The following is a 230,686-nucleotide window of genomic DNA, read 5'->3' on the forward strand; positions in this document are numbered from 1 at the left end:
TCACCCAAAAGATCAGAAAAGTGATGAGCGCATAAATTTGGCGATCACCGAAAATATTCAAATCAGCCTTGGCCGCTAAACTGGCTAATCCTGCTCCCAGAGCGACTCCTAGCACTAAACCAGCGAGAGTGAATAGTAAGGCGCGGCCAAAACGTTTTTCTTTGCGGTTGAAAAAATAGATATTAACGAAAACGCCAAAAGCTAAGAGCAGCGGTAAAAGGGAGCCACTGGGATCGGGAACTAACAGCGTTATTGCTCCTAAACAAGCGTAAATCACTGCTGGTACACCGATATCCTGTGCAGAAGGTGTATCGATTGAGCTTCGCCACCAGTTAGGAGATTTACTGCTAGTAACTGGTTTACTTTCCACCGGAATCGTCAGACGTTCGGGAAAACGAATGCGATCGGGTACTTTAATCCTACCTTCCTGTCGCATCCGCAGTCGATCCATGAGGACAGAATCGTAGGCCGCCTCGATCGATTCGACAATTTTGCTATCATTCTGATACTGTTGCACCAGTCTTTGTTTGGCCTCTTGAATTTCTTCAAAAGAGGATTCTTCAGTAACCCCAAGTTGTTCGTAGGGATTCTGTTCACTCATGAACATACCTCCTTAATTATGCTCCCGATAGTCATGATCTTAACCCGATGTTCTGTAGTTTAACTTGAGATGCAAGCTTATTTAAATTAATTAAGTTTAGCGAAAATCTGGCTAGAATCGATCGCTTCGTAGGGATAACCACTGGCATCTAAAAGGCTTTTTTCGGCGATTTCTCCTTCCTTAACGATAATTAAGCGGTTTTTACCCCCGTAGGCCTTAATTGTGACAATTTCTAAAGCAAATAATCCTGGGGAGAAACGGGGATTTAAGGCCCCATCGTACTCGAATTTGCTCTGCATTAACTGCAAAGCATAGACGCTACTGCTATCAAAGGGTGCTGCCTCCCGCAGGGTTTTGGCCCGCAGCACTGGGATTAAATCGCCAAAAGGAATAGAAATCGTTTGCCAAGTGCGATCAAGTGTATCAAAAGAATAACAGTAACCGATGCCGTCCCAACGTCCTTCACAACGCAGAATTAATTTATAGCGTTTTCCGTCCCCTTGTACCTGTAATTCTATTCCCTCGTAGTTAGATAAATTTAGGGGAGGATTCAGGTTTCTGGTACGAACTGAGGCAAAACCGCCGTTATTTTCAGTTCTAACGATACCAGAAAAGAGAGCGCGTCCTCTGGTTAGGGTTATCTGACTCTCGCTCACTCCTCCCATTACCACATCATCCACCGCACCCCAGATTTCTTTTATATCACTGCTGGGATTGCTAAAGTCAAAGAGGGTTTTTTCGGCGGTTATACCGGCATTTTTCAGTAAATCAAGTAAATTAGCTAAACTATGGCGGTTATTCTCCCCTTGACAGTAGATAATCTCATCAATCCCCATGAACAATTGCGGGGTTTCCAGAGTGAATAAATCGACATTTTCAGCAAATAATTGACGTGCAGACTCGATATTATCGACTAAAGCGCGAATTTGATAGTTTTGCTGCTGTAGTTGAGCGATTACCTTTCTACCGATCGCGTTTTCACCACCAATGACTAAAATAGTCTTCATGCCTTGCTCATTTGTTAGCTGAATTTTTTTATCTTCCCCGAAACCGAGCAGTTTTTGCAGACAACTCCAGAGGGGAATACTATCAAAATAGTCCAGAGTTTGCCAAAATCTCTGAAAATCCCAGTTTTTTGACTCAGCCATAAATTTTATCTCCTTACTGCCATTAATTTTTATTTTATCGAGTTAGTTTGGCTGTTTGAGATCAAAAGCTCTCCTGTAAAAATCAAAAATCTTCCGTTAGGTGAGGAAACTCCGAGACAGGAGGAGAAAAAAGACAAGAGACAACTATCCTACCCATAAAACCGAAGATGATGTCAAATTTATCTGTGCTTTTAGATATTTTGACCCGATAGCGGCTCGAGAACTTACTTTTGCGGGAGGTCTATTAATTTTGACTCTCTTATTCTTCGTCTGATCAGTTTAACTTAATATAGGAGCGATCGATCTTTGTGTCCTTTGTGGTTCGTTCTATTCGCTCGTACCCAGCAAACCCAAGAGGACCTATTTTTGCTTTGTTCGATTCCATACTATCTAAGTTTCTAAGCTGATTCAAACTACTAATTTGCCATAACCAGTCTAGAGAGCCAACGGAAGGATGCTGCAAAAGTTGTGGAGTTAATTAACAATCATTCCCGAAAATGTCTTGACTATCGAACCCCCTTTGAGGTATTTTATCAAATATGATCGAATAGTGATGCAATTCAGATTTGAGTTTACTACAAATTTTTTTAATCATCATGCCACAACAATCCTTAATCCCTAAAACCCCGACAGAGCAAGCCATCCCCACTCCTGCGGCACAAAATAGTTTAAATGTCAAGCTTTTAAAAAAAATATTTCTATTTTCTCCCCTGTTATTTTGGGGATTATTTGGTTTAGCAGTTAGCTCGGTGAGAGCAGTGGAAAACCTACAATGTCCTGTCATTTCTAAGGAAGAAGTTGATACTAATGCTCTCAAAAGAGAAATTGCTAATTATTCGGCCACTCTGCGAGTCTATCCTAGCGATCCGGGTACGATTAGACTTTATCTTCAACGGGGAATAGCGCGAGAAAAAATCAACGATCAAAACGGTGCGATCGATGATTTCAGTCAATACATTTGGTATAGTAATTATAATGCTCCTGGATTCAAAGATCGACAGTTACTAGCTCAAGCCTATTATCAAAGAGGTAAGTTAAAGTTAGCCATGGCTAAGGAGCAGCGTCAGCTAAAATTATTAGAAGCTGCCCGCTCAGATTTTCAGCAAGCCTTTAAATATAATCCCAATAAAAGTGAAGTTTACTTTAACCTAGCAATTATTGCCTCTTTGCTCAATCATCAATCCTTAGCTTTAGATTATTACCAGCGTTTCATCGGTTATGAAACTGAGAATTATCGCGGCTATTATCATCGAGGACAGCTATACTCTTACTGGGGAAATTATGCAGAGGCTATCAAAGATTATGATCTGGCCATTTCATACAAACCCGATCTAATTGAAGGCTATTATAATCGGGCTATAGCTTTAGAAAAGATAGGGGGAAAACGAGAGGCTTTTAAGGATTATAAAATCGTTTTAAAATGCTCACCTAACTTATTTTTAGCCAAGAATGCTCCTAGCAGTTATCAAAACCGCGCCAGAGTACAAATTGAAATGGCTGACGAGGAAGTCGAATTAGCCAATTTATCGAATAATTCCCCCGAAGGATATCAAACAGCGATCGAGTATTATAATGGAGCCATCAAAGACTTAGCACTTGTCATCCGTATTAATCCCAACTACGATAAAATTCCCCATGCTAGAGCATTTCTTAAACGGGGTTATGCTCACCTAAGACTCAACAATAATCAAGGGGCAATTCAAGATTATAACCAAGCAATTTATCTGCAACCCCAAGACGCAAAAGCCTATGTATATCGTGGGTTAATGCGAGCCAATAAATATCAAGAATACGCAGGAGCTTTAGAGGATTTTACTGCGGCAGTGGCACGAAATCGTCATGATGCAGCCGCTCACTATCATCGGGGGTTAGTGCTGTATAAATTGGGGCGTTATCAGGAGGCTGTAGATAATTATAATATTGCCTTAGCCCAAGATGATCGGATTAATACACCTAGTTTTACTTCTCGCTCTGTCTGTAGCGAAAATATCCAAGAATCTGCCGACAAAAATTATTTTTATAACTCCAGAGAAACCGATTTTCGTCCTAATTATAACATCTCTTGTCATGCTCAAGCCCGGGGAGATGCTTATTTTGCTCTGAAAAATTTTGCCGCGGCCGAAAGAGATTATACTACTTATATAGTTGCCCATCCTAACGATCCAGAAGGTTATCATAAACGGGCCAATGCGCGTTTTGAAAAAGGGGATAAACAGGGAGCGATCGAGGATTATAATGTATTTCTACAAAAAGTCCGCGATGCGAGAATTTTCTATAGTCGTGGTAATAGTAGCGCTGACGTGGGAGATGATCAAGGAGCGATTACAGATTATCTGCAATCTTTGAGCATTAGTCCTATCGATGTGACAGTGTATAGTAATCGGGGAAATGCACGCACGGATACCGCTACTATTCCCGATAATGTACAAGTAACACCGAGAATATCGGAGAATCCGATCGCCTATAATAATCGTGGTATTATTCGACGACAAACTGGTGATAAAGAGGGTGCTTTAGAGGATTTAGATAGGGCAATCAGCTTGAATTCCAATAACCCAATCCCCTATAATAACCGGGGAGTTATTCGCTTTGATTTGGGAAATAATACTGGTGCTTTGGAGGATTTAAATATGGCTATTGCTCTCCAGTCTAACTATGCTGAAGCTTACTATAATCGAGGTTTAGTTAAGGAAAAAATGGGCGATAGGAAGGAAGCAATCGCTGATTATCAATTAGCAATTACTTATCAGCCAAATTATGGCGAAGCTTATTATAATTTGGCGCTTGCCACCTACGATGATAAAAATCCTAGTAGTCGAGTAGGGAGCCTTAACTATTTGCAAAAAGCCGCTAATGCTTTGATAAAAACTGGTAATTTAGAACTGTATGAACGTGCGGTAGAATGGATGTTAAAAATGCAGTAATTTCTCTAAAAAATAGGCCCAGTTTTGACAAAGGCTTCAAGATTTGGCTATTTCAAGCCTTCAAAGAGCGGGGGAGTCTCTTATTGCCGATGAATTAGCCGCTAGGTAGTGATCCGATAGTAGCGGTAAGCTATCTTGCTTATCTAGCCTGAGTTGTGTAGAATATTGACTAATAAAAATAATTACCTGACAAAGGATTTCTCGACTGGTGAGAGGGAGTCTATCTTTCTCTAAAAAAATGGATAATCACCTTGGGGAACCCTTTGGTATTTTATCCATGACTACAATGCACAGCAAAGCAAAGGATTAAGCCACCATCACTACTACCGAATCACCACCCCCTACAGGAATTAATAACACAGGTCTTAAACCGCTTCTAGTCGCCTTTAGGTTTAAATTTGCCTGAAGACGTTTTTAGCTAGGTTAGAGGCGAATATAGCCTCGCTCTCGTGCCTAGTTTAAAGGGGATGGAACCCGATAGTGTTTTTGTAGGGGAACGGGTGATGGGGGTAGAGGTGGACAGTGCGATCGCTAATTTGGCTGAGTTGGCCCGCAGTCGCGGCTATAATGTGGTTACAAGGATGACAGCTTGGACAAAGTTAACCACGGCGGTCCCGGGAGGAAAAGCGCAACTAGAGACAATCGTGACGGGAGTGCATACTAGGGTCGATAATTATGAAATTATCGCTAGTTCTGTGGAAGCGATGGGTTTAGCTTTATCTGCACAGAAAAACCCCATCTTAAGTAGTGGTAAGTTTCGACAGGCAATTACTGCTTTACCCGCAGAAAATGATGGTTATTTTTACGTCGATTGGCGACAATTGCAACCGGTAATCGAGGCAAAATTCCCGATCGTGCGGGTGTTAGAATTGTCGATTAAGCCTTTATTTAATAATCTGCGTTCTCTTACTATTAGCAGCCAAGGTAGTGAAAATTCTGTGCGTCGGGGAACGATTTTCTTTAATCTGGGAGTGAAATCGTAAGTTGAGGAGGGGTTAGGTGATCATCACGTCTGCAAATCATCGCTTAATCGGATTATCCGCTATAACCCACATCCCTTGATCATGTTTTATTTTGTGTATTCTCGCTCTTAACCTCTTGAGTTTTTTCACTGTTATTAGTTTCATCAGGTTATTTTAACCAAGAATTAGCGATAGACTGAATAATTTTTCGTTTTTCTTCTAAGGCAATCTCTGGTTCCAGTTGTTCCGTCGCTGATAGTAAAATATTTAACTTACCAGTGTTGTAAAGCTCTTTATGATAATGATCCAAACGCTCATTAGCAGCTTTACCTTGATTAAAAGTTAACACTGTCACGGCTTCTAGAACTATACCACTAAAAATAGCCGCACTTCCACTACTTAGAAAGCCCGGATTATTTTTCGACAAATCGTAGATACCAAAACCAATCAAAGAAAATCCAGCAATTGAAGCTAGTATTGATCCTAAAAACCATGCTCCCGCTTGCCATCTTACACGTTTGTGATCCTCATCTATCTCTTTCGATAGGTCTTTTTCACTTTTATATTTTAATTCTTCAAATTTCATAGGGTCAGCATAGGCTAAAGCGATCTGATTAGCATACAGTGTATATGTGTAAGTCTCTTTCTCGCTTTGATCTCGATCAAGAGATTTAGAGAATAGTATCCACATAACTCCTATTTTATTACTAGAACCAGCGGAAAATGGTAGGCATAGTCCATGGGATATAGATAACTTGTTGAAAAGTTTTTGTTGCTCGGTTAGGATTTTATCTGAATCTAACCATTCTCCAGATTGCTTATTGTACACATCCAAAGATGTTATTTTAGTATCTTCGATGAAACTGCGTAAATCTTCATCTGGAGTAGGTACAACCTCATCTATATCTATGGAAAAAGATGCTTGGCCAATCATATTTTTCTTATATGGAATTACAATAACCGATTCAGCTTTTAAAGCTTCACGAGTCTCAGAAACTGCTTTATATAGCATATTTTTAGGAGACTCTCGGACTATTTTATCGAGAGATGTGTGAAGACTTTCGAGAATTTTGTTGTGATTACTTAAAAGATTCACAAAGTTTTTCTTTTGAAAAGCAATGGCCACCTGTCGAGCAAAATGTTCAATAACCTCCTGATGTAATTCCTTGAAAGCATAAGGTTGAGAATGTTCGAGACAAATCACACCAATTATCCTTTCGTCCTTGTCTTTTATGGGTACGGCTAAAAGCGAATGAGAGGTATCTTTTAAGGCGTATTTTTTCAAAATATCACGATCATTCTGTTTTTTACCTTGAACTTCACGATCATCATAGGTAAAAATATTAGATTTCCTGTATTCAATTTCTTTCGAGATGCCTTCTGATTTATTTGAGTCAAAATATCCCGTGAAAGAATACATAGGCCAATTGGCTTTGAGTTGCCACTCTCCTTTAGTATTACGGATTACCACATAGCTAAATAATTCAGATAGTATTGATACATAATTATTCCATTGTTGTTCAGTTTCCTGTTGTTTCTCAAGATTAGAACAACTTGGATAGCCTAAAAATCTAAGATCATCTTTTACCAGTGAGTAGGAATATTCAGCTACATCTTTTAACAATTTATCTGTATTATCTGTTGTAGCTATGTTTTGAATAGCTTCAGCAAAATCTTCGAGAGCCTTAGATCTGAAGGTATTTTCCAATAAAATGTTCTGGTCGTTGATAATGCTGGCCGCTTGACTAGCGAATAGCTCCACGGCAAATTTTTCAACTTTAGAAAATGGTTCTTCCGAATATTTATTCAAGTATAATACTCCCACAAGGCATTCTTTTTGTTTTTCATCAGCGATTTTCAGGGGAACAACTAGCTTATATTTGACATCCGGATGTTCTGGAGCGGGAGTAACACTTATCTTATCTGGTTGCTCTGAAGATACTAGAACTAACTTATCATTCTCTCTAGAAAATTCTAGAGTTTTGTTTAGCTTTATCGCTTGAAAAGTAGTACCAGTATTTTCTCCTTCTAAGCGAGGGGGTGATTCTTTTCCAGGTGGATAAGTATAATGTTCTCCCGTAGCTCGATATTGATTATTACCTAAATGTTGAAGCAGATGAATACTAGCCGAACCTGCACTTGTAACTTGTAACGCATAATCACAAATTTGGCGAAGTAATGCTGTTTTGTCTGGATTGACCACCAATTTAGCCATTTCTGAACTAATCTCGTTCGAGAATTCTAAAGTTTGTGTGCGCTCAATAACTGTAGCGGCACTGAGAGCAATACTTTCGATCAAGTCTCGATCGTAAACAGTAAAATAATCTGGTTTTTTCTTATAGCAACAAATCACCCCAATTATACGATTAGGTTTATTTTTGTTATTGATTGGTATCACTGGAACCGCTAATAAAGAAAGTTTATCACCGGGGTGTTTGAGGGTTGGAACAAAATTTTTATCTTCAAAAGCGTGAGGAACAATTCTACTTTTACCATCCTCTAACACAGCACCGACAATCCCGACACCTTTTTTAAATGGATGTGTACTTTTTTCTGTTTTTTTTGGAAAAATACCTTTAGCAGAAGCATATTCTTTAAGAAATATTTCCTTTTTGTCAGAGTCATAAGCTACCGAAAAATAATTGCAGTTATTGCAATCGAGCTTATCTTTCAATTTTTGCAGTATTTGTGTAATCAGAACTTCGCTTTTTAAGTCATCTCCCATTTCATTAATAATTTCTTCAAAGACTTCTTGATTTCTTTTTTTGAAAAATTCTACGATCGCTTGGGCAAAAATTCTACCAAAATCTTTAAGAAATTCTCTAAGTCTGTAGTCTGACGGTTCATAAGGTTTTCCCTGTATTTGATCGAGAGTAATAATAGCTATTGTCCTATTTTGATACTTGGCCGCTAATCCAATCCAAGAAATAATATCCTCTGTTGCAGCCTCTTTCGTCCAACCCAATTCACCTAGTTCTTCTTTGGTTTTGCTTTGAATCTTATCTATGATTAATACTGTGTTTCTATCAACATTTTTGATTAGCCTGTCTTTTTCGATACTTTTCTGAAGGTTTCGATCGGCACGATAACTGGCTCCACTTTGTTGATCGTAACCCGGTTGAGGATCATACCTAAATAAATATCGATTACCTTCTTCAGTTCGGTTATCAACTAATGAGATACTAGCCCTATCATACCCGACTGGATCCCTTTTTAAATATTCAAAAGCCCTATTGACCAAAGAATCTAAGTTATCAGTTCTCCATATATCCTGCTTAAATTTTTCCAGAGATTTTTTATATTTTATTTCCGATACAACTGCCTGTAGATATGCTTTAAAATTCGTATAATTTATTGGACAAATGAAAGGATATATGTTCCTCATCATCGCTTTTTCCATATTATCTTTTATCTGGTCTTCTTCAATTCCAAAAATGACAAAAAATCCCAAAATCTGGTTCTGTTTCTCTATCTTTTCGCTAAAGTAAATCCAGTCATTACAATGTTCGCTATCAACCCATAAAATCAAAAGATCGATATCACTCAGATTAGTAGAAGATAGTTTTTCCTTAGCCTGATCTTTTTCGTATATTTCGAGTTCGATTGATTTATCATTGTTTAATAATTTTTTTATCGTTCCCAACATTTCTTGACGATATTTGCTAAAGTTATCATCATCGTTAGAGAGATTAAGAAATAATATTTTAGTATCCATATAAATCTATCCTCAATTTGTATAGAGAGACAAAAAAACGAAAACACTCACTCCCCCTTTGCCCTTCTTCTAGTCAGTACCTCACCTCGCTACCAAGAAGATGATGAAAGTATCTGAGATTTTTTGCGCCACCAATTTTGAGTCAATCCAGATATATAATCCAACAATTAACTCAAGCAAGTCATCCACAAGGAGTTTTAAAACTATCCGCGTTTAGACCTACAACCATTCTAGGCTCGGCTACTAAGTATAAATACTAAACTGAAACAATTTGTTACATAGGATTTGCTGAAAAATTTTGTTGATGGGGTTAGGAGTCGGTCGTCAGCAGGGCAACTCAGAATAACAGAATAACCTCTTACACTGTGAAGCAGAACTCTTCGCAATTGTTTCTGTCACTTTTTGGGCAAAAAAAGCCCAAAACCATTTTCTAGCAGAACTTACATCGATATTCAGCCAACTCTTGGTAAGAGATTTCCGACAAGCCGCCGAACTGTTCCGCCAGCAAGGAAACGCTGCGGCCTATGAAAAGGTTATGGAAGTCCTGCGGCAATTAGGCGCGGTCTAGTCCTTTTTCTTGGGTTGAGCGAATCAATAGGTTAAAGAAAACCTCTCAATTTTAGGGGGAAAACGAAACCCAACAGCCAACACCTCAATCCGTCTGAATGAGCGATCGCTTCTCATGGCTTTTTGTGGGGTTTCCTTGGGTCAATCCAACCGACGGTAATTGCTATGATTACTATAGGATTTGAAAAGGGTGCGCGTTCGGCCTTAATTGGGGTCTTAGGACAGGATGACCAAGCACCAATTTTATCTAGTCCCGTGGGAGCATTATCTTTTATCGGCGAAAATAGCCTTTTAGTCGCCGCTAGTCGCGATTTAAATCGTTTTTGGACTCATACCAAATTTCAAAAACTATGGCATACTTATAGAAAAGATGATTAAGTGGATAAATTGGCGATGCTGGTCGTACCCAAAATTGATATTGTTGAGTCAGTAGAAGATTTAAAAGAATTAATGAAACAACAAAAAAGTAGTTTAGCCTACGCTAAAGTACAGTCCTTATATTTTTTGAAGATGGGGGAGGTAGAGACGGTTCGCCATTTAGCGGTATTAATGGGACGAGGGGAAAGAACAATCCATCGCTGGTTAAGTAAGTTTCTACAAAAAAAGGAGGAATCGAGCGATTATTATCTGAAGGAAACCCACCAGGAAGACCGAAAAAGATTTTGGTAGAAGAAGTCGCTCTTTTACAAAACGAATTAAAAGACCCAGTGGGTTTTACCAGCTATAAAGAGATTTATTTTTGGCTCTCGGTCATTCGAGAAATTTCCGTCAGCTATACAACAGTTTATCGTCTCGTTAGACAGGAATTAGGAAGCTCAATTAAAAGTACCTAGACCAGGAAATCCGAGACAATTGCCTGGCGAAGTAGATGAGTTGAAAGCGAACTTATCTAAACGACTAAAAGCTTTACTAGACAGGGAAAGCGAGAAAGTAAAGCGTTACGAGAAAGTAAGTTTTTGGTGCGAGGATGACAGTAGATTTGGTTGTCACACTATTGCTCGGAATAAAATAACTCTTTTCGGAGTTAAGCCGATTGGTAATTTTCAATATAACTTCCAATGCTTTTGGCTGTACGGGGCTGTAGAGCCTCGACAGGGCAGAAGCTTCTTCTATGAATTCTCCCCTCTAGATGGGGATTATTTCGGAGAACATCTATTACAACTATCGCAAGCTTTTCCCAATGAATTACATATTTTACAAGTAGATAACGCTCCTGCACATATGGCGGGACACTTAGAAATTCCCGACAATATTATCTTGTTTTATCAACCTTCTTGTTGTCCTGAAGTTAACCCCGCAACAGAGAGTTTGGCTGTACCTGAAAAATTTTCTGGCATGGGAAACTTTTGAATCTCTTGATGCTTTAAGAGATAAACTCGATGCTCTTTTAAATCGTTTATCCAATGACACTATCGGGTATTTAACGGGATGGTCTTGGATTTTAGAAGCTCTATGTCTGTCAGGAATTTAGAAATTTGGTCTAAGTAGTGATGTAGAAGCGACTTTTAAGGGAGATACCAGTCTAATCCTCGAATTCTCAAGCTTTTACTTTAATAGTGGCGAAAAACTCTTCTTTTTGATAGACTAATCTTACCGTTTTCTACCCCCGAGGAAATTCCCCTTCCGGCAGCAGAATGCGACCTTGACAAATTAACAGTGATCCGGTATATGTGGGAAAATTGTCTTAAAATATTATCTACGCTGCTACTATCACTAAACTAGAAAATTAAAGAGCGCATTGGCTTAATCCTTCTCAAAAGTTAAAATTCTATGGCTGAAAGCTTGAACCATAAATCCGAAAAACCTTCCCCCCCTCCCGTACCCCAAGAAAATCCTTGGCTAGAAGCAGTTAAAACCATTGTCACGGCTGGAATTTTGGCCTTTGGCATCCGCACTTTTGTGGCTGAGGCCCGTTATATTCCCTCTTCTTCCATGGAACCCACTCTCCAGATTAACGATCGCCTAATTATCGAGAAAGTTAGCTATCATTTTCAGAAGCCAGAACGGGGTGATATAGTGGTTTTTAGTCCGACAGCCGCTCTCAAAGCTCAAAATTTTCAGGATGCTTTTATTAAACGGGTGATTGGACTGCCGGGGGATAAGGTGCAAGTCAAAAACGGTTTAGTTTACGTCAACGGTAAAGTTTTAGCGGAAAAGTATATCGCCGAAGAACCTAATTATACTTACGGACCGGTGACAGTTCCCCCCGATCAATATCTGGTTTTGGGCGATAATCGCAATAATAGTTATGATTCCCACGCTTGGGGCTTCGTTCCCCGGGAAAACTTAATCGGTCGCGCCGTGGTGCGTTTTTGGCCCTTCAATCGTCTGGGAGGACTTGACAACCCCGACGCTGCCATAAATCAGAATTAATGTCAACAAAATAAATATAAAAATTCCCCCTAGTTTTAGGGGGATTCGAGCATCTATTTGAACATATTACTCACGGAATTGTCCTCATGGATGCGCCATATTGCCTCACCCAGAATCGGGGCAACCGGCAAGACTTTCAGTTGCGGGAAAAAATGGTCTTGTGGGACGGGAATCGTGTTAGTAACGATCACCTCCTCGACTATGCCACTGGATAAACGCTCGATCGCAGGACCGGAAAAAACCGGATGGGTGGCACAAGCATAAACCTGCCGCGCCCCTTTGGCTTTCAGTAACTGCGCCCCTTGAGCGATCGTACCAGCCGTATCGATCATATCATCGACTAAAACCGCCGTTTTATCCTTAACATCGCCGATCAAGTTCATCACTTCCGCCACATTATGGGTTTGCCGGCGTTTATCAATAATTGCTAGGGGCGCATCACTGAGTTTTTTGGCAAAAGCCCGCGCCCTGGCCACCCCACCCACATCGGGAGAAACCACCACGATATCGGGTAATTTTTTACTGAGAAGATAGTCCACCACCACTGGGGAACCGTAAACGTGATCGAAGGGAATATCGAAATAACCTTGAATTTGGGACGAATGCAAATCCATGGCCAACACGCGACTTGCCCCCGCTTCCGTGATCAGATTAGCCACCAGTTTAGCGGCGATCGATTCCCGGCCGGCGGTTTTGCGATCGGCGCGAGCATAACCATAATAGGGAATTACGGCGGTAATTTGTCGGGCAGAAGCACGACGACAGGCATCAATCATGATCAACAATTCCATCAAATGATCGTTGACGGGATTGCAACAGGGTTGAATTAAATAGACATCACAGCCGCGGATCGATTCCTGAATCTGGATGTACAATTCACCATCGGCGAAACGTTTACGAATCATCGGCCCCACATCCATACCCAGATAACGGGCCACCTCTTGGGCGAGAGATACATTAGCGGATCCCGAAAAGAGACGCAGACGATTGCTGTCCGACGCGGCGGGAAACATCGGATGTCGCATCAAAGTAGCAGAATAGCTCACAGCAGATTCTTTACCCTCAAACTCAAGGCACTTTTTTCTATCATCTCAGTTTTGTTGAAAATCTGAGTGGATTTCTTTGTTAGATCTCAATCATAACCAATTACCGATCATTTTCGAGCCGTTGCAGCCCCTTTTAGCAGCAACGGCCATGGCAAAATTGCCGCCGGATTTTGTCAAAACCGATTAACGTTTGGCTAACTTTTTCACCGGTAATTTACGCAGACGGATCGATTTCGGGGTAATTTCCACCAACTCATCTGGTCCAATGTATTCGAGGGCGCGTTCGAGACTCATATCCACGGGGGATTGTAACTGAACCAATTCATCCCCGGTGGCGGAACGATGGTTAGTTAACTGTTTAGTTTTACAGATATTGATCTCCACGTCTTGAGGCCGGTTACTTTCGCCGATAATCATGTTTTTATACACTTTTGTCCCCGGAGTAATAAAGAATACCCCCCGGTCTTCGGCGTTTTTGAGGGAGTAGAAAGTGGCCACTCCTTCCTCAAAGGCAGTAATCACACCATTGTAACGGGTGGCTAATTCCCCGGAGAAAGGACGATATTCGAGAAAACTATGGTTCATAATCCCCTCACCGCGACTCAGACGGATAAATTCCCCCCGGAAACCGATTAAACCCCGGGCCGGAATCACGAATTCCAATTGAGTACGGCCATTGCTGCCCGTCTGCATATCCTGCATTTCCCCTTTCCGTTGGCCGAGACGTTCGATACTGGAACCCACCGCTTCTTCGGGTACATCTAAAACGAGGTATTCGTAGGGTTCGCAGGGTTGACCGTTAATTTCGCGATAGATAACCTGCGGCTGCGATACTTGGAATTCGTAGCCTTCCCGACGCATGGTTTCGATGAGAATGCCTAAATGTAGTTCTCCCCGGCCCGAAACCAGGAATTTCTCGGCAGAATCACTTTCTTCCACCCGTAGGGCGACGTTAGTTTCTAATTCTCGCATGAGACGATCGCGAATTTGCCGCGAGGTGACAAAAGTGCCTTCCTGACCGGCAAAGGGAGAATCGTTCACCGAGAAGGTCATTTGTAGGGTCGGTTCATCGACTTTAATTAGGGGTAAAGCTTGCGGGTCATCGGCTAAAGTTACGGTTTCCCCGATGTTAGCGTCGGCAAAACCAGCCACAGCGACGATATTACCGGCGCTGGACTCGTTTAATTCCACCCGTTTGAGGCCTTCAAAACCAAGAAGTTTTGTTATTTTACCCTTGACAATTGCGCCCGTATCCTTTACTAAAGCGGCCTGTTGACCAGCTTTAATTACGCCGTTATGGATGCGGCCGATAACGATGCGTCCTAAGTATTCCGAATAATCGAGGGTGGTTACTTGCAACTGTAGAGGTTTGTTAATGTCCCCGGCTGGTGGTGGAACGTGGTGTAAAATCGCCTCAAACAGGGGCTGCATATCTTTGTCTTCGTCTTCGAGGCTTTCTTTGGCGAATCCTTGCATCCCGGAAGCGAACAGAGTAGTAAAATCACATTGGTCGTCATCAGCACCCAGTTCCACAAACAGATCGAAAACTTTGTCCACGGCTAGGTTAGGATCCACGTTAGGGCGATCGATTTTATTAACCACGACAATCGGTCTTAATCCCTTTTCTAGGGCTTTTTTCAGCACAAAACGGGTTTGGGGCATCGGCCCCTCGTTAGCATCGACAATCAGGATACAACCGTCCACCATACCTAAAACCCGTTCCACTTCGCCACCAAAGTCGGCGTGACCGGGAGTATCGACGATGTTAATCAGGGTGTCTTGGTAACGAACGGCGGTGTTTTTGGCCAGAATGGTGATACCGCGCTCTCTTTCCAGGTCATTGGAATCCATGACGCAGGTGGGTACATCTTCCCCTTCTCGAAAGATTCCCGACTGTTTGAGGAGTGCATCGACGAGGGTGGTTTTCCCGTGGTCAACGTGAGCAATGATAGCAACGTTACGGATAGGCAGAGACATAAAATATTGAAGTAGTCTTAGGTTTATTTTTACGAGTAAACATTTCTTAATAATTCTAGCTTAGACTGACCAGCACCGTTAGCAAATCTTTATTTTTCCTTGGTTTCCCATCAGCAAGCTCTACTGATTACTGTTGACAGACTCCCCAAACCCTAGGCAAGCAACCCACCCTCGTAGGAGTCGAGACGATAGAAAAGACAACTGGAGGCAGGGGGTAGGGGTAAATTGAAGCTAGAGTGAAAATCCTCTTGAACTTTGTGGGTTAAGCGGGGGGAAACTTGGCGAACAATTTGTGTCAACAGTTTATCACCGGTTTTTTGGAGAATGGAACGGGGAATTTTATGAATAAACTTGGGAAACTTAACCATAACATCCATACGCAGTTCCCAGGTGACTTGGGTGATAACCGCCGGAATATCCCGTCCCTGTTGCCGAAAAATTGCCTCAATTTCCTGACTAGGAGAAGATAGCGGCATTTCCTCTAGTTTCATAATTGCCTGATAATCCACTAGATAGCCCAAAAACGGTTGATCGGGAATGGGGACACTGCGAGTATGATAGACTCCATTGACGGGCAGATCGAGAACCACAGCGATTTTCGGCTCCAGTTCATAGCCAAAAGCTCCATATTTACCGATGGTGATGATATAACCATTGTCACCGAAGGGCAGAGTTTTCATCGGTTCGGCACAACGACAAAACCAACCTTCGTGAGCGCCCAGATAATCGGCAACCGTGTCCTGATTGCTATACATATCCATAGAGCCGGCAAAACGGGTTTGAAAACCGAGAAATTGATTGTCTTCTTTGACTTCTACAGATTCGCGAGCTAGGGAGTTAATGGGGGGACACTGCATGACTTATAAACCTGGCAAATGATAGTGTTAGAAAAATTTGGGGATTAACCGCCAAAGGATCGGGGAAATTTGTAGAATTGAGATTAGTGTAACGTATTGTTAAAAACTATTTGGTTAAGAAGCGATGAAAGCATTTGTAGCAGGAGCCACAGGGGAAACGGGACGGCGAATCGTTGCCCAATTAGTCGAACGTCAGATTCCCGTGCGTGCTTTGGTGAGAAACCGCGAGAAAGCGGCGGAAATTTTGCCAGCAGGGGTGGAAATCGTCGTCGGAGATGTCCAACAGGCCGATAAGTTAGAGGCACTAATCGCTGATTGTAGCGTTTTGTTATGCGCCACGGGAGCCAGACCGAGCTTTAATCCCACGGAACCTTTGTTAGTGGACTACTTGGGAACTAAAAATCTCATCGATGCGGCCAAAAAGAAAGGAATCGAACATTTTGTTCTCGTTACTTCCCTCTGTGTGTCGAACTTTTTCCATCCCCTCAATCTCTTTTGGTTAATTTTATTCTGGAAAAAACAAGCGGAGGACTATTTAATCAATAGTGGACTAACCTACACGATTGTGCGCCCCGGAGGCCTTAAAAACGATGATAATCTTAATGCCATTAAAATGTCATCCGCCGATACCCTTTCTGAGGGCAGTATTCCCCGCACGAAAGTGGCCTCGGTTTGCGTAGAATCCCTATTTTATCCCGCCGCTAACAATAAAATTATCGAAATTGTTGCTCCCTCAGATGCTCCCAATCTCGATTGGACTCAATTGTTTCAAAGTGTCGGCTAAACAGTTATCAGTCATCAGTGATCAGTAATCAGTGATCAGTAATCAGTAAACAGCAAACAGTAATCAGTGAACTGATAACCCAAATGTGAAAACTAAAAACTCATATCTGATAACTGATAACTGGTAACTGATAATCCGTTAACCTCTTAACCAGTCAAATAATTGACCGAGGGTGATTTGAAAATTCGTCGCAAAAGCGGGGACGGGTAAAAGAGCATTTTCTGATTCAAAAATAGCGATAGTTCGATCACTAAAATAAACAAAGATAATTTCTTCTTCAGGGTCGATTAACCAACCCATTTGAGTGCCGTGATCCAGACAATAAAGAATATTTTTAACAACTTTAGTCTGATTTTGATCTGGAGAGAGAATTTCAATTAGCCAGTCAGGAGCGATCGCAAAAGTATTTAATACTTTTCCCTCGCTATCGCGAGGAATATTTTCCCAGAGAAAAACTGAAACATCAGGAACTAGAGAACGACTGCCAAAAGTACAACGCAATTCAGGATAGGCACGGGCAATTCGTTGGGGTTTTAGACTAGCGTTAATAGCTGGAACTAAATCACCTTGAATAGTGCTATGTTTACCCTGGGGCATCGGTTTAGGAATAATTTGACCGTCAATAAATTCCTTGCGGGGTTTAGTTTCTGGTAATTGCAGAAATTCCCTTATTGTCAGGGAATTATTAACAGTGACAACCATAAAATTTTTTTATTGATCGCTATGATCGTTAATTTTATCGCAATTTCTCCAAACAGAGAAGATCAAAAACGGGGCGTTGTCAAATTGAAAGATGATCCGAATCAGATGGGAACTCAAATTACTTTGATAGCAAGGATTGCATTGAATCTTTCATATTCTGATCTGACAACGCCACTTTACAAATCTTGCCAAGAAATATTAGGAATAAACTGACCGATTATCTCCGGATCATCAGTCCATTCAATTTCTGTAATTTCTCTTCTGGGAGTTACCGCAGTAAGTTTAGATTCAATTGATAAAAGCAGGTCTGCGTTTAGCCATGACTCACTGTAATGGGAAAAATCGCTAACATTAACTAAGCCAAATTTTAACAGAGTACATTTTGAGATTAGTGCAGATGAATTGATCAAAAAAGTAGTGGAAGTTTCTAATAATCGGGAAAAACTCAATAAACTTAATAAATATCGATGTAAGGGGTTGCTAAGATCAAATTGATCTTCGGTAAATTCAGTGTTGTTTACACTAATTTCTTGATTTAGAAAGTAAATGAACCCGTTTTGAGGTGTTTTAAAAGCAAGAATATTGTCTAATTCTTCAATGGGTTGTAAAGATTGAAAAATTTGATTAGCTGATTCGGTTGCTTGATAATAATTACCCGCTTGAAGATGTTTAAGTTGATCATAGAAATATTGAGGTAAAATAATATCTTTACCGAAATCTAGGATTAACGCTGGATTGTGAATACATAAATCAGGTTCAATTCCGTAAATTTCCTTCATTTTTGGGTTCCTTTTTTAAGTCAAATTAAATTAATTATTATCAGGTAAAGTATATAATCGAGTGTGTTCACTACTTCCACATTGATTACACCTATTTCCACTTTCTTGCCAACTATCTTGACGATGAGCTAGAGTACAGTTACTACAGAAATAAACCTGTTGCCTAGGTCGAAATTCTTCTTGAGTTAAGAGATCTTTTGTCCCAATGACTGATTTTAATAATTCTTGAATGGTGTAATTATAGTCAGTATCTAAAAAGGCAGTATTGTTATTCGTAGAATGATCATTAGATGAATCTTCTAAAAAATCGTTTGATTCCCATACTTCAACTAATTCAAACTCAGGTAAAGTAAATTCTTGTGGGTTAGAATTAGATAATTCGGGAGGAATATCCCGCCATACTATTGAAGATTGATCAGGTGTGGGAGTAGGTCGATTAGATGATGATGTGGAAATATCTCGCCATCTAATTGAGGAGGGGTGGGAAGGTAGTCTCGAACCGTTGGCTTTATTAAAACAATAAATAATAATTCCAGCAATAAAAATACATCCAACAGCAACTAACCAAAACATAGAGATAACCTATTAATTATCCACGATCTTCCCATTTAATTTGTCTTAAATCAATGGGACTAGGCACAGTATAAGCTTTAGTGCTGTTTCCATGACCACAAGAACTGCATTGACAATTATTATATTGCCAACTATCTTCATGGTAAGCTAATCGGTGGACTGAACATAGATAAACTTTTTCTCCAGGCCGAAAGGGTTCTTGACTAATCATATCTCTAATTTCTCCCTGACTTATATCAATCAGAATATTATTAAGATCATCAGGTATAGGAACAACATTTTTGTTAGCCAAAGAAGATGAAGTTGATGGTGACGACTGAGAATTGCTACTGTTCCTACTAGAGCTATTATTGCTAATAGCACCTATTACGATTAATATAGCAAGGATTATCCACCCAATCGGAAACCATGCAATTAAAGCTAGAAGATATATGATACCAAGCCAACCAGAACATCCAGAATTACTGTTATTGTTACTCATAATAACCCCTTCCTGATTCTTTATAATCCCTCCCTGATTCTTTGTAGATGAGAAGTGTTTTTAGTTAGATATTCAATACGATTTGGTATGTAAATAACGCTATCTACACTTTCTCCACTTTTTCCTAAATCTTCTTGATTGGGATTTGAATTGTAGCTATACATAAAGAAAATAAAGCCTTTATCAGCATTCTCGCCGACTGATATAGGAATACTTCTATCTTGGATATTCTTTCCTTGAAAGTAAATATCAAAATGAGGATCAAAAATAGATCGAGCATCGACGTTATCCATTTTCCGAGATAAATCAATTTCTTGATATTTTAAATTAACCGATTGAATTGACTGTTTTTGTGAGGGTTTAGCGACAAGCAGTTTAACTCTTCCACCACTACCAAGCTTATCCCCACTTTTAAGAACAGAAGACTTAAGATATTCTGGGTGGCTATCGCTTAACTCCCTTAGGTTTTGAAAATCTTTTGATGACATTTCTTCTATGTAAAATTCAAACGGAGAGTTATGTTGTTGACTGTTAAAGATATTCCCTAAACCTAGTAAATTAGCAAGTAGGAGTAGGACAATAACAACAATTCCCAAGAACATCAGAAATTGAATTATATCTATTTTTTTTCTAGGTATTCTTCGATTTTTTGATGATCTATCTTGCCAAGTTATGGCTAAATTTTCAGAGGATATATTAACATTATCATTTCTTTTTCTTTCGGGATAGTCACTTCTCCGATAATAATTATCTGAGTCAGGTCTATCTAATGCTCTTGCTTCACGTTCTTTTCGTAAATTAGCACCAACATTTCCATAAATTTTAGGTTTAATTTGTTGAGCCGTTCTTCCCAGAAAAAATTTCATGTCTTCACGACAGGGATCATAAACAATAGATAAGCACCAAGGATGATAAAAAAATGCCTGTTGCGTGTTCATATCTGTCCCAGACATAAAAGCACTCAGATTAGGATGAGAGTGATACCAACCCACAATATTATCGTCTGGATGTTGTGCCTTAGCATAGTCCATAATTCCTGTCCAAGAATTAGGGGTAAAATCTAAATGTGCGCCTGTGCCAACAGTAGCAGGGGCAGCTACGGCTGCGGTAATATCAACATAGATTCCTAACTCAGTATCTTCATAGGCATTTCCGAAAAGAATTCCCCCTTGTTCAACTCTTAGGTTAGATTTTAAATGAGCTTTTAGATTGCTTAGAGCATCGGCATTAATATATACTCTATGTACGCTTCCTTCAGGTTGACGATTAATACCTTTTTGTCCCATAAAATCACTGAGATTTTTAGGAATTGGTTTATAAACATCATCGCTTTCTTGCCAGACGATATTTATTTCTTCTCGGTTAGACATGATAATTTACCTATGGAATAGTGAGCAAAAAAGTTTTTACGGACATTGAGGGCAATCATCTAAGAAAATTGCCCATTCTTTTACTATCTAAACATCAGTCCAACTGATATCAGTCCAACCAATATTAACTTTGAAGGTTTGGGTATCAACGGGGAACCTTGACATATTATTACTAGCCCAAGTTTTTGCTGTACTATTAGCAGGACTGTCTAAATTTAGGACATCTTTAGAGTATTGAATAATTTTGCCAATTCTCAAAATTAACTCGGTTACGGTTTCTCCCGGTGTCCAATAATTTCCTAGACAGACATTTTGGTTAGAAAAAACATTAGGATGAAAAATGGGCGTTAAAAACTGTGCATCGGGTTTTTCTCTAGGATAATTAGTTCCTAGTATGATTTTTACCTGATGAGTATTGCGATAAACAGGATTATTACCATTAACTTGTTCTATCCCCTTACATCGGTATTCGATGATATATTCATAGGGGGGATTTCCTGTTTGAGAAATCAGTTTTAAACTACCGCCAGAATTCGCAATTAATTCTGAGACTTGTCGTAAATCATTGGTTAGCCTTGTTTCTCTAACACCCATAATTAACCCGCCTCTAAGATAGGATAAACTTCTAAAAGATCGCCATTTTGAACCCCTGCTGAAGCTAAACTGGTTGCTCCTTCTAATTGTTGACCTGTACTCTGTAAACGCACTGCATAATCAACATTAGCAGGTAAATTCCATTTGGATTGAGTAGTAGAAACAATTTGATCTACTGTCAAAGTGGCAGGTAAAGTTACAGCAGCTTTACGGGTTCCATCTGCCATACGAACGGTAACAGATAAATCGCTCATAGTTCCTCCTATGTTGGGCAAAATTGAATTGATATTCGACCTTGGGATGTCTCGCAATGTAGAATCTCGTTATGAGGAAGACATAATTGTTCAAGGTTAATAGGGTTTTGGGTAGTTGCTAAAGAGAATTTATCTAATATCTGAATCTGTCTTTCTTGTTGACAGTTAGGACAGACAATATCTCTTTCAGCAAACTGAGAACGAGGAATGTTGATCGGTTCTTGATCACCACAATTTAAGCATTGCATCCTATCAATGACTTCATTTCGTAGCCAAAGCACCGAATCAGAAAATCCAGACACATCTAACTGTTTAAGAATTTCCTCAACCGTTAAACTTGGTGAATAAGTTAACTTAATACTCGGTTCAAGGGTTAAATCATGGGCTAAACAATACTCTTGACGAGGAATTTTGACCTTAAAGGCATTCCAAGGATTTAAGTTCAGAAAAAGCTTTTCTCCTGCTTCTAATACCCCCTCTTTTTGGTGTAAATAAAGTAAAGCCTGTTGAACTTCCATTGCCGCAATAATGGAAGTAATTGTCGCAGTTGTGGGTATTGATTTCTCTGGGAGATCCCGTTTTAAACCTTGACAAGAATATCGCTGGTTTCGGCGTTTCCACATCCGATCTGTAATGGTACATTCATAACAAGCAGCATCGGTGTTAGGATCGAAGAAACTGATTTCTCCATTAACCACACCAATTCCCCCATTAATCCACGGAATCCCCGCACGATAGGCCATGTTATTAATTGCCCAACGAGCATTAATACTGTCTAAACAACCAATAATAATGTCATGTTCCCGCACATTCCCGACACCAAGATCAAACTCTAAATCTCCCTGAATTGCTCTCACTGATATGTCGGGATTAATCTCTAGTATCATGCGACGGGCAACTTCGACTTTAGGCTGATTTACGTCTGACTCTCTAAATAAAACAGAACGAGTCAAATTAGTAATTGATACAGTATCAAAATCAATGACAGTGATGTGACCAACGCCAATTAAAGCCAGATTTTTCAGTACCTCATTCCCTAAAGCACCCGCCCCAACAACTAATACGTTTGCACGGGTAAGTTTATCTTGATTCCACCAATCGATTAGGCCATGTCGGGAATATCGTTCATCTGGCGGTAGAGATACATCAGTCCATTCCATATACTCTAAGAACACTGAGAAATATAGGCTGTTTACTGATTTTATTCAGTGCCTATACCGATATACTACTCCATGATTTCAGAAAAACATCAGGGTAAATGCTAACAAATATCAGATTTTTTACTAAGATGCTATCAGGAGTTTATCAGGATGTAACAACAATGCACAATGAGCCATTTACTCAAGCAGCGCAACAGTGGGACTTACAAACCCTCTACGCTGATCTCACCTTCGCCAAAGGAAAACCCCTAACCCCTGTGGAAAAAACTCATCTGCGTGGCCTACTGTGTGGCTGTAGTCCCTCAGAAATCGCTGAAAAACTCCATAAAAACCCTAACGGGGTAGAGACGGATCTTTGTGCTACGGTGTATCGTTATGTTAAGAATTTACTGGATAAGAATAACGGACGTATTGATAATTGGCGTAATATTACCCAATGGTTAGAAGAAGCAGGTTATAAACATCCTTCTGCTGAAATTCCCATTAATAATGTATTACCTGAACAAAGCGTTGTTAATATTACTAATATTAATTATGAAAATAAACAAATTGTTATTCATTTCAATCTTGCCATCCCTACCTCAAATAATATGCGTAGTTATCAAAATGAATCAGAAAAAAGTCAAGACGCTGAGAAAATGGATACTTGATTAAGCGTTTGAATGATGATCCTGTTCATAATCAGGGGAAAACTTCCGGGGAAGAAATTAGGAAACACCACCCAGACGGGCGTATTCTAAAATTGACTGGCTAAGAGCATCGCGATCATCGCGGGTGAGATAATAATTCTGGCCGCCGATATCATTAAGAAACCGCAGTAGGGCAAGACAAGCGGACTCTAGATCCGCCCGGTGTCGGGCAGCCGCTAAAGCTTGTTCAGAGGTGGCATAAACTAGGCGATTGCTAATTCCTTCCCTGCCATCCACTCGCCAACATTGAAAAGAATAACCCTGCATTTCTGCGCTCAATTCAATCTGCCAACCGTGATAGTCAAATCGCGTGTAAATCATTTCAAGCAGCCCCTTTTAGGAGAGGAAAGTCACAGGTTTGACCGCTCTGATTGTCTAGAAGCCCTGCACCTGTCTAACTTTCTAATTTAACGGGTGATTATGGAAACCCGCTGCAAACTTCGTGCAGATTTCGTGCAGAAATGATTTTGTCCACTGTCTAAAGGCAGATATTACTTCAAACGATAACCAAGACCGTGAACGGTTTCAATAAAGTCTTCCGGTGCGCCCAGGGATTTTAGCTTCTGACGAAGACCGCGAATATGGGAAGTAACGGTTTCCTCGGCCGGAGAATCGTCCAAAGACCAAACTCGCTCAATAATACCCGATCGACTTAAGACCCGGCGCCCATGGGTAACAAGTAATTCTAAGAGAGCGAATTCCTTGGGGGTGAGGGAAAGAAGTTGACCGTTATAACTGGCCTCGTGGGTACTGGGATTTAACTGCAAACCCCCCCAAGATAATAAAACACTGCTGGTACTGCTACCACGTCGAATCAAGGCCCGAATCCGCGCCATTAATTCGCCCAAATCGAAGGGTTTAGTGACATAATCATCGGCCCCTGCGTCTAATCCGTCGATTTTATCGATTACCGTATCCCTTGCGGTTAATAATAGGACGGGAACGGTGGCATTAGCAAAGACGGGATGATGGGATTCCGCTCGTCGCAGACGTTGACAGAGCAAAGTTCCGCTTAATTTTGGCAGGGTGACATCGAGAACTAAAAGGTCATATTTGCCTAATTCTAGCCAATTCCAGCCTTCTTCTCCGTCTCTAGCCACATCGACAACGTATTGTCGCTCGCTCAAAGCCTCTCGCAAAATCTCGGCTAGTTGCATATCATCTTCTACTACTAAAATTCGCATGGTCTAGAGTTGACACTCCCGCCGTTAAGCTGACGCTGTGACGGGGGATTCTTGATTCACAGAAACCCGCTTTTCGGTACAAGTACCAACGAGTCTTACAGTTTCTCCCCAAGCTTGAAATTCCGACTGTCCATCGGTATTTGTTGACAGTATTCTCATACCTTCTTCCCTTAAATTCTTGGCGGCGTTTTCATCTCTATCGTGCTGCGTCTTACATTCTGGACAAATCCATTCACGAATACTGAGAGTCAACAAATCATTTTTAAATCCACAGCAAGAACAGAGCTTTGTACTCGGATAAAACCTGTCAACTTCTACAAGTTTTCCTCCCTCTCTTTCTAGCTTGTAATCCAAGAAATTAAGCAACATACCAAAACCAGCGTCATGTATTGATTTAGCTAATTTAGTCCTTGCTAACCCTTTAATATTCAGATTCTCGGCTACAACGATTTGGTTTTCATCGCATAACTTTCTGGAGAGTTTATGAAGAAAATCCTGTCTAGTATTTGCTATCTTTTCGTGAACCTTGGCTACCTCCTTAATGGCTTTTTGGCGATTATTAGACCCCTTGGCTTTACGAGACAATGCTTGTTGTCTCCGCTTTAAACGTTTAGCATATTTTCTGGTAGGTTTGATTGGGTCAATCTTGTAGGTTGTTTCACCATCAAAAACCGTAACTAAAGAAGATAAACCTAGGTCTATCCCTGATATTTTTAGTTTTTCAATGGTTGTTGAGTCATCCATCTCAAACAAGATGGCAGCAAAATATTTATCTGTACTGGTTTTAGAAACAGTTACGGATTTAATCTTACCATTTATTACTTGAGAAATCTTAGCTTTTACAACCCCTAATTTAGGTAGCTTAATTCCCTTATTTCTAATTGAACAACTTTCAGGATAACGGATTGATTGTTTTTTGTGCTTACTTTTAAATTTAGGGAATTTTGTTCTTTTTGAGAAGAAGTTCTTAAAAGCAGATTCTAAGTTTTTCAATGATTGCTGCAAGGTAGCGGCAGTAGCCTCAGCTAACCATTCAAAATCCAGTTGTTTCTTGAGTTGGGTAAGGTCTTTTGCCATGTCACAGTAGGTCATTCCTTTACCAGTCTCTAGGTACTGATTGTTAGTTTTATTTAAGTAGTAATTCCAAACAAAACGGACGCAACCAAAGTTTTTAGCTAAGGCTAGTTCCTGTTTTTTGTTTGGGTATATTCTCACTTTTAAAACATTTAACATCAGCCTGACCCCATCTGTGCTATCTTTTCAGTATAACACTTACCGCTTAAATATGTCAAGCTCATACATACCTTGAGAATCAAGCCTTTCCTTATTAGGAAACGCTGTCGCGTTAGTTTAGATTCTGGGGGCAATTCATCTCCCGTTAATTTCTGGTATATTTTTAATTAAGGAGAAATTTAACGGGAGTCCTCTTGCTCCATTTAGATAGAGTAAGCTGGAAATAGCGTCGGTTAACTCCTGATGAATTGGCTCAAACAAGGAAAATGGATTGCGGGAGGTTTCGGGCTAACTGTTTTACTGATGGGAACTATTAGCCTAGTTTCCTATCGCAATACCCTCGCTCTGCGTCAGCGCGCTGCTGAGGTGGAAGTTACCTACGAGATCATCGATAATCTCGCTAATCTTTACGCTAACATGGCGGTGGCCGAATCGGGAAGACGGGGTTATATCAAAACTGGCAGCCCCAGTGAATTAGGCCGTCATCGTCGGGCGATCGCTTTGATGCAATCTAACTGGCAACTCTTGGCTAAACAATTAGAAAACGGCACGGATTTCGAGCGGGAAATGGTGACTCAGATCGGGGATTTAATGTATCGGCGAATTGCTCTATTTAATCAATCGATCGCTACCTATAAATTCGATCGATCCGATGATATTTCTCAAGATGCAATCACGGTTAAAAGTGTCGAAGTCCGGGATAAGTTTCAAAATCTTCTTACCTATTTACAAGCTAGTCAGAAAAGGAATTTAAGAAGTAGCATCGCTAGTTCTAGGGATAGTATTAGCGAAAATTCTCTGTTGGGTTTACTGGGAACTTTTACTAGCTTTGGGATTATTTGCGGAGTTTATTTTTTAGTTTTTTGGCAAGAGAAACGGCGACAAAAAAGTGATGAAATTCACCGGTTATTACTACAGGAAAAAGAACTTTCCGATCTAAAAATTCAGCTTTTTTCTATGATATCCCATGAGTTCCGAACTCCTTTAACCGTGATTCTTTCCGCCTCGCAGTTATTAGAAAATGGCTTAAAAGATGCAGATCAGTCGAGCAGAAAAAACCTATATAGAATCCAGTCTTCTGTCAAACTAATGAATCAATTTTTAACAGATATTTTGATTTTAACAAGGGCAGAATCTGGTAATCTCAGTTGTCGGCTAGAGCCGCTCGATATTGAAGCTTTTTGTTTAAATTTAGTCGAGGATTTTCAATTTATCAATAAAAATAATACCCCGATTAAATTTGTCAGTCAGGGATTGATGATCCGTCCCTATCTAGATGAGAAACTGCTCTACTCGATTTTAAGTAATTTACTCTTAAATGCGATTAAATATTCCCCCACAGGAGCAGGGATTAGTTTGATTTTGTGGAAAGATAGCGATCGCATTGTTTTTCAAGTCCGGGATCACGGGATCGGCATTGCCGAGGAAGATAGAGGCAAGATCTATGAACCCTTTTATCGGGGTCAGAATGTGGAAAATATTATCGGCACGGGATTGGGGTTAGCAGTGGTTAAAAAATGCGTCGAACTCCACCGTGGCGAAATCGCCCTAGATAGCCAAGTGGATAAGGGAACAAGCTTTACCGTCAAACTGCCCATTTCACCCTAGTTCCAGCTTGAGCGGCCCAAAGATTACAAAATTTAACTTTCTTTCTTCCGAAATGGGACGAAAGCAACGGAGAATTTTTATCGCAGCTGGAATTAGTCCAGAATCAACTCACTCCGGGTTGATGGCATCGAAATTTTAGGCAAAAATAGGGCTTTTACCGCCCAAAAAGCCTATATTTTCGCTATTTCCCCCCCAGTTGACCCCTGATTTTTGCAGCAGGTTGACTCTCCTGGGGAACTGGTCACGGTTTCCTGATAGGATAAGGTGACTTGGGATTAACTTATGGTGTTGAAAATATGTCTCTAAAACCTTACATTTCTCGCTTATTAGCTTTGGTTCTCGTCCTGGTCATCGGATTGATGGGTTGTTCTAGTAGTTCAGGGTTAACGGGCAATTATGGACAGGATACCCTGACGGTGATTGAAACTTTAACCACAGCCCTTGATGTGGTCAAAGATGACCCGAATAAAGCGGCAGTTGAGTCGCAAGCAAAGGAACAAATCAACGATTACATCTCCCTCTACCGACGAGATAAAAAATCCGGGGGTTTGCGTTCTTTCACTACAATGCAAACAGCCTTAAACTCTCTGGCAGGTTATTATACCGCCTACGGTTCCCGTCCCATCCCCGACAAACTCAAACAACGTTTAAAACAAGAATTTAAACAGGTGCAATTCTCTCTCCAGAAAGGAATTTAAATACAGTTATCAGTTATCAGTTATCAGTTACCAGTTATCAAACTCGACCGAATATTATAAGCTGTACTGAATTTAAACTGCGTATTAGAAATTTTAGTACAAATGCTCGAACTTCCTCTCCCTGCTTCCAACTCCGGCACTCCAGTGCAGTCTTAACGAGTAATTTAGATAGTCAACAGATTGGTGGGATTGTTAAGTGACAGGTATTAGGTGCGAGTAACAGTGCTGTCTTTTCCCTGATGACTGATGACTGATTACTGTTGACTGAAATGACTCCTGTAAAAATCAGACCAAATCCGGTTAGACTAGAAATACAAAGCGTATTATAAAAAACTACAAAATTGATTCAAGACGAAACCCTAGAATTATTGGAATGGCCGCGGCTATGTCAACACCTAGCTACTTTTGCAGCGACTAAACTAGGTGCGATCGCGATTCGTCAATTGCCCTTACCAGAAAGCAAAGAGGAAAGTTTAAACCTACTCTGCCAAACCAAAGAAGTTTATAGCTTAGAACAAAAATTAGATAGTCGTCTTTCCTTTGATGGGATTAGCGACATCGGTGATGCCCTAGAAAGGGCGCATCTGGGGGGTTTATTATCGGGACAGGAACTTTTAAATATTGCCACGACTTTAGCCGGAGTGCGACGTTTACGGCGTTTAATTGACGAACAGGAAGATATACCGGTTTTAAAAGAGTTAGTAGCGGAAATTCGCACCTATCCAGAGATAGAACAGGAAATACACCGTTGTATCGATGAAGATGGCCGGATATCCGATCGCGCTAGTCCCCAATTACGCGAAATTCGGGGACAAATGAAGGTGATTAGAGAGCGAATTTACCGCAAATTACAGGATATCATGCAAAAACAGGGCGGTGCTATCCAAGAAGCAGTCATTACCCAAAGAAGCGAGCGCTGGGTGATTCCCGTCAAAGCATCGCAAAAAGAGCAAATACCGGGGATAATTCACGATACTTCCAGCACAGGGGCGACTTTTTACATTGAACCTCACTCTATCGTTGACCAAGGCAATCAACTACGGCAATATCGTCGTCTGGAACAAATCGAAGAAGAAAAAATCCTGCGACAGTTAAGTAATCTGATCGCCGAAGCTTTTGAAGACTTAGAATATTTACTAGCGATCGCTACTAGGCTCGATCTGGCCACCGCCAGGGCCCGTTACAGTTTATGGTTAGAGGGTAATCCCCCCCACTTTATCGATGGTTCGGAAACGATTACTTTACGGAATTTGCGTCATCCTTTGCTCTGGTGGCAAAAACACCATGAACAGGGGGGGGAGGTCATACCAATAAATGTGCAGATTAGCCCAGAAATTCGCGTTGTTGCCATCACCGGACCAAATACCGGCGGAAAAACCGTTACTTTAAAAACCCTCGGATTAGCGGCTTTAATGGCGAAAGCGGGCTTGTTTATTCCAGCGCGGGAACCGGTAGAGATACCCTGGTTCGATCAGGTTTTAGCCGATATCGGCGATGAACAGTCTTTGCAACAGAGTTTATCAACTTTTTCGGGTCACATTCGCCGGATTGTCCGCATTTTAGCGGCTTTAAATTCTCGTTCCTTGGTTTTACTCGATGAGGTGGGAGCCGGTACGGATCCGGCCGAGGGAAGTCCTTTAGCGATCGCTATTTTACAATACCTCGCCGATCATAGTTTACTGACGGTGGCTACCACTCACTACGGGGAATTAAAAGCGTTAAAGTATCGAGATTCTCGCTTTGAAAATGCCTCGGTAGAGTTTGATGATCGCACCCTTTCCCCCACTTATCGACTATTATGGGGCATTCCGGGCCGTTCTAATGCTTTAACTATTGCCCAGCGTTTGGGATTAAGTGCCGAAATTGTGGCCGAAGCGAGAAATCATCTGGGGGGGTTATCGGAGGAGATAAATCAAGTAATTGCTGGTTTGGAAGCGCAAAGACGGGAACAGGAGTCAAAAGCTAAGGAAGCTAGTCAATTACTCCAACAAACGGAGAAATTTTATACAGAAGTTTCTACACGGGCTAATTCTCTACAGGAGAGAGAGCGAGAATTAAAGCGTTATCAGGAGCAGGAGATACAAAAGGCTTTATTATCGGCAAAAGCAGAGATTAATGACGTTATTCGCCGATTGCAAGCAGGAACAAAAACCGGTAGAGATGCCCAAAAAGCCACAGAGGAATTAACTGCGATCGCAGAAAGGTTATTACCAAAAACGGAAAAAACTAAGGTTAATTATCGTCCGCAAGTGGGGGAAAGAGTCCGCTTGCCCAATTTGGGACAAACTGCCGAAGTTTTAGCAATTTCACCGGAATCAGACGAGATTTCCCTGCGTTTCGGTATGATGAAGATGACCCTACCCTTAGATCAGATTGAGTCTTTGGATGGTCAAAAAGTGGAAACTGCGCCAAAACCTGCCAAAAATTTGCCACAAACTCCCACAAAACCCCAGGAGACTCCTTTAATTCGTACTGCTAATAATACCGTCGATATTCGCGGTTCTAGGGTGGCAGAGTCAGAAACGGATATCGAACAGGCGATCATCAGGGCTACCCCATCGGGTATATTATGGATTATTCACGGTAAAGGTACGGGGAAATTGCGTCAAGGTGTTCACGATTTCCTATCCCGTCATCCCCAGGTAAAACGCTTTCAATTAGCACCCCAAAATGAGGGGGGTTCGGGGGTAACTATCGCTTATTTAACTTAGGGTTTTCAGATGTGATACTAAATCCCTTGAGTATAGGCTACATATCAGGGCAGGCACTCATGCAAGGGGCAAGAGGGGGAATAAATAATCAGTCTTTAATAAATCGTGAATTCTTGACCGCAACTATCAAGACTGGCGGTTTTTATTGCCCTAATTGCCAGGTTATCTCTTCACCCGCTCGTAACGGCACCAGTCCAGATTCGGGAAAGGGCAATTCATCGGGAATGCGCCAAGGGGTTTTGTTTAATGTGATTTGTTCCGTATTCCGGGGGAGTTGATAAAAATCTGGCCCGTGAAAGCTGGCGAACCCTTCCAGTTGCTCAAGCGCATCGACGCTCTCAAATGCTTCTGCGTACAACTCTAGGGCGTGCAGAGCCGAATAACAACCCGCGCAGCCACAGGAACTTTCTTTGCTGTAGCGAGAATGGGGCGCACTATCGGTCCCTAGAAAAAACTTGGGATTGCCCGATGTTGCCGCTTGCAAAAGTGCCAAACGATGATCCTCTCGTTTCAAAATCGGCAGGCAATAAAAATGGGGACGAATGCCACCGGTAAAGAGAATGTTTCGGCTAAACAATAAATGTTGGGGCGTAATTGTGGCGGCGACGTTGTTGTTAGCAGATAGAACAAACTTGACCGCATCGGCAGTGGTAATGTGTTCAAAGACGACCCGCAGTTTCGGAAATCTGGTTATCAGTGGGATTAATTGCTTCTCAATGAACACTTTCTCGCGATCGAACACATCAATATCACCATCGGTAACTTCTCCGTGCAGTAGTAGCGGCAGATCCAGCTGCTCCATCGCTGCCAAAACGCGATCGCACCTACGAAGGTCCGTCACCCCCAAGTCGGAATTAGTTGTGGCACCGGCCGGGTAGTATTTCACCGCTTTGACAAACTGGGAGGCTTTTGCCGCCATAATTTCTTCGGGACTGGTATTATCGGTGAGATAGAGGGTCATCAATGGCTCGAACTGTTGACCCTCTGGAACTGCTGCCAGAATGCGATCGCGGTAGGCGGCGGCATCGGCCACGGAGCGCACTGGGGGCTTTAAATTCGGCATGATAATGGCACGGGCAAACTGACGCACCGTATGGGGTAGAACCGCTTTCAGTGCCGCACCGTCGCGGAGATGAAGGTGCCAGTCGTCGGGTCGAGTGATTGTGAGTCTTCGCATTGTTCCATCATACAACGGTTAGGAATCCCAGCGCCACAACTAAACACAAGAGAGAAGTCAATCTTCGGTCAGGGAATCAATTCCCTATTTCAGCAGTCAAGTCGGTTTTAACTAATAAGCTGCCGCGCATCTAAATTGGTCTATATCTATAAGAGAAGGCTGGATCTGCGCTATTTATTTCTCTTTTTTTCATAAATTCAATTGGCGTACAAGTGAATTACTTAAGACTAGATATGATTACCAAAAATCTAATCTCTCTTTTAGTTTTTACCTCAGATGTAGCCGATGAAAACATTCAAATAATGACAGGAGTGAGTCAAACTTTACAGTCTAATCCCAATGGTAATAGTCCTAAAAAACTTCTTGTTAATAATCATTTAACTATCTTTCTTTATGGTTAATTAGTGCCAGAAATAACCAAGATAGAGCAATTTCTTGAATTGCTAATAATTCCACATTAATCAATCCTATCCAAGATTGACTAACGCATCCCCTTGAATATTTTCTTGATCGAGCGGCTTTTCAGTCCCCAAAATCCTTACAATAGGAGATGAAGATAACCTGAAAAGTTGGAGAATATGAATTATCTCATTGCCGTGTTAGCTGATCGCATACAAGCAGAAGAAGCTTCCGTTGCCCTGGAAAAGGCGGGAATTCCCCAATCTCAAGTGACCATTCTCGGTCGCGGCTATAAAAGTGCTGATGAGTTCGGTTTGATCGATCCCTTCCAACAGGCCAAAAAACGGGCTACTCTCATGGCTTTTTGGTTAATTCCCTTCGGTTTTGCCGGCGGCTACCTTTTTAACCTGATTACGGGATTGCATACCTTTGATTGGGCCGGAGAACCGGGCAATCATATCGTCGGCGGCATTGCTGGGGCGATGGGGGGGGCGATGGGCAGTATTTTTGTCGGTGGTGGCGTGGGTTTATCGTCCGGCAGTGGCGATGCACTTCCTTATCGCAATCGTCTCGGTGCGGGAAAATATATTATTATCGTGCAGGGTTCGGAAAACCTGAAAAATCAAGCGACTCTTATCCTGCGTCAATTTAACCCCGAAAATCTGCAAGGATACGCCCTAGAACGGTGAACGGTTATCGGGAATAAGTTATCGGTCATTTGATTTTTTCCTAAGAATTTTTGATTAATTACCAGAAAACAATGTTACCAAGAGAAGAATTACTAAAGGGTGTTGAAAACCGCGAGGAGATAGCGAAAGTTATTGATAAAGCCGAACAAGCGATTAAGACTTGGGAAGTGACGACTACAGACTTTCTTTCTCCTGCGGTTTTAGCGGAAGTGGAACGAGTTTTTCAGCGTTTAACTGATGTGTCAATGCAAAAATGGGGCGGTTATCCCCAAGCAGAAAGACAGCGCCTCGGTATTGCTAGAGTTGATCTACCTTTGACAGTAACAGATATTCCCCTATCTGCCCTTGATATTGCCGGTAATTTTCTTTTTGATACCGCTAACCACCGGGATTTTTTAGGGGCGATGTTGGGGACGGGTATCGTTCGGGAAAAAGTCGGCGATATAATCGTTTTAGGTGAGCGAGGAGCGCAGGCGATTGTAGTGCCTGAATTGGCAGATTTTTTATCTGCTAATTTACTACAAGTGCGTTCGGTTCCAGTGAAAACTAGCCTGATTCCTTTGACGGAATTAAAAGTTAGACCACCGCAAAAAAAAGAAATTAATACCGTGGAAGCTTCCTTACGTTTGGATGCGATCGCATCGGCGGGTTTTGGCATTTCTCGCAGTAAAATGGCCGAGGCAATTAGCGCTGGGGATGTGCGAGTTAACTGGAAAGATATCAGTCAATCTAGTTATAACGTTAAAACCGGTGATTTGATTTCTTTTCGGGGAAAAGGTCGTTTAGAAGTGGGTGAGGTTACTGTGACCAAAAAAGAGCGCTATCGGGTTCATTTAACCAGATTTATTTAGTTTTTTCTGTCTCTAGAATTTGTTATTAGACAGATTAATTGTCATGGCTGAGAATTTCGCCTTAATCGTGCAACTGTGTCAAGTTAGTCCCATCGGTAAACTATTACCGGGGGCGCTTTATGTTCATCGAGAAGCATTACATCAACTGGATCCTATCCTCCAGAATTACGAACAACAAGCAAGAATTAATCAGCATTTATCTGAGGCAACAATAATTAAATTTAGCACCGATAAACCGAAAATATCCTATCTTTTTTATCCCGATTTTGATCGGGAACCTCACCCAGTTTTAACTAAAAGTTTAGTGGTAGATCTGGGGACATTAATCTTAAGTGAATGGAATTATCAAAATGCTGATAATCCGCCTATTTTACACCGAAAAGAAACTTTTGTTACTAGGGACTATCCTTTTTATGAACAATTCGAGCATCTCACAAAAATCGAGAGTGCTTTAGGACTTTTAAACAGTTCTTATCCCATCGGTACTAAACAGGAATGGCAACGACTTTTAAGAAAGCATCACCTTGATTTTGCAGGAGATTATTTAGTTTGTAATCTAGAGGGACAAAAGGAAAAATCGATAATAATTGATCGCCACAAGGCTGCTCTTGTTCGCAAAACCCTTTCTCGTCCAGCAAGATTAGCATTAGCGGCGGGATTATTCCTTCCTGAAACCACTTTTTTTGATTACGGTTGTGGTTATGGAGGTGATATAGAACGCATAGCTGAACAGGGTTATCAAAGTGAAGGTTGGGATCCTTATTATCGTCCCGATAGTCCTTTAATTGAATCTGATATTGTTAATTTAGGCTATGTAATTAATGTTATTGAATCCGCCGAAGAACGGCAGGAAGCTTTATTAAAAGCTTGGCAATTAACCCGTCAAGTTTTAATTGTTTCAGCACAGATTCTAATTGATGATAGTGAACGGGGTTTAATGGCCTATGAAGATGGAATTATAACCCGTCGCAATACTTTTCAAAAATACTATCAACAGGAAGAACTAAAACAGTATATTGATAGCACTTTGGGGGTTGATTCTATTCCAATAACTTTGGGAATTTATCTGGTTTTTCGAGAGGAGGAAAAAGCCGAAACTTTTCGTTTATCCAGATGTCGTTCCCGCGCTACCACACCTAAAATTAAAACCCATCTCAAACGCTTTGAAGATTACGAAGATTTATTAACTCCACTGATGGAATTTTATACCCAGCAGGGACGTTTACCCGTCGCAGGAGAATTATTACAAGAGGAAGAAATTAAGGCAGAATTTGGCACTTTTAGACGCGCTTTTCAAGTGATTTTACAAGTAACAGAAGGGGAAGAATGGGAGATAATTGCCGACAAAAGACGCGCCGATCTTTTACTTTATTTAGCTTTAAGTCAATTTAGCCACTGTCCGAAAGTACGGGAATTATCCCCCGCTACCCGTGCCGATTTTAAAGCTTTATTTGGCAGTTATCGCAATGCTTGCGCTTTAGCAGAAGAAGTGTTAATAAGTGCGGGAAATCTGCCAGCGATCGCTCGTACTTGTGAAAATAGTTCTTTAGGCAAACTTTCCCGTTATTCCCTAACTATTCATATTAGCGTTCTGGAAAAATTACCGATGTTATTACGCTTATATGAAGGTTGTGCCAGTCAAACTATCGGACGGTTAGAAAATGCTAATGTTATTCGTTTATCCTTTCGTCAACCCAAAATTTCCTATCTCTATTATCCCGATTTTGATACAGAAATCCATCCGATTTTAGCCACTAGCATGGATGTATATTTAGGTTCCGCTGATTTTAGTTTTCGCGATTATCGGGATAGTCCTAATCCGCCAATTTTACACGAAAAAGAGCTTTTAGTAACGGCTGATTATCCCAACTATGATAAATTGGTTCGCTTAACTCAATTAGAAAAGGATTGGGGATTGTTAGAAGATCGAAAAGCGATCGAACGTTTACAGGGTTGGCAAAAATGTTTAGAGGAGCATTGTGCTACAATCAAAGGCCATCAAATTCTGTGGCGAAAAGATGCCGATCCCTATAAAGTTAGGATTTTACGCGCTAAAATTAACGCCAGAAGAAATCAAAATAAGTCTTCCTGAGTAATTAAGTAAAATAGATGAGGTAATTAATTTTATGATGACTACGATTCGGTTGCAAGGATTAGAAGGTTTCGAGTTAAAAGCTAATGATCCTGAACAAAGGATGTTTATTTCTGGGGTTAATTGGCAACAGTACGAAACCCTCTTAAAACATTTAGAAGATAGTTCCAGTTATCGCATTACTTACCTAGATGGAATGGTAGAAATTATGGCTCCTAGTCGTCGTCACGAAGTTAGCAAAAAAAATATCGGTAGATTGGTAGAAGTTTATTTAGAATATGCTGAAATTGATTTCTGGGGATTAGGTTCCACCACTTTGCGAAAACAGGAAAAAGAAGCGGGAAAAGAACCAGATGAATGTTTTTGTTTATTTACAGAAAAAGAGTTTCCTGATTTGGCGATTGAAATCATCTTAACCAGTGGCAGCCTGAAAGTTTTAGAAGTTTATCAAAGATTAGGAACTCAAGAGGTTTGGTTTTGGCAAGATAATCAGTTAAAAATTTATTCTTTGCAAGAGAATGGCGAATATATTTTAATCCCTAAAAGTGCTTTATTACCGGATTTAAATTTAGAATTATTAGCCGAATACGTCAACCATCCTAATCCCCGTCTTGCTGTCAAAGAATTTCGCTTGTGTTTAACAGAAAATTCCCAGTTATCATAACTATTATCTTTCCATGAATTCTCAAGTAAAATTTAACCTATCTATCCTAGGGATATTTGTATTTTCCCTAGGAATAAGATTCTGGAATCTCAGTCAGTTTAATACTCTTGTTTTCGATGAAGTTTACTATGCTAAATACGGCAATGAATATCTAATCGGTAAAGAATTTTTCCAGTCGCACCCACCGTTAAGTCAATATTTAATTGCTATTAGTATCTGGATTGGTTCCCATTTTCCTGCCGATCCTGAAACCATTAATAATTTAACGGGTTCCCTGCGCTCAACTTTTAGTTATCGCTGGTTAAATGCTTTGACTGGTTCTTTTATTCCCCTCATTATCGGCGCAATTGCTTATCAATTAACCCAGAGAAAAACTGTATTTTTAATCACAACTTTTCTCGCCAGTTTAGACGGATTATTTCTGGTGGAATCCCGCTACGCTCTCAATAATATTTACTTAATTTTATTCGGTTTGTCTGGACAATTATTTTTTTTATTAGCACTCCAGAAAAATCAGAAACTTAATTGGCTATTATTATCAGGAGTTTCTTTCGGTTTAGCGGCAAATATTAAATGGAATGGCTTAGGATTTTTACTGGGAATATTTATTTTTATCGGTATTGCTTGGTTAATAAAATTATTTAATCAAGAGCAGTCAAAAGATCATCTTTGGACAAAGGCAACTAACCTGAGATTAGAGGACATTTTTATCGCCTTAATTGTCTTTCCTCTTATTACCTATAGTTTGCTGTGGATACCTCATCTTCTCGTCAACCATCAATATAATTTTTGGCAAGTACATCAAGAAATTTGGTCATTTCATCAGAGAATCAAGGGTAATCAATCTGATGTTCATCCCTATTGTTCTCCTTGGTATAGTTGGTTAGTAATGGGGCGACCTGTGGCTTATTATTTTAAGAGAGTAGGTGATAAAATTTATGATGTTCACGCGATGGGAAATCCGTTGTTATGGTGGTTTTCTACGATAGCGATTCTAGTGGTTTTTAGTCGATTATTTAACCGAAAAGAGCGAGTAATTTCTGCCTATCTTATCTGTAACTATATTGCTAATCTGCTGCCCTGGTTAAAAATTAGTCGCTGTACCTTTCTCTATCATTATATGGCTGCCTATAGTTTCACTTGGATTGCTCTAGCTTGGCTCTTAGCCGATGGTTTAGAAAGTTCCAGTCCTATTTATAAAAATGGCTCGCGCTCGCTGATAATTTTGATAACTTTTGCTTTTATTCATTGGCTACCAATTTATTTAGGCATTCCCCTGTCAGTGCGGGATTATTATCTGAGAATGATTTTTCCCAATTGGATTTAGGATGAAATTAGCACCAAAAACTGATACAATAAAATCATGATAAAAAGCGATCGCATGAGTTATGGGTAAACAAAGAATCTTATCTGGTGTGCAACCAACTGGCAATTTACATTTAGGCAATTATCTAGGTGCGATCCGCAATTGGGTGGAGGGACAACAAGACTACGATAATTTCTTTTGTGTGGTCGATTTACACGCGATCACCGTTCCCCATAATCCCGCCACTCTTGCGGAGGATACTTTAGCAATTGCCGCTTTATATTTAGCCTGCGGAATTGATTTAGAATACGCGACTATCTTTGTCCAATCCCACGTTAAAGCTCATACAGAATTAACTTGGTTATTGAATTGTATCACCCCTTTAAATTGGTTAACCGATATGATTCAATTTAAAGAAAAAGCAATTAAACAGGGGGAAAATGTTGGCACGGGGTTACTCGATTATCCCGTACTAATGGCTGCCGATATTCTACTCTACGATGCCGATAAAGTACCTGTGGGAGAAGATCAAAAACAACATTTAGAATTAACCCGCGATATAGCTGTTAGAATTAATCATCTTTTTGGGCAACCGAAACAACCAATTTTAAAACTTCCTGATCCGATGATCCGCAAGGAAGGAGCGCGGGTGATGAGTTTAACCGATGGCCGGAATAAAATGTCTAAATCCGATCCTTCCGAGATGAGTCGGATTAATATTCTCGATAGTCCCGATGTCATTGCCAAGAAAATTAAACGCTGTAAAACCGATCTAGTTAAGGGTTTAACTTTCGATGATCCAGAACGTCCCGAATGCTATAATTTATTAACTCTCTATAGCATTTTATCGGGAAAAAGTCAAGAGGTGGTCGCAGCAGAATGTGCAGATTTAGGTTGGGGACAATTTAAACCGATGTTAACAGAAGTCACCATAGAATCTCTGCAACCTATTCAGGAAAAATACACCGAAATTAGAGAGGATAAAGATTATTTAGCTACAGTTTTACGGCAAGGTCGTCTCAAAGCAGAAGCGGTAGCCAATCAAACTCTCGATCGAGTCAAAAATGCCATGGGTTATTTACCACCATTTTAGGGATAATTTTCGGGTGCATCTGATAATTATCCAATCTACTCAGTTGAGATTTTTCAAGGAAAACTCGCTGCTTTATCAGTCAATCTTTAACTCTTGGTGGGGTTTTATCCCCCCCATCCAGGGTAAGGGAAGGAGAATGATTACAAAAGTTATTAAATTAAGCACAACTCCAGTGATATTTTGGTAAAATAAGGGCATAATTAAAACTATCAAAATACTTACCTGTCCTTTGAGATTATGGTTGTAGAGTCCCAGCGGAAACAAAAAAAACTATCGTCTAGGGAAGATGAGTCTCGTCCAATTGCCAGCAAGGAACAAAACTCTTATCTAGCAGAGGGAATTGTTGATCATCAATCAACTCAGATTGCTCCTTCCTCCTTACTACAGCCATTTTCTCCAGAGTTAGAAAAAGATAGAGCCAACAAATTTAATTTTCTTAAAGAAATTCTGGTTAGTCATCTTGGTCAACCTTTTTACTCGGACAACGGCTTTATTCTTTATCAAGGAGATGCCACAAACTTTTTGTCTAAACTATCTCATAGTGACATAAAAATTGACCTCACTGTTACATCACCACCTTATAATATTGGCAAAGAATATGAACGAGTTCTTTCAATCAATGACTATGTTGATTGGTGTGCTAATTGGCTGCGGCAAATTTATCAGATTACTCAAGATAACGGCGCTTTGTGGCTAAATGTTGGTTATTTAGAAGTACCAGAAAAGGGATTATGTGTTCCGATTCCCTATCTTCTTTGGGATAAGTCTCCCTTTTATCTTTTACAAGAAATTGTCTGGAAATATGGGGCAGGTGTTTCTACAAAAAATCGTCTTAGTCCTCGCAATGAAAAATGGCTTTTTTATCTCAAAAATTGCCAAGAATATACTTTTAACTTAGACAATATTCGTGACCCTAACGTTAAGTATCCCAATCAAAAGAAAAATGGTAAATATCGTTGTAATCCCCTCGGTAAAAATCCTTCTGATGTGTGGGAAGTTTCTAAAGTCACTACAGGAGAAAAGCGCAGTTCTAAGGAAAGAACCGGACATCCCGCACAATTTCCTTTAGCAATTGTCGAGAGAATTATACAAGCTTCATCTAATCCGGTAGAAATAATTCTTGATCCCTTTGCCGGTTCTTGTTCTACAGGAATAGCGGCCTTGGGATTAGGAAGAATTTTTGTGGGTTTTGAAATTCGACCAGACTATTGCGAGATAGCTGCAGAGAGATTTAAAAGATTTAAAAAAGAAAGAAGCAATACTTATATCCAAGGCTCATTATTCTAGATTTTTCGATACAATTGGAGCAATTTATAGTTTTCTACGTCAGAGGAAAGACGCGATTGTTGACCTGTAGCTGCCTTTTGCCCAATCCAATCCCCAGAATCAATCCAACCGAAACGAATTAGTTTAATCTGAGGATTAGTAGTATTAGAAAACTTCTCAAAGTTAACTGCTAAATAGTATCCAGACTTACCTTTTTTGCTGTTATTAGAATTTTGAGCATAGCTTCTATTGCCATATATATGTCTAGGATCAGAGGAGGTTTTGACTTCAATTGAAAAAAAGTCATCAGGTATATAGACAATATCTTTATCAGATATACTGATATCTCCTCTCCAGAAATCGGGATATTTTGCTTTTAGTTCTAAAGGAATTAATTGATGAATAGAAAACCCATAATTTGAGGTTTAGGGAAGATATCCCTACCAATTCTAAAACCTTTTGTACCTAACTGAGAATTAAAAATTGATTGCCAAGATGTTAAAACAACATCAACAATTGCATCGGTAGATAGGGGATGTCTTTCCACAAGTCGTTGGGTGATAGATAACCAATTACTAGGAGAGAAATCTGCATAGGGAGAATTCATCTATAGTTTTTTTCCGGCGTTATTGGATACAGTAACTAATATTAACGCAACCACCTCCCCCTATCCCAACACCTAATACTAAATTCTGTTTAAAAGGTATAGGAGAGTGGGGAACGCTGGATCAGGGAGCAGGGAAAAACAATCCATAACTTGGGAGTTAATCATAGTATTAAAAACGGATTTAGTATGATTAGCCTTTTTAAACTTGTTTTCGCAGTTTCAATCCTTGAAAATGCGATCGCCAATAAAAGTAGCAGAGTCCGGCAGTTACCCCAAGACTAAGAATTGTTATCCCCGTGGGAATTTCCAACATACCCGACTCGGTTGCTGATATGTTGTAGGATTGTAATAAGAGGATTTTTTTCCTGAAAAATTGTCATATTTGAGGTTTTGATTATGCCTTATACAAATGAAGAAGGTGGACGCTTAAATAATTTCGCCGCCGAACCGAAAGTTTATCAAGCGGATCCCCCCACTAAATCGCAACAACGTAATTATCTTTTCTGGGGTGTTGCTGCGATCACACTTGTCGGTGGACTGTTAGCCGTCGCTTTTTACGCATCTCAAGCTGGCTAAAATTTAGTCCCTCGTAGTTGCGATTTAGCCCCTTTCACTCCTCTTTACCGCTAATATCACAACTACTCCCTATTTTAAGGCTTTTGACCCTGAATTAATGCCACTGCTGACTGAGACTTAGCCGCAGTCCCCTGTTTACCCTGAGATAAGGCTAGACGGGCCGCCTCCTCTAAATCAGCGATCGCTTTTTCCCTGTTTCCCAATTTATAATAGGTCAAACCCCGATTGTGGTACGCTTCGGCAAAATTAGCATTAATTTTCAGACTCTCATTATAGTCCCTTAAAGCCATTTCCTGCTGTCCGGCTCGGTTATAGGACAGGGCGCGATTATAGAAAATGCGATCCTGTCCTCTAGTTCCCTGTAAACTCAAAGCTTTTGTGTAATCCTCGATCGCTTCTAGGTGTCTTCCCAAGTCATCCTTAGCATTACCGCGATAAATAAAGAAATCAGCAAAATTTCCGTTTAAAGCGATCGCTTTTGTGCAATCTTCCACCGCTGCCTCGTATTTTTTCGTCAGATAATGCACATAACAACGATTACCGAGAGCATTAACATAATTGGGGTTGATTGTCAAGGCCTGGGTGTAATCTGCGATCGCTCGCTCGTACTGGCCGAGAACTAATTCCGCATAGCCGCGATTATAATAAGCATCGGCATCCTTCGGTTCTAATTGTAGAGCTTGAGTAAAATCTGCGATCGCCCCTGAGTAATCCCCTGCGGTTAAACGATCCACCCCCCGATTATAAAATTCTACAGCCTTCACGGGGTTAGCGGTAGTTTGAGAGACTAGGGGAGAGATAGTCAGTAAAAAAGTCGCTATAGCCATAATAATTGTCAATTTTTTCTTAATTTTCATAATCCCTTCACCTAAACAATTCAAGGTAAAATTAAACAGCCCTACTCACAGGTCAAAATATCATGATTAAATCTCTTTTGGCGACTTTCCTCCTAATTACCACCCTCCTCTTCACCGGTTGTGCAACTCCCATCGCTGGACTGCAAGGATACACCAGTGGCAGCCAAGGCTATCAATTTTTATATCCTAAGGGTTGGACGCAGGTGGATGTGAAAAAAGTTGCAGGAGTAGATGTGGTTTTTCATGACCTGATCGAAACGAGCGAAAATTTAAGCGTTATTATCAATCCCGTCCCCGACAATAAAACCTTAACAGATTTAGGGACACCCTCGGAAGTTGGCTATCGTCTCCTGAAAAATAACAGTCTTAACCCCAATCTCGATAAGGAAGTAGAATTAATTCGCTCAGAATCTCATCAAATTGACGGCCAAGATTATTATATCCTCGAATATCAAGTTAAATTAGCCAACGGCCAAGAACGTCATAATCTGGCCAGCGTCACGGTTAATAATCATAAACTCTATTCTTTTAATCTTTCCACTTCCCAAAAACGTTGGACGCAAATTCAAGAACTCTTTGAAACTATCGTTGATTCTTTCTCGGTTAGTTAAATGTCAGAGGATAGGAAATTTTCAGTAAAATGTAGGGTGCGTTAGACGGCAAAAATTCCTGTTTTGACTTAAAGGTAACAATCCGTCGTAACGCACCACCTATCATCAACTAGGTAGCCGGTTATAATTAAAGATAACATATAAAGAACCAGAAGCCTGTCCCACTATCTAACAATTAATTGAGATTACTTACTGAATCAGTAAATAGTAATCAGTAAGAAAGTGGTAACTGATAACTGATAACTGATAACTGAATATGAGTAACTCGGAAGAAAATAGACTAGATAGACTCGAATCTCTTGCTGAAAATACCCTAACAGAACTACGGGAGATTAAATCAGGACTACAGGAGATTAGATTAGGATTACAGGAGATTAAATTAGGACTACAGGAAACCAATCAGGGATTAAAAGAAACTAGAGTGATCGCTAATTCTAACGCCAAATCGATCGAAGCGTTAACTAATAGTCTTGCTGAGTCTAAAAAAGAATGGGAAAAAGACAGACGGGGACTTTATCAACTGCTAGGACAATTAACTCGATCAATGTCGGATTTTTATGAGGTTCAGTCAGATTTTTACAATCGATTTGACAATGAAGGAAGACAATCCCGCATGGTTGAGATTTTAGATCGTTATTTTCCCCCCGAAAATCCTGCCAATTCTTAGCATAAATAGCTAAAAAACTGATAACTGATGGTGGGTTACGGCCAATAGATCAATTAATAATTAATTCTAATAATTTGTCATTGCCTAACCCACCCTACCTAACTATCTCCTATCTCTTTTGACTGAAAAAACTATGTCTATTCCCTTGATTCTTGCTTCCGCTTCTCCTGCGCGTAAAAAACTATTACAAATGGTAGGAATCGATCCGATTGTGCGAGTGAGTAACTTTGATGAATCGACAATTAATGCCGATGATACTCTCCATCTTGTCCAAACTTTAGCCCAATGTAAAGCGCAAACGATCGCCCCCCAATTTGATACAGGATTAATTCTTGGTTGTGATTCCGTCTTAGAAGTAGCGGGGGAAGTCTATGGCAAACCCAAGGATAAATCAGAAGCGATCAATCGTTGGCAAAAAATGCGCGGTCTGGTGGGTACACTCTATACAGGTCATGCTTTAATCGATCGAGTTAATAATCAAACTTTGACTCGTTGTGGGATCACTAAAGTTCACTTTGCCAATATCAGCGATGAAACAATTATTGCCTACGTTGACACCGAAGAACCCCTCAAATGTGCCGGCTGTTTTGCCTTAGAAGGAAAGGGGGGTCTATTCGTGGAAAGATTAGAGGGATGTCACAGTAATGTTATCGGTTTAAGCTTGCCCCTGTTTAGGCAGATGTTAACGGATTTTGGCTACCAAATCACTGACTTTTGGTGATCTTTTTGCCGATAATTTCCCCAAATTTATTGGCAAAAGGGCTTGACAAATTCTCAGATTTGTGTTAACTTTTTATTATAGTGGGAATCCGTGTCGCCCTGCGAACCCCTCTTTTTTCTATCCGATAGCCCCAAAATTTTTAACCCTTTCCTTTTCACTTTTTCCCGAAAAAACTATGTCTTGCTTGCGCGTGGGAATTGCCGGTCCGGTGGGTTCAGGAAAAACAGCCCTGCTCGATGCCCTGTGTAAAAATTTGCGGGATCAATATCCGATCGCCGTAGTCACCAATGACATTTATACTCAAGAAGATGCCCAATTTTTAGTGCGATCGCAAGCTTTAGCTCCGGAAAGAATTTTAGGAGTAGAAACGGGAGGATGTCCCCATACAGCTATTCGCGAGGATGCCTCAATTAACTTAGTTGCCATTGAACAGTTAGAGAGAAAATTTGCTAACTTAAAGCTAATTTTTCTGGAAAGTGGTGGTGACAATTTAGCGGCAACCTTTAGCCCGGAATTAGTAGATTTAACCATCTATGTGATTGACGTGGCAGCCGGGGATAAAATCCCTCGCAAGGGTGGACCGGGTATCACCAAATCGGATTTATTGGTAATTAATAAAATAGATTTAGCCCCGATGGTGGGGGCAGATTTAGGGGTGATGGATAGAGATGCCAAAAAGATGCGCGGGGATAAACCCTTTATCTTCACCAACTTAAAAACACGGGAAGGATTAGAGCGAGTGATTGCCTTTATCGAAAAGAATTTATACTAAGCTATTACTAGGAATAAAAAAGAGAGCGCCAGAAAAACTTAGGTAAAGCTAACATTCTTTTCCAGCGCCAAGGTTCCTGATAAAGTCGATACAACCACTCTAAATTATTGTCACAGAAAAAGCGAGGGGCGCGGATTTTTGTCCCGGACCAGATATCAAAACTGCCCCCCACACCTACCCAGATAGCTTGGGGACAGAGATGGCGATGTTCCCTAATCCAATATTCTTGTCGGGGTACTCCTAAACCAACTAAAATTAACCGCGGTTGTTGATCTTTTAATACCTCGATCCAATCGGACATTTCCTGGGAGGATAGATAACCGTGGTTAGTCAGAATACGGATATTAGGTATCTTTTTTTGCCAATTACTTGCCGCTTGTTCAGTAATCCCCGGTTTACCACCAAAAAAAGCAATAGGAAAACTTTCTCCCTGCATTCCTAACTCAGTAATTAAGGATTCTGATAATTCAATACCGGGGCAGCGGGTTTGTTTTTTTCCCCTTAATTTTAAGTAAATAACAATCCCGGCGCCGTCGGGAATAACTAAATCTGCTTCTCGAATAACTTGGGCAACTTTAGCATCATTTTCCCCTAACATTGCCATTTCTGCATTAAGAGTGACAACGTGGGAACCAAAACCTTGATAGAGGCGATCAATTAACCAACGACTGTAGTTATCGAGAAGATGAACTGGTAAACCGAGAACAGAATATTTAGGGGGAGTTTCTAACATATAATTCATCTTGATTTAGTTGTCATTTTATCGAGAAATTGGCACAAAATCTACCCCAAAACTAGAACGAGAACCGGGTTTAACTACCACTAATTGCACCGATTGATTGCGATCGCCAGACGGTAAAAATCGCACTGGATTAGTCGCCCCAGGCACAGAAAAATTACTGCTTCTTAACGCCTGTTGAACTCCCTCGCGGCTAGATTCTGCCTTAATGCCAGCGATTAAAGCCTGGGTAGCGTCATAGGCGGTAGCAGTGCGCCAATTTACGTCTCCTTGCCACAATTGGCGGGAATTATTCACAAAAGGACTGTTCGGATTAGCCCCTAAATGCCAAGAGATAGCGACAACCATGCCCAAGGCATTTTTTCCGCCTACATCCAGAGTTTTGGGGCTATAAACGTCATCACCCGCCACAATCGGTAATTTTTGGCCATTGATTTGAACCACCTGCAAAGCCTTATCTAGGGTACCACTATCCCCAAGAAGGGCGATGAGATTTGCTCCCTCCTGTTGAGCTTGTTGGAGGCTTTTAGAAGGGGTAAAAGTGAGGGAAGATAGATCAAATTCACTCACCACTTGACCTCCTCCTAATCCTAAAGCGGTGGTAAATTCAGATTTTAGGGATTGACTATAACCACTTTGGGAGTTAAAAAATACCACTGCCTTGACGTTAGGAATTTTTTGCAAACTAGATTCGGCTAATGCTCGTGCTGCCACAAAATCACTGGGAACAGAACGAAAGATATAGTCACCAAAATTGGAGAGTTTAACTGAGGTACTGATGGGGGAAATCATTACTAATCCCGCTTTTTGATAGATAGCAGCCGCCGCTAAAGAGGTGTCACTGCTAGTGTGTCCTACTACTCCTAAAATGCTGTTATCAGCCGCTAATTTTTGGGCAATTTGAGCGGCAATTTCGGGATTATCAGCATCATCAGCAATGAGAACTTTTAAAGGAATGCCATTAATTCCTCCGCTTTGATTGATTTGATTTTGAGATTGGGCAACTCCTCGTAAAACTTCTAGGGCGGTGTTGACATTGCTACCAATTGGCACGGAAACGGCGATAGTATAGGACTTAGCTTCACCAATACGGGCGTTATTTAAGTAGATGAGAGCTTCGGGATCATTTTGATTAGCTCGCAGGGATTTTTCTAGGAGGTAAACTGCTTGCTGAAAGTCTCCTTTTCCGAGTGCCTGTATAGCAGCTTGTTTGTCAGAAGCAGCCCCTTCAACTATTAATAAGTTTTCACCTTGACTAAATCTTGCCTGTGGCAATACCGATTTTTGCTCTGGTGATATTTTCTCGATTTCAGAAAGATTGGTTGGGTTATTTGATCCTTGAAAACGATTGTATAACCACCAACTACCAGCCCCAAAAAATATTAGGGTAATCAGCAGGGATAAAAGCAGGGTAACTGTATCATTTTTCTGGCTCATGGGCTGATAACTAAGATTAAATTAATGGTTTAATCGAGATTGATAGTTAATAAAAGCACCAATTCAATTCTGAATTGCACCAATATCCGATCTACCTTGATAGAATACCTCATTTGGGGTCTGATAGTCAAGACATTGTTTAAATGTGTCTTAGCTTATTAGCAATATTTTACCTTTTTGTTTGGGAATCTTCTAAATGTTTTATTAAAACATTTGAGGATAAAGTACCGTGTAAATGACTCCAGGGTAAAACCTGTTCTAAACGCCATTGTTGATGAACATAATAATCTAGCGGGGGAATTTGTCCTTTTAGTTCCTTAAAAGCGCGTTTATAACTGCCTAAAGAATCACCGTAGCCACGAGTTAATTCTAACAGGGAAGTTAAGCGGCGATCGCCTCTAGATAATAGGGCTTGAATCACTGACCAATTATAACTCTCTGGTCGAAATTCTATGCCCTGTTTACCCAATTGTTTTTCTAGATATTTTAATCTTTTTTCGGCCATTTTATTAACTCCAAACCACTGAAAAGGAGTATGGGATTTAGGCACAAAGGTGCTGCAACCGAAAGAAATTCGCAGTCCAGAGGCGGCTTTTTTTAAGGCTATTAACATTTCCACAGTCGCCGCAATATCTTCGATTTCTTCTCCCGGTATTCCCACCATACCATAGAGTTTTATCCCTTTTAAACCGCCCGCTTTAGCATTAATGGCAGCTTGGATAATTTCATCATTGGCTAACTTTTTGTTGATAATTTCCCGCAAGCGATCAGACCCACTTTCTACGGCAATAGTAATTGATTTGCTGTCTCTTAGGGATAAAATTCTGGCTAATTTTTCCGTGACAGTATTAGTTCTAACTGAAGCGATCGAGAGTCTAACTCCCTCAAATTTTGGTTGAAAAAGATAATCAAGTAAGGTTTCAAATTCAGGATGTTGGCTGACGGAAGCACCTAATAAACCCAAGCGATCGGTCACTTTTAAACCTTTTTCAATGGCGGGAATTAAAGATTCTAAACTAGCGGTACGAAAGGGTAAAGTTAGATAACTAGCTAAACAAAAACGGCACATTTCTGGACAACTTCGCACCACCTCTACCATATAAATATTCTCCCATGCCGCTTGTTTTGTTACCACCGTAGAAGCTGAAAGGGTATTACTGCGATAGGTTTGTTTACTAACAAAGGTAGGAACATTATTATCTATGGGTAGAATTGCCGTAATTTCACCTTCTGGACTGTCATAATTAACGGTATATAAACTAGGAACATAAACCCCCGGAACCTGGGCTAAATGACGGAGTTTTGTCGGTCGATCGGCGTTTCTAACCTCTTGATAGGCATTAATAAAATCAGCAATTAAATTTTCACCATCTCCCAATAAAATTACATCAAAATAAGCGGCAAAAGGTTCGGGATTAGCGGTTAAAACTGGTCCACCCCCAAAAATTATCGCCTGCTGATCTTGCCGTTGATGACTGTGACAAGGAATTTCTAAAGATTCTAACAGCGAGAGGATATTAACATAGTCTAATTCCCAGGAAAAGGAAAAGCCGACTAATTCGGGATAACGGGGTAAAGATTCTTGAAAATCCGTAAATAAACGACTAACTTGTATATCCGATCGCAGGGCTAAAGTTGCCCAAACAATTTGATAACCTAAACTGGTTATACCCACAGAATACTGATTAGGAAAGGCAAAAATAGTTCTAAGGGCATCACTGTGGGGTATTGCGGGAGTAAAGAGGAGTTTTTCGTCTTGTAAGATGGTCATTTCAGTTATCAGTTATCAGTTATCAGTGACTACCAGTAGTCTTCAGTAGCTTTTAATTTTCATTCTCTTGAAAGGGGAGGCTTATTACCTCTTGTTTTTGGTCATATATAAGTTTCATTTAATCTGGAGGTGAAGGAGGGGAAAATATCTCAATATACAGTTCTAGGATCATATCTCAGGTTATGATGCTGGGGAGTCGGTGGTCAAGAACAAATTCAAGTTATACTTCCTCCCTAGGGATAGCTATTGTATTTACAGGAGATTTTTTCTTATATCCTAGCAATTTTCACAGCTTAACTAGGTGTCGATTGATCTCCTTAACCCCAACCAGAACGAAATCTATGAATAATCCGGAAGAATACGTTATAATCATGGCGAAAATCCTAGATTTAACCATTCCCGATCGCTATTTAAATTCTGTGGTTGAAAACTGGCAACGCTTGCAAGAAATCGCCAGTTTAGTGACAGAATTTCCCTTAGAGGATGACGGGGAAAGCGCCCTCAGCTTTGAACCATGACTATTTCTGCGATCAATTTAGCTCGATCGATCCAAAATCGTCAAACTAGAGCCTTAGAAGTTATTAGCCAGACTCTCGCGGAGATAGAGGCAAAAAATCCCCATTTAAATTGCTTTACCGACATTTTACAGCCTAGAGCGCTCGCTCAAGCCCAAAAAATCGATCTAGCGATCGCCAATGGGGAACCCGTCGGTGTCTTAGCAGGAGTCCCCTTCGCCGTCAAAAATCTCTTTGATATCAAGGGTATTGTCACCCTTGCTGGTTCCAAAATCAATCGAGATCACCCTGCCGCCGGACAAGATGCGATCGCTATTCAAACCCTAGAAGCAGCCGGGCAGTTTTGGTGGGGGCGACCAATATGGATGAGTACGCCTACGGTTTTGTCACCGAAAATGCCCATTATCGAGCCACTCCCAACCCCCGCGATCCTAGTCGCGTCTCGGGGGGATCCTCCGGCGGTTCCGCTGCTGCCGTTGCCGCTAATTTAGTGCCTCTCGCCCTCGGTTCCGATACTAATGGTTCCGTGAGGGTTCCCGCCGCTTGCTGTGGCGTGGTGGGGCTAAAACCCACCTTTGGGCGCGTATCCCGTCAGGGCCTATTTTTGTTCGTTAGTAGTTTAGACCATCCGGGATTTTTTAGCGGCAATGTGGCGGATATGGCGGCTATTTGGAGTCTTTTTGCCAAAAATAACCTTAAAGCTCCTTTAAATGGCTTAGAGGGCGTAAAAATAGCCCTTGCCGACGATTATTTTCAGCAGGGAGCCGAACCGGAAGTATTCGAGGCGGTGACAGCGATCGCCGAACGTTTAGGAGTTACCAAAAAAATCACCATTCCCGAAACCGCCCGCGCCAGGGCAGCCGCCTATATAATTACCGCTTCCGAGGGCGCAAATTGGCATTTACCGCGTTTACAGACCAGATTAGAGGATTTTGACCCCGCAACCCGGGATCGCTTCTTGGCAGGGGCATTAATTCCCTCTAGCTGGTATTTACAGGCTCAACGTTTTCGCCGTTGGTATCGCGATCGTCTGCGAGAGATTTTCGCCGAAGTCGATATTATTCTCACCCCGACGATTCCCTGTATTGCGCCGCCGTTAGGAGTAGAAAAAATGATTATTGACGGGCAAGAGCTATTAATTAGACCCAATTTAGGCAGATTCACCCAACCTTTTTCTTTTATCGGTTTACCTGCCCTTTCTTTGCCGATTAAACGTCCATCCCAGCTACCTTTAGGTTTACAAATCATCGCCGCACCCGATCGCGAAGACTTAATCCTAAGGGTAGCCAGGGTTTTAGAGGAAATGCTCATATATATCCCGCATAAGTGAGATATTAAGGGCGCACTTAATCCTAAAATCCCTAATTTAAGGACATATAGGCAAAAAGGTCATTTTTCTAGTCTAAGTAAACAATCTATTCGTTTTTTCTTCTCTGAATGCTGACTACTGGCTCGGAGACTACTTTTCAATGGTTGATAGGGTCTTATTTTTTTGAATTTAACTCGATTTCTCGACTCATTAGAACAATTCGAGCCTATAATATAATTAGGTTCGAGTCAAGAATCAATCTTTTTATTGCCATCTATCTGCAAGGAAATCTATGAAAATTGTCATCCCGATCCTATTTTATAGCAAAGGAGGAGTAGAAAGAGTCATTATCTCTTTGATACCTAGCTTATTAGAATACGTCGAACAGATTATTATCGTCCTCCCTCGTAAGGAAATTGAATATTTTAGATCTTTAATGCCCGATTCCGATAAACTTATCTACGAAAATTTTGATTTTTATCCCCATAGTTTTGAAACAAAATTAATCTATGTTTATGGTCTTCTAGCGAATTTTTATAAAACCCTAAGACTAACTTCTATTCATCATATTTTCTCTCGTAGAATTGGACTTTTACGCATCGAAGCAAGAATTAATCAGATTATCAAGCGTTACCAAGCTGATCACTGTTTGTATGGAATGACTAATCGGATTTCTCCTCCTAATGTCAAGGTTACTTTAAGTGGCATTATTTATGATGTTTTTTGGCAATTTGCTCCCTTAACTTACTCAGAATCTTATCAAGAACCCTACAATGAAGCGTTAAAAGAATGGTTAGATCGGGCTGATCTACTGTTCACAATTTCCCAAAAAACTAAAGAAGATGTTTTAAAAATTTTTCCTAATGTTACCTATGCTAGTAAATTAAAAGCTGTACTTTTAGCAGGATTTGTCGAGCAGTCTAATCCCAAGAGCGATTTAGTCAAAAGTGAGCTAGTTACTTTTTATTTTCCCTCCTCTTTTGGTATCTACAAAGATCATACAACTTTGCTTAAAGCATCCATTACACTAGCAAAAAAAGGTTTAAAATTTCAAATAGTTTTTATTGGTAAAGAAACCGATAATCTAGTTAATGGAAATCTGCAATTGTCTCAACAGTCCCAAACTCAAGAATACCAAGATTATCTCAAAGAATGTACCCGACTTTATCGGGAAAATAAAGAAATTTTCGAGAGTCACATCAAGGGATTAGGTTATCAAGACTATGAAACCTTACAGTTTTATTATCAAATCTGTTCCTGTGTGGTATTTCCCTCAAAATACGAAGGTTTTGGATTAGCAATAGCGGAAGCAATTTTACAAGGTATTCCCGTTATTGCTTCCGATTTAGAAGTGTTTCAAGAACAGGTAGAATTATATAATTGTCCCGAAAGAGTGCAATTCTATCCTAGGGAAGATGCGGACAGTTTAGCCAATTGTTTAGAACAATTTATCCTCAATCCAATTCCCCGATTGTTACCCGAAGATATCCCCAATAAAATTAATTTCTGGACGTGGGAAGATGTGGCTAAAAAATATGTAGAACTACTGAAAGAAAATGCAGGTTACTGATCTCTATATCTACCCGATTAAATCCTGTCGAGGTATTCAATTATCCCAAGCTGAAGTGACTCCTAAAGGTTTACTCTGGGATCGAGAAATGATGTTAGTGGATGGTAAGGGTAAATTTATCACCCAAAGGGAATATCCGCAATTAGCCACCGTTTCTGTCACCATAACAGAGGATAACTTTTCTCTGAAAACATCTCAAGATTCCCTGACTTTTCAGCCTAATTTCACAGGAGAAAAAAGAGCAGTTCAAATCTGGGAATCCCAAACCATAGCCATGGATCAAGGAGATGAAATCGCCGAATGGTTCCAGAAAATTCTCGACATTCCCTGTCGTTTAGTGCGACAATCTCCCGATTATCCACGTCCCGCGAATCCTCGCTATGCAGGGAACGATCATACTCCCGTCAGTTTTGCCGATGGTTATCCAATTTTATTGACTAATACTGCTTCTTTAGAGGACTTAAATCGGCGTTTAGTTGCACCGGTGCCGATGAATCGTTTTCGGCCTAATATTGTTATTAGTAGCGATCGAGCTTTTAGCGAAAGTAGTTGGCAAAAGATCACAATTGGAGAGATAAATTATGCCCTAGTTAAACCCTGTAGTCGCTGTATTATCACCACCACCGATCAAGAAACAGGTAGAAGAAATCCCCAGCAAGAACCTTTAAAAACCTTAAGCACTTTTCGCCGTTTCCCCGGGGGCATTATGTTCGGAGAAAATGTCATCCCCGAAAAGACAGGTACAATTAAAGTCGGCGATCCTATTACCGTAATCTAGAGATATAGAGATATAGGGGGATAGGGGAATGGGGGAATTTCAACTAAAACCCCAACACCATCCAACACCCAACCCCCACAAGGTTAAGATAAATAACCATAAGAACAATACTTGACTAGAGACACTGAAACCATGCCCCTTGATACCGCATCGATTTTAGAAGTATTACGTCCCGTTCAAGATCCAGAACTGCAAAAAAGCCTAGTGGAATTGAACATGATCCGCAATGTGGCGATCGATGGCGGAAAAGTTAGCTTTACCCTAGTTTTGACCACTCCTGCCTGTCCTTTACGCGAATTTATCGTGGAAGACTGCCAAAAAGCTGTTAAACAGCTGCCCGGGGTGGAAAGTGTCGCCGTGGAGGTAACTGCCGAAACCCCGCAACAAAAAGCTTTACCCGATCGCCAAGGCGTGGAGGGGGTTAAAAATATTATCGCCGTTTCCAGTGGTAAGGGCGGTGTGGGAAAAAGTACCGTGGCTGTCAATATCGCCGTCGCCTTGGCTCATTTAGGGGCAAAAGTGGGGCTATTAGACGCGGACATCTACGGCCCCAACGCCCCGACAATGTTGGGCTTAAATGACGCACAAGTGACCGTACAGGGCGCAAATGGCGAGATATTGGAACCCGCTTTTAACCATGGCATCAAAATGGTTTCCATGGGCTTTTTGATCAACCCCGATCAACCGGTAATCTGGCGCGGTCCGATGTTAAACGGCATTATCCGTCAGTTTCTCTATCAAGTCAACTGGGGCGATTTAGACTATTTAATCGTCGATATGCCTCCCGGTACCGGGGATGCACAATTAACTTTAATTCAATCGGTCCCCCTAGCCGGTGCGGTGATTGTCACCACTCCCCAGACGGTTTCTTTAATTGATGCGCGTCGGGGTTTAAAAATGTTCCAACAGCTAGGGGCGCGGGTTTTGGGTATCGTGGAAAATATGAGTTATTTTATCCCTCCCGATCAGCCCGATCGCTCCTATGATCTATTTGGGTCCGGTGGTGGGGAAAAAACCTCGCAAGAATTGGGCATTCCTTTACTGGGATGTGTACCTCTGGAGATAGCCCTACGGGAGGGCGGTGATACTGGTGTACCAGTAGTTTTAGGGCAACCAGAATCGGCCTCAGCTAAAGCCCTGATAGCGATCGCTCGTCAGGTGGCGGCGAAAGTATCCCTAGCAGCCTATAGTTAGGGTTTGCGGCAAAAAGTTTTCCCTAGGGGCAGGGTGTGGGGTGTAGGGTGTAGGGTTTTACCCATTTTCAGGGAAAAAGTCCAGGGATTTTCCCCCCGATCACTCCAAGGGCCGGTACTTTTGGATTTCAAAAAGGTCTAAAAGTATTATCGAACAATGTTTTTAGATTTATTGAGCAAACCCTAGTTAGTTAGTAAATTTGGGGAGAGAAATGGTGAGAAGACAGTCCCTTGTTAGTAGGAAACTAAGGGGTTTTAGTGAGCAGTTTAGCTTCATTTTCCGGGATATAGCCCAAATGGATCGGCTTTTGTTCGTTTTGGTGACGGGTTTAACCGTTTTCGGTGGTTTAATGATTCGTAGTGCCGAAAGACATACCACTGCTCTCGATTGGTGGCAACACTGGTTATTCGGATGCGTGGGAGTGGCGATCGCTTTATTTCTGGCCCGTTGTCGTTACGAAAGTCTGCTCAAATGGCACTGGTTAACCTATCTTCTCACCAATCTCTCCCTAATCGCGGTAATTATCCTAGGGGTGACGGCGAATGGGGCGCAAAGTTGGATTAATATCGGCAGTTTTAACGTGCAACCGTCGGAATTTGCCAAGGTAGGTTTAATTATCACCCTAGCAGCCCTCCTACATCATCGTCCCGCCGATAATCTTTTTGCGATCGCTCGTGTCTTTGCCGTCACTGCCATCCCCTGGGTGTTAATTATGGCGCAGCCGGACCTGGGGACAGGATTAGTCTTTGGGGCAATTACCCTAGGCATGATTTACTGGGCTAATGCGAAACTGCCTTGGATGATTATCCTGTTATCTCCCATCGCATCGGTTTTTCTGTTTAATTTACTTTTTCCTGCTTGGATTGTTTTAGCAATTATCATCGCTGTGCTTGCTTGGTTTACCCTTCCCTACCGTTTTTTATCTACTTTCATCGTGGTGGCAACTAATCTGGCAGTGGGTAAATTAGGCGAGGTTTTTTGGGGTTTATTAAAAGAATATCAAAAAGATCGTTTAACCCTATTTCTTCACCCAGAAAAGAATCCTTTGGGGGGAGGTTATCAATTAATTCAATCCCGCATTGCCATCGGATCAGGAGAATTATTGGGACGGGGATTACACCAAGGCACCCAAACCCAATTAAATTTTATTCCCGAACAACACACCGATTTTATCTTCTCGGTAGTCGGGGAAGAACTCGGTTTTGTTGGCAGTATTCTAGTTTTAATAGCTTTCTGGTTAGTTTGTTGGCGTTTGTTAGTCATTGCTAATACTGCTAAAGAAAACTTTGGTTCTTTAATAGCGATCGGTGTTCTCTCGATGATCGCTTTTCAGGCAATTCTTAATATTAGCATGACCGTGGGATTAGCCCCGATTACAGGGATTCCTCTACCTTGGTTAAGTTATGGACGTTCATCTTTATTAACCAATTTTATCGCCTTGGGTTTAGTGGAATCCGTGGCTAATTATCGCCCCCGTAAGCGTTTGTACTAAGTAGTTGTACAGATATCAGTTATCAGTTATCAGTTATCAGTTATCAGTTATCAGATTTGAGTTTTAAGTGTGGAGTATTAAATCCCACTTTCCGCACTTCTTAACATTGAATTAATAATTTTTACCAATATATTGCTTACAATCCTTGTCCAGTAAGGATTATAGCTACAATGATGGATTTTGATCAAGGTGAAGAATTGTAAATTTTTTTCTCAGAAAAAATCAATTATTGAAAATGTTCTCAATAGTAGTTTCTACAATCAAGGTTTTTCGTTAAAACATCTTGGGGAATGTAAAAATATATAAAAGTATATGAAGATGTGCGGAATGTCGGCTGTTAAGGCACTATGCTGAATCATATTGTTTTTTAACACACAGAGTTGTCATGCCCAATTTTTCGCACACTTGCAGCAGTATTAACTACGACCCTAACAGCACAATCCTGAGTGCTGAGTGCCAAGCTCGCGATGGAGAATGGATGCCCACCGAACTGAGGCTTAGTGACCATATCGGTAATATAGATGGGGAATTGCAGTTCGGGGATCAAAACTTCCAAGAAACCTGCCAAGATTGTCACCTTGAGTTCGGGGATGGAGACCAATCCGTATGGTTGGTATGCACTTGTCAAACAATGGATGGGGAATGGAAACCTACGCAAATACTGTTAGACAGTCAGATCGATAATAACGACAGCCAACTGGAAATCGGATAGGGTAGAAGAGGACGCAAGAAATCCACGATTCCGCTATCTGTTGGGTAGAAAACCTACACTTACCCGCAAGAAAAGTGTAGGTAGTTCAGCAAATATTGGAGAACGCCATGAAAGTGACCTATGATCCGGTCGTTGATGCTCTCAAAATCACCTTAAGTAATGTGCCAATTGCAGAAAGCGACGAGCAGAGTCCGGGGGTGATTCTCGACTATGACCAGTGGGGGAACGTGGTGGGGTTAGAAATCCTCAATGCTCAAGAGCGGATGGACAATCCCCGGTCTTGCGAATATTCGATTCTGACCACTAAACCGGAATTAGTCGCCACTTAAAAGAGACAAAAAGAAATTTAAATACAGGAATTTCCCACTGACATGAAAGAATCGCCTAAAGTTGTTTTTGTGTCGTGAACTATCAATTGTCTCTCCACTTTTAAAGTCACCTACTCTCTCGGCAAAAACTACGTTAGTCTAACACGATTGGGCTTAGGAGAGCAGGGAGCAAAGGATTTAGTATGATTTAGCGGAAATTTTTCTTAAATTTTTCTTAGATGCTTGACATTGGCCGGATTAGTGCTTATGATGTTTTCCATCACCCAAACAAAGGCAAATTATTTGCACAATCCCAATTCTGAAAGCCATGCACAGCAAAGCTTTCAGGGGTTATTGCAGGTGGTTAGTTTTGTCTGAGTTATCAAACCTATTCACTCGAAATTACCAGAGGAATAACAATGGCATATCCTAACGATCAACAAGGTAAAGCACTTCCTTTCTTTGCTCGTTTCTTGTCCGTAAGCAAAGAGGAATCTTCCATCAAGTCTCCTGAGGAAGGACGTGAAACACTCAAATACCCTTCTGACTGGGAAGAGTATTAAACTCAGATCACTTGAGTAATTACAGCACTTTTCTTGATTACACCGTACAGACAAAAAGCTAAAAGCTCCACTAAGCAAGGCTCGCAGCCAAAAAACTATACGTTGAGATCCTGAGAAGTGCTGTCAACTAAATTTAGTAATTACTCAAGAAAAAACCAATACTGCAATAAGTCAAGCAAAAGCAAGACTTTTTGCAGCATTTTCTTGAGATTAGGATCAATAAAGACCGACCCAAAAGCCTTAAGATGGGTTAAAATGTAAGGACTTGCAATTGACATGAAAGAATCGCCTAAAGTTGTTTTATTGTTGACCCATAGCGGCGATTTTTTCACGATTGACCGCGTGGCTGAGGCGATAGAAAAAAAAGGAGCCACACCTTTTCGCTTAGATACCGATAAATTTCCCTTAGAGGTTCAATTAGCAGCCCAATTTAATGGGAAAAAAAGTTTTTATCAATTAACCTATAACCATCAATCTATTGATAGTCAACAGGTGCAATCTGTTTGGACAAGACGTATTTGGCAGCCTGAACTAACAGGGGATTTAGATCCTCAGTTTCGGGAGGTTTGTGTGCGAGAATCCCAGACGACTTTGGCTGGTTTTTGGGATAGTTTAAGGTCAGCGCGTTGGTTAGATAATTTAGCGCAAATTGAGAGGGCTAAAAATAAGTTATTACAACTTCGTTTGGCCTCAGAAGTTGGCTTGATTATTCCCCCCACTTTAGTTACCAATAATCCTGATGCTGCCCGGAAGTTTTTTTCCCAGGTTCAGGGAAGAATGGTGAGTAAATTGTTAACTGCGATCGCCCGCAGTATGGAATCGCCGGAATTTTTTCTTTATACCAGTAGGGTGAAAGCAGAAGACCTTGAGGAAGCGGAATCTTTACGTTATTGTCCTATGGTTTTTCAAGCGGAAATTCCCAAACAATTAGAATTGAGAGTTGTCGTGGTTAATGGACAGACATTTGTGGGTGCTTTAGATTCTTCTCAGTATAATAATTCTGCCGTAGATTGGCGAAGACCGGGTATTGATCCTGGTGCTTGGCAACATCATACTTTACCCGATTCACTATTGCAGCAACTTCAGATTTTTATGGCTAATTTAGGGTTGAATTTTGGGGCGTTTGATTTTATCTTAACTCCTGGGGGAGAATACGTTTTTTTAGAAGTTAATCCCTGTGGTGAGTGGGGAATGTTAGAACGGGATTTAGATTTACCTATTTCTAATGCGATCGCTGATTTTTTAGTATGCTAAAAATCAAACCAAAACCTAATCAGGATTTTGAGGATTTTAGGATTATCAAGATTCTCAATCCAAAATCTAATCAGGATTCTCAATCCCAAATCATCAAGGAAATCTATGACCGTTTTAATTGTTACTTTTAGCCACGATAATGAAAGTATTCCTCTGGTAATCAAAGCCATAGAAACGATGGGGAAAAAAGCCTTCCGTTTTGATACCGATCGCTTCCCTACAGAGGTGAAAGTTGATCTTTACTCAGGCGGTCAAAAAGGCGGAATTATTACCGATGGAGACCAAAAATTAGAGCTAAAAGAAGTTTCTGCTGTCTGGTATCGACGCATGAGATACGGACTAAAATTACCCGATGGGATGGATAGTCAATTTCGCGAAGCTTCTCTTAAGGAATGTCGGTTAAGTATTCGAGGAATGATTGCTAGTTTATCTGGCTTTCATCTTGATCCAATTGCTAAGGTAGATCATGCCAATCATAAACAATTGCAGTTACAAGTAGCGCGACAATTAGGTTTATTAATTCCGGGGACTTTAACTTCTAATAATCCTGAAGCTGTCAAGCAATTTGCTCAGGAGTTTGAAGCAACGGGAATTGTGACTAAAATGCTTTCTCAATTTGCTATTTATGGAGACAAGCAAGAGGAAATGGTTGTTTTTACCAGTCCTGTTACTAAGGAAGACCTAGATAATTTGGAAGGTTTGCAATTTTGTCCAATGACTTTTCAGGAAAACATTCCTAAAGCTTTGGAATTACGCATCACTATCGTCGGTGAACAAATATTTACGGCGGCGATTAATTCCCAACAATTAGACGGTGCTATCTACGATTGGCGAAAAGAGGGAAGAGCGCTCCATCAACAATGGCAACCCTACGATTTACCGAAAACTATTGAAAAACAACTACTAGAATTAGTGAAATATTTCGGTCTCAATTATGGTGCAATTGATATGATTGTCACACCAGATGAACGTTATATCTTTTTAGAAATTAATCCCGTTGGCGAGTTTTTCTGGCTAGAACTTTATCCTCCTTATTTTCCCATCTCCCAGGCGATCGCTGAAATCCTAGTTAACTCATAAACCAACAAATACAGAGCCAGAGTATTTTATCGCATCGACGAGGCTCTGACTCCAGATTTCCCCCCCGACTACTGACTTGAAAATAGAGGCTGAAATAACGCAACATACTAAATCCGTTGAGTATAGGCTAAATATCAGGAGAGATACTCCTACAAGGGGAGTGACTCTTAAATTATTACAGATGCGTCAGCGGCTGCGTGTAAGCATCCCACCGAAAAACTAATGCGCGGGGGGTTTGGGGGCGGCGCCACGCCCCCAACGGGGGGTTTGGGGGGTAGAACCCCCCAAAAGCTTGGATTGAGTGATCAAGTGGGAAGTAATACGGCCATCCGTTAACCCCACCAACAAACTTTTTCAGCAAACCCTACTTAATTTCCAGACCAAGACTTTCTCTCGTGCTTCTATCAGATCCATGCCTATTTTTTCTAAAACTCGCTTTGAAGCTATATTATCGGGAGCGCAGCCAGCGGTCACTGTTTGCATACCAGGTTGAGAAAGTGTCCAGTCCATCATTGCTTTTGTCGCCTCAGATGCGTAGCCTTGTCGTCGATATAACGGCGCTACTTGATAGCCAATTTCTACAGCATCTGTGGGTAAACCTGTGACATCAGGAATAATTTTGATCATCACATGACCAATAAGGGTATTTTCTGTTTGATGAATAATTAAACTCCCCCACCCCCACTCATTTTGTAAGGGGAATTGCAGCAAAATATTCGCAATATCAGGGAAAGCTTGAATCAATTCTTGTTCGGCCCAGTCAGCTGCAACTTTTATCCCCAAAATTGTTGCTAATTCATCGATACCTATAATTGCGGCCTTGAGAAGTTCAAGCTTTAAGGGGACTAAATATAATCGTTCCGTCACCAGTTTTTCCAGTGCTTTCATTTGATAAAATTCCTATACCAGTTATCAGTTAGTAGCTTGTTAATCAACTTACCCAGCAAAAACCTGATTCTCTAGTTCTCCTGAGAGGGGGAAGTCTGAATACTCTGTCTCAATTTCAATCTGTTTGTCACCCCATTAGCTATATTCTCACCCATTTTAAGGTTTTTGGGTCTTTATCGTAACGATAATTAAAACCATCTTTGGCAGTAATAATTTTACCTAAACTGGCACGACTCCGGACGTTACTTAAAGAATAATCAGTTAGGGACTGCATTTGTTGATGGGACAAACCTTCGGCTATTTCAGAAACTCCGGCAATTTCCGCATCATGCTCAGTTTTAACCTCAGACAAAGTCTCTATTTTTACCGCCGAAAAATTTTCTGATTTTTTTGACATCATCACTAGGTTATTCACTTTTTTGCGCTGATAATCTTCTACAGTTGACAGCTGCCAATGGGAATTTTCTGTTAACTCTAAGACCCATCGATGATAATTAAATAAACTTTCCCTATGACCAACACTAATAAAAGTGGTTTCACTTTCCTGTAATTGCTGATATAAGCTGGCTTCATTGGCCAAATCTAAAGCGCTGGTTGCTTCATCTAAGATAGTAAAGGTAGGTTTAGTGATTAATAGTCGAGCAAAAGCTAATCTTTGTTGTTCTCCGAGGGATAAAATCTGTTCCCAATTGACTTGTTTATCCAAGGTATTTTTGTCAGTTAATAAATGTTGCAGGTTGACTTTTTTTAAGATGTTTTCTAATTCTTCATCGCTCACCTGCTCATTGGTATGGGGATAAAGTAATTGCTGGCGTAAAGTGCCAAGGATAATATAAGGACGTTGGGGTAAAAATAACATTTTAGCTAAAGGAGGACGCACTAAACGGCCGCTACCTGCTTTCCATAAACCGGCGATTGCTCGTAACAAGGAACTTTTTCCTCGACCACTGGGGCCAATAATCAGTAAGCTTTCTCCCAAAGGGACAGAAACCGATAAATTCTCCACAATTACCTTTTCATAATCGGGAGTTTGTAGGGTAAAATTTTCAAAAGCTATACGCTCATCTTCCAGGGTGGTAATACGACTTAAGTTTTTCGGCTCTTCACTGGCAACTTTTAAGGCATCTGTCAAGGTAGCTAACCGTTCAATATAACTTGAAACTTTACCCGATGTTCCCCATTCAGTAATTAATTGTCCCAAGGCATTAGAAAAAAGGAAACAGCATAAACTCGCTTGACTAATTTCCCCATAATCGATTTCGTTTTTAATAAACATCGGGGTCAAAATAAACATTGAAAATACACTAATCGCTGACTGATAACCTCGATTAAAAAGATTATTAAACCGTTCCCAATTGATCAGTTTTTCCGAGCTTTTAATAACCCGTTGAAAACGGTCTTCAATGATTTTTTCTTCCTGCTCTTCTCCCTGAAAAAAAGCAATTGATTCGGCGTGGTTACGCACATGGGTTAAAGCATAATTATAATCAGCTTTATTATTAAGCTCCGATTGATTAATTTTGTTTAATTCTTGAGTTAGATAAATTGCTATGAAATTTCCTGCGATTGTATAAATTATTAGATAAACCGCAATTTGCCGAGAAATTGTCCAAAGAATAATCGCAAAAGTAATCATTTGCAACCCTTTTTCCACGAAGGTGATTAACAACCTTAGGGTCATGGTCGTAATTGGTTCAATTTCTTGAGATAATCTTTGATCGGGATTTTTTAAAGCTGAGGTAAAATCAATGTTATAATAAGCGCGATCATTGAGATATTTTTTAACGGTTTGTTTGGTTAACCACTTATACCAATCCAATGCCACTTGACGACGAATAAATTGAGAAAAAGCAAATAACCCCGTTGTTCCTATAATCAACAAACTGGATAACCAAAGCGTATTGAGATATTTAGAAAGATCTCTATCTTCAATAATAATATCGAGTACATAACGATTCCAGTAGCTACTAAAAGCTTCTACCCCGACTGTTGCCAAGATACTTAAAAGGATCAAAGCTGACATTCCCCAAGAAATGATCACATCTCCAAAGGCACGTCCATTTAACTCCGTTGGATACCAATAGGGTTGAGCCACAATTTTTAGGCTTTCCCAAAATTGACCAAATAGTGAAAAGGGATTATTGGCGGACTGGTCGGACACAACAGGGTTTTCCGTTGCTTGTTTAGTAGTATATTGAGGCATCTAGATCCAATTGGCAGTTCTTTTACTGTTCTCTTGACAACTCGCTATCATATTGTAGCGGCAGAATTACCTCTTGTTGTCTTTTGTTGACATTTTTATCTAGAAGATGAAAGCCAGCTATGGTCAGAAAGCTCTGACATAACTAAGAACTACTTGACCCACTTTTGTTACTGTGGCAGTCTAGATGCTGTTTACTGGTCACTGAAAAACCCCATCTCTCAATCTCCGTGATCCTCAAAATGATTAGCTAGTAGGAATTTTTGACTGGTATTCAACTCTTGCCAAAGCTGGTTAATTTTCTCGTAAGCTTCCGTGGAGGTAAGCTTTCCCCCACTGTGTAAACCAGCGATAAAAGAGACTCTCAGGGCGAATTCCTGCAAATTAGCGTTAAAAACTAAATTTTGTGGCGTGAATAAACCCCTGTAGCTGGTTTTAGGGTAGAGAAAGTTATCTTTAGAATTGAATTTTTCCATTGTTACCGACCCCCCAGTATAGAATATCTACATTATTATATATTTAAACTTTTGTTAACTTAGGCTTAACCTAAGAATTTAAACCTGTCCCTGGATTCTTAAGAGAGTAGCTGCTGAACTTGATTAGCTGCCGCTATCCCAGAAGTTAAGGCCGTTTCTAGGGAAGAATTTCTCGATAAATCTCCCCCTTGACACCAATCACCACAGGCAACTAGAGGTAAAGGACTATTAACACTTAAACAGGGTACAGCTAAACCCTGACGGACTAAAGCATAACGCCAACGGTGCAGCTGAGACCAATCGGGGAGAGGCAAAGAAGCACGAGCGAGTAAATCTAGCTTAACTGCTTCTAAATCCTCGCTATCGAGATATTTAACCGCAAAATCGGCACTACTATGCACAACAAAGACATAATCAGGGGATGATTGCCGTTTACTGCTATCAAGTCCTAACCAAGCGATATCGGTGGAGGGAGCAACTGCGGGTAAAGAATCGCCATAACCCGCCATTACCGTTAAACAGGGATCGTAAACGATTGATCGCAATTCTGGCATAGTAGTTATATGAGAGTTTTCTAACAATAACGCCGCTTGCGGGGCGGGAATAGCCAGGACAATCGCCGAAAACTCCCCCCGAATTTGACCGTTATTGTTTAAAACCCATTTTTCTTGACGATTTTCCAGACGAGTAACCAGAAAATCTCGTTCAATTTCTAAACCTTTAGCTAAAAATTTCGCCACGCTATTCATGCCAGAAGGAGCAACATAGCTAGAATCAAACCAAGAAGTAACTATATTCTCTCTCAGGAGATTATCAATTAAAGCCGCCGTTTTTTCCCCCTGAATAGTCAAAAAAGGCAAGCCATGATCCACAGCCATCTCTTGATTAGCTCGATTAACCCGTCGCGTGGCTAAACGACCACCAATGCCTCTAGACTTATCAAATAGCTTAACAGTATAACCTCGATCGCACAACTGACGAGCGCAGGTTAACCCGGCTAAACCCGCACCAATGATCCCAACCTTAATCGAAAAATTTGTCACTAGCCTTCCTAACCCCGTCAACCCTTGAGTTAATATTAGTATTAATCAGCACTAGCGAAACTGATTTGATTATTGGGGCTGAGGAGGAGAAACCACATTGGACGAACTACGCACAGCTTTGGAGTTAGCCACCGAGGAGGAACTACAGCAAATCACTAACATCCTCTTTTGCCGTCGTTTTAACCCTCTCGATTATCTACGAGCGCCGGACGCAATCGCCGTTCAAAGTCAAGATTGGGATAGTTGGTTAGATAGCGTCGAGGATCGTTTTCGTTATTTGGCTGCCGACGGTGTGACAGTATTAAAAGGTCAAACCGAAAAAGTTAGTTATCGTCAAATTCTCGTCCGTGTCTGTCATTTCCTCAAGGTTCCCTACTCCCAAAAAATGCCGACAACGGAAATTGAAGCGGAAATCTATCTTCACCTCGTTAACAAAGCTTGGAAACGTCTCCCCCCATCGGAACAAAAATCCCTCTCGATTCAAATTCAAAAAGCACTCGCGGATTCCCACACTCCCCAACCCTTACCCGTTCACCTACAACACAATCCCCTCGATATAGTCCTCAAAGGCGGCAGCGTCATCGCCGTTAATTCTATCCTGAAACCGATTCTGCTCAAACATATCGCTGGGCAGTTCGCTCTCCATTTTGCCCGCTATCAAGGGGCAAAAACTGCCCTAGTCCAGGGTGGGGCAATTGTTAATCAAATCGCCCTACAAACGGCTAAACAGGGCATGACTAGGGCCGCCGCCCGCTACGGAGCCGTCAGAACCGTGTTAAGTTTGGTAGGACCGGCTCTATGGGGTTGGTTTATTGCTGATCTCGGTTGGAAGGCGATCGCCACCGATTACGGCCGGATTATCCCGACTATTTTTGCCCTTGCCCAAATTCGTCTGACTCGTGACGATTGTTGGCAACCTGCCTAGCTTGACATCCTCGCCGCCCTAAAAGTGCGGCGATTCCTAAACCTCACGATTTAAGTTTCTGCTTCCACCACCGTCGCATACCACAGTTAAAAAACCATGTACTGTCTTACACAGAGTCCACAGACTTTCGCCCCATTTCAGAAGCCCGATTCCGTGTGTCCCACGGTACGTTGACCGCCTATAGCTTCTTGTACTTGTTGCGCGCGACTTTTTACCCGGCCAAGCTTTTCTGGTCGGAACCCCCTAAGCCGAGTTTTCAAGGTGCTGCGCCGTCCACTTGGTTTTCGAGACTGGCCTTTTAATTCTAACGTAAAGCTAACCTAGAACGGCGGGGTTTCAGACCCAAAATTTCCGATGAAAAAGATTTTTTGTCAAGGGTGGGAGTGGAATTTAATACTTTTTTCAGTTTTTATTGCCATGATGCTGCCGGAGTTAGCGGGTATCGGCATTATTATCGTGTTAATTAGGGTTTTTACTGGCAATTTTCGGGCAATTATCCAGTCACGTCTCAATCAAGGTCTCGGTATCGTCACTCTTTGGTTAATGATTAGTGCCAGTCTTTCCCCAACTCCGGGGGATGCTTGGATTGGTTTAGGAAATTTTCTGCCTTTTTTCTTCTTTTTTAGCAATATTCGGCAATTAATTAAAAAACCCTCTCAATTGCGTCAACTAGCTTGGGTGATGGTTATTCCGTCGGTTTGGGTAGTGGTGATGGGATGGGGACAAATTTTTCTCGGTTGGCAAAAACCGGAAGCATTAAAAGGGATTTTTACCTGGCCCTACGGAGCGGGGGGCGAACCTTTGGGGCGGATGTCTTCGGTTTTTATGTATGCTAATCTTCTGGGGGCTTATTTACTCATAACTGTGATTTTAGCGATCGGTTTATTAATTCTAACTTGGCGGCAGTGGCACAGACAAAGAAATAACCTTTTAAATCTCAAAGTCGGGTTTTTAACTTTAACCATATTTATCGACAGTGTAGGGCTATTTTTAAGCAATTCTCGCAATGCTTGGGCCTTAGCCTTTTTAGGTTGCCTAATTTTTGCCCTTTATCTGGGTTGGAATGCCTTAGTCGCTGGTTTTGTCCTCTTGGGAGGGATGATTTCCCTTGCTTCTTGGGGACCAAATCCTTTCAGGGATAGTCTGCGTTTTTGGGTTCCTAGGGCGATTTGGGCGCGATTATCCGATGAAATGTTCCCCAATCGCCCTCTAGCTACTCTCAGATCAACTCAATGGCGTTTTACTCTAGAAATGACCCAAGAAAGACCCCTATTCGGTTGGGGATTACGCAGTTTTACACCTCTCTACGAAAAAAGTCAGGGATTATGGTTAGGTCATCCCCATAATTTATATTTGATGTTAATGGCAGAAACGGGAATTATCGGCTTAATTTTGTTGTCTGTTTGGGTGGGTTGGATTTATGCCCAAGGGGTGCGTTTATTTATCTTTCTACGGCAACAAAAAGCCGGGGGGGAGTTAATTATCTTTACCTATCTGGTGGCCTTTGGTGCTTGCGTTTTATTTAATCTCGTCGATGTCACCCTCTCCGATGTCAAGATTAATACTATTGTTTGGCTTCTCTTGGCTGCCATTGCTGGTGTCAGTCAAAGGTTAAATTATGAATTATGAAGTGAGAAGTGGGGTGTAGGGTGTGGGGTGTAGGGTGTGGGGTGTGGGGTGTGGGAAGTGGGGAAGTGGGGAAGTGGGGAAGTGGGGAAGTGGGGAAGTGGGGAATTGGGGAATTGGGGAATTGGGGAGAGGGGAGAATAAATAAAATAATCTCCTGAATAAGGGTGCATCCCACACTTGCAGAAATACCAACAATCAGCAATTATCAGTGACTCTTAAATTAGTACAAAAATATTAACAATCGCGTGTAAGCATCTCACAGTTAACCTAATGCGCGGGGGGTTTGGGGGGTAGAACCCCCCAAAAGCTTGGATTGAGTGATAAAACCGAAAGTAATGCCCAATTTTAGGAGAAAGTTTCCCCTTAAAAATCCCAAATTAGTAGATTTACCAAAATGAGATGCACCCCCTGAATACTGATAACTGAATACTGGCTCCCCAAAACGAAAACTTCGCACCTCACCATTAAGATAACTGCTATAAATAGACTTTTAATAACCAAAGAAAGAAAGGAATAGTCAGAAAACTAGCAAGGGTAGTGACCACAACTGTGCGGGCCATTAAAGCTGCTGAACCACCGAATTCTGTGACTAAAATGACGGTATTAACGGCGGTGGGCATGGCACTCTGTAGGATAAGAATTTTTAGATCCATACCAGTTAATCCTAAACTATTGCCGATCGCAAATGCCAAAAGAGGCGCGACTAAAAGACGCAAACCGGCCCCTAATAATTCTAATTTACCGATCGCTAATTTTTGCTGAGATAATTGAATACCTAGGATAATTAAAGCCAAAGGAATTGCCGCTTGTCCTAGATAGCTAATACTTTTATCTAATTGCAGGGGAAGATGAAAAGAGAAAGTTTGAAAGCTAATGCCGATAAAAATTGACCAGATTAAGGGCAAGCGAAAAACTAGGCGAAATCCTGAAAGAAAGCTTTTTCCTCGCAAATAAGCGGGACTAATACCAAATAACAGAATACTAGAACCAATCATATAGATTATCGCTCTTTCCAGTCCGGCCGCACCCAGGGCAAAACTAGCCACCGGTAAACCCATATTACCGTTATTGGGCATCACAGCGGCAGCCATGAGGCTTTTGCGGGTATCGGCATCGAGACTGAGACAATAGGCCATAATTTCGACGACAATCGCCATTACCAGTGAGATAAGAGCAAAGCCTAGGAGAATTAAACCGATATTGCTGCCGGATAAAGTGGTGCGATAGAGTCCATCAATCACCAAAGCGGGAGCAAGAATATACACCGTGATTTGGGAAAGGGAATGCACTTCCACAGTGAGAACTTTTCCTGCTATCACACCGATGAGGATGATAAAACCCACTGGAATAATAGCGGAGAGAATAGCAAGCATTAATCAAGTAAAAAGTAAATAGTACATAGAAAAAAACTTATCTGATTTTTTAACAGATTTCTGTTATATCTTCATATAAAGATTTGATCGCACAGTGAAAATCGATACTAGCTAGATAAATATCTGCTCCTTTGCTGTAGGGATAAAGAACCCAGAATCCTTCGTCATTGCGACGAAAACAATCCACACTGATGCGTTCTTGACTGATAAGAACGTATTCTTCTAAAGTTTCAAGGGAACGATAGTCGGCAAATTTATCGCCCCGGTCAAAAGCAGCAGTAGTGGGGGATAATACTTCTACAATCAAGCGCGGATAACGGATAAAATCTTCCGAGAAAGACTGATTATCTCGCGAGTCGCAAGTAACTACAAGATCGGGATAAAAATAACTATTAGCTATTTCTAGACGAACTTTCATAGCTGTGGCATAGACAAGACAACCACTACCCCGCAGCCGGTTTTTTAAAAGTGTGGCTAAGTTGATAATAATCATACCATGCGCTTTACTTGCACCAGCCATGGCGTAGGTTTGACCGCGAATGTATTCGTGTTTATCCTTGGCTATTCTCTCCGTTGCTAAATAATCTTCTGGGGAAAGATAGTTATGGTCAAAGTTAGCAATCATTTGGTTAAATCACCTTTATTGTCTCTAAAATCAATTCTAACTCTCGATCGAGGAGCGGTACATTTTTAAAATTTGACCAGAAGTCTGATTTAAAGTTAGTATTTCTCTTTCATTTTACCGAACCTTATCAAAGATATCACTAATCAAGTATCTTGTGTGGGCAATAAAGGTATTAACAAGTTCAATAGTTCAGGAATATTGCGTCGAATAACCTGCCAGACGATATCAAGATCGATCCGATCATATTGATGGGCGATAATATCTCGCATACCGGCGATGTCGTCCCAAGGAATTTCTGGATGTTGTTTACGAAATCCAGGGGATAGGCGCTTGGTAGCTTCTCCCATAATAGTAATTTGATAGAGAATTGCGGATTGGGTGCGTAAATCCGATTCTAGTAGTTCCCGATCCAGTTGCTCGGCAAATTGTTGAGCTAATTGACCTGCTCGGACAATATCTAGTAAAAAAGCCTTATCCCGCCACATAAATCACTTGCGCTGTCCCTAAAATCTCTCGTTGACGAATCCAATTATGACTCTGCTCGATCGATTTTTTCGTTAGCAAATCAACTTTCCGTCCCAATAAATTCTCTAATTCCCGTTTCATCCTCGAAAACTCCAGAAGTCCCCAAGAAACACTATCTTGGAAACTGACCAGTATATCAATATCGCTATCTGGACGAAAATCTTCCCGCAAAACCGATCCGAATAAACACATTTCAGATATCTGCCATTTCTGACAAAATTCGCTGATTATTTGCTGGGGTAGTTCTATTTTCAATTTTTTCACCTCCCTGTCACCAGTAATCAGTGATCGGTTTTCAGATTTAAGGAGAATTATCGCTAACGACACGAAAACCAATATCATAGAGTCCAGCAGTAGCCATAAATTTGACTCGGTAGGCCGAGCGACATTTGTTAGGGCCATCATTCCAGGAACCGCCGCGTAAAACTCGTCTGTCCCTATCTTCTATTGTGGCTGCTTCGTAGTTATCGCGCCAGTAATCTGCACACCATTCCCTGACATTTCCGTGCAAATCGTAGAGTCCGAAAGGGTTAGCGACGGCAAACATTCCCACTGGTGTGGTTTCCCTGCGATCGCAGCCTAGGGAACCTTCTCCATAACGACCAGAACTGCACACTTTGCCGCCATAATCCCAGTCCACCCCGGAATAGTTGGCTAAATCCGTGGAAATTGTCGGGCCGAAGTGGAAGGGGGTGGATGTACCTCCCCGACAAGCGTATTCCCATTCTTTTTCTGCGGGTAAACGATAATTCAGTCCCGTGAGACGGGATAGGCGATCGCAAAATTCCACCGCTTCCCACCAGTTAATTTGTTCTACAGGGCGATCATAACCTTCAAAATGGGCCGGATAGGGATTAAGTTCAATATTTACCGGTTCTAATTTTGCCACCTCGCGCCATTGTCGTTGGGTGATTGGGTAGCGACTTAGACAAAAAGCCTGAATATTAACCGGAGATTGGGGACTTTGACTCAATTTCCAGCCTAACTCGCTTTTGGGCGCACCGATGAGGTATTGACCGCTAGGGATAGAAATCATTTCTAAAAAGGTTTTTTTGCTTAAAAAATATTTATAACCTCGATTAGTGACTTTTTCCCGTTTAATTTTCTCACCTTTGCCATTAACAGTGACCACTTCATCGATAAAATCTAACCATTCTCCCATTCTGCACCCCTCTATCAGTTATCGGTCGATCGGGTTAAGCTGCGAGCCTAGAAAAATCTCGAAACCTACCAGTTATAAGAATAACAAGACTTCGATCGATTACCCGAATTAACTCTTGCTGTTTTTTTCCTTACTAGAAAATTAGAAAAATGGTATAACTAGGCACGGAATTGCCCCAAGTTGCCTCTAATTCATCGATCACAAAAGATACGTCCAATAGATCATTTACAAAACTAAAGTTTTGTGTAGTCGATCTTGACAGTAGAGCCTCCTAGCGATATATACTAAAAGAGGTTGGATTCCGTAACAATCCATACCAAAAAAAAACGAGGGCATTGAGACGACGAACCGAACCATAAGCCGCCTCATGACCTCAGAACCATATAACCCCTCTAAGGAAGGAAACAAACGATGAAAGCTTCTAACTACCAAGAAATCGCCAAAGCCGCTATTCTAGCTGGTGGTCTCGCCGCAGCTGGTGTATTGTCCGTTGGCGAAAGCGCCCAAGCCCAATTTATCGGTGCGACATCCCAATCCCGAGTGTCCGCCGCCGTCACTAGCATTCTCACCGACGGCAACGCCGCGGCTACCAATAGCTTTGCCGTTGAGCAAGTATTGCCTGCTGCTGACTATGTATTTACTGGTGCGGTTACGGTAACAGTGACTTACGTTACCCAGAATATTAATGCTCAAACTGTTGTTGCTATTCAGTCTGCAACGCTTAGTGCCGTTAACGGGTCAAACTCAGGTCAGGGTTCAGTTGAGCGTGCCACTGCCGCCGCTATATCGACAGCTTCTGGTGCGGGTCAGTTTGGGGATGTGTCCGGTATCGTCCGGGCTTGGACTGCTGGTACTTCCGTCTTAGATTAGTTGAAGTGGGCAACCCGTCTCAACCCGGGTGAAAAATACCACTTTGTAGCCACATACTACCCGAATTAACTCTTGCTGTTTTTTTTCGCTAGTAGAAAAGTGGTGCAATTGCCCCCCAGGATTGCCCTGGGTGGCCTCTTTTTAATCGATCAATCGCAAGGGATAAGTAGTCATGCAAAATAAATTTCCTAGTGAAGACAGGCAAGAGGCAATAGGCAAGAGGCAAAAGCTTTATCGAAATGTGTAATTAATTTTGCTTAGGTACTTACTCCAATAGGTGATTGACAGAGCCAAGAGTTCTGGGTGGTAAACCTTGACAGTGGCCAACCGCAGTTATCTATGCTGATGACGGTCGAGTCTGTAACGATCCACACCAAGAAAACGCGGGTAAGCTGTACTGAATTTAAACTGCGCTATCGGAAATTTTGGTACAAATGCTCAAACTGCCTCTCCCCGCTCCCTTTCGGTTAAGCTCACGGACGAAGCCCGCTCCCCCGCAATCTTAACGAGTAATTGAGATAGTCAACAGCTTATCGAGACGACGAACTGAGCAATAGTCTGCCTCATGACCTCAAAATCATTGGCCCCTTAACAAAGGAGACAAACAATGAAGGCCTCTAATTACCAAGGAATCGCCAGAGGAGCTATTCTAGCCGGTGGTCTTGCCGCTGCGGGTGTATTGTCCGTTGGCGAAAGCGCCCAAGCCCAATTTATCGGTACAGCATCCCAATCCCGAGTGTCTGGTGCCACCACTAGCATTCTCACCGATGGCAACACTGCAGCCACCAATAGCTTTGCCGTTGAGCAGGTTTTGCCTGCTGCTGACTATGTATTTACTGGTACGGTTACGGTAACAGTGAGTTACGCTACCCAGAATATTAATGCTCAAACTGTTGTTGCTATTGAGTCTGCAACGCTTAGTGCCGTTAACGGGTCAAACGCAGGTCAGGGTTCAGTTGAGCGTGCCACTGCCGCCGCTATATCGGCAGCTTCTGGCAAGGGTCCATTTGGGGATGTGTCTGGTATCGTCCGGGCTTGGACTGCTGTTACTTCCGTCTTAGATTAGCAACAAGTCCCCTTTTTAAAGTCGGCGCTTCAGTGAGGGAATTGTTACCCTGGGCAAAGCCGAAGGGTAGGGGGAGAATTTTTTACTGATGTCACTCCCCAAACGTCTTCTGAGTGGTTGCCAATAACCTGAATCTTTCTAGCTCTGCGAATGCAGTCGTTGTAATGATCATATTCTGTAATCGTATTCCCTACTATCAAACCGCTTGGAGTTACCGAGTATTGGGTGAACTGTACACTCAATCGGGCCTCGATTTTCAGGCGGGGGTATTTCCAGATGCGGTGTCTCTTGACCGTTATTTAAGGTTACGGCAGGGAGAAGCTATCCCCCTTTTATTGCAGTTTGAGGTGTTGGGGCAAGATGCCCTTCAGGAGATTCAACGGGAGGGGGCGTTAGTGGTCTATAGCCACGCGGATCCGCGTCAGTCCTTGGGCAACGCCATCACGGGTAGTCAAGAGACCGTTACCCAAGCCGTGGCCAAACAGTTGCAATGTCAGCCCCATATTTGGCTGCCCTTAGCCCATCGAGTTATTTGGTTAAAAGAAAAGGACATCAGGCAAACACCCCTAGGGCAGATAGAGGCTCTAGCCCAGTCCGTTGGGTTAAGGTTTAATAGCCAAGATTATCCGATCGAGAATTTATTAGATTTTCCAACCGAGTCTGCGCCTTGGCAGGAATATTTCACCAAGGAAGAGCAGTTATTAATCCACTGTCTCTTTAAACCCTTGCTGCTATTCGGCGGAGATGAAACCGGCGAAACCTTCAGGGAAATATTTTTAAATTTGGTTAAAGAAATAAATTGGCAAACTTGGCTGGATTTATTAGCAACCCTACAAAAAGACGTTTGGAAAATATTACCCGAGCAGCGGGAGCTAGTTTATCAAGCAATAAAAAATTCTTTGATCGATTCCTTTGCCGACTGCGGTTTAGGGAATCAAGGTGCGGAAATCGCCCACTATCTGGGGAATCAATTCACCCAGCAGGGTCATTTTGCTTTGGCTCAGTCTTGGTATCTCAAGGCGATCGAGTTAGAGCCTGAGCGTTCTCAATCCTATTACAATTTGGGGGTTGTCAATGAAAAACAACAACAATGGCAATCGGCGATCGACTATTATCGTCAAGGGATTAGGTTGAATCCTCAATACGCTAAAGCCTACTATCGTTTAGGCTTAAATCTCAAACAGCAATTAATTAACCAGAGAGAAAACCTCGAAGACGAGAAAAAGCAAGCAATCACCCTGGAAATAGGCGAATGCTTGACTCAGGTTTTAAATCTTGACCCCAATCATCCTAGTATCAAGTTTCAATTGGCTAAATTTTGGCAAGATCAAGGAGAATCGGCAAAAGCAAAAAGTCTTTTAACAGCGAAAGAATGGGAGTTATTGCCAGATTTTGTTGCCTATTTAATTAATACGGGTAATCAATGGGAGCGACGGGGAAAATTCCTTCAAGCGCAAAACTGTTATGAGATGGCGTTGGAGTTTGAACCTTCGGCCATTGAACCCTTATTTAATCTGGCTCTCATCTTTCAACAACAGGACAAACTACCCGAAGCGATCGCCTATTATCGCCAAGTCTTAACCCTTGACCCTAATTACATTCCCGCGCTACAAAATTGTGGCATGGTTTTAGAAAAAATTGGTTATATTCACGAGGCGATCGCCTATTATCAAAAAATCTTAACCATAGACAATGACCATCTTTCGGCCCTGAAAAGTTTAGCCTCCTGTGCTGAAAAACTCGGCAAAATAGCCAATGCGGTCGATTATTGTCATAAAATCATGCAATTAGAGCCGCATGATTGTGGTAATCACTCATTTTTATTGTGGTGTTTTGGGGCATTGACCATTGTTTCTCCCCAGGAGATTCTCGATAGTTCCTATCTTTGGTATATCTACCACGTTGTTAAACAGGTCCTTCCTACCCTCAAACACCATCCGAGACAACCAGACCCCGATCGCCGCTTGCGTATCGGCTATATTTCTCCTGATTTTCGTCGTCATTCCTGTAGTTTTTTTATTAAACCTTTACTAGAAAATCATCATCACGATCAGTTTGAAATATTTGCCTACGCCGAAGTGGAAAAAGGAGATCAGATTACTGAAAAAATCCAAGCCACCTGCGATCACTGGCGCTGTACTGTGGGTTTATCGGATCTAGAAGTAGCGGCGTTAATCCAAGCAGATCAAATCGATATTTTGGTAGATTTAGCCGGTCACACGACGGGGAATCGCCTCAAGGTACTGGGAATAAAACCCGCCCCCATTCAAGCAACTTATTTAGGTTATTTTGCCACCACGGGTTTACCCACCATTGATTATTGGATTACCGATGAGAACTTACATCCTTTAGATACTCCCGAATTAACCAGTGAGACAATTTGGCGTTTACCCCGTTGTTATCTAACCTATAACAACTATCTCGACACCCCAGAGGTTTCCCCCCTACCTTGTCAAAAAACGGGTTTAATTACCTTCGGTTCTTTGAACAACACCAGAAAATTAACCCCTGAAACCCTTGATGTTTGGTGCCAAATACTGAAAGCCGTTCCTAACTCCCGTCTTTTCCTAAAAGCAATTAATCAGGCGGGGGTTGATCCTAGGGTTCAAGAGAACATCATCAATGACTTTACCCAACGGGGAATCAGTGCTGATCGACTGTTTATTCAAGGGGCATTATTAGGCGATCAAGCACATTTTTCGTCCTACAATAATGTGGACATTCATCTTGATCCGTTTCCCTATGGGGGGTGTACTACCACCTGCGAGGCCCTGTGGATGGGAGTTCCCACCCTGACTTTAGCGGGGGGGCGTAATATGGAGCGTTTGAGTGTCACCCTCTTAAAAGCAGTGGGTTTGGATGAGTGGATTGCTAATACACCCGAAGAATATGTACAAAAAGCCGTTCAATTTGCTCAGGATTCTGCCTATTTAAGCAATTTACGAGCCACGATGCGCGATCGCCTTGCTGAATCAGAATTGTTAGATGCCAAAGGAATGGCAGAGACGATGGAATCGGCTTATAGACAAATGTGGCAAATTTATTTAGAGGAACAAAATAAGGTTAATTCTCCTCCCCTTCCCGTAGTCCCAGAGGAGAACAGTGCGGCATATTATCACCAACTTGGAAGGGAAAAAACCCTTACGGGAGAATTGGAGTCAGCCAAAAACTTCTATCTCCAAGCGATAAAAGTAGATCCCACCTATGCCAAGTCCTATCATAATCTGGGCTTTTTAGCGGCACAACAAGGACAATTAGAGGAGGCGATTAGTTATTATCAACAAGCGATTGAATCTCAACCTGATTATCCTAGCGCTTTTTATAATCTCGGCTTGGTCTATGAACAGTTAAAAGAGACAGAAAAGGCGATCGCTTGTTATTCCCATAGTGTACAATTAGATTCTACTAATATGGAGGTTTATAAATCCCTGGCGCAACTGTATGATCGCCAAGAAAACTATGCCAAAGCGGAAAAATACTACCGTTGTGCCTTACTGCTGCAACCCGATAACTTAGAATTGCGCTATAACTTGGGAGTCGTTCTCTACGAACAGGAAAAGTTTGATAAAGCAGTCAGTTGCTTCCAAAAAATTATTCAAGCCAAACCACAAGATGCGATCGCCTATTTACACTTAGGAATCAGTTATAAGCAGCAAAAATTGTTAACCAAGGCAAAAAGTTGTTTTGAAAAAGCGATCGAGTTAGATCCCGACTATGCCATGGCCTATTACAATCTGGGAGTGGTTTATAGCTGTCAACCTGATGAGAAGAAAGCGGTTGATTGTTTTCGTCAGTCCCTCCGCTGTGATCCCGCAAATAAATTAGCCCATACAGCACTTCTTTTTGCGCTGAGTGGTATTAAAGAAGTTAGTTCCGAGGAAATTTACGATGCTTCTTCTCGTTGGTATCGGAACAAAATCCAAACTTAAATATTGTCAATAGTTACAGTTGTTTCTACAATCATTAAATTTACTACCATGACTATCTTCTTACAAACGCTAAAAGCTCAACATTTTTTAGATAACATTCATATTACCATCGCCCAGATAGGTTCTCGAAAATTATCTGGGGCCGATGATTATAGTAGTCAATCGTGGGGAATTTTTGCCCCTAACTTAACTATCTATGGATTTGAGGCCGATGCTGATGAATGTAAGCGCATGAATCAGAATTTAAAGGAAAGAAATATCAGGCATCAAGAAAAACATATTCCCATCGCCCTTAGTAACACTCAAGGCAAATCCCAACTATACGTTACTAAAGAGAAAATGTGTAGTTCTCTTTATGAACCAAATCACAGCTATGTATCTCGTTTTCCCAATTTTCTCCCCGAATTTCTTACCCTAGATTATGTATCAGAAATAGAAACAACCACTCTGGATAGTTTTTGTGCTAGTGAATTGGTTGACAGCATTGATTTTTTGCAGGTAGATGTACAAGGGGCAGAATTAAACATTTTTCAAGGGGCGCAACAGATCATCAAAAACAGCACCTTGGCTATTCAAACCGAAGTTGAATTTGCCCCTATCTATAAAAATCAACCGCTTTTTGCTGACGTAGATAGTCATTTACGGCAGCAAGGTTTTTTTCTTCAAGGTTTTAAAGGATTACATTGTATTTCCAAAAAATCTTTTCCTGTTGAGATTAAAGCGGGTATTCCTCAGTATCTTTCGGGACAACTGTTGTGGTCTGATGCCTTTTACTTTCAAGATTTACTTAGTCAACCTAGCTCTGTATCCCCGGAAAAACTATTAAAACAGGCTTGTATCGCGGACATATTGTACTTTCCTGATTATGCTTTAGAATTACTGGAATATCTCACCGTCAATTATGGTTCTAATCCTCAATATAATTTCACAGAAGTAATTAATATTGGCCTATCGATCCTCAGGGGAAATACAAGTAATAATATTGCAGAATTGACTATCCCCCAATCAAATATCCCTAACCAAGGGTCTGCTGCCCAACACAAACTCAAAATTGGTTATGTGTCCCCTGACTTTAAACGTCATCCCGTGGGCAAGTTTATTGCCCCAATTATTAAACATCACGATCATCAAAAATTTGAGATTTATTGTTATGGGGAAATCAAAAAAGTTGATGAAATAACAGAAGAAATTAAAGCTTCTTGCGATCATTGGCGATCGACCCTCGGACTTACCGATGCCGAAGTGATCGAGCAAATTAAACAGGATCAGATTGACATCCTAATTGATCTAGCCGGTCATACAGACGATAATCGCTTGCCGATCTTTTTTAGCAAACCTGCCCCTATTCAAGCTTCCTACTTGGGCTATTTTGCCACGACAGGTATCCCTACCATCGATTATTGGATTACCGATCATCATTTACACCCCGTAGATACGGAAGAAAAAACCAGCGAGACGATTTGGCGACTCCCCAGATGCTATGTGGCTTATCAACCTTCCCCGGAAGCCCTAGAAGTCAATCCCCTGCCCGCTTTAAGTTCAGAATATATTACTTTTGGTTGTTTGAACAATTTTTCTAAACTTAATCCTTTCCTTTTATCCCTCTGGGCAAAAATCCTTCAGGCATTACCCCAGTCCCGTCTCATCCTCAAAAGCCACTATCATAATTTAGACGATCCCGAAGAAAAACAAAGTGTTGAATTATTCCTGCAAGAACAGGGCTTTAATCTCGAACAAGTTGAATTAATTGACTCACCGACATTGGCTGAGGATTATTTCGCCTTGTATCATCGTATCGATATTCACCTTGATACTTTTCCTTACAATGGTTGTACTACCACTTGCGATGCTTTGTGGATGGGGGTTCCGGTTTTAACCCTTGCTGGCGATCGTAAAATTCAACGGATGGGTAATAGTCTCCTACAGGCGATCGGCTTAGGGGATTGGATCGCTCATAGTCCCGAAGAATACGTTAACAAAGCCATTACTTTTGCCCAGGATTTAGAGGCGATCGCTCAATTACGAACTAGCTTAAGAGAGCGTTTTCAAAAATCTCAACTAGGAGATATAGAAGGTTTAACTCTAGCCTTAGAAAATGCTTATCAACAGATGTGGAAAAAACTAGAACAGGAAAAAATACAACCATTAGAGTCTGGTGATCAACAAATAAGCGCAATGCGCTCTCAAACAGAGACGCAAAGTCCCCTCAATTATTACAGTCAATATGTGCAAAAAAATTGCCCTCAAATGACCTCAGAAGCGTGTGATCAACTTTTAGCTTTTGCTGATAATACTAACTGGAATCAACCCACTACGCTCAGAGAATGGAACAATGTAGCAGTTATTATGCTTATTGAGGCAGAAGAGACACAAGATATTGCCTTTCGCAAACAACTATTAAACAATGCGATAGCGGTTTTGGAGCAGGGAAAAGCCCATCCCTTAGCCGCCGTCCATTTAGCGCTGATTTATAGTCTAATAGGCGATTACAGCAAAGCCTATGTTTTAGCTTATTCTGTTTTTGTCGGTATTCTTGATCCGGCTTTTAGGAAAACCGCTTCAAACAAAGGACTTGTCTATTTACCTTCCACCGCCCGTACTTTATTAAACAAAGCTGAATATTTAGAGAAAATTCTAGCAGCCGAAAACTGCTACGAGCAAATATTATTTTTATGTGCCGAAGTTCTTAATCTATCTCAACCCTACTTTTACAACGCTTCTGGGCAAGATACCCTACAATTAATCTCTCAATCCCTTGCAACATCTCCCATCGTACAGTTACAACTGGGAATTGCTCGTTTTTGTGGGCAAAAATGGGATGGTATTTTTTACCTGCTCAAAGCCCATCAGATTAATCCCAATTACGCACCCTCAATACAAGCTCTTTATTTGGCTTATCGTAACTTACCGGAAGCAAAAGCGGCAGAATATTGGCTTCAGCAAGGGGTCACTCATTTTAACCCCAACTCTCCCGATGTGGGAGAGTGGATTTGGACCCAAGCCAGACCGGAAAATCCTTTTACTTATGTTCCCTATGATAATCTCATTCTGACAGTGGAAGCTAACTTAAAAAGTATTACCACTGCTGTTTTACTCGCCCAAGGAGATTGGTTTGAAGCGGAAATGGAATTATGGCGTACCCAAATCCGTCCTGATATGACCGTTATTGATGTGGGGGCAAATGTGGGAGTTTATACCTTTAGTGCTGCTCAAAGGGTGGGAGAAACAGGGAAAGTCATCGCTATCGAACCATTTAAAGCTTGTGTAAACTGCTTACAAGAAACAAGCCGTATCAATCAACTCCCTTGGGTTAAAATTTACGAAGCGGCGGCCAGTGATCATTGTGGTTCGGCGAAACTATCTCTCCATAATGCCAGTGAGTTAAATGAAGTTATCAGCTATAATTCCCCTAGTTCCGATTCGGCTAATACTGTAACTATTCAATGTTTAACCCTTGATAGTTTAATTGAAACAGAAAACCTGACGAGGGTTGACTGGTTAAAAATAGATGCCGAGGGACATGAAATAAAAGTTCTACAGGGAGCAGAACGTTTATTAACAGAATTTAAGCCCAATATTATCTATGAAAATATTGCTGGAGCCCACGGTAGCAATGGTGCTATAATGGAATACATCCAGGCAAAGGGTTATCAGGTTTACAGTTACCGCCCATATATCCAGGAGTTAGTTCCTGTGACCGATGCCAACCAGCTCAACAGTCAGTTAAATTTAATTGCTGTTTACAATCCAAACAAGTGACAGCGTGATTCCCTTGTCAACAATTAAAAATGAGGCTAACAAAATGAAAACTCTCAGCAGACTCAACTCCAAAGAATCAGCACTAACTGTCTTAGTTATTGTTTCACAAATTTTTCTCGTTAATCATCGGGTAATTGCCCAGTCAATTCCCCGAATTTCTATTCCAGGTCTTGCTACTCCTGTTATTCCCGTAATAACCCCAAATGTAGCAATTCCGACGGTAAACGTAACAACAACAAATAATATTCCTGCCACCAGCCTCAGATCTCAACCGATCATTCCGACGGTAAACGTAACAACAACAAATAATATTCCTGCTACCAGCCTCAGATCTCAACCGATCATTCCGACGGTAAACGTAACAACAACAAATAATATCCCATCTACTTCCCTAATCAATTCTCCCACTCCGGTAATTCCGACAGTAAATGTCACATTTGATAATAAGGGTGTTCCTACTGCTGTTCCTGAGTTAAAACCCCTTACTTTTTCCGTCACGGGAAACCAAGGTAATACAGAACCTAGTTTTCTTTCTGTTATTAACAATAATGGAGTGACAAACGAAACGACCGGAGTTGGCAGCACAAGTATTCCTATTCCACAACCAACAGCAGTCAATGGTCAGCTTGTCACGGTATCTACAGTTAATGTAGTTTTTCCATCTAGTCAAGAAGCGACGGGGATAACTTCTAGTTTTAACAATTCATTCAGCAATCCTTCCAACCCATTTACAATTCAGTCATCAACTTTAACTGTTAATTTCACGCCTCCAGTTTTAGACTAGGATGAACGGTGATAAGTAAGTAAGCCCAATGGCTTTCGCAATATCACGGGCGGAAACGTTCTAGTGTATTACATTTGTGGGCGCAGTTTCTTTGCGCCCACAAATGTGGAGCAAATCCGTTTTATGTAGGGGCATAAAACACACGCCCTCTTCTAGATAACATTTTCGATGATGATTTGGTAGTAGTGGTGAGCCGTATTGCTTATCCGGTATGGAGTGCCTAAAATATTTATCTTTCTGAATCTCGATGACAAGGCGATCGAATGAGTCTCCGAATCACCTCTTTGTTTTTGTGATTTTGTCGGGTTTAGCTATTAGCTCAACCCCCTTCATTTTGTTGTTTTATGATGCTCATGAATCGTTATTGGTTAACGGGCAGGTCAAACGCTTTAGTTCAATTATACTGTATGTTGATCATCGCTACCAATCAAGCGATCATTTGTTTGGCAAATTTGACCCACTCCCATTGGTTAACTGGCAAGCCATAGAAGCTAAACTGTTGCAATGGTTTTATCCTTCTTTGTGTTCTGCCCAAAATCAGGCTCTGACTTCTGATTCGGGGCAAATCTTACTCGATCGATCGTCCGAACAAATCCTCGATGTTAAGGGCGTGTCTCTTACGATTGCGGCAGCATCGGCGAACCGAGAAACCCAATCTCGTCAAGAGACCATTCAAGTCGCTGAAACAGAAAAAACCGTTTCTTCTGCGTCAGCTGGGTCTCTGAATCTGTCTGATCAACCGTCAGCCAAAGATGAGTCAGATTTATTTGAGTTCCTGACCCGGGGGCAATATCACCGTCGGGCTGAAACGGATCAAGAGTCGGCTATGACTGTAACTATTGGTTCCTCCTCCCCGAACCTTTCAGAGAGTCTCTCTAAACGCTCCGAGCAGCCCTCCACGGAGTCGGTATTGATAACTCAAGCTTTTTCTGAGGAGAATCTCTCGGGAAAAGCGTCAGATTTAATGCCAGTGGACAATCAAACACTGGATCAGTCTCTGCCCCATTCTCCAAATTCCCCTTCAACCCGGTCTCTGAATCCGTCCGATCAACCGTCAGTGGAGGATGACTCAGATTTGCGTCAGTTCCTCACCCAGGGGCAATATCACCGTCAGTCCAAAACGGATCAAGAGTCGGCTATGACTGTAACTACTGGCTCCTCCTCCCCGAACCTTTCAGAGAGTCTCTCTAAACGCTCCGAGCAGCCCTCCACGGAGTCGGTATTGATAACTCAAGCTTTTTCTGGGGAGAATCTCTCGGGAAAAGCGTCAGATTTAATGCCGTTGGACAGTCAAACCCTGGATCAATCTCTGCCCCATTCTCCAAATTCTGCTTCAACCGGGTCTCTGAATCTATCTGATCAACCGTCAGTGGAGGATGACTCGGATTTGCGTCAGTTCCTCACCCAGGGGCAATATCACCGTCGGGCCGAAACGGATCAAGGGTCGGCTGCAACTGTAACTATTAGTTCTTCCTCACCGAAGGTCATTACTCAGATTCCCGCTCAAGAATTTTTATCGGCAGATACTCAGTTAGCTCCCTTTACTATTCCTGCTACGCCGGCAATAATTGATACCTGGGAAATTCCCACCACCACCATCAAACTGGAGATTGATTCTTCCGGCGATAGGTCGATAGCTCAGATTCCCGCTCAAGAATTTTTATCGGCAGATACTCAGTTAGCTCCCTTTACTATTCCTGCTACGCCGGCAATAATTGATACCTGGGAAATTCCCACCACCACCATCAAACTGGAGATTGATTCTTCCGGCGATAGGTCGATAGCTCAGATTCCCGCTCAAGAATTTTTATCGGCAGATACTCAGTTAGCTCCCTTTACTATTCCTGCTACGCCGGCAATAATTGATATATTGAATGACTTAGAATTAAATCAAAATATCATTAACGCACCTGTTTTTGGTATGGTTACATACAAAGAAATTAGCCAACTAAATTTAGCACAAACTGGAACCTCAGATTTTTTTATTCCCAAAGATGTACCCACTGTTCCAGTTCCTCCAGTTCCAGAAATTATTAAACCAGAGGAAGAAGTTCCCAGTCAATCCCCGTTAACTGAGGAACAATTGAAAATTAAAGATATTGCCGTCAAGAGTTTTCTGGAAAGTGTTGCGGTACGCTATCCTTTTATTGTTAATACCAATGACTTACTTACAATAAACCCCTACGAATATAGGCCAACTATTCTTAATTTTTATGTTAATCTTACTTTTGATTTAGATCAATATTCCCTGGGTAATCAATTAAATTTTAAAGATTTTAATGATCCTGTACTTAAAAACTTTAATTTTTCTTACTATCCAAATAATCAGCAATTTTATTGGCTTTATGATAACAATGTCGTGATTGAAACAAATGGCTTTCATGGCAACATCAATTATCAGGGAAACGTTATTACTCAAAAATCTCGACAGACGGCAATTTCCACGATCCCATTTTTCGGAGTTCAGACAGTCTTTGCCCTACCTCAAGCATTTGAAAGTGCTAGGGGTTTTGAAAAAGATAATAACAACTTAAATATTACTAGCGGTGCTGTTGAGGTTGTTTCTCCTCAAGGTGTGCCAGGTGTTCCTCAAGTAGTTTTTAATATTAACGGAGAGATTGAGGTTGTTAGTTTGGATGACACTCGTAAAGCTTCAACTTTTACCGAACAGGGGGGAGGTTCTTATTTCGGTAACTTAGATGCAGAAAATGCTCCCAAATTTTTACAAGGGTTTCCTACTATTAACTTTCAAGGTTTATTAGACAATAAAGTCAGATTGCAAATTGGCCAAAGAATTCCCCTAGAAAATTTAGCCAAAATCGGGGTTACAGTAGGAGATTTTTTCACAACGGCGGGGTTTAACTTCAATCAGTCTTTCAGTTCCTTACCCGGGGTAAAAACCTTACAATTTGACAAAGGATTTGAGGATCAATTGTCTCGAATTTATGCTAGTGCCTTAAATCTTGATAGTTCACAATTGCAGAATAATGATATTGTCGCTTTGATGAGCAATCCTTTTTTAACTCAAGAGCAGCGAGATTTTCATTACCTGAATTCTCTTATCTGGTATAGTGGCGGTCAACGAGCGCCCGAAATTACGACTCGTTCTTTTGAGCCAGAAACTCATAATTGGTATCGTTATATTTTCAATTATTCCCAGAATCGAACTCTTCTAAAATATCACCCTGAAAAAGTTGAATTAAGTTATACAAATGTCTTTGCTAATCCTGGCGTTTCCCTAACCGTATCTCCCTTTTTGAGTGATGTAGATGAGAGACAAATGGTGAATGCTACTTTGGGTTTAGCTTTGGGGGGGCTATTTTACTTACTCAACCCGAATGATATTAATGGCGCTCTAACCACAGCCAGACAAAAGTATGAAGAGAATCAAGCTCCCGAGTCTTTTTCTACTCAATCCACCTCGGCTGATAGAAGAGCAATGAACCTAAGATTAAATAATAGTCTTCAGAATGCAAACCTTGTTAGTCAATTAAATCAAGTATCTGGTAGTTATACAATCACAGATCATGTTACTCCCAATAGTTCTCTGCTTTTTCAATTGCGTACTGGTACTTATCAAAGGTCGGTTCAATTTTTTAGTCGAGAAATTGGTGAATGGACTCCGGAAAGTCCTCTATTCTTTTCTGTAATATCTCCCAATGATTTTGGACCCTTAGCCTATACTGGTGTTAATGTCCCCATTGAATTTACGAATATAGAACCTTTGAATCGTACAAGTTTTGCTTTTACAAAAGTTCAAAATAGCCAGGGAGATGTATTGTTCGAGCAACAATTGGCAGTACAATCCGAAGCTTTTACTGCTCTTCCGATTGTCGGTCCTGGGAAAGCCGCCGACATAGAATTTGGCAGAATAGAAATTAGTCGATTTCGTCAAAGAGAATTTGAAGATACGTCCTACATCGGTTATTTGTATTTACCCGCTTTGGAGTTTATACTCTCCGGTACAAGCAAGGGTTTCAGCTATAGTTTATCCCTGGGAGCTTGGACAAATTTATATCCTCAATCTTCTCCTCAAATTGATGAAAATATTTCCGATCTCCAGGAAAAAACAGTTGGAATATTTTCCAGTATTAACTTAAGGTGGAATTTTAATAACATTTGGTATAATAAGAACAAACAATGGGAGACAATTATTAGTAATTCGCCATTTGTCAATTTTAGTTGGAATAGTAGTCCTAATCGTTTGAATATTTCCAGTGCCAATTTTGGTAATGTTTTTCAGTTCGTGAGACAAAATTGGAATCTGACTTGGTTTAGTAACTTTAGCTTCAGCCCTCAAGAATTAAATGCGGCAGCTCCCAGGTCTAGTCTTGGGAATATTTCCTATTTTAGTTCTCTTAATTTTTCCGAGTCTTCAGGATTAAATATCATTTTTCCTATTTCGTTTGGCGATAAAGTTTTTTATTCTGTTGAGGCAACTTATCCCATTATTAAAGATCAAAAACTTGGTAGTACGAGACTAGGATTTTATTATAGTAACTATTCCGTCGCTACTCGGGGTTTTGATAACCAATTTGAAGATCCTAACTATGGCTTGGTAATCAAATACAATAATCCTTCATCTTTGCTCTCCATAGAAGCTTATCTGGGTCATAGTGATTCTGGTTTTAGGGGTCGAATTCAATCTAGCATAAACTTTAAGTTCTAATTAGGGTCTGCTGAAAAAGTACGGGCGAAGCATTCGGATAGAAAATCTCCGGTTTCACCGATAGGTTATTGCCCGAATGCTTCGCCCCTACGGGACGCGGGCCGATGAAGACGCAAGGTTTTGAAGCACGATTCTCTCAAAATCTGGCACCTGTTTCGCCAGAAAAGCCACAAAACCCTTACCTTGCCTACATTTCACATTTATTGATCAAACCCTAATTAAGGGTAATGATCAAAACTGCCTAACCGCACATTCTTCTACCGGATACAAAGGACGACATAATTCAGTTATACTGTTAACATGACCAGCCAGATTACTGCCTAGAATCGGGATTGATTATGGCTCTTCGGTTTGTGTTATGCAATGGACGGGGGTTATAAGGGATGGAACCCTTATATAGAAAGTCATTTAGCGATTTTTGTCAATTGTTTTTTATCTAGAGCGAACTAATCAATTAAGTCTCTTGCCAGATAAGGATTTAGTCGATCTATGCCCCCTTATCGAACCATAACAAGTAACGAAGAGCCAGTATAACTTACATTTTTTACTCAAAGACAACGCCAATTCACACTGGAATTGGTGCTTCATGCCGATAATTTCCCCATATTAATTGCTGGAGTGATTAACAACTTCAGGGGCAATCTCTAATTCTTGTTCACCAATGACAGGTAAATGATTTTTCTGTAAACCCATAGCAGTTAAACAAGTATTGAGAGAATTTATCGCTTGGTTATAATTCTCAATTTTTTGGTTAATTTCTTCCTGTTTGTGGGCATTATTCGCAATTTTTTCTGCCGCTTCCTGTTCTAAGGTTTGTTCTAGATAAGAACGAGCTTGATTGAACTGTTGTAGAATAGTATCGGCTTGTTTTTTTGCCATTGGTATCAATTGATTTTTCAGAGTATTATTAATAGTTTGACGGAAGTTTTTCTGAATTGTCGCTGATACTTTTGGCTCAAAATCTAACTTAAGTAATTGACGAATAGCAGGTTCAGCATCAAGAATACTTTCACAGTCATAACCTTGGGCAGTTTGTTGGACAGTTTGCCGAAATTGAAAGATAGAAAAAGTGCCTTCGTTGTAAAAATTGTGATTTTCTCTTACATAGCGATCGCACTCTGTTCTCGCTTCGGAAACTAAGGCATGAATTAACTGATCTTCTAGCTGTTTTAGCTGATTTTCTATGCCACTATCGTTACCCAATAAACGATAAATTTGCCGATAATAATCACCTTGCCTTACCGCATCTAAAAGACGCTGACAAAAGCGACTAATTAAACTTGTTGACTCCTCAATCAACACATCTTCTAGCTGGTTAGACAGATAATAAAAAGCTTCTACCAATACTGCTAATAAAGGTGCTGTAGCATTGCGGGGATGGGTTAAAGTCGCTTGTGAGTAAGCATTTTTGACAGAAAAAGTATTTAATAACTCATCCAATCTTGATACCATTCTCGCTTTCAGTTTCTTAAAGTCTTCCTCAAAGTTTTCATCGCTATTAACCACGATAGCATTGACATAACCATCGATATGTTTAGTTAATTTCTCTCCCACTTCTTTTAACTCTTGATTGAGGTGATTTAACTCCAGAGCTTTCATCGCCTCAATTTCTCGTGGTTGACTTTCTAAATCACGATAAATCCCTTGATAATGATTTTTCAGAGTAATGCAGAGAGATTGTAAATCATCGGCTAAATTAGCAAACAATTGCGGACGTTTTTCTTCGGTGAGATAACGAGTAATTGCCGTGCGAAATTCTGCGATACCGCTATCAGCAATTAACTGCTCTAGTAAAGGAGTTCCCCACTCACTTAAAACTCGGAAATAATTTTTATTGGGAGTTTCATAACCGTGGATGGAAACTTTAAAGGGAGTTGCCAGTAATTTACCGGAGTTGGCACAATAGTTATTAAACTCGCTGACAAATTGCGGTGTTTCTTCTTGTCCTCCTAAATTTTTGACACTTTCGGCAAAGATAGAATCTAAACCATAACGCTGATTAATATTGGTTTGATTTTTCACCTGATACCCATAAAATCCTAAAAGTCCGCTGGTTTTGTAGAGGCGGGAAGTATCACGAAATTGCGTTTGAATCAGGTTTTCTAAACGTTGTTTTAGTTGGGCTGCGTACCAGGTTTCATCAATGCGGTTAAAAACATAAAAAACTCGATCACGAATACCAGCATTAGAGCGAATTTTTTCGAGTAATTCCGTTTCTTCTGTGGCTAATTCTCCCGCAGAAGCAGCCTTTAAAACACAAACCACTGCCGAAGTATCAGGATGCTCTATTTTACGATAGGCTAAGGCGGCATCTTTTTTGACTGGGGCATCAATACCGGGCAAATCTACCAAAACGTTACCATCTTTAAGGAGAGGATGATGACAGTAATATTCTAGACGTTTTAAGACGGCACTATTACTACCACGACGGGCAAAACTGGCCGCTTCTGCTAAATTAGAAAAGTGAAATTGTTCCATGGAATAGGTGGCATTATGCAGCGTATGGATTCGCTCACGATTTTGAGTAAATCCTTCAATTAATAATTTTAAACCCTGAGCTTGTTTAGCTCGCTCGGATTTGCCTTCTCCCCCTTCCTGTTCGATAATTTTTTGACAGTATTGGTTTAACTGACTACAGTATTCCGGGGAATTAATGTTACTGGGATTGGTTAATTGCAGATTTTGACAGACGGTATCGACTAAAGTACGAATTTCTACTTCGCTGAGAAAGGTTAAAACCACTCTTTCCTCATCAGCTTCTGCGTACTCAATATAACATTCTGTACCCGTTGCGTGTCCTTCGGCACTATAAAGCAATTCTCGCTCTAAAAGTGCATTGATTAACATTGATTTCCCCGCACTAAAAGCACCAGCGAAAACGATTTCAAATTTGGGAGAAATGGCTTTTTGTAGGGCGATTTCTATCTTGCTGGTATCCTGTTGATTGCGGAGAGAGGATTCGCCTTTTAATAGTTCAATTATACTGTTAACATTACCAGCCAGATTACTGCATTGGGGTAAAAGTTCAGTCATGGTAAAACCCAGATCTAGAAGAACAGTGCTATTGTTTCCCAGATTATAACAAAATTCACTAACTAGATGTCAGATCTTTGGTCGGCGATTTAAGCAATCAAGGACAAAGTCATCGTCTTCAATCTAGAATCAGGATTGATTAAGTAGTTGGACAAAAGTAAAGTTAACTGTGGGGTAAGGAGTCAGTAGTCAGTAAGAATTGCGGCAATTTACATTTCTTAAGATAGACAACAGAATTTATGTCCGACTACTTATAATCAATTTAGTACATACTGATTGCCGAGAACCTCCTTAGGTAAAAATTCTCTCCTGACTCCTCCTCAATCCTAGTACAATGATAATTATGTGGGCAAAAATGGCAATAGATAAATTGAGATTAAAAAAAATTCAGCCGATGAGACAGTTAGGATTTTTGTTAGGAACAGTTTTTCTTTTGGGTGGCTGTCATTCTCTCAATGCTATCCAAAATCGTCCCCAACCCTTGCCCCAAGATCAATATATTCAAGTCTATTTTAATTATAATCAGGCCCAGGGTTCAAATTATACCGATCCCTATCGCCAAATTAATCGTCCAGGGGATAATTTAGAACAGATTATTATTGATAATATTAACTCGGCCAAAAGTTCTATCGATCTAGCGGTGCAAGAGTTACGTTTACCCGCCATCGCTCAAGCTTTAGTTGCTCGTCAGCAGCAGGGAATTAAAGTTAGGGTTATCCTCGAAAATATTTACAATCAACCTATTCATAGTTTAGCCAAAAACCAAGAACAATTAAGCGATCGAGAACAGGAACGTTATCAAAACCTTTTTGACTTAGTTGATATAAATCGAGATGGTAAATTAAGTGCAGAAGAAATCGCCCAAAGAGATGCAATTACTATCCTCAAAAAAGCTGGTATTCCCCTAATTGATGATAGTGCTGATCGCTCAAAAGGTAGTGGTTTAATGCACCATAAATTCATGGTTATTGATCATCACACTACTTTAATCAGTTCAGCTAACTATACCTTAAGTGATATTCATGGAGACTTTTCTAATCCCCAAACTGTCGGGAATGCCAATCACTTATTAGTAATTACTAATCCCCCACTAGCTAGAGTTTTTCAAAAAGAATTTAACCTGATGTGGGGAAGGGAAGATCGGCCTAGATTTGGGTTAGATAAACCCCAAAGAAAACCGCAAAAAATTACTATCGGTAATAGTAGTCTGACGGTAAAAATTTCCCCCGATTCTACTACTTATCCCTGGGCAATTACTAGCAATGGTATCATTGGTGAAACTTTAAATAAAGCTGAAAAATCCGTGAATTTAGCCCTGTTTGTCCTGACGGAACAGCCTCTAGCTAATATTCTCGCCCAACGACATCAAAAAGGGATAGAAATTAAAGCTTTAATTGATCCTAGTTTTGCCTTCCGATACTATAGCGAAGGATTAGATTTATTAGGAGTTGCTCTCAGTAATAAATGTCGTTATGAACCAGATAATCAGCCTTGGCAAAACCCAATTAATACCCTAGGAGTTCCCGATCTAGCCCCGGGAGATAAATTACACCATAAATTCGGTTTAATCGATGATAAAATTGTGATTACTGGTTCTCATAATTGGTCAGCAGCTGCTAACCATCAAAACGATGAAGCTTTAGTTATTATCGATAATCCCACCGTTGCCGCTCATTTCGATCGAGAATTTCAATATCTTTACCGTACCGCTAAATTAGGACTGCCAGAAACTATTAAAAATCGGATCGAACAAGATAGAAAAAACTGCCCCCAATCTGTAATAATTAAAAGCGATCGCTTAATTAATTTAAACACCGCCACAAAAGAGGAACTAGATACTTTACCCGGTATCAGTGGCAAATTAGCCGAAAAAATTATCGCAGCCCGGCAAGAAAAACCCTTTACTTCCCTAGAAGATTTGGATCGAGTATCGGGAATCGGTAAGGGAAAAATTAACAAGCTGCAAGGCAAAGTTAGCTGGTGATGATTGTCTCGTCTGTATTTTTTGCCACAGACAAAAACTAGCAATTTTCCCTTGTTACGGCAAGCTAAGTAGGTAGGTGTTAAAAGTCGTCAGCCCCCCTTATTAAGGGGGATCCCCCCGCCTATCGGCACCCCCCTTATCAAGGGGGGCAGGGGGGATCGAACCCAAAATCTATCTTCTATTTAATTATAACCACTTATTTACCACAGTCCAAAAGGGTTATTTTAACGGTTCGGGAATAGTATCGGAAGGAGCCTCAAACTGTCCCGTAATAACGTATTCTAGACGCAATTTTAGCCAGGTAATAAACTGTTGGTTGAGAGAAACAATTGCCGCTGCTGGTTGGGGAGTTTTCTTTTTGATATCGGCAAAAGCGGGGGTATCTAAAAAAGCTGGATTGGCAATTAACCAAAAATCAATTTCTTGACCTTTTTCTTGATAATTCCTGATTCTTTCCTTCAAAACTTCCTTTTCGATCGCTTCTTCTTCTAAAAACTTTTGACTGGCTACCAAATAATAATAAGTTGTCATCATCTTTCCTTTAATTTTTCAGTGTAATTGTTCCCTAGTCGGGAGATTAGCTGATAGCTGATAGCCTTTACAATTGCCCACGCATAGCCAATTTCATTTCCCTAACAGCCCGTTCCAACCCGACTAAAACCGCACGACTGATAATTGTGTGACCAATGTTCAATTCTTCCATATTGGGCAAACAGGCGACGGCATAAACATTCCAATAGGTCAAACCGTGACCAGCATTCACCCGCAAACCCAGAGAGGAAGCGTATTCACAACCTTCTTTAAGAATTGTTAATGCTGCTTGACGATCGCTCTCCTGTTGTGCTTCGGCGTATTGACCGGTATGGAGTTCGATAAATTTCGCCCCGGTATTAGCGGCCGCTTGAATTTGGGCAAAATCGGCATCAATAAACCAACTAACGGGGATATTAGCCGATTGTAGGCGCTCGACAACCTGACAAAAACGGTTAAAATTGCCCAGCATATCGATCCCCCCTTCCGTGGTCACTTCCTCGCGCTTTTCGGGGACAAGGGTGACATAATCGGGTTTAAGATCGAGAGCAATGGCGATCATTTCCTCCGTCGGGGCCATTTCCAGATTCAGATGAGTCCGCACCGTTTGCCGGAGAATCCGCACATCGCGATCTTGGATATGACGACGATCCTCGCGCAAGTGAACGGTAATACCATCAGCACCGCCGATTTCAGCCAAAACTGCCGCCGCCACGGGATCCGGTTCCACGGTACGACGCGCTTGGCGAATTGTGGCCACATGGTCGATATTGACACCCAAAGTCAGCAAAGTTGAACCTCCTTGTTTGTTAGTCCAACTTTCCATCTTACCATTGCGGTCAAAAGCGATTACATACTGGAGATATTTAAACCCATGGTCAGTTCTTCCATTTTGCTGCGCATAGTTTCCGTGGAGGCATCATAGGCGGCTTTCATGGCTTCTAGAATAGACCCAGCCACAATCTCCAGATCTTGGGAGAGGAGAGAAGGGTCGATTTCAATCCCCCGGGGTTCTTGGTTGCCACTGAGATAGACTGTCACCAAGCCATTTTCACTCTGGCCAGGAATTTCCATAGTTTCCAGTTCTTCTTGCAGAACTTTGGCCCCTTGTTGCACCTGTTGCGCTTTTTGGAAAGCGTCTTGTAGTTCTTTAATCTTACCGAGACCGAATCCGAATCCTTGTCCTTGTGCCATGATGTTTTTTTTGTTTAAGGGGTCACTCAAGGTTTTTATTGTACTGCTTAAGGTGAACTGGGGTCAACTTTTGGCCATTGGAGGACGATCAAAGCTCTGCAATCGGGGGACGACCATCGGCTTTTGCCTCTGATAGAATCAAGGCAAGGGAAGGAGTCAAGGAATGGGGAAAAGTCTTTTTCTACCCTTCATCCCGGGCCGCTGGGCAACCGCCCCACGCCATAATAGAATTGTTGCTTTGACGAGGAGAATAGCAATTTTGAACGCCAAAAAAACGGGAATTTTCTTGACAATTGCCCTAAGTTGTGCTTTAGCGGGGAAAGCGGCGATCGCTAATACTTCCCCTTTGGAGGGGACTCGATGGAAACTAAGGGGGTGGACAGCCGGAAGTTTGGTGAAAGAAACGGAAATTACTGCCGCTTTCCAGAAAAATATCCTCAGTGGTTCGGCCGGATGCAACCAGTATAATACTGGCTATCAAGTCAATGATGACACGCTTCAGATCAATCAAGCGATCGCTACTACCAAAAAAGCCTGTCCGGAACCGCAGATGAAACAAGAAAATCAATATCTTGCTGCCTTGCAAGGAGTGGAACAATTCCAAGTGACAGCTAAAGGCGATTTACAATTATTTTATCGTACTCCCGAAGGTTTAGGAATACTCACTTTTACCCCCGCACCAACCACCACGCGCACGGAAAGGACAATTTATATCAATTCTAGGAAACAACCCTGTACTCAAGGCCAAAGCAAAGACTGTTTACAGATGCGAGAAAAACCAGAGGAAAACTGGAGATTGTTCCCTAATAGTATCGAGGGATTTGATTATAAACCAGGATTTTTCTATCAAATTAAAGTTAGCGTTGAAACCGTATCCAATCCAGCTACTAATCAAAATTCCGAAACATGGAAGCTATTAGAAGTTATTAGCCAAACCCCAGAAAAAGAGACTCCGCGAGCTTGGTTTGATCGACCGTTAACTAATTGGAATAAAGCCAAGTCCCCTATCCCCAAATCTCCCGTTAAAACCGTGATCGATAACCAGTGTCGTGAACAGGTTCGTCCGGCAATTACTGCCAATGATCAAGCACTTAATAAAGCAGGATGGTTACTCTACGGGGCCGTGCAAACCTATGGCAAAACTAGCGTTATTTCGGCTATGAGTGGAGTGGATGGAATGTGCCGACCAATGGGTTATCAAGACTTTGTTTTTGTCGATGGTAAATTCGCTGGCACTCTTTCCCCGCGACCGATGGATTCCCGCACTGATGGTGCATCTCAGAGAATTGTTTTACAAAATAGCGCTCGAATTATTGTGGTTTTTAATCGCTATAAAGATACGGATCCTCTCTGTTGTCCTTCCCAATTAAGTCGCGTTGTTTATCAAATTGAAACAGTCAGCGGAGTGCCAGTTGTTGTTCCCAAAGAAGCGGAAACAGAAGCAGTAAGAAATTAATTCAGTTATCAGTTATCAGTTATCAGTTATCAGTTATCAGTTATCAGTTATCAGTCATCAGTTATCAGTTATCAGTGAGATAGGGAAAAAAAGACTGGCAGCTAATAGCTTACTTTTTTATTATATCTCCCGCAAAAGTGAGTTTTTAATCGCAGATGCTATTAAAGTCCTTAATTTAAGGATTTTTACAGAAAAAGATCGCTTTTCTACTGCCAGAAAATAATCTATTTCTTTCCGCTTCTCCTGACTCGGAGAATACTGGCTTGGAGACTCCTCACTTAACGGAAGATTTTTAATTTATGCAGCAGGTTTAGTGATTAGGCACTGACACTAGATAAGTAGTTATAGAATTCTAATAACTCCTCGTTAGTTAGCAGTAAACGGGACTTTTTGCCATAGGTAGAAATCAGGTATTCTCGACCTTTTTCTGTAGTCCAAGCTAATCGTTTCATCTCCACATCAATTTTAGTTTTAAGCACTGAATAATCGATTTCTTCGGGAATAACAACAACTGGTTCCGGTGCCGGGGGTTCTTCTTCAGTTAAACTCGCTTCTTCTGGCAATTCTGATAATAAGGAGTAATTATCGGTTTCCGTTTCTAATAATAAAGGCTCTGGTTCCGGTAAAGGAATATCCTTAACTTGGGGTAATTCCGGTTCAATTTTAGCCGGGGGAATATCCTGAACTTGGGGTAATTCCAGTTCAATTTTAGCCGGGGGAATATCCTGAACTTGGGGTAATTCCGGTTCAATTTTAGCCGGGGGAATGTCCTGAACTTGGGGTAATTCCGGTTCAATTTTAGCCGGGGGAATATCCTGAACTTGGGGTAATTCCGGTTCAATTTTAGCTTCAGGACGAGGTATTTCAGTGACTTTAGCCGTTTTAGTCGATTTTTTGGTACTAGGGACGGTTTTAGGTAAATCGGACGGTAGAGAAATATTATTGGGGCTGACTTTTTCCACAAGCTGGAGATCGGGGGTGTTTTCAGCCTCTAAAAGCAGTAAAGCTCGTTCTCTGGCTCTATCTTCGGCGATTTCCACCGTATCTGCCGCTGCTAAACCTGTAACGACCGTTTTTCCCTCAATTTCGATGATCGCTCTCACAATATACTTGCCGTGATCGATTTGAACTAACTCGCTAATCAGGGCAACTTGGGGGTAACGTTGGCGTAACTTTTGCAACATGGTGACTTTTTCGAGTTCTTTTGTACTTATACTAAAATACTCTATCGTAATTATGGAAAAATGTAGCAAGTTCTTGCTAGGATTAAAGATTAGATAAAATTTTCAGTCCTAGGATTAGCCTTGCCCACAGCAACAAGATTCTACTAGGCTGAAGCTTCTGCCAGCAAGATGAGCGATCGCCAAAAGGTTTGCCAGTGTTCGCTATTGGCTTATACTAACGAAGGCTTCGATAATTCTCAGGGTAGGTTCGGGTGTTCGATGCTTGCTTAGTTTACCTTCACTGTCACCACCAGCGATCGCAATTAGCCCGATAGAGATAATCTCTCGAGTCAATGGTTTAAATCAATCCTCTCATTATATAAGTATTTAAACTTAATTGTCCACCATTCCGTCAGTGTCTTGTAAGTAAGGATTATTGTTAGATGGACTTCTCGATCGCCACACTCCTCTCTCATCTTAGTGATGATAAATTAGCTACGGGTAAACTTCTCGAAAAAAAATTAGGCTGCGAAGACGATCCCGAAAGCTGCGAAAAATTGCAAGTGATTCTCGATGCTTTGGAACGTCTGGGAATGGTTGTCAAAGAACGGGGGCGCTATCGTCGTGTGATCGAGGAAAATATCGTAGAAGCAAAGCTGCGCTGTTCCAGTAAAGAATTTTGCTTTGCTATCCAAGATATCGAAGATGCTGATGACATCTACGTCTCGAAAAATCATCTCAGTAACGCTTGGAATGGCGATCGAGTTTTAGTCAAAATCATCCGCGAGGGAACCCGTCGTCGTTCCCCAGAAGGAGAGGTGAGATTAATTCTCGAACGAGCTAATCCTTCGCTTCTAGCGCAAGTAAAACAGGAAAATGAGCAGTTTGTAGCGGTTCCCCTGGATGATCGTCTGAAATTTACCCTTAATCTCCTCGAAAATGGTCAAAATCTCCTAGAAAACATCGATCACCTCGTTCATGTTTCCGTCCTCCGTTATCCCCTAGGGGAAATGCCTCCCATCGGTAAAGTTACTCGCGTTCTCGGTTCCACGGCCGAGGCCGCTGCCGACACGGATATCGTCTCCTGTAAACACGATCTACCCCATAATTTTCCGCCAGAAGCCCTCGAAATTGCCGATAATTTAGCGGATTTCTTCGATAGTGGCGAAAAAGAACAACTGCGAGATTTAACCCAACTCTTCACCTTTACCATCGAAGATGACACCCCTCTAGATTATCCCCCAATCATTGAAAATGCCTTTTCTTTAGAGAAAATCAACCAAAATCGCTGGCAAGTCGCCATTCATATCAGCGATGTCACCCGTTACATTGAACGGGGCGGATTATTGGATAAAGTTGCCAAAAAACGGGGAACAGCCGTCTATTTAGGCGAAAAAGTGCTGCCATTAGTCCCGGCTGCCCTTGCCAGTCGTTGTTCCCTGTCACCCCAAGAACAGCGCCCCGCTATTTCTATCCTCGTCACCCTCGATGACAAGGGGGAGCTAGTGGAGTACGAAATCACCCGCAGCCTCATCCAAGTGGATCAACATTTTACCTATCAACAGGTGCGCGATCTGCTCAGTGAAGAAGATAGCGCAGCTGCCCCCACCGATACCGTTGAAACCCTGAAAGATTTATTTTTCAGCGTTTGCCCCACCCTAAAATCCCAACGTCTGCAGCGGGGTAGTTTTGATATTCAATTAGACAAAATCTCTCCCTACAAAGACGAAGGACGGGGGGGGACTGTTCTCGCTTCTAATAATTTACCTGCCCGTTCTTTACTGACAGAAGTGGCAATTTTAGCCAGCAAAGTCGTCGCTGAACATTTACAGGCCTTAAAATTGCCCTGTATCTACTGTGGACAATCGGAACCAGATTGGGATGAATTGGAGGATTTACTCAAATTGGCCAATAATTTAGGGGCAGAATTAAATTTAACTGCCGAGGAGGAGATTAAACCCAATGACTATCAAAATCTCACCCGCACTTTTTCCGCTTCCTCATCGGTGAAAGTCCTCAATTATCTCCTGCAAGAAACTCTCAAATTAGTTAGATATAGTAGTCATCCTCTGCCCCATTTTGGTTTGGCCTATCCTAGCAATTATACCCACTGTCTCTCACCCCTACAAAGATATGCCGATCTTTGGGTACAACGGGTGTTAAAACTCCTATTAACCGAGGGGAAAGATCGCCGCAGCAAAATCGTCAAAGTCGGGGTTAATTTGGGCAGTAATAGCTGTCATGGACAGATTCATTGGAATATTCTCCCAAGTCAAATTCAGGAGGAGTTGGAAGAAGAAAGCCATCTAATTGTTTCCCATCTCAATGATCGCTCAAAAATTGCTGAAGATGCGGAAAAAGACCTAGAAGGATTGAAAAAAGCCGAGAAAATGAAAGAAAAAATGGGTCAAGTTTTTCGCGGCTTAATTACCGGTGTACAATCCTATGGTTTCTTCGTGGAAATTTCCGATTTATTAGTGGAAGGGTTGGTCCATGTTTCTTCTCTCAAGGATGATTGGTACGAATATCGCGCTCGTCATAGCTGTTTGGTAGGACGGAAAAATCGCGTTGCCTATCGTCTCGGTGATGAGGTAGAAGTGGAGATAAAAGATGTAGACTATTATCGTCAGCAAATCGATCTAGTTACGGTTAGCGGTGGCAGTTCAGCAAGTTATGACGACTTAGAAGAAGATCAATTATGAATCAATTAACCACCGAAAAAATCGGGAAAAACCGCTTTATTCTGCCCTTTTTATGCGGTATTTTTCTCTTTTTAACTGGCTGTGTCCGTTACGATGTGGGCATTAATTTTCCCCACCAACACCACGGGGAAATTATTCAACATATCACCCTCGGACAACGCTTAACCAGTCTCAGTCAAACCGAAGCCACTAAATGGTTAAATAGTATCGAACAGAGGGCAAAATTACTTAAGGGGAAAACCGATCATATTTCCGAACGAGAAATAATTGTCACTATTCCCTTTAGTAATAGTCAGGAATTAGAGGAAAAATTCAATCAATTTTTTGATCCTAGTTCTTCCTTTAAAATTAAAAATTCCGCTAATACTGATGATATAAAGTTACTGCAACTGGATTCAAAACTGGCAGTTACAGAACAAGATTGGTTCTTTTTGACCCAGAAAAACTTAAAATTAACCGTTGATTTGCGGGCTTTGGGTGTACTTTCCGAACAGGGAAATATTATCATTAGCCCCGGTTCCTTAGTTGATATCGACTTCGCTTTAAAGACTCCCTTAGCTGGTCAAAATATTGAAGATGACTCAGGATTAAATCCCCCAGTAGAACAAGTTGACAATCAGTTAATTTGGCATTTAAAACCGGGAGAAATTAACACCATTGGCGCGGCTTTTTGGGTTCCTAACTATTTGGGTATCGGCACAATAATTATTGTTGTAATAACAGTTTTTGCCTATTACTTGAAATATAAACGCTTGCCTGGTGTATCCCCATCGACTTAAATTGAGAGTAACTATTCAGGCAGCAATTCTAAATTTGCCCTGTAGCAAGGCTTTTGGGAGTTAGTTCGCATAATACGGGGTGAAATTCAATGGGATGGCGAATTTCATTTGACGAGTCTTCGGGCTTTTGACGTGATAGTACACCCAAAGTTGCGCCAAAAATCCCCCTTTAAAATGTTCTTTAAATCCCTTAAAAGGCTTGCTGTGTCTAAAACTGAGAATTGCTGCTATTCAGGTCTAGGGGTTGACAAAGAGAGAAAAATCAGCAGTGGGGATAAGAGAGACAACCCTATTCAAGGGGTGATGGACAGAGGCCAAAGCCTGACGCAAGAAAGTGCCAATTCAAAAATGAAAAGCATCAACCTCAAGAGTTGACAAAGAAAGGCTCATCAGTATGCGGCAGCCTAAAAAGATTGTATTGTAAAGTTTTGTAAAAAATATATGCAAATGACTGCAAACAACTGCTAATATGGTTAGTACAAGTTTACATTGCAGTTCACATGAAACTATCAGATTATGCTAAGAAAAAAGGGATCAGTTATGACACTGCTTGGAGAATGTGGAATCGAGGGCAGTTACAAGGAGAACGTCTTCCTACAGGAACAATTATTATTTTTGAAGATGACCGTTCTTGCGGTGAAAATAAAGTAGCTATTTATGCGCGAGTTTCTAGTTCAGAAAATCAATCTGACTTAGAGACTCAGGCAAAAAGATTGGAAGCTTATTGTATTGCGAAAGGCTATCAAATTGTTCGAGTAGTTAAAGAAGTAGGAAGTGGAGTCAATGATCATCGAAAGCTATTATTAAAACTTCTAGAACAAACTGATTATAATTTGATTGTCGTAGAACATAAAGATCGTTTAAGCAGAGTAGGGTTTAATTATCTGAAAGTTCTTTTAACTCAAACAAATAGAGATCTAGAGGTCGTTAATCTAGCAGAAGAAAGAAAAGACGATTTAATGCAAGACTTCGTGAGCATAATTACCTCATTTTGCGCTCGATTATACTCATTAAGACAACGAAATAGAAAGACAGAATGTTTAATTAAATGCCTTGAGGAGAATGATGAAATTAGTTCAAAAACATCTAATTAAATTTAATCACAAAAATTATTCAGTAATTGATGAATTAGGATTTTTATCGAAGAATCTGTATAATTGTGCTGTTTATTTAAACCGTCAAGTTTTCTTTTCACATCAACCATTTTTAACAATGACTGAGTTACATCATGCCTTAAAAATGAGTCCAGATTATCAAGCCTTACCCGCCAAAGTAAGTCAGTTAGTATTAAAGCAAGTAGAAAAAACCTTTAAATCCTACCAAAAAGCGAAAGAACAATACAAAAAATCGCCAGATAAATTTACAGGAGAGCCTAAGTTGCCAAGATACAAAGACAAGGAAAAAGGTAGAAACGTTTTAACTTATAACTATCAAGCCATTTCTAAAAAAGCGTTGAAGCAAGGTTTAATCAAGCTATCAGGGACTAATTTAGAATTTAAAACTAATTTAAAGAAAGTTTGGCTCTTCGTTACCCTTTATGCTAAATCAACATACAAGATGCCAAGACAACATACTTCTAACCCAAAAATTCCGAAAGTTTCTAAAGCCATAGGCTCTCCGTTTTATTAGTTTAAGTTTATTGTTGATTCCCTCGACCATCCCATTCGTTGTCCTTCGCTCGAAATAACTAATTATTTCTCCAAACCAGTTTCGGATTGTTTGACAACTCTTGGTAAAAACACTGGAGGATTTTGCCAACCAGTCCGAGATGGATAGCAGTCCTTCTGTCGGATTCTCTGAGGTTTCATAAATCTTTCTAAATTCTTCCTTTAACTCGTGCATCTTTTTCAAATTTGGGAAATTTTCTTTGATAGCTTCTAGTTTGATTTTTTGGGGTTCCGTTAAATCTTTTTCATTTTTTAACAAGCTATATTTACTTCGCTTTAAAACTTCTAGCTTCGCTTCTTTTTCCGCTTTCTGTTTTTTATTTCTCTGCGCTTCTACGGCTCTTTTTTCTGCTTTTCTTTGTTCGTCTAACTCTTGATTAATTTGTTTCATTACATGGAATCTATCGGCGACTACCTCGGCCGATGGCATCAATTCTTTCACCAAATTTTTATAGGGCAACCAAAGGTCTATGCTGACTTCTTCAATTTGCTCTAACACCTCTTTTCCCCACCCTGTAAGCGTTTCCCTCAATTCTTCTTGTGTTCGCTTCTCTAGAATAGCTATTAGTTTTCCCGTATCTAAATTTACTAAAACCGCACAGTAATTTTTTTGTCCTTTGACTAGAGCGATTTCGTCAATTCCTAGTCTTTTTAATTTCGATAGGTCTGTCTCTGTAATTTCTTCAGCTATGTCCTCTATCATTCTTTGAATCTCTTCTTCCGTTACGTCATTTCTTCGACTAACATTTAAAATATCTCCTTCTTTTAATTGTTCGAGTATATTCTCGGCTAGTCTTTTCGTATAGGTTCGTTTCTTGGCGACAAAATCTAACTCTTCGCTAAAGGGTTTCTGACAATTACCGCACTTAAATTGACGACGATTAACTTGTAGGTACACTGGTTGACCTGAGAGCGGTAAATCTTTGACTAAATGTCGATGATTTTGGTGAAGTTTATCGCTCTCTAACCCACAACGAGGACAGGCTGCTTTTTTATTTTTCGATTCGATTTGGAAAACTATACCGATATTTTCTAGGTGTCGATAGCCTTGAATACAGGTTCCTTGTAGGTTCAAAAATTTGTCAAGTATCATAAGTAAAATAATCTCGTTTTTGGCCATTATATCAAATCTTAACTCGATTGTCTATCTTTTGGTATTAACCTATTTGTGCCTTAAGTCTTTCTCTGTATGGATTTCAGCTACTTTTGAGCTTAGGTACTCTCATCGAATTTTATTTTAAGTTAATTATTTGCATAACAATTCCCGAAGAGCCGAAAGTTTTAGAGGTCAGGATTATTCCTAAATTGGGTGCTTATTGTTTAGAGATTGTCTATGAACAACCATCCTCATCAAGTCAAGAGGGAGAAAGATATGCTTTTATCGATTTAGGCTTAAATAACCTAGCTGCTGTTACCTCTAATATTCCCGAATTTCAGCCAACTTTAGTATGTGGAAAAGCCTTAAAATCCTGCAATCAAAAGTACAACAAGACACTAGCTAAACTCAAATCGGAATTACCCAGTCTACAGAAGACCAGTAAAAGAATACAAGGTTTAACTTTAAAGCGTAATTGCCAGGTGGATTATTACCTCCACACCGCTAGTAAATATATTATTGATAAATTACTAGCTCATCAAATTAACCTTTTAGTTATTGGTCATAATCAAGGCTGGAAACAAAACATTAATATTGGAGATAGAAATAACCAGTCCTTCGTAAATATTCCTCATTCAAGGTTTATCGAACAACTTACCTATAAAGCAAATTTAGTAGGAATAGAGGTCAAAACAACTAATGAAAGCTATACCTCTAAATGTAGTTTCTTGGACTTAGAGTCTATTCAAAAGCAAAAAAGCTATTTAGGCAAGAGAATTAAAAGAGGACTCTTCAGAAGCTCGTCGGGTTATTTCTATGGAGCAGATATTAATGGTTCCTTAAATATTGGAAGAAAGGTAGTCGGAGAGGCCGCCTTTAGCGGGAATCCGATAGAGAGGTTCGTAGTTAACCCAGTACGGGTCAAAGCGTACAAAGCTAATTCTAGATGCAATATTTGCCTACAGAATTAGTAACTATTCTGCACTAACAAGAACAAGATGGCTCTTCTCGACTTTGTGTGATAATTTTTGCTTATAGAATCATGAAATGCTTACTGGGAAAGACTTTTAGGACTATTTTGCTGAAGAAACTATCAGTATAGACCCCGTTTCCACACAGAAACCAGAAGAGCCACAAGATTAACTTATAACTTACTCTAGTGCAGTTAAACCCGATCGCCTGAAGCGATCAAAACTATCCAGGGTGCAGGAGTTGAACCTGCCTAGCACGAATTATGAGTTCGTTGCCTCAACCGCTCGGCCAACCCTGGGTTATACTATTAACTCATTATAGATCGGTAATTACTCTGAACGTGAAAATTCAGCCCCACCAAGATGAAAAAATTTGCAATCAGCACCTCCTTGCAGTTAGGACTCCTTTTGATGGTAGCCATGTTAGCCGCCGGTTTCGGTAGCGGTTGGGTAGCCTATCAATTGGGAATCGCCTCCCTGAAGGGAGTCAGTCAACCGGATATCAACCCCGCTAAAAAGTTTACCAACGATCGCACCAGTTATGGTCGCAATCAAACTTTTATCCCCGTGAAAGAACAAGAAGTAATTAAAAGAGTGAGAGTTTATATGCAACAACAGAAAAACAAACCGCAATCAAAGAACGAAACCAAGGGATAGGCTTTAAAAAAGGCGAATTTTGCCTTTTCGCTATGGATAATCAGGATTTATTGACTCGTTTAATTTTAGTCTTTTTACTAATCGTCCTCAATGCTTTTTTCGTAGCGGCGGAATTTTCGCTTGTGTCGGTCCGTCGTACCCGCGTCAGTCAGCTAGTGGCTGCGGGAGATGTGCCAGCGCAGACGGTACAATCTCTACAAAGAAGTCTCGATCGCTTACTTTCCACTACTCAATTAGGCATCACCCTTTCTAGTTTAGCTTTAGGTTGGATCGGGGAGAGTACCATGACCGTTTTTGTGAAGAAATTACTAAGTTTTTTACCCTTTTCTTTAAACTGGCAAAATCTTCTCTCCCATGGTTTCTCTCTTTGTCTAGCTTTTTTAATTGTTGCCTATCTCCAGATAGTTTTTGGGGAACTTTATCCCAAATCCCTAGCTTTAATTTATGCCGAACCGATGGCGCGATTATTAGCAGCACCTATTGGCGTTATTTCCCGGATTTTTAAGCCTTTTATCGGTATTCTCAACCAATCAACTCGTTTTTTATTGGTTTTAACCCGTATTCCCGAAGTGGATCTACAGCGTTCCAGTCGGGTAACTTCCGAGGAATTACAATTAATTATCAGCATGGAAGGGGAATTAACAGGATTAGAAGCAGCGGAAAGGAAAATCTTAAACAATGTTTTCCAGTTTGGCGAAATCACTGCCTCAGAAATTATGGTTCCCCATAACCGTTTAATAGCTATTCCCTCGACCGCAACTTTTGAGGAATTATTGCTCCAAGTAGTTAACAGCGGCTATTCTTGTTATCCTGTGGAAGGAGATTCCAGCGATGATATCCGTGGTCTGATCGATTTTAAAGATTTAGCTTTACCCCTTGCCGAAGGTCAGTTAAATTTAACAACCCCGATTAAAACTTGGTTGAAACCTGTGCGTTTTTTCCCCGAAACCACTCCCTTAAATGAATTACTAACAGTGATGCGGGAATCATCCTTAAAGATGGTTATCATTGTGGATGAATTTGGCAGAACAGCCGGTTTATTAACTCTGAAAGATTTAATCGGTGAGATTCTGGGAACTTTTTCCCCTAGTGATCAATCAGGAATATTAGAATACCAAATCCTCGATGAATCAACTTTTCTCGTACAAGCACAAATGAATTTAGAGGACGTGAACAAAGCATTAAATTTAAGCTTACCCTTGGCCGATGAATACCAAACCCTAGCCGGTTTTATCCTCCATCATTGGCAAAAAATACCGAGGGTGGGAGAACAATTATATTACCAAAATTTAGAATTTACCATCATTTCTAAGGTAGGCCCTCGCTTGGAACAAATTAAAATTTATCGACAACAATTATCCTCATGATATAAATAATAAACAACTTTTCTCATTGATCCTTTTTGATTGTTAATCGCGTCAATAGCTGCCCACTCCTATCACCATGAAACACCTTTTGGCACTCCTCCCCCTCAGCTTGGGATTAATTGCCCTCACCCCCGCAAATTTGCCCCTAGAACGCCTTGAAATCTCACAATTAGGAACATCTACGGGATACGATGAACGACTGCCAAAGGACAAAAAAACCCTACTACAAGCGATCGATCATAGTTTACGTTATCTGAATAGCTCGGCGGCGATCCGCGCCTATCAAAATTATCCTATTCCTGAAATAACTCGTCAGCGAGTGCAGCGTTCCTTAGTACGTTTTCGTCAATTAGTACAGAATTCTCCCACTCCCGCAGCTCTACAAAAGGCAGTTAAAAAAGAATTTATTTGGTATCGTTCTTTGGGTAATGATAGTCAGGGAAATGTTAAGTTTACTGGTTATTTTGAGCCAATTTATCAAGCAAGTCGGCAAAAAAACGCCGAGTATAAATATCCTCTCTATCGCCAACCTACTAACTTTTCTCGCTGGTCTAAACCCCATCCAGCTAGGGTAGAATTAGAGGGAAAAGATGGTTTACTAGGGGAAAATAGCCGTCTAGCGGGATACGAATTAGTTTGGTTAAAAGATCGCTTAGAAGCTTATTTAGTTCATGTGCAAGGTTCGGCAAAATTACGTTTACCTAATGGTCAAATTATGAGCATCGGTTTTGATGGCAATACCGAGCATCCCTACACAAGTCTGGGAAAAGAAATGATTGCCGATGGTATTTTTCCTGCTGAGGGTTTAACCTTACCAATGGTTTTGGATTTTCTCAGAAGTAATCCTGAGCAATTAAAGAATTATATTCCCCGCAATAATCGGTTTATTTTCTTTCGAGAAACCCACGGTGCGCCTCCCACTGGTAGTATTGGAGTTCCGGTTTTACCAGAAAGATCGATCGCTACAGATAAAAGTATTTTTCCCCCCGGTGCTTTAGCGGTAATTGAGACAGAAATTCCCCAGGAAAATCTTAATAAAAAATTAGTGAGTCGCTATGTTCTCGATCAAGATACTGGCAGCGCGATTAAAGGTACTGGGAGGGTAGATATTTTTATGGGAACAGGAAAAAATGCTGGCGATAAAGCTGGTTTAGTTAATACCCCCGGTCAGTTATATTATTTATTATTGAGGGAATAGGAAATATAGCGTTTCCTAAGCTAGTGATGTACACCTATTTTTCTTCCCTTTTGCCTCTTGCCTTTTGCCTAAAATCCATAACTTTTGTACCTCAGCAGACTGAAAAATGCTCTACTATAGGTAAAATTAAGATAGACTTCCCAGAATCGGTTATCATACTTAAGTGATAATTTAAACAATAGAATCATGAAAAAAACCGTAAATATAGATTGGTCGGATTGTGGTCCAATTACTTTAGTAGTCGTGCAGCCGACTTCTTTTTGTAATCTCAATTGTGACTACTGTTATTTACCCGATCGCCATTTAAAAAATACCTTATCCTTAGATTTAATCGAGCCGATTTTTCAGAGGGTTTTTAGTAGTCGTTTTCTCCAAGATAATTTTACCATTTGCTGGCACGCAGGCGAACCCTTAGCAGTTCCCATCAGTTTTTATGAAAGTGCCTTTGCTAAAATTGCAGAAGTTAGCGAGAAATATAATCAGCAGGGTTATTGTTTTCGTCATTCGGTACAAACTAACGCCACTTATATTAACGATGGTTGGTGTCAATTATTTAAAAAGCATGATGTTTATGTAGGAGTCAGTCTTGATGGACCGGCTTTCATTCATGATATCCACCGGCAAAATCGTAAGGGAACTGGCAGTCATGCTGCTACTATGCGGGGGATTTCTTTCTTGCAAAAACATGAAATTGATGTGAGTGTTATCGCTGTTTTAACAGAAGATTCCCTCGACTATCCCGACGAAATTTTTAACTTTTTTTGGGATCATGGTCTTACCGATGTGGCTTTTAATATGGAAGAAACCGAGGGGATTCATTCGCAATCTTCCTTAGATAAATTAGGGATTGAACAACGTTATCGCCAGTTTATCGCCAGATTTTGGCAGTTAGTCACGGCTAAACAAGGAGAATTTAAGCTGCGGGAATTTGAATCGATCTGTAGTTTGATTTATGCCGATGAACGATTAGAAAATACCGATATGAATCGACCTTTTATGATTGTCAATTTTGATAATCAAGGTAATTTTTCCACTTTTGATCCGGAATTACTATCGATTAAAACCCAACCCTACGGTGATTTTATCTTTGGTAATGTTTTGAGCGATTCCCTAGAATCTATCTGTGAAACTGAGAAATTTCAAAAAATTTACGCTGATATACGCGGTGGAGTCGATTTATGTCGCCAAAAATGCGATTATTTTGGGGTTTGTGGGGGTGGTGCCGGTAGTAACAAGTATTGGGAAAATGGCACTTTCAACTCCACAGATACTAAAGCCTGTTTATACCGGATTAAGTGTATCACCGATATCGTTCTCGATCGCCTAGAAAATTTATTAGAAGTTTAAAGATTTTTTTAGCTATCAGTTATCGGTAATAAGTAGCTGGTTATAATTAAATTAAAAATGGATTTTAGGTTCGATCCCCCCTGCCCCCCTTGATAAGGGGGGTGCCGATCCCCCCTTAGTCCCCCCCTTAATCCCCCCTTAATAAGGGGGGCATCTGATAATTTTTAACGCCTACCTACTTATCAGTTATCAGTTCACTGATTATTGTTTACTAATAACCTATGAAAAAACTTAATCTAAATACCATTTTTCCAAAGTAATGGCATGGTATTATTCTTCTTCTAAGGTTAATCCTAACGCCTCTAAGCGTTCCGCTAGTCGATCCGCGCGTTTCTTTTCTTTATCGGCACGTTTCTTTTCTTTATCGGCACGTTTCTTTTCTTTATCAGCGCGTTTCTTTTCTTGACGCATTTGAGACTCTAACTCAACAGTTGTTAAAAATTTTTCTCCATCGGGACGATACAATTCTAAACTAGATTTATTCCAGATAAAACGCACACCTAAGCGGGGACTTATCCAGTCATTGATGGGGATAATTTCTCTTAAATTTTCTCCCTGTCTTTGCCAACCTTGTAAACGACAGCGCATCGGGTTATATAAATAGTATTCTTCTACACTATATGTGTCATAAAACTCTAATTTTCGACTCATCTCTGCTTTTGTATTCTTCGGTGATAGAATTTCAAAAACTACTTGAGGAGCGATATTTTCTTCCTGCCATTGACGATAGGAACCCCTCCGTCCTTTGGGACGGCCAAAAGCTACCATCACATCGGGAGCAACTGGTGAAACCAAAGTAGAACGCAGAGGATACCAGAGTAAATCTCCGGCAATAAACACCCTAGGGTCATCGGCAAAGATAATCTCTAAATTCTCCTTAATTTTGACAATCCACTCATATTGTTCGGTATTATCTGCCATCGGTTGACCATCACTATCTGGGAAAAGAAGATCGTCGTCAATATCAAGATAACTAACCATTGTCTTTTATTTTTAATAGATGGTTGTTTTTTGATTGTAGCAAGATAATTATGAATTATGAATTATGAATAGGAATTATGAATTGGGGAGTGGGGGAGATGGGGGAGTGGGGGAGTGGGGATGAGGGGAGGAGGGAGAAAAAAGCTGATGGCTGACAAAAGGTCTTAAGCGGCGGTTATATCTAGTAGAGTCTATATTTATCAAAAAGTTAATTGACTAGAATCTATAAAAGCGTTAGGATTGATGGTGACAAATAGTTATTATTGAGGAGGGGATAAGAACTTGATACAGGCAACCCTGCACCAGTTAAGGGTTTTCGAGGCTACCGCACGACACAGTAGCTTCACCAAGGCGGCCGAGGAGTTATTTATCACTCAACCTACCGTCTCAACCCAAGTCAAACAACTCACAAAAGCTGTGGGTTTACCGCTATTCGAGCAAATTGGCAAACGTTTATTTTTAACCGAAGCGGGTCAGGAATTACTGTTCACCTGTCAAGAGATTTTTAATAAATTGGACAACTTTCAGATGAAAGTGGCCGATATTAAGGGAACTAGACAGGGAAAACTGACTTTAGGCGTAATTACTACCGCTAAATACTTTGTGCCGCGATTACTGGGGGCATTTTGTCAACAGTATCCCGGTATCGACATCGCTCTACAGGTGACTAATCACCAGAAACTGCAAGAGCGAATGTTAAATAACGAGGATGACCTCTATATTCTCAGTCAACCGCCGGAAGAAGTGGAACTTTGTTCTCAGTCTTTTCTGGAAAATCCTCTAGTGGTGGTGGCGCGACGGGATCATCCATTGGTGGGCCAGAAAAATCTGCCCCTTGAGTGCCTCAACCATCAACCTTTTATTATGCGCGAATCGGGATCTGGAACCCGCCAAGCGGTACAAAAATTATTTAATCTCCACGATATTAAAGTTAAGGTGCGTTTGGAATTAGGCAGTAACGAGGCCATCAAACAGGCTATTTCTGGCGGTTTGGGACTATCGGTACTATCTAAGCACACTCTCATCTCGGAAGGGGAAAACGGAGAATTAGCCATCCTCGACGTGGAACAGTTTCCAATTCAGCGCAATTGGTACGTTTGTTACCTGGCCGGAAAACAACTTTCCGTGATTGCCGATGCTTTTTTAAAATACCTGCTGGAAGCTAGTCAAGCCATCCCGATTCATGCCCCGTTAAAAAATGGCCACAGCCTATTAGTGACCCATTAAACCTTAAACTTTAATTCAGGATCATTTTTCTTCTTGAGGTGGTTATATGTTCGAGTCCTTCAGCCAGACTATCTGGTTGGTACCTCTTTATGCCTTTGCGGGCGCACTTCTCGCCCTACCCTGGTCTCCCGGTATTATCCGGCAAACCGGCCCGCGACCGGCCGGTTATCTGAACTTGATCATGACCTGCTGGGCTTTTTTGCATAGCCTTTTCGCTTTGCTCGCCGTTTGGGGTCGTCCGCCCCAATCTATAGCATTTAATTGGCTAAATGCCGCAGATTTAAGCATATCTTTAGATGTGCAGATTTCGGCCGTTAATATCGGGGCTTTACTGCTAATTACCGGCTTAAACCTCGCCGCCCAGGTATATGCGATCGCCTATCTAGAAATGGATTGGGGTTGGGCAAGGTTTTATTCTCTCGTCGCCCTCTTTGAAGGGGGTATGTGCGCCCTAGTTATCTGTAATTCGCTATTTTTCAGCTATTGTGTGCTAGAAGTTCTCACCCTCGGCACTTATCTGCTGATTGGTTTCTGGTTCAATCAATCTCTGGTGGTAACGGGGGCGCGGGATGCTTTCCTAACCAAACGGATTGGCGATTTAATCCTCTTGATGGGAGTGGTGGCCCTTTTACCCCTGGCGGGAACCTGGAACTTTGACCAATTGGCAGAATGGGCGGCTACAGCCAATTTAAACCCCAATGTGGCTAATTTACTCTGTTTAGCCCTGATTGCAGGTCCAATGGGTAAATGCGCTCAATTTCCCCTGCATTTATGGCTAGATGAGGCCATGGAAGGACCGATGCCCGCGACAATTCTGCGGAATACCGTCGTCGTTTCCACTGGCGCTTGGTTATTGGTGAAATTAGAGCCAGTGCTACAATTATCGCCCTTAACTTTACAGGTGATGATCATTGTTGGCTCTGTTACTGCCATCGGTGCGGGGTTAATTGCGATCGCCCAGATCGATGTTAAGCGTTCCCTTTCCTATTCCGTCAGTGCCTACATGGGACTGATTTTTATCGCTGTTGCCACCGGACAAACGGAAACCGCTTTAGTGTTACTCTTTACATACGCGATCGCTATGTCCCTGTTAGTCATGGTGGTGGGTAACATCATTTGGAATAATATCAGCCAAGATTTAAGCCAATACGGCGGTTTATGGTCCCGTCGTCCCGTTTCTGGCATTTGTTATCTCGTCGGTGCCGCTAGTTTAGTCGCACTGCCTCCCTTTGGTGGTTTTTGGTCATTAGCCCGCATGGGCGATCGCCTCGCAGAAATCAGTGGTTTACTGTTATTAGTGCTATTGTTGGTCAATGCCTTAACTGCCTTTAGTGTCACTAGAGAATTTTGCGTTTTCTTTGGCGGTAAAATCAAACCAATGACCCTGCGCTCTCCGGAAGCTCTTTGGCCCTTAGTTATCCCCATGACTGTGACCATGGGTTTCGCCCTTCATCTGCCGATTTTATTAGCGCAATGGCATTTATTACCAAGTAACTTAAATCTGGGAGTTGCTTTTCTCTTGGTGCTTTCCACTGCTGGGGGCGTAATTCCGGCAGCCTATATTTATCTGAATGAAAATATCTCCAAACCGATCGTTTTTCAACCGAAAGCCCTTCAAGATTTCTTTGCCAACGACCTTTATACAGCCCAATTGTATAAAGTCACCATCGTTTTTGTCGTCGGATTAATCTCGCAAATTATTAACTGGATCGATACCTTTCTGGTGGATGGGATCGTTAATCTGGTGGGATTAGCCACGGTTTTTGGTGGTCAGAGTTTGAAATATAACGTCTCGGGCCAGACCCAATTTTACTTTCTGTCGATTATTTTGGGGGTGGCTTTGATTGGTATTATCATCTGCTGGCCCCTACTAGCACAAATTTCTCTAGTTTTCAGATAAAGATTTGATAACTTAGGCTTTTCTTTAGCATCCCCGGCCCTGACAATAGGATTTGTCCTGATTATATGGAAACAATTACCTATGTTCAATACCTCTCGTCGCCAATTAATCCGTTATGGGGGTGGTTTTTTGGGAACCGGTCTAGCCGCCACTGTTTTGGGTTCTCAGTTGTCCAAAAGTAACGCCCAAACTGCTGTTAATTCCCAGCCATGGCTAACGGCTCAAAATCAAGGATTGAACCCAGACCAGGCCTTAACTATGCTCATGGAAGGCAATCAACGTTTCTGGGAACGAAGAAAAAAAAGTCCTAACCGCGATCAAACTCGACTCACAGAAGTGGCCGAAAGTCAAGCCCCTTTTGCGGCAATTTTGGGCTGTGCCGATTCTCGCGTGCCGGCAGAAATTGTTTTTGATCAAGGATTAGGAGATCTATTTGTTTGTCGGGTAGCGGGAAATTTAGCCACTTCCGAAGAAATTGGTAGCCTTGAATTCGGCACGTTGGTGTTAGGAGCCAAGGTAATTGTTGTCCTTGGCCATTCTCGTTGTGGAGCGGTAAAAGCCACCATTGAAGGGGGTCGTTTCCCGGGTCAAATCGGTAGTTTAATCGATGGCCTACAGGTGGGAGTTGATCGGGCTGAAAAACAACCCGGTTCCAACAAACTTGAGCGAGCCATTAAATCCAATGTTGTCTATCAAGTAGAGAAATTAGGCAAGTCCCCAGTCATGGGTGATTTAGTAGATAAAAAACAATTAAAAATTGTTGGAGCCTACTACGATCTCGATACCGGGAAAGTGAGTTTAATTTAGTCAATTCTAGATTAGTCATCGTGTCGTTTGGCTAATCCTTTTCTCATCCCAGTCATTATAAATTCGATCGATACCAATATGCTCAGTACCCTGCTTTGGTTGCCAATAATTGGAGCAATTATCGTCGGTCTTTTCCCCGATAAATTTGCCCCAGCAAAATTACGTCAAATTACCCTCTTTTTTGTTGCCGCCGTCCTCCTTTGGTCTTTATATCTGCTGACCCAATATAACTTAACCAGTAATGGCTTTCAATTTTCTGAATACCGCGAATGGGCAAAACCAATCGGTTTAAGTTATAACCTCGGAGTCGATGGTTTGTCCTTACCGTTAATTATTTTAAGCTGTTTCTTGACAGGAATAGCTATCTATAGTAGCGAAGAAAAAATAGAGCGTCCCCGACTTTATTACATCCTAATCCTCCTGATTAACGCCGGGGTTTCTGGGGCATTAATGGCCAAAAACCTGCTGCTGTTCATCGTTTTCTATGAACTAGAATTAATCCCCTTTTATCTGATGATTGCTATCTGGGGAGGCGAAAAACGTGGCTATGCTTCGATTAAATTTCTTCTCTATACTGCTGTCTCTGGGTTATTAGTCCTAGCGGCATTTTTAGGCATAGGTTTCCTCAACGGTGGTACTTTTGACTATTCCTCCCTCTCCACCGCCGATTTCTCCCAAAAAACCCAGTTACTGCTCTTAACTCTGCTGTTAGTGGGATTTGGCATCAAAATCCCCCTCGTACCTCTCCATACTTGGCTACCGGATGCCTATACGGAAGCTTCCCCCGCTACAGCAATTTTACTAGGTGGTATTCTCGCTAAACTCGGTACTTATGGCTTAGTTCGCTTTGGTCTGCAATTATTCCCAGAAACTTGGTCTTTAATCGCCCCCGGACTGGCAATTGTCGGCGTTATTAGCGTTATTTACGGGGCCTTGAGCGCTATTGCCCAAAAAGACATTAAACGCATGGTGGCCTACAGTTCGATCGGTCACATGGGCTATATACTGGTAGCAGCCGCCGCTGGCACGGGTTTAAGCGTCCTTGGTGCCGTCGCGCAAATGATTAGCCACGGTCTTATTCTCGCCCTCTTATTCTATCTGGTGGGCATCGTCGAACGCAAAGCCGGAACTAGAGATTTAGACGTTTTAAACGGTTTAATGAACCCAATTCGCGGTTTACCCTTGGTTAGCGCCCTATTAATTCTCGCCGGTATGGCCAGCGCTGGGATTCCCGGATTAGTGGGATTTGTGGCGGAATTTATCGTTTTTCAGGGTAGTTTCGCCCGTTTTCCCGTGCAGACGGTTCTCTGTATCATCGCTTCCGGTTTAACGGCGGTTTACTTTGTTATCCTGCTTAATCGCACCTGTTTTGGTAAATTGGATAATAAACTTGCCTACTATCCCAAAGTCCTGAAATCGGAAACTATCCCCGCTTTTGTCCTAATGGTATTAATCGTCTTTTTAGGTATTCAACCCAATTATTTAGTCCGTTGGATTGAACCCACCACTAACTCGATGGTTGCCAGCTTATCGGGACAAGCAAAACCTAGTTTTGTCCTCAAAAAATCTCCGCAAAAGTCCTCAAAAACCAACTGGTTTAATCGGGGTAAATATTTGAGTAATAGTTAGTTATCCCTCGCTGTTTCCGAATTATTGTAACCGCTGCTAATTACTTTACCTAAAACTATGACTGGGACATTAATCAAAGCCAAAATTCCCCCTTCTACTCACGAATTCGCCGACATTATCCACCGGTTAGAAGCGGGTGGCTCCATGTTGCCGGATACTCCCGAAAACCTGATGCAAATTATCGGCATTTATAAAGCTTATGCCGTACCGATGGATTTTTATTGGCGAGATCTGCTCTATATTGCCGAACGAGTTTTCCTCGATCCTTTGCCCTTTTTTAAATATTTTCTGCCCCAAGAATACCTAGACCTACAAAATCATTACGCTGGCGATAATGCCGATTTACGCATCTGGCGCGGTACGGGTTCCGCTCACCCTGAATTGTTAGAATTCATGGATAAAGGTAAAACCAGAAAAATGCCCAGATTAATCCATCATCTTTGGCATGACCGCGTTAATATGGAATTTGCCGAAGCCTGTATGCAAGCCATGTTATGGCATGGCCGCGATATGGGTTGGGGTTTATTTGATGCCTATCTTGATTCAGAAGAATATCGCCAAAATGCCGACCGCGCTATTAAGGCCTATTTCAAGAAAAATCCCGTCATGATAAAACTTTATGACCTGTTCCCCGATATGTTTTTGGAACAGGTGCGGATGATGTCCTACTACTCTAATTTAGGACTATTCTGGGAAGTGATGGCCCCGGTATTTTTCGAGATGTCCGATATCTACGATGAAGGAGGGTTTAAAGGTGTTCCTGATGCCATGAATTTCCTCGTTAATGGTATTTTTGCCATCGCTGGCCGGCCGATTTATCATCACGTTTATATTGATGGTCAATGCTACGAAATTATCCCCAAATCAAAGGCTTTTACTTGGCTTTATGAAGCAGCTTTACCCTATGTAGAAGCGGTCTTTTATCGTACTGCTCCCTTCCGGGGTACAAAGTCTTATAATGCCCAAGCAAAACAGGTTCCTGACGAACAAAAAGACTTTCACTATGGCATTCTTTATGCGGATGTTTTCCCCGTGGGTACTGCGGGAATTCCTCCCACTTTGTTAATGGATGATATGTATCATTTTTTACCCCAATATCTGATCGATTACTATCAGCAAAACTGCCGGGGGGAAGACGATATTTTGATTCAATTGGGTATTAGTTTCCAGCGCTCGATGTATAATGTTACTTCAGCAGTTATTCAAGCTCTACGCACTGCTTTACTTTATCCCCTCGACGATCCTAATCCCAAACATTTACTTAAAAATCGTCAATTCTTTGAGGCACAAATGGACAGATTTAAACGTCCCGAAGCGCGTCTTAGAGATATCCAAAGTCCTAATTATCGTTAAGGTTTTTGGGTTATTTTTCTGGTGGGTTTATCGCCCACCTTTTTTGATTATGAGATAACCGAACCCCAAGTCATACTAATACTAAATCCCTTGAGTAATGCACAGAAAACGGGTTTTTCCGAGAAACTGGTTTTCTACTCGAGGGAATAAATAATCAGTATTTAATAGCCAGATTTAGTATTAAGTACCTAAGCAAAATTAATTACACATTTCGATAAAGCTTTTGCTTCTTGCCTTCGTTAAAACCACCCACTTAATAGGATAGTTACAGAACGTAAAAATTGGCTAATTCAGGAGTTATTATTATGCTAGACCAAATGATGAAGATGTTAGAAGGGCAACAAATAGGCCCCTATCGTCTTAATAAATTTCTCGGTGCGGGTGGTTTTGGTGGTGTATTTCATGCTAGTGAAATGGTCAGAAATACATCGGTCAAAGAAGTTGCCATTAAAGTTATCCCCGAAAGTAGCGATGATAAATTAATTGAGTTAACAAATTCCAGAAAGTTAGAACATCCTAATTTAATTAAGAGTTATGCGGTGGGGGAATTTACTTTTCTCAATACAGAGATGCTTTATTTAGTGATGGAATTGGCACAGGGTAGCCTAGAAAATCACATTGCCAAAGCCAGTTTGTCAGCGGATGAGATTACAAATATTACTGCTCAAGTCGCCCAGGGCTTAAATTATCTTCATCGACAAAATAAAGTGCATCGAGATTTAAAACCGGGTAATATCCTCAAGGTTAATCAACAATACAAGTTAGCAGATTTTGGCTTAATTAGAACCTTAAATAACAAAAGCCACACTCAAACAGTCCACAATACCGGTACAATTATTTATATGCCTCCCGAAGCCTTTAGGGGGGATATTTCCTCAGCCTGGGATTTGTGGTCATTAGGTATTATGTTAATCGAAATGACGACTAATCAACTTCCCTATAAGTTTAATAATGATATTCACCAGTTAATGGCAAAGGTGATGAATTGTGATTTACAAATCCCCAGTTTACCGAAAGAGTTTAAACCGATTATTGAAGGGTGTTTGCAAAAAGATAGAAAACAAAGATGGACAGCACAACAGGTTTTAAATGCCTTACAAGCAGTCAAAAAGCCTGTTTCACCAATACCCCTAATTGCTTCACCTACTCCATTTACCGAAAAAATATCCAACGGAGTAACACTAGAGGTAGAAAACGGGTTTCTCCGAGAAACTCGTTTTCTGTGGGTTACTCAACGGATTTAGGATAATATTGGTGCGTTACGTCGCCTATGTAATTAATGTAAATTAAATAATATTGTGGCGCTCCTAACGCACCCTACCTACTCAGATGAACAGTTTCGACGATTACAACAGCATAGCGTCCTGTAGGGGGGAAGCATTCGAGCAATAACCTATCGGTGAAACCGGAGATTTTCTATCCGAATGCTTCACCCGTACTTTTTGCAGCAAACCCTATATAGGGTTTGCTGAATAAATCTAAAAACCTTGTTGGGTAAGACTTTTAGACTTTTTGTCAATCAAAAAGTACCAGGTATGGGAGTGATCAGGGGGAAAATCCCTGGACTTTTTCCCTAAAAATTAGGTAATTGGCCACCTCAAAACCGGTAAAACCCCACACCCCACACTCCACGAAAAACTTTTTGCCGCAAACCCTAACTATTGATTATGTTTCCGCTGCAACTAGCGCACAGACTAATCTTCGCTTTCTTGATCATTCCTCTCTTCAAACCCTAGCCAAAAAAGTAACGCATTCTCAACCTCCATCATTTGCTCAGATGTCAGATTTCCTAATTTACGCAAAAGCTTTGCATGGGGAATTGTAACGATGTTTTGTACATCAAAGACTCCTTCTCTAAGGAAGCTAGCTTAGACTTTCACTTCCAATCTTGAACCACGAGAGCTTGTCGTATGTGGAACCAGAGTCGCTAAGGCACGCTCTTGATTGCGCGCAGGAATACTGATAACCAAACAGGGTCTGACTTTGGCCACATAACCCAGATCAACCAGCCAAACCTGACCACGATCAGGGCTATCCATAGGAAGCTTCCTGATCATCTAATTCTAGAAAAATTCCCTCGGCATTGAGGACTAGATCTTCATCAGATAAGGGCGGAAAATCCAGGTGAATTGTCCGCTTCAGAATCTCTAATAGCAAATCTGAGCGCTCTGAGTCTGTCAAGCGGTCAAAGGTATCTAAAAGTTCCTGAACTATAGCAGTCATAGCGGTTGCCCTATATCTGCTCAATACTATAACACAAGCTTAACAAGGATCTTAGTCATTGCTTGACAGCCCCAATAAATTCCGAATGTAAGTTTGGAATCCCCCCAAACCGCCATCGTCATCCCAACGCTGTCTGAAAGTTGGTAACTTCTCCAATTCCATCACATTCCCACCCTGATACCTGACTCGATAATCAAACATCTTATCTGCTTTTGCTGATACAGGTCGATTATCAAAATCAATAGCCCAAAGCACCTTAACAATTCGATAGATGTCGTAATTATCCTTGCCAATTTCACGTTTGGCTTTGCAGTCGAGAACTTTTACTAAATGGGTAACATACCCTCGCTGTCTGAGTAGTATCAAACTATCTTTTTCGGGTTTATTGGCATTGACTTCATCGTCTTTCCATGCCAGTTGGAAGGGCGATGAAACCTTATATTTCCGATATGCCCATGTACCATCGTTTCGCCTAACATTTTTAGTCCACTTCAGAGCTTGTAAATCCATGTCAATATCTCGAAATAAAACTATAAGTTAAACTCGATCGCGATGACGGCGATCAGCGATAAAAGACTCTACCAATTTAACATCTTCGACACTACCGATCACTAAAGGTGTGCGGGTGTGTAATTTATCGGGAACGATATCTAAAAGATTTGTCACCCCATCACTAGCTTTACCTCCTGCCTGTTCAATTAAAAAAGCAAGGGGAGCAGTTTCATAAATTAAGCGCAATTTTCCCTGGGGATTTTTAACAGTACCCGGATAGAGAAAAACGCCTCCCTGCATTAAAATTCGGTGGATATCTCCCACTAATGCCCCACTGTAACGGGCTGTGTAACCATCATGACGGTGAACATAACGGGTATAGTCGCGAATTGCCTCATCCCACTGCCAAAAATTGCCCTCATTGGTACTATAAATTGGACCGTGATCGGGGATAATAATATTCTCTTGGGCAAGGATAAATTCCCCTAAACTGGGGTCAAGGACAAAGGCATGAACACCGCGACCGATCGAGTAAACTAAAATAGTCGAGGGTCCGTAGAGAATATAGCCAGCGGCGATTTGTTTACGACCATTTTGCAGTAAATCTAGGGCTTCTCCGTCTAAATCATTGCCTTCCTGTTGACGGATGGCAAAAATCGAACCCACATTTAGGTTAATATCCACATTGGAAGAACCATCGATCGGGTCGTAGAGTAGGGTATAGCGACCGATGGGACAGTTTTCTGGGATATAATAGGGTTTATCCATTTCCTCGGAAGCAAGACGGCAAACTAAACCACTTTGCTTAAAAACCGAGATAAATACTTCATTGGCAAAAACGTCCATTTTCTTGACCGATTCCCCTTGTACGTTGGTTTCTCCAGTAAAACCTAGCACATCCGCCATTAATCCCGCTTTACTGAGACGACGGGCAATTAATTTCCCCGCTAGGGCAATCCGACTCATAATTGCGCTTAAATCCTGCGCGTCGGGGGAAAAGCTTTGTAGTTGCTGCAGGACGTGACGGGAGAGGGTGGTACAATCTCGATCGAGGCTATGTTCGGGGATAGAAAAGGGAATATTGCTAACCATAACTGTAATTGCCAGTAATAAAGTAAAAAAAGGGAAACTCGTCTAGTCTCAATTATGACTATGATTTGATCCTAGCCAAAATTTTCCCCATTGCGGGCTAATTTTTAGATCAGTTTTAGAGTTGGCTAATTTTTATCCCATTGATCATTAAATTTTGGTCAATAAGTAGCTGTTTATAATTAAATTGAAGATAAACTTTGGTTTCGATTCCCCCTTGATAAGCTATCCATTAGTCACATCTTTCTTAACATAAAATTTGACAAAAAGAGAAAAGTGTGCAAGATGGCTCAAGGGGGTTCTATAGGGGGACTAATTTGTAGCGGGAGCATCTCACCTTTGTAACCCCTAAATCAGGTTTTTATGTCAAGCTATTTTGAAAACCTTGCTAGAAAACAGTTTTAGGGATAAGTATAATTACTCACTTGCATAAATGAGATGCTCTCTTTGTAGCAATGATGTGGCCTCTAGATGAGAATATTTTGTCTCTATTTTAAATTTTTTGATGACCGATAAGACAACTTCTATAAATATATCATTCAGTCCATGTTTGTATAATTCATCCATGACTCTCCCAATTTTATCATCATTGATATAATCGGTTTTTATTTCTTCTCCCAATAATTCTTCGATTCCTTTATCTTCAAAAAATTGACTAAATAAGTATAAAGGCCTTGAAACAAATCCTAATCCATTGATTAGAATAGCTTTGACCACTGTTCCTGCTGAAATTTTTTCTCGGGAGTCAATTCCTAATTTAGAGTTGATTATTTCAACTATTCTTATTTCGTCAATTAGTCCGGCTACTATTCCTAAGTGATCTAGGTTTTTAATTTTTACCTCTGAGATAGGAGACAATTTTTGTACCTTTAATAGATTTTTGAGCTTTTTGATTGTCTCACTTTTTTGGGACTAATTCTCTGAGTATTTTTATTTATTTTTTTCTTGAATGAGTTTATGCTATTTTATGCTACATTTTGAAGTGCGGAGTGTCGGATAAAAAAAATCAACCCATGAACGAACAACGCACCCAATTCTGTCTAAATTATGATTTTTTTGATTGTTTGATTGACTAGGATTTTGGCTCTCTTGGATTTGGTGGGTGAAATGTATTCTAAGATACATTCCTCCTAGCGAGGGGGTGGAAGGAACCACAAAGACACAAAGGACACAAAGATTGATCGATCATATTGTAAGTTAAACTTATCACACAGAACCTATAAGAGCCGGATTTTTTTCGGCTATCATCCCGGTGATACAATTCTGATAATCTCCCCATTCAATCTAAACAGCGCACTCAATTGATTCTTGACGATGACTAATGAGTTCAAAAGTTATCGCTGCTTGAGGTTCAAGAGTAATTAGATGATTTAGTTGTAATAATTCTGGAATCATCTGTCGTAATTTAGCTGTTAAAGCTTCGATGGTATCAGCTTCGATGACTAATCCCGGAATATCTTCACTCTCTGCTACCCACACTTGCGCTTCTCGATCCCAAAATGCTTCTACTTGGTACGGTTTTTGATTCATGATGATTTAGTTCAAGTGAGTAGAATTAGCTTATATATCAATTAAGATTATACAGTGCGATCGCATTTTTGACAACCCTACCACCAATCCCCAACTCTTGATGATCGCCGATGAATCGCTTATAATTGAATCAAACGAACAAAGCACCCAATCCTATCCAACCCTCATTAGGTTCTGCCTAATTTTCAATTAAGTACGGGATGATAAAATATGCAATATCAAGTCAATCTCAAACAAACAGAAGAGGGATATGCTGTTTGGTGTCCTAGTTTACCCGGTTGTGCTTCTCAAGGGACAACTAAAGAAGAAGCACTCAATAATATTCAAGATGCAATTCAGTCTTATTTAGAAGTTGCTGCAGAATTAAATCAAGGGATCGAATCTTATTATGTAGAAGTTGAATTAAATCATGCCTAGTCTTGCTGGAATTAATCATCAACGAGCAATTAAAGCGTTTGAAAAAGCAGGATTTCAGATTGTTCGACAGGGTAAGCATATTACCATGACTGATGGACAACATATTCTCACTATTCCAAGGGCTAATCCAATTAATGCCTATACAATGGGAACAATTATTAAAGGTTCTGGATTAACTATTGAAGAATTTAAAAAACTTTTATAAAACAATCTCAACCCATGAACGAACAACGCACCCAATCCTGTCTAAATTATGATTTTTTTTGATTATTTGACTGACTAGGATTTCTCTCGGCTATCATCCCTCAAATCAAAGAGTAAGGGTATTATTTGCCATGAGTCAATATGTTTTACTTCCGATTCAAGTCATTCAGGAAGAATTAGAAGCCTTAAAAAAAACGGTCATTCATCAACTTGAAGGTTCTCGCAATAAGACTCAAATTAAAGGTTTATGGAAAGATGTTGTGATCAGTGATGACGATTTAGAAGAAGCTGAAAAAGCAGTTTTCCGAGATTAGGTTACACTTCATTTTTATGATAATGGCATTAGGGGATCGCTACAATTGACATTGACAATGAAGCGATACAGCCAAATATTAGAATCAATAAAGAAGGGTTGAGATTCACCAGCGTTCATTCGCTTCTTCTCTGGTAAGAGGATGGAAATCTTCAATTTTAATCGGATTTGCTGTTAACTGGGCGATTATACCCGTTTCTGACCATTTTTGGGGAGTAAGCTGGGAAATTGAATTCGATTCTATAGTCAGTTTAACGCACTGTCCTTCATTGAGTTGGAGATTACTAAGAGGACGTAAAACGCCATTTTCAAAGACGGCTTCACAGGTTTGTTGCGGCATAACTCAATCCTTAATTCTAAATTACTCTTATTTTAACCGATGAATCAACAACGCACCCAATCCCGTCTAAACTATGATTTTTTTGATTGTTTGATTGACTATTATTTTTTTCGGCTATCGTCCCTGTGATAGAATTCTGATAATCTCCCCATTCAATCCCCTACCCCGACCAATGTTTAGGCCATGCTAGAATGGTGATAAAAGCATAGAATCCTATTTAGTTTAATTAGTTGAGAATGAATCAGAGAAAGTTATGCTCACAGATATCAATATTGGCACTTTCATAAAAAGCGATCCCAAAATTCATGGAGGTTGTCCTATTATCGCGGGAACTGCTGTTACTGTACGAAGAATAGTGATCTGGTATAAGTTAGGATATAGTCCTGAAGAAATTGCCGATGAAATCCCTCATCTTTCTTTGGCACAAGTTTATGCCGCTCTAACTTACTATCATACTAACAAAGAAACAATAGAAGCAGAAATTATAGCCGAAGCCGCCGAAGCAGATCGCATTGAAGCATTACAATAATAGTTTTGCCCAAATTTTTATTAAGGACGGGATGATCTTAAAAATATGCAATATCAAGTCAATCTCAAGCAATCAGAAGAGGGATATGCTGTTTGGTGTCCTAGTTTACCTGGCTGTGCTTCTCAAGGGATAACTAAAGAAGAAGCACTCAATAATATTCAAGATGCAATTCAGTCTTATTTAGAAGTTGCTGCAGAATTAAATCAAGGGATCGAATCTTATTATGTAGAAGTTGAATTAAATCATGCCTAGTCTTCCTGGAATTAATCATCAACGAGCAATTAAAGCATTTGAAAAAGCAGGATTTCAGATTGTTCGACAGGGAAAACATATTATGATGACTGATGGAGAAAATATTCTCACTATTTCAAGGACGAATCCAATTAATGCCTATACAATGGGAACAATTATTAAAGGTTCGGGATTAACTATTGAAGAATTTAAAAAACTTTTATAAAACAATCTCAACCCATGAACGAACAACGCACCCAATCCTGTCTAAATTATGATTTTTTTTGATTATTTGATTGACTAGGATTTTTTTTGGATATTATCCCTGTGATACAATTTTGATAATCTCCCCATTAAATCCCTGTAGGGGCGAAGCATTCGGATAGAAAATCTAGGGTTTCAGCGATAAGTTATTGCCCGAATGCTTCGCCCCTACCCCCGAACAATAACCTATCGCTAAAGATAACTGAATTAACCGCCACCATCTACCACGCCATGAATGAACACAAAAAACATCGACAATCTATTCGTTTAAAAGGCTATGATTATAGGCTTAATGGAGCTTATTATATCACAATTTGTTCTTATCAAAAGCAGTATTTATTTGGTGAAATTGTTGAAGGAAATATAGAGCGAAATTTACTTGGTGATACTTTTGAAGCAGTATGGTATAGACTGCCTCTACATTTTAAGTTTATTGAACTAGATACTTTTATTGTCATGCCCAATCATATTCATGGAATTATAGTAATACAAAATTATGATCTGGAAAAGACCGAATACGATTCTCAATATACTCACGGTACAATGCCGGAATCTTTGGGGGCTATTGTGCAGAATTTCAAATCAATTTCTAGTCGTAAAATTAATCGTTTATGTGGCGATCGCCTGAAAATTTGGCAGCGCAATTATTATGAACATATCATTCGCAATGAAAATTCTTATCAAAAAATCCGGCAATACATTCTTGATAATCCGCGAAATTGGGAACAAGACGAGAACAATCTGAATAAATTCAAACCAATGTAGGGGCAAATAACCTGTGGGGACAAATAACCTGCGGGGACGAATAACCTGTAGGGGTGAAGCATTCGGGCATAACATATCACTGAAACCCTAGATTTTCTATCCGAATGCTTCGCCCCTACCCCAGACAATAACCTTCGCCTATCATCCCTGTGATACAATTCTGATAATCTCCCCATTAAATCCCTGTACGGGCGAAGCATTCGTGCATAATCTATCACTGAAACCCTAAATTTTCTATCCGAATGCTTCGCCCCTACCCCAGACAATAACCTTAGCCTATCATCCCTGTGATACAATTCTGATAATCTCCCCATTAAATCCCTGTACGGGCGAAGCATTCGTGCATAATCTATCGCTGAAACCCTAGATTTTTTATCCGAATGCTTCGCCCCTACCCATCAATTCCCCATCTGCCACGCTATGAATGAACAACGCACCCAAACATACCTAAACCTCATTAATCAATTATCATCGTCCTCATTCAATTATGTCCAATTTTTTACGGAATGGCGAATCAAGGTGTTGTAGTTCTGATAAGTTTCGTGGTTTAGAAGTGATAAGGAGTCTAAATTATGTTTGAACGGTTTACAGAGAAAGCGATTAAGGTAATTATGTTAGCGCAGGAGGAAGCGCGTCGCTTGGGGCATAATTTTGTAGGAGCGGAGTTTATATTTTTAGGGTTAATCGGTGAAGCATCAGGAGTTGCGTCGCAAGTTTTAAGACAGCAGGGAATAACGCTAAAAAATGCTCGAATTGAAGTTGAAAAAATTCTAGGAAAGGGTTCAGGAATTAGCCCAGAAATGAATCCTGTAGATATTCCTTTTACAGAGTCGGCAAAACTCGTTTTAAACAGTGCATTATCATTTGCTGATAAATTAGGGAGTGAATCTATTGATACAGAGCATTTACTGATTGGGATTTTTCAACAAGGGGAAAGTACAGGGATAATTTTACAAAATTTACAGGTTAATCTAAAAGATTTAACTGTTTCTTTGACTCAGTATTTTCAGCAGCAACCCTCTAATCAGTTACCTCAAACTGTTTATGTTCTGCTTTACAATGTGGGAACAGACAATGAGGGTATTCATACTATAAGCACAGGCAATAAGGATACAATATTAATATTTGAGACTCAAGAAGATGCGGCTACTTTCGCACGACAATTAGGGGAGCGAGATTTTCCTGTACCGAGTGTTGAAGCAATAGAAGCTGAGGAGATTTTATTGTTTTGTAAGAACTCAGGTGATGATTGGGAATTTGTAGCGCAAGGAACAAATAGAATTCCTCCTGTTAAAAGTGGAGTTGGGGATAAAGCAGAAAATTTAGAAAGGGAGATCGCCGCTTACCAAGAAGCTTTGAAAGTTTATACTTTTGACGCTTTTCCCCAAGAATGGGCAGCGACACAGAATAATCTCGCTGATGCTTACCGTGACAGAATCAGAGGGGATAAAGCTGACAATTTAGAAAGAGCAATCGCCTACTACCAAGAAGCTTTGAAAGTTTATACTTTTGACGCTTTTCCCGAAAAATGGGCTGCTACACACAATAGTCTTGCTATTGCTTACAGTGACAGAATCAGAGGGGAGAAAGCTGACAATTTAGAAGAGGAAATTATTTGTTACCAAGAAGCTTTGAAAGTTTATACTTTTGACGCATTTCCCGAAGATTGGGCAAATACACAGAATAATCTCGCTATTGCTTACAAGAACAGAATCAGAGGGGAGAAAGCTGACAATTTAGAAAGGGCGATTGCCTACTATCAAGAAGCCTTAAAAGTGAGGACTTTTGATGCTTTTCCTAAAGATTGGGCAGATACACAAACGTTTCTGGCTTTTGCTTTTGAAGACAGAATCAAGGGGGATAAAGCAGAAAATTTAGAAAGGGCGATCTCCTGCTTACAAGAAGCGTTAAAAGTTTATACTTTTGATGCTTTCCCTAAAGATTGGGCAGATATACACTATAATTTTCTTTCTACTGCTTATAGTGAGAGAATCAGAGGGGATAAAGCGGAAAATTTAGAAGAGGAAATTATTTGTTATCAAGAAGCTCTGAAAGTTTATACCCGTGAAGCATTTCCTGAAAAATGGGCTGCTACACACAATAGTCTCGCTATTGCTTACCGTCACAGAATCAGAGGAGAGAAAGCTGACAATTTAGAAAGAGCGATCGCCTACTACCAAGAAGCTTTGAAAGTTTATACTTTTGACGCATTTCCCGAAGATTGGGCAATGACACAGAATAATCTCGCTATTGCTTACCGTCACAGAATCAGAGGAGAGAAAGCTGACAATTTGGAAATGGCGATCGCCTACTACCAAGAAGCTTTGAAAGTTTATACTTTTGACGCATTTCCCGAAGATTGGGCAATGACACAGCATAATCTCGCTATTGCTTACAAGAACAGAATCAGAGGGGAGAAAGCTGACAATTTAGAAAGGGCGATTGCCTACTACCAAGAAGCTTTGAAAGTTTATACTTTTGACGCATTTCCTAAAGATTGGGCAGATACACAAACGTTTCTGGCTTTTGCTTTTGAAGACAGAATCAAGGGGGATAAAGCAGAAAATTTAGAAATGGCGATCGCCGCTTACCAAGAAACTTTGAAAGTTTATACTTTTGAAGCATTTCCCGAAGATTGGGCAAGTACACAGAATAATCTCGCCTTAGCTTACCGTAACAGAATCAGAGGGGAGAAAGCTGACAATTTAGAAATGGAGATCGCTGCTTACCAAGAACCTATTAAACAACAAGAACCTATTAAACAACAAGAACCTATTAAACAACAAGAACCCATAAAAAAAAAGCGTAGTCAGTTAATTCCTATTATAGGCAAGCTAATATACAAGCTTGGCAGAAGTTTTATAATTCTTCTGTCTATTATCTTTATTGGTATTCCTTTGGGAATCTTAACGCTTATCTTTCCTGCATTTAGACGGAAAATAGAATCGTTTAACCGATCCTCTGCCTCTCGTTTCGTATATCAACCGTCACAAGGAGTAACTCTTGACGTTGAAATACCTAACCAACAAGATTATCTCAATTTCCTAATGGAGACATTACGAAAAATTTCTGAAAATCCTAACCCTCAAGTAATTTATCCCTTCTGGGCGCAGAATCTTGATAAGTTGGATGATAATTTAGCGCGAATCTTAGTTAGTTGGGCGAGAGAGGCATTAACGCAAGCCAATCCTAAGCAGGCACATTTTATCGCTGCTGATATTGCCAACTTTAGTAATTTCTCTGCACAATTTCCCCTCGGCAACATTGCTGTCAACCAAGAACTTGCGATCAATGGCTGTGAAGTTGCCTTAACTATGATAAGTTGTGAGGCATTTCCCCAAGATTGGGCAAGAACACAAAGTATTCTAGCTAATGCTTACCGCGACAGAATCAGAGGGGAGAAAGCTGACAATTTAGAAAACGCAATCGCCGCTTGCCAGGAAGCTTTGAAAGTTTTTACTTTTGACGCATTTCCTCAAGATTGGGCAATAACACAGAATATTCTAGCTATTGCTTACCGTAACAGAATCAGAGGGGGGAAAGCCGAGAATTTAGAAAGGGCGATCACCACTTTGAATAAAGCATTAAAAGTTTATACTTTTGACGCTTTTCCCCAACAATGGGCAATGACACAGAATAATCTCGCTAATGCTTACCGCGACAGAATCAGAGGGGAGAAAGCTGACAATTTGGAAAGGGCGATCGCCGCTCACCATGAAGCTTTGAAAGTTTTTTACCTTGACGCATTTCCCCAAAATTGGGCAGATACACAGAATAGTCTCGGTGGAGCTTACCGTCAAAGAATCAGAGGGGATAAAGCTGACAATTTAGAAAGGGCGATCACCGCTTACCAGGAAGCCTTGAAAGTTTTTACTTTAGACGAATTTCCCCAAGATTGGGCAAGGACACAGAATAATCTCGCCTTAGCTTACAGTGACAGAATCAGAGGGGAGAAAGCTGACAATTTAGAAAGGGCGATCGCCGCTTGCCAGGAAGCATTGAAAGTGAGAACTTTAGACGAATTTCCCCAAGATTGGGCAAGGACACAGAATAATCTCGCCTTAGCTTACAGTGACAGAATCAGAGGGGAGAAAGCTGACAATTTGGAAAGGGCGATCGCCAGTTACGATGAAGTTTTGAAAGTTTATTCGTTTGAGGCATTTCCCCAAGAATGGGCAACAATACAGAATAATCTCGCCTTAGCTTACAGTGACAGAATCAGAGGGGAGAAAGCTGACAATTTAGAAAGGGCGATCGCCGCTTGCCAGGAAGCTTTGAAAGTTTATACGTTTGACGCATTTCCCCAACAATGGGCAACAACACAGAATAATCTCGCCTTAGCTTACAATCACAGAATCAGAGGGGAGAAAGCTGACAATTTAGAAAAAGTGATCGCCGCTTGCCAGGAAGCTTTGAAAGTTTATACGTTTGACGCATTTCCCCAACAATGGGCAATGACACAAAATAATCTCGCGGCTGCTTACAGTGGCAGAATCAGAGGGGGGAAAGCTGACAATTTAGAAAAAGCGATCGCCTACTGCCAGGAAGCTTTGAAAGTGAGAACTTTTGAGGCATTTCCCGAACAATGGGCAACAATACAGAATAATCTCGCTATTGCTTACCTTAGCAGAATCAGAGGGGAGGTAGCTGATAATGTAGAAAGGGCGATCGCTGCTTGTAATGAAGCTTTGAAAGTTTATACTTATGAGGCATTTCCCCAAGAATGGGCAAGGACACAGAATACTCTCGCTGGTGCTTACGGTCACCGAATCAGAGGGGAGGTAGCTGATAATTTAGAAGGGAAGATCACTGCCTGCCACGAAGCCTTGAAAGTTTATACTTATGACGCATTTCCCGAACAATGGGCAAATACCCATAATACTCTCGCTGTTGCTTACGGTGCCCGAATCAGAGGTGATGGAGCTGATAATGCAGAAAGGGCAATCACCGCTTGCCATGAAGCCTTGAAAGTTTATACTTATGACGCATTTCCCGAACAATGGGCAAATACCCATAATACTCTCGCTGGTGCTTACAGTGAACGAATCAGAGGTGATAGAGCTGAGAATTTAGAAAGGGCGATCACCGCTTGCCATGAAGCTTTGAAAGTTTATATGTTTGACGCATTTCCCCAACAATGGGCAAATACCCATAATGGTCTCGCCTTAGCTTACAGTGACCGAATCAGAGGGGAGAAAGCTGACAATTTAGAAAGGGCGATCGCTGGTTACAATGAAGCTTTGAAAGTTTTTACTTTTGACGCATTTCCCAAACAATGGGCAATGACACAAAATAATCTCGCTGTTGCTTACGGTGCCCGAATCAGAGGGGAGAAAGCTGACAATTTAGAAAAAGCGATCGCCTACTGCCAGGAAGCTTTGAAAGTTTATACGTTTGACGCATTTCCCCAACAATGGGCAATGACACAAGGTATTCTCGCCTTCGCTTACAATCACAGAATCAGAGGGGGGATAGCCGATAATTTAGAAAGGGCGATCGCCGCTTGCCAGGAAGCTTTGAAAGTTTATACTTTTGAGGCATTTCCCCAAGAATGGGCAAGGACACAGCATAATCTCGCTATTGCTTACCGTGACAGAATCAGAGGGGAGAAAGCTGACAATTTAGAAAGAGCGATCGCGGCTTACAATGACGCATTAGGAGTATTTACTTCTGACGCTTATCCCCTGTTATGTTCAACGGCTGCAAAAAATTTAGGCAATCTTCACTACAGCGAAGAACAATGGCAACCTGCCACAGAAGCCTATAATACTGCCATTAAAGCCGTCGAAAATGCTCGCTTAGAAGCATTAAACCCCCAAAGTCGTCAAGAGGTTTTATCCAATGCTATTGGTGTTTTCCATCGCATTGTGCAAGCCCATCTTAACCTCAATCAGCCTGAGAAGGCATTAGAATATATCGAACGCAGTAAAGGGCGTAATCTGGTGGAATTAATGACCCAGAAAAACCTACACCCCCAAGGCGTTAGTCAAGAAATTATCGCCCAATTAAATGAATTAAAACAACGAGTTTTTAATGAACAAATCCGCTTACAACATCAAAGCATTAACCAGAATTTAATGAGTCGTGATAACTTAACTCCCTACGTTCAAGATCACAGTTATCTGAAGGAATATCAACAAGACTTAGATAATTTTATTGCAAGAGAAATTAAAGATACTCTCTTTAGCATCACTCAAAAAGTTGAGCCGATCGCATTTACAGAGATTCAAGCTTTAACTGATGCTGAAACTTGTCTGCTTCAATGGTACATTACAGGGGAGAAAATACTCGCTTTTGTCGTGTCTGCTGAGGGAGAGGTTAAAGTTTGGCAATCTTCCGAAAATGATAAAAATCAATTCTCAGATATATTTGACAATTATCGAGAGCTTTACTACTCCAAAAATGGCAAGCAAGAATGGAGAAATCAACTGTCTAACCTCTTACAGACTTTTGCTGATATTCTGCATATTAATGATATTCTTGCCCTGATTCCCGATACTTGTCAACGCTTAATTATTATTCCCCATTTGTTTTTGCATATTCTCCCTATTCACGCTTTCCCGATTAACAAAAACCAAATTTTACAGGATAAGCATGATGTACAATATGCCCCCAGTTGTCAAATCTTGCAAAAAATCACCCAAACTTTTCACCATTCCGACTTTAATAAACTGTTCGCTATTCAAAACCCCACTAAAGACTTATCTTACACTGACTTAGAAGTTAATATCCTCTCAACTTTCTTTACTGAACCTCAAGTTATCGCCCAAGATAACGCCACTAAAAACGCTGTTCTTCCCCATCTAAAATCCTCAGATAACCACTGTTATCACTTCTCCTGTCATGGAAGCTTTAACCCAGCTAATCCCCTTGAATCTGCCTTATTTTTAGCGAATAAGGAACCCTTAACATTAGGCGAAATCTTTGAACTGCGCTTGAATAAATGCCGCCTTATCACCCTTTCCGCTTGCGAAACTGGCTTAATTGATTTAAACTCTATCAGCGATGAATATATCGGTTTACCCAGTGGTTTTCTGTTTGCGGGAAGTCCCAGCGTTGTCAGTAGTTTATGGACAGTTAATGACCTATCAACCTCCTTCTTGATGATTAAATTATATGAGATTTTATTTGATGAGAATCAGCAAGTTTCTGTACCAGTTGCTTTAAAAACTGCACAAAATTGGTTACAGAATTTAACCGTACAAGAATACTTTAATCAGTTGGATAGTTGCCTAAAAATTGTCAAGTCAATGCAACAAAAATTAACATCAAAAGAATTTAATCGATTGATGGATATGATTGAAGATGAACAAATTAGAATAAAAGGGTTTGAACTTAATTATAAGCTGTTCAATAACCCTTTTTATTGGGCTGCTTTTACCGCATCAGGTATCTAAACTAATCACAAAAATTGTCTAATGTTTCCCTAAAAACGTGAATAGCGAGAGGAGTTGCTACCACTACCAAAACTGGATTACCAGAAGTAGCAAGTAAACCAACTAATCCGCCTAATATATTAGGTGCTAAATCATCTTTAACTCGGTCATGACATATTAATTGACGTGCTTGGGTGATAGCTTGTTGCCAAAAATTATCTTCATCTGCCCTCACTGTATCAATATTTGAACGCCTTGCTAATCTCATAGCAGCATACTCCAAATCGCCATCACACCGCTCAATTAAGTCAATATCTCCTAATGCGTTAGAATCCTCTGCCAATTCAGCGCGAAACTGGGCAATTTCTTCAGGAGTAACTTTAGTTGATTCAATATCCATAGGTTGTTCTTATTTACAGACAATGCTAATTGTATAGTTTCTATTTTGCCCATCTATCGATAGTTTTTAATAGAAAGTGTTAATCTAACTGGTTACTGATAACTGAAAAGGTTCTTAATTCCCTACCATTGTGATAATTGCTGTCATTTAAACCACGACAAAGTTAACTAATTTGCCCGGGACAACAATCACTTTTTTGATTTCCTTGCCCTCTAAATAACGTTGGGCGATTTCCGATTCCAGGGCGAGGGTTTCTAGGGTGCTTTTATCGGCACTAGCGGGAACTTGTATCGTGCCTCTGGTTTTTCCCAAAATTTGGATGACAAGGGTAATCTCGTCCACAATAAGGGCAGTGGGATCAACTTTTGGCCAGGGTTGCAGGTGAATTGATTGGCTATGACCTAAAGCTTGCCATAATTCTTCGCTAAGATGGGGAGCAAAAAGGGAAAGTAAGATTAATAGGGTTTCGATTCCTTCCCGATAAATGGGGGATTCAAAACACTTATTATCCCCTAAAGCGTTACTGAGTTTCATTAATTCGGAAATGGCAGTATTAAATTGATAATCTCCTTCTAAATCCTCGGAGATTTCTTTAATAGCGGTGTGAATTGCCCGTCTTAAATCCTTGTCAGTTTTCGAGAAAGTCTCTATTTTTTTGACTTGCTTGGGTTTATTTTCAATATATTCGCTGACTAAACGCCACACCCGATTAAGAAAGCGAAATTGTCCTTCTACCCCCGCATCTTCCCACTGTAAATCTTTTTCTGGGGGTGCAGTAAAAAGTATAAACATTCGGGCAGTATCGGCACCATATTTTTCGAGGACTTTCAGAGGATCAACGCCGTTATATTTCGACTTAGACATTTTTTCAAAGAAGAAAGATAGAACTTCTCCCGTGTCTTTATCGCAATATTTATCCTCTTTATAGATAACATTTTCTGCGGGGACATATTTGCCAGTTTCGGGATTTTTGTAGGTCAATCCCTGTACCATTCCCTGGGTTAACAGACGGTTAAAAGGTTCATCGACATTAACTAAACCTCGGTCCCTTAAAACTTTGGTAAAGAAACGAGAATAGAGTAAATGTAGGATAGCGTGTTCGATTCCTCCGACGTATTGATCCACGGGCATCCAATCATTAACCTTCTCGAATTGAAAGGGTATATCTTCATTTTTAGCATCGGTATAACGGAGGAAATACCAACTAGAATCAATGAAAGTATCCATGGTGTCCGTTTCCCGTTTTGCGGGAGTTCCACAGCGAGGACAATCCACATTTACCCAGTCTTCTAATTTGGCTAAAGGAGAAGCACCTCGACCGCTAAATTCGACATTTTCCGGTAAAGTAACAGGTAAATTATCGATAGGTACTGGTACGGTTCCACAGTTAGGACAGTGGATAACTGGAATCGGACAACCCCAATATCTTTGACGGGAAATTAACCAATCCCGGAGACGATATTGTATTCTGGCTTTGCCGTAACCTTGGGCAGTGGCATAATCAATAATAGCGGTTTTTCCTGCTGTAGAATGCATCCCATTAAATTGAGCGGAATTAATCATAATTCCCGCTTCTGTGTAGGCTTCTTTTAACTCAATTTCGCCACTTTCTGGAGTAATAACTATCTTAATTGGCAGGTTATTTTCCCGAGCAAATTTAAAATCGCGACTGTCGTGAGCCGGGACTCCCATCACTGCCCCCGTCCCGTATTCGTAGAGGACATAATCAGCAATTAAAATCGGAATTTCTTCACCAGTAAAAGGATTAATTGCCAGTCCTCCGGTTTTAATACCGCGTTTGGGTTTATCTTCGGCAGTTCTTTCTAATTCGCTTTCGCTGGCTATCTCTTGAATAAAAGTTTCTACGGCGGATTTTTGTTCGGGAGTGGTAACTTGTAAAGTTAAGGGATGTTCGGGAGCAAGTACCACATAAGTGACTCCATAAACCGTATCGGGACGAGTGGTAAAAACAGCAATTTTTTCTGTGGAGTTAACAAGAGGAAATTCTAAATAAGCACCTACCGAATTACCAATCCAGTTGGCCTGCATGGTTTTAACCCGTTCTGGCCAACCGGTAAGCTTATCTAAATCAGTGAGTAATTGTTCGGCATAATCGGTGATTTTTAGGAACCATTGCCGGAGTAATTTTCTTTCTACTTTAGCACCCGATCGCCAAGATTTTCCTTCACTATCTACCTGTTCATTTGCTAAGACAGTTTGATCGATAGGATCCCAATTCACTGCCGCTTCTTTTTGGTAGGCTAATCCCGATTCAAAAAACTGTAAAAATAGCCATTGGGTCCAACGATAATATTCCGGGGAACAGGTGGCAACTTCTCTTTCCCAATCGATAGATAATCCTAACTGTTGTAATTGCCGTTTCATCTGGGCAATATTTTGATCAGTCCATTTTGCCGGAGGAACTCCTCTTTCAATGGCGGCATTTTCTGCGGGTAATCCGAAAGCATCCCACCCCATGGGATGCAGCACGCGATAACCCTGCATTCTTTTCAGACGGGCAATCACATCGGTGATAGTATAGTTACGAACGTGACCCATGTGCAGGTTGCCTGATGGATAGGGGAACATGGAGAGGGCGTAAAATTTCGGTTTATCGGCGTTTTCTGGGGTTTTGTCCAATCCCATTTGCTGCCAAATCTTCTGCCATTTCTGTTCGATTTCTGCGGGGTTGTACGGCACTGGGGTTTTTTCTCCTGAGTTTTATCTATCCTTCCTATTTTACAGCAGCTGGCTGGGGGCGATTGCCAGTCTTGGGGTTATCTACCCTAGCAAAAACCCTCTGGGTTTTAAGTAAGTGGTTCTAATTAAATATGAAGATAGATTTTGGGTTCGATCCCCCCTATCGATTAGTCAGATATTTCTTAACAAAAAGAGAAGAAACTTAAAAAAAGGGGAAACGATTGATAGGTATAGTTTTGAAAGAAGGAATCAAGGTCGAGGTCAGCAAAAAAATGGAGAAATGGGCAGCCCAAGAATTACAGTATGGTGGAAAACTTGGCTGGATAATTTAGTACAAGTGTTCCGTAAGCTTCGGAAAATCTAGCCGCGATGAATGGCAATCTTTGTGTGACACTATTTATAAAAAGGTTCCGCTCAATTTATTCTTGATCAATATGCTATTAAAATTACCTCAAAAGCTAAAAATTCAGCGACTAATATTATTAGTATTCTGCCTAGTGATAGGGATATTTGTCTGGTGGTTATCGTGGCAATCCACCGGGATGAGCCAAATTCAACGCCCCGAAACAGTTGCTCAACAAATTTACCAAGCAATGCCAGATTTACCGAAAGAAAACAACTATACCCGTCGAGAGACAGGAGCGATCGATCCGAATAATACTTTAATCAGTCGCTTTCTTCGTTATCATCAAGATACCAAAAAAAGATTTACTCTCATCCGTTTTGATTGGCAATTAACCCTAGGGGATTACCTAGGAGTGAACGAGAAAATCAGCGAAGAAAACTATCCCGGACAAGCAACCCTTACCGTTAACCCGATGGCTGCCGATATCAAAGCGATGAACAGTCTTAATCGTCGTCAACGGCAGCAGTTAGTCACCCTTCTAGTCGAAATTTATAACCCCGCTATTCTCCCCCAAGAAACCCCCACTCCTAACCCTTCTCCTAGTCCCTCTCCCCCTCGTCCCTCCTTATCAAAACCGGGAGATGCTGACCTATTAAAATTCTAGAAAATTATGGAAAAAATTCTCAAATATGGTTCGGGTTGGCGACTCGGTTGGAATCCTACGGCAGCCGTTTATAAAGGATTAATTGGTGGCGATGATTGGGCGATGGAATTAACCGAGGCCGAGTGGCAAGATTTGCGTCGGTTACTATCACAATTGACCGCAACTATGTCCGCCATGGCCACAGAATTAATGGATGAAGAAAGTATTGCTTGTGAAGCGGAAAGCGAGCTTTTATGGTTAGAAGCGGCAGGATTTCCTGATAATTATTCCCTGCGATTGATTCTCTATCAAGGTCGCGGTTGTGAGGGCAATTGGTCAGCCACTGCCCTGCCAGAGTTGCTCGCCGCTTGGGACAATTTGCTTTACAATTTTTAAGAAAGCGGTGGACATAAGTTAATTTTTGTTTCCCCCTCTTGACTTTTTGATTCCCCTGTGCTGCCATGATTGCCCATCCGAGGACGAAGACCGATAATCTCACCTACACTCCGCCCCCATTGCTGAAAAACGGTTTTGCCATGACTCTCTATGTGTCCCTAAAAGCGCGAGAAACCTGGCAAAATACGATCGCTATTCCCGAACCAGTCTATCAAGAAACCATTTTCACCGGGGCCAATGCCGTCCCCATCTACGGGATTGTTTCCATTCCCCCGCAAGCGAAAGGAACAATTATCGGGACCTACGGCATCACGGGAGACTTAGATAATCAATGGTTTTTAAGGATTTTAGGCAGAAAAGCCGTAGCGAGAAACTACGCAGTCGTCCTCTTCGATTGGCGGGCCCACGGTAAGACAGCCGAATTATCCCCGACTCTCACCTCCGATGGCATCTATGAAGGGCTAGATTTCATTCATATTGCCGCCCAAGCTCAAAAAATGGGCTGTCCTGCTCCTTTTTGGTTCACAGGTTACTCTCTGGGGGGACAATTAGCCCTCTGGGGAATTAAATCGGCAGAGAATCAGGAAGATATGGGGATCGATCCCGTCGATATCGGCGGTGGGGCGGTAATTTGTCCTAATTTAGACTCTAATCGTTCCTTATCCTATCTCGTCCGGGATACCTGGGGGAAACATTTGGAAAAAGCGATCGCCAGGGAATTACGCAAGTTAGCCAAACGCATCCATAAAGCTCATCCCGATCATATCGATCCCGAAGCAATTACTCGCGCCACCACGATTGCCGGATTCGATCGAGAATTAGTGATTAAAAAGCTAGGATTTGAGACAGTTTTTGACTATTATGCCGCTAGTAGTCCCTTGCCCTTTCAACCCTATTTAACTAAACCCACTTTTATCCTCTACGCGGCCGATGATCCCCTCTTTTCCCCCGCAGTTATTCCCGATCTGCAAGCAGCGATCGCTGATAATCCCCACGTGGATCTACTCTTAACCAACCACGGTGGTCATGTGGGTTATATCAGCAGTTTATCCTGTCAGCGTCAGTGGGGCGATAGCGATCGCTGGTGGGCATGGAATCGGGTTTTAGACTGGTTTGACCAAAAAACTGGCAAATAATACTAAATCCGTTGAGTATAGGTTACATATCAAGATAGGCACTCATGCAAGAGGGGGAATAGATAATCAGTTTTTAATAACCAGATTTAGTATAGGGTTGGCTGAATAAATCTAAAAACCTTGTTGTATAAGACTTTTAGACTTTTTTCCCATCAAAAAGTGCCAGACCTTGGGGTGATCGGGGAGGAAATTTAGGCACTTTTTCCCTGAAAATTAGGTAATTGACCCCCTGAAAATGGATAAAACCCCACACCCCACACCCCACACCCCACACCCTGCCCCCACGAAAAACTTTTTGCCGCAAACCCTAGTATAGTTTCTAGGAGTCAAAGGCCGCTAGAAACTCCTCCACCTGTTCCCGAGTCGGTTGGGATGCGATCGCGCCTGCTCTTCTTGTCACCATTGCCCCCACCGCACAGGCATAAATCACCGCGTTACGCGCTAAATCGGCATTTTCCCCGATTTTATCGCCTCCCAGACCAGCACGAGCCAAAAAACCCGCCACAAAGCCATCCCCCGCCCCAGTGGTATCCACCACCTCCCCAGAAAAAGCCTCGACATTGCCGCTATTTTCGCCTAAATGATATTTACAACCTTTTGCGCCGCCAGTAACCAGAATTGCCCCTAAATTGGGGTATTTTGACGATATTTCTCTGGGGGTATCAGTGCCAAATAACCATGCTGCTTCTTCCTCGCTACATTTGAGCAAATCGGCCTGGACGATAAAATCTCGAATGATATCAGGGGCAGCCTCAAGATTAGGCCAAAAAACCGGCCGCCAGTTGATATCGATCAATACTTTCACCCCGTAAATTTTAGCTAATTCGAGGGCGCGTTGCATTGCCCGGCGGGAAAGGGGATAGGCTAACCCTAGGGTTCCCATCACTAGATAATCGGCATTTTTAAACAGATTTTCGGGCAATAGGTCAGCATTAAGGGCAGTATCGGCAAAATCAGTCGTTTTTCTGCCGCCAAAACCCGCAAAATGTCTGTCTCCCCCAGCATCGCGGGTGACATAAACTTGTCGGGTGGATAGGGTGGCATGATACTGTACACCAGTGGTATCGACTCCGAGAGCGTCTAGCAAGGCGATTAACTGTTCTCCGGGTTGATCTTTGCCCACACAACCGATAAAAGCCGAATTTATGCCCAATTTTCGCAATCCACAGGCCACGTTTGCCGGCGCACCCCCCGCGTAGGTTGTCCAAGAAGTTACTTTCTCTATAGAGCGATCGCTTTGATCGGCAATTAGATCATAGAGGATTTCCCCTAAACAAATGACAGACACCGGCGAAGATCTTTGATTGTTAAGCATTGCTGTGGGGTGTGGGAAACTTTTTTCAGTGTTGCCAAAGGCACGGCGTAGCCGTCCAGTAAACAGTAAACAGTAATCAGTGAGGTTCTTCGTTACTTGGTATGATTCGATCGGGGGGCATAAATCGACTAAATCCTTATTTGGTAAGAGACTTAATTGATTAGTTCGTTCAGGAGCGAAAACAATTGACAAAAATCACCAAATGCTTTTTTCTGCAAGGGTTTCATCCCTTAAAACTCCCGTCATGGCATCACACAAACCGAAGAACCATCAGTGAACTGAAAACTCTCATCTGATAACTGATAACTGATCACTGATCACTGATTAATAACTTGTCAAGAAATCACGATAAATCAACTAGAGATTATCTGAGGCATTGAGTATAATTAGACACATAGATTAGGGGAAATTGCTCATAAATCAGTCCGATCGAGCGTGAATCCTCTTTTATTTTTTAGTCTTAGACTAAGGAAATATCATGGTTGATTGTAGTCAGATTCAGTTTGACGAGGATAAAAGCAAGATAGATTTATTGCAACTACGAGAATTATTTAATTTAACCGCATTTTGGGCAATAGATCGCCGTTTAGAAGATTTAGAAACCGCAATTGACTATAGTGATCCGGTGGTGACGGTGTGGAATGAGCGGCAATTAATTGGTTTTGCTCGGGCCACTTCTGACGGCATTTATCGGGCAACTATTTGGGATGTGATTGTTCATCCCGATTATCAGGGGGCCGGTTTAGGACGTAAATTAGTAGAAACAGTTTTGGCCCATCCCCGAATAAATCGGGTGGAAAGAGTCTATTTGATGACTACTAACCAACAACAATTTTACCAGCGCATTGGTTTCCAAAGCAACGCCACCACGACGATGGTATTATTTAATCGTTATCCCGAGGAGTTTTCCTGTCCGGCGATCGAGGTAAAGAAAAAACGATCTCTGTGAGCTTGTCCTGACTATTGTTATCGATTCGATCTAAGCTCATTTCCCCCCCCGATACTTCGATAATGCCTTTCGCTAACTGGAATTTAAGACTAGGAGAAAAGCCAAGAACTTGAGTAAATTGTTTGACTTCTTCTGGCTTTGATTCTAAACTCAAGGATGAAATTTCTGGCATTGGCCAGAGAGCCATTTCCCCCGTAAATTCTAGACTAATAGTGACTTTTTTCTCGTCAAGAGCGCTTACGGATATACAAATAGAGCCACTTCCTAGGTTGGCGATCGCTGCATCGACGAGAAGAACAAGAGCGGAGGATAAACATTGATAATCGGCAATAATAGCAATATCATCAGTTAAAGGGCTAAATTTAAGCTGAATATTGCGATTAGCTGCCTGTAAATAGGTTAAACTTGCCCAATCTTGCCAGAGTTTAGTTAAAGAAAAAATTTCTCGCTCCAGAGGTATAGTACCCGACTCTAGCTTCGAGAGATTAATCATCTCATCGAGCATTGCCATCAGTTTACGGCCTGCCAGTTGTCCCTGGGCGATAAATTCCCTTTCTTCGGCCGGACTTTCACAAAGATCGGCGAGAATCATTTGATGGAGACTGATCATACTGCTCAATGGCGATCGCAATTCGTGGGCAACCCGTCCCAAAAAACTGCTTTTGAGGTGATTAATTGCCACAGCCATCTGATAAGCGAGACGAGTTTGCTGTAATTCCCGTTTTAAAGCGTCAATATCGTCCATATTTACAGAAAAACTGCCCCTTGTCGTAAGATATCCCATCTTTGACATTGCCAACGTGCGACGGTGGAGGGTTGTCCACTATTGATTATTCCCCATGCTTGCCTTTCTGTGGGTGCTAACACCGTCACCGAGGGAAAAGTAGTCATAATCGCTTCTGGAGTTAATAAAGGCTCTTGTCCTGACAGATTAGCACTTGTGGTCGCTAAAACACCAGTTCGACCGAGAATTTCTCTTGCGATCGCATGAGCAGGAACTCGGACACCAATCGTGCTAGGATCCTTTGGGTTAAGAACTTTTGGTACTTTTTCAGAAGCGGGTAAAACCAAAGTTAGGGAGCCGGGCCAGTATTTTTCGGTCATTTGCCGCCAAATTTCCCTTTCTTCCTGATTTCCCTTGACATAATCCCATAAATCTGCTGCTGAGGCCGCCATGAGAATTAAAGGTTTATCAAAAGTCCGTTTTTTAGCGGCAAAAACTAAGGCAGCATAGGGGGGAGAAACCGCTAAAGCGGGGACTGTATCCGTGGGAAAAGAAACCACCTGACCACTTAGGGCTGCGTGAACAATTTCGTTAAGAGAAGCAGTAGGCATTGAGAATTGATCATTTTTGGGGACTAATTTAGCCTAAGACTTTTTGGTACAATTTTAAACGGGTAGGGTTGATTCATGAATCAACCCTACCTTGAATCAACCCTACCTTGAATCAATCCTACTTGATCAGCGGTGGATCTGAAAGTTTTTAACACCTACCTACTTATCTCCAACCAATTAGCGACGATTAATTATGAATGAGTCTGATACTTTGGCTAATCTCGAACAATTAGAATACATTCCCTACCTAGATGCCACCGGTAATATCTGTGTTGATTTCCAGGGAAAAATCGGGGTTTATGCCATTTTTGATCGAGAACAAGTCTTAGAGTTTGTCGGCTATTCTCGTGATATTTATCTCAGTTTAAAACAACATCTTGCCCGACAGCCTCAAGCTTGTTATTGGCTAAAAATACAGGTGATTGAGCGTCCTAATCGAACTATTCTCGAATCGATTAAACAAGCTTGGCTAAGAGAAAGTCAGGCAGTAATCAGCAATGAAAAACTCTGGACAGAACCAATTGATGCTAAATTAGCCATGACTGAGACAGAAAAAGAAATTTATCAAAGTGCTGACGAATTGGGGCAAATCAAGTTATTAAAACAGGTATCCAGACGAGTAGAAAACGATGTTTTATCAACTCTAGAAAAACGGGGAGTACAGATGGAAATTCGTTTTAATCCCAAGTTAAAAGAACAGGGTTTGCTCGATTTAAAGTAAAAATTACTAGGAGCGATCGATTCTCCAGACAAACCGCTATCATAATATATCGCCCCCTCCCGACACCAATGGAACAGCGATGACCACTCAAGACTGGCCAAACCTACTGCAGCAACTACTCGATCGAAAATCCCTTTCCCTTAACCAAGCTGAAGAATTAATGACCGGATGGTTAAACGGTCAGATTCCAGAAGTTTTATCGGGGGCGATTTTAGCGGCTTTGCAAGCAAAAGGAGTCTCGTCCGCCGAATTAGCGGGAATGGCCGGAGTTTTACGGCAACAATCTCGCTTAGAAGACCCTAAACCCCATACTAATCCCGTTATCGATACCTGTGGCACCGGCGGTGACGGGGCCTCAACCTTTAATATTTCCACTGCCGTGGCCTTTGTGGCGGCCGCCGGGGGCGTAAAAGTGGCTAAACACGGCAATCGCTCGGCCTCCAGCAAGGTCGGTTCGGCCGATGTTTTAGAATATCTTGGGGTTAATTTAAGCGCCCCTAGCGAGAAAGTGGCGGCGGCTTTAGATGGGGTGGGAGTGACCTTTCTTTTTGCCCCCGGTTGGCATCCAGCCCTGAAAAGTGTGGCTAATCTCCGCAAAACCCTGAAAGTTCGCACGGTTTTTAATCTTCTGGGTCCTCTAGTTAATCCTCTCCGTCCCACAGGTCAAGTTATCGGGGTTTATGACCAGCAATTTCTCACCCCGATGGCCACAGCTTTGGCACAAATGGGAACCCCAAAGGCGATTATTGTTCACGGCCGGGAAAAACTCGACGAGGTGGGGTTGGGAGATCTGACCGATATGGCTTTATTAAATAATGGCGAGGTGATTTCGTCGGCAATCGATCCCTTGTCAATTTCTATCCCTAGAGCCAGTTTAAATGCCCTTAAAGGCGGGGAAGTGCCAGAAAATGCCGAAATCCTCAAAAATGTTCTGCAAGGGGGGGGAACGCCCGCTCAACGGGATGCTGTGGCGATTAATGCCGCTCTTGCCCTACAGGTGGCAGAAAAGGTCACTTTTGGCGATCATACTGCTGGTTTCGCCCTCGCACGCGAGATTTTAGCCAGTGGGTTAGCTTGGCAAAAATTAGAGGAGTTGGTTAAGTTTCTCGCTTAGGAAAATTCAGAGGAGATAGGGTGATAGGGTTTTGGGGTGATAGGGTTTTGGGGTGATAGGGTGATGAGACAGCTTCCCCACTTCCCCCCACCTCCCCACTTCCCCACATCCCCACTTCATAATTCATAATTCATAATTCATAATTTACAATTCCCTGCTCCCTTCCCTCCACACCCCACCTCAATGCACTTACTGCATGATATAAATGCTTAAACACGATGGTGAGCGAATTTCTGTTACAAACAATACAAAATCACCCAAGTTAAAACGAATTAAATAACAAATAGAGACTAGGTAAATTACTAAATTTTTGCTAATGACGACGGTATTTTAAAGAATACTTATTGTTAAATCCCGATTTCTTCATTTCTAACCCGCACCAACTAGAACAATTACACCCACAAATCAGAAGGAGATAGATTCATGGTACAAGCACCTGAAAAAGATGGAACAACTCTCAATAAATTCGAGAAATTTAAAGCCGAGAAAGACGGATTAGCCATTAAAGATGAACTAGATCATTTTGCCCAAATCGGTTGGGAAGCGATGGATAAAACCGATTTAGAACATCGCTTAAAATGGGTGGGGGTTTTTTATCGTCCTGTCACCCCGGGTAAGTTCATGATGCGTTTACGGGTTCCTAACGGCATTATTAGCAGTGAGCAAATGCGCGTTTTAGGGGAAATTGTGCAGCGTTACGGCGATGATGGTAATGCCGATATTACCACTCGTCAGAACTTACAATTACGCGGTATTCGTATCGAAGATATTCCTGATATTTTCCAACGACTAAAATCCGTGGGCATGACTTCGGTACAATCGGGCATGGATAATGTCAGAAATATTACCGGTTCACCCATGGCAGGACTAGACGCAGATGAATTAATTGACACCAGGGAATTAGTCCAAAAAGTCCAAGATATGATTACCAACTGCGGTCAAGGTAATTATCAATTTACCAATCTGCCCCGCAAATTTAATATTGCCATCGAGGGGGGCCGGGATAACTCGGTTCATGCGGAAATTAACGATATTGCCTTTGTTCCTGCCTATAAAGAGGGAGAATTAGGCTTTAATGTCGTGGTAGGTGGCTTTTTCTCGGCTAAACGCTGTGAAGCGGCAATTCCCATGAATGTTTGGGTGAGACCTAATCAGGAGGTGGTGGATTTATGCCGAGGGATTTTAGAAGTTTACCGCGATAACGGATTGCGTGCCAATCGTCAAAAATCCCGTTTAATGTGGTTAATTGATGAGTGGGGAATCGAGGAATTCCGGACGCGGGTGGCTAATCAGTTAGGTTATCCCTTGGCAACGGCAGCCGAAAAAGACGCTATTGACTGGGAAAAACGGGATCATTTAGGAGTTTTTCCCCAAAAACAGGAGGGATTGAGCTATATCGGTCTTTGTGTTCCCGTTGGTCGTCTATTTGCCGATGATATGTTCGATTTAGCCCGGATTGCCGAAGTGTATGGCAGCGGAGAATTGCGTTTAACCGTGGAACAAAACGTGATTATTCCCAATATAGCGGCTGAAAATATGCCAACTCTTTTAACCGAGCCTTTACTGGTTAAGTTTACCCCCAATCCCGCACCTTTACAACGAGCGCTCGTTTCCTGTACGGGGGCGCAATTCTGCAATTTTGCCCTGATTGAAACCAAAAATAAGGCTGTGGACTTGATTCGTCAGTTAGATGCTGAATTAAATATCCCCCGGGGTGTGCGGATTCATTGGACCGGTTGCCCTAACTCCTGCGGACAACCCCAAGTGGCCGATATCGGTTTGATGGGGACAAAAGCTCGCAAAGACGGCAAAACCGTCGAGGGAGTTGACCTCTACATGGGGGGTAAAGTGGGTAAAGATGCTCACCTGGGAAGTTGTGTACAAAAAGGGATTCCCTGTGAAGATCTAAAATCGGTGTTAACTTCTATCCTCATTGAGCAATTTGGGGCGACACCGAAGGGTTAATTAACAAGTTTATTGATACGCTGAATGGGGGGTTTGTCCCCTCTTTTTTTTCTGTATCTCTGTTGGGTGAAATTGGCAAACCTTTTGCTATGTTAGGAGGCAGATAGGAGTAGGAAAATCCTTATATATAGCGTTTCTCACACCTGTGTGGCACAGTCAAACCTTTGCTGATTAAGCTTTTCACCATCGACAATGTACCTCTTGCGAACAGGAAACGCTATATTTTCCTACCAGATGGGAATCGTTACTTAGGGTTTGCTGAATAAATGTGAAATATAGACGAGGTAAGAGTTTTAGGGTACTGTTTCGCCCCCACAGGTGCAAGATTTTGAGAGTCCTGTAAGGGCGAAGCATTCGGGCAATAACCTATCGGTGAAACCGTAGATTTTCTATCCGAATGCTTCGCCCCTACTTTTTGCCGCAAACCCTACTTAGCTTCAAATTGAGCTTGTTTGCGAAGTAATTCCCCGATGGTTAAATTGGGTTGAGGTCGGCCATTAAAAACCGTTCCTACCTCAAATTTTTGCAACTGTACCCGTGCCAAATGATAGGCCTCATCCGGTAGGGGAATATAACCAATAGTATCTAATAAATCAGGAACTCGATCGAGATAATATTCGACAAATTTCTCTAAAGCGGGATTCTCTTGGGCTTTTTGGGCATTAACATAAATAAACAAAGGACGAGATAAAGGCTGATATTTACTATCCTCGACATTGCCGCGAGTTGGTTCAATACCGTTAACTTTCAAAGCTTTTAATTTATCCCGATTTTGTTCATAGTAAGCATGGCCAAAATAGCCTAAAGCGTTGGCATCTTGACTGACGGCATTAACTAAAGCTTGGTCATCTTCACTAAAGTTAAAATCCCCACGACTGGCATCTTTGCCGTTAATTACCTCACTAAAAAAATCGTAGGTTCCGGAATCTTTACCCGGCCCGTGAAGGGTAATCGGTTGGTCGGGCCAAGCGGGATTAATTTGATTCCAACGTTTGATTGTATTCTCGGCCGCTGGTTCCCAAATAGTTCTTAATTCTGTGGTGGAAATATCATCAACCCAGTTATTTTTGGGATTGACTACCACGGTTAAAGCATCAAAAGCGATCGGTAGTTCGATAAATCTGACCTTATTAGCATCACATTCTTTTAATTCTTCCACAGAAATCGGCCGAGAAGCATTATTAATATCGGTTTCTCCCGCACAAAATTTTCTAAAACCGCCGCCAGTTCCTGAAATATTAGCGTCAATTTTAACATCAGCCAAAGCTTTGTTAGGGGTATTAGCTTTAAAATCTTCGAGAACTTTATCAGTAATTGGTGCTACGGTACTCGAACCATCGATTTTAATTGGTTTTAGATCTTGAGGATTAATATTGGCACAAGCGGGTAAAAGTAGAGCAGTTCCTAGTATGGTTGCCACTACTTTGGTCGGACGAGATAGCTGAGTAAAGATTTCTAGCATAGGTGTCAAAAGGAGAAAGTAAAAACGGGTATTGGGGAGACTTTTCAGTTATCAGTGGGGAAGTGGGAAGAAAAAAGCTGAGGGATGATGGCTAAAAACCTTAATCTTTTCTTTGTTGTTTTTACGTCACTATAATGGTAGGGAAAGAGAAACCCCCTATATAGACGGGAAAAGTTAGCGGCTTTACCCGCGACTTAAAACTAATGTTTAGTCAAAATAGATAGTAAAAGAAGTTGAGATTTTTGTCTAGTTATCGAGAAAACTTTTCTTGACAATACATTACGTTCTTTTATTCACTTCTTAACCTATTCTTTACCAAGCAGTGGTAACTTTTAGCGTAAGATTTAAGGCAGTTTACGGATCAAAATTAATCCTATGCTCAACAAAAACAGAACCCATTTACTAACAGCCTTATCCCTAGCCACTTTAACAGCGACTTTAACCGCTTGTGGTGGCACCGATACGGCAGGAACTAGCGGAGAGGGAAGCAATAGAATCGCCCAGGTTCCCCTAAAAGGAGAGGTCGCCCTCAATGGTGCGGGTGCTTCTTTTCCTGCACCCCTATATCAAAACTGGTTTGTCACCATTAATCAACTATTTTCCAAACTACTAATTAACTATCAATCTACCGGTAGCGGGGCGGGAGTCGAACAATTTATCCAAGGTACGATCGATTTTGGCGCTTCCGATGTGGCCATGAGTGACGAGGATATGGCCAGAGTTAGCCGAGGGGTTTTACTGCTACCGATGACGGCGGGAAGCATCGTTATGGCTTATAATTTGCCCGGAGTAGAAGGGCTGAAACTAAGTAGAGAAGCATATATAGGCATCTTTTTAGGCACGATTACCCGTTGGAACGATGCCAAAATTGCCGCCGATAACCCCGATTTAAAACTACCCGATGAAGAAATTACCGTAGTTCACCGGGCAGACGGTAGCGGAACAACGGGAGTTTTTACCAAGTTTTTAAGCGCCGTTAGTCCCGAATGGAAAAAAAGTATCGGTGAAGGAAAAGCCGTACAATGGCCGACCAAAAAAGGTAAATTTCTTGGCGGTAGAGGCAATGAGGGTGTAACTGCCCTAATTCAACAAAATCAAGGCTCGATCGGTTATATCGAGTACGGTTTCGCTAAAAATAATAACCTGCCCATGGCCGTTTTACAAAACCAAGCCGGTCAATTCGTTATCCCCAATGAAACCAACGCCGCTGCCACCTTAGCCACGGTGGAATTACCCGAAAATCTGCGGGCTTTTATCATCGATCCGCCGGGAGAAAATTCCTATCCCATTGTCACCTATACCTGGATGTTGGTTTACAAAAAATACAACGATCCCCAAAAAGCTTTAGCAATGGAGGCGATGATTGAATTTGGACTTAACCAAGGACAAGAACAAGCAGCTCCCCTTGGTTATATTCCCCTACCGAAAAACGTTCGGGAACGAGTAGCCGCCGCTGCCGATGTCATCTATCCTGATTACACGATCAACGTGGATTAGTCGCCGAAAAAATGTATTCAAAGTTACAATAGTAGTGGAGAAAGGCCAATTTCTCCCTTAGCTGCCGCAAACTAGCTGGATTTAAACCCTAATCATGAGTGCGCCCACAGTTCCACCCGACTCAAATTTTAAAGAACGTCCAGAATCGGAAAAAATCCTCGATAAAGGCTTTGTTGGATTAACCACCGCCTTTGCCATCGCTATTGGGCTGATTTTGCTCCTAATTGCCCTAGTTATTTTTATTCGGGCCCTACCAGCGATTCAAACCTTTGGTCTGGGATTTTTGACCAGTAGTGCTTGGAATCCCGTGCGCGGTCGGGAAGAATTCGGAGTTCTGCCGGTTATCTACGGAACTCTCGTTAGTTCTCTGATTGCCCTCCTGATTGCTGTTCCCCTCGGCATCGGTTCAGCCATTTTTTTAAGCGAAGATTTTATTCCCTTAAATGCGCGGACAATTTTGGTTTTTCTCGTACAACTTTTGGCCGCTATTCCCAGTGTTGTTTACGGATTATGGGGTATCTTTGTATTGATTCCTATCCTCAGACCCCTTGGTAACTGGTTAAATGCTAATTTTAGTTGGATTCCTCTGTTTAGTACTCCTTTAGGGGGTCCTGGGATGTTACCGGCGGGGGTTATTTTAGCAATTATGATCCTGCCGATTATTATCGCTATCTCTCGCGACTCTTTGGCCGCTTTACCGCCGGATTTGCGACAAGCTTCCCTAGGTTTGGGGGCCACCCGTTGGGAAACGATTTTTCGGGTATTAATTCCTGCCGCTTTTTCCGGGATTGTCGGGGGGATTATGTTAGCTTTAGGGCGTGCTTTAGGGGAAACCATGGCAGTAACGATGATTATCGGCAATTCTAACCGCATTAGTGCCTCTATTCTCGCCCCCGCTAACACGATCGCTTCCTTATTGGCTAACCAATTCGCCGAAGCATCGGGAATGCAAGTATCGGCACTCATGTATGCGGGTTTTGTTCTCTTGGTTTTGACCCTAGTAGTCAATATCTTCGCCGAATTAATCGTTAATCGCGTCAAAGCTAAGTATTAAGCCATCAGTTATCAGTTTTGAGTTTTGAGTATTAAGTGTTCATCATCAAATGGCAGTTTACTGCTGTCTTTTCACTGTTCACTGATTACTGTTCACTGTTTACTGATTACTGATTACTGTTCACTCTTCACTGATAACTGATAACTGATAACTGATAACTGATATGGATAGTGGGAATTTAGGCAATAATCTCAAAAAGAAACCGAGTAGTCCTCGATCGCTATTGGGGACAATTATGACCGTTCTCTCGGCTTTATGTTTAGCTGTTACTGTGATTCCCCTTTTTGCCGTCCTAGGCTTTGTTTTTGTGCAAGGGGTGGGTCGTTTAAACGCTAATCTCTTTACTAAATTACCGCCACCACCGGGTTTAGGAGGAGGAGGCATCGCTAATGCCATTTTAGGTACAATTATCGTCGTTGCCCTGGCTACAGCGATCGCAGTTCCCATCGGCGTTTTAGCGGCGGTTTATCTCTCGGAATTTAGCGGTGATAACAAACTTGCCCAGGGTGTGCGCTTTGCTACCAACGTTTTAGCGGGTGTCCCTTCGATTATTGTCGGGGTTTTCGCCTTCGGTTTGTTAGTTGCGCCCTTATTTGGCGAAGGAACAGCCCTTTTAGGCTTTTCTGCCCTGGCCGGTTCGATCGGTTTAGCGGTGTTAATGTTACCGACTATTATTAGAACCACCGATGAGGCTTTAAAAATCGTTCCCCAAGACATCCGCTGGGCAGCCATGGGTTTAGGGGCCTATAACTACCAAACCGTCCTAAAAATCGTCCTTCCTGCGGCAGTTCCCGCTATTTTAACCGGTGTAACCTTAGCAATTGCTAGGGCTGCTGGAGAAACCGCCTCCTTAATTTTTACGGCATTATTCTCTAACTTTTGGCCTCGGGGTGTCTTTGAACCGATTGCCACCCTTTCGGTCCTAGTTTTCAACTTTGCTACTGCCCCTTTTGCCCCTCAACAGCAATTAGCTTGGGCAGGTGCTTTAATTCTCGTGCTTTTGGTGTTGGTAACTAACATTTTATCCCGTTTAGCCACGCGCCAGAAAACCTATTAAGTCAAGGAAAAAGTGAAAAGCAAAAAGGGATATTTAAGTAAAAATCTACCTATCTTTCTGATTCCTAAATTAGCCAAATTCAAGGTAAATAATTTATGCTAACTAATTCTAACCCCCATTCTACAGGAACCGTTTTAAAGGTCGATAAGGCTGATATTTACTATGGTAATTATCGGGCAGTGCGGGACGTTTCCATCGATATTCCCAAAAATAGAGTCACCGCTTTTATCGGACCCTCTGGCTGTGGAAAAAGTACCATTCTCAGGTGTTTTAATCGTCTCAATGATTTAATTCACGGTTTTCGTATTGACGGCAAAGTTTTTTATCATAACCAAGATATTTACTCTCAAGAGGTAGATCCTGTCGAAGTCAGAAAATATATCGGTATGGTGTTCCAGCGCCCTAATCCTTTTCCCAAATCCATCTATGATAATGTGGTTTACGGAGCGCGATTAAATGGTTATAAAGGCGATTTAGATGAATTAGTAGAAACTTCCCTGCGTCGAGCAGCTCTCTGGGAAGAAGTAAAAGATAAACTGAAAGAAAGCGGTTTTTCCCTATCGGGGGGACAACAACAAAGATTATGTATTGCTCGCACTATTGCCGCTCAACCAGAAGTATTATTAATGGATGAACCCTGTTCGGCACTGGATCCAATTTCAACTTTAAAAGTTGAGGAATTAATGCACGAATTAAAAGAACGTTATACAATTATTATTGTTACTCACAATATGCAACAAGCTACTAGAGTAGCGGATTTAACGGCTTTTTATAACGCTGAACCCACCGATAAAGGTGGCAAAATTGGTTATTTAGTCGAGTTTGATCATACGGACAAAATCTTCGGTGATCCTCAAGAACAAGCAACTAAAGATTATGTTAGTGGACGTTTTGGCTAAATCAGTTATCAGTTATCAGTTATCAGTTATCAGTATAAAGTGGCAAGTTTGGAGTTTTCTTTTCACTGATTACTGTTTACTGGTCACTGAAAAAAACACCCATCTCCTTATTTCCTTTGAAAATTATGTATAGTAGCGATGTTGTCACCGATGCAGTTTTGAGAACCAAAAACTTAAACGTTTACTACGGTTCTAATCTCGCTGTTCGTGATGTTAACCTTGATATTCCCGAGAAAAAAGCGATCGCTTTTATCGGTCCTTCTGGCTGCGGAAAAAGTACGGTTTTGCGCTGTTTTAATCGCATGAATGATCTAGTTAAAAGTGCCAAAATTGAGGGAAAAGTTACCTTTCGGGGCCAAGATATTTATGGTAATTCCGTTAATCCTATCGGGTTACGCAGTCGCATCGGTATGGTTTTTCAGAAACCGAATCCTTTCCCCAAATCTATCTATGAAAATATCGCTTTTGGGGCGCGATTAAATGGTTACATCGGTGATATGGATCAATTAGTAGAGGAATCTTTAAAAAAAGCCGTTCTCTGGGATGATGTTAAAGATAAACTCAAGGAAAGTGGTTTAGCTTTATCGGGAGGACAACAACAAAGGTTATGTATTGCTCGCGCTATTGCGGTTAAACCGGAAGTTGTTTTAATGGATGAACCCTGTGCGGCACTCGATCCAATTTCTACCCTAAAAATTGAGGAATTAATTCACGAATTGAAAACCCAATATACTATAGTTATTGTCACCCACAATATGCAACAAGCGTCGCGGGTTTCTGATTTAACGGCTTTTTATAATGCTGAACCGACCCCAAAAGGTGGTAAAGTGGGTTATTTAGTGGAATATGATCGCACAGAGGTTATCTTTCAAAATCCCGCTCAAGAGTCCACTAGAGATTATGTTAGCGGTCGTTTTGGTTAGAGTATTAATAATTAATCGTTATTCATGATTCCGGGATAGATTAATTTTTTCCATCTGGAATGATTGAAAAACGATTAACTTAACTGACTGCGAAAACCTTTGGCACTAATAGTTAAAAGTATCACAGAGAAACTAATCGGAGCCAATAAATGAATAGAAAAACCAAAGATAAAAAGAGTCATCAGGACGGAGAGAATTAGTTTGATAAAATTGCCCGATTACCGATAAATTTATAGGCAGTTTTAGGGAACTTCTCGCCTCTTTTTTATGTCTGAGTCTAAGACCGTAGCGAGGGTAATATAATCTAATTGTGCTGGTAGTTTTCCCCGTTTTTGACCTTCTTCTCTACCTTCTTTTATTGCTTCTTGATAGACTTTAGTTTGTTTGAGATGGCTAAGACTAAATAGGACTTCAAAAAATAAGCTTATTAACATTAAGCACCCCCACAGTAATGCCAAGAATTCATCGCTTTAAAATACTGTTGAGTTCTATAGTTTAACACACTATAAATTTTACCTCGTTCATCACCCGGTGGACAATCATCTGGCACTTGAGTTAAACATAGTTTTACTTTATCGCCGGGTAAAGCTGTTTTTCAAGCTGGAACTTCATCAATTTTCACATAGAAAAACAGGTAATGATTCGGTAGTAGTGGCGTAGCTCTCTTGCTTACCTGGTATGAATTGTGTAAAATATTTATTAATAAAAATAATTGGAACCCGATCAGTCTTTAAACCTCTAGCTTGATCATGACTTTTCTGATAAATATCTTTTTCTGGCTCCTGTCTGGCTTACTCAAATATCAGTCTAGCACCGAACAAAATCCCCCCTTCACCTCTATTCCCCTGTCCTAATTGTGGTTCTCACCATACTATCAAGAATGGTTCTATTCATAATGGAAAACCCAAACGTCAATGTAAAGAGTGTGGTCGTCAGTTTGTGATCAATCCCACTAATAAAACCGTCTCTGACGAAACCAAACAATTAATTGATAAACTCTTGCTCGAACGAATTTTCTTAGGAGGAATTGCTAGAGTAACAGGAGTAAGTTGGTCATGGTTACAAAATTACGTCAACAATAAATTGGCATCTGTCCCTCGTCAAGTAAAGGTTTCAGACAAACCAAAAGGTAAATTAGTTATAGAATGTGATGAGATGTGGTCTTTTGTTTTTTCTAAGACGATAAAGGTTTATATTTGGCGGTTAATTGATAGAAAGACAAGAGAAATTATTGGTTGCTATGCGCGGAGATAGGAGTCGTCAATCAGCCAAAAAACTTTGGGGCCAGTTTACCAGGCGTTTACCGACAATGTGCAGTTGCTTACACAGACTTTTGGGAGTCCTATAAGACAGTAATTCCTAGTAAACGTCATCGGGCAGTAGGTAAAGAAACTGATCAAACTAATCCTATTGAAAGATTAAATAATACCTTTCGACAAAGGATTTCTCGGCTGGTGAGAGAGAGTCTATCTTTCTCTAAAAAAATGGAGAATCATGTTGGGGAACCCTTTGGTATTTTATCCATGACTACAATGCACAGCAAAGCAAAGGATTAAGCCACCATCACTACTACCGAATCACCACCAGAATTGTTAAAAAAGCAGCTATTACTGGGGTAGTTGTCATAAGTTTTCTCTTTTCACCCTTCTTCTGGTTAATCTTTGCCCGCTATCGGATCAGAATTTTTTCCTGATCTTCCATTATTATAACATCCATCGGTAGGGTGTGTTAAAGTAGCTCAACACACCCACAAAAATCAATTAGAAGTCAGCAAATAATCGACAAGCTTAATTAATCTTTTCTCTTTAACTCCTGAGACTGGGCGATTTAGGATATCTTCCAAAGAATCAAAGGGCTTTTCTGAACGTTTTTTCAGAAAGTCATTAACAGATGCAGGTGGAATTCCCACTTTTTTAAGTTGATTAGCATCACAGCTATTCAAAAGCTCTAAAATCGACTTAGAAGGAGGAGAAGGAGGAGAAGGAGGAGAAATAATAATTTTTTCTTCCAGTCTTTTGATTTCTTTTTGGTACTCCTCTCGGATTGCTTGTAACTGGGTTTCTAATCGTTTTTCAAGATTACTCATCCTCAATTCTAGAGGATTATCTATTTTTTCATGCGTGGTAATTAACACAGGAGAAGGAGATAATAACTTCATTTGCTGTAAAGCGATACTCTCCGCTTCTTTATCAACTACAAAAGCGTTAATCATCTCGATTTCAGGAACTTTCTGATTGGCGATGACAGAAGCATAATATTCTAAATCTCCACTGATAATATCATAACGTTCATCAACTTTTTTATTATCAGCTTTTTTGAGAATAGCAGGGCGAATAAGTCCACCCATTTCAATAATAAGATTGGCTAAATTCTCTAATTCAGTTTCGGAAAAGGTTTCTCTGGGAAGGGAAGGATTAATATCAGTAATATCGACTCGTAAAAATTTCCACATTTATTTAACTCCTATTTTAGCTAAAACTTCAATTGCTAAGGCTTCAAATTCTGCTGCTGATACTCCCGCATCAGCTTGATGTTCGGCATAATCGATTATAGATTGGGGGGCAGGAATTTCTAAATCTCCCACGGTAACGTATTGATTTATACAGCGAGATAAAGGCATTCTTTCCGAGATAGTCGATTCCATCAAAGGTAAATTATATTTGTCTGGAATCACTTGTTTTTGTTTGGGAAAATTATATTTTAAGTATTGAGCATGGGTGGAAATTTTGGAAGGTAAAACGCCTAAAATTTGTAGGGTTGGTTTACCCAAATCTCCACGACTTTCATTGATTTCCTCTTGAACAAAGTTTTTAACGCTATCTAATCCTTGATTAGAAAATGGTTTAAGATCAGAAGGGATTATCAGATAGTCAGCTGCAATTAAAGCAATGCGTGCATATAAATCAAGTGCGGGAGGTGCATCAATAATTACAATATCGTATTGATTATTTACTTTCTCTAATTTTCTTGCCAATCTAGCAAATACCGCCGCATTATCTTTAATTTTTGCTTGGTTAGCAATTAAAGATATGTGAGAGGGAATAACATCAATTTCTGGATGATTGAATCCTTGAGACTTTCTGACAATATTCTCAATAAAAATGCGGTTACTGTTATCTAGTAAATGAAAGACATTTTTATCTTTTAAATCATCGTCATCATCGAATTGAAACTTAATTAAACCAACGGCAAAGGTACTATTAGCTTGAGCATCAATATCAATTAATAATACTCGCTTGCCTTTTTTACTCAAAGCTGCCGCTAGATTGGTAGCGACGGTGGTTTTGCCAACACCACCTTTATGATGATAAATTGCGATGGTTTTCATGGGGTTTCTGTGGTTGATTGTTGGAGAATTGAGCGGTGGAATACCTAAAGATAAGGTTTCGTAACCAATCAGAGATTTTAACTGTTCTAAGTGAGAGGCAATTTCTAACCCAGAACATCTAAAAACTAAATAAATTTTATCGGGTTTTCTTCGATAAAGTTGAATCTCATCACCATTGGTTAATAATCCCCACTGCACTTTAAAATAGTTGAGATAATAACCTAAGCGGTGACGATGATTGATGAGCTTTTCTCTGGGATTTTTAGCCTCGATAATTAGACAGTGAGAGGCAAAAAACTGCCTTTTATTGATAGGTTTTTGAGCGGAAACAAGGAAATCTAAGCGGACTTTACCGAAGCTAACTTGTTGATACCAATGTTCGGCATTGTAGCCTAGTTTTGGGAGTAAATACTGGACAATTAGTTTACTCTCCACTTCCCTTTCGTTATGACAATGATGAGGATTGAAAGTCACACATTTGAGGAAATACTTAAGAACAACTTATTGTTAGTTTAAATGATGACAGTCCTTCTCGTCAAGGTGAAGCACAGACTAAACTTAATCGAGTATTTCAGCTGCAAAAACAAACCCCATCTATCCCAGAAAAGCTACATATTGAGATGCACATCAGTCAATTGACGGGTTCATGACAGTAGGATGTTTATCTAGCACTTTTGACAATGACAGAGAAAATCATCCTACCCACAGCTTCAATTAATTGAACTGCATAATTTTCTCGGCTACCTTCTGGGAAATAAAAGGTAAAATTGAGCGATTTTGACTGTTATCTTTTCCCTCGGTAAATACCACCAATAGATAGGGAGTATGATGGGGAATTTCAATATAGGCTGCATCGTGACGCACTTGACTTGTCCAACCAGCTTTTGACCAAATTTGACTATTTTCTGGTAATCCTTGTCCCAGAAATCCTAAGATTTGTGTATCATCTCCTTGACTTGTCCAATCAGCAGGATTAAGACTACGTTTTAGTAAAGACATCATCATTTGGGAACGTTGGGAAGAAACAGCAATCCCCCCGACAATAGTATGAATTAAACGCGCCACTGCATTGCTAGTTAACATATTGCGATTCTCCATTAATTCCCCTAAAAAAGCGCGTTCACGTCCATAGGGACCATCAGACCAAGTTTTTTGATTAACGTTAATTGTCGCTAATTCTGGCCAATTTAAGGATTGAAAATAACGATTAACTATGTTGCGTTGTTGCTTCCAAGTTTCAAAGGGACCGGCGGCAATTTCCGGACCGCTAGTGGTTCCCGTGACCAGATCTACAACTAAACTGGTAGCATCATTACTAGAGTCAACAATCATGTCACGAATGGCGCGATTTAATTCGCTGCTTTCGGCAATCATTCCCCCCTCTAACCACTCATGAATTGCTACTAGATAAAACAATTTCACTAAACTAGCGGGATAGGTTCTTTCTTGTCCGCGATAACTAAATCCGCGGGGGGAATATTTCCAGAATTCTTCGTGAGAAATTGCTCCCCCCGTGTTGACGATAACAGGAGGATCATATACTATCCAAGTTAGGGCGATTTGTTCTTGAGCTAATTGGGGAAATTCTCGCCAAGTTGTTTCTAAAATATCTGTACCGAACTGTTGGAGATGGTCTTCAGTATGAAAAAAGTTCATAGGTGTGATGCAAAGTCAAGAGTTAGAAGGTGGATAAATTCTTGAGTCGGCAATTCTCATTTTACGGTAAAATTTACCGATAATTAATTATTTGAGTGCTTCTGAGTTTAATGTTTATATCTACCGATGAGGTTCATCTCTATTTTATCAGTCTTGATCCCTCTGGGGATAGACTAGAAAAACTGGCTTCTTTGCTCTCGGAAGATGAAATAATTAGAGCTAATCGTTACCATTTTCCCCAACACAAGCGGCGTTTTTTGGTGGCTAGGGGATGTTTACGCGAGATTTTAGGGTCATATTTGGCGATAAGTCCCGAAAAAATCGAGTTTATCTACAGTGAACGGGGAAAACCGAGTATTAACTACCAATTGCAGTTTAATCTCTCCCATTCCGAGGAGATGGCAATCTGTGGCTTGACTTTAACCGCTCGCATTGGGGTAGATTTAGAGAAAATGCGCCAGATGAAAGATTTAGATAGCTTGACAAAAAGGTTTTTTTGTGCTAGAGAACACGAGCTTGTTGAAAAGTCCGCAGAGAAGGAAAAGCTATTTTTTCAGTTATGGACGGCAAAAGAGGCTTATTTAAAGGCACTGGGAACGGGAATTAGCGGGGGACTCGATCGAGTGGAAGTGGGCCTTAATCCCTTAAAATTAGACAATGTGGCGGGGGAATGGCAATTATGGACAGCGGCAATCGGCGATAATTATCGAGCGACGGTGGTTATCGAAGGTAGCGATCGAGTGATTAAAACCTTTGGCCTTTCTGATCTATGATTAATTGGGGAGTTAATTGCCTTGAGAAATTCAGTAATTATTCCTAGCTATCTCAAAAAAAGCTTGTCCTTAATTATTACTTAACCTTGTTTTCTCTATGCGAATTGCTCTTTTTACAGAAACCTTCTTACCGAAAATCGATGGCATTGTCACCCGTCTTAAACATACCGTAGAACACCTACAAAGATTAGGTCATCAGGTATTAGTTGTCTCTCCCGATGGCGGTTTAAAAGAGTACAAAGGTGCTAAGATTCATGGAGTTACAGGGATTCCCTTACCCCTATATCCGGAATTAAAAATGGCTTTCCCCCGGCCTTCCGTCGGTCAAGCTTTAGAGAGGTTTAAACCTGATATTATTCATGTGGTTAACCCGGCTGTTTTAGGGGTGGGAGGCATTTATTTTGCCAAAACTATGAACATTCCCCTCGTCGCTTCCTATCATACCCATCTCCCCCAATACCTACAACACTATGGATTAGGTTCCCTAGAAGGATTACTCTGGGAATTATTAAAACTGGCCCACAATCAAGCAAGTTTAAATCTCTGCACTTCCACCGCTATGGTGCAAGAATTATCTAGTCGTGGCATTGAAAAGGTCGAGCTTTGGCAAAGGGGAGTCGATACGGAATTATTTCAACCTCATTTAAAATCCCCGGCTATGAGACTGAAATTATCCCAAAATAACCCCGATAGTCCTCTCTTATTATACGTCGGTCGAGTGTCGGCCGAAAAAGAAATCGATCGCATTAAACCAGTATTAGAAGCGATTCCCGAAGCAAGATTTGCCATTGTGGGAGATGGTCCCCATCGGGAAGCTTTAACAAGTCATTTTGCCGACACAAATACCCATTTTGTCGGTTATTTACAGGGGTTAGAATTAGCCTCCGCTTTTGCTTCCGCAGATGCTTTTCTTTTTCCCTCACGCACAGAAACCCTCGGTTTGGTACTCTTAGAATCCATGGCTGCCGGTTGTCCGGTGGTGGCGGCAAATTCGGGGGGAATTCCCGATATTGTCACCGATGGAGTTAATGGTCATCTCTTCGATCCTAGGGATGAAAAGGGTTTAATTAGTGCCACCCAAAGATTACTAACCGCCAAGGCAGAAAGAGAGGAATTACGACGAAATGCGCGTCTAGAAGCCGAAAAATGGGCATGGCAAGCGGCCACCAAACAGTTATTAAATTACTATCACCAAGTTTTGAATAATAATTCTGTGGCTTTTGCCGCTTAATTGTTGTCAAAATGCTCGAATTTAACCGCAAAAACCTTGACCTATTGTAACTTTTATGGCCAGCGCACCCAGTACCACCTTAGATAAGTCCACCCAAGTGGTCAAAAAGACTTATCCCAACTATAAAGTTATTGTTCTCAACGATGACTTTAACACCTTCGATCATGTGGCCAATTGTTTAATTAAATATATCCCGGATATGACTACTGATCGAGCTTGGGAATTAACTAATCAAGTTCACTACCAAGGACAGGCAATTGTCTGGACAGGTCCCCAAGAACAAGCGGAACTTTATCACCAACAATTGCGACGGGAAGGATTAACTATGGCTCCCCTAGAGGCCGCATAATTATGAATAATGGTCGCTTAGTTTGGAATCATTCTACTCATATTCCGGGGTTGATTGCGGTATTAGAAAAGTTAATTACCTATCAAGGAATCACCACTGTCACCCCGGGGGTACTTTCTCGCTCAAAAGGTCATTGTCCGCGGTTACAATTGCGGATATCAGTGCCGATTCGTGGTGGTTTTAAGCTGATTGCGAGGACAGGAAAAAGTGTTCAGGAAGTCTTTGTTATTACCGATTTAAACCAAGAGGATTTAGAAATGGCTATCCAAGCTTGTTTAGGAAAATAACTGTCGTGGGTGCGTTGTTGAAAGGCTGCTGGTTACTAATCATTGTTTTTCTGTTTTTCTGTTTACATTCTCTCCCTAGTTTGGCAGTAGTGGATAGAGTTCCTTTAACAGTAACTTTATTGCAGGAACGTTTAAGCGCACCCGTCCTTAAAGAAGGGATGACTACTATCGATTTAGCCAATTTAGTTATCGATATCCGCGATGAAAATAAGGAACTGCAAGAACAATTTTATCAACAGATTCAAGGTCAAATTAATCGCGCTAAACAACCCCTAGGTTTAGATTTTAGTAATTCCTTAATTCAAGGCAATTTTATCGCTTCCCGTCTGGGTTTACCCACTCCTTTAACAAAAGTGGCCCTCGCTACCTTATTATCACCCACGGAAGAACAGTTATTACAACAGGACGAAAATTTTTTATTCGATAGCGATGAACCGGTTTTTAATGTCACAGTATTTCGTGGACCGGTGAAGTTGCAGGGAACGGTATTTATGGGAGAAGTGGACTTTTCTAAGACTTTTTTTCTGCAAATTGTCGAAGCAATGGCAGCAAAATTTAGTCGTGAAAGTAATTGGGTAGAATCGCGTTTTGCTAGGGTGGCAAAATTTACAAAAGCTAATTTTATGGGAGATGTAAATTTTAGTCAAAGTCAATTTTTAAATAAAGCCATCTTTCGCAGCGCACATTTTAAAAGTATTACTAACTTCCATGGCAGTCATTTTACTGCCGAAGCTTATTTTGATCAAACCAAATACGATAAACCCGCAGATTTTACCCGTACTTTCTGGGAAAAGGAAGCCAATTTTTCCCAAAGTCAATGGCGAGATCGTCCGCTATTTTCTAAGAGTAGATTTTTAAGTTTATTAACCTTTAGAAATGCCACTTTTGAAAAATCAGGCGCTTTCCGGTCTAGTTATTTTAATGGTGTGGTTAGTTTTCAAGATGTGAAACTTTTAGATCAGGTAGATTTTAGTAATTCCACTTTTACTAACAATAGTTATTTAAGTGTATCAGGATTAGCTTTTGATTCCGATAAAGCGAAAATCCTGGGAGATAGAGGAGTAATTGGTCAGGCAATTTATTTACCAAACCTAACAGGAAATGAGACAGTTTTAAGAAATTTAGTTCGTAATTTTCGCTCCCTAGAACAAATTGCCGATGCTAATCAAATTGAATACAAAACCGAAAAATTGCGATTACAACAGTTAAAAGAAAAACTAAATAATATCTCATTTATTCGCCTAATTAACCTCACTTGGGTAGCTGATTTTCTGCATACTTCTTTCCTTACTTTACTATTACTCTTAAGTCAAGATGGTACAAATTTTAGTTTAGTTTTCGGGACAGGAATCATAATTTTTGCCTATTTTGGCTGTTTATTTTGGTTAATCGATCGCGTGCGTCGTCTCACTCCTAAACCAGTAATTCCTAGTCGTTATGAAATCTTTTGTATGGTAACTAGCTATATTATTCTCACCCTTTCTGGTGTGTTTAATATCCTGCAATCTGCCAGTCGTCCCCTACTAACTTTAACAGCTATTGCCCTAATTCTTGTTCCCTTACCCCTAATTTTAATTATCGAACTTTATCGTCGGGGACGCTATCACGATTTAATGGATAGTTCCTATTTTCTGCAAGATGGCAGTATGCGACAATTACGCTTATTAATCACCCGTTTACCCGTGGTTCCCGAATTTCCCCTCTTTCGCGATCGTTATACTCCTATTTCTTGGCAAAAGCGTTGGAATTGGTTAAATTATTACGATTTAAGTCTCAATAATTTGCTAAAATTAGGCTTTAATGATTGGCGAGTTCGCGATCAAGAATTACCCGCTATTATTTCTTTTTTAGTTTGGTATCAATGGGGTATCGGCATCTTTTATATCACTCTCCTTATCTGGACTCTCTCGCGCACAATTCCGGGGTTAAATCTCTTGATTTATTTAAAATAAACTGTAAAAATCAAAGAGGGCGAATGCAATTCGCCCCTACAATCCTATTATTACACCAATGGTAGGGGCGCATCGTGGTCAGTGAGTTTATCGAACTGCGGGCGCCCAAAATGTCCTATAGATATTTCGACCAAATTGAGATGCACCCAAATTATCCCTATTCTTCTTCCTTCCACACAAAAACTGGAAGAGCCATCTATTTCACCTATGATAAAACTAACTGGTAGCGACTCCGATAATTTTATGAAAATCACTGTTGATATTCCCGACGAAATCGCCCAGAGATTAGGTCAAACAGGCGATAATTTGGCTCATAAACTGCTGGAAATGGTTATTGCTGATGCTTACCGTGCCAGTATCTGGCTCTTCTCGACTTTGTGTGATAATTTTTGCTTATGGAATCGTGAAATGTTGACGGAGAAAGACTTTTACGACTATTTTGCCGAAGAAACTATCAGTATAGGCTTCGTTTCCACACAGAAACCAGAAGAGCCAGTATCTTGAGTACGGCCGAAGTTGGACGCATCCTTCAATTACCTTCTCGGTTAGAAACTCATGCCTTTTTAAAGCGGATGGGAGTCTATCTGAATTATGATGAAACTGAACTAGAACGCGATTTGCAAACTCTCAAAGAACTCAGAGCGAAATGATAGTTGTTTCTGACACTTCTCCGATTTGCTACCTGCTCTTAATTGACCAAATTATGATCCTACAAGAACTGTATGAGCTTGTGGTCATTCCTGAAGCTGTAGCTGATGAATTAAAGGCCTCAGAATCTCCATCTATCGTTCGCAATTGGATTGCTAACCCCTTGATAATGTACCTTTTGGGCGAACGCAGTTCGCCCCTACATTGTGGACAAAATCCGTTACTGTAGGGGCGCAAAGCTTGCGCCCTCCGATCGATTGGGATATTATTCCCACGCAAGTCCCTAAGGGGGGATCGAACCTAAAATCCATTTTTAATTTAATTATAACCAGCTACTTATCCACCCCCAAACCCCAGGTAATTGACCCCCTAAACTAATACACTTGTACTATAGCCTGCCTAAAAAAATTCCAGAAAAGGGAATGAGGGTAAAAAGGAAAAAAAAGAGAAAAGGGTTACAGAGTCCTCCCAGCACCGCACACCACCCGAAAACCGTCGTAGAGGTTGCTGTAGTCGCGGCGGTTGTAGCTGCTGCGGAAAGCGGAACGGCAGCCATCTGGAAGACTGAACCAAGAACCGCCCCGCAATACACATTTTCGGTCATCTGTCAATAGTTTATTTATACTATTTAATGAGTTTTGATAACGATTATCAATATTTTTTTCGTCCCAAACGCTCCCGTCTGTGGGCGGTGCGCCTTGATAATCACTGTGCCACGGATCTAAACACCACTCCCAAACATTCCCGTGCATATCGTACAGCCCAAAGGCGTTGGGGGGATAGGAGCGGACGGGAGTGGTTTTCTTTGGGGATTTTTTCGCCTTTTCTTGTTGATAGACCGTTGAACTAACGTAATTCGCCAGTTCTCCCGTGATCGTCTCGCCAAAGTGGAAGGGAGTGGTTGTTCCCGCTCTACAAGCGTATTCCCACTCGGCCTCGCTTGGTAAGGGACTTCCAAAAAATAAACTATTCATTCTCAAGAATAATAATCATTCTCGGAGTGTGGGAGGTAGGGATCGATGGTTGCCCCCTCCTTCCAATTTTGTAGTAGAATTAATCCTGTACATTATTAATCAAGTTTTTCTTTTTAAGAATATATGGAATTAACTGATTCCCTCAAGAAATTGCTCAGTGAAACTGCACTTCAATTAAAAGGTGCAGCTAAAAGAAGATTCATGGCGCAAACAGTCTTAGAATTAGGCTATGGGGGACAAACCCTTGCTGCACAGGAGTTAGGCTGGAATCGAACTACTATTCGTAAAGGAATTAAAGAACTAAAAAGAGGCATTATTTGTGTTGATAATCATTCAGCTAAGGGGCGGAAAAAAGCAGAAGAACATTTACCTTTTCTATTGGAAAACATCAAAAATTTAGTGGATTCTCAAAGCCAAACTGACCCAAGTTTTAAAAGCCAAAGGCTTTATGTGAGACTGAGTGCGGCCGAAGTCCGAAAGCAATTAATCTCTAAATATGGGTACAGTGATGAGGATTTACCGAGCGAGGAAACTATTCGGGTTAAATTAAATAACTTAGGTTATCGTCTGAAAAGAGTCGCTAAAGTTTTACCTCAAAAAAAATTCCAGAAACCGAGGCAATCTTTGAGGAATTAGCTAACATTAATCGGGAAGCGGATGAAGACCCTACGATGTTACGTCTTAGTTTAGATGCCAAAGCCCGTGTTAATATTGGACTGTTTGATCGAGGAGGTAAAAATAGAATAACTGTCGAAACAAACGATCATGATTTTAATCCGAAAACAACCCTAACCCCTTACGGAATATTTATTCCAGAATTTGATGAGTTGTTTTTGTATTTGACTACCTCCACAGTCACCAGTGACTTTATTGTTGATATATTAGAGGATTTCTGGGAATCTGAAAAATCTCGTTTTGAGAAAATTAAAACTTTGATAATTAATCAAGATAATGGATCAGAAAATAATTCGAGACGAACTCAGTTTATGAAACGTATAGTTGAGTTTTCCCAAAAATATCAAGTTAATATACGTTTAGCTTACTATCCCCCCTACCATAGTAAATATAATCCTATTGAACGAACCTGGGCTGTGTTAGAAAACCATTGGAATGGGAGTATTTTAGATGAAATCGAAACAGCTTTGAAATTCGCCCAAACTATGACTTGGAAAGGAAAACACCCGATTGTTAAGTTGATTACTGAAACTTACGAAAAAGGAGTAAAGCTTACTAAAAAAGCCATGGAAAAAATCGAAGAAAAAATCGAACGTCTCACAGAATCAACGAATCAAGACTTTCCCGATTTGGGGCAATGGTTTATTGATATTTATTATGATAAGACCTAGTTTGTAGTTAACTAAGATGGTTAGCTAAAAACTGTATTTGATTCTTTAACTTGTCCTTGTTATACTCGAAAAAGCTCGGAAGTATAAAAGTTTATGCTGCTATTTTTTTTTCGGAAAAATAGGTTGTAATGGGAGACTCTTTGTTTTCCTAGACAAAAATAATTACTTTTTCAAAAAAACACTTTTCTATTTTTTTGTTGGGTATTTTATTCTCTGGAAGTCCCCTAGTATCCGATAGAAATCATCCTCGTTGTCGGGTTGTTCGAGTCTTAAACGCAAACATCGACGCAGGAAAGCAGGGGGAAACTCCCGGGCCTCGTTACTGGTCATGAATACTAGGGGGAACTCCTGACAAGACACACAACCTCCAGTCGGGCGATCAACCCCAGCCACGCAACGGGTTACAACGCTGACTGGAACTACAACCAACTGTGGATCGGAGGGACAATAGACTTCCACTCAGTGGCCGTAGTCAATCTGTAAAGGCTCTTCTCAAGCGATAGGTGATCGCACTTTGACGGTTTCTGACAACACAGTTTCAAGAAATCGATTTGACAAAAGTGCGATCGTAGTTCTGGAAAAGAAGGGCGATCGCTATCGCTAAATAAACAAGAAAGAGAGGTATCTAGTCAATGATGCCTTTCAACTTCCAACGGGATAACGGTGTTTATCACTTTAATCTATTCCCCGGTAGAGATCGGCGATCGCTAACTCTAGGTTAATACTTGGCAGGATCACGCGATCGCCTGTCTCGTAAATAGTCGTTTCCCATATCCCCAGAGGGCTCTTCTGGTTTCTGTGTGGAAACGGGGTCTATACTGATAGTTTCTTCAGCAAAATAGTCCTAAAAGTCTTTCCCAGTAAGCATTTCATGATTCTATAAGCAAAAATTATCACACAAAGTCGAGAAGAGCCCCCAGAGAATTACGACGACGGCATTCCACGCGCTGGATTTCTTGGGAAATTAATACATATTCTTCTAAAGTTTCTATCTGTTGATAATCTTGGAATTTTTCGCCCTTGTCAAAAGCAATCGTACTGGGGGAAAGCACTTCCGCGATCAGTTTCGGATAGCGTTTCAGGTAACGATCTTGGCGATCGCGAGGATCGCAGGTAACAAAAGCATCGGGATAGTAATAAAACTGATCTTGATAGTTAACCTTGACATTACCCGAGTGAAACCGACAGTCTGTAGAGTCGCCGAAATGTTCGTCAATGACTTTGAGAAAATTGAAGGCAATGCGCTCGTGATTATCCGTACCGCCGGCCATCGCATAAACCAAACCACGTCGGTATTCATGGCGGATCTGGCTCTGGCGCTCGATAGCGAGATATTCTTGAGGACTGATGTAGTTGGGAACCTCGATCATAATCTCTAGGGAAAAACCTAGTATTAATCATAAGACCTCTTGCATAATTTTTTTATGGTATAATATAAGGTTTTGCTTTTTTCTCAATTCTTAGATTGAAGTGGAAAAAAGAATAAAATGTGATCTTAGGTCAGGAAATCATCTATAATTTTGCTATGTTTATTAGCAAAATTATGGATTATCAAAACTTATCAGATGAACAATTCAAACGCCGTTTCGGTGTGTATAAACAAACATATAGAAAGATGGTAGAATCAGTAAAAAGTGTTGAAGCCGACTCTAATTCACCATCTAAAAGGAGACCGAAACCTAAACTATCTATAGAAGAACAAGTTTTAGTAACGTTAGAATATTGGCGAGAATATAGAACATATTTTCACATTGGTACAAGCTGGGAACTATCAGAATCAACTATATGTCGGATTGTAAATAAGACGGAAAAAATGCTTTTACAATCGGGAAACTTCCGTTTAAAAGGAAAAAAAGCTTTACTCAATCAAGCAGAGATACCGGTCATAACGGTAATGGATGTAACGGAAACTCCCATTGAACGCCCCCAAAAGAAACAGAAAGATTTTTTGGGGGGTAAAAGAGGTTATCATACTTTAAAATTCCAATTAGTAGCTGATCAAAATACAGAGGAAATTATCTGTGTTTTTTGTGGGAAAGGTAGAGGTCATGATTTTAGTTTATTTAAAAAAAGTCGAGTTCGTTTTCATCCTTTAACTACCAGCATAGAAGACAGTGGTTATCAGGGAATAGCTGCATACCATAGTAATAGTTATACACCGAAAAAGAAATCGAAAAATAGAAAATTAACAGAGTTAGAAAAAGAGTATAACAAGGCTTTAGCCAAAGAAAGGATTATCATTGAACATATAAATAGGAAACTCAAAATCTTTAAAATCTTATCCTGTAAATATCGGAATCGTCGTCGAAGATATAGTTTAAGAGTTAACTTGTTGGCGGCTATTTATAACTGTGAGTTAGGGATAGGTATAGCAGCTTCTTAAAAGTTGCCTAAAGATTAATCAAGTCAAGGAGAATTTATTCTCAATTTTTATAATTGAGATAGTTTGTGCCGCTTAAATAAAGAGGTTTTGATAACCAAATTAAAGCAGCTCTAAAGAGTTTTGAGTTAAAAGTTAAACTTCAAGTTTTCATTCAGGACGAATGTACTGATTAACTAATTTTTTGGGGAAAATTAGTTAACCCATTATTATAACATATAATTAATTTGCAAGAGTTCTATAGTACGAGAATGGCTCTTATCGACTTTGTGTGATCAGTTTAACGATGTAGTAGCGATCGATCTTTGTGTTCTTCGTGTCTTTGTGGTTCCTGACCCAGAGGGCTGATAAGCCAGCGCAAGAGGGCAAAATCTTGATAAACTGAGGGGATAACTATCCCCAGACAATCCCCATGACCACTCACTTTATTAGTGCCGAAATCGACCTACAGGAAACCCCGCAACAACTGCAGCAAGAAATCGAAAAAGAATTAGCCAAACGCGGTGAACCCTTGCGCTGGGCAATCACAGAAGTGGATACCGAGAATAATCAAGTCAAAGTCGAAGCGATTGTCACCACTGCCTCGTGAATTCCCGTCCCTATACCGCCGTACTAATTATTCCCACCGGCATCGGGGCAGCGATTGGCGGTTATGCTGGGGATGGCATTCCCGTGGCCAGAGCGATCGCCCAAGTTTGTGATCGCCTAATTACCCATCCTAATGTCCTCAACGGCGCACAACTGTACTGGCCTTTGGACAACACCTACTATGTAGAGGGTTACGCTTTAGATCGTTTTGCCCGGGGGGATTGGGGATTAAGTCCCGTCCATCAAAATCGCATCGGGTTACTATTCGATCGCGCCATTGAATTTGACCTCTTACAAAGACACCTTCAGGCTGCCGATGCTGTCCGGGCTACCCTGGGCTTAGATCTCACCGATTACGTTATCACCGATGCCCCCTTAAATGTGCAGTTGCGAGAGGCAGCCTCCGGGGCCAGTTGGGGAACAATTGGCAATCCCGACAGCTTGCTGCGGGGGGCAGAAAAACTGATTAAGCAGGGCCGGGCGGAAGCGATCGCCATTGTTGCCCGTTTTCCCGACGATCCCGATAGCATTGCCCTGGCTAATTATCGCCATGGTCAGGGGGTGGATCCCCTTGCCGGAGCCGAAGCGGTAATTTCCCATCTGGTGGTGCGACAATTCCAAATACCGGCAGCCCACGCCCCCGCTTTAAGTCCGCTGCCCCTCGATCCGCAACTTTCCCCCAAGGCCGCGGCCGAAGAAATCGGTTATACTTTTTTACCCTGCGTTTTGGTGGGTTTGAGTCGCGCCCCCCAATTGGTCAAGCAGCCCAGTCCCGATGCTATTTGGAGCCGGGAGGTGGACGCGCTGATCGTTCCCGCCAGTGCCTGCGGCTCCAGCACAGTTTTTAGTTTTTGTCAAGAAAAAAGTGTACTGATTGCTGTCGAGGAAAATAGTACAAGAATGAAGGTGGCCCCGGAACCCCTAGGGGTGAAAGCAATTAGGGTACACTCATATACAGAGGCGATCGGTGCGATCGTTTGTCAACGGGCAGGGGTTAGCCTAGCATCTCTTCGCCCTAATTTACACTCTTTACGCTGTTTATCCGAGAATCCGTGACTAATTCCCCTAATTCCGAATTTGATCCCCTGACACGCACACAAGTCCTCACCATTATGGCGGTAACGGCGATTATCTTGCTGGTAGTCGCCAAAGTCTGGCAATATTTCGGTGCGATCGCTATTCCCGCAATTCGCTGGACTCTCCCGGATTTCCTGTTCGGATTAGCCTTAGCGGGGGCAATTAGTGGAATTAGTGGGCTTCTATATCGTTTTTGGTCTAGTTATCGCCATAGTGCTAACTCTTACTTAGAATTAGTCATTAAACCTTTAGCTTGGCCCGATTTAATTTGGATTGGATTACTGCCGGGGTTAAGTGAAGAATTATTATTTCGCGGGGTGATTTTGCCGGCTTTGGGCTTAAATATCTTTGGTTTAACCGTTTCTAGTCTAATTTTTGGTATCCTCCATTTTAGCGGTTCCCAACAATGGCCCTATGTTATCTGGGCAACTGTTGTCGGTTTTGCCCTCGGTTATACCGTCATCATCACCGGTAATTTATTAATCCCGATCCTCGCTCATATTATCACCAATCTCCTCGCTAGTTTTCTCTGGAAATTACAGCATAGTAATCAGTAATCAGTTATCAGTTATCAGTTATCAGTGGGGAAGTTATCAGTAATCAGTTATCAGTAATCAGTTATCAGTTATCAGTGACTACTCCTGTCTCCTATAAAAAAAATGGAAGTGCAATTTCGCGAATTTAATCCTTTTGATGTCTGGTTTTGGCTGGAATTTTCGACAGTTCCCTCGAATATGGAACAGCAGTATGTAGAAGAAGTTTTTGCCTCTTGGTTTTATTTGGGTAAATTAGGGGCTTTCAATGCCGAAAACCTACAGGTACAGGAGGTGGGAGTCGATATTAGTTATATGGAATACGATCCAGATATGGTCGAAAATGCTTTTATGTCACCGATGCACAATATGACCGATTTTGAATACTTAGGTACTTGGGGACGTTGTTGGTTTGACCTTGGTACTAGCGATCTTATTGCTTTGGATATTTTAATCAATGCCTTGACCCAATTAAGTAAGGATTTTGTCGATATTAAACGTTTAATTATCGGTGGAGAAAATCAAGATTGGCCAGTGAGTGATCGCAGCAATTATCTCTTTAGCGAATAATTAGGGTTTACTAAAAAAGTTTCTTGGTGGAGTCAGTATTCTCCGAGTCAGGAGTTTATTTTTATTTATTTATTCTCCCCACACCCCACACCCGACACCCGACACCCGACACCCGACACCCCACACCCGACACCCCACTTAACAACATCTATGCTTAATCTCGTCTCCCTTCCAGAAATTCCCGCCGCTGCTTGGAAACGTCCTCTAGGCAAAGGTTGGGAAAAACCCTACAGCGTCCGCTACGCCAGCAATTTAGATGATGGTCCTTGGCATGGGATGCCTCTGGGGGGATTTGGGGCCGGTTGCATCGGACGTTCCCCCAAAGGTGACTTTAACCTCTGGCATCTGGACGGCGGTGAACACAGTTTTAATAGCCTTGCAGCCTGTCAATTTAGCATTTTTGAACAAACAGAAGACGGAAGCGCCCAAGCCTACGCTATGGCGACGGAAAGCCCGACGGATGGAACTTTATCGCGCTGGTCGTGGTATCCAGCCGAAAAGGGAACCTATGGGGCCCTTTATCCCCGCAGTTGGTACGAGTACAAAGATGTTTTTCAGACTCAATTAATTTGCGAACAATTCTCACCAGTTTGGGCGCATAATTATCAAGAAAGTAGTTATCCTATTGCCCTATTTGAATGGACGGCCCATAATCCCACCGATAAACCAATTACTATTAGTATTATGCTGACTTGGCAAAAGAACTCTTGCAAATTAATTATATGTTATAATGATGGGTTAACTAATTTTCCCCAAAAAATTAGTTAATCAGTACATTCGTCCTGAATGAAAACTTGAAGTTTAACTTTTAACTCAAAACTCTTTAGAGCTGCTTTAATTTGGTTATCAAAACCTCTTTATTTAAGCGGCACAAACTATCTCAATTATAAAAATTGAGAATAAATTCTCCTTGACTTGATTAATCTTTAGGCAACTTTTAAGAAGCTGCTATACCTATCCCTAACTCACAGTTATAAATAGCCGCCAACAAGTTAACTCTTAAACTATATCTTCGACGACGATTCCGATATTTACAGGATAAGATTTTAAAGATTTTGAGTTTCCTATTTATATGTTCAATGATAATCCTTTCTTTGGCTAAAGCCTTGTTATACTCTTTTTCTAACTCTGTTAATTTTCTATTTTTCGATTTCTTTTTCGGTGTATAACTATTACTATGGTATGCAGCTATTCCCTGATAACCACTGTCTTCTATGCTGGTAGTTAAAGGATGAAAACGAACTCGACTTTTTTTAAATAAACTAAAATCATGACCTCTACCTTTCCCACAGAAGACACAGATAATTTCCTCTGTATTTTGATCAGCTACTAATTGGGATTTTAAAGTATGATAACCTCTTTTACCCGAAAAAAAATCTTTCTGTTTCTTTTGGGGGCGTTCAATGGGAGTTTCCGTTACATCCATTACCGTTATGACCGGTATCTCTGCTTGATTGAGTAAAGCTTTTTTTCCTTTTAAACGGAAGTTTCCCGATTGTAAAAGCATTTTTTCCGTCTTATTTACAATCCGACATATAGTTGATTCTGATAGTTCCCAGCTTGTACCAATGTGAAAATATGTTCTATATTCTCGCCAATATTCTAACGTTACTAAAACTTGTTCTTCTATAGATAGTTTAGGTTTCGGTCCCCTTTTAGATGGTGAATTAGAGTCGGCTTCAACACTTTTTACTGATTCTACCATCTTTCTATATGTTTGTTTGTACACACCGAAACGGCGTTTGAATTGTTCATCTGATAAGTTTTGATAATCCATAATTTTGCTAATAAACATAGCAAAATTATAGATGATTTCCTGACCTAAGATCACATTTTATTCTTTTTTCCACTTCAATCTAAGAATTGAGAAAAAAGCAAAACCTTATATTATACCATAAAAAAATTATGCAAGAGGTCTAAAATACAATCGGTTGGTTTACTAACGCAATTAAATCCCCAGTGGTTAAGGTGAGAGATGATGGTAGTCCCGTCTATGAATATCAATCAAAATGGGGGGAAAGTGAGGGTAATTATAATCAATGGATTGTCGATAATTTCCGCGTTGGCTGTCTAATGCGTCGGGATTACGAAAACCCCGGGGAAGGGGATGGACAGATGGCGATTGCCAGTATCACTAATCCGAGTCTAGAGGTATTTTATCTGGGTAAATGGAACCCTGCTGGCGATGGGGGCGAAGTTTGGGATTATTTCGCCATGAATGGCTCTTTACCGGATATTGAGGACGAAACCCCCGCCCAAAAAGGGGAACAAACGGCCACGGCCATGGCGATTCGTTTTACCATTCGTCCGGGGAAAACTCGCAAAATTCCTTTTATTTTAGCTTGGGATTTACCCGTCACCGAATTTGCCCAAGGAATTAACTATTATCGTCGTTATACGGACTTTTTCGGTCGCAATGGTCAAAATGCTTGGGCGATGGTACGCACGGCTTTAAAACACGGCGATACATGGCGAGAAAATATTATTAACTGGCAAAAACCGATCCTAGAACGCAGCGATCTGGCCGATTGGTTTAAAATGGCTTTATTTAACGAATTATACCTGCTTACGGACGGCGGTACTCTCTGGACGGCCGCCACGGAACAGGATGCCATCGGTCAATTTGGGGTCTTAGAATGTATTGATTATCGTTGGTATGAAAGTCTTGATGTGCGTCTCTATGGTTCCTTTGGGTTATTGATGTTATGGCCGCGCTTAGAAAAGGCCGTCATGGAAGCTTTTGCGAGGGCAATTCCCAGCAGTGACGACACTCCTCGGATTATTGGATATAACCAAGCTAGTGCCATTCGTAAGGCCAAAAATGCCACTCCCCACGATTTAGGCGCCCCCAATGAACACCCTTGGCAAAAGAGCAATTACACCAGTTATCAAGATTGTAATCTCTGGAAAGATTTAGGCAGTGATTTTGTTTTATTAGTATATCGGGATTATTTATTAACGGGGGCTAAAGATGAGGATTTTCTGCGGGAATGTTGGCCGTCAATTGTCCTGACTTTGCAATATTTAAAAACCTTTGACCTTGATAACGATGGCATCCCCGAAAATTCCGGCGCACCAGACCAAACCTTTGATGATTGGCGTTTACAGGGAATTAGTGCCTATTGTGGTGGTTTGTGGATAGCGGCACTAGAAGCGACGCTTAAAATTGGGGCAATTCTTGGAGAAGATACGGCAATTTTTGCCAGTTGGTTACAGCAATCTCGCGCTATTTATCATCAGACTCTCTGGAATGGAGAATATTATAATTTAGATAGTGGCAGTGGTTCCGATGTGGTGATGACTGACCAATTATGCGGTCAATTTTATGCCCGTTTATTGGCTTTGCCAGATGTGGTAGAAAATCAATACACGCAATCAGCTTTAAGTAAGATTTATCAGGCTTGTTTTCTCAAGTTTCATGGGGGAAAATTTGGGGCGGCAAATGGGTTAAAACCCGATGGTACTCCCGAAAATCCCGAGGCAACTCATCCCTTGGAAGTTTGGGTAGGAATTAATTTTGGGTTGGTGGCTTTTTTACTACAAATGGGAATGGAAAAGCAGGGATGGCAAATTACGGAAGCAGTGGTGAAACAAGTCTATGAAAATGGCTTACAATTTCGCACCCCGGAAGCGATTACATCGGTGGGAACTTTTCGCGCTTGTCATTATTTACGCGCCATGGCTATCTGGGCTATCTATGGGGTTTTGGGTGGTGATTCGGTAGTAATGATGGCGGCTTAATCCTTTGCCAGGTGTGCATTGTAGTCATGGATAAAATACCAAAGGGTTCCCCAACGTGATTCTCCATTTTTTTAGAGAAAGATAGACTCTCTGTCACCAACCGAGAAATCCTTTGTCGAAAGGTATTATTTAATCTTTCAATATGATTAGTTTGACCAGTTTCTTTCCCGACTGGTTGATGACGTTTACTGGGAATTACTGTCTTATATGACTCCCAAAAGTCTGTGTAAGCAACTGCACATTGTCGGTAAACGCTTGGTAAACTGGCACCAAAGTTTTTGGGCTGATTGACGACTCTTATCTCCGCGCATAGCAACCAATAATTTCCCTTGTATTTCTATCAATTAACCGCCAAATATAGACCTTTATCGTCTTAGAAAAAACAAAAGACTACATTTCATCACATTCTATAACCAATTTACCTTTTGGTTTGTCCGAAACCTTTATTTGACGGGGGACAGCCGCCAGTTTATTGTTGACATAATTTTGTAACCATGACCAACTTACCCCTGTTACTCTAGCAATTCCTCGTAAGGAAATTCGTTCGAGCAAGAGTTTATCAATTAATTGTTTGGTTTCGTCAGAGACGGTTTTATTAGTGGGATTGATCACAAACTGACGACCACATTCTTTACATTGACGTTTGGGTTTTCCATTATGAATAGAACCATTCTTGATCCTATAATGAGAACCACAATTAGGACAGGGGAACGGAGGTGAACTAGGGGGGGTACTTTGTTCGGTGCTAGACTGATATTTCAGTAAGCAAGACAGGAGCCAGAAAAAGATATTTATCAGAAAAGTCATGATCAAGCTAGAGGTTTAAAGACTGATCGGGTTCCAATTATTTTTATTAATAAATATTTTACACAATTCATACCAGGTAAGCAACAGAGCTACGCCACTACTACCGAATCATTACCCATTTTAGTAAATGGAGAGAATTCTTGTCCATTAAGAAATGTTACAAATTACATGGGTACATTAAGAAAAGTTAAGGGGCGTATCCATTGATGGATAAGGGTTTTCGGCTATTATAGTATATATGTATGGGGAAAGTTCAGTTATATTGCTTACAACTCTTTGCCAGTAAGGATTATAGCCACAATGAAGGATTTTTGTCAGGGTGAAGAATTATAAATTTTTTTCTCAGAAAAAATCAATTATTGAAAATGTTCTCAATAGTAGTTTCTACAATGAAGGTTTTTCGTCAAAATATCTTGGGAAATGTAAAGATATGTAAAAGTATATGAAGAGGTGCGGAATGTCGGTGCTAAAAATCCCTGTTTTGTCAGGAAAAAATCGAGCAGCCACCCCGAAATAGTGGTAATAGTATTGAAGGAGTGGTCTTAAAAGTGATGATATGACTGACCAGAATGGCGTGTTAGTAGAAGAACAAAGCGAGGATATTACCCGTAAGATGAGTCAATTAGCCACCGAGTCGCCGAAAAATCAATTACAAATCCTGACACAATTAGCCGAGGCCGGAGAAGGTGGCCTAACTGTGTTGAGAGATTTTTTATTAGCCTGGCGTCCCACTCCCGTTAATCTGGTGACAGGTAAGGCCTATCAATTGCTATACCAAGATAATAGCACTCAGAGCAAGGAATTTTTAGCTAATTATTTCCCCACGGGTATTGTTCCCCTAGACAGTGCTAAAGGTATCGATTATCGACTTTTACAGGAATTATTGGCTAAACAGGATTTTCAAACTGCCGATAGTCTCACCCGTCAAAAACTCTGTGAATTAGCAGGAGAAGGGGCAATACAGAGGAAATGGGTCTATTTTACGGAAGTGGAAGCTTTCCCCGGTGTAGATATTCAGACTATTGATAATCTTTGGTTAGTTCATTCGGAAGGAAAATTCGGTTGGTCGGTGCAGCGCAAATTATGGATCGGTGTCGGTCAAGATTTCCCGAAACTTTGGCCGAAAATTGGCTGGAAAAATGGCAATAATTGGACAAAATACCCCCAAGAATTTATCTGGGATTTAAGCGCTCCCGTGGGTCATTTACCCCTGTTAAATCAACTGCGCGGGGTGAGAGTGGCTGCCTCTTTATTCTCCCATCCCGTCTGGAGTGAAAAATAGATTGAGAGCATTCGGCCTCGGGTATTGTATCAGCTTTCTACATTTTCGGGACAATTTCCTCTAAGGCCGCTTCTAGATTAGGATAACGATAGTCAAAACCGATCGCTTGGGTGGCTTTTGGCAGCACTTCTTGACCTTCTAAGACGATTTTTGCCCCTTCTCCCAAGAGAATTTCGAGGGCAAAATCCGGCACTGGCAACCAAGAAGGACGCTTCATTACTTCCCCTAATATCTGACAGAATTCTTTCATCCGGACGGGATTGGGTGCAGTAGCATTGAACGTGCCGCTAATTTCTGGGCGATCAAGACAATAGATAATTAAATTAATTAAATCATCCCGATGAATCCAAGAAAACCACTGACGACCGCTGCCAATCGGTCCGCCGGCAAAAAGCTTGAAGGGTGGGATCATTTTCCCTAAAGCACCCCCATTGTCTAAAACAATACCCGTGCGAAGAATGACTAAACGAGTGCCGTAATCTTTAACTTTTTGGGCTGCTGTTTCCCACTTTTTACAGACATCCGCCAGAAAATCACCACCGGGAGGACTATTTTCGTCAAAACTAGCGATTTCACTGGTTCCATAGTAACCGATCGCCGATGAGTTAATTAAAACTTTCGGTTTCTGGGCAGCAAGTGCGATCGCCTCGACAATTTTCTCGGTGCCGATTTCCCGACTAGCGACGATTGCTCGTTTTGCTTCACCGGTCCAGCGTTCCGAAATCGGTTCTCCCGCTAGATTAATCACCGCGTCACATCCGCAAATCTCTTTTTGCCAATCCCCCGATTCTGTGGCGATATAGGGAATAATCTCTATCTTAGGATAGATTGACTTTGGGTAAATTCTTCGGGTTTTATCGGGATTGCGCGTCAAAATTAGAATATCATCGCCGCGATCATAGAGTTTGACCACTAATCGACTCCCCACAAATCCTGTCGCCCCAGTAATCGCTATTTTCATGGTTTCTTGACTAAATTTATCCTTATTTTAGCTGGTTTTTAACTATCAGAATTCAGTATTCAGGAGTCAGGAGTCAGGAGTCAATCAGGAGATTATTTTTATTTATTCTCCCCATACCCTACACCCTACACCCCACACCCCACTTCTCACTTATCCTGATACCCCATCCCGTTGGCTGCCGCATAACGATTCATAAAGCGCAGAAAACGCTCCCAGTGTTCATCGGTGATTTCAAAACCACATTCTACCCGTTGAATTTCATCTCCTTCATCTCCTCCAAAAATAAACTTAGTCGAGTTGGGAATAACTATAATCACTCCTTCCTCATCGGTGAGACGGAGATCGCCGTAGGTACGAGTGGTGAAACTTTGGAAACGTTCGATCGCTTTCAGGGTTTTAAAAGTCATCAGGACATTGCGAATCCCGGTATTTTTATTTTTGCGGAGACTAACACCGCTTAATTCTTCTGATAAACCGACAAAAAACTCGATCGTGGGAGTGGTCATAGGTGTGGGTATAAAATTTTAGTTATTGATTTTCTCTTAATTACTTTTGAAGGGAAAAAGTAGTTCATGATTACTAATAAAGTAACCATGAACCGAAAAACAAGCTATTCCGCTTCTCCACCTTGGATTTTGAGGAGGAGAAAACCCCAAGCTAATCCGACGAGGACGAGAACGATCGCCACGATCGGCCCATTAAATAACATACTTTCTGCGGTCATGGTGATTGCTCCTGAGCCTACAATAATCGATCATATAGATAAGTGGTATTTTAACCTACGAAGGCGATCGACTGCTGCTGGACTGGGGCAAAATTGAAGGAGAAAATCGGCCAATAACTCTGAGAACTTTTTTAGTATATATGTTCTAGCAATCCTGCCCCTCTCCTCAAGGAAGGATGCTCACCCCCATGCTAGATATTTTTAATACTATCTTTATATTTGCCGTCACCACTTTGTGTTAGTGTCTTATCTGCTTAATTCTTCACTTATACTAGGAAAATTAAGTATTGATAACTATTGATGATGACTGGTAAAAAATCATTTATGCTCAAGATCAAGTTAATACTATTTTTAGGTTTGTTGCTGCTGAGTTGTCAATCGACTAATCTCAATGGTAATAATAGTTCAATGGCTCAGATTACGACTGAGAATCAAGGGCAAATATTACCGATCACGGCCAAAGCAGATATTAATGGTGAGATGATTGAGTTAGAAGTGGCTCAAACCCAGGAACAACAGGCCAAGGGTTTAATGTATCGCTCATCTTTGCAGAAAAATCGCGGTATGCTATTTCCCTTTGCACAACCTCTGATGGCCCGGTTTTGGATGAAAAATGTCTCGATTCCTCTAGACATGATTTTTCTAAAAGATGGTATAGTAAAAGCAGTTTTGCTGAATGTCCCTCCTTGTGCCGTCGATCCTTGTCCTGTCTATGGGCCAAACACCATGGTTAATCAAGTGATCGAACTAGCTGGGGGTCGAGCGAAAGAATTAGGAGTGAAAGAAGGAGATAAAATTAAGATTGAGTTTATCTCAAGACCTTAATTTTTGAAAATGGTGTTAACTTTCTTATAAAAAGTGTCCCTTGTCTGGAAGTATAAGTATGGCTTTTAGAAGCTATTACGCATTTATACTGTTTAAGATATAACCATATCGATTAGGATTTTTATAGTCTATCAAGTCATAGATTGAATAATCTTTACTCTTGCTATAGATTAAACAGAGACAAAGTTCTGCTAGACCTAACGGGACTATCTTAAGAGAGCCAGCGATTTTTAGGAAAGCACTCTCTATCATCGAGATAGCTTAGATACAGAAAAAACGGTCGCAAGACTAACCGTCCTTGAAACCGATCAGGTGGTGTTTTGTTGAAATTACGAGATATACTATAACTATTGAGGAAAAAAATCCCCCTATGTCCACGATTGCCTATTCCCAATTCCGACAATTTCTACAAGAGGAATTGTCCCTTCCCCAAGAATCGATCGCTATGGCCGAGCGATCGATCCAATCTGATAAAATTCATTTACCGATGATTCTCTGGCAGTACGGTTTAGTGACCTTGGAACAATTAGATAAAATTTATGATTTTCTCGAAGAGGTGGTCTAATCTTACTATTGGTAACTATTGACAAGGAGAATAATTGCCATGGCTGCGCATAGTTTCTGGCACAATTTGAAAATTCCCATCTTAAAAACTACCAATCATCACTTGAGAAGTGGGTTTAAATAACCCACTTTTTTAATAGCTATACAATTGAGAATTATCGATTAACTGCTCAGTCCATGAAACCCCATGACCAATTTGCCAAAAATTACCTTGAACAATTACTTTCTCCCCTGGGAATCGTCGAAATCAGCAAAGAAGTCAGCGACGAAACTCGACAGATAGATTTATTTTTTTCCCCCAATCCCGAACCCAACCCCGATTATCTGGGATTATTAGGCAGAATTGTCCTTAATACTGTCTTAATTGAACCCTATCGCAATCCTCCCAACCGGAGCGAGATTCGTAATTGTTTAGCAAAACTTTTGGCGATTTTATCCGAACTGCAAAGACAAGCTAAACGGGAAAATCAGAGCTACAATGAAGAGAATGCCCCTCGTTTGTGGATTTTATCCCCTTCCGCTGGTATCACTGTTTTAGAAGGATTTGGGGCAAAATTAGACCCAGAGTGGCCAGAAGGAGTCTATTTTCTTCCCGCGCTTTATCGCACGGCAATTATCGCTATTAATCAATTGCCTGTGACTGCTGAGACTCTTTGGTTAAGATTATTAGGACGGGGAAAAACGCAAAACCAAGCGGTGCGAGAATTGTTAGAATTACCTCAAGGTAATGCTTTCCGGGAAAATGTGCTGGAATTATTGATTAGTTGGCGGGTTAATATGGAAATAAATAACATCCTAGAAACTGAGGATAGAGAGGTGTTTATGACTTTATCTCAAACCTATCAGGAATGGAAGGAAGCAACTAAACGGGAAGGACTCGAACAAGGACTTGAACAAGGACTAGAGCTAGGACTCGAACAAGGACTAGAGCTAGGACTAGAGCGAGGACTCGAACAAGGAAAACTAGAGGCTAAACTGGAATCTATTCCCCGTTTGCTTGCTTTGGGTTTAAGTGTGGAACAAATCGCTCAAGCTTTGGATTTAGACTTAGAACAAGTCCGACAAGCTATTCAAGAAACTCCATGAAACCCCATGATCAATTTGCCAAAAACTACCTTGAACAATTACTTTCTCCCTTGGGAACCGTCGAAATCAGCAAAGAAGTCAGCGATGAAACCCGACAGATAGATGTATTTTTTTCCCCCAATCCCGAACCCAACCCCGATTATCTGGGATTATTAGGCAGAATTGTCCTTAATACTGTCTTAATTGAACCCTATCGCAATCCTCCCAACCGTAGCGAGATTCGCAATTGTTTAGCGAAACTTTTGGCCATTTTATCCGAACTGCAAAGACAAGCTAAACGGGAAAATCAGAGCTACAATGAAGAGAATGCCCCTCGTTTGTGGATTTTATCCCCTTCAGCTAGTCTGACTCTGTTAGAGAGTATTGGGGCAAAAATAGACCCAGATTGGCCAGAAGGAGTGTATTTTCTTCCCGCGCTTTATCGCACGGCAATTATCGCTATTAATCAATTGCCTGTGACTGCTGAGACTCTTTGGTTAAGATTATTAGGACGGGGAAAAACGCAAAACCAAGCGGTGCGAGAATTGTTAGAATTACCTCAAGGTAATGCTTTCCGGGAAAATGTGCTGGAATTATTGATTAGTTGGCGGGTTAATATGGAAATAAATAACATCCTAGAAACTGAGGATAGAGAGGTGTTTATGACTTTATCTCAAACCTATCAGGAATGGAAGGAAGCAACTAAACGGGAAGGACTCGAACAAGGACTTGAACAAGGACTAGAGCGAGGACTAGAGCGAGGAAAACTAGAGGCTAAACTGGAATCTATTCCCCGTTTGCTTGCTTTGGGTTTAAGTGTGGAACAAATCGCTCAAGCTTTGGATTTAGACTTAGAACAAGTCCGACAAGCTATTCAAGAAACTCCATGAAACCCCATGACCAATTTGCCAAAAATTACCTTGAACAATTACTTTCTCCCCTGGGAACCGTCGAAATCAGCAAAGAAGTCAGCGATGAAACCCGACAGATAGATTTATTTTTTTCCCCCAATCCCGAACCCAACCCCGATTATCTGGGATTATTAGGCAGAATTGTCCTTAATACTGTCTTAATTGAACCCTATCGCAATCCTCCCAACCGTAGCGAGATTCGCAATTGTTTAGCGAAACTTTTGGCGATTTTATCCGAACTGCAAAGACAAGCTAAACGGGAAAATCAGAGCTACAATGAAGATAATGCCCCTCGTTGGTGGATTTTATCCCCTTCCGCTCGTATCACTGTTTTAGAAGGATTTGGAGCAAAGTTAAGGTCAGATTAACCAGAAGGAGTCTATTTTCTTCCCTCGCTTTATCGCACGGCAATTATCGCTATTAATCAATTGCCTATCACTCCTGAGAGGTAGTGATTCGGTAAATACTCGGGAGCATCTCACTTATGCAGAGAATACAAAGGTTATGGAAAAACTACTTGAATAATCGGAGTCTCCCCAAAAGGAAAACTTCGTACCTCACTATTAAGAAAACTGCTGTATCCAGTTTTCTTACCCGGTGTCCGTCAACCAGGAGGAATGCCGATAGCTGGTTAAAACCACTAAGATAGGACGGCGAGAGTAACTAAAGACGATTTTTTTGGTAAGATCAAAGCTAAACTAACCATCACGCCTTACTTGAGGAAAGATTTATTTATGAGCGATATAGGGTTTATTTTGACGATAATCAACAATTTCCTACAAATTTACTCGGTAATCCTAATTGTTAGGGTTTTACTGACTTGGTTCCAAAATGCCGGTTGGGCCTATCAGATTATGTCTTTTCTCAGTCCGATTACCGATCCCTATTTAAACCTCTTTCGCTCGATTATCCCACCCCTAGGCGGGATGGACTTGTCCCCGATTCTCGCGTTCCTGCTGCTCAACGTTGTTCAGAGTGTCGTAGCCACAGGGGCCAGCAGTCTGGTCAGCAGCGGTTTCTAAATCCGCGGATCCACACTACTGGTAAAACCGGAAGCTTTGAATTTTTCCAGTCGCAAGGGGGTTGGTTGATTGGTAGAAACAGAAATTCTGATCTCGAAATCACTAATCCCCGGCGGCACTTCGGGAATTGCCCCGACTCGGCTACGATTTTGTAAAGCCGGTTCCCCGTTAGCATCGTAAATCCGACCAAAAACATCGGCATCATAGACGGTTTTTCCAGAATTATTTTTAGCTTTGCCAGTGATTAAAAAACAATTAGCCGGAAAACTGGTTCCCCCACTGGTGACACTCCCCTCGGCTAATTCGGGGGGACAGTCTTTGTAAGATACATCTAATAGTTGAATTGGGGTCAAAGCTTGAGCAGTAGGGATGATAAGCAAGCTAGACAGCCAGAAAAGAACAGAAAGCAGCCAAACGGTGAGCGAGCGTGGTGTCATAGATGAGTGATTTTACGGTATGATTTCCCCAATACTTAGATTATCGTGGATCGTCACCCTTTGAAATCAGCTTTTTTAGGACTCTCATGGATCGAGATGAGATTGAAACCACTCTCAAAGCGGCTTTTCTCCAGTGTGAGGCTTTATTCTGTCCTCTCAATCAACAACAAAAAGAAATTTTGTTAGAGGTGTTTTTTGAGCGAAATTCCCTCGCTGATGGCAATCCCCTCGACGAATTAACATCTATGCAAAGGGAGATTTTACTGGAATTTATCCTCAAACAAGAACGGGAAAATTTAGCTTGGAAAAGTTCCCTCCTCAATGATTGGCTTAACGATCGCCCTTCCGGTGCGGTACAATTTATCCGCGATCAGTATGGCTTGGCTTGGTTGAACAGCATAAAACCGATTCATTGGCAAGAATATTTACAAAAATTAAGGTTAACCAGAGAAAAATTACAGGTAGGAGATGCGATCGAGGTGTCTAATGGATTATGGGAATGGATTCCCGCAGACGCTGCCGATAGTTGCGACTGGTTTCCCTGTGAGGTAATAGAAGTAAATGAAAGTGAGGATGACTCCCCCCCTGTTAGTTGCCGTATTCGCTTTCAAAACGGTGAAGAATGGGAAATACAAGGAATATATCGGTGGAATCGCCCTAATTGGCGTTTTCTGACCTGAAGGAAGATCACTGCTCGGTTATCGGCTAAAATTTAAGATATGTAAAGAAGGGAGATAAATTTTATGGCCGCTAATGTTGAGATCTATACTTGGAGTTCCTGTCCTTTCTGTATCCGCGCTAAAGCATTACTCAAGAAAAAAGGGGTGGAGTTTACCGAATATTGTATCGATGGCGATGAAGGAGCGCGAGCCAAAATGTCCGATCGCGCCAATGGCCGTACAAGTGTACCACAAATTTTCATAAACGATCAACACATCGGGGGCTGCGATGACATCTATGCTTTAGATAGAAGTGGTGGTTTAGCTCCCCTGTTGCAGAATTAAGGATAAAAACTATTAATGAAACTAGCCTTTATTATCGATCCGATCGAGTATTTAGATCCGGGCCATGATACCAGTGTAGCTATCATGGAAGCGTCCCAATTATTAGGACATGAAATCTGGATAACTTCCATCACGGCTCTCAGTGCAATTGCGGGAAAAGCTTGGGCAAAACTAACCAGAATTGAACTGGTTCCTGTGGAGTTAAAAGATAATCATTGGGTGGCTGTATCTCAATGGTATCAAAGACAAGAGACAGTTTTTACCTGCCTAGAAAACTTCGATTTTGTCTGGATGCGAAAAGACCCACCCGTGACAATTGCCTATCTTTATGCCACCTATTTATTAGACCTGATCGACCCACAAAAAACCCAAGTAATTAACTCAACTAGGGGTTTACGCCATGCCAACGAAAAGTTATATACTATTCACTTTGCTCAGGTAATGCCCGCTACAATTGTTTCCCAAGATAAAGCGACAATTAGGGAATTTGTCAATCAAAAAGGGGCGGCAGTTATGAAACCTTTAGGGGGGAAAGCAGGGGAGGGAATTTTATTTCTTAGTCCCGAAGATCGCAATCTCAATTCAATGATTGAAATTAGCACAAAATGGGGACAAGAACCGGTAATGATTCAAGATTATTTACCAGCTGCCAAAGAAGGAGATAAACGCATTATTGTCCTCAATGGTGAACCAATCGGGGCAGTTAATCGCATTCCCACTGGTTCAGAATTTCGCGGTAATATGGCGGTGGGTGGACGAGTGGCAAAAACAGAAATCACCGATCGAGAATTAGAAATCTGTGCCACTTTAGCCCCAAAATTACGAGAAGATGGCCTATATTTTGTCGGATTGGATGTGATTGGTGGCTACCTCACCGAAGTTAATGTCACCAGTCCCACCGGCATTCGCGAGATCGATCGATTAAACAATGTTAGCTTAGGTCAACAGGTGATTAAATGGCTAGAAAATCATTTGGGCAGCAGAGATTAGGGAGATGGGGAGTATTTTCATTGAACAGCAAACAGTAAACAGTAATCAGCGAAAAGACAGGAGAAAACTTCTATTTAATACTGCTCACTTAAAACTCAAATCTGATAACTGATAACTGATAACTGATAACTGTCTCCTATAGAAAATAATGAATGCTTTATCAATACCGACGTGGATAGTTCATGTATCGAGTGTCGTAGAATGGATAGCGGCGATCTGGTTAGTCTGGACCTATGGCGACATCAGTAGCGATCGATCGTGGCGAATGTTATCTTGGGGAATGTTACCCGCTTTAATTGGGGCCATGTGTGCCTGTACATGGCATTTTTTTGATAATATCAGTGCCTTATCCTGGTTAGTCACCCTACAGGCAGCCATGACTGTCTTAGGAAATTTTACCCTCTGTGCTGCCGGTTGGTGGCTGTGGCGTTCCAGTAAAATTAGCGTTAACAATGAATAAAGACAGTTTATTTGCCATTTCCCTGTTTCCCTATCTGGGGTTTCTTTGGTTTGTCACTCGTTCAGGAAAAATGCCCCGTTTAGCCCTAATTGGCTTTTATGTGCTGTTAATCTTCGTTTTTATCACCATTCCTGCCGGTATCTACGCCAAAATCCACTATGGCAAAGAATTAGCCAACGTCGATTGGTTACACGGCAGCGCCGAACTTTTCCTCACCCTCTCCAATATTCTCGTCGTCCTAGGTTTTCGTCAGGCAATTTTAGCCAAAAAGCAAACAGAGAAAGGGGAACAGGGAACAGGGAGCAGTGAACAGGGATAAGGGGTGTGGGGTGTGGGGTGTGGGGTGTGGGGTGTGGGGAAGTGGGGAAGTGGGGAAGTGGGAATTGGGGTGTAGGGTGTGGGGTGTGGGGAAGTGGGGAAGTGGGGAAGTGGGGTGTGGGGAGAATAAATAAAAATAATCTCCTGAATACTGACTCGGAGAATACTGACTCGGAGAATACTGTCTCGGAGAATACTGTCTCCTATCTCCTGTCTCCTGAATACTGACTCGGAGAATACTGTCTCCTGTCTCCTATCTCCTGATCACTGAATTGTGATACAATCGCCCCAAAACGTCCCCGCGTCAGTCAAATATGTCCCCGATTACACCGTCCATCAGTGTCAACGAACCAAACCCGCAGGCTGCCATCCAGACTTTATCGGTAGTGGTTCCCATTTATAACGAAGTGGACAGTATTCCCCATCTCGTCGAGAGTATCGCCTCGATTTTGCGTTCTTATCAAATTAACTACGAGATTATCTGTGTTGACGACGGTTCTAAGGACGGTTCCACCGAGATTTTAGCTAATTTAGCCAAAAATCGCGATGATCTCAAGGCGGTAATATTGCGACGCAACTACGGACAAACCCCGGCTATGGCTGCCGGATTTAATTATGCCACGGGACGGGTCATCATTACCCTCGACGGCGATTTACAGAACGATCCCAATGATATACCCCTATTATTGGCCAAATTAGAGGAAGGTTATGACCTCGTGAGTGGCTGGCGCAAAAATCGCCAAGATGACCAGGTAAAACGGCTTTTACCCTCAAAAATAGCTAATTGGCTAATAGCAAAGGTTACAGGGGTCAAATTACACGACTACGGTTGTTCTTTGAAAGCCTATCGAGCCGAATTAATCGCCGATATGAATCTCTACGGGGAATTACATCGCTTTTTACCCGCATTGGCTTTTATTGAAGGGGCAAAAATAACCGAAATTCCCGTTAATCACCACCCTAGACGGTTCGGACAGAGTAAATATGGTTTAGATCGCACAATTCGCGTTATTATGGACTTATTTACTGTCTTTTTTATGAAAAAGTTCCTCACCCGTCCGATGCACATTTTTGGACTCTACGGACTGTTATCCATGGTAGTGGGGATTATTTTAGGCACTTATCTGACTATTCTCAAACTCGGTTTCGGACAAGAAATCGGCGATCGACCTTTGTTAATCCTGGCCGTGTTATTCTTTTTAACTGGGGTACAATTACTCTGTTTTGGTCTTTTGGCAGAAATTTTGATGCGAACTTACCATGAATCCCAAAAACGTCCCATCTACCGCGTTCGTACTGTTGTCGGGAATAGGGGATTTTTCAGTGAGCAGTGAGCAGTAAACAGTAATCAGTAAACAGTAATCAGTGAAAAGACATCTCGGAACTTGCCACTTAATATTGTTCACTGAAAACTCAAATCTGATAACTGAATCACTGATAACTGATAACTGATAACTGATAACTGAAAAAAATATGACTATTTGGGAACTTGATTTTTATTCGCGGCCGGTGGTGGATGAAAATAATAAAAAAAGATGGGAATTATTAATCTGTGAAACTCCGGCAACAATCGATCGCTCCTCCGATACAATATTTAAATATGCCAGTTATTGTCCTAATACGATGGTTAATTCCCAATGGTTAGGAGAGGCAGTTACTGCAGCTATCAAGGCAGCGGGAGTAACTCCCAAAAAAATCCGCTTTTTCCGTCGTCAGATGAATAACATGATTAGCAAAGCTTGCGAGGATATCGGTATTCCCGCTTCCCCTAGTCGTCGCACTCATGCTTTAACTAGATGGATAGAAGAAAGAATGGTTAATTTCTACCCCCAAGAAGTTGGTTATGATCAAAATTTAACTAAAACTGCTTCCGTGAATTATCCTCCTTTAAATGCTGTTCCTCTTCCCGATGCTGTCCGGGGAGATAAGGCCGATAAATGGGCCTTTGTCACGCTAGAATTGTCTTCTTTTAATGATTTAAAAGATTGGGATATTAGCTTCGGAGAAAATTTGCCTATACTGGGAATGGGATTAGATGAGAATCTAAAAATCCCCGGTTTAGTTATTTTTTCCCCCCGCGCTTTACCCCTAGCTGGTTGGATGTCAGGGTTAGAAATGGCCTATTTAAAGTTAGAAACTGGTTCCCGTCCCGTGCTACGTTTAGAAACGGGTGCTAGTGATAGCTGGATTCTCGTCAACGTCACTAATACCGAGACTTTAAAGGAAGCAAAAAACTTTGAAGAAGCTAAACAAAAAGCCAATAATCTGCATTTTTTAGCCGTTCAATCTAACCCTGAATCGGAATCCTTCGCTGGTTTTTGGCTACTACAAGAAGGCTCTCAAGAGTAAAGTTTAGTGAGGGTGGGTTTTCAATCCACCCCCACAGAATTAACTTAAAAACATTGTCTAGTCCAACTACCGTGTAACCCGTAGGGAATATGATGTTTAAGATGGATAACTGCTAGGGAATTAGTAATATCTTTAGCATCTAAGATTACCATATTCGATCGATGATTGGCCGCATCGTAGGTGACTACCAATAACCAACCATCATCTTCAGCAATTCCATCGGGTTTAGGCACAAAAATTGGTTCACCAGCAAATCCCCGGGGAGCAAAAGAATGTAATTGTTTTTCTCCCGTTAATAAATCCAGTTTTAAGATTGCTTGCAAAGGAGCATTACCGGTGGCATGATGAGCGGCAGCGATGTATGAATAACGGTAATCTCGACCAACTTTTGCAGGATTGATGCTGGGAAACTCACAACAATGCTCTAGAATACATTCTCTTGTAACGGTATTTTCTGATAAATTTAGTGTAAATCGCCACAGATGTCCCGGAGCTAAACTATCAAAATCTACCGATTGAAAACTGCTATTTGAATCCAGTTGTGGTAAGGATTGATAACAAATAGAATCAATATAAATTTTCTCCCCTTGTTCAAAAGCATTGCTATGATGGAAGACAAAACCCGATGGAGTTTCTAAAACTTTCACTTCTCCTTTGTTAGGATCCCGGGGGATAATAATAATCTTAGTTAACTTGTCCGGTTGATTGATGACGCATTCCCCCGCACCTTTTAACCCAAAAAGAAAGGGAAAAGGATTATAACCAACCGGGTTTTGGAAAAAGATAGCGTAGTGGGGAGTAATAACAAAATCGTGGATAAAACAAAAGCCCGGTATACTGTGGGTATGACGACGTAATAACTTACCCGTGGGACTAATTTCGTAGAGAGTAATGGCACTCGACAAACCCGTTTTAATGGCAAAATTTACCAGACAAGGTTGATGATTATCGAAGATACAAGCGGGATCGATGCGAGGATGAGCGGCAAAAGAATCGCCTTTTTCCAAGATACCATCGAGATAGTCTAAACCAATAGTATCAAGAGTTTTAGCATCGAGGCGATGGGGTTCGGCCGCTTCCCAAAGTGCCAGTAATTTATTACCCCAGTAGATAACATTAGTATTAGCAATATTTTTCAGACGCAAATCAAAAGCATTGCCGAAAACTCCCCCCGGTTTTTTCGTGCCGAAAACACCGCGATAAAGGGGTTTTCCCGCTTTCTGTTCCTGGAGATAACCCTGGGTTTTAACAAAACGATTACGATAATGTACACGCCCATGATTGAAGCTAATCGCGCTGATCATACCATCTCCATCGAAGGGATGAGCGATCGCCGTGCCAGCGATATCGAGTAAACCGGGGCCGTTTTTAAAGACTGTACCCTGTAAATCGGGGGGAATTTGCCCCTCGATGTCTTCTACCTCGTAATCGTACTCGTTAGGTTGGGATTGATAGCCTTTTTGCCAATCCTGACGATTATAGGATTTTTCGCCAATTGTCGGAGTTAATACCATAGTAGTTTTAAGTTTATATTATTAGGGGTCGAGAAGGTCGTCACCGACCTCCCCTCCCATTCAGAACCGTGCGTGAGACTTTCACCTCACACGGCTCCTAGTTTGACTGTTCCCTTGTTAAGGATACAGCTTGACTTCCTTTGGTTAACCTTGTATTATCTAGGTTGACTGTTGATGTCAAACCAGATGATTTTAGGCTTCCATCAGATGCCGATTTATCATCGTGACAGTGGCGGTGTAGTAATTGAAGGTTTTTATATTCATCCTTTCCGCCTAAGCTTAGAGGGTGAATGTGGTCAACTTCAATTAAATCCGATGGGGTGAAATACTGCCCACATCGGCTACACTTGCCTTGTTGCTTCTTAAGTAGTTTGGCTACTCTTGTCGGTGTGTCGATTGCTTGTCCTCGTCTGGTCGCCCAGTAAGTCCAATTTCCGTCGTAAGGTGAAGTTTCGGGGCGTACTAGGGTATGTCTGACAATTGGTGTCCAATTATGTTGCCATAAATGAAGACCATCTTTGGTCTTAAATAACCAAGATTCTTGCCTTTCTTTCCCATTGCTGAGTTTAACTGTACCCGGTCTAAAGTAGTTTCTCAGCTTTTCGTGGTTTGATTTACCGCATCTTGATACTGTCCATGCCCTTAACATTAACCAGATTGTATTGTCTAGTTTATTGAAGGTATCTGTGGATACTACTCCTGAGTAGTAGTTAGCCCAACCTCTAATGATTGGGTTTAAGTGACTAATCAGGGCTGATTGAGGTGCTGTTTTGTGTTTTTTGATTACACCTTTAATCGCTTCTGTGTGGGCTTTAACTGCTTTTTGGTTGGGTTTGATGTGGGTTTTGTGACCAATTAATTGGCTTCCTCTCCCTCCTGTTTTCCCAGATTTGTACTTTCCTGTTGGATATTGTCTGATATTGAATCCTAGAAAATCAAAACCGGGTTCTTCAGTTTTCCCATTGTACTCAATGGGGTTGAGTGTATGAGACACTCTGGTTTTTTCTGGTTTGAGTTCTAATCCAATTGGTTTTAACCATTCAGAAATGGCAGTTTGGCACTGTTCAATGATTTCGAGTGATGGTGAAATCACCACAAAGTCATCGGCGTATCTTATTAGAACAGCTTGAGTTTTACTACCCTTTTTGGGGAATAGTGTTTCAATTAATCTTGCCATTCCATCCAGTGCGATGTTGGCTAGTAGTGGACTTATTACCCCTCCTTGTGGTGTCCCTGTTTCTGTTTCTTCAAATACGCCATTATCCAATACTCCTGCTTTGAGCCATTGTTTAATGTCTCTTTTCAAGGCAGTGGGACAATGAATTTTTGACAGTAGGAAGTTGTGATTAATTCGGTCAAAACACTTGGCAATATCAGCATCTAATACGAAGTAGCTACTTTTATTGATGCTAAGGTATATCCTCGATATTGCATCATGGGCAGACCTTCCGGGTCGAAAACCGTAGCTGGTTTCTTCCATTTTTGACTCCCATTCTGGTTCGAGTGCCGATTTAATCAACGCTTGTCTAGCTCTGTCTTTGATGGTTGGTATTCCTAGTGGACGTTTTTCATCCCTGCCGGGTTTAGGAATCCATACCCTTTTTAACGGTTTTGCTTTAAGTTTTCCCTTGATTTCTTCGGTTAGATTTAGCCTTTGTTCTGGGGATATTGCTATCACTCCATCGACTCCTGCTGTTTTCTTTCCTTGATTATCTTGGGTTACTTTGCGAACTGCTAATAGACGAGCATAGTATGATTTCACCAATAGACGTTGCAACCTTCTAACCTTTGCATCCTGTCCCGATTTAGCCGCTTGGTATATCCTCTTTTGGAGCTTGAAAACATATCTTTGGATTTTACCCCAATTGATAGCTTTCCATACATTCGTAGTCTTAGTGGTTTTCGGTTTCCCGAACCCTTTACCTTCTCTCGATTTCGTCATATAGACTCCTACTAGACTCTATCCTTACAATCAAACCGTAACCTGTGAGCATATCCCGACTAGGGACTTCCAAAAAATAAACTATTCATTCTCAAGAATAATAATCATTCTCGGAGTGTGGGAGGTAGGGATCGATGGTTGCCCCCTCCTTCCAATTTTGTAGTAGAATTAATCCTGTACATTATTAATCAAGTTTTTCTTTTTAAGAATATATGGAATTAACTGATTCCCTCAAGAAATTGCTCAGTGAAACTGCACTTCAATTAAAAGGTGCAGCTAAAAGAAGATTCATGGCGCAAACAGTCTTAGAATTAGGCTATGGGGGACAAACCCTTGCTGCACAGGAGTTAGGCTGGAATCGAACTACTATTCGTAAAGGAATTAAAGAACTAAAAAGAGGCATTATTTGTGTTGATAATCATTCAGCTAAGGGGCGGAAAAAAGCAGAAGAACATTTACCTTTTCTATTGGAAAACATCAAAAATTTAGTGGATTCTCAAAGCCAAACTGACCCAAGTTTTAAAAGCCAAAGGCTTTATGTGAGACTGAGTGCGGCCGAAGTCCGAAAGCAATTAATCTCTAAATATGGGTACAGTGATGAGGATTTACCGAGCGAGGAAACTATTCGGGTTAAATTAAATAACTTAGGTTATCGTCTGAAAAGAGTCGCTAAAGTTTTACCTCAAAAAAAATTCCAGAAACCGAGGCAATCTTTGAGGAATTAGCTAACATTAATCGGGAAGCGGATGAAGACCCTACGATGTTACGTCTTAGTTTAGATGCCAAAGCCCGTGTTAATATTGGACTGTTTGATCGAGGAGGTAAAAATAGAATAACTGTCGAAACAAACGATCATGATTTTAATCCGAAAACAACCCTAACCCCTTACGGAATATTTATTCCAGAATTTGATGAGTTGTTTTTGTATTTCACTACCTCCACAGTCACCAGTGACTTTATTGTTGATATATTAGAGGATTTCTGGGAATCTGAAAAATCTCGTTTTGAGAAAATTAAAACTTTGATAATTAATCAAGATAATGGATCAGAAAATAATTCGAGACGAACTCAGTTTATGAAACGTATAGTTGAGTTTTCCCAAAAATATCAAGTTAATATACGTTTAGCTTACTATCCCCCCTACCATAGTAAATATAATCCTATTGAACGAACCTGGGCTGTGTTAGAAAACCATTGGAATGGGAGTATTTTAGATGAAATCGAAACAGCTTTGAAATTCGCCCAAACTATGACTTGGAAAGGAAAACACCCGATTGTTAAGTTGATTACTGAAACTTACGAAAAAGGAGTAAAGCTTACTAAAAAAGCCATGGAAAAAATCGAAGAAAAAATCGAACGTCTCACAGAATCAACGAATCAAGACTTTCCCGATTTGGGGCAATGGTTTATTGATATTTATTATGATAAGACCTAGTTTGTAGTTAACTAAGATGGTTAGCTAAAAACTGTATTTGATTCTTTAACTTGTCCTTGTTATACTCGAAAAAGCTCGGAAGTATAAAAGTTTATGCTGCTATTTTTTTTTCGGAAAAATAGGTTGTAATGGGAGACTCTTTGTTTTCCTAGACAAAAATAATTACTTTTTCAAAAAAACACTTTTCTATTTTTTTGTTGGGTATTTTATTCTCTGGAAGTCCCCTATTACCGTCAGGCGTTGGCTTTTGGTTACATCTCACACCCTTGAAGGCTTGCGCTTACACTTGTCACTACTGAGTATTTCGACCGATACTCAGAGCCTGAAAGGGCTTATCACGTTCCGTTTATATGGGCATTCCATCTTTAGATTTGTCCTATCCATCGGGGTACTTTTAAAGGTCTGTGTAAGTGAGTTAGTAAATTCCTTACTTTTCCCCTTGTTCTTTTGAACGCAGTGTATCAACCTATTTCACTACTAGCTAATTACGATGGTTCAGGTCGGACATTCGGTTCACACCTAATCATGGATGGTTGGCAGTGGTCTCGATTCTGGTGTTAGGTTACACCTCGGAGCCTTCCGTTCCCCGCTTCAGTCCCAGAATTGTGATTTCTGAATCTGGGGGTGGCTATCGCCGTTACTCTCACCTTTGTAGCAATTGTAAATAATTGTTACAGAGTGTATTGACCTTGAGTCCCTTTGCCTAGTTTGGTATCGCATTGATACTAAACGTCGGGACATATAAACAGTTATAAGGCTGGTCTGGGTTGACCTGTTAGATTCAGTCAGGGGACTGAAGACCTTACTAGGCGGTTATTTCGGGCGTTTGGCTCCCTATTTCATGCCTAAACGTTTCGCACTACTTTTCTTAACATAACTTAAAACTACCAGAGATAAAAAGAAGGGGGTGGCCAATCATTTTTTCAGCCCATTTACCCCCTCCTTGTCGTCATGTTATTTAACAAACAACATTTCTTGATAGGTAGGTAGGGGCCAGAAATTGTCGGCCACTTCTCCTTCCAGCGTGTCAGCATATTCGCGCACCTTATCCATCAAGGGACGGATCGTTTGAGCGGAATGCTGCATATGTTCCTCGATCGAGTCAAAATCGTGTTTAGCAATGGCCTCACTCAGTTTGGCAACGCTATCCATCATTAACTTAATCAGATTCGAGACGGTTTGGGCGTTTTCCTTATTGATCTCGATGCCGATCGCCGCCGCGTTAGAGATCGCCGAGGACAATTCCGACAAGTAGCGAACAGCAGCCGGATAAATAATCGTTTTAGCCATACTCACCACCAGTTTCGCCTCCACTTCGATGGCCAGCAAATACTGTTCCGCATAGACATCAAAACGACTTTCCAGTTCAACGGGGGTAAGCACACCCATGCGGGTAAACAGTTCTTCGATATAATCGGCCCTCAGCACGGGTAAAGCATCGGCAGTGGTGCGGAGATTAGCTAAACCGCGCTCTTCTACCGCCATTTTGTGCCATTCCGGGGAATATCCGTTACCTCCAAAGATCACATTTCTGTGTTTGTCCATGATCTCCTTGAGAACACCCTGGGCAGCAGTATTGAGATCTTCCCCAGCTTTCATCCGGCTTTCTAGGTTATCCGCCACCCAAGTCAGGGAATCGGCTAGAATCGTGTTCATCGCCACCAGCGGCCCAGACACTGACTGATTAGAACCCACAGCGCGGAATTCAAAGCGATTGCCCGTAAAAGCAAAAGGAGAGGTACGATTGCGATCGCCCGGATCCTTGGGGAATACCGGCAGGGTATCGACACCGAGATCCATCAACCCCGGAGCATCAGAACCCTCAATTCGGCCTTGACTAATTTGGTCGAATACCTTTTCTAACTGGCTGCCCAAATATACGGAAATAATGGCGGGAGGAGCTTCATTTGCCCCCAAACGGTGATCATTGCTGGCGGTAGCCACCACTGCGCGTAAAAGCGGCCCGTACTTGTGAACGCCACGAATCACCGCCCCACAGAATAACAAAAACTGCATATTAGCGTGGGGAGTATCGCCCGGATCCAACAAATTGCCCTGGGTGGCGTTGCCGACAGACCAGTTAACGTGTTTTCCCGAACCATTAATTCCCGCAAAGGGTTTTTCGTGCAGTAGGCAAACAAAACCGTGTTTTTTAGCCGTACTTTTCAGCAAAGTCATAATTAACTGCTGATGGTCACTGGCCACGTTAGCGGCCTCGAAAAAGGGGGCAATCTCGAACTGTCCGGGGGCGACTTCATTATGGCGAGTTTTGGCCGGAATGCCGAGGCGATACATTCTTTCCTCTACTTCCTGCATAAACACCTGAACCCGTTCGGGAATCGCGCCAAAATAATGATCGTCGAACTGTTGACCCTTGGCGGCGGGTTTACCAAATAGGGTGCGACCGGTGAGCAGTAAATCGGGGCGACTATGGGCAAAATGAGCATCGACTAGGAAATATTCCTGTTCAGCACCGCAGCTGGAGTTAACGGGGGCGACTTCCGTATGTCCTAATAGTTTAAGCACCCTGGTGGCGGCTTTACTCATCGATGAAATCGAACGTAAAAGCGGCGTTTTTTTGTCGAGGGCCTCTCCTGTCCAAGAGATGAAAACCGTGGGGATACACAGGGTGACACCATTATCCGTCTCCATGACGTAGGCCGGACTGGTGACATCCCAAGCGGTGTAACCCCGCGCTTCAAAAGTGGAGCGAAGTCCGCCGTTAGGAAAGGAAGACCCGTCCGGTTCCCCCTGTACTAAGACTTTGCCCGTAAATTCTGTGATCACTGAACCGTCGCTCTGCACGGAGATAAAACCATCGTGTTTTTCGGCGGTGGCGTTGGTCATCGGATAGAAGACGTGAGCATAGTACAGCGCCCCTTTGGACGTGGCCCAATCCTTCATCGCAGCCGCTACCGCACTGGCGATGGAAACGTCTAATTTTCCCCCGGTTAAAATCGTGTTTTTGACCGATTTGAATACGTCTTTGGGAAGACTGGCCTGCATTTTGCTCAGGGTAAAGACATCGGTTGCCCAGAGGGCCTCTAAACGCTGAGGAATTTTGCTAGGTAGGGGTTTACGGTCCGTTACTTGAGAGATAGCTTGAACACGCGTTCCATAACTCATAAGTATTTTTCCTATTGTTTTGTGTCGTGGATGAAGGGTTACTTTACTTAGGCGATGACAAGTTTCCTACTAACTTTGATGTTGAATTCCGGTCAGAGGCTATTCTCCGCTTAATAATTTTGATCCCACGGCACAAGCTTCTCTGCGGTTTTTATCTGCTTGCGCCGGCCTCTTTTCCGATCAATTAGCAACACCAGCCTTAATCTTAAGAACAGATGATCGAGAGATTTGTATCAAACATTACAAATATCCTAAACCCGATCTTCCCCAAGCGATCGCACTGAGAAAACGGGTTTCTTTGAGAAACCCGTTTTCTGGACTTAAAAAAGCGATATTTGACAAAAATCGGGGGGGGGGTAAAATGCTGGTGGAATTTGCCCAAAATTGCCCATGAATTTTACAACTAACTTCAAATCTCTCTCTCTGGCTGGTGTTGTCTTCGCTGGCACAGTTAGCGCGATCGCTGGAATGACTATCCTCCCCGTCCAAGCGCTGCCGATCATCTACAATCCCACTCCAACCTTAACGCTTAATGCAGGCACTGCTACTCCCACGATTGGAGCCTTAGTCAACACTGCCAACGGCAATGGGTTGACTGGACCTGGAAACGCTTTGCAGCAACAGCACGTCGGAGGTACCGATTTGTCTAATTTCTGGGGAGTACGTTTAGAAATCGGGACAACTCCTGCTGATGTCAATCTTGATTTTGATTTTGGCAGTTCTGTGTTCTTAGATACCTTGGCTTTGTGGAATTACAACGCTTTTAATACCACAGCTACTGATCGCGGAATCAAGGATTTCACACTAATTCTCTCCAATAACTCCGACTTTAGCAGTCCAGTTTATGTATCAGGAACCCTAACACTTCCCGAAGGCACTTCGAACAACATACCTGCCACACTTTTTTCCTTTCCTTTAATTCAAGCCCAATATGCTAGAATTGATGTAGCAAACAATTGGTTCGTTGGTTGGACAGCACCAGGGCCTATTGGTCTCTCTGAAGTTCGCTTTGCCCAGACTGTTACTGTTCCTGAATCAAGTTCTGGCTTAGGTTTGCTGGCTTTAGGCTTACTGGGGGCGGGAGCGGCATTTAGGCGCCATTGGAACTGAGAAAACGGGTTTCTTTGAGAAGAAAAGGGGTTTCTTTGAGAAACCCCTTTTCTGAACTTTTGGCAGATCGCCTTAATTATGGAATTAGTTGGATTACAATTAGTTTAAGTGCCATTGGAACTGAGAAAACGGGTTTCTTTGAGAAACCCGTTTTCTGGAACAATCAATTCAAAGCAAGGACAAACCCATGAAATATCGCGTCTTAATTGAGCAAGATGAAGATGGCATTTATGTGGCTGAAGTTCCCTCCCTACCCGGCTGTATTTCTCAAGGCAATACCCGGGAAGAGTTACTCGCCAACATTCAGGAAGCAATTGCTTTATATCTAGAAAGCCTAGAAGCGCACAATGAACCGATTCCACCACCAATTTCTGAGGAACTGGTAGAGGTTAAATTATGAGTGAACTCCCTCCTATCGCTGGTCGCCAAGTCGTTAAAGCACTGGGCAAGATTGGCTACGAATTAGATCGGCAGCGAGGAAGTCATATCATACTCAGACAAAAAGCCTATCCCTATCGACGCATCACCATCCCTGACCATCGAGAAGTCGCTAAGGGAACGCTGAGATCTATCATTCGTCAAGCGGGATTGACAGTGGCAGAGTTTAAAACTCTCCTTTAGCTTAATTTGCCAGAGTCGAAACAACCGCTCATAAATCGCCAATTCAAAAATATACTATTAAACAATGTAAACGCTATATGAGTCAATCTGCTACTGCAATCAATACTAAACTAATTGATTCCCTTGCTCAAATTATCCTTTCTTTAACTGACGAAGAACAACAGCTTCTCCTACAAAAAATTCAGCATCCAGCCTTATCTGATGTCGATTTTCATCAAGGTTTTCCCTTTGATGTTCAAATTCCTAATACAGAAACGCTCGCCGCCATTGAAGAAGTAGAAAAACATCCTGAGCGTCTTAAGCGTTATACTAGCGTTGGGCAGATGTTCGAGGATTGGAACAGTGATTAAGACAACCCAAGTGCCGATTCCTGCCTTGATGCGTAGTGTCGAAGAAATTAAACTTGAATGGAGTTAAATATGGATTTTGTTCCTCAGCTTCCCCGGGATTCTGATCAACTTAAGCAAACTTTGGCAAAAGCACACCGCAATTGTCAAGAGATGGAATGGCTCTTCTCGACTTTGTGTGATAATTTTTGCTTATAGAATCGTGAAATGTTGACGGAGAAAGACTTTTACGACTATTTTGCCGAAGAAACTATCAGTATAGGCTTCGTTTCCACACAGAAACCGGAAGAGCCATGGAATTAGTTGGATTACAATGAGAAGAAGCGATTAGTCGCTTAGAAGCGGAAAATCGTCAAAGACGAAGACAACAGCTAGAAAACCTAGAAAACGGGTTTCTTTGAGAAACCCGTTTTCTGGAGAAAAATGGCAAAATTATCGCCAGAGTCAAAACAACTGATCATCAAATCGACAATCTTCGAGACAATCACCGAGCTTTATTCCTGTCAATGATGCTAACAAAATATCTAAAACAAGCAATGGAACTGGCAACCTATGAAGTTCTAGAAGACGGTACTTTTTATGGAGAAATTCCGGGATTTGAGGGAGTATATGCTAATGAAACAACCCTCGAAGCTACTAAGGAACAGTTACAGGAAGTTTTGGAAGGCTGGGTTATTTTAGGACTACGCTTACAGCATCAGTTACCGATTGTTGACGGTATCAATCTAACCCCTCAACAAAAAATCGCCTGATGCCACCTTTTGCCCCCATCAAAAGGAAAGAGTTAATTCGCCAGTTGAGAAAGCTGGGATTTTCTGCTCCTCTGGTAGGAGGAAATCATCAATATATGGTGCAGGGAAAGTTAAAAATCTGGATTCCTAATCCACACCAAGGAGATATCAGTAAAAGCTTGCTGGCTAAAATTTTACAACAAGCAAATATTAGTAGAGAAGAATGGGAAAAATTACGTTAAACAATTCTGTCTTGGAAAAGTTAAAAACTGTTCTCAATTGAGCAAGATGAAGATGGCAGAAAAGGGGTTTCTTTGAGAAACCCCTTTTCTGGACTGTCAATCTCTTGTCTCGATTAATTCGGGGACAAGTTCGGGAATAAAACCGGGTTCAGCTAAAGAACCAGTAACATGATGTTCAAAGACTTCTGCAGGGGGAAAAGTTTTCTTGACTTCCTGAGATTGCGGATCCGTAGAAGGTAGCCATTTAATTAGGGGTAAAGGTAGGAGAGTAGAGAGATTAGTAACCACTACCAATAACCAAAGGTTATCAAAATTAGTTTCGGTAACTCCCAACCAATGGGTTAATAAAGCTCCGATTTCTTGGGAAACTAATCCCGACATATTCCAGATAGACATTAATAAAGCGAATAGAGATGCTTCAATGCCCACGGGACAAAGACGGGCCGATAAAATTAGGACGGGTAAAAAGGCAATTTGTCCCATGACGGTGAGGATGAGACTATCCCCCAAACTAAACCAATGATCGTCAATACCGAGCGCTCGATTAGTATGGGTAACTAAGATTAGGGTAGTCATCCCTAAAAGTGCAGAAATCACCGTACTCCAACCCAAAATTAAACGAAAGGAAATCGCTTTTAAAAACCGTTGATATACCCAGATGCCCAGGATCGAGGCTAAACTGGTGACTAAGCGCACTCGTCCTAAAAATTCTGGTTCAAATCCTAACTCGTTGGTGGTGAAGTAGAAAAAGGCAGAATCGGCGCTAGGAGTAGCCTGCCAGAGAAAAATAAAGGCAGTAGGTAATAAAATTGATTTTTGTCTAATTGCTGACCATAATTGCCCGATTTGCTCCTTGACTTTGGGCGTTGATTGTGCATCATTGTTATTCTTGATTTTTTCCTCTGTAATTAAAAACGCCATGGCTGAGGCAATCAGGGGAAAAATAGCGGTGAGAGCGAAGACAGGACGAGTGCCGAGGTGTGCCAGTAACCAACCACCGAGATAAGCCGTAATTAAGCCGCCTAACGCCGATATTCCCCAAGTTAAGGACTGTAGAGAACCGGATTGAGTGAAGGACTCTCTGCGGGCCCTTTCTACTACCAAAGAATCGACGATGACATCACTAATGGTGACAGAAAGGGAACCAAGCAGGATCGCGGCCATCGCTTGCCAAGCATTCTCCACCACAGTGGCTAGGGCCAACCAAGCTAAAACCCCGATAATTCCCGATAAAATTAGGTAGGGCCGACGACGATAGCCGAAAATAGGCAAACCATCCGAAAGAAAGCCAAAAGCTGGTTTAATCACCCAAGGAATCGCCGCCACTCCGATTAATGCCCCCATCTGGGAGGGACTCAAGGCCAAATCATCCTTTAAAAAAAAGCTAACCGCTAATCGGGAGAGTCCGAGAATGCCCTGGACGAAATAAACCCCTAAAATGCCAATTAATTCGGGATTAGGGTCATTTCCGAACAAGATACTCTCTTTAAGGAATTTTTTCCCGCGATCGATGCCAAGGCGATTAATAAGCATGAAGTTTCATAAATATTTGTTACTGTCTCTATAATAATGATTGATCGCTCGATCGGTGCGTTAGCTGTTAGGGTTTGGCTGTTGAGCTTTAGGTTCTGGCGGTTGGGTATTGGGTTTTAGGGTTTTAGTTGAATTTCCCCATAGAAGGCTTATTGTCGTGTTATTGGGAAAGTTTTTTGCGATCGCTCTATTAATATACGGAAAGATTTTTTTTAATGTGTATTTGATGTGATACAGGGAAACTTTCCGTATAATCCTCAGTTAGGTTTACCAACAAAGGCGAGAGATGAAAAAAGTTCTAAACGTAGGTGGCAACAGCAAGGCGATTCCGCTTCCGCCCCAATATTCAGAATTTGAACACTTGCTGCTCGATATTGACCCGAAAGGTTCACCAGATATTGTGTGCGATGCGCGTAATCTTACCACCCTTGAAAGTGGTCAGTTTGACGCTGTTTACTGCTCACATAACCTTGAACACTACTACCGACACGATGTACAGAGAGTCCTAGCTGGGTTCCTACACGTACTTAAGGACGGCGGTTTTGCACATATTCGGGTCCCGGACATCCAGGAACTGATGCGGATCACAATTGACAGGGGTTTAGATATTGATGATGTCCTGTATCAATCACCGGCAGGGCCAATTATGGTTCTAGATGTCCTTTACGGTTATAGCGTTGAAATCGAGCGCAGTAAAAAAGACTTTTTTGCCCATAAGACCGGTTTTACACATAAATCGTTAATGTGTATTTGGTGTGATATACAGAAAGTTTCCGTATAATATGGTCAGGCGTGCAACTAAAAAAGGAGTTTCAAACTAACGTGGGAATAGTTGAGACAGTTATAGCGGGCATTATCGTTGCAGCAATTTTGGGTATTACTAAGTTTGTCGTCAAGTCAAATGGTATTTCTCAATTGCCATCTCAAATAGTCTCTAATTCCTTATTAGTAGATAATCAAGATGAACTATATAGAAAATTAATAAAGCACAGAGAAATATTATGAGGCTGTCATTCCCATCTGGAGCCATAGTTCTCTCAAATCTCGTATAACTCCTGTAACCATCTCAAAAAATTTGCTGATTGGGGATGGGATTGATTAAGTATTTTTTGTTTTACTGCATCGTGAAGTTGTTTCCCCGGCGGATCTTGCCAAGCTAAATAGGTATGAATATTAGCCTTATCTAGATGATAATCTCTATAGGTTGCCCCTTGTTGTTTTGCCTCTATCACCTTGTTTTGTGTATATTGCCAAAGATTATTATCGGGAACTAAATAGGCTAAAAAAGTCTCTAACATTCCTCTAGATTGATTATCGGGCATCATCCACACACCGAATTTTATCCCCGATTCTAGAGTTATAATTAATCCCGCTGCTGGTAAATTTTGAGGTAAGTTAGGTATATTTGGTAAACAGGCATTATATAAACTTTTCCAACGATTATTAGGTTCTTCGTCTGCATCTATGACAATTCCTAAATGAGTTAGTCCGTTAGGAGTTTTTAGTTGTGCAGAGATGTATTTAGGTTTTAGTAAATTTTCAACACCATCACAATTTATGATATTCAGTGGCTCTTCCCCTCTATTCCAAGTAACTCCATTTGCTTCCATTAATTGGGGAATAACTCTCAATTCCTCTGCACCTTCCACTAATAACTTTTTTGTCTCTATTTTAGGCATTGTTACCGCACCTCAAGATTACTTGTAGCGGCAATAACAATTTCTTCTGGATCAAAGATTACAGATTGGCTTTTTTCCTTATCTATCCTTTGAATAGTAATCTCGTTATCGGTAATTTTTTCTTCGGTAATTAATTCGGCTAAACTTTGCCAACAATCCCGGCTGTGAGTGGTGGCGAATACCTGAATATTGAGTTTTTTAGCGGTTTCCCAGACGACTTTCCACATATCAGTCATGACAGTAAAATGCAAACCGCTATCAATTTCATCAACTAATAAAATTCCATTTTCAAGATTAACCATCGCTAAAACTAATCCTAACATTCGCCAAAATCCATCGCCTAAACTGCCAATAGGTATAGGTTGATCATGATTTTTAATTTTGATTAAAAACCCACCTCTAACACCTAGGTTATTTGCAGTTGAATACTTGCCAGAACCAATACTGGCTATTCTTTCAATTTTTGGCTCAATAATTTTCAAAGATTCAATAATTAAATCTTCTAAAGGAGAGAGAACAATGTTGTCAAAAAGTGCCGCCATATCAAAACTTGTTAGAGAAAATGGTGTTAAGAACTTCAATTCAATTTTATTATCAATACCTATTTTATGGGAAATTCTGCTTAAACTAGCCATTCTTCTTCTTATGGAATCTCTGGCAAGAGTACCGTTGGCAAGAAGTTCCAGTTGAATCAGTTTTTGTGATTGACTCCATCCAATACTTAAAAGAAGTTGATTCCATTCCTCATCGTCGAAAATATTATCATTATTTAAATCATCATTTTTGTCTGAAAATAGAGATAGTTGTATAGGAATACTTTTAACAGAAATAGTAACACTTTCCTGATGTGATTCCCTAGATCCAATGATAATAATTTCCTTACTTGGGATGATTTCATGCCCAGGAAATAAATGACAAATTTCAAAAACTTTAGTGCGACTAGGTAGATTACTTTCTGACCAACCAAACTCACCTCTATAGCTAATAGTTTCAAGAAATATATCTATATTCTGAGCATACAAAAACTGAATCGCTTCTAAAATAGAAGTTTTACCGCTATTATTTTTACCCACTAAGAGATTAATTCGACCAAGATTGGCCATCTCAAAACTTTGAAAACCGCGAAAGCCTTCAATTTTTAGGGATTGTAACATGAGTGATTACCCCGGATTTTCCGTTATTAAATCTAGTTTATCTCAACCTCAGAAAACACCTCAATTAATGACAGAGCAGCACCATGGCGATACCGATACCTAAACTTAAACCAACCAGCACCTGAAAAGGAGTATGACCAATTAATTCCTTTAAACGTTCCTCGTTAAATTCCTTGCCCTCCTGGAACATTTCATCGATAATTTGATTGAGAATCCGGGCCTGTTTTCCTGCTGCCTGACGCACTCCGGCCGCATCATACATAACAATAACCGCAAAAAGCGCAGCGATTGCAAATTCGGGACTAGACCAACCCATCTGTAATCCTACCCCAGTAGCCAAGGCCCCCACCAGTGCCGAGTGAGCGCTAGGCATTCCCCCCGACGAGACTAGATAGCGCAGACTCACCTTACCATCGCGGATTAACTCAATCAGCGCTTTTAGTCCCTGGGCAGTGAAACAAGCTAAAAGAGAGACTAGCAGTATTTGATTGTGTAACACCTGCTCGAAGTCCTGCATAATCTCATTCGTTTAATTTAATTTTTACGATTAACAATATACTCGGCGATGGCCCGTAAAGGTTCAGCAGCCTCATCGTAGCTACTCAATTCACCAATGGCACTATCTATTAAATGTTGAGCTTGCTGGCGGGACCCTTCTATCCCCCAGAGACTAGGATAGGTGGCTTTTTGTGCCTGTAGATCCTTACCGGCGGTTTTACCCAATTCCTCCTTTGTCGCCGTGATATCGAGAACATCATCGATAATTTGGAAAGCCAAGCCAATATTTTGGGCATAACGGGCTAATTTAGCTATATCTTCCCCTTTTGCCCCCGCTAAAACTGCCCCCGACACCACAGAAGTCTCCAACAGAGCCCCCGTTTTCTGAGTATGGATAAAACCGAGAGTTTCCGCCGAAATATCTGGTTTTCCTTCGGATTCCAAGTCTAAAACCTGACCTCCCACCAAACCCGCTGCCCCGACAGTGCGACCTAAACGGGCAATTACCTCTAAAATCTGTAGGGGAGGTACATTAAGAGTCTGGGTAGCCACATACTCGAAAGCGTAGGCCAGGAGACCATCCCCGGCTAAAATAGCGATATCTTCGCCAAAAACCTTATGATTGGTTAATTTCCCGCGTCGGTAATCATCGTTATCCATGGCGGGTAAATCGTCATGAATTAATGACATAGTGTGAATCATTTCTAGGGCGCAAGCGGTGGGTAAAGCCATCTCTAGGGAACCCCCCATCAATTCACAGGTAGCCAGACATAAAATCGGCCGCAGACGTTTGCCACCAGCGAGGAGAGAATAGCGCATCGCCTCGTAGATTTTGGCAGGATTGCCGATAACCAAAGAGCTATCTAAAGCTGACTCGACAATCAACCGCTTTTCCTCCAGATAGGAAGCCAGAGAAAAGCTCTCGTTTTTCCTCACTTCTACTCCTCGTTCGCCCCTAGTAACCATGTCTTTTTGTCTTGAACCGACTGCTTTTAAAACTATATCAGGAAACTCCACCTCGATGGGAATTAAACTGATTGCTCCCTTGTCCCCTAAGCTGTTGACTGTCTAAATTACGCCTTCAGACTACATGGCAGCGCCGCAGTTGCTATTCTGAACATTTGTACTAAAATTCCCTAGACCGAGAGAGGTCAATTTTTTTTGATGCCTATTTTCTCTTTTACCTGAAAAAATACCTCCCCCAGTCCAGAGATTAGCGAAAAACGGGTGATACAATTGAATTTCGCCGCAGTTATCCTGGGAGATGCTGAAGTTTTGATGATTCGGTCAAACTTCCGTTTTCTTAGCTTGCAGTTGAGAAATTTCTCGATTAACCTATAATTAGGATTATCCTAGAAATACATTGTATGCTGCCAGGGCAAATTTTAGGCGATCGATACCAAATTCAAAATCAGTTAGGTAAACAAACTGGAAGACGCACTTTTCTCGCCCAAGATCTAAAAACGGGCGCTACTGTTGTCGTCAAATTATTAATCTTCAGTCCCGATTTTGAATGGACAGATTTAAAACTTTTTGAACGGGAGGCCGAAACTCTTAAACATCTAGATTGTCGCTCGATTCCCGAATATATCGACTATTTTGAAGTTCGTACCGATACCTATCAAGGTTTTGCCCTTGTTCAGAGTTATATCGAGGCTAAATCTCTCAAGGAACAGATAGAAAATGGCCGCAAATTTAGTGAATCAGACCTGCAAGAATTAGCTAAATCTATCCTAGGTATTTTAATTTATCTCCATGGACTTAACCCGCCAATTATCCACCGGGATTTGAAACCTAGTAATATCTTATTAAAAGATCGATCGGGTCATAGTATCGGCAATGTTTATTTAATTGATTTTGGTTCTGTCCAGACTGTTGCTCAACAGGAACAGGCCACTTTAACTATCGTCGGAACCTACGGTTATATGCCCCCAGAACAATTCGGTGGTCGCACCGTTGCCGCTTCTGATTTATACAGTTTAGGAGCCACTTTAATCTATCTAGCTACAGGCATTCATCCCGCCGATTTACCCCAAAAAGATGGCAAAATTCAATTAAATAATTTAGCCAATTTAAGCCCTGCTTTTGTTCATTGGTTAGGGCAGTTAATCGAACCTAGTCTCGAAAAAAGGTTTGTTTCAGCCCAGGCAGCCAATCAAGCTTTAAATACTCTCCACGAAATGCAATTAACTTCCTCGAACCTTGAAAAACCCGCCGGGAGTCGGGTACAGTTGCAAAAAAGCGGGGAGAAAATTAAAATATCTTTACCTCCCGAAGGTTTTACCCCTAAATTAATTTATCTTGGAACCTTTGCTATCGCTTGGAACGCTTTTTTATTAGTATGGACAGGAGGAGCAGTTTCCATTCCTCTGTGGATAAGTTGGTTTTTTCTGCTCTTTTCCTTGCCTTTTTGGTATGTGGGTTTAGGAATGCTTTACCAGATTATTTATTGTCTCAAAGGGGAGGAAATTATCACTATTAATAGTCAAGAAATTGTTGCCATTCAGCGAATTTGGGGTTTGACACTTCCGGGCAAAAAGAAAATGGCACGGGAACATATTAATAAACTGGTGAAAGCTGATGGTTATCATAGCAAAGATGGTGATGGCGATCAAGTTTATGTACCGATGGCTTTAACTATTTGGGTGGGGACTAAAGAATATACTATTAGCAGTAAGACAAAAGCCTATCTGAGTCAACCCGAAATTGAATGGTTAGCAGCGGAATTAAGCCAATGGTTAGGAATACCAATTACTAATAAGTAGCCAGTTACAATCAGCTTTTTTCTCCCTTCTCCCTTTTCCCCTCTCCTCCACTGATTACTGCTTACTGAAAAAGTTTCCCACTTCCCACCTCCTGATATAGACGAACTGTCTGTGATCAGTGTAAAATTTTATGAAGGGTCTGGGTTTTTTTCTCCCTTTTCCTGAGAAATGCCCCAGAGCCAGTGACTAAAATCAAAATTGTGCATCCCATCGATAATTAAGTTTATGAGCGCCACTATTACCGTAGAAAAACGCAAATTAGAAAAATCCCCTTTAGAACTGCATTATCTCGGCGATCGAGTCTTGCGTCAACCGGCCAAGCGGATTGCTAAAGTCGATGACAGCATTCGTCAATTAGCCAGAGAAATGCTGCAAACTATGTATAGTGCCAATGGTATCGGGTTAGCAGCCCCGCAAGTGGCAGTCAATAAACAATTGATTGTCATCGATTGTGAACCCGATAAACCCGAAAATACGCCCTTAATTCTGATTAATCCCCAAATTATCGGTTATAGTCGGGAATTGTGCAAAGCGGAAGAGGGTTGTTTGAGTATTCCCGATGTGTTTTTAGATGTCATCCGTCCCCAAGCGATCGAAGTGAGTTATAAAGATGAACAGGGGAAACCGCGAAAACTGCAAGCTAACGGTTTACTAGCGCGGGTAATTCAACACGAAATGGATCATCTTAATGGTGTCATGTTCGTGGATAGAGTAGATAACGATTTGGCACTCAATGAAGAATTAAAAAAACACGGTTTTTCCGTGCAAGCGGTGAAACCCGTCGAGAAAGTGACAAAATAAAGGCATTAGTTAATTTAGGTGAGGAGTGAAGATGACCCCGAAAAGCGGCGTTTTATTGTTATTATCCTGTGTTACAGCGATCGCTGGTGTGGGTTGTGTCTTTGAAATTAGTTCGGGAGAACCGGATTTAGGCAATACCACCACTGGCTTAATTCTAGCGGCAAGTGTACCATTAACAGCCCTATTTTTTTGGGCGGCGGTTAAAGACACGAGAGCCAATTACAAATAGAATAAATTCCCCTCGTTTATCTAAAAATTGGCATAATTTTCACGAGCAGAAGAGAGAATTTATTTCTCTCTTTTGTCTGTTTTAATTACAGGATAAATTGCCAGAAAAAGTTAAGTATCTCAGCAAAGTTAATAGGTACTTAGAATTGTGCTTACCCATAGCCGAGAGTTGGATATGTTCCGCTTCAAGCAACAAGTCTTCAGTCTCATAGTCGTTGTCAGCTTTATCTGCATAAACAACGCTACCGACTGGTAAATCGAAGGAAAATACTCTCAAACCTCTAACATCAGCAAATAAACCGGTCGAGAGAAAAAATTCCACAGGCTCTCCTGTTTCTGTAACCATCAGATGAATTTTAATGCCATAGAAATATCGCTTCTTACTGGCTTGATAACCTCGATAAGCCTCGTCACCACCATAGATTTTTGACCTTGGCACGCCAATTGATAATTTTTACTAATATATTGCTGACAACCCTTTGCTGGTAAGGACTCTAGCTACAATGATTGATTTTTATCAAGGTGAAGAATTGTAATTTATTTTCTCAGAAAAAATCAATTACTGAAAATAGTTGTCAATAGTAGTTCCTACAATGACAGTTTTTTGTCAAAACATCTTGGGGAATGTAAAAATATATAAAAATATATGAAGATGTGCGGAATATCGGCTAGAATCATCAGTGCAACTTAGTTTTTTTGCTAGGGATTATGGGTGATTTCAAGCATCAAGTTGACCAAGGGATAAAACAGGTAAATCAGTTGGCTGATCAAGCAATTGACAGTATTAAGGACAATGTGCAGCAGATCAGCGAACATCCTACCAAACTGGTGGATATGGGCGCAGGCATGGCAGGTGGCATGGCTGGTGCCACAGCCGGAGAGGTAATTGGAGGTACTGTTGGGGCAGTATTAGGCCCAGTAGGCGTGATCGCTGGTGCCCAGGTAGGCGGACTGGTTGGGGATGTATTGGCAGGATATGAAGCCAGTCATCTTTCCCATCAGATGCTGCATCCAGGAGAGCAAAAGCCAGAGAAACCAAATGAGTTATACCAATTCTCCAAAGTCTGACTACAGAAGTTTAATCCCCCTAAATCCCCCTTAAAAAGGGGAACTTAAAGGGGGATTTAAATTCGATGTGTAGTTTTCATTTAGAGAAATGGTATTACATGAAATTGAAGCAGCCTTTGAGAGCAAAAGCTTAGAGCAGGCGGGGAAAACCCTAGGCGAAGTGGCGGGGGATTTCGTTGATAATGGGTTATTAGGTGGGATTACTGGTAATATGGGCAAAGCGATCGGCGGTCAGGTGGGCAAGTTTGCCGGAAAATTCGCCCCCAAGGATTTTCTCCATCACCATCAAGAGGCAGCTCCTACCGAGGCTAAACCCACCGAATCTGCTGATAGGAAAACAGATTAACCAACTAACAGAACAATTGAACTACTTGACAACAGGGATATTTTGAGGTAAGCCGAGGCTCAGATGTTCAACTAAGCGATCGAGTTGCCCCGACCACTCGTCTTCAGAACCGTGCTTGAGGCTTTCGCCGAGAGCTTCACAGATTATCCTGAATCCGAGTTAGCCGCCTGCTTGTATTTTGGCAAAAAGGGACAAACCCACCAGCTGCGGTCAAGATGTTATTAACGTGCATTTGTTGGTGCTATTAAACGAGCCTCTCCGATTTTATGTTGCAAAATAAAAAAACCAGCGTATGCAGGGGAAGCATTGGGGGGAATATCTAGTTTAGATGTATTTAATGCGTAAACAGTAATTTGATAGTTATGGGGTTTTGAGCCTTCCGGTGGGCAAGCACCACCAAAGCCGTTGTAGCCGAAGTCATTCCGCAATTGAATCGCCCCTTGAGGAAGCTTTTTACTGTCTTTCACGCCAGCATTTTCTGGTAAACTACGCACATCTGCCGGGATGTTGACGACCACCCAATGCCACCAACCGCTTCCTGTTGGTGCATCAGGATCATACATAGTGACAGCAAAACTCTTAGTTCCTTTGGGAACATCGCTCCATTTCAAAGCGGGAGATTCATTTTTACCAGTACATCCCCATCCATTATAGATTTGTGCATTTTGTAATGATTTACCGTTTTCAATTGTTGGGCTAATTAATGTCATAGCTTGAGCACCCAAGCTAAAACCGCCCAATGCAATCAAGCCGGCAACAATCTCTGCTTTAAACATAAAATTACTCCTTCGCTCTGGATTAAGATAGGGGACAATCTCACTGGGGAAACGGTAGGGCTAGTGAGATTTAATAGGCTCTTAGCACAATTATTTGTAGGATGGGTTAGCGGTAGCGTAACCCATGCGGGCTACAAGATTAGCGATCGCACTAAAGTTTATTGAACAGACGGATCAAACATATCCCAGCCATCTCCCCACCCGCAGTGTTTGACAGCATAATACGCTCATTCATTATTGTAATATCGTGGAGCGAAGCCCAAAGGCAGGGAAGGTTTCCTAGAGGACTATTTTGATAGTTAAAGGTTAACTGATGATAGTACAAAGAGTTCCAGCCAACATACTCACAGAAATTATCAAACCAAATCTCATCAGAATAGTGATATTCCCCTCCACTAAGATCAAGATAAATCTTTTTCTGAATGCTAAACCCAAATTTACCTTTACTATATTTTATCCAGAGAGCATCCATTTCCTTAAGAATATCTTTAGGAAAATTTGCTGCTAAAGTATAAAAATTATGTTCATTATTTAAAACTATTAACTGATACCAGATAAAAGCGGTTTCCTCATCTGCTTTGCGCCAGTCTCCTTTTTTTAAATATTTGCTTAGCTGCTGACATAAATTTTCTGTTGATAATTTCTCTTGAATCTTTCTTAATTCATCTACATAAACCTCGTCCAATTCTTCTCTGTCTTGAACTACTTCCATCCGCTGGAAAACAACACCTGGAATTGGAAATCTTGGGTCTTTGCCAATATATTTCATTTCCACTACATAACCTCTGTCTAATATTTCATTTCCTTTTCCTTGATTTCCTGCATGTTGAAGTATCATTTCTAGTATCTTATAAAAGCCCTGTCTAAATCTTTGCGAATTCTCTTGATCAGCAAACAACAGCCGAAAAATTTCACGCCATTTTTCTTGGCTTCTATTTTTCTCATTTCCCCATAACTTATTTAATTCCTCATAAGCTTTCCCATATAAATCATAAACATCTGGTGCTTCAGGCAATCTAATACTAGAAATAACATGGGGTAAAATCCGCGAAACACGATAAACCCGATCTTTTTCCTTATGTTCAGAACCAACCTCAATTAATCCCCACCTTAACCCCCGTTTTAATTGCCGTTTATAGTCAGGAAGTAACTCACAAACCACTTCTAAAGCAATCATTGGGACAGGAATTTCATAAACTAAACAATGACTTAAAACCTGTTGTAATGGTTCATCAATAAGCTGATAAAGTTCCTCCCAAATAATTTTATCCTTCCAAAGCTCAGGACTTTCTTCTAGTTCGGTTAATTTAGTCTCTGCATCTTGTTTACCTAAAACTTCATTATTGAGAAATTCCAGTAACCGAGGATTACCATCTGCTAAATTTAACGCCCTTTTTCGTACATTTTCAGAGATTTTATCAGAATTAAAATTCTTTAACCGATTGAGTTTTTTAGTTAATTCAGCCTTTCTAAAAGGTTCTAACCCTTGCTTATAAAAATAATCCAATAAATCAGAATCAAAATCATAGCGACAGGTAATAATAATCCTATTTTCAGTTCCCGTTTCTTGAATTGACCTAACTAATGCTTCTAAAATGGGGGCAACTTCTGGCTTAAGAATATATCCACCTTGACGGGGTTCGAGATTCCATTCAAAGTCATCAAAAATTAATAAAAATGGTTTTTCTCCTAGTTCTGCTAATTGACTAAAAAGGTAAGCAAGTTTAACCTCTAAACAGTCATTATTTGATGCTAAAATATTACAAATTTCTCGTAATTCTGGTTTAATTAATTTAGACGATAGCTTTTTAATTAGGTTAGATTCATCAATTTGTCGCCACCAAAGAATCTTTTCATAATCAGGTAATCTATCCCACATTCGAGAAGCAATGCTACTTTTACCCCATCCCCCCATTCCGTGAATTAATACCCCTACTTTGTTATAATCTGTTTTTAGAGTTCGTAAACAGTTTTGTAATTGACGACGACGACCTACAAACTCCTCTCGACTGGCTACCCTTAAACGATTTTCATCATCCCTAAATTCTAAGGTTGTAGTCGGTTTTGGCAGTTGTTTCCGTCCCTTTGTTCTTAAGGGAGTCACTAAGGCTTGGGGTAAAGTATTGCTGATATATAATCGTAATTTATGCCAATCTCGTGCATTTTGCTTAATTAAAGATTGATAGGTAGATGCGATCGCTTTTGCCACCGTTTCCCCTTGGGATAACTCCCAATACAAGCGACTTGCCGCCTCAGTAGCATCCTTATCGCGGACATTTTGACCCCATCCTAAAACAGCAGTTGCACCCAGATTCAATAATTCTTCAGCCATCGAGGGAACTACACCATCACTAGCATAACCTGTACGGCAACCAGAGAGGAAAATTAAGGGAGGTAAAGGGTATCTTAATGCTGTAGCAATTTCTGATGTATTACTATAAACTAAACCCCCATATTCGTCTTCAGTAAGAAAGCAAGGTTTTTCATTTTGATGGGTTGCATGACCTGTTAAATGGAAGATATCAAAGTAATTTTTCTCATATTCCCCAACCACATAACTCAACTCAGTTAAACAACCACTTTCTTCTACTCTCAAATTAGCAGGAGTGCGTTTTGTTGCTTCTAAAATTTGCCCTTCTTCTGCTTCATAATCTAATTCGGGTTCAACATCTAAGGGAGAAGTTGCCATAAATAGCACATTTAAAGCACGATTTTTGGGTTGAGTTACTATTACAATTGATTGACTATTAGATACCCATCTAATAGGGATAATAGGGGGTTGTTTTTCTACTAGGAAACATTGACCATCATGTAATAATTCCCACGGTAGATGGGCCAGTCCCTTATCTGCCGCAATGGCAATAATCAACCCTTGTTGCTGAGATTCCTTGAGCGCATTGGCTAAAAGACGGTTATTCCCATCCAACCAATGATAGAGTTTTTGTCCTGTAATGGCATAATCTACGGGAATACGGGTATAATAATTCGTCTCTGCTTGGTTGCCTAAATCTTTAATTTCAGCCAGAGGGAGTCTGCGTTCTTCATATTGATTAGGATTGTCCCAAAAATAGCGTAAAGAGACATAATCCGAGCCTTGAGGCGTTAAGCTAATATGAAGGATTTTCATGTACCTAATCCTCTGGCGGTAAAGCTAACACAGTCTCAGTAATAGCATAATAGCCGATGAATGTCAAGCACAGGGTAATCGTATGAAGAACCTTACATTTTATACAAAACGACGTGCGATTACCCTGTAAAATCGAGAGCCTTCAGTCCAACATTGTAATTGCTCATTACTTAGTCCTAATCTGAATAAAAATCACTAGATCAAGTGCATTGACTTGGCAGCGGCGGTGAGTTCGTCTCGAAACGCTGGATCCGCTAGTCCGATCAAAGACTCCGCCCTTTCGGTTGAGGAGAGTCCCTTGAGATCGACAACACCGTTTTCAGTGACCACATAGTGAACATCGGTGCGGGGTGTCGTGACCGGCCCAGAAAGCCGAGGAACGATCTTACTGATCTTGCCATCCTTGATTGAAGACTGGAAGGCGATGAAGGACATACCGCCCTTCGAGGCATAGGCCCCTGGACGAAATCCAACTGGCCACCGGTCGAGGTAAACTGATGACCGCCAACATATTCCGAATTGCAAGCTCCGGTTAAGTTCATTTCAATTGTGGAATTTACCGACACCACATTGTCATTTTGGGCAATCACAGCCGGGTCATTCACATAATTGACGGGATGACTTTCCAGCGAGATGTTGTCATTGATGAAGTTGTAGAAAGCTTCATCTCCCATGGCAAAGGTGAAGACAGATTTGCCCAGGTTGATTTTTTTCCATTTGTTGGTGACAACACCGTTCTGAATCAGGCTTGCTAAAGCAGGAACGAGTACCTCAGTATGAATGCCGAGATCCTGCCAATCCATTAGCGCCTCGCAGACTCCGCTAGGTACTCCACCTACGCCGATTTGCAGACAGGCGTGTTCAGGAATTCGTTCTGCAATTAACTGGCCAATCTTCCTCTCTTGCTCCGTGACCGGTCGAGGTTTCAGCATTGGCAACGGAACATGATGTTCTACGATGGTATCTACTTCGGAAATATGCAATAAGGAGCGTCCAAAAACCCGGGGCATATTCTGGTTGACTTCCACGATCAGCCGTTTAGCTGCCCGGGCGGCACTGCTGGTGTAATCGTTATTGGTTCCGAAGGTAAAATAGCCGTTACTATACTTTAGACGTTCATAATCTGAGATTTATTAAACTTCTGAAATCGTAGAGTCAGCAAAGAATCCAGTTCTTTTTTATGTTTCAGATGGGCATCATTCAAACATTCATAAATGGCTGAAGAAAAGTCAGAAAAGTTTTCATAATATTTACCATATAAACATTTCTTTTTGACAAATTTCCACAGCCTTTCAATTAAATTTAGATTAGGTGAATAAGACGGCAGATAGAGCAGCTCTATTGACAAAGAAAGAGCTAATTCTTCAACAATTTTACATTTTTGATAGCGGGCATTATCTAAGACTAGAGTGATGGGAATCATTAGTTCTAAAGCAGCTATTTTTTCAAGGAGTTCACAGACTTGAGTTGCCGTAATATAAGTGTCATTAGTAACCAGAATAACTTCATGAGTTATTGCATTTAATGCTCCTAAAACATTGAAGCGTTTACGCCCGCTCGTTGACTTAACAAAAAGTCTCTCAAAACACAAAACAAAACCGAGAAATGCTCCCATGACGAAGTGAGCGGCATCAAAAAAAAAACAGCCCTTTTTCCTTCTTTAGCCTCATTTAGTCTGGGTTCTAGGTTTTTTTCTTTGTAGTCTTCTTGTTCATCTGGGTCAGCTTTAGAAGGAAGAGAACCTATTTTTAAACATTTCATTCCCAAGGATTTTAAGAATTTCCTCACTTGGGTAGGACTTCGTTTTATTCCTGTCAATTCTTCTATTCTATATACAGCTTCATTTATTGTGGCTGGTGGATTTTTCTCGAAATATTTTTTGAGTGTTTCTCTTTGAGACTCTAATTCACTTTTAGGGCGATAGAAGTTGATTTCTTTTAATTTTTCTATTCCGCCCTCTTGATAATCTCGAAGATAGGTTAATAAGGTATTTGGCGAGATTCCTGCTAACTGACAAATTTTTTTGTGCGGTATCTTTTGGCTTTTTAACCAGAGAACTTCCATCTTCAGTTGAACCCGGGGATGAGGATGATGAAATCTTTCATAATACAGTGAGTTCTTTTCTTCTTCCGTGAATTCTAGGTTAATCATGTTTTTAATGAGTGCTTTGCTTCTAATTATGACTCTTGAACTATATTATTGTCTTTGAGTAAAAAATGCAAGTTATAACCGTGCAAAGTATAGATCAACATTTAAAAGCCATTGCTCAAATTCTAGTCGATAATACCCCAGAAGAACAACTACGTAGCTTTGAGGGCATTGAAACCGCCCTGCGAGACCATTGGCTGACTACATTGGGTCCTGCCATAGGCAATTTTTTTTTGAATCAGCAACAGGAACCCAAGCAGGGCGAACCAAAAGCGTAAGCAGTATCATAGGGAAAGTCAAGATAAGCGAGAAACAAGCCGATAAACTAGGATTAAGCAAGAATAATCGATTAAGTCCCATGCTGGAGAAATGTTGCTTAGGAGCAGTGGCTAAAGTCTCTTTTGAAGATGCGGAAAAAGATATCAAAATGGCGACAGGAATGGCAGTTTCAGGCAGTAGTCAACAGAGGCTTGTACAAAGATATAAATTTGAGGAAGCAGAAGCAAAGAGTCCGGTAGAAGCATTGAGTGTAGAGGTCGGAAAAGTCAGAATCAGAACGCCCAAAGGACAACCGAGTCAAGGTCGAGATTACAAAGCAGTAAGTCTGCATGGTCAAGAATGTGCGGGATTTTTTCAGCAAAATGAAGAATTACTGGAATGGGTGAACCGTCAGCCCTTAACAGAGGTAGTCACCTGTTTAGGAGATGGTCATGATGGGGTGTGGAATCTGATGGAGAAAATCGGTGTTAAAAGGAGAGAAATATTGGATTGGTATCATTTAGTAGAGAATATGAATAAAATAGGCGGGTCAAACCAGCGTCTGAATAGAATCAAAGAGAATTTATGGAAAGGAGAGGTGAAAAGAGTTTTAGAGGAATTAGAGGGATGCAAAAAGAAACAGGCTATAAATTTCACCAAATATGTCGATAAACATCGAGAAAGAATACCCAATTACGAACTCTATCAATCACAAGGGATTTGCATCGGTTCTGGAAGTGTAGAGTCAAAGATTAAGCAAATAGGTGCAAGAATGAAAATTGTGGGAGCACAATGGAAAGCAGAGAATGTTCCTCAGTATTTGAAGCTACGTTGTGCTTATCTCAACGGCGATATTGCCTGAGTATTTTTACTCATTGCAAAACTGGGATGCTCCCAAGCTACCTAATAATAAGCTAGGTCATTTCGTTGAATTTTCTGATGAAACATGGGATCAAAAAACTATTTTTAATAAAATATTTCCCTATATTGAAATTGGCGAAATAGATATTTCCTCTGGAGAAATTAAAAATATTAGCAATATTGAGATTCAAGATGCACCAAGTAGAGCAAAAATGATCGTGAGAGGTGGAGATATTCTTATTTCTACAACTCGACCGAATAGAGGTGCAATTGTAAAAATAGATGAAGTAGAGCATCTATTTATCGCATCTACTGGCTTTTCAATTATCCGAAAGATTACTAAAAACAATATAAATAATAAATTTTTATTTCATATTCTTAGACAATCACTTTCTTTAAAACAAATGGAACAGAGGAGTAGCGGTGGGAACTATCCTGCTATTACACAAGAAGAACTAAAAAATATTCTCATTCCTAATCCATTACTTGAAATTCAAGATAAAATTGTTGCAAAAATGGATGATGCTTATGCGGCTAAAAAACAAAAAGAACTGGAAGCACAGCGATTACTAGATAGTATTGATGATTATCTGTTAGGGGAGTTGGGGATTGAGTTACCCGAACCCGAAGAAAACACTATTAAAAACCGAATTTTTATCCGTAATTTAAGCGAGGTATCAGGCGATAGGTTTGATCCTTATCCATATCAAAATAAGTTTAAATATTTAGAGAATAAATTAAAATCAATGCCTATAAGAGTCAAAAAGCTGAAAGATATTGTATCATTTTTTGATTATGGTTTAATGCCGACTCAAGACTATGCTTTTTCAGACGCAGATGGTTTACCAATGATTAGAGTTACAAACATTAAAAAAGATGGCTATATTGATATGTCAGACATTAAGTATATTAAATTTGATACCCCAAGACTTTATCAAAAATTGGTTAAGGCAAATGATATTGGCCAATTCAAGTCTGAATTGCATCACTGTCTGATCTACCTTTATAGAATACCTCATTCGGGGTACGATAGTCAAGACATTTTCGAGGACGATTGTTAATCAAGTTTACGGCTCTTTCCACCTCCTCTGGCTTAACGATTTTAAAATTCGTTCCCTTAGGGAAAAATTGTCTTAACAGTCCATTGGTATGCTCGTTTAATCCCCTCTCCCACGAATGATAAGGAGTAGCAAAATAAAAATCTGCTCCTAGTTTCTGACTCAACTCTTGATGTCCACAAAATTCTTTAACCTTGTCACAAGTAAAGGTTTTTCTTTTGTCAGGGTGAATCTCTTGAAAAAGTTTTTCTGTGACTCTATTGATTTCCGATGCGGTTTTGTTTTTGGCTAATCCTGCTACTAAAAATTTCGAGGCTTTATCTACATGAGTAACGAGAACTCCTAGATGATTGCCTCCAATCATTGTGTCACTTTCCCAATGACCGATTTCAGTTTTCTGGTCAGCAATTACTGGTCGCTCGCTGATATCTACACGCCTTGGAATCCCTCCACGCTTACTTTTTGCTCCGCCTCGACTCTTTCTTTGACAAAGCCCCCGGCGTAAATATTTCTGGTACTCTCCACATCCGTGATAGTTCTGATAGATCATTTGATAGATGGTTTCGTGACTGAGAGATTCTTGACTGGCTCTTTTCAGACGACCTGCTATTTGTTCGGGACTATGATAATCTTTCAATCCTTCTTTGACCAACTCTAAGGCTGACTCGCTGACATTTTTAAAGGGTTGTTTGGCATTTTTTCGCCTTGTCTCGCTTTCAGCTTGTGCTGTGTCAGGTAGATAGCAGCCAAGAGAACTTTGATTCCTTTTTAATTCCCGTGATATTGTGCTTTGATGACATCCGAGCCAGACGGCCATTTGCCGTTGAGATAAATTTCCCTCCTGACTAAGTTGGTAGAGCAAGTTTCTTTGTTCTATGTTAAGATGTTGGTGGCTCATTTTGGGTCTGATTTGTTTTTGTTAATGATCAGACAGTACCTGATGAGCCTTTCTTTGTCAACTCTTGAGGTTGATGCGTTTCATTTTTGAATTGGCGATTTTAATGGTACAGTGTGGTAACACAACTGGAAAATGTGCTTTCGTAACAGAAGAATATGAAGGCTATACTTTCGGGTCTTTTTCCTTTGTGATTAGAGGCGATAGGAACTATGTTGATCAGAAATATTTATTTAATATTCTGTCTTCTATTGTTGTTCAAGAGCAACTTAACAAAAGTCTAACTATAACATCAGTAAGACCTAACACATCAAAACCTGATGTTCTAAATTTTAAAATTCCTCTGCCTCCTCTTGAAAAACAAATAGAAATTAGTGAGCATATCACGGCAATTCGTAATCAAGCCAAACAACTCCAACAACAAGCCAAAGACGACCTAGAAAAAGCTAAACAGGAAGTCGAAGCCATGATTTTAGGTGATGACTAAAAGCCTAATTTATCGGCTCTTCTAGGTTCTGTGTGATCAGTTTAACTTACAATATGATCGATCTTTGTGTCCTCTGTGTCTTTGTGGTTCGTTCCACTCCCTCGCCAACAGGACTGTATCTTAGAATCCATTTTACCCACCAAACCTAAGAGAGCCATATTTTTAATACAATCGACCGCGCCAACTTTGGGGACGGGTAAAAGCAGAGATAAAAATGCGAATAACTGCCAGCGGATCCGCGAGGGGAGATAGCCAAAATAATCCCGAAGATAGATTGACTTTTTCGCCGCGATAGTAGCTAGGAGAGACGGCCAATAAAAGGGCAAAACGAATCAATAACAGCAGCAGGTTTAAAGTCAAGACAATTTTTAAACTCAGGAAATCGTAGCCAAAAATCAAAGCTGTGAGCAGTAAAGGAGTGATAATTATCTGTAATCCCTGAGTAAGAGCTAATAAAGCTAAATCGCCCCATAATTGCCCCTGATAGGAGGCATCTTTGAGGTCAAGGGATCTGCCCCATTCGCGCCAAGTTTCCTTAAGTCCTTCGTACATCCGCACGCGAATCAACTTCGCCCCATCGAGAAATCCCACCCGATAGCCTTTCGTTGCCGCTAGACGGGCCAGGGTGACATCATCGCAAAAAGAACCTTTTGCCCCGCTATAACCGTCTAAAGCCGCTAAAACTGACCGCCGGCAGAGAAAACATTGACCATTGGCCATGACTCGTTGGGGATCTTGCCCGCGCACTCCGGCCGCATCAAAGCGATAGAGCAAAGTCATCAATAAAGCCGGCTGTAACCACCATTCTCCCGGATAGGAGAGGATAAATTGCGGCGACAGGGAAACTAAATCGTAACCTTCTGCGATCGCAGCTTTAACTAAACTAGCCACTAAATTTGCTTGGGGTTGGGTATCGGCATCAATGCCCAAAATCCAGTCACTTTCAGGAGAACTAAACAAAAAACCATTATGTAACGCCCAGGGACGACCTACCCAATCGGGAGGCAAAGGATCATCGGTTTTCAAGCGAAAGCGGGGGTCTTTTGCCGCCATCTCCTTGACTTTTTCCCGCGTACCATCTTGGGAATTGCTATCGACAATCAGAATTTCTCGCACTTCGTAACTCTGTTGACTCAATCCCTGTAAACAACCGTCAATCCTGGCCACTTCGTTTAACGTCGGCACAATCACGCTTACCGTCCCTAACATCTCCGGGGTGGGGGGTTGGGGAGTCAGGGGAGGACGACGACGCGCCCCTTTTAGCAGACGGGAAAGAAGGATAAAAAAGGCAACAGCCTGAGACAGTAGTAGCCCCAGGCAGAATGCACCGAGAATTATCTCAGTTAACAACTTATTTGGCTCCTCTCACCGAAACAACGGGGATTTTTAGGGTTGTTACTTCGCTTGTCGGCACTGTTTGCCCGGAAGCAACAGCCTTGGCGCGATTATAGAGGAGTGTTAAAGGCAGAATACCGGTGAGTAATCCTAAGAAAATCGGCGGATAAATACCGGCACCCATACTCATGACCGTAGCAAAGCCAAAATTACCCAAATACATCACAAAAGGCAGGGTTAAATCTTGACTTGGCAGTTTCACCGGTTGCACTTGCCAAATTAAAGTGGCTACCGTCATAAAAACACAACCCGTACCGAACCAACCGGCAAAATTTTCGTAGGGCATCCCAAAAAAAGCCCCCGGTTGTTCCCAAATCCAGAAGGGGATGGTAGTTTGACTCATGGCCGGATCTAGGACAAAATCCCAGGAAGTTAATAATACCGCCCCGATAGCGATCGATCCTAGATTTTGTAGCCACTGGGGTATAGCAAGAGTGGATAAACCAACACGAGCGATAATATAGGCACTAAAACCGAGATAAAACCAAGATAGGGGGATAGTAAAGGGGACTAAACCCGCAATTTTGTAACCTAAGCCCGAAAGATAACGATAATGACCGAAAGGAAAGCCGGTACTGGTTCCTAATAGTTCGCTACAAAGGGATAAACTGATAGCGGGAACCATGAATCCTAACCAGTGCCACACTCCTAGAGTCCGATAGGCATAAACAGCCACGGCTGCCATTCCTAACACCATATACACCACACCCCCCCCAGCCATTGACCAAGCAAAGAAGGTTTTGCCAAAATCTGGTAAATTGACCACAAATTCGGGATGGGGCAGAACTAGCAACAATCCGGCTAGTCCAAAAGCCATCGATACAATATGACCGATGAGCAGAGCTTTTTCGATCGCAATTAGTCGTCTCATTAAATCTCTAGCGCTGCGAAGGGATAATCATTTTCAAGTTTACAAATCTTTATTAAAGAATTATTACGCAGATCGGTCACTTGCGGCAAAAAAGTTTTACGCGGGTTAGGGATTTGCCTGTAGTACTTCTTTAGGAGTCAGTAGGCAGCAGTCAGGAGGGAGGAAAATCAATTAAATGGTTTATTTAGAGATTTTATGTTAATTTATACTTAGTTTTTTCATTTTTTTCAACCCCCAAAAATTAATTATGCTAGGGGCAATGGCTAAAAATGCCTGAAAATATATATTCACAATCATGTTTTTAGCCTAAAAAAAGGGCATTCTAGAGTTAAGTCCTCTTGATCACTTAGGAATTGCAGCGGTTCTTTAAGAAACTCTCTCCATCAGACTCACTATAATTAAAACGTTAGCCTAGCTATGTCGGCAGAATCTAGACATCGGCGCCTACTTGCCAATCGATACCAACTGGTCGAGTTGATCGGTAGCGGTGCCATGGGACAAGTATATCGAGCGGAAGATAAACTATTAGGTGGCGTAACCGTCGCCGTGAAATTTCTCTCGCAAACTCTCCTCAACAAAAGAATGCGTGAACGTTTCGAGCGAGAGGCAACTATTTCGGCACTTTTAGGCGAAAAAAGTATTCATATTGTTAAAGTTCGTGATTACGGTATAGATGAAAAGGAAGTCCCCTTCTACGTCATGGAATTTTTGCAGGGGGAAAGCATAGGAGAAATCATCAAATATCACCCGCTGCCTCTCTCGCGCTTCTTTCATCTCACCCGTCAGATTTGTTTCGGCATCGAATGCGCTCATAAGGGTATTATCTTCCAAGGCGAGATCTGTCCGATTATTCACCGGGACATCAAACCTAGCAATATTATCGTGGTTCAGGACTCAGGATTAGGAGAATTGGTGAAAATTCTCGATTTTGGCATCGCTAAACTCATCCAGTCGGGAGAATCCCAAACCCAATCGTTTATGGGAACCTTAGCCTATTGTTCCCCAGAACAGATGGAAGGTAAAGAACTCGATCATCGTTCCGATATCTACAGTTTCGGGATCGTGATGTACGAGATGCTCACGGGAAAAACGCCCTTTTTTCCCGATAATTCCTCCTTTGGCAGTTGGTATGAGGTTCACCACCACGCTAAACCCCGTCCCTTTAATCCTAGCTTGCAATTACCGCCAGAATTAGAACAGTTAATCCTGCGCTGTTTAGCCAAAGCACCCAGCGATCGACCGCAAAGTATTACAGATATACTACAACTTCTCGAACGACTCGAACCCCTAGTCAAAAATAATCAACCGAATAAATTGCATCGTATCGATGAAATAGTCAAAAAAATCGACGATTACACCACCAAAACTAAAACCCTTGAAGATTTAGATCGAACCGATCTTGCTCTCGCGAATACCAAGGATATCTGTCTCAAATCCATTTGGCCCGAGGATAAACCGCGCCAAAAAATCGTCTTCCCACGCTGTATCAAGGCTGCCGACGGCGTTTTTGCCAGTTTATGGGTAATGTTGGATCGAGAAGATATCCCCGTCCGGGTTGCTAGTGTCCGTTATAATCAATTCCTCTTCTTACCCACACCCCACCCGATGATTCTCTGGATTACTGTCCTCTATCATCGTCAACAGGGACCCCGCTGGTTGCCCTGTTATTTGGACTTAAAAACCCCCCAGGGTCAAAAAATGACCAAAACCCTTGCCGAAACCGGTCAATACTGGATTTTATTTTTCTCCCTCGAAGGTGGCCCAATCTGTGAAAATGTGATCACCGCTAATATTCCCGCCAATCAATGCCAAATTTTGCAGCAATGGGTGAGAGATAGTCAATTAGCTCCAGTGGGCAGCCCGCAAATTAGCAAGCAGACGTTAAAACAGAAACTGGAGGAACTTAAACCCAAAATTCTGGCCAAATTAGAGTCGGAATTAGCCCAAGGCATACCAATTTAATCGCCATTATCTCGATGGGAAGTTCGTAGTGGAGCCTAGATAGTTCCTGAGTCTGACGAAAAATTTTTCTGAACTTCGGTTAGAATCGAGGAACTGTATGTGATTGCAGTATTTACTGCGATGAACCTATGACTAAACTGCTGCAACAGGCGATCGCTCAAATCCAACAACTTCCGCCCGAACAACAGGATGCAATCGCATCACGGTTTCTGGATGAGTTGAAAGACGAGCAAAAATGGGAAGCTAGTTTTGCTGCCACAACAGATGAGCAATGGGAGCAGATGACTGCGATGGTGCGTCAGGAAATAGCAATGGGTGAAACTACTCTAGCCAGTGAAGTATTGTAAAGTTTCAATACAAATATGGTCATATATAGTCATTCATGGTAGTATGTACAGACGAAACTATCGGACTAGGCAAAAAAAACAGGAATAAGTTATCGAACGGCTTGGAGGTGGTGGAAACAAGGGAATTTAACAGGCTATCAATTGCCTTCTGGTACAATTATCACAACGGATGACAACCCTTCAAAACCCGACGCTGAGTTAAAAGACAACGGATAATATGTTAGTAGCAGAAAGACACATTATCAAGAAAGGACATCGATTTTGGGCTGAGATAGATAATTTATCTTGGCAGTCTAAAAATCTCTACAACTCAGCCAATTATTTAATCCGACAAAACTTCATTTATGGTCATGGCTATTTGACCTATAATCAGATGGCCTCTCTGATGAAAAAGACAGAACAGTATCAAGCTTTACCCGCTAAAGTTTCCCAACAAGTTTTGAGAGGATTAGACCGGAACTGGCAATCATTTTTTGCCGCTTCATCAGAGTTTAAAAGTCACCCCGATAAATTTCTGGGAAAACCCAAAATCCCTAGCTATAAGGAGCCAAAAAAAGGAAGAAATCTCTTAGTTTACACGATTCAAGCTATAAGCAAAGTAGGTCTTAGGCAAGGAATAGTCAAACTATCAGGTACTTCAATTGCCTTGCCGACGAGAGTAGCGGAGCGCATAGCAGAAGTCAGAATAGTTCCTAAATGTGATTGTTATGTAATCGAGGTAATTTATGAGAAAACCGAACAGTTCTTAGCTCCTAATGAAAAGATAGCTGCGATGGATTTAGGCATAGATAATTTGATGGCTGTAACTTCAAATCAACCAGACTTTATCCCTTTGTTGATTAATGGCAGACCGTTAAAAAGCCTGAATCAATTTTATAACCAACGTCGGGCTGAGTTACAATCTCTGTTAAAAGGCAATCGTCAAAGTTCCCAGAGGATTCGCTGTTTAACTCGCTGTCGTAATCAGAAGATAGATAATTATCTTCACCGAGCTAGTCGTTATTTAGTCAATCTCTTAGTTGACCAAGAGATAACAACTTTAGTAATTGGGAAAAATGACGGTTGGAAACAAGAAGTGAACTTAGGAAAAGTCAACAATCAAAAATTTGTGACCATCCCTCATGCTCGATTAATTGACATGATTAGTTATAAATGTCAATTAGTAGGAATCTCTGTGATTATTCAAGAAGAATCCTATACCTCCGTTGCTAATTTTTTGAATGACGATCCTCTCCCTGTTTATGGACAGATAACTGAAAAACCAGTGTTTTCAGGAAACTGAATTTCGCGAGGGTTATATCGTACAGATAAGGGGATTCTGATTCAATCTGATGTCATGGGTTCCTACAATATTTTACGAAAAGCATTCCCAAATGCGTTTAACCGCTATGGGATAGAGAGGTGCGTAGTTCACCCAAGGAGAATCAATCTCTCGAAGTAAAAGTGAAAGGAATTTCTGAAATGGAATTCAGTCTGTCTATATTTGACTATACTTTTACTAACTATTTCCGACACAAAAATGAAATCAAGTGTCACCAAAATGTTTCGTAAACAGCTTAATAATCTTCCCGCATCAGTTCAGTAACAAGCAGCAAAAGCTTATGCACTCTGGCAAGAAGATCCGTATCACCCCAGCCTTCAGTTTAAACAAGTCAGTCAAAAGCAACCGATCTACTCCGCTCGTGTCAGCCTTAACTATCGGGCTTTGGGTTTGTTAGAGTCTGAGCATATTTATTGGTACTGGATTGGCGCACATGATGAGTATGATGAGTTGCTGAAACGGATGTAATTTTGGGGTAATCGGTGAAGATGCGGCATAACAACGCCGTCGAGGGGACGAGACTAATATTTGTGTATATTGCCAAAGCTATCTGCCGCTCTTCACTTTCGCTATTAGCCATCATCCATTCCCAATGCCTACTTCTGTATTATAAGTTGGGTACTATTTTTGTAGATAGTGCAGAAATCTACAGGAGATCAAGTAATGAGTGAATCAGAAAGCAACAAGGTGCGCTACAGCTTGTAACGCACCAAAATTTTTATTAATCTCTAACCGAGATTACAGAGGTCGATAGACACGGTAATCAATATTGGGGAAAATATTATCGATTTCCTCGACTTTTTCCAGCCAACCAGAGTCAATCTTCTCGGATTTCACATCTTCATAGATTTTATTTAATCGCAGCAGATGGGAACGAGTGCGCCGGACAGCATAGGGAACCATGGTACCGGTTCGCATAATAAAAGCCCAGTCAGAAGATTGCGCTAATAATAACTCCCGGGCCGCCTGATTTAAAGCCCGTTCCTGCAATTCATCCTCCGCTTCATGATGACTTAATTCAATCATCCGTTCCGTGCCTTTGTGCAGGTGAGGATAGATCCAAGCGTTGGTTTCATTTAGCCAGTATTCGTGAAAACCCTTATAACCCCAACTGGATTGGGAAGGACGACAGACCTGCTGATGGGGGTTAGACCGGAGATAATCGGCTAAATGGGTCATTTGGTAGATATTTTGGTCATACCAGGACTTACGGAACAGAAAATCAATAAACCAGGGTCCCTCATACCACCAGTGACCAAATAACTCGGCATCGTAGGGAGAAACAACCAGGGGGGGACGGCCCATAATTCCCGCTAAACTCTCCACTTGTCGCTCGCGATTATACATAAAATTGCCCGCGTGTTCGGCGGCTTTTTCTTTGGCCCAGTAGGGGTCATAAAGCCCTTTTTCCGATAAACCACCGTCCCGGCTAGTAATTTTGTGGTATTTAATGCCTATATTCTTGCGTTGACCGTTGGGCATGATATAGGGCTTAATATACTCGTATTCCGCTTCCCAGCCCAAATCTTTATAGAATTCCCGATAAACTATATCCCCCGGATAACCGACTTGGGAAGACCAAACCTGTTGGGAAGATTCGTGGTCACGACCGAAAGCGGCCACCCCGGTTTCTGTGAAAATGGGCGCGTAACTGCCGTAACGGGGGCGCGGACGACCGTAGAGAATACCGTGGCCATCGACGAGGAAGTAACGAATGCCCGCATCGGCTAACATTCTTTCTACCCCTTCATAGTAGGCACATTCCGGCAACCAAATGCCCTTGGGACGACGACCGAAATTTTCTTCGTAGTGTTGACAGGCCACCTCAATTTGCGCCCACACCGCTTGTGGGTACATTTTCATCAGGGGCATATAACCATGGGTCGCACCACAGGTGATAATTTCTAGGTTATTACTGTCGAGGAATTGTTTAAAGGCTTTGACCAGATCTCCATCGTATTTTTCCCAAGTTTGTCGGATACTTTGGAAGGATTCAGCGTAATATTCAGCTAAGTAGCGAATATGGCCATTATGTTGATTATGGTCGATTTCTTTAGCAATTAATTCTTCTAACTTACCTAAGTGTTCTTCATAACGCTCTTGCAGTAACGGATCCCGCAGCATCGACACCAAAGGCGGAGTCATGCTCATGGTCATTTTAAAATCGATACCATCCCGCTTGAGACCTTCAAAAACTTGCAGGAGAGGGATGTAGGTTTCTGTGATTGCTTCGTATAACCATTCTTCTTCGAGGACGTAATCGCTTTCGGGATGGCGGACGAAAGGGAGATGCGCGTGGAGAACTAGGGCAACATAGCCAAAAGCCATAGGATTTCTTCTTAGAATTAAGGAATAAAACTTTAAGATTAGGTTGAGTAGATTTTATACTATCTTAAGCTTCTACAATAAAGAATATGATAAAAGTCGATCAATCGTCGATCGATCCCGTTAATCCCTAGGTTTACTAATTTTCCGATGCTCCCATCTAACGAGCCACTGACTGCTTTAGGAAGAGAGACGACAACGCCTCTCTCGATTCAACTTTTGCTATTTGTTGATGACCGTCCCAGTTCTCAAGAAATTATCCGTCAAATTCAGTCCTATCTCCAGTCTTTACAGTCTGATTACCCAATTGACCTACAAATCATCGAAATTCGCCAGCAACCTCATTTAGTCGAACATTTTCGCCTTGTAGCTACCCCCGCCTTGGTCAAAATTGCCCCCGGCCCCCGCCATACCCTCGCGGGCAGCAATCTGGTGGAACAGTTTAAAAAATGGTTGGTACGTTGGCAAAAAGCGATTAAAGAGGAGATTAAAAATGATCACGCTGAGGATGCACAACTTCAAGAGGTGGAACATTCGGGCGAACTCATCCGCATCGCCGATGAGGTTTTTCGTCTCAAACAGGAAAAGGAAGAATTATTAGAACAATTAAAATTTAAAGACCAAATTTTGGCTATGTTAGCCCACGATTTACGCAGTCCTCTTACCGCCGCTTCCATCGCCGTGGAAACCCTCGAATTAGCCTATCATCAACCAGATACTGAGCGCAGTCTGCAATTACGAGAACAACTGCACCAACAGGCCCGCAAACAGTTCCGGATTATGAACCGTTTGATTACGGATATTCTGCAAGCTTCTAAGAGCATGGCGGCGCAATTCACTCTCCACCAGAGTAAATTTTATCTGCAAGCTCTTTGTCAGGAAATTTTGTCTCAATTTACCGATACTTTTCAGGAAAAGACTTTAATTCTCCAAAGCGATATCCCCCAAGATTTGCCCCCCGTCTATGCTGATGAGGAGTTAATCCGACAGGTGATTATTAATCTCTTGGAGAATGGGATCAAATATACTCCCGCTGGCGGCGCAATTACCCTTTCTGTCCTCCATCGTACTACTCAAAAAGTACAGGTGAGCATCAGTGATACTGGCCCCGGCATTCCCGAAGAGAAACAAGAGCATATTTTTGAGGGTCATGTGCGTCTCAAACGGGATGAGGGTAAAGAAGGTTATGGCATCGGGTTATCGGTCTGTCGCAAGATTATTCGCGCCCACTACGGTCAAATTTGGGTGGATAGTGTCCCCGACCACGGCAGTAGTTTTCACTTCACTCTGCCAGTTTATCGCTAAAATGTTCCGCTAACCAATTATCAATGTCCCCTAAAACTAGGTCGGGGATTTCCCAGGGGAAAAGATGGGCTGTATCTGGGTAACATTTCCACTGAGACAGTTTCAGGTTTTCGGCTGTTTCTTGGCTCGAGGCACTGGTAATATGGCGATCATTTGCCCCCGCCAGAACTAAGCAGGGAATTGTGATTTTGTCAAGAGATTTTAAACAATTGTAACCTTTTTTTAAAGCCCGATTTAAAGCGCGATTAGCAGCTGGAGAAGTGCCTAAGTAGGCGGTAACAGCATCTTGAGCGAGATATTGATAGGATATCGCTTGATGTTGTGAAAAAAGGTACTGAAACAGCGAACGACGGGCAAAAGTATCAATATTCCAACGCCATCCCGGTTTAATCTGATTGAGAATTGCCGCCATCCCCGTCAAAATCAGATCTGTGGTGGTGATAGGAGGATGACTACCCCAAGGCCGTGCGGCCGAGGCCACGAGAATTAAACCAGGAAAGCGATCGGGATGCCGCAATACTAATTCCAGTGCGATTATACCCCCCAAAGACCAACCGAGAATTAAACATTGCTGGATTTTTTGGCGATCGAGCAGCTCGATTAAATCCTCTAGATGTTCTTCTAGCTGAAAATCCGGGCGATAACGACTTTTACCGTAGCCGCGCAGATCCGGGGCCAGGGTTTGCCAACGTTGGCAAAAGTGATCGGTAAATACAGACATACTACCTGCCGAACCGGGATGACCGTGCAGACATAGGATCGGGTAGCCATTACCTTTGATGTTAACGTTGAGAGCGATCGACATTGATCAGTTATCAGTTATCAGTTATCAGTTACCAGTTACCAGTTATCAGATTTGAGTTTTAAGTGAGCAGTATGTAAGTACCTAAGCAAAATTAATTACACACATCTAACCCCGCTCTTGCCTCTTGCCTCTTGCCTATCTTCACTAGGAAATTAATTTTGCACGACTACTTATTAAGCGAGCAGTATTAAATAGCAGTTTCCTGCTGTCTTTTCACTGTTCACTGTTTACTGATCACTGATTATTGACTAGGATATATGAGCGATCGAGTCTCTGGTAAGTCATACTAGAGAATAAGAGAGAGTTGGTCTAGAGGTTGCGGGGTCATTTGATTAATGATTCCGAGGAAAGTCCGAACTCCCGAAAGACCACACTTGCTGGATAACGTCCAGTGCGCGTGAGCGTGAGGATAGTGCCACAGAAAAATACCGCCCCCTTTTTTCAGTAATCAGTAATCAGTAATCAGTAATCAGTAACGAAAGTAAATTCACTGATAACTAATAACTTTTCACTGATAACTTTCCACTGATAACTGATAACTGATAACTGATAACTGATTGGGGGTAAGGGTGCAAAGGTGCGGTAAGAGCGCACCAGCAGTATTGAGAGGTACTGGCTCGGTAAACCCCGGTGGGGAGCAAGGTGGAGGGACAAAGGTTGGTCTTTTTCCTGTCCCGTTTTTAGGAACCGCTTGAGGTAATTGGTAACAATTATCCCAGATAGATAACCTCTATTCCAACAAAGGTAAAAGCAATTTTACTGCTGTTGGGAAATACAGAATTCGGCTTATGTCTGACTCTCTCCTTTATCAGTTATCAGTTATCAGTTTACTGAAAAAGCTCCCCACACCCCACACCCCACACCCTACACCCCCTTCTTCCCGCTCCCATGTCCTTAAGTGATCCGCGTCGCCAAAAACAATTAAAAACCCTAGTGGAAAAGCTGGGTTTATCAGCTGATGTCCCCGTCAGATGGGATTTATTAGATTTGGCCCTAACTCATCCCAGTGTTTCCCGTGATAAGAATTATGAACAATTGGAATTTGTAGGCGATTCTGTGGTAAGACTCGTGGCGGCGGAGGTATTGTTATACTTTGCACGGTTATAACTTGCATTTTTTACTCAAAGACAATAATATAGTTCAAGAGTCATAATTAGAAGCAAAGCACTCATTAAAAACATGATTAACCTAGAATTCACGGAAGAAGAAAAGAACTCACTGTATTATGAAAGATTTCATCATCCTCATCCCCGGGTTCAACTGAAGATGGAAGTTCTCTGGTTAAAAAGCCAAAAGATACCGCACAAAAAAATTTGTCAGTTAGCAGGAATCTCGCCAAATACCTTATTAACCTATCTTCGAGATTATCAAGAGGGCGGAATAGAAAAATTAAAAGAAATCAACTTCTATCGCCCTAAAAGTGAATTAGAGTCTCAAAGAGAAACACTCAAAAAATATTTCGAGAAAAATCCACCAGCCACAATAAATGAAGCTGTATATAGAATAGAAGAATTGACAGGGATAAAACGAAGTCCTACCCAAGTGAGGAAATTCTTAAAATCCTTGGGAATGAAATGTTTAAAAATAGGTTCTCTTCCTTCTAAAGCTGACCCAGATGAACAAGAAGACTACAAAGAAAAAAAGCTAGAACCCAGACTAAATGAGGCTAAAGAAGGAAAAAGGGCTGTTTTTTTTGTTGATGCCGCTCACTTCGTCATGGGAGCATTTCTCGGTTTTGTTTGGTGTTTTGAGAGACTTTTTGTTAAGTCACCGAGCGGGCGTAAACGCTTCAATGTTTTAGGAGCATTAAATGCAATAACTCATGAAGTTATTCTAGTTACTAATGACACTTATATTACGGCAACTCAAGTCTGTGAACTTCTTGAAAAAATAGCTGCTTTAGGACTAATGATTCCCATCACTCTAGTCTTAGATAATGCCCGCTATCAGAAATGTAAAATTGTTGAAGAATTGGCTCTTTCTTTGTCAATAGAGCTACTCTATCTGCCGTCTTATTCGCCTAATCTAAATTTAATTGAAAGGCTGTGGAAATTTGTCAAAAAGAAATGTTTACATGGTAAATATTATGAAAACTTTTCTGACTTTTCTTCAGCCATTTATGAATGTCTGAATGATGCCCATCTGAAACATAAAAAAGAACTGGATTCCTTGCTGACTCTAAGATTTCAGAAGTTTAATAAATCTCAGATTATGAACGTCTAAAGTATAGAAACCTATCCGGAGGCGCTCGTGGGAGAATTTGCTGCCCTGCGATCGATGATGGTTAGCGATCGCACTCTGGCGGAATTTGCGGATCGCTACGGTTTCGAGCGTTATTTATTGGTATCAAGTAGTACGAGCATTGACCGAGCGGGGCGAATTTCTCGACTAGCAGACGCTTTTGAGGCGGTCTTGGGAGCATTATATCTTAGTACACAGACAATGATGTTAGTGCGTTCTTGGCTAGATGAGCCACTGCGGGAAAAAGCGGCCGAAATTCGTCGAGATCCGGCCCGACAGAATTATAAGGATGCCTTGCAGGAGTGGACACAAGCAAAATACAAAAAACTGCCGCAATATTTAGTTAAAGAAATCAATGGTTTAGATCAAGAACGTTTTTGCGCGGAAGTGTGGTTAAATGAGCAAAAATTAGGAGTGGGAACTGGCAGAAGCAAAAAAGCAGCGGAACAGGCAGCGGCGAAATCGGCTTTTCTAGAAGTGGTTAAAGGCTAAATGGGGGCATTTTTGCCTAACGAACGAATTGCCAGAGGCGAATTTTAAAATCATAATTACCACTAGCTAAATACTGCCCATCGGGACTAAAAGCTAGGGATTCCACCCAGTCGGAATTATTATCAAACCAGGCCAATTGTTTCCCCGTGGTCACATCCCATAAACGCACACCGTCATTACTAGCACTAGCGAGAATTTGTCCCTTAGGATGGAGTGCCAGGGAACGGATTCGGGCCGTATGACCGACGAGGGTAAATAATAACTGATTATTGCTCGTATCCCAGATTTTAATCGTGCGGTCTAAACTACCGGTAATTAAATTTTTACCGTCGGGAGTGTATAAAAGCTGGCTCACCGCTTGGGGATGGGCAGCAAATTTCGATAAAAATTTGCCCTCGCGGATGTCCCAAAAATGTACCTCACCGTTTTCATGACCGCTGGCAAGGGTGACACCATCGGATTTCATGCCTAAGGAATAAACAAAATTACCCACCCAATTTAAACGATAGAGGGGACGGCGGGGGGGTTGCACTGTCCAGAGGCGAATTCCTTCCAAACCACCACTAATTAACGTTTTACCATCGGGAGTAACGGTAAGGGCGAGGACCGTATTACCGTGTTCGAGGGCAATTCCCAAATACTTGCCTTCCACCAGATTCCAAAAATTAATCGAACCATCTAAACCGCTACTAACTAATAATCTTTCGTTGGGACTAATGGCTAAAGCTTTGACGCTGGTTCTTTGGGCGCGAGTTTGGGAAACTTTTTGCCCTGTTTTTACGGACCAAATTCTCAGGAGAGGATCCGTATCACTACCACCAGCGAGAACTAATTGGTTATCGGGGCTGAAAATCACAGCATTAGGGGTGGATTGTTGCCCTTCTAAGGTTTTAGCGAGGGTAAGTCTGCCTAAACCTTCTACTAGGATAGTTTCTGGGGTTTTTTCGCCACTTTCAGCCGCGGGTTTAGGGGGGGCAATGGGATTTTGGGCATGACTAAGCTGATGTTGC

General features: G+C 41.3%; 194 protein-coding genes, 1 tRNA gene, 1 other RNA gene and 24 pseudogenes (2 of these 220 only partly in view). 134 read left to right on the forward strand and 86 right to left on the reverse strand.

Annotated elements, in window-relative coordinates; all coding sequences use genetic code 11:
• Together ACQY1X_RS13965 and ACQY1X_RS13970 are read right to left on the reverse strand one after the other, a co-directional pair.
• On the reverse strand, window positions 1-601 hold the 5' portion of the coding sequence (locus tag ACQY1X_RS13965) for a CPP1-like family protein (protein ID WP_002732774.1). Its footprint begins 20 nt before the window's first position; only the first 601 of its 621 coding nucleotides appear in the window; it begins with the start codon at window positions 599-601; the stop codon falls past the left edge of the window.
• Between the two features lie 86 nt (window positions 602-687).
• Window positions 688-1,749, reverse strand: a complete 1,062-nt coding sequence (locus ACQY1X_RS13970; RefSeq protein WP_287235050.1) for a CIA30 family protein — start codon at window positions 1,747-1,749, stop codon at window positions 688-690.
• Window positions 1,750-2,345: 596 nt separating this feature from the next.
• Here ACQY1X_RS13970 and ACQY1X_RS13975 point away from each other — a divergent pair.
• Window positions 2,346-4,673, forward strand: a complete 2,328-nt coding sequence (locus tag ACQY1X_RS13975) for a tetratricopeptide repeat protein (RefSeq protein ID WP_430014793.1) — start codon at window positions 2,346-2,348, stop codon at window positions 4,671-4,673.
• Between the two features lie 338 nt (window positions 4,674-5,011).
• A pseudogene (locus ACQY1X_RS13980) lies at window positions 5,012-5,656 on the forward strand (DUF3352 domain-containing protein); the annotation flags it as partial.
• A 148-nt stretch (window positions 5,657-5,804) separates the two neighbouring features.
• Here the strand turns inward: ACQY1X_RS13980 and ACQY1X_RS13985 are convergent.
• Window positions 5,805-9,350: a GAF domain-containing protein gene (locus tag ACQY1X_RS13985; RefSeq protein ID WP_430014794.1), complete on the reverse strand. Its 3,546-nt coding sequence runs from the start codon at window positions 9,348-9,350 to the stop codon at window positions 5,805-5,807.
• 759 nt (window positions 9,351-10,109) lie between these two features.
• On the opposite strand from ACQY1X_RS13985, the pseudogene ACQY1X_RS13990 reads away from it, so the two are divergent.
• From ACQY1X_RS13990 to lepB, 3 genes and pseudogenes are all read left to right on the forward strand, one after another.
• Window positions 10,110-10,256 (forward strand): annotated as a pseudogene (locus tag ACQY1X_RS13990) (DUF3352 domain-containing protein); the annotation flags it as partial.
• A 54-nt stretch (window positions 10,257-10,310) separates the two neighbouring features.
• Window positions 10,311-11,388: pseudogene (locus ACQY1X_RS13995) on the forward strand (IS630 family transposase).
• 299 nt (window positions 11,389-11,687) lie between these two features.
• The gene (lepB, locus tag ACQY1X_RS14000) at window positions 11,688-12,290 is read left to right on the forward strand and encodes a signal peptidase I (protein ID WP_419547119.1); all 603 of its coding nucleotides are present in this window, start codon (window positions 11,688-11,690) and stop codon (window positions 12,288-12,290) included.
• Between the two features lie 53 nt (window positions 12,291-12,343).
• Here lepB and ACQY1X_RS14005 read toward each other — a convergent pair whose 3' ends face one another.
• The 3 genes from ACQY1X_RS14005 to ACQY1X_RS14015 all read right to left on the reverse strand — a co-directional run bounded on the left by ACQY1X_RS14005 (window position 12,344) and on the right by ACQY1X_RS14015 (window position 16,170).
• Window positions 12,344-13,315 (reverse strand): ribose-phosphate pyrophosphokinase, encoded by a 972-nt coding sequence (locus ACQY1X_RS14005; protein WP_043998328.1) that lies wholly within the window; start codon window positions 13,313-13,315, stop codon window positions 12,344-12,346.
• Window positions 13,316-13,519: 204 nt separating this feature from the next.
• The gene (typA, locus tag ACQY1X_RS14010; RefSeq protein WP_130758283.1) at window positions 13,520-15,313 is read right to left on the reverse strand and encodes a translational GTPase TypA; all 1,794 of its coding nucleotides are present in this window, start codon (window positions 15,311-15,313) and stop codon (window positions 13,520-13,522) included.
• Window positions 15,314-15,465: 152 nt separating this feature from the next.
• Complete coding sequence (locus ACQY1X_RS14015) at window positions 15,466-16,170, reverse strand: DUF1997 domain-containing protein (RefSeq protein WP_430012967.1); 705 nt, start codon at window positions 16,168-16,170, stop codon at window positions 15,466-15,468.
• Between the two features lie 124 nt (window positions 16,171-16,294).
• Here ACQY1X_RS14015 and ACQY1X_RS14020 point away from each other — a divergent pair, with 124 nt between their 5' ends.
• On the forward strand, window positions 16,295-16,954 hold the full coding sequence (locus tag ACQY1X_RS14020) for an SDR family oxidoreductase (protein ID WP_069474613.1): 660 nt from the start codon (window positions 16,295-16,297) through the stop codon (window positions 16,952-16,954).
• Window positions 16,955-17,092: 138 nt separating this feature from the next.
• Here the strand turns inward: ACQY1X_RS14020 and ACQY1X_RS14025 are convergent, their stop codons facing one another.
• The 8 genes from ACQY1X_RS14025 to ACQY1X_RS14060 all read right to left on the reverse strand — a co-directional run bounded on the left by ACQY1X_RS14025 (window position 17,093) and on the right by ACQY1X_RS14060 (window position 22,867).
• Window positions 17,093-17,656: a Uma2 family endonuclease gene (locus tag ACQY1X_RS14025; protein WP_002775499.1), complete on the reverse strand. Its 564-nt coding sequence runs from the start codon at window positions 17,654-17,656 to the stop codon at window positions 17,093-17,095.
• Between the two features lie 176 nt (window positions 17,657-17,832).
• Complete coding sequence (locus ACQY1X_RS14030; protein ID WP_430012968.1) at window positions 17,833-18,435, reverse strand: hypothetical protein; 603 nt, start codon at window positions 18,433-18,435, stop codon at window positions 17,833-17,835.
• 30 nt (window positions 18,436-18,465) lie between these two features.
• Window positions 18,466-19,008: a hypothetical protein gene (locus ACQY1X_RS14035; RefSeq protein ID WP_002792222.1), complete on the reverse strand. Its 543-nt coding sequence runs from the start codon at window positions 19,006-19,008 to the stop codon at window positions 18,466-18,468.
• Between the two features lie 16 nt (window positions 19,009-19,024).
• Entirely contained in the window at window positions 19,025-19,489 is a 465-nt protein-coding gene (locus ACQY1X_RS14040; protein WP_002792223.1) for a hypothetical protein, read from the reverse strand.
• Window positions 19,490-19,509: 20 nt separating this feature from the next.
• Entirely contained in the window at window positions 19,510-20,859 is a 1,350-nt protein-coding gene (locus ACQY1X_RS14045; RefSeq protein ID WP_430012969.1) for a Mov34/MPN/PAD-1 family protein, read from the reverse strand.
• A gap of 87 nt (window positions 20,860-20,946) precedes the next feature.
• Window positions 20,947-21,453, reverse strand: a complete 507-nt coding sequence (locus ACQY1X_RS14050; RefSeq protein WP_430012970.1) for a ubiquitin-conjugating enzyme E2 — start codon at window positions 21,451-21,453, stop codon at window positions 20,947-20,949.
• Between the two features lie 2 nt (window positions 21,454-21,455).
• On the reverse strand, window positions 21,456-21,707 hold the full coding sequence (locus ACQY1X_RS14055; protein ID WP_430012971.1) for an EsaB/YukD family protein: 252 nt from the start codon (window positions 21,705-21,707) through the stop codon (window positions 21,456-21,458).
• Between the two features lie 8 nt (window positions 21,708-21,715).
• Window positions 21,716-22,867, reverse strand: coding sequence for a HesA/MoeB/ThiF family protein (locus ACQY1X_RS14060; protein ID WP_159249893.1), 1,152 nt, complete (start codon window positions 22,865-22,867; stop codon window positions 21,716-21,718).
• A gap of 161 nt (window positions 22,868-23,028) precedes the next feature.
• On the opposite strand from ACQY1X_RS14060, the gene ACQY1X_RS14065 reads away from it, so the two are divergent.
• A complete protein-coding gene (locus ACQY1X_RS14065) occupies window positions 23,029-23,517 on the forward strand; it encodes a helix-turn-helix domain containing protein (RefSeq protein ID WP_104396738.1) in 489 nt (162 codons plus the stop codon).
• Window positions 23,518-23,574: 57 nt separating this feature from the next.
• Here ACQY1X_RS14065 and ACQY1X_RS14070 read toward each other — a convergent pair whose 3' ends face one another.
• From ACQY1X_RS14070 to ACQY1X_RS14080, 3 genes are all read right to left on the reverse strand, one after another.
• Entirely contained in the window at window positions 23,575-23,877 is a 303-nt protein-coding gene (locus ACQY1X_RS14070) for a hypothetical protein (protein WP_430012972.1), read from the reverse strand.
• Between the two features lie 170 nt (window positions 23,878-24,047).
• Window positions 24,048-24,740, reverse strand: a complete 693-nt coding sequence (locus ACQY1X_RS14075; protein WP_430012973.1) for a response regulator transcription factor — start codon at window positions 24,738-24,740, stop codon at window positions 24,048-24,050.
• 24 nt (window positions 24,741-24,764) lie between these two features.
• Window positions 24,765-25,973: an RNA-guided endonuclease InsQ/TnpB family protein gene (locus ACQY1X_RS14080; RefSeq protein WP_046660969.1), complete on the reverse strand. Its 1,209-nt coding sequence runs from the start codon at window positions 25,971-25,973 to the stop codon at window positions 24,765-24,767.
• A gap of 243 nt (window positions 25,974-26,216) precedes the next feature.
• Between ACQY1X_RS14080 and ACQY1X_RS14085 the strand changes: the two genes are divergently transcribed.
• The 3 genes from ACQY1X_RS14085 (at window position 26,217) to ACQY1X_RS14095 (ending at window position 30,990) form a co-directional block, all read left to right on the forward strand.
• Entirely contained in the window at window positions 26,217-27,581 is a 1,365-nt protein-coding gene (locus ACQY1X_RS14085; RefSeq protein WP_430012974.1) for a sensor histidine kinase, read from the forward strand.
• A gap of 296 nt (window positions 27,582-27,877) precedes the next feature.
• Window positions 27,878-28,279, forward strand: coding sequence for a photosystem II protein Psb27 (gene psb27 / locus ACQY1X_RS14090; protein ID WP_104396655.1), 402 nt, complete (start codon window positions 27,878-27,880; stop codon window positions 28,277-28,279).
• 341 nt (window positions 28,280-28,620) lie between these two features.
• Window positions 28,621-30,990: an endonuclease MutS2 gene (locus tag ACQY1X_RS14095; RefSeq protein ID WP_430012975.1), complete on the forward strand. Its 2,370-nt coding sequence runs from the start codon at window positions 28,621-28,623 to the stop codon at window positions 30,988-30,990.
• 142 nt (window positions 30,991-31,132) lie between these two features.
• Here the strand turns inward: ACQY1X_RS14095 and pyrC are convergent, their stop codons facing one another.
• Entirely contained in the window at window positions 31,133-32,167 is a 1,035-nt protein-coding gene (pyrC, locus tag ACQY1X_RS14100; RefSeq protein WP_002732640.1) for a dihydroorotase, read from the reverse strand.
• Between the two features lie 578 nt (window positions 32,168-32,745).
• On the opposite strand from pyrC, the gene ACQY1X_RS14105 reads away from it, so the two are divergent.
• The 7 genes from ACQY1X_RS14105 to ACQY1X_RS14135 all read left to right on the forward strand — a co-directional run bounded on the left by ACQY1X_RS14105 (window position 32,746) and on the right by ACQY1X_RS14135 (window position 40,548).
• Entirely contained in the window at window positions 32,746-33,255 is a 510-nt protein-coding gene (locus tag ACQY1X_RS14105; RefSeq protein WP_002732892.1) for a hypothetical protein, read from the forward strand.
• 71 nt (window positions 33,256-33,326) lie between these two features.
• On the forward strand, window positions 33,327-34,106 hold the full coding sequence (locus tag ACQY1X_RS14110; protein ID WP_002733167.1) for a photosystem II S4 domain protein: 780 nt from the start codon (window positions 33,327-33,329) through the stop codon (window positions 34,104-34,106).
• Between the two features lie 43 nt (window positions 34,107-34,149).
• Window positions 34,150-36,198, forward strand: a complete 2,049-nt coding sequence (locus tag ACQY1X_RS14115; RefSeq protein ID WP_430012976.1) for a DNA phosphorothioation-associated putative methyltransferase — start codon at window positions 34,150-34,152, stop codon at window positions 36,196-36,198.
• Window positions 36,199-36,232: 34 nt separating this feature from the next.
• Window positions 36,233-36,862, forward strand: a complete 630-nt coding sequence (locus tag ACQY1X_RS14120; protein ID WP_002775524.1) for a Uma2 family endonuclease — start codon at window positions 36,233-36,235, stop codon at window positions 36,860-36,862.
• A 13-nt stretch (window positions 36,863-36,875) separates the two neighbouring features.
• Window positions 36,876-38,189 (forward strand): dolichyl-phosphate-mannose--protein mannosyltransferase, encoded by a 1,314-nt coding sequence (locus ACQY1X_RS14125; protein ID WP_002732128.1) that lies wholly within the window; start codon window positions 36,876-36,878, stop codon window positions 38,187-38,189.
• 61 nt (window positions 38,190-38,250) lie between these two features.
• On the forward strand, window positions 38,251-39,261 hold the full coding sequence (gene trpS, locus ACQY1X_RS14130) for a tryptophan--tRNA ligase (RefSeq protein WP_069474619.1): 1,011 nt from the start codon (window positions 38,251-38,253) through the stop codon (window positions 39,259-39,261).
• Window positions 39,262-39,498: 237 nt separating this feature from the next.
• On the forward strand, window positions 39,499-40,548 hold the full coding sequence (locus ACQY1X_RS14135) for a DNA-methyltransferase (protein WP_069474620.1): 1,050 nt from the start codon (window positions 39,499-39,501) through the stop codon (window positions 40,546-40,548).
• Here ACQY1X_RS14135 and ACQY1X_RS14140 read toward each other — a convergent pair.
• Window positions 40,545-41,134: pseudogene (locus tag ACQY1X_RS14140) on the reverse strand (ScaI family restriction endonuclease). The gene ACQY1X_RS14135 and the pseudogene ACQY1X_RS14140 overlap by 4 nt on opposite strands.
• 396 nt (window positions 41,135-41,530) lie before the next feature.
• On the opposite strand from ACQY1X_RS14140, the gene psb34 reads away from it, so the two are divergent.
• Window positions 41,531-41,710 carry a photosystem II assembly protein Psb34 gene (gene psb34 / locus ACQY1X_RS14145; RefSeq protein ID WP_002732326.1) on the forward strand — a complete coding sequence of 60 codons (180 nt, stop codon included), beginning with the start codon at window positions 41,531-41,533 and terminating at the stop codon, window positions 41,708-41,710.
• A 74-nt stretch (window positions 41,711-41,784) separates the two neighbouring features.
• Here the strand turns inward: psb34 and ACQY1X_RS14150 are convergent, their stop codons facing one another.
• Window positions 41,785-42,567, reverse strand: a complete 783-nt coding sequence (locus ACQY1X_RS14150) for a tetratricopeptide repeat protein (protein WP_147068878.1) — start codon at window positions 42,565-42,567, stop codon at window positions 41,785-41,787.
• A gap of 62 nt (window positions 42,568-42,629) precedes the next feature.
• On the opposite strand from ACQY1X_RS14150, the gene psbP reads away from it, so the two are divergent.
• From psbP to ureG, 4 genes are all read left to right on the forward strand, one after another.
• A complete protein-coding gene (psbP, locus tag ACQY1X_RS14155) occupies window positions 42,630-43,178 on the forward strand; it encodes a photosystem II reaction center PsbP (protein WP_430014795.1) in 549 nt (182 codons plus the stop codon).
• A 256-nt stretch (window positions 43,179-43,434) separates the two neighbouring features.
• Complete coding sequence (locus ACQY1X_RS14160) at window positions 43,435-43,845, forward strand: hypothetical protein (protein ID WP_002731575.1); 411 nt, start codon at window positions 43,435-43,437, stop codon at window positions 43,843-43,845.
• A 133-nt stretch (window positions 43,846-43,978) separates the two neighbouring features.
• Window positions 43,979-44,566: a Maf family protein gene (locus tag ACQY1X_RS14165; protein ID WP_430012978.1), complete on the forward strand. Its 588-nt coding sequence runs from the start codon at window positions 43,979-43,981 to the stop codon at window positions 44,564-44,566.
• A gap of 175 nt (window positions 44,567-44,741) precedes the next feature.
• A complete protein-coding gene (ureG, locus tag ACQY1X_RS14170; RefSeq protein WP_004158168.1) occupies window positions 44,742-45,338 on the forward strand; it encodes an urease accessory protein UreG in 597 nt (198 codons plus the stop codon).
• A gap of 7 nt (window positions 45,339-45,345) precedes the next feature.
• On the opposite strand, the gene ACQY1X_RS14175 is transcribed toward ureG, so the two are convergent.
• The 3 genes from ACQY1X_RS14175 to ACQY1X_RS14185 all read right to left on the reverse strand — a co-directional run bounded on the left by ACQY1X_RS14175 (window position 45,346) and on the right by ACQY1X_RS14185 (window position 49,285).
• Window positions 45,346-46,071, reverse strand: a complete 726-nt coding sequence (locus ACQY1X_RS14175) for a WecB/TagA/CpsF family glycosyltransferase (protein WP_002775551.1) — start codon at window positions 46,069-46,071, stop codon at window positions 45,346-45,348.
• A 27-nt stretch (window positions 46,072-46,098) separates the two neighbouring features.
• Window positions 46,099-47,514: an ABC transporter substrate-binding protein gene (locus ACQY1X_RS14180; protein WP_430012979.1), complete on the reverse strand. Its 1,416-nt coding sequence runs from the start codon at window positions 47,512-47,514 to the stop codon at window positions 46,099-46,101.
• Window positions 47,515-47,683: 169 nt separating this feature from the next.
• Window positions 47,684-49,285, reverse strand: a complete 1,602-nt coding sequence (locus tag ACQY1X_RS14185) for a B12-binding domain-containing radical SAM protein (RefSeq protein WP_430014796.1) — start codon at window positions 49,283-49,285, stop codon at window positions 47,684-47,686.
• Window positions 49,286-49,626: 341 nt separating this feature from the next.
• On the opposite strand from ACQY1X_RS14185, the gene ACQY1X_RS14190 reads away from it, so the two are divergent.
• The 11 genes and pseudogenes from ACQY1X_RS14190 to ACQY1X_RS14240 all read left to right on the forward strand — a co-directional run bounded on the left by ACQY1X_RS14190 (window position 49,627) and on the right by ACQY1X_RS14240 (window position 60,060).
• Window positions 49,627-49,803 carry a DUF4089 domain-containing protein gene (locus tag ACQY1X_RS14190; protein WP_002740449.1) on the forward strand — a complete coding sequence of 59 codons (177 nt, stop codon included), beginning with the start codon at window positions 49,627-49,629 and terminating at the stop codon, window positions 49,801-49,803.
• Window positions 49,800-51,130, forward strand: a pseudogene (locus ACQY1X_RS14195) (AtzE family amidohydrolase). Before ACQY1X_RS14190 ends, ACQY1X_RS14195 begins: the two are co-directional and overlap by 4 nt.
• 271 nt (window positions 51,131-51,401) lie before the next feature.
• Complete coding sequence (locus ACQY1X_RS14200) at window positions 51,402-52,679, forward strand: glycosyltransferase (RefSeq protein ID WP_430014797.1); 1,278 nt, start codon at window positions 51,402-51,404, stop codon at window positions 52,677-52,679.
• On the forward strand, window positions 52,666-53,457 hold the full coding sequence (locus ACQY1X_RS14205) for an MOSC domain-containing protein (RefSeq protein ID WP_430014798.1): 792 nt from the start codon (window positions 52,666-52,668) through the stop codon (window positions 53,455-53,457). The genes ACQY1X_RS14200 and ACQY1X_RS14205 overlap by 14 nt, the downstream gene beginning before the upstream one ends.
• A gap of 132 nt (window positions 53,458-53,589) precedes the next feature.
• On the forward strand, window positions 53,590-54,651 hold the full coding sequence (locus tag ACQY1X_RS14210; protein ID WP_430014677.1) for an Mrp/NBP35 family ATP-binding protein: 1,062 nt from the start codon (window positions 53,590-53,592) through the stop codon (window positions 54,649-54,651).
• A gap of 211 nt (window positions 54,652-54,862) precedes the next feature.
• Window positions 54,863-56,143 carry a rod shape-determining protein RodA gene (gene rodA / locus ACQY1X_RS14215; protein WP_430014799.1) on the forward strand — a complete coding sequence of 427 codons (1,281 nt, stop codon included), beginning with the start codon at window positions 54,863-54,865 and terminating at the stop codon, window positions 56,141-56,143.
• Window positions 56,144-56,528: 385 nt separating this feature from the next.
• The gene (locus tag ACQY1X_RS14220) at window positions 56,529-56,855 is read left to right on the forward strand and encodes a CVNH domain-containing protein (RefSeq protein ID WP_002775566.1); all 327 of its coding nucleotides are present in this window, start codon (window positions 56,529-56,531) and stop codon (window positions 56,853-56,855) included.
• Between the two features lie 107 nt (window positions 56,856-56,962).
• Window positions 56,963-57,184, forward strand: coding sequence for a DUF2283 domain-containing protein (locus tag ACQY1X_RS14225; protein ID WP_430012984.1), 222 nt, complete (start codon window positions 56,963-56,965; stop codon window positions 57,182-57,184).
• 398 nt (window positions 57,185-57,582) lie between these two features.
• Window positions 57,583-57,726, forward strand: a complete 144-nt coding sequence (locus ACQY1X_RS14230) for a microviridin/marinostatin family tricyclic proteinase inhibitor (RefSeq protein ID WP_430012985.1) — start codon at window positions 57,583-57,585, stop codon at window positions 57,724-57,726.
• A 276-nt stretch (window positions 57,727-58,002) separates the two neighbouring features.
• The gene (locus tag ACQY1X_RS14235) at window positions 58,003-58,980 is read left to right on the forward strand and encodes an MvdC family ATP-grasp ribosomal peptide maturase (RefSeq protein WP_430012986.1); all 978 of its coding nucleotides are present in this window, start codon (window positions 58,003-58,005) and stop codon (window positions 58,978-58,980) included.
• A gap of 105 nt (window positions 58,981-59,085) precedes the next feature.
• A complete protein-coding gene (locus ACQY1X_RS14240; protein WP_430012987.1) occupies window positions 59,086-60,060 on the forward strand; it encodes an MvdD family ATP-grasp ribosomal peptide maturase in 975 nt (324 codons plus the stop codon).
• A 354-nt stretch (window positions 60,061-60,414) separates the two neighbouring features.
• Here ACQY1X_RS14240 and ACQY1X_RS14245 read toward each other — a convergent pair whose 3' ends face one another.
• From ACQY1X_RS14245 to ACQY1X_RS14260, 4 genes are all read right to left on the reverse strand, one after another.
• Window positions 60,415-60,948: a GNAT family N-acetyltransferase gene (locus ACQY1X_RS14245; protein WP_016517284.1), complete on the reverse strand. Its 534-nt coding sequence runs from the start codon at window positions 60,946-60,948 to the stop codon at window positions 60,415-60,417.
• 139 nt (window positions 60,949-61,087) lie between these two features.
• Entirely contained in the window at window positions 61,088-63,151 is a 2,064-nt protein-coding gene (locus ACQY1X_RS14250) for an ABC transporter ATP-binding protein/permease (RefSeq protein ID WP_430014800.1), read from the reverse strand.
• A gap of 218 nt (window positions 63,152-63,369) precedes the next feature.
• Window positions 63,370-63,624, reverse strand: coding sequence for a DUF7219 family protein (locus ACQY1X_RS14255; protein ID WP_002740468.1), 255 nt, complete (start codon window positions 63,622-63,624; stop codon window positions 63,370-63,372).
• 98 nt (window positions 63,625-63,722) lie between these two features.
• Window positions 63,723-64,667 carry an NAD(P)/FAD-dependent oxidoreductase gene (locus ACQY1X_RS14260; RefSeq protein ID WP_430014801.1) on the reverse strand — a complete coding sequence of 315 codons (945 nt, stop codon included), beginning with the start codon at window positions 64,665-64,667 and terminating at the stop codon, window positions 63,723-63,725.
• A gap of 97 nt (window positions 64,668-64,764) precedes the next feature.
• Between ACQY1X_RS14260 and ACQY1X_RS14265 the strand changes: the two genes are divergently transcribed.
• On the forward strand, window positions 64,765-65,592 hold the full coding sequence (locus ACQY1X_RS14265; RefSeq protein ID WP_430014802.1) for a YaaW family protein: 828 nt from the start codon (window positions 64,765-64,767) through the stop codon (window positions 65,590-65,592).
• A gap of 354 nt (window positions 65,593-65,946) precedes the next feature.
• Window positions 65,947-67,221 (forward strand): O-antigen ligase family protein, encoded by a 1,275-nt coding sequence (locus ACQY1X_RS14270; protein ID WP_430014803.1) that lies wholly within the window; start codon window positions 65,947-65,949, stop codon window positions 67,219-67,221.
• A gap of 476 nt (window positions 67,222-67,697) precedes the next feature.
• On the opposite strand, the gene ACQY1X_RS14275 is transcribed toward ACQY1X_RS14270, so the two are convergent.
• The 5 genes from ACQY1X_RS14275 to ACQY1X_RS14295 form a co-directional block, all read right to left on the reverse strand.
• Window positions 67,698-68,594, reverse strand: a complete 897-nt coding sequence (locus tag ACQY1X_RS14275; RefSeq protein WP_430014804.1) for an AEC family transporter — start codon at window positions 68,592-68,594, stop codon at window positions 67,698-67,700.
• A 49-nt stretch (window positions 68,595-68,643) separates the two neighbouring features.
• Window positions 68,644-69,219, reverse strand: coding sequence for a Uma2 family endonuclease (locus tag ACQY1X_RS14280; protein ID WP_430014805.1), 576 nt, complete (start codon window positions 69,217-69,219; stop codon window positions 68,644-68,646).
• 143 nt (window positions 69,220-69,362) lie between these two features.
• Window positions 69,363-69,704, reverse strand: coding sequence for a HepT-like ribonuclease domain-containing protein (locus ACQY1X_RS14285; RefSeq protein WP_002734383.1), 342 nt, complete (start codon window positions 69,702-69,704; stop codon window positions 69,363-69,365).
• The gene (locus tag ACQY1X_RS14290; RefSeq protein WP_002733690.1) at window positions 69,691-69,999 is read right to left on the reverse strand and encodes a nucleotidyltransferase family protein; all 309 of its coding nucleotides are present in this window, start codon (window positions 69,997-69,999) and stop codon (window positions 69,691-69,693) included. The genes ACQY1X_RS14285 and ACQY1X_RS14290 overlap by 14 nt, the downstream gene beginning before the upstream one ends.
• Window positions 70,000-70,045: 46 nt before the next feature.
• On the reverse strand, window positions 70,046-70,906 hold the full coding sequence (locus tag ACQY1X_RS14295; RefSeq protein ID WP_430014806.1) for a formylglycine-generating enzyme family protein: 861 nt from the start codon (window positions 70,904-70,906) through the stop codon (window positions 70,046-70,048).
• Window positions 70,907-71,317: 411 nt separating this feature from the next.
• On the opposite strand from ACQY1X_RS14295, the gene ACQY1X_RS14300 reads away from it, so the two are divergent.
• From ACQY1X_RS14300 to ACQY1X_RS14325, 6 genes are all read left to right on the forward strand, one after another.
• Window positions 71,318-71,776 carry a hypothetical protein gene (locus ACQY1X_RS14300; protein ID WP_430014807.1) on the forward strand — a complete coding sequence of 153 codons (459 nt, stop codon included), beginning with the start codon at window positions 71,318-71,320 and terminating at the stop codon, window positions 71,774-71,776.
• Window positions 71,777-72,383: 607 nt separating this feature from the next.
• Window positions 72,384-72,842 carry a hypothetical protein gene (locus ACQY1X_RS14305; protein WP_130758221.1) on the forward strand — a complete coding sequence of 153 codons (459 nt, stop codon included), beginning with the start codon at window positions 72,384-72,386 and terminating at the stop codon, window positions 72,840-72,842.
• Between the two features lie 164 nt (window positions 72,843-73,006).
• On the forward strand, window positions 73,007-76,771 hold the full coding sequence (locus ACQY1X_RS14310) for a tetratricopeptide repeat protein (protein ID WP_430014808.1): 3,765 nt from the start codon (window positions 73,007-73,009) through the stop codon (window positions 76,769-76,771).
• Window positions 76,772-76,819: 48 nt separating this feature from the next.
• Window positions 76,820-80,530, forward strand: coding sequence for an FkbM family methyltransferase (locus tag ACQY1X_RS14315; RefSeq protein ID WP_430014809.1), 3,711 nt, complete (start codon window positions 76,820-76,822; stop codon window positions 80,528-80,530).
• Window positions 80,531-80,573: 43 nt separating this feature from the next.
• Window positions 80,574-81,314 carry a hypothetical protein gene (locus ACQY1X_RS14320; protein WP_430014810.1) on the forward strand — a complete coding sequence of 247 codons (741 nt, stop codon included), beginning with the start codon at window positions 80,574-80,576 and terminating at the stop codon, window positions 81,312-81,314.
• A gap of 466 nt (window positions 81,315-81,780) precedes the next feature.
• On the forward strand, window positions 81,781-85,983 hold the full coding sequence (locus ACQY1X_RS14325; RefSeq protein ID WP_430014811.1) for a hypothetical protein: 4,203 nt from the start codon (window positions 81,781-81,783) through the stop codon (window positions 85,981-85,983).
• A gap of 606 nt (window positions 85,984-86,589) precedes the next feature.
• Here the strand turns inward: ACQY1X_RS14325 and ACQY1X_RS14330 are convergent.
• Complete coding sequence (locus tag ACQY1X_RS14330) at window positions 86,590-89,016, reverse strand: dynamin-like GTPase family protein (protein ID WP_002740487.1); 2,427 nt, start codon at window positions 89,014-89,016, stop codon at window positions 86,590-86,592.
• Between the two features lie 343 nt (window positions 89,017-89,359).
• On the opposite strand from ACQY1X_RS14330, the gene ACQY1X_RS14335 reads away from it, so the two are divergent.
• Window positions 89,360-91,000 (forward strand): DUF655 domain-containing protein, encoded by a 1,641-nt coding sequence (locus tag ACQY1X_RS14335; protein ID WP_430014812.1) that lies wholly within the window; start codon window positions 89,360-89,362, stop codon window positions 90,998-91,000.
• A gap of 219 nt (window positions 91,001-91,219) precedes the next feature.
• Here the strand turns inward: ACQY1X_RS14335 and ACQY1X_RS14340 are convergent, their stop codons facing one another.
• From ACQY1X_RS14340 to ACQY1X_RS14350, 3 genes are all read right to left on the reverse strand, one after another.
• Window positions 91,220-91,531 (reverse strand): MgPME-cyclase complex family protein, encoded by a 312-nt coding sequence (locus ACQY1X_RS14340; protein ID WP_002783106.1) that lies wholly within the window; start codon window positions 91,529-91,531, stop codon window positions 91,220-91,222.
• Between the two features lie 67 nt (window positions 91,532-91,598).
• On the reverse strand, window positions 91,599-92,321 hold the full coding sequence (locus tag ACQY1X_RS14345; RefSeq protein ID WP_430015741.1) for a pyridoxine 5'-phosphate synthase: 723 nt from the start codon (window positions 92,319-92,321) through the stop codon (window positions 91,599-91,601).
• Window positions 92,322-92,380: 59 nt separating this feature from the next.
• On the reverse strand, window positions 92,381-92,725 hold the full coding sequence (locus ACQY1X_RS14350; RefSeq protein ID WP_002733791.1) for a YbaB/EbfC family nucleoid-associated protein: 345 nt from the start codon (window positions 92,723-92,725) through the stop codon (window positions 92,381-92,383).
• 163 nt (window positions 92,726-92,888) lie between these two features.
• On the opposite strand from ACQY1X_RS14350, the gene ACQY1X_RS14355 reads away from it, so the two are divergent.
• Entirely contained in the window at window positions 92,889-94,181 is a 1,293-nt protein-coding gene (locus ACQY1X_RS14355; protein ID WP_430014813.1) for a DUF4377 domain-containing protein, read from the forward strand.
• Window positions 94,182-94,498: 317 nt separating this feature from the next.
• Here the strand turns inward: ACQY1X_RS14355 and ACQY1X_RS14360 are convergent, their stop codons facing one another.
• Window positions 94,499-95,365, reverse strand: coding sequence for a hypothetical protein (locus tag ACQY1X_RS14360; protein WP_430014814.1), 867 nt, complete (start codon window positions 95,363-95,365; stop codon window positions 94,499-94,501).
• 422 nt (window positions 95,366-95,787) lie between these two features.
• Between ACQY1X_RS14360 and ACQY1X_RS14365 the strand changes: the two genes are divergently transcribed.
• The 4 genes from ACQY1X_RS14365 to ACQY1X_RS14380 all read left to right on the forward strand — a co-directional run bounded on the left by ACQY1X_RS14365 (window position 95,788) and on the right by ACQY1X_RS14380 (window position 100,454).
• Window positions 95,788-98,046: a ribonuclease R family protein gene (locus tag ACQY1X_RS14365; protein WP_430014815.1), complete on the forward strand. Its 2,259-nt coding sequence runs from the start codon at window positions 95,788-95,790 to the stop codon at window positions 98,044-98,046.
• A complete protein-coding gene (locus tag ACQY1X_RS14370) occupies window positions 98,043-98,825 on the forward strand; it encodes a DUF3153 domain-containing protein (protein WP_430013002.1) in 783 nt (260 codons plus the stop codon). The genes ACQY1X_RS14365 and ACQY1X_RS14370 overlap by 4 nt, the downstream gene beginning before the upstream one ends.
• Window positions 98,826-99,325: 500 nt before the next feature.
• Window positions 99,326-99,919, forward strand: coding sequence for an IS607 family transposase (locus ACQY1X_RS14375; RefSeq protein ID WP_430014816.1), 594 nt, complete (start codon window positions 99,326-99,328; stop codon window positions 99,917-99,919).
• A complete protein-coding gene (locus tag ACQY1X_RS14380) occupies window positions 99,891-100,454 on the forward strand; it encodes a transposase (RefSeq protein ID WP_430014817.1) in 564 nt (187 codons plus the stop codon). Before ACQY1X_RS14375 ends, ACQY1X_RS14380 begins: the two co-directional genes overlap by 29 nt.
• On the opposite strand, the gene ACQY1X_RS14385 is transcribed toward ACQY1X_RS14380, so the two are convergent.
• Window positions 100,371-101,585, reverse strand: coding sequence for an ISL3 family transposase (locus ACQY1X_RS14385; protein WP_430014818.1), 1,215 nt, complete (start codon window positions 101,583-101,585; stop codon window positions 100,371-100,373). The genes ACQY1X_RS14380 and ACQY1X_RS14385 overlap by 84 nt on opposite strands.
• Window positions 101,586-101,767: 182 nt before the next feature.
• Here ACQY1X_RS14385 and ACQY1X_RS14390 point away from each other — a divergent pair.
• Window positions 101,768-102,559, forward strand: a pseudogene (locus tag ACQY1X_RS14390) (RNA-guided endonuclease InsQ/TnpB family protein); the annotation flags it as partial.
• Window positions 102,560-102,785: 226 nt separating this feature from the next.
• Here ACQY1X_RS14390 and ACQY1X_RS14395 read toward each other — a convergent pair.
• Window positions 102,786-102,858: transfer RNA gene (locus ACQY1X_RS14395), tRNA-Ile, on the reverse strand.
• A 64-nt stretch (window positions 102,859-102,922) separates the two neighbouring features.
• On the opposite strand from ACQY1X_RS14395, the gene ACQY1X_RS14400 reads away from it, so the two are divergent.
• From ACQY1X_RS14400 to grrM, 4 genes are all read left to right on the forward strand, one after another.
• Window positions 102,923-103,216 carry a hypothetical protein gene (locus tag ACQY1X_RS14400; RefSeq protein ID WP_002752521.1) on the forward strand — a complete coding sequence of 98 codons (294 nt, stop codon included), beginning with the start codon at window positions 102,923-102,925 and terminating at the stop codon, window positions 103,214-103,216.
• Between the two features lie 32 nt (window positions 103,217-103,248).
• A complete protein-coding gene (locus ACQY1X_RS14405) occupies window positions 103,249-104,583 on the forward strand; it encodes a hemolysin family protein (protein ID WP_002775691.1) in 1,335 nt (444 codons plus the stop codon).
• A gap of 76 nt (window positions 104,584-104,659) precedes the next feature.
• Complete coding sequence (mltA, locus tag ACQY1X_RS14410; protein WP_316577074.1) at window positions 104,660-105,781, forward strand: murein transglycosylase A; 1,122 nt, start codon at window positions 104,660-104,662, stop codon at window positions 105,779-105,781.
• A 186-nt stretch (window positions 105,782-105,967) separates the two neighbouring features.
• Window positions 105,968-107,128 (forward strand): cyclophane-forming radical SAM/SPASM peptide maturase GrrM/OscB, encoded by a 1,161-nt coding sequence (gene grrM, locus ACQY1X_RS14415; protein ID WP_430013005.1) that lies wholly within the window; start codon window positions 105,968-105,970, stop codon window positions 107,126-107,128.
• A 270-nt stretch (window positions 107,129-107,398) separates the two neighbouring features.
• Here the strand turns inward: grrM and ACQY1X_RS14420 are convergent, their stop codons facing one another.
• Window positions 107,399-108,109 (reverse strand): Uma2 family endonuclease, encoded by a 711-nt coding sequence (locus ACQY1X_RS14420; protein ID WP_430013006.1) that lies wholly within the window; start codon window positions 108,107-108,109, stop codon window positions 107,399-107,401.
• A 282-nt stretch (window positions 108,110-108,391) separates the two neighbouring features.
• Between ACQY1X_RS14420 and ACQY1X_RS14425 the strand changes: the two genes are divergently transcribed.
• The 6 genes and pseudogenes from ACQY1X_RS14425 to ACQY1X_RS14450 form a co-directional block, all read left to right on the forward strand.
• Complete coding sequence (locus tag ACQY1X_RS14425; RefSeq protein ID WP_002733390.1) at window positions 108,392-109,336, forward strand: LysR family transcriptional regulator; 945 nt, start codon at window positions 108,392-108,394, stop codon at window positions 109,334-109,336.
• Window positions 109,337-109,382: 46 nt separating this feature from the next.
• Window positions 109,383-111,236 carry an NAD(P)H-quinone oxidoreductase subunit F gene (locus ACQY1X_RS14430; protein WP_430014819.1) on the forward strand — a complete coding sequence of 618 codons (1,854 nt, stop codon included), beginning with the start codon at window positions 109,383-109,385 and terminating at the stop codon, window positions 111,234-111,236.
• A gap of 81 nt (window positions 111,237-111,317) precedes the next feature.
• Window positions 111,318-112,043: a carbonic anhydrase gene (locus ACQY1X_RS14435; protein WP_430014820.1), complete on the forward strand. Its 726-nt coding sequence runs from the start codon at window positions 111,318-111,320 to the stop codon at window positions 112,041-112,043.
• A 78-nt stretch (window positions 112,044-112,121) separates the two neighbouring features.
• Window positions 112,122-113,672 carry an NADH-quinone oxidoreductase subunit M gene (locus tag ACQY1X_RS14440; RefSeq protein WP_430014821.1) on the forward strand — a complete coding sequence of 517 codons (1,551 nt, stop codon included), beginning with the start codon at window positions 112,122-112,124 and terminating at the stop codon, window positions 113,670-113,672.
• A 57-nt stretch (window positions 113,673-113,729) separates the two neighbouring features.
• On the forward strand, window positions 113,730-115,025 hold the full coding sequence (locus tag ACQY1X_RS14445; RefSeq protein WP_002732096.1) for a CO2 hydration protein: 1,296 nt from the start codon (window positions 113,730-113,732) through the stop codon (window positions 115,023-115,025).
• 305 nt (window positions 115,026-115,330) lie between these two features.
• A pseudogene (locus ACQY1X_RS14450) lies at window positions 115,331-116,215 on the forward strand (serine/threonine-protein kinase); the annotation flags it as partial.
• A gap of 678 nt (window positions 116,216-116,893) precedes the next feature.
• Here the strand turns inward: ACQY1X_RS14450 and ACQY1X_RS14455 are convergent.
• The 6 genes and pseudogenes from ACQY1X_RS14455 to ACQY1X_RS14480 form a co-directional block, all read right to left on the reverse strand.
• Window positions 116,894-117,082: a type II toxin-antitoxin system PemK/MazF family toxin gene (locus tag ACQY1X_RS14455; protein WP_322745633.1), complete on the reverse strand. Its 189-nt coding sequence runs from the start codon at window positions 117,080-117,082 to the stop codon at window positions 116,894-116,896.
• The gene (locus ACQY1X_RS14460) at window positions 117,057-117,248 is read right to left on the reverse strand and encodes a hypothetical protein (RefSeq protein ID WP_002734063.1); all 192 of its coding nucleotides are present in this window, start codon (window positions 117,246-117,248) and stop codon (window positions 117,057-117,059) included. The genes ACQY1X_RS14455 and ACQY1X_RS14460 overlap by 26 nt, the downstream gene beginning before the upstream one ends.
• Before the next feature lie 51 nt (window positions 117,249-117,299).
• Window positions 117,300-117,758 (reverse strand): hypothetical protein, encoded by a 459-nt coding sequence (locus ACQY1X_RS14465; protein WP_002733875.1) that lies wholly within the window; start codon window positions 117,756-117,758, stop codon window positions 117,300-117,302.
• A 27-nt stretch (window positions 117,759-117,785) separates the two neighbouring features.
• Entirely contained in the window at window positions 117,786-118,832 is a 1,047-nt protein-coding gene (gene fbp, locus ACQY1X_RS14470) for a class 1 fructose-bisphosphatase (protein WP_002731573.1), read from the reverse strand.
• A gap of 453 nt (window positions 118,833-119,285) precedes the next feature.
• Window positions 119,286-119,687: pseudogene (locus tag ACQY1X_RS14475) on the reverse strand (DUF4277 domain-containing protein); the annotation flags it as partial.
• Window positions 119,688-120,113: 426 nt separating this feature from the next.
• On the reverse strand, window positions 120,114-120,359 hold the full coding sequence (locus tag ACQY1X_RS14480) for a DUF1902 domain-containing protein (protein WP_002732423.1): 246 nt from the start codon (window positions 120,357-120,359) through the stop codon (window positions 120,114-120,116).
• Between the two features lie 210 nt (window positions 120,360-120,569).
• Here ACQY1X_RS14480 and ACQY1X_RS14485 point away from each other — a divergent pair, with 210 nt between their 5' ends.
• From ACQY1X_RS14485 to ACQY1X_RS14495, 3 genes are all read left to right on the forward strand, one after another.
• Window positions 120,570-120,776: a type II toxin-antitoxin system HicB family antitoxin gene (locus ACQY1X_RS14485; RefSeq protein ID WP_002733171.1), complete on the forward strand. Its 207-nt coding sequence runs from the start codon at window positions 120,570-120,572 to the stop codon at window positions 120,774-120,776.
• Window positions 120,769-120,981: a type II toxin-antitoxin system HicA family toxin gene (locus ACQY1X_RS14490; protein ID WP_002732521.1), complete on the forward strand. Its 213-nt coding sequence runs from the start codon at window positions 120,769-120,771 to the stop codon at window positions 120,979-120,981. The genes ACQY1X_RS14485 and ACQY1X_RS14490 overlap by 8 nt, the downstream gene beginning before the upstream one ends.
• A 130-nt stretch (window positions 120,982-121,111) precedes the next feature.
• The gene (locus ACQY1X_RS14495) at window positions 121,112-121,294 is read left to right on the forward strand and encodes a hypothetical protein (RefSeq protein ID WP_002732751.1); all 183 of its coding nucleotides are present in this window, start codon (window positions 121,112-121,114) and stop codon (window positions 121,292-121,294) included.
• A 105-nt stretch (window positions 121,295-121,399) separates the two neighbouring features.
• On the opposite strand, the gene ACQY1X_RS14500 is transcribed toward ACQY1X_RS14495, so the two are convergent.
• Window positions 121,400-121,633: an antitoxin family protein gene (locus ACQY1X_RS14500; RefSeq protein WP_149986318.1), complete on the reverse strand. Its 234-nt coding sequence runs from the start codon at window positions 121,631-121,633 to the stop codon at window positions 121,400-121,402.
• A 253-nt stretch (window positions 121,634-121,886) separates the two neighbouring features.
• On the opposite strand from ACQY1X_RS14500, the gene ACQY1X_RS14505 reads away from it, so the two are divergent.
• From ACQY1X_RS14505 to ACQY1X_RS14525, 5 genes are all read left to right on the forward strand, one after another.
• On the forward strand, window positions 121,887-122,162 hold the full coding sequence (locus ACQY1X_RS14505) for a DUF433 domain-containing protein (RefSeq protein WP_430014822.1): 276 nt from the start codon (window positions 121,887-121,889) through the stop codon (window positions 122,160-122,162).
• A 45-nt stretch (window positions 122,163-122,207) separates the two neighbouring features.
• The gene (locus ACQY1X_RS14510) at window positions 122,208-122,414 is read left to right on the forward strand and encodes a type II toxin-antitoxin system HicB family antitoxin (protein WP_008203484.1); all 207 of its coding nucleotides are present in this window, start codon (window positions 122,208-122,210) and stop codon (window positions 122,412-122,414) included.
• Window positions 122,407-122,619, forward strand: a complete 213-nt coding sequence (locus tag ACQY1X_RS14515; RefSeq protein ID WP_287703366.1) for a type II toxin-antitoxin system HicA family toxin — start codon at window positions 122,407-122,409, stop codon at window positions 122,617-122,619. The genes ACQY1X_RS14510 and ACQY1X_RS14515 overlap by 8 nt, the downstream gene beginning before the upstream one ends.
• Window positions 122,620-122,888: 269 nt before the next feature.
• Window positions 122,889-123,422, forward strand: a complete 534-nt coding sequence (locus ACQY1X_RS14520; RefSeq protein ID WP_430014823.1) for a transposase — start codon at window positions 122,889-122,891, stop codon at window positions 123,420-123,422.
• Window positions 123,423-123,994: 572 nt separating this feature from the next.
• A complete protein-coding gene (locus tag ACQY1X_RS14525) occupies window positions 123,995-130,819 on the forward strand; it encodes a DUF3110 domain-containing protein (RefSeq protein WP_430014824.1) in 6,825 nt (2,274 codons plus the stop codon).
• A gap of 1 nt (window position 130,820) precedes the next feature.
• Here ACQY1X_RS14525 and ACQY1X_RS14530 read toward each other — a convergent pair whose 3' ends face one another.
• Entirely contained in the window at window positions 130,821-131,198 is a 378-nt protein-coding gene (locus ACQY1X_RS14530; RefSeq protein ID WP_008203488.1) for a hypothetical protein, read from the reverse strand.
• A 147-nt stretch (window positions 131,199-131,345) separates the two neighbouring features.
• Window positions 131,346-133,898, reverse strand: a complete 2,553-nt coding sequence (leuS, locus tag ACQY1X_RS14535; protein ID WP_430014825.1) for a leucine--tRNA ligase — start codon at window positions 133,896-133,898, stop codon at window positions 131,346-131,348.
• A gap of 434 nt (window positions 133,899-134,332) precedes the next feature.
• Here leuS and ACQY1X_RS14540 point away from each other — a divergent pair, with 434 nt between their 5' ends.
• The 3 genes from ACQY1X_RS14540 (at window position 134,333) to ACQY1X_RS14550 (ending at window position 136,419) form a co-directional block, all read left to right on the forward strand.
• Complete coding sequence (locus ACQY1X_RS14540; RefSeq protein WP_194015466.1) at window positions 134,333-134,908, forward strand: hypothetical protein; 576 nt, start codon at window positions 134,333-134,335, stop codon at window positions 134,906-134,908.
• A gap of 6 nt (window positions 134,909-134,914) precedes the next feature.
• Window positions 134,915-135,283: a DUF1818 family protein gene (locus ACQY1X_RS14545; protein ID WP_430013016.1), complete on the forward strand. Its 369-nt coding sequence runs from the start codon at window positions 134,915-134,917 to the stop codon at window positions 135,281-135,283.
• 65 nt (window positions 135,284-135,348) lie between these two features.
• Window positions 135,349-136,419 (forward strand): YheT family hydrolase, encoded by a 1,071-nt coding sequence (locus ACQY1X_RS14550; protein WP_002732942.1) that lies wholly within the window; start codon window positions 135,349-135,351, stop codon window positions 136,417-136,419.
• Window positions 136,420-136,738: 319 nt separating this feature from the next.
• Here ACQY1X_RS14550 and ACQY1X_RS14555 read toward each other — a convergent pair whose 3' ends face one another.
• Complete coding sequence (locus tag ACQY1X_RS14555; RefSeq protein ID WP_430015742.1) at window positions 136,739-137,734, reverse strand: carbohydrate kinase family protein; 996 nt, start codon at window positions 137,732-137,734, stop codon at window positions 136,739-136,741.
• A gap of 478 nt (window positions 137,735-138,212) precedes the next feature.
• Here ACQY1X_RS14555 and ACQY1X_RS14560 point away from each other — a divergent pair, with 478 nt between their 5' ends.
• The gene (locus tag ACQY1X_RS14560; RefSeq protein WP_002735010.1) at window positions 138,213-138,683 is read left to right on the forward strand and encodes a GNAT family N-acetyltransferase; all 471 of its coding nucleotides are present in this window, start codon (window positions 138,213-138,215) and stop codon (window positions 138,681-138,683) included.
• Here the strand turns inward: ACQY1X_RS14560 and ACQY1X_RS14565 are convergent.
• Together ACQY1X_RS14565 and ACQY1X_RS14570 are read right to left on the reverse strand one after the other, a co-directional pair.
• Complete coding sequence (locus ACQY1X_RS14565; RefSeq protein WP_430014826.1) at window positions 138,619-139,476, reverse strand: sensor histidine kinase; 858 nt, start codon at window positions 139,474-139,476, stop codon at window positions 138,619-138,621. The genes ACQY1X_RS14560 and ACQY1X_RS14565 overlap by 65 nt on opposite strands.
• Window positions 139,431-140,018 (reverse strand): L-threonylcarbamoyladenylate synthase, encoded by a 588-nt coding sequence (locus ACQY1X_RS14570; protein ID WP_430013018.1) that lies wholly within the window; start codon window positions 140,016-140,018, stop codon window positions 139,431-139,433. The genes ACQY1X_RS14565 and ACQY1X_RS14570 overlap by 46 nt, the downstream gene beginning before the upstream one ends.
• Window positions 140,019-140,211: 193 nt before the next feature.
• Here ACQY1X_RS14570 and ACQY1X_RS14575 point away from each other — a divergent pair, with 193 nt between their 5' ends.
• From ACQY1X_RS14575 to ACQY1X_RS14585, 3 genes are all read left to right on the forward strand, one after another.
• A complete protein-coding gene (locus ACQY1X_RS14575) occupies window positions 140,212-140,739 on the forward strand; it encodes a GIY-YIG nuclease family protein (protein ID WP_430013019.1) in 528 nt (175 codons plus the stop codon).
• A 79-nt stretch (window positions 140,740-140,818) separates the two neighbouring features.
• Window positions 140,819-141,853, forward strand: a complete 1,035-nt coding sequence (gene trpD, locus ACQY1X_RS14580) for an anthranilate phosphoribosyltransferase (RefSeq protein ID WP_430014827.1) — start codon at window positions 140,819-140,821, stop codon at window positions 141,851-141,853.
• Window positions 141,854-142,276: 423 nt separating this feature from the next.
• Complete coding sequence (locus ACQY1X_RS14585) at window positions 142,277-143,818, forward strand: ferredoxin--nitrite reductase (protein ID WP_430014828.1); 1,542 nt, start codon at window positions 142,277-142,279, stop codon at window positions 143,816-143,818.
• 427 nt (window positions 143,819-144,245) lie between these two features.
• Here ACQY1X_RS14585 and ACQY1X_RS14590 read toward each other — a convergent pair whose 3' ends face one another.
• Entirely contained in the window at window positions 144,246-145,280 is a 1,035-nt protein-coding gene (locus ACQY1X_RS14590; protein ID WP_430014829.1) for a PstS family phosphate ABC transporter substrate-binding protein, read from the reverse strand.
• Between the two features lie 375 nt (window positions 145,281-145,655).
• Between ACQY1X_RS14590 and pstS the strand changes: the two genes are divergently transcribed.
• The 5 genes from pstS (at window position 145,656) to pstB (ACQY1X_RS14615) (ending at window position 150,710) form a co-directional block, all read left to right on the forward strand.
• Window positions 145,656-146,777, forward strand: coding sequence for a phosphate ABC transporter substrate-binding protein PstS (pstS, locus tag ACQY1X_RS14595; protein WP_316577345.1), 1,122 nt, complete (start codon window positions 145,656-145,658; stop codon window positions 146,775-146,777).
• 94 nt (window positions 146,778-146,871) lie between these two features.
• Window positions 146,872-147,831 (forward strand): phosphate ABC transporter permease subunit PstC, encoded by a 960-nt coding sequence (gene pstC / locus ACQY1X_RS14600; RefSeq protein ID WP_002749316.1) that lies wholly within the window; start codon window positions 146,872-146,874, stop codon window positions 147,829-147,831.
• A 163-nt stretch (window positions 147,832-147,994) separates the two neighbouring features.
• Window positions 147,995-148,888: a phosphate ABC transporter permease PstA gene (gene pstA, locus ACQY1X_RS14605; RefSeq protein ID WP_002775638.1), complete on the forward strand. Its 894-nt coding sequence runs from the start codon at window positions 147,995-147,997 to the stop codon at window positions 148,886-148,888.
• A 95-nt stretch (window positions 148,889-148,983) separates the two neighbouring features.
• Window positions 148,984-149,787: a phosphate ABC transporter ATP-binding protein PstB gene (pstB, locus tag ACQY1X_RS14610; protein WP_002732845.1), complete on the forward strand. Its 804-nt coding sequence runs from the start codon at window positions 148,984-148,986 to the stop codon at window positions 149,785-149,787.
• A 125-nt stretch (window positions 149,788-149,912) separates the two neighbouring features.
• Window positions 149,913-150,710, forward strand: coding sequence for a phosphate ABC transporter ATP-binding protein PstB (gene pstB / locus ACQY1X_RS14615; protein WP_002752590.1), 798 nt, complete (start codon window positions 149,913-149,915; stop codon window positions 150,708-150,710).
• A 320-nt stretch (window positions 150,711-151,030) separates the two neighbouring features.
• Here the strand turns inward: pstB (ACQY1X_RS14615) and ACQY1X_RS14620 are convergent.
• Window positions 151,031-151,123: pseudogene (locus ACQY1X_RS14620) on the reverse strand (Rpn family recombination-promoting nuclease/putative transposase); the annotation flags it as partial.
• 409 nt (window positions 151,124-151,532) lie between these two features.
• On the opposite strand from ACQY1X_RS14620, the pseudogene ACQY1X_RS14625 reads away from it, so the two are divergent.
• Window positions 151,533-152,247, forward strand: a pseudogene (locus ACQY1X_RS14625) (IS1 family transposase); the annotation flags it as partial.
• A 219-nt stretch (window positions 152,248-152,466) separates the two neighbouring features.
• Here ACQY1X_RS14625 and ACQY1X_RS14630 read toward each other — a convergent pair.
• The 3 genes from ACQY1X_RS14630 to ACQY1X_RS14640 all read right to left on the reverse strand — a co-directional run bounded on the left by ACQY1X_RS14630 (window position 152,467) and on the right by ACQY1X_RS14640 (window position 155,694).
• Window positions 152,467-153,162 carry a chromosome partitioning protein ParB gene (locus tag ACQY1X_RS14630; RefSeq protein ID WP_430013024.1) on the reverse strand — a complete coding sequence of 232 codons (696 nt, stop codon included), beginning with the start codon at window positions 153,160-153,162 and terminating at the stop codon, window positions 152,467-152,469.
• A complete protein-coding gene (locus ACQY1X_RS14635; protein WP_002792340.1) occupies window positions 153,163-154,512 on the reverse strand; it encodes an AAA family ATPase in 1,350 nt (449 codons plus the stop codon). It lies immediately after the preceding gene.
• Window positions 154,513-154,752: 240 nt separating this feature from the next.
• Window positions 154,753-155,694: a serine hydrolase gene (locus ACQY1X_RS14640; protein ID WP_002733395.1), complete on the reverse strand. Its 942-nt coding sequence runs from the start codon at window positions 155,692-155,694 to the stop codon at window positions 154,753-154,755.
• 110 nt (window positions 155,695-155,804) lie between these two features.
• Here ACQY1X_RS14640 and ACQY1X_RS14645 point away from each other — a divergent pair, with 110 nt between their 5' ends.
• The 8 genes from ACQY1X_RS14645 (at window position 155,805) to ACQY1X_RS14680 (ending at window position 161,163) form a co-directional block, all read left to right on the forward strand.
• Window positions 155,805-156,467 carry a 4'-phosphopantetheinyl transferase family protein gene (locus tag ACQY1X_RS14645; RefSeq protein ID WP_002749282.1) on the forward strand — a complete coding sequence of 221 codons (663 nt, stop codon included), beginning with the start codon at window positions 155,805-155,807 and terminating at the stop codon, window positions 156,465-156,467.
• 97 nt (window positions 156,468-156,564) lie between these two features.
• Entirely contained in the window at window positions 156,565-157,698 is a 1,134-nt protein-coding gene (locus ACQY1X_RS14650) for a glycosyltransferase family 4 protein (protein ID WP_430014830.1), read from the forward strand.
• Window positions 157,699-157,753: 55 nt separating this feature from the next.
• On the forward strand, window positions 157,754-158,047 hold the full coding sequence (clpS, locus tag ACQY1X_RS14655; RefSeq protein WP_002765336.1) for an ATP-dependent Clp protease adapter ClpS: 294 nt from the start codon (window positions 157,754-157,756) through the stop codon (window positions 158,045-158,047).
• Between the two features lie 2 nt (window positions 158,048-158,049).
• The gene (locus ACQY1X_RS14660) at window positions 158,050-158,334 is read left to right on the forward strand and encodes a DUF2103 domain-containing protein (protein ID WP_002732155.1); all 285 of its coding nucleotides are present in this window, start codon (window positions 158,050-158,052) and stop codon (window positions 158,332-158,334) included.
• 5 nt (window positions 158,335-158,339) lie between these two features.
• Window positions 158,340-160,286 carry a pentapeptide repeat-containing protein gene (locus ACQY1X_RS14665; protein ID WP_430014831.1) on the forward strand — a complete coding sequence of 649 codons (1,947 nt, stop codon included), beginning with the start codon at window positions 158,340-158,342 and terminating at the stop codon, window positions 160,284-160,286.
• 207 nt (window positions 160,287-160,493) lie between these two features.
• Complete coding sequence (locus ACQY1X_RS14670) at window positions 160,494-160,790, forward strand: hypothetical protein (protein ID WP_002734446.1); 297 nt, start codon at window positions 160,494-160,496, stop codon at window positions 160,788-160,790.
• Window positions 160,787-160,936, forward strand: coding sequence for a UPF0175 family protein (locus tag ACQY1X_RS14675; protein WP_259679017.1), 150 nt, complete (start codon window positions 160,787-160,789; stop codon window positions 160,934-160,936). Before ACQY1X_RS14670 ends, ACQY1X_RS14675 begins: the two co-directional genes overlap by 4 nt.
• The gene (locus ACQY1X_RS14680) at window positions 160,933-161,163 is read left to right on the forward strand and encodes a hypothetical protein (RefSeq protein ID WP_002732242.1); all 231 of its coding nucleotides are present in this window, start codon (window positions 160,933-160,935) and stop codon (window positions 161,161-161,163) included. Before ACQY1X_RS14675 ends, ACQY1X_RS14680 begins: the two co-directional genes overlap by 4 nt.
• Window positions 161,164-161,389: 226 nt before the next feature.
• Here the strand turns inward: ACQY1X_RS14680 and ACQY1X_RS14685 are convergent.
• Window positions 161,390-161,881 (reverse strand): annotated as a pseudogene (locus tag ACQY1X_RS14685) (formylglycine-generating enzyme family protein); the annotation flags it as partial.
• A gap of 150 nt (window positions 161,882-162,031) precedes the next feature.
• Between ACQY1X_RS14685 and ACQY1X_RS14690 the strand changes: the two are divergent.
• A protein-coding gene (locus ACQY1X_RS14690; RefSeq protein ID WP_152416237.1) for an ISAzo13-like element ISMae28 family transposase occupies window positions 162,032-163,254 on the forward strand; the annotation gives its coding sequence in 2 pieces (ribosomal slippage) (window positions 162,032-162,512 and window positions 162,512-163,254; 1,224 coding nt in all).
• Between the two features lie 225 nt (window positions 163,255-163,479).
• On the opposite strand, the pseudogene ACQY1X_RS14695 reads toward ACQY1X_RS14690, so the two are convergent.
• The 3 pseudogenes from ACQY1X_RS14695 to ACQY1X_RS14705 all read right to left on the reverse strand — a co-directional run.
• Window positions 163,480-163,620: pseudogene (locus ACQY1X_RS14695) on the reverse strand (AAA family ATPase); the annotation flags it as partial.
• A gap of 309 nt (window positions 163,621-163,929) precedes the next feature.
• Window positions 163,930-164,034: pseudogene (locus ACQY1X_RS14700) on the reverse strand (Uma2 family endonuclease); the annotation flags it as partial.
• Between the two features lie 138 nt (window positions 164,035-164,172).
• Window positions 164,173-164,624 (reverse strand): annotated as a pseudogene (locus tag ACQY1X_RS14705) (Uma2 family endonuclease); the annotation flags it as partial.
• Window positions 164,625-164,779: 155 nt separating this feature from the next.
• Here ACQY1X_RS14705 and ACQY1X_RS14710 point away from each other — a divergent pair.
• The 6 genes and pseudogenes from ACQY1X_RS14710 to ACQY1X_RS14735 form a co-directional block, all read left to right on the forward strand.
• Complete coding sequence (locus tag ACQY1X_RS14710; RefSeq protein WP_430014679.1) at window positions 164,780-165,637, forward strand: IS5-like element ISMae4 family transposase; 858 nt, start codon at window positions 164,780-164,782, stop codon at window positions 165,635-165,637.
• A 409-nt stretch (window positions 165,638-166,046) separates the two neighbouring features.
• Complete coding sequence (locus ACQY1X_RS14715) at window positions 166,047-166,223, forward strand: hypothetical protein (protein ID WP_002734354.1); 177 nt, start codon at window positions 166,047-166,049, stop codon at window positions 166,221-166,223.
• Window positions 166,220-167,278 carry a DUF3326 domain-containing protein gene (locus ACQY1X_RS14720; RefSeq protein WP_430014832.1) on the forward strand — a complete coding sequence of 353 codons (1,059 nt, stop codon included), beginning with the start codon at window positions 166,220-166,222 and terminating at the stop codon, window positions 167,276-167,278. Before ACQY1X_RS14715 ends, ACQY1X_RS14720 begins: the two co-directional genes overlap by 4 nt.
• Window positions 167,275-167,856, forward strand: a complete 582-nt coding sequence (locus ACQY1X_RS14725; RefSeq protein ID WP_002732964.1) for a CPBP family intramembrane glutamic endopeptidase — start codon at window positions 167,275-167,277, stop codon at window positions 167,854-167,856. The genes ACQY1X_RS14720 and ACQY1X_RS14725 overlap by 4 nt, the downstream gene beginning before the upstream one ends.
• Before the next feature lie 102 nt (window positions 167,857-167,958).
• Window positions 167,959-168,402, forward strand: a complete 444-nt coding sequence (locus ACQY1X_RS14730; RefSeq protein WP_103113206.1) for a DUF3531 family protein — start codon at window positions 167,959-167,961, stop codon at window positions 168,400-168,402.
• Window positions 168,403-168,552: 150 nt separating this feature from the next.
• A pseudogene (locus ACQY1X_RS14735) lies at window positions 168,553-169,101 on the forward strand (GH116 family glycosyl-hydrolase); the annotation flags it as partial.
• Window positions 169,102-169,339: 238 nt separating this feature from the next.
• On the opposite strand, the gene ACQY1X_RS14740 reads toward ACQY1X_RS14735, so the two are convergent.
• On the reverse strand, window positions 169,340-170,197 hold the full coding sequence (locus ACQY1X_RS14740) for an IS5-like element ISMae4 family transposase (RefSeq protein WP_002732125.1): 858 nt from the start codon (window positions 170,195-170,197) through the stop codon (window positions 169,340-169,342).
• A gap of 125 nt (window positions 170,198-170,322) precedes the next feature.
• Here ACQY1X_RS14740 and ACQY1X_RS14745 point away from each other — a divergent pair.
• Window positions 170,323-172,143, forward strand: a pseudogene (locus tag ACQY1X_RS14745) (GH116 family glycosyl hydrolase); the annotation flags it as partial.
• Here ACQY1X_RS14745 and ACQY1X_RS14750 read toward each other — a convergent pair.
• Window positions 172,140-172,905: pseudogene (locus tag ACQY1X_RS14750) on the reverse strand (IS1 family transposase). The pseudogenes ACQY1X_RS14745 and ACQY1X_RS14750 overlap by 4 nt on opposite strands.
• Window positions 172,906-173,506: 601 nt before the next feature.
• Here ACQY1X_RS14750 and ACQY1X_RS14755 point away from each other — a divergent pair.
• Window positions 173,507-174,232 (forward strand): GUN4 domain-containing protein, encoded by a 726-nt coding sequence (locus ACQY1X_RS14755; protein ID WP_002733427.1) that lies wholly within the window; start codon window positions 173,507-173,509, stop codon window positions 174,230-174,232.
• A gap of 37 nt (window positions 174,233-174,269) precedes the next feature.
• On the opposite strand, the gene thyD is transcribed toward ACQY1X_RS14755, so the two are convergent.
• From thyD to petM, 3 genes are all read right to left on the reverse strand, one after another.
• Window positions 174,270-175,193 (reverse strand): thylakoid membrane protein ThyD, encoded by a 924-nt coding sequence (gene thyD, locus ACQY1X_RS14760; protein ID WP_430013032.1) that lies wholly within the window; start codon window positions 175,191-175,193, stop codon window positions 174,270-174,272.
• Between the two features lie 146 nt (window positions 175,194-175,339).
• Window positions 175,340-175,699: a photosystem II reaction center protein Psb28 gene (gene psb28 / locus ACQY1X_RS14765; protein WP_002777305.1), complete on the reverse strand. Its 360-nt coding sequence runs from the start codon at window positions 175,697-175,699 to the stop codon at window positions 175,340-175,342.
• Window positions 175,700-175,803: 104 nt separating this feature from the next.
• Window positions 175,804-175,917: a cytochrome b6-f complex subunit PetM gene (gene petM / locus ACQY1X_RS14770; RefSeq protein WP_002731506.1), complete on the reverse strand. Its 114-nt coding sequence runs from the start codon at window positions 175,915-175,917 to the stop codon at window positions 175,804-175,806.
• 303 nt (window positions 175,918-176,220) lie between these two features.
• Here petM and ACQY1X_RS14775 point away from each other — a divergent pair, with 303 nt between their 5' ends.
• The 6 genes and pseudogenes from ACQY1X_RS14775 (at window position 176,221) to ACQY1X_RS14800 (ending at window position 180,304) form a co-directional block, all read left to right on the forward strand.
• A complete protein-coding gene (locus tag ACQY1X_RS14775) occupies window positions 176,221-176,742 on the forward strand; it encodes a DUF192 domain-containing protein (RefSeq protein WP_430014680.1) in 522 nt (173 codons plus the stop codon).
• Between the two features lie 370 nt (window positions 176,743-177,112).
• The gene (locus ACQY1X_RS14780) at window positions 177,113-177,307 is read left to right on the forward strand and encodes a DUF2949 domain-containing protein (RefSeq protein ID WP_002732568.1); all 195 of its coding nucleotides are present in this window, start codon (window positions 177,113-177,115) and stop codon (window positions 177,305-177,307) included.
• Between the two features lie 176 nt (window positions 177,308-177,483).
• Window positions 177,484-178,392, forward strand: a complete 909-nt coding sequence (locus tag ACQY1X_RS14785; protein WP_430013033.1) for a flagellar assembly protein H — start codon at window positions 177,484-177,486, stop codon at window positions 178,390-178,392.
• Window positions 178,389-179,261: a flagellar assembly protein H gene (locus tag ACQY1X_RS14790; protein WP_430013034.1), complete on the forward strand. Its 873-nt coding sequence runs from the start codon at window positions 178,389-178,391 to the stop codon at window positions 179,259-179,261. Before ACQY1X_RS14785 ends, ACQY1X_RS14790 begins: the two co-directional genes overlap by 4 nt.
• A pseudogene (locus tag ACQY1X_RS14795) lies at window positions 179,258-179,728 on the forward strand (flagellar assembly protein H); the annotation flags it as partial. The gene ACQY1X_RS14790 and the pseudogene ACQY1X_RS14795, both read left to right, overlap by 4 nt.
• A 288-nt stretch (window positions 179,729-180,016) precedes the next feature.
• A complete protein-coding gene (locus tag ACQY1X_RS14800) occupies window positions 180,017-180,304 on the forward strand; it encodes a YggT family protein (protein ID WP_002733084.1) in 288 nt (95 codons plus the stop codon).
• Here ACQY1X_RS14800 and ACQY1X_RS14805 read toward each other — a convergent pair.
• The gene (locus ACQY1X_RS14805; RefSeq protein WP_002732285.1) at window positions 180,301-180,741 is read right to left on the reverse strand and encodes a hypothetical protein; all 441 of its coding nucleotides are present in this window, start codon (window positions 180,739-180,741) and stop codon (window positions 180,301-180,303) included. The two genes, ACQY1X_RS14800 and ACQY1X_RS14805, sit on opposite strands and share 4 nt — an antisense overlap.
• 86 nt (window positions 180,742-180,827) lie before the next feature.
• On the opposite strand from ACQY1X_RS14805, the gene ACQY1X_RS14810 reads away from it, so the two are divergent.
• The 7 genes from ACQY1X_RS14810 (at window position 180,828) to ACQY1X_RS14840 (ending at window position 185,862) form a co-directional block, all read left to right on the forward strand.
• Window positions 180,828-181,421, forward strand: a complete 594-nt coding sequence (locus ACQY1X_RS14810) for a hypothetical protein (RefSeq protein ID WP_409793881.1) — start codon at window positions 180,828-180,830, stop codon at window positions 181,419-181,421.
• Window positions 181,422-181,484: 63 nt separating this feature from the next.
• Complete coding sequence (gene grxC, locus ACQY1X_RS14815; RefSeq protein WP_002763636.1) at window positions 181,485-181,745, forward strand: glutaredoxin 3; 261 nt, start codon at window positions 181,485-181,487, stop codon at window positions 181,743-181,745.
• 15 nt (window positions 181,746-181,760) lie between these two features.
• Entirely contained in the window at window positions 181,761-182,735 is a 975-nt protein-coding gene (gshB, locus tag ACQY1X_RS14820) for a glutathione synthase (RefSeq protein WP_430013035.1), read from the forward strand.
• Window positions 182,736-182,883: 148 nt separating this feature from the next.
• Window positions 182,884-183,195: a DUF2499 domain-containing protein gene (locus ACQY1X_RS14825; RefSeq protein ID WP_002734463.1), complete on the forward strand. Its 312-nt coding sequence runs from the start codon at window positions 182,884-182,886 to the stop codon at window positions 183,193-183,195.
• Complete coding sequence (locus ACQY1X_RS14830) at window positions 183,188-183,514, forward strand: DUF3593 domain-containing protein (RefSeq protein ID WP_430013036.1); 327 nt, start codon at window positions 183,188-183,190, stop codon at window positions 183,512-183,514. The genes ACQY1X_RS14825 and ACQY1X_RS14830 overlap by 8 nt, the downstream gene beginning before the upstream one ends.
• 313 nt (window positions 183,515-183,827) lie before the next feature.
• On the forward strand, window positions 183,828-184,847 hold the full coding sequence (locus ACQY1X_RS14835; protein ID WP_193979746.1) for a glycosyltransferase: 1,020 nt from the start codon (window positions 183,828-183,830) through the stop codon (window positions 184,845-184,847).
• Window positions 184,848-184,986: 139 nt separating this feature from the next.
• Entirely contained in the window at window positions 184,987-185,862 is an 876-nt protein-coding gene (locus tag ACQY1X_RS14840; protein WP_002731539.1) for a Tab2/Atab2 family RNA-binding protein, read from the forward strand.
• 44 nt (window positions 185,863-185,906) lie between these two features.
• Here the strand turns inward: ACQY1X_RS14840 and ACQY1X_RS14845 are convergent, their stop codons facing one another.
• The gene (locus ACQY1X_RS14845; protein ID WP_193979744.1) at window positions 185,907-187,376 is read right to left on the reverse strand and encodes a carotenoid oxygenase family protein; all 1,470 of its coding nucleotides are present in this window, start codon (window positions 187,374-187,376) and stop codon (window positions 185,907-185,909) included.
• Window positions 187,377-187,473: 97 nt separating this feature from the next.
• Window positions 187,474-189,318 (reverse strand): group II intron reverse transcriptase/maturase, encoded by a 1,845-nt coding sequence (ltrA, locus tag ACQY1X_RS14850; protein WP_430014490.1) that lies wholly within the window; start codon window positions 189,316-189,318, stop codon window positions 187,474-187,476.
• A 212-nt stretch (window positions 189,319-189,530) separates the two neighbouring features.
• Here ltrA and ACQY1X_RS14855 point away from each other — a divergent pair.
• A protein-coding gene (locus ACQY1X_RS14855; protein ID WP_420065268.1) for an ISAzo13-like element ISMae28 family transposase occupies window positions 189,531-190,753 on the forward strand; the annotation gives its coding sequence in 2 pieces (ribosomal slippage) (window positions 189,531-190,011 and window positions 190,011-190,753; 1,224 coding nt in all).
• A gap of 954 nt (window positions 190,754-191,707) precedes the next feature.
• Here the strand turns inward: ACQY1X_RS14855 and ACQY1X_RS14860 are convergent.
• Window positions 191,708-193,879: a glutamine synthetase III gene (locus ACQY1X_RS14860; RefSeq protein ID WP_430014833.1), complete on the reverse strand. Its 2,172-nt coding sequence runs from the start codon at window positions 193,877-193,879 to the stop codon at window positions 191,708-191,710.
• A gap of 390 nt (window positions 193,880-194,269) precedes the next feature.
• Between ACQY1X_RS14860 and ACQY1X_RS14865 the strand changes: the two genes are divergently transcribed.
• From ACQY1X_RS14865 to ACQY1X_RS14890, 6 genes are all read left to right on the forward strand, one after another.
• Window positions 194,270-194,989, forward strand: a complete 720-nt coding sequence (locus tag ACQY1X_RS14865; protein ID WP_430013041.1) for a PEP-CTERM sorting domain-containing protein — start codon at window positions 194,270-194,272, stop codon at window positions 194,987-194,989.
• 187 nt (window positions 194,990-195,176) lie between these two features.
• Window positions 195,177-195,389, forward strand: coding sequence for a type II toxin-antitoxin system HicB family antitoxin (locus ACQY1X_RS14870; RefSeq protein ID WP_002734412.1), 213 nt, complete (start codon window positions 195,177-195,179; stop codon window positions 195,387-195,389).
• The gene (locus tag ACQY1X_RS14875; RefSeq protein WP_002733933.1) at window positions 195,386-195,610 is read left to right on the forward strand and encodes a type II toxin-antitoxin system HicA family toxin; all 225 of its coding nucleotides are present in this window, start codon (window positions 195,386-195,388) and stop codon (window positions 195,608-195,610) included. The genes ACQY1X_RS14870 and ACQY1X_RS14875 overlap by 4 nt, the downstream gene beginning before the upstream one ends.
• 77 nt (window positions 195,611-195,687) lie before the next feature.
• Entirely contained in the window at window positions 195,688-195,960 is a 273-nt protein-coding gene (locus ACQY1X_RS14880; RefSeq protein ID WP_002773681.1) for a hypothetical protein, read from the forward strand.
• A 503-nt stretch (window positions 195,961-196,463) separates the two neighbouring features.
• Complete coding sequence (locus ACQY1X_RS14885; RefSeq protein ID WP_002753457.1) at window positions 196,464-196,709, forward strand: type II toxin-antitoxin system HicB family antitoxin; 246 nt, start codon at window positions 196,464-196,466, stop codon at window positions 196,707-196,709.
• Complete coding sequence (locus ACQY1X_RS14890; protein WP_430014834.1) at window positions 196,709-196,930, forward strand: type II toxin-antitoxin system HicA family toxin; 222 nt, start codon at window positions 196,709-196,711, stop codon at window positions 196,928-196,930. The genes ACQY1X_RS14885 and ACQY1X_RS14890 overlap by 1 nt, the downstream gene beginning before the upstream one ends.
• A 96-nt stretch (window positions 196,931-197,026) precedes the next feature.
• Here ACQY1X_RS14890 and ACQY1X_RS14895 read toward each other — a convergent pair whose 3' ends face one another.
• Complete coding sequence (locus ACQY1X_RS14895) at window positions 197,027-198,463, reverse strand: folate/biopterin family MFS transporter (RefSeq protein WP_002733856.1); 1,437 nt, start codon at window positions 198,461-198,463, stop codon at window positions 197,027-197,029.
• Between the two features lie 286 nt (window positions 198,464-198,749).
• Between ACQY1X_RS14895 and ACQY1X_RS14900 the strand changes: the two genes are divergently transcribed.
• Window positions 198,750-199,244, forward strand: coding sequence for a class I SAM-dependent methyltransferase (locus ACQY1X_RS14900; RefSeq protein WP_002773687.1), 495 nt, complete (start codon window positions 198,750-198,752; stop codon window positions 199,242-199,244).
• Between the two features lie 256 nt (window positions 199,245-199,500).
• Here ACQY1X_RS14900 and ACQY1X_RS14905 read toward each other — a convergent pair whose 3' ends face one another.
• From ACQY1X_RS14905 to crtE, 4 genes are all read right to left on the reverse strand, one after another.
• Window positions 199,501-200,142: a DUF3226 domain-containing protein gene (locus tag ACQY1X_RS14905; protein WP_430013042.1), complete on the reverse strand. Its 642-nt coding sequence runs from the start codon at window positions 200,140-200,142 to the stop codon at window positions 199,501-199,503.
• Window positions 200,143-200,144: 2 nt separating this feature from the next.
• Window positions 200,145-201,296, reverse strand: coding sequence for an AAA family ATPase (locus ACQY1X_RS14910; protein ID WP_430013043.1), 1,152 nt, complete (start codon window positions 201,294-201,296; stop codon window positions 200,145-200,147).
• 64 nt (window positions 201,297-201,360) lie between these two features.
• Window positions 201,361-201,813: a divergent PAP2 family protein gene (locus ACQY1X_RS14915; RefSeq protein WP_002733310.1), complete on the reverse strand. Its 453-nt coding sequence runs from the start codon at window positions 201,811-201,813 to the stop codon at window positions 201,361-201,363.
• A 17-nt stretch (window positions 201,814-201,830) separates the two neighbouring features.
• Window positions 201,831-202,760: a geranylgeranyl diphosphate synthase CrtE gene (crtE, locus tag ACQY1X_RS14920; RefSeq protein WP_002734754.1), complete on the reverse strand. Its 930-nt coding sequence runs from the start codon at window positions 202,758-202,760 to the stop codon at window positions 201,831-201,833.
• 401 nt (window positions 202,761-203,161) lie between these two features.
• Here crtE and ACQY1X_RS14925 point away from each other — a divergent pair, with 401 nt between their 5' ends.
• From ACQY1X_RS14925 to ACQY1X_RS14935, 3 genes are all read left to right on the forward strand, one after another.
• Window positions 203,162-204,559 carry a serine/threonine protein kinase gene (locus ACQY1X_RS14925; protein WP_430013044.1) on the forward strand — a complete coding sequence of 466 codons (1,398 nt, stop codon included), beginning with the start codon at window positions 203,162-203,164 and terminating at the stop codon, window positions 204,557-204,559.
• Window positions 204,560-204,784: 225 nt separating this feature from the next.
• A complete protein-coding gene (def, locus tag ACQY1X_RS14930) occupies window positions 204,785-205,360 on the forward strand; it encodes a peptide deformylase (RefSeq protein WP_002753471.1) in 576 nt (191 codons plus the stop codon).
• A gap of 31 nt (window positions 205,361-205,391) precedes the next feature.
• A complete protein-coding gene (locus ACQY1X_RS14935; protein WP_002753472.1) occupies window positions 205,392-205,589 on the forward strand; it encodes a hypothetical protein in 198 nt (65 codons plus the stop codon).
• 81 nt (window positions 205,590-205,670) lie between these two features.
• Here ACQY1X_RS14935 and ACQY1X_RS14940 read toward each other — a convergent pair whose 3' ends face one another.
• Window positions 205,671-206,027 (reverse strand): transposase, encoded by a 357-nt coding sequence (locus tag ACQY1X_RS14940; protein ID WP_430013045.1) that lies wholly within the window; start codon window positions 206,025-206,027, stop codon window positions 205,671-205,673.
• A 269-nt stretch (window positions 206,028-206,296) separates the two neighbouring features.
• Here ACQY1X_RS14940 and ACQY1X_RS14945 point away from each other — a divergent pair, with 269 nt between their 5' ends.
• Both ACQY1X_RS14945 and ACQY1X_RS14950 read left to right on the forward strand, forming a co-directional pair.
• Complete coding sequence (locus ACQY1X_RS14945) at window positions 206,297-206,656, forward strand: hypothetical protein (protein ID WP_430013046.1); 360 nt, start codon at window positions 206,297-206,299, stop codon at window positions 206,654-206,656.
• A gap of 88 nt (window positions 206,657-206,744) precedes the next feature.
• Entirely contained in the window at window positions 206,745-207,002 is a 258-nt protein-coding gene (locus ACQY1X_RS14950; protein WP_430013047.1) for a hypothetical protein, read from the forward strand.
• Between the two features lie 221 nt (window positions 207,003-207,223).
• Here ACQY1X_RS14950 and ACQY1X_RS14955 read toward each other — a convergent pair whose 3' ends face one another.
• The 4 genes and pseudogenes from ACQY1X_RS14955 to ACQY1X_RS14970 all read right to left on the reverse strand — a co-directional run bounded on the left by ACQY1X_RS14955 (window position 207,224) and on the right by ACQY1X_RS14970 (window position 213,056).
• Window positions 207,224-207,778, reverse strand: coding sequence for a YbhB/YbcL family Raf kinase inhibitor-like protein (locus ACQY1X_RS14955; protein ID WP_430013048.1), 555 nt, complete (start codon window positions 207,776-207,778; stop codon window positions 207,224-207,226).
• Between the two features lie 151 nt (window positions 207,779-207,929).
• Window positions 207,930-210,905 (reverse strand): GUN4 domain-containing protein, encoded by a 2,976-nt coding sequence (locus ACQY1X_RS14960; protein WP_430013049.1) that lies wholly within the window; start codon window positions 210,903-210,905, stop codon window positions 207,930-207,932.
• A 195-nt stretch (window positions 210,906-211,100) separates the two neighbouring features.
• Window positions 211,101-212,035: pseudogene (locus ACQY1X_RS14965) on the reverse strand (acetyl-CoA hydrolase/transferase family protein).
• Window positions 212,014-213,056, reverse strand: a pseudogene (locus ACQY1X_RS14970) (IS630 family transposase). The pseudogenes ACQY1X_RS14965 and ACQY1X_RS14970 overlap by 22 nt, the downstream one beginning before the upstream one ends.
• A gap of 65 nt (window positions 213,057-213,121) precedes the next feature.
• Between ACQY1X_RS14970 and ACQY1X_RS14975 the strand changes: the two are divergent.
• Together ACQY1X_RS14975 and ACQY1X_RS14980 are read left to right on the forward strand one after the other, a co-directional pair.
• Window positions 213,122-214,173 (forward strand): ISKra4 family transposase gene (locus ACQY1X_RS14975; RefSeq protein ID WP_430013050.1). Its coding sequence is split into 2 segments (ribosomal slippage): window positions 213,122-213,290 and window positions 213,290-214,173, totalling 1,053 coding nucleotides; the frame shifts between segments, so codons are not numbered across the junction.
• Window positions 214,145-215,233 (forward strand): restriction endonuclease subunit S, encoded by a 1,089-nt coding sequence (locus tag ACQY1X_RS14980; protein ID WP_430013051.1) that lies wholly within the window; start codon window positions 214,145-214,147, stop codon window positions 215,231-215,233. Before ACQY1X_RS14975 ends, ACQY1X_RS14980 begins: the two co-directional genes overlap by 29 nt.
• Here the strand turns inward: ACQY1X_RS14980 and ACQY1X_RS14985 are convergent.
• Window positions 215,142-216,128: an IS30-like element ISMae39 family transposase gene (locus tag ACQY1X_RS14985; protein WP_430014835.1), complete on the reverse strand. Its 987-nt coding sequence runs from the start codon at window positions 216,126-216,128 to the stop codon at window positions 215,142-215,144. The two genes, ACQY1X_RS14980 and ACQY1X_RS14985, sit on opposite strands and share 92 nt — an antisense overlap.
• Before the next feature lie 73 nt (window positions 216,129-216,201).
• On the opposite strand from ACQY1X_RS14985, the gene ACQY1X_RS14990 reads away from it, so the two are divergent.
• Window positions 216,202-216,612: a restriction endonuclease subunit S gene (locus tag ACQY1X_RS14990; RefSeq protein ID WP_430013053.1), complete on the forward strand. Its 411-nt coding sequence runs from the start codon at window positions 216,202-216,204 to the stop codon at window positions 216,610-216,612.
• A gap of 162 nt (window positions 216,613-216,774) precedes the next feature.
• On the opposite strand, the gene cruG is transcribed toward ACQY1X_RS14990, so the two are convergent.
• Entirely contained in the window at window positions 216,775-217,962 is a 1,188-nt protein-coding gene (gene cruG / locus ACQY1X_RS14995; protein WP_430013054.1) for a 2'-O-glycosyltransferase CruG, read from the reverse strand.
• Window position 217,963: 1 nt separating this feature from the next.
• Window positions 217,964-218,878 carry a gamma-carotene 1'-hydroxylase CruF gene (cruF, locus tag ACQY1X_RS15000; RefSeq protein WP_002755523.1) on the reverse strand — a complete coding sequence of 305 codons (915 nt, stop codon included), beginning with the start codon at window positions 218,876-218,878 and terminating at the stop codon, window positions 217,964-217,966.
• Window positions 218,879-219,295: 417 nt separating this feature from the next.
• Here cruF and ACQY1X_RS15005 point away from each other — a divergent pair, with 417 nt between their 5' ends.
• The 4 genes and pseudogenes from ACQY1X_RS15005 to ACQY1X_RS15020 form a co-directional block, all read left to right on the forward strand.
• Window positions 219,296-220,840 (forward strand): serine/threonine protein kinase, encoded by a 1,545-nt coding sequence (locus ACQY1X_RS15005; protein WP_430014836.1) that lies wholly within the window; start codon window positions 219,296-219,298, stop codon window positions 220,838-220,840.
• Window positions 220,841-220,968: 128 nt separating this feature from the next.
• Entirely contained in the window at window positions 220,969-221,187 is a 219-nt protein-coding gene (locus tag ACQY1X_RS15010; RefSeq protein WP_287231354.1) for a hypothetical protein, read from the forward strand.
• A 217-nt stretch (window positions 221,188-221,404) separates the two neighbouring features.
• Window positions 221,405-222,628, forward strand: a pseudogene (locus tag ACQY1X_RS15015) (RNA-guided endonuclease InsQ/TnpB family protein).
• A 156-nt stretch (window positions 222,629-222,784) separates the two neighbouring features.
• Window positions 222,785-222,976 (forward strand): annotated as a pseudogene (locus tag ACQY1X_RS15020) (hypothetical protein); the annotation flags it as partial.
• A gap of 270 nt (window positions 222,977-223,246) precedes the next feature.
• On the opposite strand, the gene ACQY1X_RS15025 reads toward ACQY1X_RS15020, so the two are convergent.
• Window positions 223,247-224,836 (reverse strand): glycoside hydrolase family 57 protein, encoded by a 1,590-nt coding sequence (locus ACQY1X_RS15025; RefSeq protein WP_004161142.1) that lies wholly within the window; start codon window positions 224,834-224,836, stop codon window positions 223,247-223,249.
• Window positions 224,837-224,983: 147 nt separating this feature from the next.
• Here ACQY1X_RS15025 and ACQY1X_RS15030 point away from each other — a divergent pair, with 147 nt between their 5' ends.
• A complete protein-coding gene (locus ACQY1X_RS15030) occupies window positions 224,984-226,138 on the forward strand; it encodes a histidine kinase (RefSeq protein ID WP_430014837.1) in 1,155 nt (384 codons plus the stop codon).
• Here the strand turns inward: ACQY1X_RS15030 and ACQY1X_RS15035 are convergent.
• The gene (locus ACQY1X_RS15035) at window positions 226,116-226,943 is read right to left on the reverse strand and encodes an alpha/beta fold hydrolase (RefSeq protein WP_430014838.1); all 828 of its coding nucleotides are present in this window, start codon (window positions 226,941-226,943) and stop codon (window positions 226,116-226,118) included. The genes ACQY1X_RS15030 and ACQY1X_RS15035 overlap by 23 nt on opposite strands.
• Window positions 226,944-227,243: 300 nt before the next feature.
• On the opposite strand from ACQY1X_RS15035, the gene rnpB reads away from it, so the two are divergent.
• The 4 genes and pseudogenes from rnpB to ACQY1X_RS15055 all read left to right on the forward strand — a co-directional run.
• Window positions 227,244-227,747, forward strand: an RNA gene (gene rnpB / locus ACQY1X_RS15040) — RNase P RNA component class A.
• 84 nt (window positions 227,748-227,831) lie between these two features.
• Window positions 227,832-228,032: pseudogene (locus ACQY1X_RS15045) on the forward strand (ribonuclease III); the annotation flags it as partial.
• A gap of 90 nt (window positions 228,033-228,122) precedes the next feature.
• Window positions 228,123-229,166, forward strand: coding sequence for an IS630 family transposase (locus ACQY1X_RS15050; RefSeq protein ID WP_069474877.1), 1,044 nt, complete (start codon window positions 228,123-228,125; stop codon window positions 229,164-229,166).
• Window positions 229,167-229,169: 3 nt separating this feature from the next.
• A pseudogene (locus ACQY1X_RS15055) lies at window positions 229,170-229,676 on the forward strand (ribonuclease III family protein); the annotation flags it as partial.
• A gap of 16 nt (window positions 229,677-229,692) precedes the next feature.
• Here ACQY1X_RS15055 and ACQY1X_RS15060 read toward each other — a convergent pair.
• A protein-coding gene (locus ACQY1X_RS15060) for a WD40 repeat domain-containing protein (RefSeq protein ID WP_103112127.1) crosses the window boundary here: on the reverse strand, window positions 229,693-230,686 show its 3' portion. The gene runs 77 nt beyond the window's last position; only the last 994 of its 1,071 coding nucleotides appear in the window; its start codon lies off the right edge, out of view — the gene reads right to left on this strand; it ends in the stop codon at window positions 229,693-229,695.

The organism is Microcystis protocystis FBCC-A270, from assembly GCF_050500235.1.
GTDB lineage: Bacteria > Cyanobacteriota > Cyanobacteriia > Cyanobacteriales > Microcystaceae > Microcystis > Microcystis ichthyoblabe_A.

Coding starts and splice junctions, on each gene's coding strand:
- ACQY1X_RS14340 (WP_002783106.1), bottom strand. CDS start 91,531: ATGACAACTTATTATTATTTGGTAGCCAGTCAAAAGTTTTTAGAAGAA.
- ACQY1X_RS14875 (WP_002733933.1), top strand. CDS start 195,386: ATGAGTGAACTCCCTCCTATCGCTGGTCGCCAAGTCGTTAAAGCACTG.
- ACQY1X_RS14105 (WP_002732892.1), top strand. CDS start 32,746: ATGAATTATCTCATTGCCGTGTTAGCTGATCGCATACAAGCAGAAGAA.
- thyD (WP_430013032.1), bottom strand. CDS start 175,193: ATGAAAATAGCGATTACTGGGGCGACAGGATTTGTGGGGAGTCGATTA.
- ACQY1X_RS14420 (WP_430013006.1), bottom strand. CDS start 108,109: ATGGTTAGTTATCTTGATATTGACGACGATCTTCTTTTCCCAGATAGT.
- pyrC (WP_002732640.1), bottom strand. CDS start 32,167: ATGCGAAGACTCACAATCACTCGACCCGACGACTGGCACCTTCATCTC.
- ACQY1X_RS14275 (WP_430014804.1), bottom strand. CDS start 68,594: ATGCTTGCTATTCTCTCCGCTATTATTCCAGTGGGTTTTATCATCCTC.
- ACQY1X_RS14780 (WP_002732568.1), top strand. CDS start 177,113: ATGTCCACGATTGCCTATTCCCAATTCCGACAATTTCTACAAGAGGAA.
- ACQY1X_RS14200 (WP_430014797.1), top strand. CDS start 51,402: ATGAAAATTGTCATCCCGATCCTATTTTATAGCAAAGGAGGAGTAGAA.
- ACQY1X_RS14185 (WP_430014796.1), bottom strand. CDS start 49,285: ATGACCATCTTACAAGACGAAAAACTCCTCTTTACTCCCGCAATACCC.
- ACQY1X_RS14660 (WP_002732155.1), top strand. CDS start 158,050: ATGAATAATGGTCGCTTAGTTTGGAATCATTCTACTCATATTCCGGGG.
- ACQY1X_RS14405 (WP_002775691.1), top strand. CDS start 103,249: ATGGATAATCAGGATTTATTGACTCGTTTAATTTTAGTCTTTTTACTA.
- gshB (WP_430013035.1), top strand. CDS start 181,761: ATGAAACTAGCCTTTATTATCGATCCGATCGAGTATTTAGATCCGGGC.
- ACQY1X_RS14845 (WP_193979744.1), bottom strand. CDS start 187,376: ATGGTATTAACTCCGACAATTGGCGAAAAATCCTATAATCGTCAGGAT.
- ACQY1X_RS14310 (WP_430014808.1), top strand. CDS start 73,007: ATGATCATATTCTGTAATCGTATTCCCTACTATCAAACCGCTTGGAGT.
- pstC (WP_002749316.1), top strand. CDS start 146,872: ATGAGTGCGCCCACAGTTCCACCCGACTCAAATTTTAAAGAACGTCCA.
- ACQY1X_RS14905 (WP_430013042.1), bottom strand. CDS start 200,142: ATGCCTAAAATAGAGACAAAAAAGTTATTAGTGGAAGGTGCAGAGGAA.
- ACQY1X_RS14840 (WP_002731539.1), top strand. CDS start 184,987: ATGACTATTTGGGAACTTGATTTTTATTCGCGGCCGGTGGTGGATGAA.
- ACQY1X_RS14570 (WP_430013018.1), bottom strand. CDS start 140,018: ATGCCTACTGCTTCTCTTAACGAAATTGTTCACGCAGCCCTAAGTGGT.
- ACQY1X_RS14115 (WP_430012976.1), top strand. CDS start 34,150: ATGGCTGAGAATTTCGCCTTAATCGTGCAACTGTGTCAAGTTAGTCCC.
- ACQY1X_RS14555 (WP_430015742.1), bottom strand. CDS start 137,734: ATGCTTAACAATCAAAGATCTTCGCCGGTGTCTGTCATTTGTTTAGGG.
- grxC (WP_002763636.1), top strand. CDS start 181,485: ATGGCCGCTAATGTTGAGATCTATACTTGGAGTTCCTGTCCTTTCTGT.
- ACQY1X_RS14355 (WP_430014813.1), top strand. CDS start 92,889: ATGGGGAAAAGTCTTTTTCTACCCTTCATCCCGGGCCGCTGGGCAACC.
- ACQY1X_RS14545 (WP_430013016.1), top strand. CDS start 134,915: ATGGAAAAAATTCTCAAATATGGTTCGGGTTGGCGACTCGGTTGGAAT.
- ACQY1X_RS14710 (WP_430014679.1), top strand. CDS start 164,780: ATGTTTATTAGCAAAATTATGGATTATCAAAACTTATCAGATGAACAA.
- ACQY1X_RS14835 (WP_193979746.1), top strand. CDS start 183,828: ATGTCCCCGATTACACCGTCCATCAGTGTCAACGAACCAAACCCGCAG.
- clpS (WP_002765336.1), top strand. CDS start 157,754: ATGGCCAGCGCACCCAGTACCACCTTAGATAAGTCCACCCAAGTGGTC.
- ACQY1X_RS14865 (WP_430013041.1), top strand. CDS start 194,270: ATGAATTTTACAACTAACTTCAAATCTCTCTCTCTGGCTGGTGTTGTC.
- ACQY1X_RS13970 (WP_287235050.1), bottom strand. CDS start 1,749: ATGGCTGAGTCAAAAAACTGGGATTTTCAGAGATTTTGGCAAACTCTG.
- ACQY1X_RS14890 (WP_430014834.1), top strand. CDS start 196,709: ATGCCACCTTTTGCCCCCATCAAAAGGAAAGAGTTAATTCGCCAGTTG.
- pstB (WP_002752590.1), top strand. CDS start 149,913: ATGTATAGTAGCGATGTTGTCACCGATGCAGTTTTGAGAACCAAAAAC.
- pstB (WP_002732845.1), top strand. CDS start 148,984: ATGCTAACTAATTCTAACCCCCATTCTACAGGAACCGTTTTAAAGGTC.
- ACQY1X_RS14220 (WP_002775566.1), top strand. CDS start 56,529: ATGCCCAATTTTTCGCACACTTGCAGCAGTATTAACTACGACCCTAAC.
- ACQY1X_RS14380 (WP_430014817.1), top strand. CDS start 99,891: ATGAAATTAGTTCAAAAACATCTAATTAAATTTAATCACAAAAATTAT.
- mltA (WP_316577074.1), top strand. CDS start 104,660: ATGAAACACCTTTTGGCACTCCTCCCCCTCAGCTTGGGATTAATTGCC.
- ACQY1X_RS14085 (WP_430012974.1), top strand. CDS start 26,217: ATGAATTGGCTCAAACAAGGAAAATGGATTGCGGGAGGTTTCGGGCTA.
- ACQY1X_RS14020 (WP_069474613.1), top strand. CDS start 16,295: ATGAAAGCATTTGTAGCAGGAGCCACAGGGGAAACGGGACGGCGAATC.
- typA (WP_130758283.1), bottom strand. CDS start 15,313: ATGTCTCTGCCTATCCGTAACGTTGCTATCATTGCTCACGTTGACCAC.
- ACQY1X_RS14030 (WP_430012968.1), bottom strand. CDS start 18,435: ATGAAGGAAATTTACGGAATTGAACCTGATTTATGTATTCACAATCCA.
- ACQY1X_RS14525 (WP_430014824.1), top strand. CDS start 123,995: ATGTTTGAACGGTTTACAGAGAAAGCGATTAAGGTAATTATGTTAGCG.
- ACQY1X_RS14055 (WP_430012971.1), bottom strand. CDS start 21,707: ATGAGCGATTTATCTGTTACCGTTCGTATGGCAGATGGAACCCGTAAA.
- ACQY1X_RS13985 (WP_430014794.1), bottom strand. CDS start 9,350: ATGGATACTAAAATATTATTTCTTAATCTCTCTAACGATGATGATAAC.
- ACQY1X_RS14785 (WP_430013033.1), top strand. CDS start 177,484: ATGAAACCCCATGACCAATTTGCCAAAAATTACCTTGAACAATTACTT.
- ACQY1X_RS14210 (WP_430014677.1), top strand. CDS start 53,590: ATGCCCCTTGATACCGCATCGATTTTAGAAGTATTACGTCCCGTTCAA.
- ACQY1X_RS14330 (WP_002740487.1), bottom strand. CDS start 89,016: ATGACTGAACTTTTACCCCAATGCAGTAATCTGGCTGGTAATGTTAAC.
- ACQY1X_RS14205 (WP_430014798.1), top strand. CDS start 52,666: ATGCAGGTTACTGATCTCTATATCTACCCGATTAAATCCTGTCGAGGT.
- ACQY1X_RS14560 (WP_002735010.1), top strand. CDS start 138,213: ATGGTTGATTGTAGTCAGATTCAGTTTGACGAGGATAAAAGCAAGATA.
- ACQY1X_RS14060 (WP_159249893.1), bottom strand. CDS start 22,867: ATGGAATGGACTGATGTATCTCTACCGCCAGATGAACGATATTCCCGA.
- ACQY1X_RS14575 (WP_430013019.1), top strand. CDS start 140,212: ATGAATGAGTCTGATACTTTGGCTAATCTCGAACAATTAGAATACATT.
- ACQY1X_RS14915 (WP_002733310.1), bottom strand. CDS start 201,813: ATGCAGGACTTCGAGCAGGTGTTACACAATCAAATACTGCTAGTCTCT.
- ACQY1X_RS14950 (WP_430013047.1), top strand. CDS start 206,745: ATGGTATTACATGAAATTGAAGCAGCCTTTGAGAGCAAAAGCTTAGAG.
- ACQY1X_RS14175 (WP_002775551.1), bottom strand. CDS start 46,071: ATGTTAGAAACTCCCCCTAAATATTCTGTTCTCGGTTTACCAGTTCAT.
- ACQY1X_RS14045 (WP_430012969.1), bottom strand. CDS start 20,859: ATGTCTAACCGAGAAGAAATAAATATCGTCTGGCAAGAAAGCGATGAT.
- ACQY1X_RS14080 (WP_046660969.1), bottom strand. CDS start 25,973: ATGTTAAATGTTTTAAAAGTGAGAATATACCCAAACAAAAAACAGGAA.
- ACQY1X_RS14285 (WP_002734383.1), bottom strand. CDS start 69,704: ATGTGGCGGGATAAGGCTTTTTTACTAGATATTGTCCGAGCAGGTCAA.
- cruF (WP_002755523.1), bottom strand. CDS start 218,878: ATGAGACGACTAATTGCGATCGAAAAAGCTCTGCTCATCGGTCATATT.
- ACQY1X_RS14640 (WP_002733395.1), bottom strand. CDS start 155,694: ATGAACTTTTTTCATACTGAAGACCATCTCCAACAGTTCGGTACAGAT.
- psb34 (WP_002732326.1), top strand. CDS start 41,531: ATGCCTTATACAAATGAAGAAGGTGGACGCTTAAATAATTTCGCCGCC.
- ACQY1X_RS14050 (WP_430012970.1), bottom strand. CDS start 21,453: ATGGGTGTTAGAGAAACAAGGCTAACCAATGATTTACGACAAGTCTCA.
- ACQY1X_RS15035 (WP_430014838.1), bottom strand. CDS start 226,943: ATGTCGATCGCTCTCAACGTTAACATCAAAGGTAATGGCTACCCGATC.
- ACQY1X_RS14880 (WP_002773681.1), top strand. CDS start 195,688: ATGAGTCAATCTGCTACTGCAATCAATACTAAACTAATTGATTCCCTT.
- ACQY1X_RS14370 (WP_430013002.1), top strand. CDS start 98,043: ATGAATCAATTAACCACCGAAAAAATCGGGAAAAACCGCTTTATTCTG.
- ACQY1X_RS15025 (WP_004161142.1), bottom strand. CDS start 224,836: ATGGCTTTTGGCTATGTTGCCCTAGTTCTCCACGCGCATCTCCCTTTC.
- ACQY1X_RS14650 (WP_430014830.1), top strand. CDS start 156,565: ATGCGAATTGCTCTTTTTACAGAAACCTTCTTACCGAAAATCGATGGC.
- ureG (WP_004158168.1), top strand. CDS start 44,742: ATGTCTTGCTTGCGCGTGGGAATTGCCGGTCCGGTGGGTTCAGGAAAA.
- ACQY1X_RS14895 (WP_002733856.1), bottom strand. CDS start 198,463: ATGCTTATTAATCGCCTTGGCATCGATCGCGGGAAAAAATTCCTTAAA.
- psb27 (WP_104396655.1), top strand. CDS start 27,878: ATGTCTCTAAAACCTTACATTTCTCGCTTATTAGCTTTGGTTCTCGTC.
- ACQY1X_RS14320 (WP_430014810.1), top strand. CDS start 80,574: ATGAAAACTCTCAGCAGACTCAACTCCAAAGAATCAGCACTAACTGTC.
- ACQY1X_RS15050 (WP_069474877.1), top strand. CDS start 228,123: ATGATTAACCTAGAATTCACGGAAGAAGAAAAGAACTCACTGTATTAT.
- ACQY1X_RS14460 (WP_002734063.1), bottom strand. CDS start 117,248: ATGACTGCTATAGTTCAGGAACTTTTAGATACCTTTGACCGCTTGACA.
- ACQY1X_RS14350 (WP_002733791.1), bottom strand. CDS start 92,725: ATGGCACAAGGACAAGGATTCGGATTCGGTCTCGGTAAGATTAAAGAA.
- ACQY1X_RS14550 (WP_002732942.1), top strand. CDS start 135,349: ATGATTGCCCATCCGAGGACGAAGACCGATAATCTCACCTACACTCCG.
- ACQY1X_RS14375 (WP_430014816.1), top strand. CDS start 99,326: ATGAAACTATCAGATTATGCTAAGAAAAAAGGGATCAGTTATGACACT.
- grrM (WP_430013005.1), top strand. CDS start 105,968: ATGAAAAAAACCGTAAATATAGATTGGTCGGATTGTGGTCCAATTACT.
- ACQY1X_RS14860 (WP_430014833.1), bottom strand. CDS start 193,879: ATGAGTTATGGAACGCGTGTTCAAGCTATCTCTCAAGTAACGGACCGT.
- ACQY1X_RS14065 (WP_104396738.1), top strand. CDS start 23,029: ATGCACAATGAGCCATTTACTCAAGCAGCGCAACAGTGGGACTTACAA.
- ACQY1X_RS14455 (WP_322745633.1), bottom strand. CDS start 117,082: ATGATCAGGAAGCTTCCTATGGATAGCCCTGATCGTGGTCAGGTTTGG.
- ACQY1X_RS14150 (WP_147068878.1), bottom strand. CDS start 42,567: ATGAAAATTAAGAAAAAATTGACAATTATTATGGCTATAGCGACTTTT.
- ACQY1X_RS14165 (WP_430012978.1), top strand. CDS start 43,979: ATGTCTATTCCCTTGATTCTTGCTTCCGCTTCTCCTGCGCGTAAAAAA.
- ACQY1X_RS14870 (WP_002734412.1), top strand. CDS start 195,177: ATGAAATATCGCGTCTTAATTGAGCAAGATGAAGATGGCATTTATGTG.
- ACQY1X_RS14985 (WP_430014835.1), bottom strand. CDS start 216,128: ATGAGCCACCAACATCTTAACATAGAACAAAGAAACTTGCTCTACCAA.
- lepB (WP_419547119.1), top strand. CDS start 11,688: ATGGCTGAAAGCTTGAACCATAAATCCGAAAAACCTTCCCCCCCTCCC.
- ACQY1X_RS14585 (WP_430014828.1), top strand. CDS start 142,277: ATGGTACAAGCACCTGAAAAAGATGGAACAACTCTCAATAAATTCGAG.
- ACQY1X_RS14435 (WP_430014820.1), top strand. CDS start 111,318: ATGTTCAATACCTCTCGTCGCCAATTAATCCGTTATGGGGGTGGTTTT.
- ACQY1X_RS14500 (WP_149986318.1), bottom strand. CDS start 121,633: ATGCCGCAACAAACCTGTGAAGCCGTCTTTGAAAATGGCGTTTTACGT.
- ACQY1X_RS14015 (WP_430012967.1), bottom strand. CDS start 16,170: ATGCAGTGTCCCCCCATTAACTCCCTAGCTCGCGAATCTGTAGAAGTC.
- ACQY1X_RS15005 (WP_430014836.1), top strand. CDS start 219,296: ATGTCGGCAGAATCTAGACATCGGCGCCTACTTGCCAATCGATACCAA.
- ACQY1X_RS14160 (WP_002731575.1), top strand. CDS start 43,435: ATGAGTAACTCGGAAGAAAATAGACTAGATAGACTCGAATCTCTTGCT.
- ACQY1X_RS14830 (WP_430013036.1), top strand. CDS start 183,188: ATGAATAAAGACAGTTTATTTGCCATTTCCCTGTTTCCCTATCTGGGG.
- ACQY1X_RS14430 (WP_430014819.1), top strand. CDS start 109,383: ATGTTCGAGTCCTTCAGCCAGACTATCTGGTTGGTACCTCTTTATGCC.
- ACQY1X_RS14110 (WP_002733167.1), top strand. CDS start 33,327: ATGTTACCAAGAGAAGAATTACTAAAGGGTGTTGAAAACCGCGAGGAG.
- ACQY1X_RS14955 (WP_430013048.1), bottom strand. CDS start 207,778: ATGTTTAAAGCAGAGATTGTTGCCGGCTTGATTGCATTGGGCGGTTTT.
- ACQY1X_RS14280 (WP_430014805.1), bottom strand. CDS start 69,219: ATGATTGCTAACTTTGACCATAACTATCTTTCCCCAGAAGATTATTTA.
- ACQY1X_RS14125 (WP_002732128.1), top strand. CDS start 36,876: ATGAATTCTCAAGTAAAATTTAACCTATCTATCCTAGGGATATTTGTA.
- ACQY1X_RS14245 (WP_016517284.1), bottom strand. CDS start 60,948: ATGAAAGCACTGGAAAAACTGGTGACGGAACGATTATATTTAGTCCCC.
- ACQY1X_RS14035 (WP_002792222.1), bottom strand. CDS start 19,008: ATGTTTTGGTTAGTTGCTGTTGGATGTATTTTTATTGCTGGAATTATT.
- ACQY1X_RS14480 (WP_002732423.1), bottom strand. CDS start 120,359: ATGAATCAAAAACCGTACCAAGTAGAAGCATTTTGGGATCGAGAAGCG.
- ACQY1X_RS14250 (WP_430014800.1), bottom strand. CDS start 63,151: ATGCCTCAATATACTACTAAACAAGCAACGGAAAACCCTGTTGTGTCC.
- trpS (WP_069474619.1), top strand. CDS start 38,251: ATGGGTAAACAAAGAATCTTATCTGGTGTGCAACCAACTGGCAATTTA.
- ACQY1X_RS14715 (WP_002734354.1), top strand. CDS start 166,047: ATGACCACTCACTTTATTAGTGCCGAAATCGACCTACAGGAAACCCCG.
- ltrA (WP_430014490.1), bottom strand. CDS start 189,318: ATGACGAAATCGAGAGAAGGTAAAGGGTTCGGGAAACCGAAAACCACT.
- ACQY1X_RS14935 (WP_002753472.1), top strand. CDS start 205,392: ATGACCCCGAAAAGCGGCGTTTTATTGTTATTATCCTGTGTTACAGCG.
- ACQY1X_RS14335 (WP_430014812.1), top strand. CDS start 89,360: ATGTGGGCAAAAATGGCAATAGATAAATTGAGATTAAAAAAAATTCAG.
- def (WP_002753471.1), top strand. CDS start 204,785: ATGAGCGCCACTATTACCGTAGAAAAACGCAAATTAGAAAAATCCCCT.
- ACQY1X_RS14670 (WP_002734446.1), top strand. CDS start 160,494: ATGATAAAACTAACTGGTAGCGACTCCGATAATTTTATGAAAATCACT.
- ACQY1X_RS14255 (WP_002740468.1), bottom strand. CDS start 63,624: ATGGAAAAATTCAATTCTAAAGATAACTTTCTCTACCCTAAAACCAGC.
- ACQY1X_RS14810 (WP_409793881.1), top strand. CDS start 180,828: ATGGATCGAGATGAGATTGAAACCACTCTCAAAGCGGCTTTTCTCCAG.
- ACQY1X_RS14190 (WP_002740449.1), top strand. CDS start 49,627: ATGAATAATCCGGAAGAATACGTTATAATCATGGCGAAAATCCTAGAT.
- ACQY1X_RS14025 (WP_002775499.1), bottom strand. CDS start 17,656: ATGGTTGTCACTGTTAATAATTCCCTGACAATAAGGGAATTTCTGCAA.
- ACQY1X_RS14485 (WP_002733171.1), top strand. CDS start 120,570: ATGCAATATCAAGTCAATCTCAAACAAACAGAAGAGGGATATGCTGTT.
- petM (WP_002731506.1), bottom strand. CDS start 175,917: ATGACCGCAGAAAGTATGTTATTTAATGGGCCGATCGTGGCGATCGTT.
- trpD (WP_430014827.1), top strand. CDS start 140,819: ATGACCACTCAAGACTGGCCAAACCTACTGCAGCAACTACTCGATCGA.
- ACQY1X_RS14990 (WP_430013053.1), top strand. CDS start 216,202: ATGCGTTTCATTTTTGAATTGGCGATTTTAATGGTACAGTGTGGTAAC.
- ACQY1X_RS14775 (WP_430014680.1), top strand. CDS start 176,221: ATGACTGGTAAAAAATCATTTATGCTCAAGATCAAGTTAATACTATTT.
- ACQY1X_RS14910 (WP_430013043.1), bottom strand. CDS start 201,296: ATGTTACAATCCCTAAAAATTGAAGGCTTTCGCGGTTTTCAAAGTTTT.
- ACQY1X_RS14740 (WP_002732125.1), bottom strand. CDS start 170,197: ATGTTTATTAGCAAAATTATGGATTATCAAAACTTATCAGATGAACAA.
- ACQY1X_RS14590 (WP_430014829.1), bottom strand. CDS start 145,280: ATGCTAGAAATCTTTACTCAGCTATCTCGTCCGACCAAAGTAGTGGCA.
- ACQY1X_RS14680 (WP_002732242.1), top strand. CDS start 160,933: ATGATAGTTGTTTCTGACACTTCTCCGATTTGCTACCTGCTCTTAATT.
- ACQY1X_RS14790 (WP_430013034.1), top strand. CDS start 178,389: ATGAAACCCCATGATCAATTTGCCAAAAACTACCTTGAACAATTACTT.
- ACQY1X_RS14440 (WP_430014821.1), top strand. CDS start 112,122: ATGCTCAGTACCCTGCTTTGGTTGCCAATAATTGGAGCAATTATCGTC.
- ACQY1X_RS13975 (WP_430014793.1), top strand. CDS start 2,346: ATGCCACAACAATCCTTAATCCCTAAAACCCCGACAGAGCAAGCCATC.
- ACQY1X_RS14120 (WP_002775524.1), top strand. CDS start 36,233: ATGATGACTACGATTCGGTTGCAAGGATTAGAAGGTTTCGAGTTAAAA.
- ACQY1X_RS14730 (WP_103113206.1), top strand. CDS start 167,959: ATGGAAGTGCAATTTCGCGAATTTAATCCTTTTGATGTCTGGTTTTGG.
- ACQY1X_RS14385 (WP_430014818.1), bottom strand. CDS start 101,585: ATGATACTTGACAAATTTTTGAACCTACAAGGAACCTGTATTCAAGGC.
- ACQY1X_RS14070 (WP_430012972.1), bottom strand. CDS start 23,877: ATGATTTACACGCGATTTGACTATCACGGTTGGCAGATTGAATTGAGC.
- psb28 (WP_002777305.1), bottom strand. CDS start 175,699: ATGACCACTCCCACGATCGAGTTTTTTGTCGGTTTATCAGAAGAATTA.
- ACQY1X_RS14925 (WP_430013044.1), top strand. CDS start 203,162: ATGCTGCCAGGGCAAATTTTAGGCGATCGATACCAAATTCAAAATCAG.
- ACQY1X_RS14240 (WP_430012987.1), top strand. CDS start 59,086: ATGACCGTTTTAATTGTTACTTTTAGCCACGATAATGAAAGTATTCCT.
- ACQY1X_RS14235 (WP_430012986.1), top strand. CDS start 58,003: ATGAAAGAATCGCCTAAAGTTGTTTTATTGTTGACCCATAGCGGCGAT.
- psbP (WP_430014795.1), top strand. CDS start 42,630: ATGATTAAATCTCTTTTGGCGACTTTCCTCCTAATTACCACCCTCCTC.
- ACQY1X_RS14225 (WP_430012984.1), top strand. CDS start 56,963: ATGAAAGTGACCTATGATCCGGTCGTTGATGCTCTCAAAATCACCTTA.
- ACQY1X_RS14270 (WP_430014803.1), top strand. CDS start 65,947: ATGAAAAAGATTTTTTGTCAAGGGTGGGAGTGGAATTTAATACTTTTT.
- ACQY1X_RS14400 (WP_002752521.1), top strand. CDS start 102,923: ATGAAAAAATTTGCAATCAGCACCTCCTTGCAGTTAGGACTCCTTTTG.
- pstS (WP_316577345.1), top strand. CDS start 145,656: ATGCTCAACAAAAACAGAACCCATTTACTAACAGCCTTATCCCTAGCC.
- ACQY1X_RS14300 (WP_430014807.1), top strand. CDS start 71,318: ATGAAAGCTTCTAACTACCAAGAAATCGCCAAAGCCGCTATTCTAGCT.
- ACQY1X_RS14900 (WP_002773687.1), top strand. CDS start 198,750: ATGAAAAAAGTTCTAAACGTAGGTGGCAACAGCAAGGCGATTCCGCTT.
- ACQY1X_RS14365 (WP_430014815.1), top strand. CDS start 95,788: ATGGACTTCTCGATCGCCACACTCCTCTCTCATCTTAGTGATGATAAA.
- ACQY1X_RS14295 (WP_430014806.1), bottom strand. CDS start 70,906: ATGGGAGAATGGTTAGATTTTATCGATGAAGTGGTCACTGTTAATGGC.
- ACQY1X_RS14075 (WP_430012973.1), bottom strand. CDS start 24,740: ATGCGAATTTTAGTAGTAGAAGATGATATGCAACTAGCCGAGATTTTG.
- ACQY1X_RS14630 (WP_430013024.1), bottom strand. CDS start 153,162: ATGTGGAAATTTTTACGAGTCGATATTACTGATATTAATCCTTCCCTT.
- ACQY1X_RS14515 (WP_287703366.1), top strand. CDS start 122,407: ATGCCTAGTCTTCCTGGAATTAATCATCAACGAGCAATTAAAGCATTT.
- ACQY1X_RS14495 (WP_002732751.1), top strand. CDS start 121,112: ATGAGTCAATATGTTTTACTTCCGATTCAAGTCATTCAGGAAGAATTA.
- ACQY1X_RS14800 (WP_002733084.1), top strand. CDS start 180,017: ATGAGCGATATAGGGTTTATTTTGACGATAATCAACAATTTCCTACAA.
- ACQY1X_RS14885 (WP_002753457.1), top strand. CDS start 196,464: ATGATGCTAACAAAATATCTAAAACAAGCAATGGAACTGGCAACCTAT.
- crtE (WP_002734754.1), bottom strand. CDS start 202,760: ATGGTTACTAGGGGCGAACGAGGAGTAGAAGTGAGGAAAAACGAGAGC.
- ACQY1X_RS15010 (WP_287231354.1), top strand. CDS start 220,969: ATGACTAAACTGCTGCAACAGGCGATCGCTCAAATCCAACAACTTCCG.
- ACQY1X_RS14805 (WP_002732285.1), bottom strand. CDS start 180,741: ATGACACCACGCTCGCTCACCGTTTGGCTGCTTTCTGTTCTTTTCTGG.
- ACQY1X_RS15030 (WP_430014837.1), top strand. CDS start 224,984: ATGCTCCCATCTAACGAGCCACTGACTGCTTTAGGAAGAGAGACGACA.
- ACQY1X_RS14540 (WP_194015466.1), top strand. CDS start 134,333: ATGCTATTAAAATTACCTCAAAAGCTAAAAATTCAGCGACTAATATTA.
- ACQY1X_RS14645 (WP_002749282.1), top strand. CDS start 155,805: ATGTTTATATCTACCGATGAGGTTCATCTCTATTTTATCAGTCTTGAT.
- ACQY1X_RS14180 (WP_430012979.1), bottom strand. CDS start 47,514: ATGAGCCAGAAAAATGATACAGTTACCCTGCTTTTATCCCTGCTGATT.
- ACQY1X_RS14490 (WP_002732521.1), top strand. CDS start 120,769: ATGCCTAGTCTTGCTGGAATTAATCATCAACGAGCAATTAAAGCGTTT.
- ACQY1X_RS14230 (WP_430012985.1), top strand. CDS start 57,583: ATGGCATATCCTAACGATCAACAAGGTAAAGCACTTCCTTTCTTTGCT.
- pstA (WP_002775638.1), top strand. CDS start 147,995: ATGGATAGTGGGAATTTAGGCAATAATCTCAAAAAGAAACCGAGTAGT.
- ACQY1X_RS14305 (WP_130758221.1), top strand. CDS start 72,384: ATGAAGGCCTCTAATTACCAAGGAATCGCCAGAGGAGCTATTCTAGCC.
- ACQY1X_RS14530 (WP_008203488.1), bottom strand. CDS start 131,198: ATGGATATTGAATCAACTAAAGTTACTCCTGAAGAAATTGCCCAGTTT.
- ACQY1X_RS14755 (WP_002733427.1), top strand. CDS start 173,507: ATGACTGACCAGAATGGCGTGTTAGTAGAAGAACAAAGCGAGGATATT.
- ACQY1X_RS14565 (WP_430014826.1), bottom strand. CDS start 139,476: ATGTCAAAGATGGGATATCTTACGACAAGGGGCAGTTTTTCTGTAAAT.
- ACQY1X_RS14135 (WP_069474620.1), top strand. CDS start 39,499: ATGGTTGTAGAGTCCCAGCGGAAACAAAAAAAACTATCGTCTAGGGAA.
- ACQY1X_RS14040 (WP_002792223.1), bottom strand. CDS start 19,489: ATGAGTAACAATAACAGTAATTCTGGATGTTCTGGTTGGCTTGGTATC.
- ACQY1X_RS14825 (WP_002734463.1), top strand. CDS start 182,884: ATGAATGCTTTATCAATACCGACGTGGATAGTTCATGTATCGAGTGTC.
- ACQY1X_RS14465 (WP_002733875.1), bottom strand. CDS start 117,758: ATGGATTTACAAGCTCTGAAGTGGACTAAAAATGTTAGGCGAAACGAT.
- ACQY1X_RS14505 (WP_430014822.1), top strand. CDS start 121,887: ATGCTCACAGATATCAATATTGGCACTTTCATAAAAAGCGATCCCAAA.
- ACQY1X_RS14945 (WP_430013046.1), top strand. CDS start 206,297: ATGGGTGATTTCAAGCATCAAGTTGACCAAGGGATAAAACAGGTAAAT.
- ACQY1X_RS14360 (WP_430014814.1), bottom strand. CDS start 95,365: ATGTTGCAAAAGTTACGCCAACGTTACCCCCAAGTTGCCCTGATTAGC.
- rodA (WP_430014799.1), top strand. CDS start 54,863: ATGGTGAGAAGACAGTCCCTTGTTAGTAGGAAACTAAGGGGTTTTAGT.
- ACQY1X_RS14315 (WP_430014809.1), top strand. CDS start 76,820: ATGACTATCTTCTTACAAACGCTAAAAGCTCAACATTTTTTAGATAAC.
- ACQY1X_RS14445 (WP_002732096.1), top strand. CDS start 113,730: ATGACTGGGACATTAATCAAAGCCAAAATTCCCCCTTCTACTCACGAA.
- ACQY1X_RS14510 (WP_008203484.1), top strand. CDS start 122,208: ATGCAATATCAAGTCAATCTCAAGCAATCAGAAGAGGGATATGCTGTT.
- ACQY1X_RS14520 (WP_430014823.1), top strand. CDS start 122,889: ATGAATGAACACAAAAAACATCGACAATCTATTCGTTTAAAAGGCTAT.
- ACQY1X_RS14005 (WP_043998328.1), bottom strand. CDS start 13,315: ATGCGACATCCGATGTTTCCCGCCGCGTCGGACAGCAATCGTCTGCGT.
- fbp (WP_002731573.1), bottom strand. CDS start 118,832: ATGGTTAGCAATATTCCCTTTTCTATCCCCGAACATAGCCTCGATCGA.
- ACQY1X_RS14960 (WP_430013049.1), bottom strand. CDS start 210,905: ATGAAAATCCTTCATATTAGCTTAACGCCTCAAGGCTCGGATTATGTC.